Origin of the sequence: Natrinema sp. CBA1119, assembly GCF_002572525.1 — an archaeon.
Taxonomy (GTDB): Archaea; Halobacteriota; Halobacteria; order Halobacteriales; family Natrialbaceae; genus Natrinema.
Genome location: NZ_PDBS01000001.1, coordinates 903,908 through 1,125,760, shown reverse-complemented (window position 1 = coordinate 1,125,760; position 221,853 = coordinate 903,908). Strand labels below are relative to the sequence as shown.

Genomic DNA, 221,853 nt, shown 5'->3' with positions numbered 1-221,853 from the left:
CCGCTCGTTGGACGACAAGGGCGTGCTCTTCGAAGGTCCCTTAGAGCGCCAGACGGTACTCTCGATGTTAAAAGATGAGTACGGACTTGAGTTGAGCACAAAAACGCTGAAAGAACGTGTCGGGACGTTCTTCGCGACGTTGGAGGCCGCAGGGATGGGTGAGTACGTCTTCGCATCCAGGAACACCATCTGTCACTTCAAATTTGATGAAGAGTTTCGCGATCGCCTTCCGGAGACGGTTTGGACCGCAAGCGACTCCCAAGACGACTCGGAGTCTGGGTCGGAATCTATCGCCACTAGCGTAAAAGACAGACTGAACGCCAGCTACAAGGAGGACCAAGTTGACTCGGGCTCGGTCAACATTGACGATCCTACTGATGCAGGGACGACGAATGCTGGGATCCAGACCACTATCACTGGCGAGCCATTCAGCCCGGATGACGTGAAGACGGAGATCACGATCGACTCGGAGGGCGCAGTCAACTGTGTCCTCTCAATTCATGTTGACGATTCGTCCGATCCAGACCATATTGAGGAAGTACTATTGGCGATCCGGCGAGCGATGCAGGCCGACCTCTAAGACTTCGTTCGAAGTCGATGACCCACCGAGTACAGCCAAGGTCTAATGCCGGGGATTCAATGGGATAGACTGTAGATTTCTATAGGTAGCCGTCGATCGATTGCCCGTCGAACTCCCCGCCGAACAGGAGCGATCGACTGAGATTTTTGTTGGAATTGGTGCAGGTGATGTTCGAGAGGAACAAACAATCCTCACAGGCCCCGTTGTGGTCCGCTTGACAGATCGTATCGTATGTGCAGAACGCTGCCTCTTCGAGTTGATCCATCACATCCAAAAAGCGATCCTCGAACAGTGTGAAGATCGACCCAAGGCTGTAGTCCGTATCCGCACGCTTGTAGATGACTGTCGAAAGCGTCCGGGGGAGTAGATGCTCAACGAGGCTTTCCCGACCGTAGCCCGACAACGCACCTATCGCTTCGATAACGGCATGGGAGTAGGTGTGCAACAGTGAGAATACCGCCCGCGAGACTGGTTCCTCGGCCGGGTTGATCGCCCCGAATCGACCAGGATTAGTCACCTGTGTCAGATACCACTCCTTGAGATCGCTCGCCTCTGCGTCTACGTCGAAATTCGCAGTGAGCCACTCGAAGACGGCGTCGTGATCTAGCGTGAACATTACGGCTTCGGCGTCGTTAGTCCGTGCGAATATCTCGACGTCAGCCCACTTCCCGCTCCGAAAGAGGTTCAGCGCCGGTGGCGTGGCGCCGTCACTTGGGTCGTCCTCACCAAAGCCTCCACTAGGCTCGGGAGACAACCGCGTATAACCGTACGTGACAACGGTAATAGGGAAGTTCTTAATCAGGCGGACGGTACTGAGATTCCTCTGATCACGCTCGGCCAAGTATTCCTGTAACAACTTGGACTCGAGATGCGTTTCGTGTTCGCCAGCTGCGAGTTCCTCGAGCGTATACGAATAGATGTACCCCTCCTCGTCGTAGGTCTCACTCGTCATAGAGAGGTACTCAAAGAGTTCCTCGCTCACCTGAACTCGCTGTCGATCATTGAACTGCTGGCGAAGGAACTGATCTGTCTGGTTTCGATGGTCACTAATATCGATCCTGAGGCGCTCTTTGGCCAGCTCTCTGGCCTGCTCGTTAGACTCTGCTTCCCCAGACTGCAGCAAGTCTATAGCTAGATCCATCACTTTGTCTGGGTCGGGCTCGCCTAGCTGGGCTTCATCGAGGAGATAGTCACTCACAATCTGGGTCTGATACTGTCCGTTTGTGCGCAGCGTGTCCAAATCCTGGCGAACGTTTACCAACGTTTGGGTTTGGGGGTAGAACGTGGTCGAGGCCGAGTGAGGTAGGACCTTGAGATCGTTGCGATCGCAGCCCTGATTGAAGCACTTTCCACCGGTGTTGAACTCCTCGGTGTGTTTGCAGTTCTGATCCGTGCATCGCCAATAGGAATCCGTGAGCCGGACACCACTCTCTCGGAACTCCATACCGGCTCCGCAATGTTTGGGGACGTAGATATCTTGAATCTGGCCACAGGAACAGACGGCTGCGAAACGCATCTGGTCGTGGTCATGCATGGGCGTGCCACAGCGCTGGCAGTTGGGGGTCTGCCCGCCACCCGGGAATTCATTAATCTCGTTGTAGTGGAACTGGTTGGCCGTCCCGCAGTTCCCACAGGCGAAGGTTCGGGGGAAGACTTCGAAGTTCGCCGCTCCTGGCTGGACGATGGAAACCTCCGTTGGGTTAAAATCGAGTTCCTGCCAGTTGGTCCACTTGTTCGCGTGTCGCTGGATCCGGCGCAGGATATATTGATCCGGCAGATCCGGGACCACGTCGTGACCATGGCCGTCATCATCCGGGTGGAGTCGAGTAATCAGTCCACTCAGGTTCGTCTCGGAATGATTGAATGTCGCTCCCGGAAGGAAATCATAGAGGAACTTCGACTTCTTTCGTTCCATCGTCATTGTCAGTTCCCCTCCGTGAGGCCTTTGATGAAGTTCTGATTGTTGTAGTCAGGCGTGATCGTCCCCTGATCGCCGATGTCCCGAAGGTTTTGCATCGGCTCTTCGCCTGCCGGGAACTCTGGGTATTGCATACTACTGAGATTCGCCTTCCAGTAGGTCCAGACCTGGCGGACGCGGTGTTCGATCTGATCTTCGAAGTATTCGTTTGAGCTGCCATCTCGATCGAGGCCATACGCGCGCTTGACGAGTTCGATCAGGTTCGCTTCGGTGAGTTCTGGGTAGTCATCGTTTGTCATAAGATGATAGAGATGTGATGCCTTCTGGACGTTAGCCCGATCGGTCTCTCCATCAATGGTAAGCTCGTACTTGCGGAACATCGCTGGACGGTAGTACTGCAGGAAAATGCTATTGAATACTCCTAGGAAAGTCCGTTCGATGCCGAATTTGGCCCAGCGATCGATAGGGACGGGCTCGACAGTCCGATTGAGGTACTGGTGCATCTTCTCGAAGTAGCGGAACCGATGCTTGTCCCGGTTTTTGATTGGATCAAAGATGTCCAGCACAAACCCCGGCACGTCGGATTGGCGACCGACCCGGCTACTGGATTGGATGTACTGGAACGTCTGGCGCGGATACCCGAAAAAGAGCATAAGGTTAAACCGATCAACGTCGATCCCGTGGCCGATGAAGCTGGTTGAGGGGACCGTGTCAATACGATCCTTGAAGTCAATCCCTTCGGGGTTCTCCAACTGCTCGAGAAATTCGGGGTTTTCGGTGTCAGCCGTAAGTTGGCGTTCGATCAGCGGGTCCTCGTAGCCATCGCGCTTGAGCTTCGGATTCACGTACTTCGCGATGTTCTCTCGGTAGCGGTCCTTCCGCGTTTTGTTATTGAAGTAGACCAGCGATGTCTCATACAGATCTAGCAGCTCCGCTTTGCGTTGTTCGGTGAGTGATTCGATCCCGGTAGCGGCCCTGAGATCATCGACCGACATCGTTCGCATATCCCGAATAATCTGATGGATATCTGCCACCGTGTCCAGCACAGCGTAGAGATGCGACCGGTTGGAGGGCATCATCCCGATGTACTCCCGTTCGACCGTCTTGGTTAGGTGGCCGTAGAAGGTCTCCCCTTGAACGGGGCCGTCATTGGGAAACCGGACGGCATCCCGCTGGAAGAGGTTCCGGATCTGGCGCTCGTATTCCGAAATCGTCGCAGTCGAAGTCACGATCTTGGGGGTCTTCCCGTAGAGCAACTCACACAGTGAGAGGTATGTCGTTTCGTAGTGAGAGGCGAACGTCCCCAGCTCCTCGCTCAGCAAGTGTACTTCGTCGATAAGATGAAGTGTCGGGACGGGGTCATAGAACGAATTAGCCTCCTGAAGTTTGCCTGCACAGTCAAAGAGATCTTTCTCCGAACAGCTCCCCGAGTAGCCATAGCCGTGGTCCGGACAGTAGGTTGTTACGTTCCCGATCAGGTTGGTAAAGCGGGGCTGCATGCCCATGACAGATATTTTGTCGAGGGAGCCAAGCAACACCGAGGGAATGTAGCGATAGATGTCCCGATCAACCACGTATAGCGGCAGCCGGTCGAAACAGTCCGGACCGGTACAGTGATGGAACACGCTGTTTTTCTCGACGTCGTATTCCACGTCGATCGAACTCTCACAGACCGGGCACTCATCCAGTACCTTGCACTCGCGTTCGAGCTTGTCCTGGCTTTGCTGGAACGCCTGCCGGAGCGTATCGCGATCGGTCCCGATCGCGTTGGGCGTGTCTTGTCCCCCGACATAAAACCCTAGCGAGAATTCCTCACCGGCCCCGTCGAACCACTCCGGTTTCCGTCGAAGTTGCTCGGCATACAGGAGACTCTGGAGGAAACGGTCCTTCTGCTGGCGGCTCAGTAGCCGGAGTGGGAAACGGATCCAGGCGGTGACGCCCTTTTGTTTGCCACGCTGGCGGTCATAGAACAGATTGAACAGGATCAGTCCGAGGTACGCTTCGGTCTTACCTCCGCCAGTTGGGAACCACAGCACATCGGCTGCCTCGTCGTAGTCCGTCGCCGCCCACTCGTGTTCGCGACGCACGATCCCTGAGAGATTACAGACGATAAAGACCAGCTGGAACAACCGCCAGCCAGGGAAGTCATATTGGTCCGCGTTCACTTGGTTCATAGCGCGGAAAGCCGTGAGGGCCTGTTCATCTCGATGAAGGATCTCGATCCCGTGTTCGAAACGCTTGAGCTCTTGTTTGAAGTCTGCAGCGGCCTTATCAAGTTCTTGGGCTTCCTCGTCGGTGAGCTCCATCTCATCGATCAACTCGGCTCGACGTCTCGTCGCCCAGGTCTCGTGGTAGTCGGCCATACCCTCTGCGATGTCCTCTAGGGTCTGGAGCGTCGCCTCGTCAGTGAGATCAGCGAAGTCCGTATTGTAGTCGCTGTTAAACGCGAATTCGTAGACGGGCTCGCTCGGCGTCGCCGTCGTTTCGAGCCGCGTTGGTGGATCCCCCTCACTAGTTGTCGTCGAACAGTTGTGGCCCTTGGCCCACACCTGCTGATCGTATCGGTAGTCAGCGGGCACTAATTCGAAAGTATAGGGCTCGAAACGTCCTTCCACGGCGATCTTGGGGTTGAATACAAAGGGATCATCGTTCCCATCGCCTGCCGTCTCGCTGAGGGGCCGATTGACTAGCTCCAGGGTTAGTTGGCCGTCCGTCTCGGATGTCGTAAATCCCAGTCCCCACTCGTATTCGCCGAGCGGTACGGTTGATACCTGATTCTTGAGTTCCTCGAAGGCTGCTTCATCGAACTCAAGCAATTCCCGTGGGGAGCGATTCAAGCCGGCGCCCGCCACCGGATCGGCCGTCACAAGATAGGTCTTAGCGTGGGCTGCGAACGCCTCCCGTACGGCTGCTTGAAGCTCTGATTCGATGGTTGAAGCCGCTGCGGGAATGTCCGATAACTTCCCTTTGTACTCGTAGTCGACTGTAAAGCGCCGGTAAAACATCTCCTCGAAGGAGAACAACGCGTCCGTAGAGATATCATCAATGTCAACGTCATCGATCTCGATGTCCTCACGGTCTGCAACTTCCAATTTCGCCGCTTGAACGCCGTTGGTCCTAAGCGCCTCAAATTCCTCGTAGGTGGGAAAGCTCGGGTAGTACAAGTCGAAGGAGATCTTAACGGTCCCGGTTGACCCGGCGATCGGTTTGAACTCGATTCCGTGACTTACGGGCCTGGTTTTCGCCTCGAAATCCTCGTCTCTGTCTATACCGTATTCAGGAGCCAGACTAGAGAGGTAGTAGGAATCTTCGGGGCGCTCGCCGACACAGTAGGGGAGGGCACGACCAGATACACGATCTATGGTCTGGGTGAGCAGGAACTGACCGAACTGCTGTGCGTCACTCGACATTAGTTACCTCTGCAATGACTTTCTGCTTAGTAGCTGTGTCGATATTACCATCCACCGAGTTCACGCCGCTGGGGAGTGAAGCACCTGCTTGTTTGGCTTCGACCAACCGCCGAGTTTCACGGCCGATCTTCCGATGCAAGCCGCGGATCTCCTTGAGTGCATTCACGGTGGGCGTCGCTAACGATGTTTGGTCAGGCGCCAATATCTCAAGGACGTATTTGACGTCATCTGGGTTTCTAGGCCCGAGTGTTCGGCCGGACCGCCACCCCAAAATTGTCGATACATTGCCAATCGTGGATCCGTGTTCTTCCATCTCATCTATGAGTTCAATAGCGCTGTATTCTGTGTCCAGGCCGTCCTGCAGGATCGACCGCCAACGCTCGATCGTCGACTCGCTGCCGCGAACCTTATCCCGCTCGTGGGTCGATTTGATGAACAGGTCGTACACGTCGTTTTGGGCATTGTCAACGAGCAGTACTTCATCACCAGGCTCGAGCTCCGCGACGGAGATGCGAACAATATTGTCGCCAGACGTAATTGTGACGCGGCTGGATGGTGCTCGCATGATCGAGTCCCCATCCTGGAAGATGATCCGCTTTTTGGGCCCGGAGAAGTCAACATCCCCACTACGATCATCGCCGCTACTGGCGCCGCCTGCGGATTGTCTGATCTCCTTACTGAATTCCGCAGCTAGGACCTCTTCCAGCAGCTCGTCGGGGTTGTCGTAGTTGGGTGCCTCATAGGAGAATTCGCTCATGCTATCTCCCCTCACTGACTGGTTGGCGGGGGCTTCATTGTCTTCTACAGTCATTTTGTCATCGAGTCCTTGGGTGTTGGCAGGACCGGCGGCTGCTTGACTGCCCGAACTGGCATGTGACCGGTGAGCATGAGTTGACTCCGAGACAGGCTCGTTGTACTCGCGGCGGGTAACGGTGGTATCAGTCCCCTCAAGGGTTTCCTGAAGGTGAGATTCGACATAGTCGGCCCACATGTCGAATTGGACGAACTCAACAGTCCGCGAGGGTGGAAATCCGTAAACATAGCGTGCGTTCCGCATGGGCCGTGTGAACACCGTCGGGACATCCGGATCAGGTTTCAGGTCGGCAATCGGGATTAATTCGGCGTGGGTCGGCATCTGCCGGTTCTCTGCTGCCAGCGCCGCATTGATAGCATCTCGCTCGTATTCGTTGCGAACCACGAAGCGGGTCGTGACTTTTTTTGCGTCGGCCTCTGCCAGCCGATCGAATAGCGCCTCCTGAAGCGGATGCGAGCGGTTCAGGAGCTGTTGGAGGTAGCTGCCTGCCTGAGCGTAGTTGACCAGAAGATCGGCGGTCATACCCTCAAGATGATTCGTCTTTGCCCGAAGGTTCTGAATGAGATCGGCGACGGATTGGTGATGGAAGTTATCCTGAACAGCCTGTTCCCAATACTGTGGTCTGACGGGGAGTTCGGTCAAGAGGTTGAACAACCACCCAACCTCTGTTTGGAGCCCAGGCACGTTTTGCAGGTCGCGTTTCATGTTGCCAAGGTCTCGGATGACCGATTGCATCTCAGGGTGGTGAATGGCCGTGATCTGTACCGTTCGCTCGCCAGAGGTGAGAATACTCGCATACGTCGAGAGTGTGGTGGCGTGCTCACTGAGCTCGGGTCTGGCCGTCGTGAGTAGTTTGTTATCGATCGTGATCCGCTCAGTCCCTTCGAGCAGGGGATCAAATTGGGATCGCTCCTCATCGAGATAGTAGATCACTGGGACAGGAGTCTGGTCAACGTACTCCTTAAGCTCCTCCAGACGAGCGGTTGGTTGGCGCCATTCGCGCTTCCGGAGATCCACGATTAGGGCCCCGATTTCCTGAGGAACAGTGTCCAGACCGATCCCATGTTTGGCAGTATAGAGATCTGCTTCCCCATCGATTTCACTCATCGCACCGATCGACTCTCGGTCGATCAGTTTCGGCATTTCACCTACACCAGTACGACGAATATTGTCAAAATTGGTCACGTAACCTTTCGAGAGGGCCGGAAACAAACAGAGTGATTTTCCTTGGCCGATGATCCCCTTGGTGGGAAATCTAGGGTTTTGTAAGCGAATGTACCCTAGACAGATACTGAGGAGGAGTTCATCGGCCGGTAGTGGGTTCTGTATCGTAAGACTCTGATTTCGATTAAGGGCATCCAACGACGTATCCACGGCCGCAAGTTCAACGTCACCGAACGACATAAGGTCACTACCGATCGAGAATGGCTGACCGAACCATAGCGTCAACTCCGGTTTCTCTTCACATCGGACGGCTGCATCCGTAATTGAGGAGAGAGACACTAGACTAGATAAATCAATAGAGTATTATAGATGTTATTGGTATCCAATTGACACAAGGGGTGCGATCCCGAAATCGCATCATAATTTTACTACCCAATGATCCACGTTCGAACTGCTCTCGAACCCTTCGTGGAACCGTATCTTGAGACTGAGATGTCGCTCCTTGAAAATATCATAACTTCGTACGGGGTCCTGGCTACGGAGATTCAATAATCACAATAGACTTGGAACTCAACTTTTCGGTGATCGTCGATCATCTATAGGTTCCGCTTAGTTCGGACTCCGAGCGATTACAATGTTCTCATTGGACATCATCGAACCAGTCTGGCCCGCCACGTTCCGTGGGGAGTTTGCGTATGGAAGCGTCTTATATGGCAGTGAGCGAGACAGGATCATTTGGGGTTCAAAGCCAACGTTCTCCAGCAACTCCATCGTAATCTGATCTAGGGGGATCTGTACGTCTGAGACAGTACGGTTTGCCACGACGAACACGGCTGGCTGCCCGCCACGAAGCACGCGCTTGACCTGCTTGATCACGTCAAAGTAATCATTGAAAAAGGAGAGAGTGTCTCCGCTCCGTCCATTCTGGGACCGAAGTACGTCCAGGATGTCACCAAGCTTCTCAGATCGCGTTGCCAGTGATCTGAGTCTGTCACCCTGGTTGTTGCGCCCGCCTAAGCCCATCTTGTCTACTTCCTTCATCATGGCACGTGAAACTTTCATTGAAATGACGGCCGGGTCAAGGGAGTATTGACCATACGCAACGGTTGTGTCATGGTCACCATATGGCGGTGATGTGAGGACGATGTCTGCTGAGTTAGTTGGGATGTGAGTTGCCGTCCGCGAGTCCCCATGGGAGACCACTACTGGCTCTGGATTGGGGATTGCGCTAATATATCGATCCATTTGTTGGAGGTTGCTTCGAAGTTCCCGTGTAAAGATCCGAAACACGTCTGGGTCATGCTCTGTACGCGCCTCTTCGGGGATGCGATAGCGCTTGTACTCGCCTGTTCGCTGGTAGCTGACCTCGCGCGCAGTAATGGACAGGGCGATGCGGAAGAACCGGGCGATCGTCTCCCCATAGGCGGTTTCGACCGCGTCAATGCGTTGACGGAGATGACGGAGCTGGTAGAGTTGTGGTTTGGGAAACCACTCGAATCTCTCGCTTACCTCGGGGCGCAGCGCCGCCATATCGTCCCCGGCTGTGTATGACTCGTCGATCTGTTGGAAAGCCTCGGTGATGGTGTTCGAGAACTCTGGAAGCCGGCCGCGAGCAAAGACCCGCCAGGCCTCGCGATAACACTCAATATCAATTGGGGTGGTCTTTGCTCGCGTGATCATACATGCAAGCGGGTTGATGTCGCTGACCGTCGCTCGCAGATTCAAGAGTTGGGCCTCCAAGGCGGTGGTCCCGCTACCCCCGAATGGATCCCAAACGGTGTCACCTGGTTGGATATCATCCGTTCCGAGATAGTGGCCAAAGAAGAACTTCGGTATCTGTGGTGGCATCCGGGCTGGATAGTTATGCAAGCCATGCGTTAGATACGAGGTATCGCAGTTCGCGAATTCGAAGTTGATCTCCGCGAGGTTGCGATCGCCGGGATAGGTAGTAGAATAACCATCTGAATGACTTGCCATTGGGCTCTGCTTTTCACTCACTAAGCCTCCTGGTAAATTCTTTGCTATTGGATCTTCTTGTGTATCACACAGACACGCAACCAATCCCATTCCAGTCTACGGATCGGTGAACTCATCAATCTCCCCTGCGGACTGGACCAATATCGGAGCTTTTGGATACTCCTATGAGACAGCATTCGAACCAACTCACCCTCAACGCGGTCGGTCAGCAATCACACTCCTTAAATGATTATGACTGGACGTTCGCGAACGCCGATACGCAGTACCTGACCCATGGGATCCATAAATACCCCGCCCGAATGCCCCCGCAACTCCCAGCGGGATTGTTCTCTCACTTTAAGTCCACTGGTGAAGTTTCGGACGGAGACACAGTGTACGACCCGTTTTCTGGCAGCGGTACGACCGCAACCGAAGCGCGGTTGCGGGGAATCAATGCTATCGCCAATGACATCAATCCATTCGCAGTTGAACTGAGCAAGGCTAAGTCGACACCCCTCGATTTGGACAAGTTAGATGCCGCCATGGAAGCGCTCCTAGGGAATCTCCAAACTCGATTCAGAAACGTCAGAGCGGCCGTCGACCGTGGCGAAGACGTGCTTCCCCCGGAGCTTGCGGCCGAAGCCAAACAGGTCAGCACTGACTGGTTCCCCGAACCCCAGTTGACACAACTGTTCATAGTCCGTGAGAGGTTGGATTCCCTCGCCGATCAATTTTCGAGAGACATCATCCGGTTCTTGCGCATTGGCCTAGCGAAGTGTGCGCGGAAAGTGAGCTACCAACGACAGGGCGAATTCAAGCGCTACAGACTAGCGCCGGCCGACCGTACGGACCACAACCCGAATGTCTTCAATGAGATCATGACTGTGCTACGAGATAATCGACAACGGATGCGATCTTTCCTGAATGTGGCCGATCCATCGATACACACTCGGATCGAGCAGGCTGATTCACGAAACTCTCTAGAGCACCCGTCGCTAGGATTGGAGGAGAACTGTGCGGACATCATTATTACGTCTCCGCCGTACGGCGACCATCAAACAACGGTCGCCTACGGTGAATTTTCGACGAACCTCTCGACACTCGCGTTCGGTGAATCTTACGACCGCATGGTCGATGTCGACAAACGCGGTCTCGGCGGTATCAACGTCGAACGCACGCTTTCTGGTCTTCGGGCTGACTCGGAGTCGCTGCACTCTGTTATTGAGGATTTAAAGTCAGTCGAAGGTCGGTCGAAAGACGCACTTGAGTTCTTCATTGACTTCAATTCGGTCATCGAGACCATCGGGAAAATCATCAAACCAGGCCAACCGGTGGCCTGGGTTGTGGCCAACCGCCGGATGAGCGATGTTTGGATCCCGACCCACGAAATCGTCCGCGAACTATGTGAAACTGCCGGCTACACGACTCGAGCGGTGTTGCCTCGCTTGATCAAGGACAAAACCTTGCCCCACAGCAATCGTGCCGGGGACACAATGACCGAGGAGTATATCGTAGTCGCCAGCGGACCCGAGTTGTAGGAACAGGGAATCTCACTGTGTAATTCGCGCCTTGTATCGTGTACAAGCGCTTTCGCCCCCAACTCTCTACCAAAATCAGGCTGATCAACATAGGCGAAGGCGTTATGTTTGCACCCTGTATACAGCCGGCCACTGAAACAAATTTTCGAAAGAGAGTTTCATCATAGTCGATTCTCAAACTTCTGGTCCATGTATACGGTCGGAAGTTGAACCATGTTGAGTTGTCGGGTGGGATATATTTCAATTGATATCATGTGGAATGAGCGGAGAAGTAGCGAGTATGCCATCTCAACTCGCCCAGTTCACCGAACGATGTGTCGATTTCTCTCAAGATGCTGTTATTGGCGTCAGCACCGGTGGTCGAGAAGAGTGACGCGGTTAGCAGACTGGGTAACCGTCTCAATTCACTGCCTCCGAGAATACCTGAATCAGCCCTACCGCCGGTTGCACGAGATGCTCTGAATTTCGCTAAACTCGGCCTTGCGGCGGATCAGCTGCCGGATTTCACGATTGTTTGTAAGCGGAAACAGGTCTTCAAAATGCGGGTCTGGCGGGTGTTGCTGCGGCTGTCTGTCTCCCTGTACGAACTCGACGACATTCAGCCGATCGACGCAACGGGGTTCAAATGCCATCAAGCCAGCCGTCATTTTTGCCCTTCACGTCGGCTACAACTTTGATTATATCAAGACAACAGCGCTCGTCGATTGCGATACCAGCGTCATCCTCGATATTCATTTTCGATGAAACAACCGCACGACACAAGTTAGATGGCAGACACTCACGAGAAACCTGGCACGGATAACCACGATCACCGGGGACAAAAGCTACGACTTGACGCGCTCTGGCACGAACTCAGAAAAGCTGAAATCCGTCCGATAATCAAACACCATGAGTTCTATTCACTCGACAAAGCGCACAACGCTCGCCACGACGAGGGCGTCTATCACCGCTGCTCGATTGTCAAATCGACCTTTCCGCATTGAAACATGTTCGGCGAGACGTTGCGGGCCAGAACCTGATTTGGTCACTTCAGGGAGGTAGTTCTAAAGGCTGACATCAGAAACGTCGGGCAAGTATGAAATCTGATACCACAGATATCACGCAGTTAAACAAGTCCAAGAGCGCGTATCGATTACGCAGCTAGCATGATGTTGAATACAGAGAACCCCCATTATCAAATACTCGGATAACAAAGACAACCTCAACAATGACCGACAGTGATGAGGCGGCCGCTGATCAGGCGAGCAAGCCTCTACGATTTCCAGTGTCAGCTAGTCGCGAGCGTTGGGATCGAGAATATGTCCAGTACAATGCCATCCCAAGTAGTGATCGGGATGATGCCTCAAAGGCGCTTGTTGCCGCACAAGCAGAGTTAGATTACGAGTCCGTCGACGTTGCTGTCGATATCGGGTGTGGCAACGGACGAAACGCAGTTTATCTGGCAAAACAAGGAATCGACGTTATCGCTCTCGATTTCTCACCTGAGGCGGTCGCCCGAACGAAAGAACGGATTGCCCAATCGTCAGTCAGCGATTCGGTTGAAGTCCTGCTTATTGACATCACAGCAGGACTCCCGATTGCTAATGACTCTGTCGATTTAATCGTTGATTCATATTTATCCTGTCATTTCATAGAGGAAGTAGCCCTAGAGAATTACTTTATTGAGGTCCGTCGGGCCCTTGCTCCCGATGGGCAGTTCTACTGGTCCGGATTAGGCATAGGGGATGAATACTACCAGAGTATCGCTAATTCCCATCCAGCTGCGAACGTGATCGTCGATCCACTGAATTCCATTCCCAAGAAACTCTATGACGCGAGGAATCTCGATGTAGAATTACCGTTCGGGGGCGGGCCTACATTAGCGATGGAATTGATCTTCGAAGATGAAGTGGCTGGTGACTTGTACCAGCGGTCGATCGTCTCAGCAGTGTTTGACAACTAATGAGGCCAGGCACCAAAACTGGCAGTAGTGATAGCAGACAAGAGTATAAAGATCAAGTAAAGCCAGACTTGCTGGATTTCTTGTTTACACTTGCCCTGACGATTGGCATTGCTCCGGAGCTCGTTGGGGGGAGTGGATTACTTTCACACAATTGGGCACTCGGCTTTCCCAATTTGGCCTTCCTAACCCACCTAGGAACGTTCCTCCTTGGAGTAAGTACACTACTATTCAGTTGGTATGGATTCAACGCCTCAATTAGCAATAATCCCGTTTTGTATGGTTCTGTTGCAGGAATGTTTCGCTTCTTCCTCGATGCATTTCTTGTCGTGATCTATGGATTTATGTTAATTATGTATGAAGAATTAAAAATTGTGACAGCCCTGCTGGTGCTGATCTTTTTTCTATATTCTGTTTGGGATCTACTGAAACTTATGGAATATCGAAGAGAGCCCTTCGACAAAGAAGGAGACCAAAGCCAAGACGATGGTCTACTCAAGAGATTCGGGAGTTTTGGTTTGTCGATCACCTGGAAATTATTCGAACGGGGGTCACTTCTCTATCTCCTCCCATTGGTGTTTGTATCTCTCATTGAATTCTCAGGCTTTTTTGAATCCCATGGCTTATGGAAAGATGCAGCCGTTATCATCGCATTGTTCGTTATTTCGATCACATATCGAATAAATAAGGTAGAATGGACGTTCTATGGTGATGAAGAAAAGATTGCTCGAGTAAACGGGACTGATTAAGCAAACCGTCCTAAGCAAGCGAGCTAACCACGGTTCTTCCCTATCCTTGGAACAGGAGTCTCAATAGACATCTTTGAAGTGACAGGAAACAATAAACCCTCGAAAAGCGCTTGAGGCCTATGACTCAGACGTCTCGGAGAGGGACTGTATAATGTCAACCACCTGCCCCCAATCCTCAGCAGCAAAAACTCGGGGCGACTCCGTAAGTTCGTCTACTTGCGCTTCATTCCACGGCTGGACGAAGAGAATTGCGTATTTCCCAGTCTTCGCGAATTCGCATATATGACCTGGGAAGTCATCAATCAATAACGCCGCATCCGCAATCGTCTTCATCTGGCCTCTGGTGGATAGACTTTCTTCACGGCTATGGGGGATACCATTGACTTCGAGCCACTCATGGGTCATTGGAAGGTTCTCTTCCGGCCGAGCAGTCACAATGACCAATTTATGGCCTCGGTCCACTAGGGCGTTGGTCCCTTCAACAGCTCCCTCAATGGGTGCCATGGAACGAACGAACGCCGGGTCTGACTCGGCGGCTTCGATTTCTGATTTGAGGCTCGTGTCCAGCGCCGGAAGCGCCTCGTCCCAATGGGTCATAGTCGACTTCGTTCTGGTAAAACTCCCATGTTCGGTACGCAGCCGCGAAAGTACTGCTGAGACATGGTCTGCCAATACGCCATCTACGTCGACTGCAATTCGCATCTTAATCAACCATCCGTAAGTTCTTAACCTCCGCACAGCTACAGGATGTCTGGATTATCGTTATGACACAGGACATAAATCGGTTTCTGTTTAACTGATTCTTGCTAATGTGCCTCTGTACTGCAGAGGGAGTACGAATGAAAATTCAACTATATTAGATTCTTAGTAAGGAGTGTTTGAAATATCACTAAGTGAACTGGCATGTATAAAGAAATCTGTATATAGCGTGACACCCTCAACGCGTGGCCTCAGGTGACAGCAGAACACGGAATTAGGACGCAAATATCTTAATTTTATTGAATTTACTATAGTTACTGATTTGCTGAATGTATATGTCCATTTAGTAGGGACGCTTAAACATATTATCGTATGATGGTATAAACAGAGACATCTGCTTGCAGATCTCGAGTTTCTCCCTTTTTTCGAGGACACTTTGGAACGTCTGGAGAATTTGCATCGTCACGAACCGATCTGATTCGTCCGTCTCGTCCAATACGGCTTCAAAGTCCTCGGTGATGTCGTCGACTGTTCCACTCACCCCGGAGTTGGTGTAAAGGACGTGCACCGTTTCCTCGAGTTGGTAGGGTTCGACCTTTCCGTCGTCGGGGTCGATCTCGCCACGATCGAGCGTAACGTATGTGAGTGAATATTGCTCGTCGTCGGAGTGGTGGTAGTGGACGAGACCGGTCATTATACTCGGGAATGTACCGGGGGCACATATGGCTATTTCTCGAACTCTCCGTGGATTCGAATACAGCTATTTCGACCGACCGAAATACTGGTTTTTGCGATAGAACGAAGAATTCGGAACCTGGCTACCTATAGTCGGAACTGCTCCCGTCAGATCATACCATAACGTCTCTCAGGGAGTAGCTCTTGTTACCGGGATCGGTATATTCGATGAAACCGGTAGTTAAACCCGGGCCGGACAGGGAGATGTTTGTTGGCGTTATTGTAAATTCGAATATGGCTATTTCGACCGACTGAGGTACTCCTTTTAACGACAGAACGCGTACCCGAGATCCGACTCTTGCTAGTCGGGTCGCGAAGTCATGTTTCCTTTCTCAACGGCCAATCAACCTTCGAGCCGGGAGAAGGGGAATGAGATAGAAGAAGACCCGACTACTGCTAGCCGGTTATTGTCACTTGATACGCTCCAAACCGTAACTTCATGCACTCTATCGACTCAGATGCGTATTTTCGTGATAGAATAGATCTGAGTACGAGGTCGAATAAGTACTGAAGCCCAAGAAGACCATTCCAGCCCGGTATAGAGTTCAATCTGCCCTCTTGCAAACCATCCGTTGGCCAGAAAGACGAGTTGGTGAAGTTGGTGATTATAGTGATACCTACTTTTTCGTATCAAAACCGGCGAGGTAAGGGCCAGTAGCAAAATAGAGTCTTTCGGCTCGATCGATCAACCAGTCACAGTAGTTCACCCATTCATCTCTTCTATTTTCGAGATCGGCTTCCCGCCTAAGAATGAGCTTGTACGTTCCATCAGACGGTCTCCACTCTAACGTCTCCTCGAATGCTCCCTCAACTTCCTCCCGGTATTCACTGAGATACTCAAAAATAGTTTCCCTATCCCGTGTTCTTTTGGCTACGAGGTACACCATAATCTCATTGTTCCGCACAGGGAGATTGAAACTGTAGCCAACTGAATCCGTCAAATGACGTTGTGGTCTCCAGCTGTCGTTCTCAGAATCAGCTCGAGCCGTTTCACGGAGTGGGGTATTGGGTCTCTGTCTAATCGAATCGTTGAGCTCTTTCCAAAAGAGTTGGCGAGCCTCGCTCATACAGTCACTTTCTCTGGCAGATACATTGTTAAATCACTCCTACCTAGACTTACTGGATAGCATTCGACAAAACCGGTTCATCGCGCACCATTTTGACCGCGAATATTCAGTCTGAACAGTGGCCGATGTCTCCTAATGTATTCGATATTAATTGGTGTGGAAATTGACCAACTAGGCGACGCAGTCTATCGATTTTTGAGGGTCGAGTTCACCGCCCAAAAGAAGTGAGAATTTAATACGTCTGTCTGAGTCGATCTAACTGTACAAGTATGCAACACCGGGTTGCAGGAAGACAAAATCGAGACGGGTAATTCGGAGCCTGAACGGCTCTGACCAAGACCTACCCGATTGGGTCGAGAGTTTCACTATCCAGTCAGTGACTGGCGAGACTCTCCACTCTATCGATATCAGCCACACACCACGAAGATCAGAACTCAACAGAATGCAAATGAACATACCTCGCATTCAGGGACTGCAGAACCGTTCGCTGACTACACCATCCACTACGGAAGTGATCTGATGAGTAGTGCTGAAATCCGCCGCTATGCGGAATCCAATACCGAACTCCTGAGTCGGCTCCTAGCATACGGAGATTCCGAATCACGCGCATACGCACTGACGGTTCTCGCGAACAGTGGGAACGTCGAGACGATCGATCAGGTTCAGGCGGAACTTGATCGAATAAAGCGCGACCTCGAATGACGTTACTCGTCAGGCAGACTCTCGACGAACTCCTGTGCTTCTTCGTAGAGATCGGGATCACTTTCGAAGAGATCCATCAACTCCCGGTTTCGCTGGAAGTCAGTGAGGATTTCGGGGTCATCTCGAGCAAATTTCAGGACGACATCTCTGATGTCTCGTTGAGCGTCTTCGATGGAATCGATCGCATCGTACTCAAGGACCTGATTACACCAGACACAAGAACTCTCGTGACGCGGTGTCTCCTTGCTACAACGAGGACATTCGACAGGACCGATCGGCTCGGGTTCCTCTTCTTCGACTTCGAGACCGTGCAGTCGAGCATACTCGGCTTCGCTGTCGGTCCCGAAGCGGGCGACGTAGTGAGCGGTCGCATCACTTCCACGCTTTCGTCCCTGCCGGTCCTCGATGAAAGCTTGATTCATCCCCTTCCGAGCGAGATAGGTGGCATTGGACTTCCTGAAGTTGGTCGGCGTGACCGTTTTGTCGACACCGGATCGTTCGGCGGCGTCTTTGAAACAGTTCAGGAACTGACGGTAGCTGATCCCATCAGCGGTGTTCAGCTTCGACCAGAGTGGTGCTGTACTATCCTCCGGTGCTGGATGGTCACTGAGCCAGCGCTTGAGATACGGCACACTGGGTATGAGGTCGACCGAGCGCTGTCCAGTCTTCCCGTCGACCCAAATCCGAAGTCCGTGTTCGGTATCGGTTACGTCCCCGACCGAGAGATTACGAAGCTCGTCTGCTCTAGGGCCGGCGTCGAAAGCGACGGTGATGAGGGCTGCATCGCGAGAATTTCTCGTTGCATCGACCATCGGCAGGATATCGGCTTCCCATTCGAGCATGTCCGCTGGATTGGGAACGGGATCGTGACTGCTCGAGGTGCCAGACGGAATCAACTCGATACTCGACGGATAGTCGCTGCCATCGGTAACGCGTTTGCCAAAGACGCGAAGCGCCGTTCGGTAATCGTGATTCGTGTATTCGTTATTGTATTTTTGGTTGATCCAGCGGAGGATGTCTTTCGTGGCATCCTCATCTTCGAGTGCCGCGGCGAGTTCTCCGCCCTCTTCGGCCATGATGGTGCAGTGGCGGAGGAGTTTGTTGTGACGATGGTCAGAATACTTAGATTTGAGGAGGTCGAGTTCGTCGCTGAACGCGAGGAGAAGTTCCTTATCCCTCTTATCGATGTCATTAGATTCCATGATTCTGTCCTGCAAGTTCGTGATCTGCTTTCGGATGTCCGGCATGTTTTGAATGAGCTACCTTTAATAAGTGGGACATTGAACCTTTCGTATATGTCCCGGCCTAGGCTTGTTCGGCTTCACCGTTTCTGTCGTGATTCACGTCGTTGAGTGTTGCTCTCGTTTGCGGCTTCGCTGACAGGCGCTGCTATTCCCGTCTTTTTCGTCCGATCTCGAGAACACACTTCAACTACAGACGGAGGGAACCAGTTCATCGCCCGTTTCGAACTGTTACTGTCCGACGACAACTTGGCCTCGAGCCCGGCTGCAATTGCAGGCTGGTCGTTCTTCCTTGTCCCGGCGCTGCTTTGTTGTGGTGATCGTGATGCCGATCTGTACCGCCTGTAACGACCCTGTCTCGTACGATTTCGCTGCTGCACACGGTGACGGCGACACCGTCGACTGGTGTCCGCGGTGTCGGGGACGCTAGCGCTTTTCCGGAGCGGATGCAAAACGTCGTAGAAGTAGTGAGCTCTCGAGACGCCTACCGATCGGTGAGCAGGCGTCGCAGGATATCACCGTAGGCGGGACGGGTGATGAGGACCCCGATGAGCACGCCGAGGATGGTGATGATCGCGAATCCTTTGAGGTCGCCGAGGCTCAACACGGCGAGCGGCGAGAGGGCGACGACCGTCGTCGCCGCGGCGGCGCCGATGACCCAGAAGGCTTTGCGGAACCGCGACTGGAAGACCCGCTCCGAGCTGACGTCTCCCTCGTCCATCACCTCGTCGGCGATGATCACGAGGTCGTCGACCCCGGTCCCCACGACGGCGATGAACCCGGCGACGTGGGAGAGATCCAGCGGCATGCGTATCAGCGCGGCGAACCCGAGCAATATTACCACCTCCGCGACCGCCGTCACGATCATCGGAAGCGCAACCCGCGTGTCCGTGTATCGGGCGTAGACGACGCCGCTGACGGTGATCACCGAGAGGAACCCGATCAGCAGCGAGAACTCCTTGAACTGGGTGGCGTGGGCCGGCTCGATCGAGTAGACCTGATCGTTTTCGAAGTCCAGCGGGGCGCGCAGGCTGCCGGCTCGGAGGTTGACCGAGAGCGACTGGGCCTGTTGCTGGCTCGGGGCGCTCATCTGGAAGGTCGGGTTGTCCGCCCAGTCGCCGTTTCGCATCGAGGTCGCGAGACCAGGCCCTTGCCCCGTACTATCGTCGCCCATGCTGTGTGCGTCGAGTACCTCGCCGTCGACGACGGTCAACAGACAGTACTGGGGTTGGTCGTGGTCGAAGCTGACACCGTCATCGGTACTGGAGAGGCTGCACCGACCGACCCCTTCGCTGGTGAATCCGAGGTCGTTCAGTTGCTGCTGGAATTCGCCTGCAGCGCTGTCGCGGACCTGCACCGGGACCGCGTATGTGCCGCTATCCCCTCGCTGCGTTGGCGGATCGACATCGGCGATGTCGTCGCCGGTCAACACCGTCTGATTCGACTGGTTCGTCTGGTTTCCGCTATCGTCGGGATAGTAGGCGACGACCTCGACGACCCCGCGCTCGGAGAGCAACTGACGGAGTTCGTCCGCGTCCATGTTCGGGACCTCGACGACGATGTAGTGTTCGCCGCCCGGCGTCGTCTGCTCGTAGGCCGTCCCGCCGGAGAGCCCCGCCGCGTTGACCTTCGTCTGGATCGTCTGGATCATGTCGTCGCGCGTCTTCTGGGTGACCCCGTCGCGGATGTCGTCCTCCGAGGCGTCGACGTCCGCTGACTGCAAGGCCGCGGCGAACTCGGCCTCGGTCACGTTGTCGGTGAACACCTCCGCGGTGACGGTCCCGTCGTCCTGTACGTCGACGCTGGTGTCCGCCGGCTCGAGGCCGAGCTCGTCGGTCATCGTCGATTCGATCTCGTCGAGCCGTTGGCTCTCCTGTTGGTCGATTCCGTCATCGGCCATCTCGGGCGCGATGTTCTCGGCGGTCATTCCGGTGGCCGGGACCCTGATTCGGGTCCCGCCCTCGAGGCCAAGCCCGAACTCGAGGTTGGTTGGGCCGCTGTCGACGGTGCTCTCGGCGTAGCTGCTGTCGGCCACGATACCGCCGGGGATGAAGAGGGCGACGACGGCGAAGGTGACGAACAGGACGAGCAAGAGGAGCCGCCAGTTGGACTTGACGGCAGCGATCGGGTTCATGAGCGGATCCCCTCGAACTTGTACCAGCGGAGCAGACTCAGATTCAACATGTAGGTGTTCATCAGGTCGGCTGCGAGGCCGACGAAGAGGATGATACCGATCGATGCCAGGAGGCCGATACCGAAGATATACGCCGAGATGGCCATGACGAGCATCGCGGCCATCGACGTAACCGTCATCGTGACGCCGGTCCGCATCGCGCGGTGCGTGCTCTCGTAGAAGCTACCGCTCCGGCGCAGTACGTGGTTGTTCAACAGGATATCGGAGTCGACCGAGTATCCGATCAACATCAGCAAGCCGGCGACCGTCCCGAGCGAGAGTGGGATCCCGGCCAGGCGCATGAACGCCAGCGGGATTACGAGGTCGGAAAACGCCGAGATGACGACCGCGATCGACGGGACGAACGTCCGGAAGAGCAAAAAGACGATGGCGCTCATCCCGACGAACGCGATGGCGACCCCCAGCATGGCCGTCTGCTGGCTCTGCTGGCCGAAGCTTGCAGACGTCGAGGAGACCGCCTGAACGACCTCGCTATCGCCGTCCGAATTGAGCCCCTCCTCGGCCTGATCGCCCAGGGCCTGCGAGTCGGTCGAGGAGAACTGCACGATGTACTGGTTTTCGCTCCCGGTTCCGGTCACCGATTCGGGCTGTTCGTCGAACGCCGACGGAATTTCGTCGGCCGGCGTCGTCGTCTGGACGGTCAACTCCGTTCCGCCGGCGAAGTCCATCCCGAGCGGGACCGGCGTGCCGTACACGAGAAACGATCCGCTGAGGACGAGCAGTGCAACCGCGAGAACCACGAGCGGAACCGCCGCGAGCTGACGGTTGCTGTACCGGGTGTACTCTATTTCCGGTACGTCGAAATACGCCATATACCGGACCACTTGCACCCTCCCGAAGTAAGCCTTCTCAATTCCACCGGCCTCTCGCGGCCCCGAGGCGCCGACTCGAGCCCGAAACTGACGGAGCGTCGTCCGTATGAGTAAGGATTCATCTGACACAGCAGGTAGCGAGTCGATTTTCCACCAACGCCGCCGATCAGTCCGGCAGATATCGCACGCTCACCACGCCGTCGTCGGCCGAGCGACGCACTTCCACGCGGACCGCCTCGAGCCGGGCCGCGCGCGCGATCGTTTCCTCGTCCGCGAGAACGTCCTGCGCTGCGGGTTCGACTTCGCCCTCTGGCACGCAGAACACGTGAATTTCGCCCGTCCCGGCGCGTTCCTCCTGAACGAGGTCGCCGACCTCGCTGTCGGCCGCGAGCTCTCTTTCGTGTTGGGTCGGCTCGAGGTCGCTGTCGACCAGGTCGATCGAGCGTCGGTCTTCGACAGCGATCACTTCCCAGGCGACATCCAGCGGCGGCTCCGGTGCGACGGTGGCCTCGAGGACGTCGTGGACCTCGAGGCCGGGGTTCGATGCGAGGGTGTGGACCTGTGCGGTGTCGACGTCGCGGACGACCGCCGATTCGTCTTCGGCGTGCGTGACGACGAACGTGCCCGTCTTTTCGCTCATGGGCGACCGTACGCGCACCGTCGGTTTCGGGGTTTCGGCTTTCGCTCGCTGTCCGATGGAGTTCGTTGGTCGGGTACCAGCCGCTCGGTCATCGGTCGAGCGACTCCTCGGGATTGGACCGGCCGACTCCGGTGGTCACCACCGGTGGTCACCAGCACTGAGTTACGACGGTGCAGGCGGATGCTGGGCCGAGTCGATCCAGAAGTCCTCGATCGCTTGTGCGAGCGTGTCGAACTCGTCGGGCCCCTCAGGCTTCGTGAGGTACGCGTTCGCGGCCCGATCGTAACTCTTGACGATGTCCGCTTTCGTTTCCGAACTCGAGAGGACGAGGATCGGCGGCGGTGGGTAGTCCAGTTCGTTCTCGAGCGTCTCCAGGACCGTGAGCCCATCTACTCGCGGGAGGTTCAGATCGAGGAGGACGAGATCTAGGTCCGTACTCGCGGTGTCCGTCTCGCAGACGTCGAAGTACGTCGTCGCCTCCTTCCCGTCGGTGACGGTGTGGAATTCGATGTCGCTGTCGACTGTTTTGAACGCTTCTCTGGTCAGACGAACGTCGCCCGGATTGTCCTCGACGAGCAGGATATCGATCGGCTCGGTCGGCGTGTGGCTGGTCATGGTGCTCGTTCTCGACTACGAGATGCGGACGCGTAAGGCCGGTCCCTACACACGTGGTGGGTCCGCCGGGGCGGCGCGGTCGGTGAGGTCGGCGACGGCGGCGCCGCTGAACCGATCCCGGAGCGCCGCTGAACCGATCACGGAACGACTTTAGGCCCGGCGGTCGCCCCCTCGCGTATGAACGTCGACATCGGTAACGCGCTCGCGTCCGTCGCGTCGCCGGGCGTCTCGAGGGAGTCCCTCGAGCGCCTGGACGAGCAGGTGGCGGCCGCCCACGAGCGCATCGAGCGCGGAATGGCGAACGAGGAACACGGCTACGAGGCGCTGAACCTCCCCGAACGGACCGATCCGGACGAGATTCGAGCGGCGGTCGAGCCCGTCGCCGACGCCGACGCGCTGCTCACCGTCGGCATCGGCGGCAGTTCGCTGGGCGCGGCGACGATCACGAACGCGCTCGACTCGGACACCGAAACGGTCTTTCTGGATAACGTCGACCCCGAGTGGGTCTCGAGCCGCCTCGAGGGACTCCCCCTCGAGAACACCGCGATCAACGTGGTCTCGCGATCCGGGACGACGGCGGAGACGCTGGCGAACTTCCTGGTCGTCCGCGAGGCCCTCGAGTCGGCCGGCGTCGACTGGACCGAGCGGACGATCGTCACCACCGGCGAGGCCGGTCCGCTTCGCGACCTCGCGGATCGTCACGATCTGCCGTCGCTGAAGGTCCCCGATGGGGTCCCGGGTCGCTTCTCCGCGCTGTCGGCGGTCGGCATGGTCGCCGCGGCCGTCTGCGGCCACGACCTCGAGGCGCTGCTCGCGGGCGCGGCCGCCGAGCGCGAGACGCTGTCGGACTCGCTCTTCGACTGTCCGGCCTACGCCTACGGCGCGACGACCTACGCGCTGGACGGGCGCGGTGCCGGCGTGAACGCGATCATGCCCTACGCGGAGTCCCTCGAGACGTCCGCGGAGTGGTTCGCACAGCTGTGGGCCGAGAGCCTCGGGAAGGACGACCTCGGCCAGACGCCCGTGCGAGCTCTCGGGGTGACGGATCAACACTCGCAACTCCAGCTCTATCGAGCCGGCCCGCGGGACAAACTCGTCACCTTCGTCACCGCTCGAGACGGAACGGACCGGCCGATTCCCGACACTGACGTCGAGGAGCTGGCGTATCTCGGCGACGCGACGCTGGGTGAGCTGCTCGAGGCCGAATTCGAGGCCACCGAGGCCAGCCTCGCCGCCGCGGGCCGGCCGAACGTCCGCGTCGAACTCGAGCGCGTCGATGAGTACGAACTCGGTGGACTGCTCTACGGGATGGAAGCCGCCTGCGTGCTCGCGGGCGAACTCTACGGTGTGAACACGTTCGAGCAGCCGGCCGTCGAGTGGGCCAAGAAGGCGACGCGCGGGCTGCTCGGCGGCGGGGACTTCGAGGAGGCCGACGCCGTCGCGGAGAAGACGGAGCTTCGGATCGAACGGTAGTCGATCGCCGGGTCCCGTCCTCGTCGCGCCGTTGAAATTTCGCGCCGTTGAAATCCCGTTCTCGAGTGTGCTTTTCGCGTTGTTCTTTTCGCGTGTCCTTCGGCGTGAAGCGTCGCTCACTTCTCGTAGTGACTGGAACGCTGGGTTCTGATGGGTTCGGGTGAGACGAAGCGTCCTGCTATCGTGGCAACAGGGAATCGCCACGCCCTCCCCAGCCGATTCGCTCGCTCCTGCCGTCGCTCGCTCATCCCTCGCGCAATGTCGTCAGCCGCCCTCACTGTCGTTCGGCCGGTCTGCTCACGGATCGCTTCGCTCTCCGTTCACTTTCGAGGCGCTCCCTCAGGTCGCGCCTCGCCGACAGCGCGCGCCACCGCATGCCGGCTGGTCGGTCCGGAGTGACACGTCGTTCCCGATACTAACCGCAGGGGTGAGTAGACACGGTGCCGTTGGGGGTGCAACCGGAGCCCCCGTCACATCGTCCGTTTGCGGTGCGCCTATCAGCCCTCGCACGAACACCTACGTATGACCGAGACTGCACGGGCCGACGACGCCGGCCCGATCGCCTCAGACGTGATTCCCGGGATCGGGACGGCCCTCGCGGGAATCACGATGGTCGCAATGCTCGTCCCCGTCCGCCAGGGCGTCGACGACCCCGCCGTCTGGGCGGGAGTCGGGTTCGCCGTCGCAGCCGTCCTCGCGTTTCTCGTCCGTCGCCACGGCGGCCTCGAGCGAACGATTGCCGGGCCGATCGCCGCCCTCTCGAGCGTCGCGGTCGTCTTGCTCGCCGGCTACGCCCTGAACCAGGGGATTACGGCATCGACATCGCTGCCGTCGGTCTCGCTGTCGATCCCCCTCGTCTTCGTCGCCTTCGTCACTGCGGGACTGACTGCCGGCGTGGGCGTCGCGGAGTCCCTGGGCATCGGACTCGTCGGATTCAAACGCCGTGCGCAGCAGCTGGCCGTCCTCACCGGCGTCGGGTTTGCGGGTCTCTTTGCCCCCGAAGTGACGACGCCAATCCTCGCAATTCCGGTCATCCCCTTCGTCGAGTCGCTCTCGGAGACCGAACTCCTCGTGGTCAGTCAGGTCGTCGCCAATCTCGGTATGGCGCTGGGGACGGCGATCATCGTCGTGGGCTATCTCCGGCTGACCGATCGCGACCGCTCCTTCATCGATCTCCGATTGCCGACGGCGCGGGAGGTCGGCTGGACCGTCGCCGGACTGATCGTCCTCTTCGGGGCCGTCTTCGCGATCGATTTCGTCATGCGGACGGTCGGCGTCGAGGGCTCGGATCACGCGACGACACAGCAAGCACAGGAGCGTCCCGAGCTGATGCTCGTGATGATTCCGATCGCGATCTTGGTCATCGGCCCCTTCGAGGAGTTACTGTACCGGAACGTCATCCAGAAATCGCTCTACGACACGTTCTCGCGGGCCGGTTCCGTCGTCACAGCGAGCGTCATCTTCGCGGCCGTCCACGTCTCCGCGTACGCGACGGCCGGTCTCGGCGCGGTCATCGCCAGTCTCGGCACCGTTTTCGGGCTCTCGCTCGTTCTCGGGACGATCTACGAGCGAACCGAGAACCTCGTGATCCCCGCGCTGGTCCACGGGCTCTATAATGCGTTGCTGTTCGCGAACCTCTACACCCTTTACGGATAACATTCGCCCAGACCCCGTCCCGTTATGAGGGGTTCTTTCTGGCCAGTTCCGACCCGCAGATCGGGCACCGATCCTTCTCCTCGTCGAACTCGCGACCGCAGCCCTGACACTGGTAGCGCCAGTGGCGCTGCTCGTCGATCCCCTCGCGGGCGATCACTTCGACGTCGACGTTGAGTTTCTCCGCGACGTTTTGCATCGCGTAGTCGTCGGTCACGAGGACGGCGTCGAGTTCGAAACTCGCCGCGATGAGGCGAACGTCGGTGTCGGAGAGGACCTCGAGGTCGCCGGACTCTCGGGCCGCGCGTTCGACCTTTTCGGTGGTGTCGTCGTTTGGAATGTGGACGTGCATCCCGGAGCCTTCCATCGCGTCGTAGCGATAGGCGCTCTCGTCTTCGAGTTCCTCGCGGACGAGCGGGATGGTTGCAGTCTGTTCTGTCGTGTGGAAGTCGTGGATAAAAGCCGAGGAGTCGAGAACGTACATACCGTTAGCGCTGGACGACAATGTAGTCTTTGACCGCCTGAACGCGGTTGACGGGAACGAGGAAGTGGCCGGCGTCGTCGAGATCGAAATCGACGGCGCGCCGGGACAGTTCCTCGTCCGGCTCGATAACGAGATCGTTGAGTTTCCCCGATTTGAGATCCATCGTGATGTTGTAGAGCAATCCAAGCTCGGTGCCGTCGGAACCCATGACGGACTTCCCCGAGAGGTTTTCAGCGAGTATATCGCTCATGCATACCCGTACTTACTAATCGGTATTAAAAACCACGGGGTGAGCGCGGCTTGGCGTCTGACGCCGGGCAGACACGGGCCGAATGCCCGTCCGATCGAACCTCGTTCGGACACGGTTGGATCCGTTCGAACGCGCTCGAGTTCGACGCGGACGGTCGGGGCTGGACCCACCCGTCGAACCGGTCCGCAGTCGTCGGGCGGGCCGCGATTGCGGCCGTGATCACCGGAACGCCGATGACGATGGGTTTAACTGCGGCGATACGGACGATTTAGACAAGACCTTCCTCGGGTGGTTCACCATGTCGGATACGGATACACGCGACCCCACATCTCTCAGAACGCCGATCGTCGCCGTCCTCGGACACGTCGATCACGGCAAGACAAGTCTCCTCGACAAGATCCGCGGCTCCGCGGTCATCGAGGGCGAAGCAGGCGCGATCACCCAGCACATCGGCGCGACCGCCGTCCCGCTGGACATCATCTCCACGATCGCGGGCGATCTCGTCGACCCGGACGACTTCGACCTCCCCGGCCTCCTCTTCATCGACACGCCGGGTCACCACTCCTTTACCACGCTGCGCTCGCGCGGCGGCGCGCTGGCCGATATCGCAATTCTCGTCGTCGACGTCAACGACGGCTTCCAGCCCCAGACGCTCGAGGCCTTAGACATCCTCAAGCGCTCCGAAACGCCGTTTATCGTCGCGGCGAACAAGATCGACACGGTTCCCGGCTGGAACCCCAACGAGGACTCGCCGATCAACGACACCTACGAGTCCCAGTCCGAGCGCGTCCGCCAGCGCCTCGACGAGAGCCTCTACGAGATCATCGGGAATCTCTCGGACGAGGGCTTCTCCGCCGATCTCTACTGGCGGGTCCAGAACTTCCAGCGAAACGTCGGCGTCGTCCCCGTCTCGGCGATGACCGGCGAGGGCGTTCCGGACCTCCTGACCGTCATGATGGGCCTCTCCCAGCGCTACATGAAAGAGGAGATGGAGATCGACGTCGCCGGCCCCGGCGTCGGTACCGTCCTCGAGGTCAAAGAGGAGAAAGGGTTCGGGACGACGATCGACACGGTGCTGTACGACGGGACGATCCGGTCGGACGACACGATCGTCGTCGGCGGCCAGAACGAGCCGATCGTGACCGAGGTGCGCGCGCTGCTCCAGCCGCGGCCGCTCGCCGAGATCCGAACCGAGAGCCGGTTCGAGAAAGTCGACGAGGTCTCGGCAGCGTCCGGAATCAAGGTCGCCGCACCTGAACTCGCGGACGCGATGGCCGGCGCGCCGGTCCGGGTCGTCCGCGACCGCGACCTCGAGGAGGTCGTCGCTGAAGTCCAGGCCGAACTCGCGGATATCGCCGTCGACACCGCCGAAGAAGGTGTCGTCGTCAAGGCCGACACGCTCGGCAGTCTCGAGGCGATGGCCGACGCCTTAGGCGACGCGGAGGTGCCGATCGTCCGCGCGGAGGTCGGCGACGTCGCGCCGCGGGACGTCTCGGTCGCCTCGACGGCCGAAGACGGGAAACAGAAGGCCATCCTCGGGTTCAACGTCGACGTGCTCGACGACGCCGAGGACCGGGCGGAGATCGAGGACGTGACGATCTTCACCGACGAGGTCATCTATCAGCTCATCGAGGAGTACGAGGAGTACGTCGAGGGCATCGAAAAGGCCCAGCAGGACACCATTCTCGAGAACATCACGCGACCCGCTCGATTCCGGATCCTCCCGGACCACACCTTCCGCCAGAACGACCCCGCGGTCGTCGGCGTCGAGGTGAACGCCGGAACGGTCCAGAACAACGCGAACGTCGTTAAGTTCGATGGCAACGAGGCCGACCGCGTCGGTCAGGTCAAGGGGATCCAGGAGCAGGGAGAAGACGTCGACGAAGCCCGCGCGGGCAACCGCGTGTCCGTCGCCATCGACGGCCCCACCGTCGGCCGCCAGATCGAGGAGGACGACGAACTCTGGATCGAGATCCCCGAGAAACACGCGAAGATCCTCGAGCAGGAACTCGCGAGCGATATCCCCGGCGACGAACTCGAGGCGCTGAACATGTACCTCGACAAGCAGCGCAGTCGGGATCCCTTCTGGGGCAAGTAAACGTATCTTTTTCCGCCTCGGGTTCGCTCGCAGCGCTCGCTCACCACTCGGCGCAAAAATCTACGCTAAAAAGGCCGCCGTCACGGGCTTCGCCCGTTCCGGCGGGAAACCGCTCACTTCGTTCGCGGATGCTGGCAGCGGTAAGTTATCCAGTTGCCACTTACCGCTAGAACGTTGACCGCACCATTACCTACCCATCGATACAGCCGTTCACCTCCAGAGCGTCCGCGTATTCACTCCTCGGACCGCTCGAGCCGAACCCGTGCCCCGCCCTCGAGGTCCGTGAGCGGCCCCGTCTCAGTAACCCGCGCGACGACAGTCACGGGCGCGGCGGCGCGGGGCTCGCCGTCGTCGCTGGCCGGGGTCGGGCCCCAGAACAGACACAGCTTCCCGCCCGCTGGCCAGTAGGCAATCGCACCCTCAGGCACCGCTTCCCGTGCGTTTTCCGGCGGCACATCCAGTTCGAGATCGAAATAGAGTTCGTCGCCCCAGCGCGTCGCCTCGCTTGCGACGGGCAGCGCGTCCTCGAGTGCGCCCCTCGTTTCGGGTGCGTCGTCGGTCCAGACTGCCTCGAGGTCGCGGCCGTCGACGGTGACGTGTAGATCGGTCATGCTCGTGGCCACGAACGGGCGGTACTTCTCGGTGACGACCGGATTACCGTCGACTCGAGACGGGGCACTCGATCGGTGCCCCTGTAAGGATTAACACGCTCCTCGTGGTGGCCGTTTACATGCTCGTAGAGCTCCGCCAGTACAAACACGAGGAGGTCCAGTTCGACGACAACAGAACGACGGGAGAGTCCCAGACCGAAGACACGGTCAACCCGGACGCGGACGACTACTTCGGCACGGACATGGACGATCTCGACGTCGAGACGTGGGACACCGTCGAGTACGAGGACGATCCGATCCAGCGCCGTTCCGTCACGATCGACGGGGTCACCGCCGTCTCCGTCCCCGGGGATTCGACCGAGGAGGTGGAGGATCCGGGTCTCCCCGGACGGACGATTCAGCTCCGCATGAAAGGAGATCTCGAGTCACTCGAGCACGCCGAGATCGTCGAAGTACAGGACGAAAACCCGAAGTAAGCACCTCCCCGTTTTTGGACGAATGTTTTCCCATAGCGCGGAACACCGAGGGGTGCCCCCTCGACGAGGGGATGACAACCTGTGTCGGAGGCAGTGCGGTCCCGAAATCGTTTTCAAGCGGTCGCGCGCACACTCGGTATGCCGACGGAATCGGACACTCATTATGACCCCTCGCTGGGGAACAAGTTCATCTTCGTCACCGGCGGCGTCATGTCGGGGCTCGGCAAGGGGATCACGGCCGCGAGCACCGGCCGGCTCCTCAAAAACGCCGGGTTCGACGTCACCGCGGTCAAGATCGATCCGTATCTGAACGTCGACGCGGGGACGATGAACCCCTACCAGCACGGGGAGGTCTACGTCCTCGAGGATGGCGGCGAGGTCGACCTCGATCTCGGGAACTACGAACGGTTCCTCGATATCGACATGACCTCGGATCACAACATCACGACGGGCAAGACCTACCAGCACGTCATCGAGAAGGAACGCGCCGGCGACTACCTGGGAAAGACGGTCCAGATCATCCCCCACATCACCGACGACATCAAGCGGCGGATCCGCGAGGCCGCCGAAGGCACCGATGTCTGTCTCATCGAAGTCGGCGGCACCGTCGGGGACATCGAGGGCATGCCCTACCTCGAGGCGCTTCGTCAGTTCGCCCATGAGGAGCCCGAAGAGAACGTTCTCTTCACGCACGTCACGCTGGTTCCGTATTCGAAAAACGGCGAGCAGAAGACGAAGCCGACCCAGCACTCGGTCAAGGAGGTCCGTTCGATCGGCCTCCAGCCAGACGTGATCGTCGGCCGTTGCGAGGATCGCCTCGAGCCGAAGACCAAGGAGAAGATCGCGCTGTTCTGTGATATTCCAACGGACGCGGTGTTCTCCAATCCGGACGTCGAGGACGTCTATCACGTCCCGCTGATGGTCGAAGACGAGGGGCTCGACCAGTACGTCCTCGAGCACTTCGGCCTCGCCGACGAGGCGCTGCCGGAGGGCGAGCGCACCAACGCGTGGCGGGAGATCGTCACCACGGAGAAAGACGGCGAAATCGACATCGCACTGGTCGGCAAGTACGATCTCGAGGACGCCTACATGTCGATCCACGAGTCGCTGAAACACGCCGGCTTCGAGGTCGGCAGTAACGTCACGACCCACTGGGTGTCCGCCGACGAACTGAGCGAGGGCCACGACGGCCAACTCGAGGGGATGGACGGGATCATCGTCCCCGGCGGGTTCGGGATGCGCGGCTCCGAAGGCAAGATTCGGGCGGTTCAGCACGCCCGCGAGAACGGTGTCCCCTTCCTCGGTCTCTGTCTGGGCTTCCAGATGGCCGTCGTCGAGTACGCCCGGAACGTGCTCGGCCTCGAGGACGCTCACTCCGCGGAGATGGAAGAAGACACACCCCACCCGGTCATCGACATCCTTCCCGAGCAATACGAGGTGGAGGACATGGGCGGAACGATGCGGCTGGGCGAGCACACGACCGTGATCGAACCCGAAACGCTGGCCTACCAGCTCTACGGTGACACGTCCTGTTCCGAACGCCACCGACACCGCTACGAGGTCAACCCCGAGTACTTCGACCAGTTCGAGGACGAACCGCTGGTCTTCTCGGGCACTGCGGGCAACCGGATGGAAATCCTCGAACTCGAGGATCACCCGTTCTTCTTCGGGACGCAGTTCCACCCCGAGTACACGTCACGACCCGGACAGCCGAGCCCGCCGTTTTTGGGGCTGGTTGAGGCCATCCTCGAGCAGACTGACGATGGGGTCGAGGCCGAGAGCGAACCCGACGACGCGGACACCGACGCGGAAACAGAGGTAACCCACTAATGGTAGACACCGAGACGTTCGTTCCAGACGCAGTTGCAGAGATCGGCGACGAAATCGGCGACGCGAACGCCGTCATCGCCCTTTCGGGCGGCGTCGACTCGTCGGTCGCCGCCGCACTGGCCTACGAGGCCATCGGCGACCGACTCACGCCGGTCTACGTCGACACCGGCCTGATGCGGAAAGGCGAGACCGACCAGATCCGCGAGACGTTCGACTACATGGAGTCCCTGCGGATCGTCGACGCGAAAGACCGCTTCCTCGAGGCGCTCGGGGGAACCACCGATCCCGAGGAAAAGCGCGAGATCATCGGCGAGCAGTTCATCCGAGAATTCGAGCGCGAGGCCAAAGACGCGGACGCCGACTATCTCGTGCAGGGGACGATCTACCCCGATCGCATCGAGAGCGAGGGCGGGATCAAGTCCCATCACAACGTCGGCGGGCTCCCCGAGATCGTCGACTTCGAGGGCATCGTCGAACCGGTCCGCGACCTCTACAAGGACGAAGTTCGCGAGGTCGCCCGCCACCTCGGCCTCGACGAGATCGTCGCCGAGCGGATGCCGTTCCCCGGTCCCGGACTCGCCGTGCGCGTCATCGGCGAAGTCACCGAGGAGAAACTCGAGGTCGCCCGCCACTCCTGTCACGTCGTCGAGGAGGAACTCGAGGAGTACGAGCCCTGGCAAGCGCTTGCAGCCGTCATCGGCAAGGCAACGGGCGTCAAGGGAGACAACAGAGTCCACGGCTGGGTCGTCTCCGTGCGCTCGGTCGACTCTCGTGACGGGATGACCGCCCGCGCCCAGGAGATCGACTGGGAGACCCTCCAGCGCATTCAGTCCCGGATCACCGGTCAGAACGACAACGTCGCTCGCGTCGTCTACGACGTGACCCACAAGCCGCCCGCGACAATCGAGTACGAATGAGTACCACAACCACGACCGCAATCGTCGCCGGCCCCGACGACGACGGTATCGGCGACGCGCTCGAGCACGAGGGCGTCGACGTCACCCGAATCAACGGCGTGATCTCTCGTCCGCACCTCGAGGAAGCCGGCATCGTCGCGGCTGATCTGTACGTCCTGACCGACACCGAACAGGCGACGACGATCCCGATTGCCTGCGACCTGAACGACGGGCTCCGAACCGTCGTCTACGCTCGGGACTCCGTCCCCGAGTTCGTCAGGGGGCAACTCGACCTCGCGATCGACCCGCAGTTGATGGACGCGAGCATCGTCGCCGACGAACTGGTCGCCTGACGCCGGATCCGTCGACCGCGAGTCCGTTCACACATTCTGCCGATCGGTTTCGTACTGAGCTCCTGATCGACCGCCAGTCGCACCGCCGAACTGCTCACGGGCGGGCATCGACCGGGTAATCTCATCGTGAGAACTCCGCTTCGCTACAGCCGCCGTATGAACTGTCTCGAGGCGGATTTCGCCGGTATAAATTCGTATTGAATTCGGGGGAACTCGGCGTAAGATCGGTATACCATCACCGCCGTTCAAGTAGCAATCGCCAGTAGTCACGAGTGGAGGTCGACGGGCAGACCCCACCGATGGCACCCACCACCTGTACCCGCGACTTCCAGCAACCCCACCACAGCACCCTTCCCCACCACTGCCAACCGATTCTCGTTGACGCGGGCCCACCCCACCGGCTCGCGTCGCACCCTGCGATTCTGGCACTCGGGGCGCGGCGTTTTTCGCCGCGCTCCGGGGATGGACCGCTTCGCGATCGTTTTGTACCGATTGATCCCCTCTCTCGAGACCGTCGTGGTCGCCACGTTCCGCTCTCCTCGAACCGTCCGTCTGAAACCTGCATTTCAATGGTAGAATCGGTCGATGACGCGTCGGTTACGATGATTCGAGCCGCTTGAGGACCGGAATCTCCTCGAGTCGCTCGTTCGTGAGCAGGTTCCAGTCGATCCCCGCGGGTTGCTCGCTTTCGCTCTCGGGTCGCACCACCCGCTCGGGCGTGACGACGAGGTCCATCGCGACGTCGTGAGCCTCGATCGCGACGGCGTCGTCGATCACCTGCCGTTCGTGGACCGTCGTCGCCACCGGCGTCGACTCGTCGACCAGACCGAGTTCCCGGAGGACGGCGTACTCGAGGTCGCTGTAGCCCTCCCCTTTGCCGATTCGGCCACCCCCCTCGGGCTCGCGGCTATCGCCGTTGTCTCGCGGTGGTTCGGAAGCCGCTTTGCGGCTTCCGTCATCACGAGACGGCGGAGCCGTCTCGAACGACTTTGCCGCTCGACCGTCCGCGGAACTTCGTTCCGCGCTACTCGCTATTTCCGTGGATCCACGATCCACGCTCACTGCGACGCTCCCCGAGACGATCAGATCGACGCGGTCGACCGCTTCGGGGCCGACCTGCTCGCCGTGTTTCGACGAACCGGAGACGGTCGTCGCCGCGTCGTAGTCCTCGAGTTCGTCTGGATCGAGTTTCAGGAAACACCGCTCGTCCCGAAGTCGCGGCACGGCCATGTAGACCGTCTTTCCTTCGTGCAGCGCCCGCCGCCTCACGGGCAACTGCGGCGCGTCGGGATTGGCCTTGATCGTCGTCGCCCCCTTCCACTCCGGTTGCTCGGCCAGCCGGTCTGCAGCGTCGCTCGCCCCGGCGAAGTTCGGAATCCGGCCGTGGGGCGGGAACGGAAACCGGGCCTCGCCGCTCTCCTCGAGGTCGTCCCAGATTCGCTCGCGGACGGACGCCTTGTCGATGGCGTCGCTTCCTGTCCCGCCGCCATCGCGGTCGCCGGAGCCCACGTCAGGACCCCTCGTCCGTCGCTTCGTTCGGGACACTGGTATCCACCGTCTCGTCCGCGGTCTCTGATTCTTCTCCGGTGCCCGCCTCGTTCTCGGTGTCCGGATCCTCCTCGGTATCCGCCTCGCCCTCGGACTCCGGTTCCGGTTCGCGTGCGAGCTCGACGATCCCGGTCGCTTCCGGCAGGATGATCTCCGCGAGCGCGAGACGGGCCGCGTCGGGGTTGCCGGGGAGACAGAAGACCGGCGTCCCCTCGGCGATGCCGGCGAGGGTCCGCGCGGCGACGGCTTTCGTGCCGATCTGCTCGTAGGCCAACACGGTGAATAGCTCGCTGAACGTGGTCAGTTTCTTCTCGAGGAGCGGGTCGACGGCCTCGATGGTGATATCTTCCGGCTCGACGCCGGTCGCGCCGGCGGTGATGACGACTTCGACGTCGTCGCGGTCGATCAGCCGCGAGACGATCGACTGGACCCTGTCGTAGTCCGAGCCGACGTGTTCCCGGACCACGACCTCGTTGCCGTCGTCCTCGAGCGCCTCGCCGATGGCCTCACCGGCGTCGTCGGCCGCGAGGCTGCGATCCGAGGCGATCGTGACGACGCCGGTACAGAGCGTCCCGTCGCCGGGTTCGGTGGCGTCCGAGTCCGTCTCGTTCATACTGCGTCTTCGAAAGCCGGCGGGTAAAAACATCCGTCTCTGGTCATCGGTGATCGACGGAAGTCGATGTCGACGGACCGTTCGTGTAGTACGTGAAGAGGTCCGTGTCGGTCGGTTCGGCAATCGCGAGCGCCGTTCGGTCGATCCCCGATGTGGCCGCGAGTTCGTCGAGTATCCGTCCCGGAGTCTCTGCGACCGCGTCTTCGTATTGCGAGGGGACGAACCCGTGGATACTCCCGGCCACGGCGAACGGCTCGCCGTCGACGACCTCCGTGAGCGCGTTCGCGTTCGATGCTCCCGTCTCGAGGACGGGCGGCACCGACGCCAGCAGTTCCGCAGGTGTTCCAGTCGCGACGATCCGACCGTCCGCGAGGAAGGCGATTCGGTCGGCGATGTCGGCGGTCATCGGTCGGTGGCTGGCGACGACGATCGTCTTTCCCGCAGCCTGTTTCTCGCGGAACAGCTCGTGGATCGCCGGGATCGTCGCGAGATCGAGCGCCGCGGTCGGCTCGTCGAACAGGTACAGCGGGACGTCGATGCTGGCGGCGATGGCGAACTCGAGTTTCCGCACCATTCCGCCGGAGTAGTCCGCGACGGACTTGTCGAGGTCGTCGGAGAGACCGAGACGCTCGACGTGTGTGCGCCAGTCGTCCGTGAACGCCGGATGGAGCCGGCGGTAGAAGTGGATGGTTTCTCGACCGGTGAGTTTCTCGAGGGCGAGTGCGTCTTGCAGGAGAAAACTCGTCGTGTCCGCGCGAGCCGTCGCCGGCTCGCCGAAGACGTCGACGCTGCCCGCGGAGGGACGCTCGCTGCCGGCGAGACAGGAGAGCAACACCGATTTGCCGACTCCGTTCGGGCCCATCAAAACGAGGAGTTCGCCGTCCTCGACCGTGAGATCGACGTCCTCGAGGACGCCCTCCTCGCCGAAGGACTTGCGGACGCCGTCGACGGTCGCGACCGGATCGGTCACGGCCACCACCCCTGGTCGTAGAGCAGTCGATTCACGAGCATCGTTCCGGCGACGACTGCGAGGGCCGCATAGATGGCCAGTAACGCGAGGAACTCCGGCCCGGTCGGCATCGCAGGCGGTGCGATGCCGAGCCCCGTCCAGCTCTCGGCCGGGACGAGGTGAGCGATGAGCACTCGAGTCGGGAGCGTGTTCGGGAGATAGTTCAGCACCGGGCCGTCGATCACCGATTGCGCCGGAACGGCGCCGTTGAGCCCGGTCAGGGTGAACGTCGTGATGGCGACGAACGTGGTCGCCAGCGTTGCGACCTGTTTGTTCCCCGCGGCGATCACGAACGGGATGGCGACGACCATCCAGATCAGGCCGGTCAGCACGCCGGCGACCAGGACGATCGGTATTGATTCGGGACCGCGGAGACCGTAGGACGCGCCGGTGGCCAGCCCGGCGACCAGCGTCGCGGTGAACGCGCCCGCCGCGAGGACGAGCCCGGCGACCATTCGGCCGGTCAGTTCGGCCGACGGCGAGATGGGCATCGATCGATAGGCGACGTAGCGCCGGTCCTCGAGGTCGGTCGCGAGCTGGTTTCCGAAGACGAAGAGACAGACGAACATCGACCCGAGGACGCCGATTCCGATGGACGCGCTCGCATCGGCCGTGGCAGTCGTTCCGGCCCCCTGCACCGTCTGGAGCGAGTACATAATCGCGGGGAATGCGAGTACCCACAGCAGCATGATCCCGCTGTTTCGCACCTCCTGTAGATTCCGGCGAGTGAACGCGCCGGCCTGCTCGAGCCAGACGCGCCACTCTCCGCCCGACTCTCGTTCGGTCTTGGACACCGGCTCCGTTTCAGTTGCCATCGGTCTTCCGTTGTCTCGACACACCTCTGACAAATAATAGTTTATAGTACAACGTGATCGCGGCGAATACGGCATGCTGGTAGCCCAACTGTTATGGACGCCGTTTCCGTTGGTCCGCCTATATGCAGGCAGTCCAATTCGCGGACCACGGCGACAGGGGCGTCATCGAGTACGGCGAGTATCCCGATCCCGAGATCGATCGGGACGAGGTACTGGTCGACATCAAGGCGGCCGCGCTCAACCACCTGGACATCTGGACGCGACGGGGAATGCCGGGGATCGACCTCGAGATGCCACACATTCCGGGCAGCGACGGGGCCGGCGTCGTCGAGGACGTCGGCGAGGACGTAACTCGCTTCGAGGCGGGCGATCACGTCGCGCTCTCGGCCGGCGTCGGCGACCTGCGGATGGACGACCCGACGCTCGATCCGCGCTTTCACATCATCGGCGAGCACGTCACCGGCGTTCACTCCGAATACGCCGCGATTCCCGAGGATAACCTGATCCCCGTCCCCGACCACGTCGACTGGTCGGTCGCCGGCTCGAGCTCGCTGGTCTTCCAGACCGCCTGGCGGATGCTCATCGAACGCGCCGATCTCGAGGCCGGCGAGTCGGTGCTCGTGCTGGGTGCCAGCGGCGGGGTCGGCCACGCCGCGCTTCAGATCGCCGACTACGCGGGCGCGGAGGTGTACGCGACCGGTAGCACCGAAGAGAAACTCGACTACGCCCGCGAACACGGCGCGGACCACGTCTGCAACTACGAGGAGGAGGACTTCGCGGACTGGATCCTCGAGGAAACGGACCGCCGCGGCGTCGACGTCGTCGTCGAACACGTCGGCGCGCCGACGTGGCAGAACTCGCTGAAGAGCCTGACCAAGGGCGGGCGACTCGTCACCTGCGGGGGCACCGGCGGCGGCAACCCGGAGACGGACATTCCGCGTATCTTCTGGAATCAGCTGCAGATCATCGGTTCGACGATGGCCACGCCCGATCAGGTCGACGACGTGATGGAACTCGTCTGGGACGGCACGTTCGAGCCCGCCATCCGCGAGGAACTGCCGATGAGCGAGACCGCACGCGCCCACGAGATCATCGAGAACCGCGAAGGGTTCGGCAAGGTCGTCGTCCGGCCGGACAGCGAATTATAGTCGGAAGCGACTGACGCCCGACGAACCGTTCCCGTTTCCGATCGCTTCGGAGACGAGCGGCGGGGGAACCGTGAGTGCTTTCACTGCGCGCTCGAAACGAATCGATAGTGAGCTCGAGCGATGACGGCGGCTACGTCCACGATCCAGCGGCGGTCGACGCCGACGCGGACGGCGAACGGGGAGCCGACGGACCGGCCGATAGCGGGGACGATTACGAACCGGTACACCCCGCGACGGCCGACCGGGAGTTCGACTGGCGCGGCTGGACCCTCGTCGGCGTTATCGTCTTCGCGTTTCTCGCCGCTCCGACTCTGATCTACCTCGTCCCACCCGGTGCGGAGGGCTACCGGTTTGCGCTGTTGATCGTGCCCCTGGCACCCGCTATTTTGCTCGCGATTACGGCGGTCTGGGCGACGACGCGACCTTGAGAACGGCTGCCCGTGCGGGCTGTTCGACGACGAATCGCAGGACTACTGAAACGAAAACGGTCTAGACTTCGGCTTCGCAGACGACCTCGAGCCGGTCGAGAACGGTCGAGCCGTCGCTTACGTCCCGGTCGGGCGTCTCCTCGCGGTCGACGTACGTCGCCAGTTCGTCATAGAGGCGATCGGCCTGCGGGCCGGTGAGTCGTTCCGTGTCGCCGTCAGCCTCGAGCGTCTCGAGTAACTCGACGGTCCACTCGGGTGGCATCTCGTCTATCTCGAGGGCCTCGTTGAAGCGTTTCGAGAGGACGTGGTGGGCGACCCATTGCTCGTCTCGGGTGAGCGTGACTTCGTACGTCTCGGTTTCCGGTGGTGAGGAGCTCATATCGTCAGACGGGACCTGTGTTCGTGGTCCTCGATTTGGGCTACGAACAGGGATGTAATAAGCCTTGTTACCGCATGCCATAGTTGCGACGCGGCCGCGGTTTCGTTCGCTCCGTCCGAACGGTTCGTTTGGCGATCAAAAGCTACTAACAGAACCGTATCCACTCGACAGACAGGTGCAGTGGTAATGGATCTCGAGACGGTCTCCGAGCGGATCGCGACCGGTCGCATCGGACACGCGGTCTCGCGACTGGTCCCCGCAACTCCTATCTGGGAGCGAGAGTGGGACGTCTGCTGCGTGCTCGACGGCTGCCGCCTCGATCTCATGCGAGAACTGTCCGCGGCCGGCCACGACGCGCTGCCGGAGCCGGACGGGGTGGACTCGCTGTGGTCGGTCGGCTCCCAGTCCGCGGAGTGGATGGACCGGACCTTCGCGCCGCGGTACCGCGAGGAGATGGCCCGGACCGCCTACGTCACCGGCAACCCCTTTTCGTCGCAGTCCTGCGAGCACATCCTCGTGACGTCCGGCGATGTCCTGCCGCTCGAGGCCGACGATTTCGGCGTCTTTCACGAGGCCTGGCGCGACGAGTGGGTCGACGACGACATCTCGACGATCCCGCCCGCCCCCCTCACGGACGCCGCGATCGCGATCTGGCGCAACCGGGAGGCACTGGGGATCGACCGCGTGCTCGTCCACTACATGCAGCCCCACGCCCCCTTCCGGTCGGAGCCGGGGTGGTTCTTCGGCTCGGCCGACATCGAACACTGGGGGCAGTTCACCGACGGCGAGTCGTCCGCCGCGGACGACGACTTCGATCCCGACGACCTCTCGCCCGCGGAACGCGAGGCCCTCGAGGCGCTCGCCGAAGCCGAGGCCGAGAGCGACGACGAGACGGATTCGATGAACGATCCCTGGATGCGACTGCGCGACGGCGACTTTTCATTTGACGCGGTCTGGGCGGCCTACCGGGACAACCTCGAGTGGGTCCTCGACGACGTCTCTCGACTGCTCGCGAACTGCGACGGTCGGGTCGCGATGACCAGCGACCACGGGAACGGTCTCGGCGAGTTCGGCGTCTGGTCGCACCCGCCCGGGACGCCGGTCCCCGCGCTCCGACGGGTTCCCTGGGTCGTCCGCGAGGGACAGGATCGGGAGACCTGCGATCCCCCACTTCCCGCGGGAATTCGCGAGGGCGGGGCCAGCGGTGCGGAGGATGCGGACGGTGGGGATAGCGAGGAGATCGAATCGCGCCTCGAGGCGCTGGGCTACCGGTAATGGCCCCGAACACGCTCAGGGACGCGATCTACGCCGTCCGGAAGGCCCGACTGGGACTCGAGCGTCGGCGACTCGACTACGGCGCGGAGACCCGCGAGCGGGCCGACCGGCTGGCCGCGGTGCTCCCCGCCTCGGCGGCCGAACTGCGCGAGTACGAGCGCGAGTACGAGGCTCTCGAGTGGTTCCACGACAGCTACGCGGACCGCGTGGCGGAGATCCACGAGGCCGGCGTGGCCACCGACACGACCCACTGGCGCGACGGGGTGACGCTCTACGTCGTCTGTCGCGCGCTCGAGGTCGAGACCGTCGTGGAAACGGGGGTGCTGTTCGGCTCGTTCGACGCGCACATTTTGGCGGCGATGTGCGAGAACGGCGGCGGAACCCTGCACGCGGTCGACCTGCCCGGCGGGCCGCCGGGGCCGTTCGAGTACGGCCACCTGATCCCGGATCGGTGTCGCGACCGGTGGGAACTCCATCGGGGCGATGCGCGGGACGTTTTGCCCGGGCTGCTCGAGCGCGTCGGCCCCCTGGACCTGTTTCTTCATGACTCGGACCACCGGCTGCCCCATATGCGATTCGAGTACGAGGCGGCGCTGGACCACCTCGAGCCGGGCGGGGTCCTGGCGAGTCACGACGTGCGGCTCTCGAGGCTGTTCGATCGGGTTACCGAGGAAAACGGGTTGGACGCGTGCGTGGTCTGCGATACGGGGGTCGGGCGGCAATCACGATAGTGTTCGTGTCGAACGATCGCTTCCAACTCGACGAGGGAAGCGGTGATCCGATCAATAGGATCGCCTGTTTCGACTTCATGTAGGAACAACTAAGAGTTGCGAACACGGACTCGACAATCACCGTTGAGCGACCTGTACGTTTTCGTTGACGAAAGCGGTAATCACACGCGGCGAGATTGTTACGTCGTGGCTGGCTGTTGGTGTCTCTCCGAAAGCAGTGACTTGGGCCGGATACTGCGGCCGACGAAAAACCGGATTTCGGACAATGTCGTCTTCGACAGCGATGGTCCGTCACCCGGTCGGGAACTGAAGGGGGCAATGCTTGACGAATCGACGCTCAACTCTACGTTCGCGTACATGCGGAATATCTTCGATCAGGATCAAACGATCGACACGCAAGACTACCCGTGGACGGATTTTCCCGTTGCGTATACGATCTACGACTCCGATAGCGACATCGGACGAGGTCTCGCACAACAGTATTTTGGTCAGGGCCGATCGCAGACACCTGCGCAACTCATCGGACTCTCTTCGATCATCAGTCCCGTACTGCGACTCGGCGATCAGATCTCAGCTTCCATAGAACGATATCGGAGAGTACTAGACGCTGAGACGTGGGTTCGGCCACGATCTCAACTCGAGAGCATCGTTCAGTCCTTAGATTGGGTTCCCGCCGTCGACTTCACGATTAGAGACAGCGAGCAAACGCCCGGCATTCAGCTCGCAGATATCGCTGCGTACTCGCGTCGAAAGCGGCTGCAAGATGGGGATTGCCACGAAGCGATGCGATATCTACACAAGCTCCTCCTGTAGGGATGGTTCTCGAGCATTCGAGAGGAAGTTAGGGACGAACCGAAGAAACAGGCAGTGATCTATGCGTTGGGATCTTCGGCTCCTCCCTGTAAGACAATTGCTTCTATCTCTGGGAGCTAATTAAGTCTTTTGTGAAGACGGCCGTGGACGGCGTACAGCGCCGCCTGAGTGCTGAACGGTGACAGTATTCTGCCGGCGAGGCTTGGATAGTTGGGAGGTCATCATTCGGTTGCTCGAGTGCAACGCACCCAGCGGAATCCTGTTTCGAGCCCGGGTCAGCGGTTCCTGTCGCCGACTTCTCGAGCGGGCGCGCCGGAGTCAACACAGTCGCGGAGGTCACAGAGCACGGCGAGGCGTTCGGCGCGCTGGATGAGCAGCGCGTGCCCGGCACCCGTGAGCCGGTAGGCGCTCACCCGATCGTCGGGATCGTCGCGTTCGGCGAGGAGGTCGCGCCCGACGAGCGCGCGCAGGTTCGGCTCGAGCCGGGCGCGGCTGACCGTGGGATACCGGCGCTCGAGGGTCCAGGTGATCCCCGAGGGGTAACAGGGCTTGCCGTCGCGCTCGCGGCGGGCGACGGCCTCGAGACAGTCGCGCTGGAAGGCGGTGAGTTCGATCCACGCGCGTCGGCCGTCCTTCGGCGGGTAGTCAGGGGGTGATGCGTCCGCTCGAGCGGGGCTTTCAAGGCCCCGCGAATCGTGGTCGGGCATGGCTTTCTGCGAGGTACGGAAGCCACGCGGGCCGGTGGTAGGGCACCGGGTCCGCGTTTTCTCTCGAGGACCGATTCGGGTAGTTGTGGGTCCGTCTGGCCTCCGTAAGGTGCACTGATGATCCGTTCTGACTTAAAATTTGATCCTCTATAGTATCATACATTCACTGTAGCGCATCAACCTCAGTGAGAGCACCCCCAGTTATAGCGGCACATGGCGATTCGCTACTGAATGCGCCCGCTGGTATCGTGGATGACGAAATCCGATCCCGCATTGCTCGAGTTCTTCGAGGAAACGGGAATAGCGATGCCGCCAGCGGTGGTTTCGTACAACATTGACGGCGTCTCCCATCCAACAGTCAAGCGCCGTCTTCCGGTCTTGGAAGATCATGGACTTCTCCGAAAAGTCGACGATGATCGGGGCTATTACCGAATTACGGATCGAGGTCGTGCCTATCTCGAGGGGGAATTAGAGAGTGATGATCTCGAATCATCATAACGAACTCGTACTCACATCCCTCAAAGATCTATTTCTCTCATGATCTGACTGCTAGGGAAACGACATCCTCAAGCGCTGTCTGGCCAAGTATGAGTTCTCGATATCCTTCGTCAACCAGATCACGAGGATTGACTGTCGCTAGTTCTGTAATCTCTCCTGTTTGCTCAACGACATCGTGTGCGTCAAGACAGATCCGACGGTCGTCCCAGGGAACCTCGGAAAGTGATTCATCGATTTCGGAGTAATCGTTTTCACGGCTCCAAATCTCGGTTCTTGCTAGCAGCCACTGCCGGTTTTCGATGGCATTCTGTTCGATGTCACGTGCAAGCTCTCTGAGTCGCTTAATCAGTTCTTCAACCTGAATGAAATTTGGCAGCTGGTTTCGATAAAACTCGTGGAGTGACGTACTAGCGTTGTTATTTCCACTAACCATATTTTGGCGAATTTGTGAAGTATCCATGGAATCCAGTTGCCCTTCGTAATCGGAGTTCTGGAGTTGGAAAATATGATCGCGAATCGCGTCTGCAATCTCCTCAGCGAGATCAGGTTCTCTGTTCAGGTATTCATCCTCAACATGGTCGGAGATATACAACGAGAATCCGTTTTCCTCTAGATATTCTCTGCACCGGTAATGGTGTGTATCGTCCCGAAAACAGTAGCCGAGAGCGACACCTGTATCAAGAAACGAGGCATCAGTCATCGATTAGTAGGACCGAAGCCGTTCGATTTGTTCTTCAATAGTACGAGAGTATGCGCGTGAAACCCCGTCCAGTTCGGTGCTTCGAGAACGATTACCGAGTAGCTCTCGTCTCGTTTCCCGGACATTGTTTGTGAAATCCGACTTCACATCAGCTGCATCTTCCTCCCAATCAGCCAGTCGACTGTCGGAAATGTGTTGGTTGTAGTCGAATCGAAGTACAACTCTACTGAGGGCGAAAATGAAGTCGTCGAGGAATTCTGCGATTCGACTATATTGGACAGATTGATCGAGCATGAGTCGGACCGTGTCATCCCATCGGAGATAGAGCGCCTTCATTTCCTCATGACGCCCTTCATCTTCAGGGTATGCCTCCACCATTGTATCCAGTTTCTGTCGGAGGTACTCCTCGTTCGATTCCACCGTTTCCTCGGTTCCTCCTTCGGTAAAGTTCTCCAGACGTTGCTGGCTTCCGAGATCAATTGTGCTTAGTAGCCAGCGTAGTTCACTGTACTCCTGAATGAAACTGTTCTCAGCGTGTTCCTCGTACTGATGTTGCTTAATTGCCTCGACGTTCTCCCTTCCAAACTCTCGTACAGTCCACTCTACAGAGTCAGTAATCAGTTCGAGACCCTCTTTGGATACGCCAAATGCCTCTATGTCCAGTGATTTTGGGATATATTGTTGGCCATCCCAGCCCATTGCTTGTGGTGCATTATAGAACCGCCCGGAGAATTCGTGCTCATTCGTGAGTTCTCCGTACATATACCAGTAGCGGGCAAGTCCAACATCATATTCGTGTGTCTCGAGGAGGTTTCGATCGGCGACACAACAAAGTTTGAGAAACTTCGAGCGAGAAATCTGGTCGTCGCTCTGGTCTTTTAGTTCCCGGAGCAGATGCCAGCCTAAGAACTCTGGTTCACCGAACTCCGGTTCCTCCTCAGACATCGTATTCATCCAGCGCTTCGAAAGGGCTGCAGTTAATGTTTCCCCTATTATGCAGCCATCTTGAATAGGATTAATGAGGGAACAAAATTCAGCATCAGCCACTACTGACAGACATTCATTAAGATCCCCCTATCGTAGTCCTATTCCTGATTGTTCGGACAAATCAGGATACATCCGCCCAAATCAGTTCATTCGGAGACCGGATCGGTAAACAGATCCGCCGCCCCCGACACCCCCGACAACGCATCGGCTGCCAGCACCGCCGCCCCGCAGGTCCACGTCGGCCGCTCGCCCGGCCAGAACTCTTCGTCTTCGAACTGATACCCCGTCCAGAAGATTCCCTCGTCGTCGGTCCACTGAAAGAGCCACTCGAGGATCTCACGCGCGCGCTCCGTCCGCCCGACCGCGGCCAGCGAGACCACGAGTTCGCAGGACTCGGCGACCGTCACCCACGGTTCGTCGGAGACGCACCGACAGCCCAGCCCCACCTCGAGAAAGCGATCCATCCCTTCCTCGAGCCGATCCCGCGCCGAATCGCCGGTCATCACGCCACAGAGGACGGGGTAGAACCAGTCCATCGCGTAGCGGGACTTGCTCTCCCAGGTGCGGTCGAACCGGTCGGGCCGCGAGCGGATCGCCTCGCCGAGGTGGGTTCGAGCCTCGAGCCACCGGTCGCGGCGCTCCTCGTGACCGAGTTCGCCAGCGATCGCCGCGCCGCAGGCCAGGCTCTTGTAGATCGAGGCGCAGCCGGAGATCAGCGCGTCCTCGTAGACCTCGCCGTCCGCGCCGACGGTCCAGTAGACCTCGCCGGTCGGGGCCTGCCGGTCGCACGCGAACTCCAGCGCGTCTCGGACGGTCGGCCAGAGTTCCTCGAGGAACTCCCGATCCCCGGTACAGAGATAGTGGTGCCAGGCGCCGACGGCGACGTACGCGCTGCGGTGGGTCTCCTTGCGCGGCTCGTCGCCGGCGTGGGCACCGTCGTCACCCTCGTCGGGCTCGCCGTAGGTCGCCCAGAGCGCGCCGTCGTCGTGCTGGGCGTCGGCCACCCAGCGGTACGCCCGGCGAGCGGCCTCGTGGCGGCCGCCGACGGAGAGCCCCATCGCGCTCTCGACGTGATCCCAGGGGTCGGCCGGGCCGTCGGGATACCAGAGGATGAGCCCGTCCGGCCGCTGCACGCGCTCGATGTAGTCCACCGCGGGCTCGAGTCCCCAGTCGGCCAGCGACTCCCCCGACGACAGGTTGCTCACGACCGCCCCTCCAGCTCGAAGTAGTAGACGACGCTCTTGCCGAGCACGGGATCGAGCGCTTCCTCGAGCAGGCGGACCGGCCGCGGCGATTCCATGACGTCCCACTCGAGGAAGCGGTCGTAAGCCCGCAGGGGCAGCGGCGGCTCGCCCCGCTCGTCGCGCTCGCGCCAGAGACACTTGAGCCACCAGTAGGGGGCGTGCAGCGCGTGGGCGAAGTGGCCGTCGACGCGCCGGAACCCGCGGCGCTCGATGGCCGCCCGTAGCTCCTCGCGATCGAAGATGCGGACGTGCCCGCCCTCGACGTTGTGGTAGTCGTCCGAGAGGGCCCAGCAGACGCGTTCGGGACCCGCTCGAGGGACGCTCACCGCGAGCGTCCCTCCCGGCGCGCAGACCCGCCGGAGCTCGTCCACCGCCGCCTCGTAGTCGGGGATGTGCTCGAGCACTTCGGTACAGCAGACGACGTCGAACGCGCCGTCCTCGAAGGGCAGTCTGAGCGCGTCCCCCGAGAGAAAGGTGACCGGCACGTCGGATAGTTCGGCGATGTACTCCCCGTAATCGTCCCGTGCGGCCGCCAGGCTCTCCCGCTCGAGGTCGAGCCCCACGACTTCCGCGACGTTCTCGAGGGCGGCGGCGTGAACGTGTCTGCCCTCGCCGCAGCCGACGTCGAGGACGCGCATCCCCGGCGTCAACGTCATACGATCAAAATCGATCGTCTCCATCTCAGTCCCCCTGTTCGCGCGTCTCGATAGCGTTGCGGTACGTCTGTACGGTCTCCCGGGCGGCCCGATCCCAGTCGAACTCCGCGACGATTCGCTCTCGTCCCCGCTCGCCGAGCGTACGCCGGCGGTCGTCGTCCTCGAGCAGGTCGCGAACGGCCCCGGCCAGCGCCTCCGAGTCGCCCGGTTCGACGAGGACGCCGGCGTCGCCGACCACTTCGGGAAGCCCTCCGCCGGTGGTCGCGACGACCGGGACGCCACAGGCCAGCGCCTCGCCGGCCGGGAGGCCGAATCCCTCGTAGATCGAGGGGACCACGGCGACGTCGGCGCTCCCGTAGAGTTCGACCATCCGCTCGTAGCTGATCTCGCTGTGGGTTTCGATCGCGTCCGCGAGCCCCAGTTCCGAGACGAGCCGCTCGCAGTCGCCCCCCTCGTCGAACTCGCCGACGACGACGAGCTCGGCGTCGATCGTCTCGCGGACGGCCGCGAACGCCTCGAGCAAGTGCCGGGTCCCCTTCAGGGGAACGTCGGCGCTGACGGTCGTCATCACGCGCGGGCGGTCGGGCTCGGAATCGGGAGCCCGATCGACGGGTTCGAACAGCTCGGTGTCGATGCCGTTGTGGACGACGCGGATCGACTCGGGATCGGCGCCGAAGTCGGTGACGGTGCGGTGCTTGGCCGACTCGGAGACGGTCAGGACGTGTGGCAGGTCCCGGACGACATCGCGTTGCATCCGAAGGAAGCTGTACCACCGGCGGATCAACAGCCGCTCGGTCCAGTCGTCCGCCGCCTCGAGGGCGGCGTCTCGGTCGACGGTAATCGGGTGGTGGACGGTCGCCACGACGGGGTGGCCCCGCTCGCGGAGCGCGTGGAGCCCGTGACAGAGCGACTGGTTGTCGTGGACGACGTCGTATGCGGGCTGGTGTTCCTCGAAGTAATCGACGACCTGCCGGCCGAAGACGTAGGGGTCCGGAAAGCCGCCGGTGAGCGCGCTCAGCCACTCGTAGAGCGCGAGCGGATCGCGGAGGTACGACGGCTCGAACTGGCCGAGTCGGTCGAGTTCGTCGACGATGTTCTCGCCGGGCAGTTTCACCAGCCCGACGTCGTCGTCGAGGTCCGGATAGGGCTTGCCCGAGAGCACGTCGACCGAGTGACCGAGATCGGTCAGCGCTCGGCTGAGATACTTCACGTAGACTCCCTGTCCCCCGGAGTACGGGTTCGAACGGTAGCTCAACAGACAGATATCGAGTGGCTCGTCGGTCGCGGCGGTCGACTCGAGCGACGGCTCGGAGTCGGTCGTTCCCGCAGCCGTCGCCCCCCCTGCCGACGCGGACGACGTGATAACGCTCCCCCGAAGAAGCCGTCTGAACGTGCCAATGACCATCGCAGTCTATCCTGCATGTGTGGACACTCCCTCATAAACCTCCCGCTCGTGTACTGTTTCTTGACAGTGTTCAGTCCGGAGACGCGACTGCATCGAGGGCGGTCGTCGAGCGGGGACCGGTCGGCGGGAACCTCGAGCGATCGACACGCGGTCCGACCACCGACGGCGCGGAACCGCTGTGATCGGGACGGATCGATCCCCCTATCGCACGTCCCGGCGCATCGCGATCTCGAACCACGGGCAGAGTCGGAGCTGTCGGTACCACTCCGGATTCGAGTGAAGTCGCTCGTAGGGAACCCACATCAGGCCGGCGACCTCCTCCTCGTCGGGATCGAGCGTTCGATCGGTCAGCGTCACCTGCAGGACGGCACAGACCTCGTGCTCGACGCCCGCGTTCTCGAAGTAGCGCTTGTACTCGAAGCGGTCGGTCAGTCGCAGGTCGTCGTACTGGTCGGGGGAAATCCCCAGTTCCTCCTCGAGGCGCTGGCGGGTCGCTTCCTTCTGGCTCTGGCCCTCGACGGGATGGGAGGCGACGGTGCCGTCCCAGTAGGTGCCCCAGAGGCGTTTGTCCGGCGCTCGCTGGGCGAGCAAGACGTTCCCCTCCCCGTCGAAGACGAGCGAGGTGAACGCTCGGTGTCGAATCCCGTCGCCGGTGTGGGCGTCGAGTCGGTTGACTAGTTCGAGTTCGGTGTCGTCGGCGTCGACGGCGATCACGTCCTGTCCCGCGTTCTCGTGTTGCAGGTCCTCGTCCGGCGTGCTCATACCCGCACAATTACGACGGTTCGTGAAACCAGTATCGTCTCGTCTCGGCCGTTTCGAATCGATACCGTCGGTCACCGATCCGTCCTCGGTCACCGATCAGTCCCCGTCTCGAGCGGCCACAACTCCCCCTCGTCCGGATCCGGCTGATAGCCGTCCCCGACGGGAATCGTGAGCGCCTTCGGTTCGGTCCCCAGCCGCAGGCGCTCGGTCTCGAGCATCTCGCCGTCGAGACTGTACTCGACGGAGTCTCCGCGGCTCTCGATCGTCAGCGACGGCGTTCGACGGCGGACGATATGCGCGCTGTCCCGGTCGAACAACCCTTCGAGGGCCGCGCCGCCGAGCAGGTTCGTCGTCGCGGCGTCTTCGACGATCGTGACCTCGAGCAGGCCGTCCTCGACGTCGGCCTGTGCGGTCCGCGCGCCGGTGAACCGCCGACAGTTTCCGATGAGGACGAACAGCGCGTCGCCCTCCCACGCCCGCGCCGCCTCGCCGTTCGGGCCCGCGGCCGTCTCCGCTCGCAGCGGGAGCGAGTCGAACTCGCCGACCGTCTCGAGGGTGTTCTTCACGTACGCGAGCACGCCCAGCTCCGCCTTGCTCTCCGTCGTCGTCTCGCTGCTCGCCTCGGCGGTGATCCCGCCGACGCAGGAGTTGACGAAGACCCGATCGTTCGCCGTCGCGACGTCGATCGACCGCCGGCGACCGTCTTCGATCACCGTAAACGCGTGCTCGAGCCCCCGAACGCCGATGTTCGCCGCGAAGTTGTTCCCCGTCCCCGCCGGGACGACGGCGACGGTCGTCGTCTCGAGGGCGTCCGCCGCTGCCACACCGTTGACGACGGCGTTGAGCGTGCCGTCACCGCCGGCCGCGGCGACGAGGTCGGCGTCGGGCGCACCCTCTCGAGCGAACCGTTTCGCGTCGCCGGCCTCCTCGGTCTTTCGAATCTCGAACCCGTGGTCGGCCGCGAGTTCGACGACGTCGTCGACGTGATCCCCCGATCCGCTGACGGGGTTGCAGACGAGAACGCGATCGCTCGCCTCGTCGGATACCATACTGCAGTGCATGCCGGCCGCACGCAAAAGGATCTGCCCGGCGTTTGCCCCAGTATGTACTCGGTCGACCTCCACGCGCACACGCGATTCTTCCACGGGCGACGATCGCTCGGCGATCGATTCGACCCGGTCGGCGTCCGACTGCTCACCGAAGCGGCCGAACGCCGCGGACTCGACGGCGTCGCGACGACCAATCACGATTACTACACGGCGTTCGACCCCGCTCCGGACGTCGAGACGCTACCGGGGATCGAAATCACGACCGACCGCGGTCACGTCCTCGTCGTCGGTCCCGACCCGCCCGCGGCGACGAAACCCAGCGCGCTCTCTCCCGAGGAGGCGGTCGCGCTGGCCCACGATCGGGACTGCGCCGCGATCGTCGCCCACCCCTTCCGAAACAGCACGGTGCGGGAACTCGACGACGTCCCCTTCGACGCGATCGAAGTGAACGGCAAACATCCGCGTTCGCGGCCGCTCGTCGAGCAGTTGGCGGACGACCGCGACCTGCCGCTGATCGGCGGGAGCGACGCCCACTACCCCTTCGAGGTCGGTCGGGCGTACACGGTCGTCGAGGCCGATCGGCTCACGCCCGAGTCGATTGTCGACGCGATCCGTGACGGCCGCGTGAGCGCACGCGTCTCGAGGTCCGGGTTCGACCGGCTACTGCGAAAGGGGTATCGGGCGATCCACAACCGCAAACAGGTGATCGACGCGATCGAGCGGCCGACGCCGGGCGTGGGGAAACCGCCGGGCGAGGAACCGGAATCCGACTCGTAACTCGCCCGCCGCAGCGGACCGGTGACCGCACGCCGGGTCGTCGCTCCGAGTGGGACGGCGGGACATCGTCCGGACCGGTCGTCGGGCGTATTGCGTCCCGTCCTACCCGAGCTCCTCGTCCAGAATCAGTCGCGTCTTCGTGCTCACGACCTCCTCCTGATCGCGGGCCTTGGTAATGAGATCGTTGACCCCGCGCGTGTCCGCGGCGTCGACGACGAGGACGACGTCCTGCTCGCCCGAGACCATCCAGACGAAGTCGACCTCGTCCCACTCGGCCATCCGCTCGGAGACGCCCTTCGTGTCGACGTCGACCGCGACGCTGATCTCGAGCATCGCCTGGACGTTTCCGGTCCGGGTCGAGATGGTGAAGCGTTCGATGACGTCGTCGTCCATCATCCGCTCGACGCGATTGCGAACGGTCCCCTCGCTCGTCCCGACCTCGTCGGCGATCTCGGTGTACGGCGTCCGGGAGTCTCGCCGGAGAATATCGAGGATCTGTCGGTCCAGGTCGTCCATGGAGATGCGAACCTACGTGTGGCCTGCACTTACCGATTACGAAAATCGTAACTGAGCTTCGAAGACAACACTTATGATGGTCCATCCGATACGTAGATCGTAATGACGGAAGCCTACGTCGCACTGGAAGGCGGCCACGTACTCGAGGGTCGTGGTCGCGCGTCAGGAACGGCTCGCGGCGAAATCGTATTCACCACAGCGTATACAGGCTACGAGGAGAGTCTGACCGACCCCTCCTACGAGGAGCAGATCCTCACGTTTTCCTACCCGCTGATCGGCAACTACGGCGTCCGAGAGGAGCGCTTCGAGTCCGACCGCGTCCACCCGCGCGCCGCGCTCGCAAAGGAGTTCACCGAGGATGTCGTCGAGTGGCTCGAGAGCGAGGGCGTCCCAGCCGTCGACCACCTCGACACCCGAGAGGTCGTCACCGACATCCGCGACGGCGGCGCGATGAAGTGTGGCATCGCCGTCGGCGAGGACGTCACCGAGGAAGACGCCCTCGAGCAACTCGAGCAGTGCAAGGCCATGAGCGACCACACCGATATCGGCGCACAGGTCAGCGTCGACGAACCGGTCGTCCACGGGGAAGACAACGACGGCGAGACGGTCGCCCTGATCGACTGCGGCGCGAAGGGCTCGATCATCAGTTCGCTGCTCGAGCGTGACGCGACGGTCCACGTCCTTCCCTACGACGCGAGCGTTGCCGACGTCGAGGCTGTCGACCCCGATCTCCTCTTCATCTCGAACGGCCCCGGCGACCCGGTCAACTTCGGGCAGGCGATCACGCTCGTCGAGGCATTCGTCGAGGACACGCCCGTCGCCGGCATCTGTCTCGGCCAGCAGATCGTCGCCGAGGCGCTTGGCGGCTCCACCGAGAAGATGACCTTCGGCCACCGCGGCGTCAACCAGCCCGTCCTCGACCTCGAGTCCGACAAGGTCGTCATGACGACCCAGAACCACGGCTACACAGTCGCCGAACCCGGCGAGCACCTCGAGATCACGCAGATCAACGTCAACGACGACACGCCCGAGGGGATCGACGGCATCGAGTACGATGTCATCACCCGCCAGTACCACCCCGAAGCGAATCCCGGCCCCGAAGACACCCTCGACTTCTTCGACGACGTGCTCGCCATGGCTTCCGGGCGAGCGGAGACGCAAGCGGTGCCGGCCGACGACTGACTGACTGACGGCCGCTCGTTCCGTGACACTGCTTTCTACTGCCACCGACCAGCGTCGGCCGTCGACCGCGGCCGGATAGCCGTTCGCAGGACGGAGAAACTCGACGCTCGAGCGGTGACGACGCCGACGGGAAGCCCGCGGGACCGCGTGGGGGCCGGCCCCGACGACGGTGACATCAGCGTCGTACCCCGTCCTCTCAGCGTTCGCTGCTGCCCGTTACACCCTATTGACCTCCCTTGTCTCGGTCCTCACTCCTCGTCGTCGCTTCCGGTAGTGACGATGTTCGCGACCCGGTCGCGATCGAACAGTTGCTCGTCCGCCGGAATTTCCGGGTACGAGTCGCCCGATTCGTAGCCGGGCCATTCGCCGAACTCTTCGGGATAGAGCTGCTTGGCGGTCATCTCGAGCTGGAAGAGGTTCATAATGGGGCCCTGATACCGCATGCCGCTGGCGAGGACCCGATCGTTTTGTACTGCCGTCAACTCGCTGCCGGCGGAGTGCGATTCCATCTCCTCGCGGACCTCGTCGATGGCGTACGTCGGCGTGATTCCCCAGAGGTGAAGGATGACGTCCGGATCCGCGTCGAGCATCGTCTCGTAGTTGACGGTCCCCCAGTCGCCCGACCACTCCACGTCGGCGAGCGCGTCGCGAGCACCGAGCGGTCGCGTCTCTGCCTGCCAGAAGCCGGGCGTGTTGAGATTGTACGTGTAGAACACGCCGTCGCCCAGCGTCGCGCGTGCGACCGTCGGCCGCTCGCTCTCGGCCGGTAGGTTCGACTCGATCTCCGACATCGTGTCCTCGTAAACGCCCTTGAGCGCCTCGTACCGCTCCCGTTCTTGAAAGACGGCCGCGATCTTCTCGAAGAGCTCCCAGAGGGTGTAGTACTCGTAGCTGTCGTCGTAGGCCGGAGCCGGGTCGCTGTGAACGCCGCTGTGATAGCTGCCGACCCACGGGCCGATCGTGTCGGCGATCTCCTCGACGGTCGATTCGTCCCAATCGTCCTGGGTCGTCAGCACGTACGACGGATCGAGGAAGTGAACGTCGCTATCGTAGTCGTAGAGTTCCTCCTCCGTCACGCCGTCCTCGAGCGGGTTCTCCAGGCCCTCCCAGTCGAAGGAGACCCCCTCGAGTCGCTCGTAGAACTTGTTCATCGTCGATCCCGACATCTCCGGAGCGTGCAGCGAGTTCACGGCGTCACCGTGGCTGAGCGCGACCGCCATGTCGGCGTAGTGTGCGAAGGTGACCATCGCGTCCTCGGGGACGGCGTCGAACTCGATCTCGCCCATCGGTGCCATCGACACCGTGTACGAGCCGGTTCCGTCCTCCGAGTTGCCGTCCCCGCCGAGACAGCCGGCCAGCGCTGCGCTCCCGGCTGCGATCCCCCCCGCCACGAACGCTCGTCGACTTCGATCGAACTGCTGCGTCGATTCCATGTGGTTTAGGGAGACCTAACAATTGTAAAAAGCGTTCGGTTTTAGGCGGGCCAAAAAATCGCTGCTGTGACACGAAAGCGCCGCTCAAAACCGGTGTCGTGCCTCACCGGTCACGCCGCGAACGCGTATGTGACCGTCACGCTGGCGCTGACGCTGACCGGTTCCGCGTCTATCTCCGTCGGCGGTGCCCCGCCGCTGGCCGCGTCGTCCGTGGCTGCGGTTTCGCGGCGAACCGAATTCACCTGCACGTCGCCGGTCGTGACGGCCGTCGTCCCCTCGAGTTCGACGCCGCGGTTGTCGGCGACGTGCCCCGCCTCCTCGTCGGCGTTCGAAAGCGCCGCGTCGATAGCGTCCTTCCGAAGTTCGGACCGCGTCTCCTCCGTCAACGTAAAGCTCACGTGACCTACGTCGTCTGCACCGGCCTCGACCGCACCGTCGATGACCTCGCCGACGCGGTCGACCTCGGCGACGGCTACCCGGAACGAGTGTCTTCCCTCGAACCCGTCGGCGTTCCGTCCACGTGCCGGGTAGACGCGGTACTGTCCCTCTTCGACGTTCTCCTCGGGAATCTCGAGGTCGTCGAATGCTGCACGAAGCGCTTTGGCACCGCTCGAGAGCGCGTCGGTGACGGCCTCGGCGCTCTCGCCGGACGCCTCGACGCCGAGGCTGACGATCGCCCGGTCCGGCTCCGCTTCGACCTCCCCGCTGGCGCTGACCGAAATTTCGCCGTCCGCGTCGGTCGCGCTTGATTCAGATTCGGGAGCGGTATCCGAATTCGATCCGGGTTCGTCGTCCGGTTCCGTTCCGGCGTCGCCGCTACTGAGCGGGCTTCCCGCACAGCCCGCCACCGCTGTCGTCAGCCCGATACTCGAGGCCGCGAGGAACTGTCGTCGGTCCATAGGTGATCGACCGCCGCAGACGGGAATAAACCCTCCCCAAGCTCAAACGGTCCTTTGAGCCTCGAGCGTCTCCGCCGAGACCCGAAGACGTTCGGGGAAACTGGCAGTGGGGTGGCCCCGGTCGACTGAACCAATGGACGGAACCGCCGAACCCACAGCCGACATCGATGCCGTTGCGACCGTCGCCGACCTGATCGGCGAGACACCGCTGTTGCGACTGGAGAGCGTCGCCGACAACTGCGTCGGGAAGCTCGAGGCGGCCAACCCCTACTCGGTCAAGGATCGGATCGCTCGAGCGATCCTCGATGCCGCCGAGCGAGCGGGCGCGCTCGAGCCAGGCGGCACCGTCGTGGAGTCTACCAGCGGCAACACGGGGATCGGGCTGGCTGCGGTCTCTGCCGCGCGGGGGTACGACTGCGTGCTGACGATGCCGGCCTCGATGTCGACCGAGCGCCGGCAACTCTTGGGGGCACTGGGGGCCGACCTGGAACTCACGCCCGCCGAGGACGGGATGACGGGCGCCAACGAGCGCGCCGAGTCGATCGTCGCGACCCGCGAGGACGCCGTCATGGCGAGGCAGTTCGAGAACGAGGCCAACCCCACGGCCCACCGGGAGACGACGGGACCGGAGATCTGGGACGCGACCGACGGCGCGGTCGACGCGGTCGTCGCGGGCGTCGGGACCGGCGGCACAATCACCGGCGTCTCGGAGTTCCTGAAAGAAGCGCAGGGAAAACACGAGGTCACGTCGGTCGCGGTCGAACCCGCCGCGTCACCGACCCTCTCGGAATGCAGTACCGAGGGTCACGAGATCCAGGGAATCGGCCCCGGCTTCGTCCCGGATATCCTCCGGACTGACCTCATCGACGAGGTCCGCGCCGTCGAGGCGGCCGACGCAAAAGCCGCGGCCCGGAAACTGGGCCGGACGGACGGACTGCTGGTCGGTATCTCTTCGGGTGCAGCGCTCGCGGCCGCCGCTGAATACGCGAGCGACCACCCGGACGAACTGGTTGTCGTCGTGCTTCCCGACACCGGCGAACGCTACCTCTCGACCGCTCTCTACGACTCCGACACCGACGAGTACTGACTCGCGGTCGAGACGCACCATCTCCGTATCGGCCACGTCGCCGATCAACGCCAGTCGTAGACCCGGACCGCTCGGTCGTGGCGCTCGGCGATCCCGTTGGGGTTGCGCCGGCTCGAGCGATCCCCGTACCGTGCTCGAACGCCGTCCCACAGGCCGCGCGTGACGTTCGTGACGACGGCCGTGCCGTCGGATACCCATCCCGTCGGCGTCGCCTCACCCGCTGCCAGCCGACGGACGCCGGCGGCAGCCTCCCCCAGCGCGCTGCCGACGGTCCGGGCGAGGACGCTCGGTCGCAGTCCGTAGTTCTTCGCCAATCGGTAGGACAGCGACCGGTAGGTCGCTCCCCAGTCCGGATCGGCCCGGCCGCCGTCGGAACGGAGTTCCGACGCGGACCGCCCCATGTCGATCGGCTCGCCGCCGTCGGTCCCAATCTCGCGGCGGGCGGCCATGGCCGCGTCCCACGACACCTCGTACTCGAGGCCGGCCAGACGGTGTGCGCAATCGCGCTCGCTTGCTTCCTCGAGGTACTCGTCGAAGCCGTTCAGGGCCTCGAGGACGGACCGTTCGAAGGCGACGTTGCCGCCGTGAACGTGGGTCACCGTTCGACCGGCGACCTGCTGGGATGACTGCCGGTCTCCGCTCGCGGGACCGCCCGTCACGGGGCCGGTGACGACGTCCGTCGCGCCGGCCATCGCCTCGTCGATGGCCGGATACCAGCTGTGATCGATCGCGTACTCGCCGTCGAGGAAGGCGACGACCTCGCCCGTCGCGAGCTCGAGGCCGGCGTTTCGGGAGACGCTCGAGTTCCGCTCGGAGATTTCGACGAGGACGTCGATGTCGTCGCGGTCGCGGACGACGCCGGTCGTCCCGTCAGAGGATGGGCCGTTTACGACGATAACCTCCGTCGACGACGGCGTTCGCTCCGTGAGGGCGTCGAGACACGACAGCAATCGCTCCCGGTCGTTCAGCGTCGAGACGACTACCGAGAGCTCCATACCCCCCGATAGGGGCTCCTGATAGTAAATAGATGGGATTCAGTTCGCTCGGTCAGCGAACGCGTGCGTTCCAGTACGACACCGACGCGAAGTGGTCGGTGATCGGTAGTTCTCCGACGGCGTTGTCGAGCGCGCGCAGCGGCGACGCGAGGCCGTTGGGAATCGATCGGTATAGCCCGTAGGGGAGGAGGAAGTCGTCCTCGACGTCGACGAGCGTCAGATCCGTCTTCGCGAGCAGAACCGCGACCTCGCTCTTCGAGTAGAGTCGCGACCCCATCGGGAGCGCCCAGTTGTAGATGCTCCGCGACGAAAATCGGTTGAACGTGTCGAAGACGATCTGATCGCGGGAGACGCGTCGCATCTCCGCCAGGAACGCCTCCGGATCGTCCGCAAGGTGGAAAAACCGCATCGCGATGACGGTATCGAAGTGATCGTCCGGGAAGGGGAGCCGTCCCGCGTCACCCCGGAGGAACTCGAGCGTGCCCGCGATGTCCGCGTTCCGGGCCTTCCGTCGTCCCTGCTGTAACATCGCCGCCGAGATGTCCAGTCCCACCACGTCGGCTCCCTGATGGGCCAACATGACCGTAAACCGCCCGGTACCACAGGCGATCTCGAGGACCTTCTTGTCCTCGACGGGCATGATGGACTCGAGGACGGCCGCTTTCTCCCGCCGGTCAATCAGCTGACCGCCCCGGGAGAATCGCTTGTCGTCGTATTCCTCGGCGATGTCGTCGGCCTGGTACCACTCCTGTCCTTTCACACTGAGCGAATCTACTGTCGCGATGGGATAAAACGATACTGGAGTCCGTTGACGAATTGCTGTCGACATGAAACCCGCTTTTCGCCGTCCAGTGCGGTGATCGATGCCGAAAACGGGCAATCATATATCTGTGTTAATATCTCATTCATATGCCTTATACAAACTGTATTATTCGTATCCACATATAGGGAAGCTTTACCATCGACGGTTTCGCTGCAGTAGGTATGAGCACGAGTACAGCCGAGGACCGTGGCGCCGCAGCCGAGGAAACCCTGTCAGAGGACGAATACCGCGACCGACTCCGCGACCTGCCGCCGAGCGCGAAGCTCGTCGCGAAAGTGCTGGAGGCCGACTCGCCGCTTTCCCAGGGCCAACTCGCCGAGGAATCGCTGCTCCCCGACCGCACCGTTCGCTACGCGCTCAACCGACTCGAGGACGTCGGCCTCGTCGGCTCGCGGTACAGTTTCCGCGACGCGCGCAAGCAGGTGTACTTCCTCAAGAACTGACCGTCTCGCCGGCCTCGTCTCCGCTGCTCGGGAATGGGATGGGACCGACGCCGGTCGCCGTCGATACGTCTTTTTTCGCCCGGTCACACTGTTCCGACATGCACGTCACTCGGTGGTCCGTCCCGGTCGCGACGCGCGCGCCGTCCGGCGACACCAACGCGTATCTACTCGAGGCGGCAGAACCGTCGTCGGACGGCGAGCCAGGCCGCGAGCCGTCGGTCCTCGTCGACCCCGCGGCTCGAACCGACGCCCTCGATCGAGCGGTTCGCGAGCGATCCGTCGAACACCTCCTCGTCACTCACACCCATCCCGACCACGTCGGTGCCGTCGACACGTACGCGGCCGAAACCGGCGCGACGGTCTGGGCTCGATACGGCCGGCCGGACCGCTTTCGCGACGCGACGGGGATCGATCCCGACCGCACGTTCACGCCCGGGACGGCGATCCCGCTCGGCGACGATCGCGTCCGCGTCCTCGACGCGCCGGGACACGCGCCCGATCACGTCGCGCTCGAGGCCGGCCGCGGCGGGCCGATCATCTGTGGCGACTGCGCCGTCCGCGAGGGGAGCGTCGTCGTCGGCGCGCCGGAGGGCGACATGCGCGCGTACGTGACGACGCTGCGTCGCCTCTGGGCGATGGACCCGCCGATTCTCTATCCCGGTCACGGCCCCGAAATCGACGCGCCCCGGAAGACCCTCGAGCGCCTGCTCTCTCACCGGGCCGAGCGCGAGCAGCGGGTGCTCGAGGCTGTCACGTCGGGTTCCCAGTCCCTCGAGGAGATCCTCGAGTCGGCCTACGAGAAGGACCTCTCCGGCGTGCGAGACCTCGCGCGGGCGACGGTCGTCGCCCACCTCGAGAAACTCGCCGTGGAGGACAGCGTAGCGTGGGACGGCGAGCGGGCGATCGCGACCGACGCCGAGGACGACTGACTTTTCCGCGTTGACGCCCTCCGCTCAGGTGTGCAATCGCTCGAGGCCGAACTCGACGACGCCCGCCGACTCGCGGTCGACGACCTCGCGGACGCGATCGAGTCGATCGGCTTCGAGTGTACCCGCTGTGGTGCCTGCTGCAAGGCCGACGCCGAGGACGACCACACCGCGACGGTGTTTCCTGACGAAGTTCGCAATCTCGAGGAGAGCGACAGCTACGAGGGTGACTACGACTGGCGCGATATCGCCCGGCCGATGCCCTACGGTCTCTCGGAGACTGAGGACGGCGACCTCGAGGGTGAGACCTTCGAGTGGGCGCTGCAGACCGACAACTGTGGCGACTGTACGTTCTACGAAGAGGACGATTCGGGAATAGGAGCCTGCGCCGCCCACGACGACCGCCCGCTCATCTGTCAAACCTACCCGTTCAGCGTCGCGCTCGCGGGAACCAGCCAGCCGATGGGCGAGGCGGTCGACGAAGCGGGAATGGTCCGCGCCCACGAGTGCGAGGGACTCGGCCGGGACATCTCTCGAAATGACGCCGAAGACCTCGCTCGAGCGCTCAAGGAACGCGCCGTTCGGGAACTCGAAGAAGCTATCGCCGTTCGAGACAACTACGAGCCCGTCGATCGGGACCCCGGCGAGATCGTCGTCCACGACTCCGAAGGCGCGAAACGGGCGGACGGGACGCCGCTCGAGAAATAAGGCGTACGCCGGCAGTTCGGTCGATATCTACCTTTCAGAAGACGGTTCCAAACCGTTGCGACTCGAGTAACGAACCACACAGAAACGGATAGCGGAGCGAATGGCGGTAGAGTCACTGTACGGCGCGCGAAGCGCGCCGTTTCACCGAGCGCGAGCGGTGCGAGGGCTGAGCGAAGCGAAGCCCTCGGAAAAGCGAACGGGGAGGAACGACCCGTGAGCGGAGCGAGCGCTCGGCGTTTTTTGGTCCAGATTTTTGTCGGGGATTGAGGCCGGCGTCTTCGACGCCGGCCGATGTCCCCGACAAAAAAGGTGGGTCTTAGAACGTATCTTCGATGATCTCGCCGACGGCGAAGTTCGACTTGACCTCGGTGACTTCGATCTTGACGCGTTCGCCGACGTCGGCGCCGGGAACGATGATGACGTAGCCGCGTTCGACGCGGGCGATGCCGTCGCCTTGCTTGCCGATGTCTTCGATCTCGACGTAGCGCGTTTCACCGACGTCGACCGGCGGCTGCGGCTCCGACGGCGCGCTCTGGGCCGTCGCGGTCGTCGTCCCTTCGTCGGTACTCGCCTCGCCCTCCCGCGAGATGAGCGCGACGCGGTAGACCTCGCCGGGGTCGATATCGCCGGTCTCGATCTCCTGGCGCGGCACCTCAATGACGTATCGATCCTCCTCTTCCGAAACGTCCGTACTGAACAGACACAGCAGTTTTTCAGATATTTCCACAGGGAGACCCCTCTGTTTCACTTCTGATCCCCATCCATAATAGAACTACCGACACCGAGCCGTCGATTGACGGGCAAAGCGCCCGTTTCGGGACGAATTCGACTGAAGTCAAACTCAGTCCGCGCGCTCGAGCGGCCGCGTCGTCATGAACTGCGTCAGGTCGAACTCGGTCCCGAGGGCGGCGTCGGCGACGGATTCGTAGGGTCGATTGACGACGATATCGCCCGCGGTGCGGTCGCCGATACCGGGGATGGCGGCGAGTTCGTCCATCGAGGCCCCGTTGAGATCCAGCGGGTAGGGAACGCCGGTCACCGAGCGGTAGCCGTGATCGACGACCGCGACGTCGATGGTCCGCTCGAGTTCGCGCTCGCCCGGGATCCCGACCAGCAGGGGGTAGGTGCCGAGCTGGCGGCCGAAGGTCTTGCCGTCCTGGTGATACTCGAGGTGGACGTCCGGGAGGACGGTTCCCGGGGGCACGACGCGCTCCAGCATCGGGTTGTCGATCTCCTCGCGGACCCGCTTCTTGTAGCGTTTGAACAGCTGCTTGTGCTCGTTTGCGATCTCGGCGCCCGTCTCGCTCATGTCGGTGCCGTCGAAGGCCATCACCTGCCGGATGTTGATCCGCCGGAGCATGTAGCCCTCGTCGTACACCCGCTGGAGGAACGCGCGATTGCGCTCGTAGGTCTCCTCGCGCTCGCCCTTGAGGCCGTGCAGGAGGTTGATTCCTGGGAGGAGCTTGGGCAGTCGGCGCGGCGCGTCGTCGCCAAAGGTGGGCGCGGCGTCACGATCTCCCCCGGGTCGCCAGCCCGCTTCCTCGTTGACGATCCTGACCGCTTCGAAACACTCCTCGGCGGTGACGTTGAGGTTGTTCGCCTCCTGGACGACTGGGTCGGCCGACTCGAGGCCGAACGCGGCCGTGTCGCCGGGCGTGTTGTGCTCGGCGATGATCCGGATCCCCTCCCGGCTCTGTTCGGGCCACTCGACGATCGTGATCGGATTCATGTTGTCGAGGTGGAGCGTCTCGAGGTCGGGAGCGACCTCGCGGATCCCGCTGTAGAGCTGGCGCAGGGCGTCGGGATTTGGGGCTTCGCCGTCGCCGCCGTAGGCGAGGATGTCAGCCTGCCGGCCGAGCCGGAAGTGTTTCACGCCGTAATCCGAGAGCGCGTCGACCTCGCCGACGACCGACGGCGGCGACCGGAAGGACGGGTTACCGTAGAGCGGTTCCGTACAGAACGAACACCGGTAGGCACAGCCGCGGGAGGTCTCGAGTTCGCAGATGAGATGCTGGGGATGATTGGGGTGCTGTTCGACGACGAAGGCTCCCTCTTGCGCCCATCGCGATACCTCGTCGACGTCGCGCATTCGGTTGTTGAACCCCTCGAGACCGCTCTCGACGAGGTCGTAGACGGCGGCCTCGACGTCGCCTTTGGCGACGAAATCGAAGTCGAGATCCCGGCGTTCGGTCTCGGTTGCGCCGGCGTTCTCGTCGCCGACGCCGAACTTGACGGGGCCGCCCATGAGGCTCGTGCCGTCGGTCGTCCAGGCGAGCTTTCGGACTTCGTCGGGTTCGGCCGGCGTGCCGCCGACGTACTTCCCGGGGACGGTCATCCCGCCGAGGTAGAGCAGGAGATCGGCCTCGTCGACGTCGCGCCAGTAGTCGGGCTCGTCGCGGAGTCGATCGATCGTGTGGTACGTGATCTGCTCGCGCGGGACGCCCGCGTCGACGAGCGCGCCCGCCGCGTACCGGGGATACGTCGAGATGTACGGCGGCACCCCGAAGTGCGCGGGCTCGTCGACGTAGCCGTCGACGATCGTCACCGCCAGCGTCTCGGGGTCTGTCATGGCTCCCGATAGCGACTCGAGGGGTAAAACGATGACTACACGAACGCTCCGGGCCGGCGGGTGTGTGCGCCCAGCGAGCCGCCCCTTTCCGTCCCGCCCGATGCCTCGCCGCTCACGGGTCACTCCGTTCTCCCGTTCGCATCTTTCGAGGCGCTTACTCCATTCGTGCCTCGCACACCCCAGCCGCCTCATTCGCTCGCTCGGCTCACGGCCTTCGGCCGTTCGCCGTTCCGCGGTACAAAGCGCTGCGTCACGCTCGCTCACTCGCACCTCGCACGATCTCGGCTGCGCGTCGGAGGCACAGTGACATCGGCTGGAAGACGGGACGGTCACGGGTCGGCACTCGAGTGCCGCAACCCCGACGTTGATGGTCGTCGTGATGCTACTATCGCACATGCCACCCACTGAGGAGATCGTCTGTACCGCGGATGATTGCTTTCTCGACATCTTCGAGAATCACTACACCTACGACGTGCCCGACGACTTCGGCGTCTCGGAGCTCTCGTGTCCGGTCTGTGGCGGAACCGACTGCCTCGAGCGGGTGGAACTCTGAGCGGAGTGCTCCGCTCGTCAGACGTTTCTTTTGTTCCGAGCAAAAGGAATATCAACCCGGCTATCGTACCCGTTCGTACGGTCATGTCTCCCATGTACTGCACACCCTTTCTCCAGGTCCCTGCGACCGCCGCCCGCGTCCCACGCACCACCCGGGGTGACGCCCCGTGACCCTCAAAGACCTCGGAAAATCGGTCGGTAGCGCGCTGTACCGGCAGGTCGGGCGCGCAAACGGTCGCGTCCAGAACCATCGATCGCTACCCGTTGATGTCCTCGAGAACGACGCCTCCTACCGCGTCGTCTTCGATGCGCCCGGCGCCGAACCGGACGACGTGCAGGTCCGCTATCTCGAGGGAAACGTTAAGATCCGGATCGACCGGTTCCGACAGTTCCACGAGGGGTACGAGATGCGGTTTCCCGGCCGCGGAATGTCGCTGTCCGCAGACGCCGAGTTACCGACCGACGCGGTCGTCGATCCGGATGCCGGAACGGCGCGACTCTCCGAAACCGGAACGCTGAGGGTCGAAATTCCGAAGGACGCCGCGGTCAGCGACGCGTCCGAGGCCGAATCGGATACGAAAATCGACGCAACCGACGCGTCCGATTCGGAATCCGACACCGAACCGGTCGTCATCGACGACTGACTCGGGCGACTTCGGACGACTACTGTCGGTCAGTTTCGGCACATCTGCGACCCGCCATGTGGGCACGCCGGGACACAGTGACAGCGGACCGTCTCAGTTCGGGTCGAGCGCCATCCCTTCAACGACATCGAACGCCTCGTCGCCCCGGAACCGCGTCGGATCGAAGGCGTCGGTTCCGTCTCCGCCGAGTATTTCTGCCGCGAGCCGCTCTCCGATCGCCGGCGCACGCATGAAGCCGTGGCCCTGGAATCCGGTCGCGACGTACAGCCCGTCGCGGACGCGTCCGACGAGCGGATCCCGGTCGGGCGTCGCCGTACAGAGGCCGGCCCACGCTCGCTCGAGTCCGTGATCGCCGTCCGCGATGCCCGGCACGCGATGGCTGACCCGCTCGAGGAGATCGTCTGTGAACGTGGAATCGGCCTCGCGCTCGTACGCGTCGGGATCGGCCTCGCGGTCTTCGGTCCCGTCGCCCGCGAGGAGGCCGGCCGAGTGGGGTCGCAGGTAGAAGCCGCCGGTCGCGTCGTAACACATCGGTTCCGCGAGGTCGGCGGTCGCGACCAGCGCCTGCACGCGGTACGGCTTGACTGCGAGGGGGATACCCGCATCTGCGAGCAGTCCCTTGGTACGCGCGCCGGCGGCGACGAGCACCGCGTCGACCTCGTGGACCTCGCCATCGGGACGAACGACTCGCGCGGGATCGGTTCGGACGTCGACCGCCGTCTCGGTCTCGAGGGTCGCGCCGGCACCGGTGGCCGCGGCCGCGAGGCAGGCGGTGTACGCGGTTGGATCGACGTAGCCCGCCCCGCCGGCGATCCCCGCGACGTCGACGTCGTCCGTCCGAAGGGCGGGAAATCGTTCTGCCAGCGCGTCGCCGCCCATCTCGAGGGCGACGATGTCGTTGTCCTGCATCCGCCGAACCTGGTCGCGGATCGCATCGGCACGTTGACCATCGCCCTCGCGGGCGAGCCAGACGTAGGGGCACTCGACGAACGAGAACGTATCGTCGCTCGAGAACGCGCGGAACCGCTCGATCGCGTCGCCGGCGATCTCGGCGTCGAGCCCGTCCGCGAAGGCGTCGTAGCAGATTCCTGCGGCCCGACCGGTCGCTTCGCTGGCGACGCCGCCGCGATCGTAGAGCGTCACGGCCGCGCCCTCGCACGCCAGATCGTAGGCCGCGGTCGCACCGATGGCTCCCGCGCCGACGACCGCCACCTCGAGCCCCGCGCCACGGTCGGTGAGCGCGTCCGCACCGACGGCCAGCGCCGGTTCGTCGGCGTCGCTCATTGTCGATCACTCGCGAGAACTATTCGACGGAGTCGGCTCGAATCACGGCCGCCGGTGGGACTCACGTGGTCGGGATCGCCGCTCATGGCCACCACTCGTTGTGGAGGCCACTTATACTGACGGCTGTCCGTCAGTACGTCCGCCGGTGGTTGCGACGGCTGGCCCGTGATTGACACCGGAGAGGAAGGGGGTACGACGGCAGCGGAGACGGAACTCCATGGTTCAGTGCCCCGTCTCCCTGCCGTACGGTAACGTACCGGTCGATCACCGATAGAAGTGGCGCCAAACTAGTTTGGTTCGTCAGGTGACGTACAACGAACGCGCGATCACGAGAAAGCCGGCGAGGACCAGCAGGCTCTCGAGCAGGATGCCGGTCATCAACGGGACGGCGAGCAGTTCATAGAGCATGCCGGCGAGCACCAGCCCGAGGGTGACGAGTCCGAAGCCGAGCGAGAGATAGCCGAGCGCGGGTTGACGGGTCCGCCGATAGGCCTTGTAGGCGAAGAAGGTGATGACACCGCCGACGATGAGGACGAGCGTCTTGACCACCGCAAGGGCGATCGCGGTCGGCATTGCCGCGGCGGAGGACGACATGGCTGTTTGTACTCGGATATTCAAGACCTGTACCAAGAACCTTGCCGTTCCCGGAAGCCGTGGGCAATGCCAGCCACCCTCGTGATAGATCACCGGGGCTTCTCGTACTGTATTCCGGCATCGATCTCTGTCTCACTCAGACTGGCCATCCGACGTGCGGTGGCGCACGCTGTACCGCGGTTCGCAATCGGCGAACAGCGGGACAATGCCGTGCGAGGGATGAGCGAACGACCGTGGGGAGTGAGTGAATCGGCTGGGGAGGGTGTGGTGATTCCCTGTTGCCACGGTAGCAGGACGCTCTGTTACACCTATTTTCACGAGAATTCACTACTTCATTCGCGGTTGTCGGCGCTCAGAAAGTCCGATCTACTCCCAGGGAACCGACCGTTCCTGAATCTCGCCGGCCAGCGAGGTCCCCATCGCTTCCTCGACGTCGTCCGAATTCGCGAGCGCCCACATCAACTTGACTTTCGCCGTCCCCGGGAGCGTATCGCCGGCCTCGACCACGCCGGCCTCGAGCAGGTCCCGACCCGTGTCGTAGACCCGGTCGCAGACCCGCCCCTCGAGACATTGACTGGTCATGACGACCGTCGTCCCGTTTTCGATCAGTTCCTCGATGCGGGGGATCAGATCGGTGTGGACGTGGCCGAGTCCGGTCCCTTCGATGACCAGCCCTTCCGAGCCCTCGACCACGTCGAGGAACGCGGGATCCATCCCGGGCGTGAACTTGATCAGTTCGATGTCGTCCTCGAGATCGGGTTCGATCGAGAGATCGACCGCGCCGCGCTCCCGATAGTCGCGGCGGAACGAGACCGTCTCGTCCCCGCTCGCTTCGTAGTTAACCTCACCCAGCGGCTTCGCGCCGACGGTTTCGAACGCGTCCCGGCGCGAGGTGTGGTTCTTCCGCACGCGGGTGCCCCGATGGAGCGCACAGACGTCGTCAGATTCGGAGGCGTGCATACAGACCATGACCTCCGCGCAGTCGCTCTTGGCGGCCTCGACGGCCGAGACGGCGTTCATGACGTTGTCCGAGGACGGCCGGTCGGCCGAGCGCTGGGAGCCGGTGAAGACGATCGGCACCGGCGTCTCGAGCATGAACGAGAGGACCGACGCGGAGTACTGCATCGTGTCGGTGCCGTGCATGACGACGACGCCGTCGGCACCGGCCGCGATCTCCTCGTGGACCGCCTCGGCGAGGTCCCGCCAGATCGGCGGTTCCATGTTCTCCGACAGGATGTTGGCGACGACCCGCCCGCGGTAGTTCGCGCGGCCCGCGAGATCGGGAACGGCCCGCAGGACGTCTTCGGCGTCGAACTGCGCCGTCACCGCGCCCGTCCGGTAGTCGATCGTCGAGGCGATCGTCCCGCCGGTCGAGAGCAGCGAAATCGTCGGCAGGTCGTCGTCGAACTCGATCTCGGAGCCTGCTTCCTCGCCTTCGCTCTCGGTATCGTCGACCCCCGTCGAGTCCGTGCCGTCGATCTCGTAGACGTCCTCCGCGAGGACCGACACGTCGGCAGCCTCGCGATCGACGCCGACGTTGTAGCCGCCCTCGAGTTTCACCACGAGCTGCTCGTCCGTGCTCGAGGGGAGCAACACGCCTTCGTACGTGCGATCCGCGCGGTCGACGCGGACGCGGTCGCCTGGGTTCATGGGTTGGCGTTGCGCGGCGGCGGACTTGAAGGCACGCTTTCGGCGGCACGCGTCCGTCACGTTTCGACCCGAACGATCCCCGTCGAGAAACGGTGACAAACGTAACAAATAAACGCACGACCGTTCACAGACGTGATATGCAAATCGAGCCGCAAGCGTTCGATCGGGTTCTCTCGTCGATGTGTACGGAACCCCATCCTGCGGCGCGCGACGCGGCCGAGCGGTTTCTCGCGACGAACCCCGGCGATCCCGGCACCTATCCGAACGTATCGGCGCTCGAGGACGACGCTATCGCCCTCCTGAGCGAGGTCGCGGGGTTGGACGACCCCGCGGGCTACGTCACCAGCGGCGGCACGGAGGCGAACATTCAGGCGGTCCGGATCGCCCGCGAGCGGGCCGGGAGCCGCTCGCCGAACGTGGTCATGCCCGAGTCGGGTCACTTCAGTTTCCAGAAGGCCGCCGACCTGCTCGGCGTCGAACTGCGCATCGTGCCGACGGATGACCGCCATCGCGCGGATCTCGAGGCCGTCCGCGCCAGCGTTGACGACGACACGGCGCTGGTGGTCGGCGTCGCGGGGACGACCGAGTACGGCCGCGTCGACCCCATCCCGGAACTGGGCGAAATCGCGAGCTCGGTCGACGCCCTGCTCCACGTCGACGCCGCCTGGGGCGGCTTCGTCCTGCCGTTTACCGACTACGACTGGCACTTCGACCACGCCGCGGTCGACACGATGACAATCGATCCCCACAAGATGGGACAGGCCGCGGTTCCCGCGGGGGGACTGCTCGTCCGCACTCCCGACCTGCTCGACGAACTCGCCGTCGACACGCCCTACCTCGAGTCGACCTCCCAGGCGACGCTGACCGGCACCCGTTCGGGCGCGGGCGTCGCCAGCGCCGTCGCCGCGATGGAAGAGCTGTGGCCCGGCGGCTACCGCCGCCAGTACGTCCGCTCGCAGAACAACGCCGAGTGGCTCGCTGACGCCCTCGAGAAGCGGGGCTATCAGGTCGCCGATCCCACGCTCCCGCTGGTCGCGGCCGACGTGCCGCGGTCGACGTTCAACGCGCTGCGGGCCAAGGGCTGGCGGATTTCGCGGACCGCAACGGGCGAGTTGCGGGTCGTCTGCATGCCCCACGTCACCCGCGAGATGCTGGCTTCCTTTATCGGGGACTTGGACCGGCTCGAGGTTCGCGCGAGCGTTCCCGTCGTGAGCGACGATTGAATCGCCGTCCTTGCTCTTGCTGTCTCTGCTTACCGACCGTTCTCGACGGAGCGCATGAGCGCGGCGAGCGCCGTCGCTCGAACGGGCGTCACAGAATGCGTCTCGGTATCGTAGTCGACGATGTCGGCGTCGTCCAACTTCGGCAAGTGGCTGTGATGCAACGTGGCGGCGACTTCGTGCGTTCGTTCCGTCGACGCGCGGTCCGATTCCGGCCCCGTTTCGGCTGTTGCGACCACCGCGGCGAGGTCGTGTAGCGGCATCGACGACTCCCGCTCGGAGAGGATATCGACGACGTCGCGGCGGTATCGGTTGCGAAGGAGCGCGAAGAGCGTATCGATGGTCTGTTCGTCGGTCACGGGAGGATGTGTTTCGTATTCCATGGTCGTTGATGAGTGTGAGTCACAGTGCCCGTCCCTGTGAGGTGACGGGAACGGTCGCTGATCGACTGTCCCGCAGTACCCCGCGGATCCGTTTAAGTCGACCGACAGTTCGAGAGGAACACCGGCCACAGTGTTCCTCCGGGAAGAACACGCCAAAGAGACTACCCGCTGCGGACCCTACCCTCGATATGGGAGAGGCTCAGGAAGCGATAGCGGCATTGGAGGAACTCGGGTTGACCGAGTACGAAGCGCGGTGTTTCGTCGCGCTCGCACAACTCCCGCACGGGACGGCCAAGGAAATCGGTCAAGTGGCGGATATCCCGCGGTCGCGGGTGTACGAGACGATGGATCGGCTTCGGAAGAAGGGGCTGATCGAGATCCACGAGACGGAGCCGCGGATGTATCAGAGCGTGTCGACCGACACCGCGATCCAGATTCTCCGCAAGGAGTACGAATCGTACTTCGACACGGCGGAACGGACGCTCGAGCAACTGGAACCGGCGTACAAGGAAGCCCAGCAGGGGGTGTGGGCGCTCAATACCCACGAGCAAGTCACCGGGCGAATCGTCGACCTCATCACCGATGCGAGCGACGAGGTCGTGTTGCTGGTGTTGGAGGAAGACATGCTGGACGAGGCCACCGCCGACGCCTTGGTGGACGTCAGTGACGACGACATCTCCGTTCACGTCGGAACCGTCTCCGAATCGACCCGCGATCACGTCGAGGGCATGGCGATCGACGCGACAGTCTTCACCACCGACCTGATCGAGTGGTTTACCGCCATGTCCGGCTCTCCGCGCCTCAGCCGGCTTCTCCTCGTCGACCGGGGGCCAGTGCTCGTGAGCGCCCTCCACGAGGAGGAACTGCCGGGTGTACCGAACGAAACGGCGGTGTGGACCGACGGTGTCGACCACGGCTTCGCGACCTTCGCCGAGCGGGTTTTCACGTACGAATTGAAGGAGAACGTCACGGCGGAAACCGACGAAACCCACGAACCTACGTGATTTCGATCGTCTCACGTAGCCGTACTGACGATCGGACCGAACGTTCACTCGATACCTCACAGGTCGTATCTTTACGTTGATAGAACCCTAACATCCGCTGTGGAATATGAAATCGGAGAGGACGAATCCATGTGTACTGCGATCGTTCTCGCGGTGAGTTCGGCCGAGGGGTGCGATCCCTGTTCGCTGACGCCGTTGTACGAGGCGATCGACCCGGAGGCACTGACGGCGCTGTTCGATTCGCAGCCCTCCACGTCGAGCACCGATCCGATCACAGTAACGTTCACGTTCAGTGACTATCTGATCACCGTTACTAACGGAGCGTCTCTCACGCTCCGCCCGGCGAACTCTCCCACTCAGTAGCCATCTCTCGCCGTCGCCCGACGGTGGTTCCCGGTAGCGTAGTATCGCGTTCGTTTCGACGGCCGTATCACGCCCCTCGTGCCGCCGTCATCGTTTCGCGTCTATCGCTTTTCGCGGTCGTACTCGACACACCTCCACCGTTCTCGCTCGAGGCGGGGGCCGAACGGTCGCGAACGCGTGACAGCGGTCGGCGGATCGAGCGATCGAAACCGGCGGGTTTTACGCCCGGCAGCGCAACGTGACGACCATGAGCCACGACGAGTTTCCGACGGACGAACCCGCCGTCGTGACCTGCGGGTTGCCCTACGCCAACGGCGACCTGCACATCGGTCACCTTCGGGGGTACATCGGCGCGGACGCGTTCAATCGCGCGCTCGAGACGCTGGGCCAGGACTCCATCTACGTCTGCGGATCGGACATGCACGGGACGCCGGTCGCGGTCAACGCTGAACAGCAGGGCGTCGACCCAGAAGACTTCGCGCTGGAGTGGCACCGCCAGTACGAGGAGACGTTCCCGAAGTTCAACGTCGACTTCGACAACTACGGCCACACCCACGACGAGACGAACACCGAACTCACGCAGGAGATCGTCCGCACGCTGGACGACGAGGGCTACATCTACGAGAAGGAGATTCAGGTCGCCTACGACCCCGAGGCCGACCAGTACCTCCCCGACCGCTACGTCGAGGGCACCTGTCCCTACTGCGGCGCGAAAGCCCGCGGCGACGAGTGCGACGAGGGCTGTCAGCGCCACCTCGAGCCGGGCGAAGTCGAAGACCCGACGAGCACGATCACGGGCAACCCCGCAGAGTATCGCGAGCGGAGCCACAAGTTCTTCGAGGTCTCCGAGTTCACCGATTTCCTCACCGAATTTTTGGACGGGCTCGAGGGGACCTCGAACGCGCGCAACCAGCCGCGGCAGTGGATCGAAGACGGCCTCCAAGACTGGTGTATCACGCGGGACATGGATTGGGGGATCGACTATCCTGACGACGAAGCCGCCGGAGACGACGGTGACGACCTCGTCCTCTACGTTTGGGTCGACGCCCCGATCGAGTACATCTCGAGCACGAAGCAGTACTCCGAACGCGTCGGCACGGACGAGTACGACTGGGAACAGGTCTGGAAGGGAGACGGTGAGATCATGCACGTCATCGGCCGGGACATCATCCAGCACCACGCGATCTTCTGGCCGGCGATGCTCGAGGGCGCGGGCTACAACAAGCCCCGCGGGATCGCCGCGACCGGCTTCATTACGATCAACGGGAAGGGGCTCTCGACGAGCCGAAATCGAGCGATCTGGGCGAAGGAGTACCTCGAGGAGGGGTTCCATCCCGACCTGCTGCGCTACTACCTGACGACGACCGGCGGCCTCCAGCAGGACGTCGACTTCTCCTGGGACGCCTTCCAGGAGAAAGTCAACGGCGAGTTAGTGGGTACCGTCGGCAACTTCTGGTACCGCTCGCTGCTCTTTGCCTACCGCAACTACGAGGGCACGCCGGACGCCGACGTCTCCGAGGAAGTCCGCGAGCGTATCGAGGGAGCCATCGGCGACGTGCGCGAGAGCGTCAACGACTACTCCATGCGCGGGGTCGGTCAGGCCGCGACGCAACTCGCCCAGTTCGGCAACGAGTACATCCAGCGCAACGAGCCCTGGAAGCTCACCGATGAAGAGCCCGAAAAAGCTGCACAGGTCATCCGCGACTGCGTCCAGCTCGCCAAGGCCGTCGGCGTCCTCCTCGAGCCGATCACCCCCGACAAATCCCAGGACCTCTGGGCGCAGATCGGCGAGGACGGCGACGTTGCCGACGCCCACCTCGAGGACGCGCTCGAGGCCCCGCCGCGGAGCTTCGACGAACCGGGCGAACTCTTCGAGAAGATCGAGGACGACCGCGTCGCGGAACTGACCGAAAAACTCGAGGATCGCGTCGACGCGGCCACGGACGGCGACGACGAGACGGACGACGCAGCCGAAACCGAAAGCGACGACACGGCAGGGGACGAATCAGGCGGTATGACGGACACCGACGACCTCGACGACCTCGAGGCGCTGGCCGACGAGCGGATCGGCTTCGACGACTTTCAGGAGCTCGACATCCGCGTCGGTCGGATCGAAACGGCCGAGGGGATCGAGGGCGCGGACGACCTCGCGCGCCTCGAGGTCGACATCGGCTTCGAGACGCGACAGATCGTCGCGGGGATCAAGCAACTTCACGACCTCGAGGAGTTGCCGGGGACGAAGTGCGTACTACTCGCGAATATGGAAAAGGCCGAACTGTTCGGCGTCGAATCCAACGGCATGATCCTCGCGGCCGGCGAGGAGGCGGACCTGCTGACCACCCACGGCGACGCCGCGGTCGGCGAGAAGATCAAGTAACCCTCCTGAGACCAGCGGGGACGATCCGTTTTTTGAAGCCGTTGGATCTCCGTTCGTGTTTCGACCCTCGAGAGCCCCGTTTTCCTCGAGGGGCTTGCGTGTCGCTCACCGCGCGAGCCCTGTGTACAGCGTCCGGAGTGTCAATTGCGCTCAAATACTACTATAACGGATGCTATCCATTGGTACCATATGGCACAGAGTGACAGTAGCGTATGGGAGTCCGTCAGGACGAATACGCGGTCAAATTGGCTCGCACGGGTGCCGAAGACTCCCGAATCGGCGGAAGTGACGGCATTAGTAGTGATCGCGCTGTCACTTTTTTCTCTCATGGCGTTCGGGAACCTCGCCGGACTCTGGTAAGGCCCACTCGGTCGGGCACCGCCGCACTTCTCTCCTCGAACCGAAAAGCGACTGCGATTCGACGCTCCGGCGCAGAGCCCAGTACTGTCGCATTCGCTCTCGCGGTCGTCTCGAGGAGTCCGGTACTCCGAGACGGTGGTCGAGACGATTTCGAGATCGATCTCCATCGACTCGCCGGCTCGCAAATTTTACTATCTCCTCATCAAAACTCCGATATACTCGACGAACGTGGATTAAAAACCATTTCAGATAGCTATTTGTATGCCGATACGGATCGTTAACTGTGTTCCCCGATAGCACACCGAATTTCGGGAATCGACCGATCCTGCGCCAGATGGTCGCGCCGATCGGCGTCTTCGTTGCGATCGTCGCGGCGGGAATTCTTGGCTATGCGATGCTCGGGAACGTCGGTCTCGTGGAGGCAGCGTTCTGGATGATCGATCCGACGAGCATCGATCTGCACTTCGAGGCACACGCCGGTCCCGATCGATCGACGAAGGCCTACGCCGTGGTGGTGACGGTCGGACTCGTCCTCTCGGGGCTGTGGATCGGCGAGACGGTCGTCACCGAACTATTCGGGGGACGGATTTCCACGGAGGTATCACGAGCAACGATGCAACGACGAATCCGGAACAGCGACGATCACGTTATCGTCTGTGGCTACGGCATGTTCGGACGCACGGTCGCAAACCGGCTCGCCGAGGCGGGTCGAGCGGTCGTCGTCATCGAGATAGACGCGGACAACGCGGAACGCGCTCGGGAGGACGGCCACCTCCTCGTGGAGGGCGACGCCAGACGGGAACAGGTGCTGCGAACCGCCGGGGTCGATCGGGCGACGAAACTCGTCGCCGCGATCGACGACTCGAACGTCAACATCCAGATCGCGATCGTCAGCGGGACGGCCGCGTCCTCGGCCGAGGTCCTCGTCCGCGTCGGCGACGAGGTCTACGAGTCGGTCGCGCGCGAGGCCGGCGCCGACGAAGTCGTCATCCCCGAAGTGGTCAGCGGCGAGCGCGTCACCCGGCTGCTCGAGCGGCCGGCGGACTGATGCGGGCTGCTGTCCCGCTGTACCGCTGCTCTCGAGCGGCGGAACTCGGCGGCACCGTCGCCGGCGCGACGTCTCGATCAGATCTCGTCGACGACGTTCGAGAAGTCGTCGGTGTCGACGATTTCCATCGTCTTCCCCTCGAGACCGTGCCGATGGAGCGTCAGCGCCGACTTGAACGCCGCCTCGTTGTCGTCGGTCTCGAAGACGACGAGGAAATCGTATTCGCCGAGGGCGGCGTAGGAGTTGCGGAGTCGCGCACCGTGTTCCTCGAACTCCGTTCGAATTTCGCCCCAGATCGTCGCGAGTTCCTGCGCGTTCTGGACATCGCGATCGGCGAGATCGACGAGCGTGGCGTAGGTCGGCATATCGGTTCGGAGGGGCGATCCGAGGAAAACGGTTGGCGTGGCAGGCGACGGGCTCGACGGCGAGTCGCCGAGAGGGGTACTCGAACGCGAGTAAGTGACCATCTTTTAGGCGATGCTGGCAGTATCGTCCGACATGAGAAACGCGAAGATCGTCTGTACGCTGGGGCCGGCGTCGAACGATCGCGAGACGATCCGCGACCTCGCCGCGGCCGGGATGTCCGTCGCGCGGCTGAACGCGAGTCACGGCAGCCCCGAGGATCGGGCCGACCTGATCGATCGGGTCCGTGCGGTCGACGAGGAGCGAACGGAACCCGTCGCGGTCATGCTCGACACGAAGGGCCCCGAGATTCGGACCGCGCCGCTGCCCGACGGCGAGACGGTGTCCCTCGAGACCGGGGCCGAAATTCGGTTCGTCGAGGGCGAGGAGGCGACGTCGAACGTGGTCGGGCTCTCGGTGTCGATCGATGCCGTCGAGCCGGGAGACCGGATCCTGCTCGACGACGGCCTGATCGAGACGACCGTCCTCGGGCGCGAGACGCGCGGTGATCACGAGAGCGACGCCGTTCGCGCACGGGTCGACACCGGTGGCGAGTTGGGCGGCCGCAAGGGAGTCAACGTTCCCGGCGTCGAACTCGACCTCGACGTCGTCACCGAGAAAGACCGGCGGGACCTCGAACTGGCCGCCGAGAAAGGGGTCGACTTCGTCGCGGCGAGTTTCGTCCGGGACGCCGACGACGTCTACGAGGTCGGCGAGGTCCTCGAGGAAGCGGGTACAGACATTCCGATCATCGCGAAAATCGAACGCGCCGGCGCGGTCGAAAACTTAGACGAGATCATCGACGCCGCCTACGGCGTGATGGTCGCGCGCGGCGACCTCGGCGTCGAGTGTCCGATGGAGGACGTGCCGATGATCCAAAAGCGGATCATCCGCAGGTGTCGCGAGGCGGGCCGGCCGGTCATCACCGCGACGGAGATGCTCGACTCGATGGTCCACGCTCGACGGCCGACGCGCGCGGAGGCCTCGGACGTGGCCAACGCCGTCCTCGACGGCACCGACGCGGTCATGCTGTCGGCCGAGACGGCGGTCGGCGATCACCCCGTCGCCGTCGTCGACGCGATGGACAGCATCGTCCGCGAGGTCGAGGGCTCCGGCGAGTACGCGGAGTTGCTCGAGCAGCGCGTGCCCGCTTCGGGCGATGCCCGGACGGATGCGCTGGCTCGCTCCGCGCGCTTTCTGGCGCGTGATATCGGCGCTGACGCGGTTGTCGCCGCGACGGAGTCCGGCTACACCGCGCTGAAGACGGCAAAGTATCGGCCCGGCGTGCCGGTCGTGGCCTCGACGCCGAGCCAGTCGGTGCGCCGCCAGCTCGCGCTGTCGTGGGGCGTGACCCCGCTGTACGCGCACGTCTCGGATCAGGGTGCCGACGCCGTCGTCGAGAAGGCGGTCCAGGCCGCACTGGACGCCGGCGTCGCCGAGAGCGGGGACACCGTCGTCGTCCTCTGTGGCATGATGACCGATCTCGAGGGGGCGAACACGACGAACATGCTGAAGGTTCACGTCGCCGCGGACGCGCTGACGACGGGACAGGTCGTCGTCGAGGGCCGAGCGACCGGACCGCTCGTCCGCCTGTCGGACGGCGACCTCTCGGACGTGCCCGAGGGAGCGATCCTCGCCCTCCCCGCGGCGTTCGACGAGGAGTTCGCGGGCGAGACGGATCGGATCGCCGGCATCGTCAACGCCGAGCGAGGAATGACCGGCTATCCGGCGCTGGTCGCGCGCGAACTGGGGATCCCGATGATCAGCGATGCCGACATCACGGCGCTCCGAGACGGCGAGACGGTCACCGTCGACGCCGAACGCGGCGTCGTTTACGGCGGGGATATCGGTGACCGGCCCGAGCGACCCTGAACCGACTCGGTCGCGACCGACGGTCGGACCGCGGCTTTTTGACGACCGGACCAATACGGACGAGTATGAGCGACGAATCGTCACGGAGCGGCGACGAGTGGGGCGCGTCCGGCGACGACGACTGGGGTGACCCCGATCGGCTCGACCGACCGGACAACGATGACCAGACGGGCCGAGGCGACGGCGATCAGCCAACCAGAGACGACCGCGATGAGGGATGGGACCGGATCCCCATCGACCTCTCCGGCGGGAGCGACGACCGGGACACCGACGAAGCCGACGCGTTTGAGGACGACGAGTACGGGCCCGAAGCGAGTTCGACGCCGATCGAGGGCGGCGATCCGGACCTCGAGAACGCGCTGTTCGTGCTTTTGGGTGCAGTTGCGATGATGCTCGTCATCGTCCGACTCGTGCTGATTATCGTCTGAGAGTTCGGTTCCGGCGTGTCGTCGCTGGGTCGTGTGGACGCCTTTTCGGTTCTCAAATCGGCGTCACTCCCCGCCGACTCGATAAAATCACTCGTGAAATGCGGTAAACATTTAATCGGGACAAGCCCCAACCCCCGCACATGGTCGAATCTCTCGTGGGGAACATACCGCTGTTGTTGCTGGTTGCGGGACTCGTGTTGATGGTCCTCGAGGCCCTCTCGCCGGGTGCCCACCTCATCGTCATCGGAATCGCGCTGGTCGGTGCCGGACTCATCGGACTGCTCTTTCCGCCCGTGGCGAACGTGCTCGTGCTGGCGGGGCTGACGCTCGTGATCGGGCTCGCCGCGGCGTACGTCTACCGGGAGTTCGACTTCTACGGCGGAAAGGGGTCCGGTCGGACGACGGATTCGGACTCGCTTTCCGGGCGGACGGGCTACGTCACCGAGACCGTCACGACCCGTAGCGGCGAGGTCAAACTCGACGAGGGCGGGTTCGCCCCCTACTACAGCGCGCGGACGACCGACGGCACGATCGAGGAGGGCGAGGAGGTCATCGTCCTCGATCCGGGTGGCGGAAACGTGCTAACGGTCGAATCCGTCAGTGCGATCGGCGAGGACGAGATCGATCGCGCGCTCGCACAGGACGCGACGTCCGACTCCGACGATGGAGCGAGTGCCGACGAGACCGGCAGCGTCGGCGACAAACCGACCGCGGAAACTGAGGTGGACGATGTCGACGCGCCGGTGTCCGACCCCGATGCTGACGACATCGACGAGTCGGTCTCCGAAACGGAGACCGAGCGGTCGGGATAAGCAGTCGAGATAACCCATGCGATTCAGTCGCATATGTTGACGAAATAAGGGAACGCTTTTCTCCCCACCCCCGTAACTCCGGACTATGGTGGTACCATTGGTTCCAATGCAGACAGCCGGCGCTGCCCTGTTAGTCGTCGGTGCCCTCGTCCTCGTCGTCGTTATCGCCGCCTTACTCAGCGCGATCGAGATCGTCGACGCCTACGAGAAACGCGCCCTCACCGTCTTCGGCGAGTACCGCAAGCTGCTCGAGCCGGGGATCAACTTCGTCCCGCCGTTCGTCTCGAACACGTACGCGTTCGATATGCGAACCCAGACGCTGGACGTCCCCCGGCAGGAAGCGATCACACGCGACAACTCGCCCGTGACGGCCGACGCCGTCGTCTACATCAAGGTGATGGACGCCAAGAAGGCGTTCCTGCAGGTCGACGACTACAAGCGCGCCGTCTCGAATCTCGCTCAGACGACGCTCCGTGCCGTGCTGGGTGACATGGAACTCGACGACACGCTGAACAAACGCCAGGAGATCAACGCCCGCATCCGCACCGAACTCGACGAGCCCACCGACGAATGGGGGATCCGCGTCGAGTCGGTCGAGGTCCGCGAGGTCAACCCCTCGAAGGACGTCCAGCGCGCGATGGAGCAACAGACCTCCGCCGAGCGGAAACGCCGTGCGATGATCCTCGAGGCCCAAGGTGAACGCCGCAGCGCCGTCGAGAAGGCCGAAGGTGACAAACAGAGCGAGATCATCCGCGCACAGGGTGAAAAGCAGAGTCAGATCCTCGAGGCGCAAGGAGACTCGATTTCGACCGTGTTGCGCGCCCGCTCCGCGGAGTCGATGGGCGAACGCGCGATCATCGACAAGGGGATGGAGACGCTCGGCGACATCGGGCAGGGCGAGTCGACGACGTTCGTCATGCCCCAGGAACTCACCTCGCTTGTCGGCCGCTACGGCAAGCACCTCTCGGGTAGCGACGTCGAGGAGGACGGCTCGGAACTCGAGAGCCGCGAGTTCGACGACGAGACCCGCGAACTGATCGGCCTGGACGATATCGCCGAGATAATCGGCGAGATCGACCAGGAAGCGGATATGGACGTCGAAGCGATGGAACAGGAAGCCCAGGCCATCAAGGAAGGGAAGGATCCGGCGAACATCTCCGATCCCGACGAAGTCATCGAGGAGATGGATCAGGACTTCCAGAGTCAGGCCGACGGCGGCACCGAGATGCCGGCCGACGCGGAAGACGAGTCGTCGACGACCGACTGAACGGCCACGATCCGCGCGCGTCACGGTCGGTGCAGGATCGGCTCACAGTCGCCGTTCGGGTCGCTTCGCAACGCTCGTTTCGCAGTTCATGTCGCGAACCCTCGAGCGGTGCTCATACACACAACACACTCGACCCGGTCTCGAGCCGGTAACGACGGCGAATTGTCTCTCCTCTGCTTCGTCCGTCGATTCGACACACGTATTGAATCCCTAACCAGTAATACTCGGAGAACAAAGCGGAGCGAAACCTGTTTTACGGGCCGCGTCCTTGGAGACGGTAGGTAGGTATGACAGGATCCGATGGGGTCGACGACGATAAACGAGCGACCCTGCGCCGATTCGCCGCCCTCGGCGCCGCCTCTCCGCTGGTCGGACGATCGGATTCAGCGGCGGCTGATACGGGTGAAAGCGACGCGCGCGACGCGATCGCGGGCTATCTCTCCACGACGCCCGGTGCGCACTTCTCGAAGATCCGCGACGACCTGCAGCTGGGTACCGGCGAGACTCAACACCACCTGCGCCGGCTCGAGGAACTCGACGCCATCGAGCGCTATCGAGACGGCGACTACAAGCGGTTCGTCACCGCCGATCGATTCGACGAGTTCGAGAAGGGCACACTCGGCTACCTCCGACGGGAGACGCCCCGCGGGATGCTGATCGAACTCCTCCTGAACGCCGACGCCACCGCCGGCGATCTCGCCGACGCGCTCGACGTCTCGGCGCCGACGGTGAGCAAGTACGCCGGCGAACTCGAGGAGGCCGGACTCCTCTCGCGCGACGACGGCTACGCTGTCGAACGGCCGGAGACGGTGCTGGTACTCGTCGTCGGCCACGCGGACTCCTTCGGCGACCGCGCGCGCACGCTCGCTCGAGACGCGGATCAGTACCTCGAGTACCAGGGATAACGGATTTTCCGTCGGTAACGAGTAGTTACTCGCCTTCGAGCCGACTAGTCGACCAGCGACAGCAAGTCGGTCAGCGACTCGATCTCGTCGGTCGCGTTCGGCGGTCGCTCGCGCTCGCGATTGTGCGGCCGTCGGAGGAACGCGGTCTCGAGGCCGGCCGCCCGGCCGGCCGTGACGTCTTTCGGGGAGTCGCCGACGTAGCGCCCGTCCGTGACGCCGAGTCGGTCGAGCGCGTCCTCGATATAGTAGGGATCGGGCTTACGCCGCTCGTATCCCTCGAACGTCGGATCTCGCCCGCGGACGACGTCGAAGTCGAATCCGAACTGGTCGGCGACGAACTCGGCGGTTTCCTGCCGGTTGTTGGTGACGAGACCGATCGCAGTTCGCTCGCTCAGTTCGCGGATCGCGTCGATATCGTCGTAGGTGCCGCGCTCCCCCGAGCGGAGTCGATCGTGCGTGCCCCTCGAGGCGTAGGATTCTTTCAGTTCCCAGAACCGTGCCGGATCGATGTCGAGTGTCTCACAGTGCGTTCGGATCCGCTCGTGGTCGTGATCCCTGAAGTCGCGACGTTGGGCCGCCGTCGGCTCGGCACCCAGTTCGGCGAGGGCGGCGTCGGCCGCGTCTGCGTACACCTGCGGATCGGTCCCGGGGCCATCGAGGATGACCCCGTCCATGTCGAACAGGACGACCGTCATTCACCGCGGGCAGAGGCGCCGCAGGGAAAAGAGCGTTCGGCATCGCTGCCAGCCGTCGCTCGTCGTTCCAAATGATCAGTAAATTACGAGCGCACGGATCGAGCCGACGATGTGGCGTTATATGTCGACCTTCCAGGTGGTACTCGAGGAATACCCCCACTTTTCGATCTCGACATCGTAGTCGCCCTCCTGGAGTGCGGTGATGTTCGAGCCGACCTCTTTCGCCGTCATACCGAGCTCTTTGCCGATGAGGCGAGATTTGAAGTACGACTTCGTCGCCGCGTTGTTTCGGAGGTACTCCAGAATCTGCTGTTGTTTGCTCGTGAGGTCGGGGGCCATTGCAGTGCTCATACACGGCCGGAAGACAGGAACGGCCTTAGGGGGTTTGGTACGTCCGGTTAACCCGCTGCAGTCGTGCGGTTTTTCCCGGCGGTAAGCAATCAATAACCGGGTGGAAAGCTTTCGTTGGTACGGCCGGTTAATATATACTACCCCGCGACTATCGTTTGTCCGTGACGGTTTCCGGGCGACGGGATTCGGTCGAGGGGCTGAACGGAGAGCAACGAATACGATCGTGTGAGAGGGACGATCGTCAGTCGTCCGCGTCGTAATACTCCGTTACGAACGGGCCGAACGATGACGCAACCGCCTGGCCGAGCGCTCGCGTGCGGTCGGTCAGCCCCGCCGTGAGCGCGCCGGCGGCCCCGTTGGACTCGGCGACGCCCTCGGTCCCGAGCAGGTCGTCCATCACCGGACCCAGCTCCGAGCCGTCCGCGACCTGCTCGGCGACGGTATCTGGGAGACGAAATGTCGGGCCGCCGCCGCGCTCGGTTCGATCCCCGTCGGTGACGGCACCCCACATGATCAACGAGAGCCCCGGCGATCCCTCGAGCCGAGCGACGCCGCCCTCGAGGCCGACCCCGAAGTCGGCGTCGGTCGCCGCGAGCGCCCGTCGGGCGCGATTCTCGGCTCCTCTGACGGTCTCCTCGATCGATCGCGGCTGCTCGCTCACCCCGGAGTCGACGGCGACGGCGGTCACGGTCGGTTCGTATCGCTCGAGCGTTCGCTCGACGGCGGTGCTCTTGACCGGGTTCGTGCTGCCGACTGCGAGTTCCATACCGCCCGTTCGAACGGGGCGAAGTTGGAGGCTCCGCTTCGGCGTCGCGCGCCGTTTTACTGGGACGATTTCACATGATCATTCGTCGAATTATCCAGTTTGACGGGATTTCCGGCCGGGATTTCGAAACTATTAAACCTCGAGTGTCTGAACGTGGAAGGTAACGGATCCGTCCGGGCTTTTGCGATCGGTTCGGCCGGCCAGCAATCGCCATCGTATGACTAACGCACCATCGAACACGAGAGTACGACGTAGCGAACCCGAAACGAACGAACAAGAGACCGAAAGCGAGCAAGAGGATCTGGCCTGCCCCGAGTGTGCGGGCAACCTCGTCGTCGACGACGAACACGGCGAGACGGTCTGTGAGGACTGCGGACTGGTCGTCGAGGAGGACTCGGTCGACCGCGGCCCCGAGTGGCGGGCCTTCGACGCCGCCGAGAAGAACGAGAAGTCCCGCGTGGGCGCGCCCACGACGAACACGATGCACGACAAGGGGCTCTCGACGAACATCGACTGGCGAAACAAGGACGCCTACGGGAACTCGCTGGGATCCCGGCAACGGGAGAAGATGCAGCGCCTCCGCAAGTGGAACGAGCGCTTTCGCACCCGCGACTCGAAGGAGCGCAACCTGAAGCAGGCGCTGGGCGAAATCGACCGGATGGCCTCCGCGCTCGGCCTCCCGACGAACGTCCGCGAGACCGCCAGCGTCATCTACCGGCGCGCGCTCGACGAGGACCTGCTGCCGGGCCGATCGATCGAAGGCGTCTCGACGGCCTGCGTCTACGCTGCTGCCCGCCAGGCCGGCGTCCCCCGGAGCCTCGACGAGATCGCGGATGTCTCCCGCGTCGAGAAAAACGAGATCGCCCGCACCTACCGCTACGTGGTCCGCGAACTGGGCCTCGAGGTCCAACCCGCTGACCCCGAGAGCTACGTCCCCCGCTTCGCCTCGGGACTCGAGCTCTCCGACGAGGCCGAGCACCGCGCGCGCTCGCTGCTCCAGAACGCCAAGGAGAAGGGCGTCCACTCGGGCAAGTCGCCGGTCGGTCTCGCAGCCGCCGCGGTCTACGCCGCCGCGCTCCTGACCAACGAGAAGACCACCCAGGCAGCCGTGAGCGATGTCGCGGACATCTCCGAAGTGACGATTCGAAACCGGTACCACGAGCTCCTCGAGGCCGAGGAGACCATCGGAATGGCCTAACACGGGCGACGACGCGCGCCGAGTTCGCCGAAACGACACCGTTTTTGTCGTTCTCGCTCTCACTGAATAGCAATGACGCTACACTTCGATTCGTTCGTCCTCGCAGCCGCGACGGCGGATCTCGCCGACGAGCCCGCGGCACGCGAGCACGCGGACGCGATCGAATTTCGAATGGATCAGGCCGACGAGCCGCTGACCGCGCTCGAGGCGTACGAGGGCGAGTTACCGATCCTCGCGACCAACCGGGCCGACTGGGAAGGCGGGGAGGCGAGCGACGAGGGGCGACTCGAGGTGCTCGCCGAGGCGACCGCGTTCGACGCCGTCGCGGCGGTCGATATCGAACTCGAGTCGATCCTCGAGGGGGACGCCGAGGACCTGCTCGAGACGGCTCGCGATCGCGATGTCTCGATCGTCGCGTCGGCACACGATTTCGAGGGGACGCCGCCTCGCAACGAGATGGTCAAAACACTGACCGAGGCGGGAAAATATGCCGACGTGGCGAAGGTGGCTGTGACAGCGGAGTCGAAGGCGGACACGCTCGCGTTGTTGTCCGCGACTGAGCAACTGACCGCTCACGGCGACGCCGTCGCGACGATGGCGATGGGTGACGTGGGAAGTCACACGCGGGCGGTGGCTCCTGTGTATGGGTCGAAAATTGGTTACGCGCCTGTGGATCCGGAGAACGCGACTGCGCCAGGGCAATACGACCTCGAGACGCTCGCGGGACTGGTGAAACGACTCGAGTGAACTGAAAAACAATCGAAATCGGAATGTTAAGGGCAGGGGTCCCCTACCATCCCCACGTACAATGACATGGCTCCGCGCGATCCTCGCTGCCGGCCTCTCGGTGATCATGCCCGGCGCAGGCCACGTCCTCGTTCGCGATTGGCTGCGCGCCGCCGCCTTTGCCGCTCTCTTCTTTACGGCGAGCGCGCTCTTTCTCCCGATCGACCAGCTCACGGCGGCCGGGCCGATGACGAGCGTCGACCAGGCCCTCGACCAGGCGACCGTCATGGCCGAGAACACCGATCCGATGGCCCAGTTCCTCCTCTCGTTTATCGCCCTGTTCGCCGCGATCGACGCGACCTTTCGCGCGCTCGGCTACTCCTCAGCCGGGGACACCGAAGCGGACGGACTGGCCTGTCCAGAGTGCGGAAAAGAGATCGACGAGGACCTCGAGTTCTGCCACTGGTGTACCACGCGACTCGAGCCCGTCGAGCCGGAGACGAACGACGCATAACGCGGCCACCGGACGGCTCTCGCGACGTTACTTTTCGATAATACTCTCTTCGACGGCCTCGCCGAAGTGACGGGCCGTGTCCTCGGCGTATAGCAGGATCTCGTCGCCGGCCTCGAGGTCGGTCACTGCCGTTCGCCCCTCCGCGGTGGCGACCTTGATCGTCTCGGCGTTCTGGAGCAGGGTCTCGACGCGGTCGCCGCTCTCGGTCTCGAGGGCGATCCGGAACATGGGTCGCTGCTCGATCTTGGCCCGGCCGACGATGGCCTCGCGGGTGTTACCGGCGAGGTCGACGATCTGTACCTCGTCGCCGCTCTGGAGTTCGGAGAGATACTTCGTGCCGCCGTCGGGCGTGCGGACGTAGGCGTGGACCGCGCCGGCGTTGACCCGGAACGGGCGGGAGGCGACGTACGGCGATTCGGCGGTCTCTGCGTGGACGAACACCAGTCCGCGGCTCATCGAGCCCACGAGCATCCCCTCGTCGTGCTCGAGCAGGGTGCCGGTGTCGACGCATACCCGATCCGCGCTGCCGGCGCGCTCGACGGCGAGCACTTCCGCGTACTCGAGGTCGAGGCTCTCGCGTTCGGCCTCGTCGCGGATCTCGACCGTCCGCCGGATCTCGTCCGGATCGTCCGAGTCGAGCAAGACCGCGTCGGAGCCGATCTCGAGGGTTTCGAACGCCGTCTTCGCCTCCTCGGCGCTGGTCACGCCCGCCACGAGGTCGGTCTCCTCGCCGATGCGGGCGATCAGGTTTTCCAGCGGGATGATCGTCCAGTCCTCGCCGACGACGATCGTGTGATCGGCCTCCGCGGCGGCGGTTTCGGCGAAGCGCTCGTACTCTTTTCCAAGGATGCGGACGTACGCACCCCGATCGAAGTCGCCCTCGCGCCGCAACGTAGAGAGATCCGCCGAGCCGGAGAAGTCCTCGGGGAGGTCGATCGTCGCGTCGCCCTCGCCGTCCTTGCCGACGATCATCGCGTCCGCCTGCGGGGCCGACACGGCGTCGTCGCTTTCGGCGTCCGCTTCGGCATCGTCGATGTCGTCGACCAGCGTCACGTCGCCGTCGGTCCGAAACGCGGCCACGTTGATGTCGCCGAGTTCGCGAACGCGCGCCACGTCGTCTTCGTCGACCAGTACCCAGTCCGCACCCGCCTCGAGCGCTGCGGTGATCCGCGCCCGGCGGTCGTCCCAGTCGCCGACGGTGTCGTCGGCTTTTACCCAGACAGATCGCGTCATGAATCGACCCTCGAAGGGAATCGGCTTGAACGTGGCGGATCAGGCAGGGGGACGAGTCGATCGGCAGTCGTCGATGGGGGCGGCCCTACCGCATCCCCGCGTCGGCGGCCCGTCATCACAGTTACTGTGACCGAGATTGTAACGAAACTCGCGATACTTGCGATAGTAACGATAGTAGCAATACTTTCTCAGAAGTCGATAATACCCGTCCGGCCGATCGTTCAGTCATGGGTCAGCGCCACCTCGAGACGGACGCCGAACTGACGATCGACCGTGCCGCCCGTCGGCTCGAGGTGGAGTCTGCGGCCGACGTCGCTCGAGCGGTGTTCGAGCACGCGGGCCAGATGGCGACGCTCGAGTACGGCCGATCGGCGGCCGTGCTGGGTGCCGTCCGGCTCGCGTGTCGCCGCACCGGCGTCGGCGAACCCGACCGCGAGCGGGTCGCGGAGACGTTCGACGTCGATCCCGATCGAGTCGTCGCGGCCGACGAACTGCTGGCACGATACCTGTGCTCGCCCGCCGATGCCGACGAGATCCGGTCGCTGCGCCGGACGCTCGTCGTGGCGCAGGAAGTGCTGGCCGCGGTCGAGCGCGGACGCAACGCTGGCCCCGAGTTACCGGGCTCGCGCCTCGCTGACGCAGCGCCCTTCCTGCTCGCGCGCGCGAGCAGCCATCTCGATTCCCGCACCGACCGCGAGGTCCCGGGGCTCGACGCGGCCGCCCTTCGCGATCACATCGAGCGGCTCGAGGCCGACCTCGAACTCGCTCGCCTCGGTACGAGGCTCTACACCCTGGTCCACCGCGAGGACTGAGCCGTCTCCGTCTCATCACGTGCCCACCTCGCGAGCGGCACGCTCCCCGCTGACGTTCCTCCCTCCCAAGACGTTCTTTCCCCCACGTTCTTCCTCCCCGGTGGCACCTCCTATCGAGGCCCGCCGCCGTCGTCCATGAGCTTGTGATGGAACGCTCGGTAGGCGTTCTCGCCCCGCTCGGTCAGTTCGACCACGCGCCGGCGGCCGACCGGCTCGATCGTGACGTAGCCGTCCTCGGCGAGCGGCTCGAGGACGTGGGTATCCAACACTCGAAACGCGCCTTTGTCCTCGCCGGTCCGCTCGTCGGGCGAGCGGCGGTCGGCCATGAAGGCGAGCTCCCGCTCGCGGGCGTACTCGATGAGGTCTTTCTTTTTGGGCAGTGCCGTCCGATCGTCGTGGTAGCCATCCCACGCGGCCGGATCGGCGAGAAACTCCATGATCGCGACTTGGTCGCGCGTCGGTGACTCGATCGGGTAGGTCGGAATCTGCTCCATCTCATCGAGGCCGAAGGAGATGGGTTCGCGGATTCCGTCGTGTGCGTATTCCGATGGCTCGACGTAGTAGGCGTGGGCGTCGGTCGAGACGTCCATGCACGCGATCGTCGCGCCGATCGCGGGAATCGTGCCGGCCCCGGAGACGTTGACGTACACTTGATCGTCGGCGTGGATGTCGGCGATCGTCGTTACCTCGCCGAGCACCGCGTAGACGTCCGTCAGATCGCACTCCCACGTCCGGATCTCGGGGACGATCGACTCGAGTGCGGCGCGCAACTCGTCGTGATAGTCCGCGTCCGCGGTCGCGTTCCGCGTGGCGGTTCCATCATCGCCCTCGCTCGTTCGTTCAGTACCCGTTCCAGCATCGCCCGCGCCGTCGTTCTCGAGCAGGTAGACCAGATCGGCCCGCTGGTCACGGATCGGCTCGAGGATCCGATCGAACTCGTAGCCCAGCGGCACGACGTGCACTCGCTTGACAACGTCCATACACCAATCGGCGTGTCAACGAGAATAACTGCTGTGGAATCGCCGGTGGGGGCTCGAGTCGAACTCAGCCCAATCAGCCGGCGAATCTCGGCTGCCTGGTCAAACCACCAGTCGGGTGGGAATGAAAGGGGCGACGCGCTCGGCGAGCGAAGCGACGCAAGAACCGCAACCGAGCGCAGCGAGGTGAGGATCACAGCGAGCTGCAGCCGACGAGCGCGTCGGGGCTTTCGGGCTGTTCGTAGCGGTACTGATTGCACGTTTAGAACTCTCATCTAGTCGGCGAAACGTTGAGAACGCCCCCGCTCATAGAACAGAGCAGATGGCCGCCTACGACGCGATCTGTTTCGATCTCGATTCCACCCTCTGCGAGCCGACCCGAGACGCCGCGACCGTCCTCGAGTCGACGTTCGAGCGCGCCGACTGCGAGCAGTTCTGTACGCCCGCGGATCTCCGGGCCGCGGTGCCCGAACTGCCGACCGCCGAGACGGACCGGGAGTTCTACGAGCACCTCTTCACAGAAGTCGCGGGGCGCGCCGGCGTCGATTCCGGTCTCGCCCCGACCCTCGCCGCGGCACACCTCGAGGTGCAGGATCCGACCGCCGTCGAGTTCCGGCCCGGCGCGGAAGCCGCGCTCGAGCGCGCCCGCGATCTGGGGCGGGTCGGCCTCATCACGAACGGCGGGCGACCGACGCAGACGCAGAAACTCGAGGCGCTCGGCATCGCGGACGCCTTCGACGTCCGAGTGTTCACGGAGCCGAGCGCAGGCATTCTCCCGAAGCCGAACGCGGCCCCCTTCGAACGCGCGCTCGCCGAACTCGAGGTCGCGCCCGACGCGGCGATCCACGTCGGCGACTCGCTCCACGCCGATATCGCGGGTGCCAACGCGATGGGGCTCGATTCGGCCTGGCTGGATACCGGCCGCGACGACGCGCCCGGCGAGCACGTGCCGACCTACGAACTCGCGTCGCTCGAGGCGCTCGAGACGATCGTCTAGAGAAGCGCGACCGCCGCGCTATTCGTCCGGCAGGAGGTCCGTATGCACCAGCGCGCGGTACTGCGTCTCGGTGCCCTCCTCGAGTCGCTTGAGCAGCGCCGCCGCGTCCGGGAAGGTCTCGGGGAGGTCGAACGGGTCGTCGTCGTCCTCGTCGCGTTGCTTGCAGAACTTGACGAACGCCACCAGGTTCTCGTAGGCCCCCACGCGGGCGTAGACGACCCCGATATCCCGCTCGATCGTCTCGGACCAGGTCTCGATCATCGGCTCGATCGCCTCGCGGGGCCGGCTCATCTGGTCGGTCAGTTCCTCGGCGTCGATACCGCCCTCGCCGACCAGCCCGTCGAACACCGACTGCAGGTCGTCGCTCGCGTCCGCCAGCGGCGGCGCGTCCGCTTCGGCCGCGAGCAACTCGGCGAACGCCGCCACCTCCTCGCGACGGACCGCGACGGGGTAGACGAAGTCGTGCGTCTCCTTCGGGAGCGCGTAGGACTTGCCTTCGACGCCCTGCTCGCCGGGCTCTGAATTACCCAGCATCAACTCGAGTATTCCCATACCCGAAACAGGTCGTGTGAGGCGAATAAGTGTTCCGCGGTCGACCAGGTGTCCTTGTCAGAGGGTATCTCAATTTGCTTCGCCTAATCAATACCCGGGAAGCCCCTTTCATTCCCGCCCAGCTGTAGTTAGCTACGGATGCTATCGCACAATTCGAGTCCCAAATAGTTGTATCCCGTCTCACTACCAGTCGTCGCCGAGCGCCGCTTTCGCGCCGCCGTAGCCGCTCGCGGTCGTCCACGTTCGGCCGCTGGCCGCGTGTTCGACCTCGAGCGCACCGCTGCACGCTCCACACCGATACTGATCGGGCGACTTCACCGGCTTCGAGGCGCGGTGGCGCTTCGCTCGCCAGTCGCAGTCGGCCGTGAGACACCGGAGGACGTAGCGGGGCTCGGTGAACGCCTCGCAGTAGCGCGGGGCCTCGAGCGCCGCGGCTCGCTCGCGAAACCGCGAGCCGTGTCCGGACTCGCCGAATCGCTGGAACTCCCACGCGTGGACGAGTTCGTGGCGGACGATCTCGGCGAACGATGGCCACTCGTAGGCCTCGTAGGCCTTCCGAGCGAGCACGATCGTCGCCACCTCACGGTCGGCGTGCCAGCGACACGCCCCCGCCCGGCGGCGCGCTCGCGTCGACACGTCCCACTCGAGGGCCCCGAGGTCGACCGCCAGCTCGTACTCGTCGACGACCTCGCGGGCGTGAATCCGCGCACGAGCGACGATCTCGTCCGCGAGCGTGTACTCCTCGCCGTCGGTCACAGACTCGAGAAGGGAGAGCGCCACCGAAATTCTTCCGATTGGGTAAATCGCGTGTGCTGAACTGCGAGACGCTACGCGGGAAGTTATTAACACACCTCACTATTTTTGTTATGATTGGCATAGAAAACGCCGTTTAATAGCAGCCTGATTAATAAGCCGGAACCACTGTATTCGAACGACGATGAGTCACAACGAGTCGGCGCACACCCACGACTCGCACGGTGGCCACGACCACGACGACTCGCACGGCGGCCACGATCACGGCGGCCACAGCCACGGCGGGGCGTCGACGAGCAGCCGTAAGCTCGCCGCCGTCTCGCTGATCAACGTCGTCGGCTTCGTCGTCGAGCTCGCGGGCGGGCTGGCGTTCGGCTCGGTCGCGCTCATCAGCGACGCCGTCCACATGCTGTTCGACGCCCTCGCGTACGTGATGGCCTTCGCCGCCGCCCACGTCGCCGAACAGTACGGCGAGGGCGACCGCTGGTCGTACGGCCTCCACCGCCTCGAGCCGTTCGCCGCCTTCCTCAACGGACTGCTCCTCCTGCCGATGGTCGGCTTCATCCTCTGGGAGTCGTATCAGCGGTTCCTCGAGCCCGTCGCCATCGGTGCCGGCCCGACGATCGCCATCGCGATCGGCGGCCTGCTGGTCAACCTCGGCTCGGTCTACGTCCTCCACGGCGACGCGATGAGCCTCAACGAGAAAGGGGCGTTCTACCACCTGCTGGGCGACGCCGGCGGCTCGGTCGCCGTCATCGTCTCCGTCGTCGCCATCGAGGTGACCGGCATCAGCGTCATCGACCCACTCACCGCGGCGCTCATCGCCGCCGTGGTCGCCTGGTCGGCGATCACCGTACTGCGCGGCAGCGGCGAGATCTTCTTCCTCAAGACGCCCCTCGAGAGCGATGACATTCGAGCGCACCTCCGCGAGATAGAGGGGGTCGCTGGCGTCGACGACTTCCACGCCTGGCAGATCTGCAGCCAGATCACGGTCGCGACGGTCCACGTCGAGACGGACGTCGAACTGATGACGGACGCCGAGGCGGTCGTCCGCCGCGTCCACGACGAACTCGCCCGTCACGGCGTCGATCACGCCACGGTCGAGCTGTGTCCGCGCTACGCCGACCGCGACGTCCATCTCAATACGCACTGTCACTGAGCGATCTAACAGCTGCTGCGAGCGCTGTGACCGCTGAGAGTGCCCACTACAGAAAAGACGGGGGGCCGTCAGATCTAGATCTCGAGCGCCAGTCCCGCTTCGGCGAGGGCCTCGTCGGTCGAGAGATCGTCGTGGACGACGCCGGCGACGGCCCGCGCGATGGCTTCGGGGTCCTCGTGCTGGAAGATCGAGCGTCCCATCGAGACGCCGGCGCCGCCGGCGTCCATCACGCCGCGGACCATCTCGATGGTCTCGTGATCGGAGCCCTTCGAGCCGCCGGCGATGACCACCGGCAGCCGGGTCGACTCGACGACGTGCTGGAAGCTGTCGGCGTCGCCGCTGTATCCCGTTTTGACGATATCCGCACCCAGTTCTTCGGCGAGGCGGACCGCGTGGCCCAGCGCTTGGGGGTCCTCGGGATCAACGCCGGGCCCACGGGCGTAGGCCATCGCGAGCACCGGGATTCCGAACCGCTCGGCCGTCTCGGTTACCTCCGAGAGCTCGCTGAGCTGGTCGGGTTCGTGGTCCGAGCCAACGTTGATGTGGAAGGAGACGGCGTCGGCACCGACTCGGATCGCTTCCTCGACGGTTCCCGTCATGCGCTTGTCTTCCTCGTCCGGCCCGATCGTCGTCGAGCCGTTGAGGTGGACGATGTACCCTCGTCCATTCTTGTTGTCGTGGACGCGCGGTGCGATCCCCTTCTGCGTGAGGACGGCGTCCGCTCCGCCGCTGGTCACGCCGTCGATGGTCGATTCGATGTCTTTCAATCCCTGGACGGCACCCATTGTGATGCCGTGATCCATCGGGACGATCACGTACGATCCGTCTGTGCCGATTCGGTCGAGTCGTGCGTCAGTTCCGGTGGTCATTGCGGGAGTGTAGCAAGCTTGTAGTTATGGGTGTTCTGTTTCCGGTGGATCTTCCACCGCGTCTGCCGCGGCATCAGTCGCACCGCGCTGCGCACCGCGTTTGAGTTCACGGGCTTTCGCCTCGAGCGCGTCGACCGCCGCTTCGGGCGTCTCGCTCGAGGCGATTATGTCGACTAAGGCGCTGCCGACGATGACGCCGTCCGCGCCCGCCTCGATGATTTCGGCGGCGTGGTCGCCCTCGCTGACGCCGAAGCCGACGGCCTTGGGCACGTCGTACTCCGACAGCCGCGCGAGGCTGTCGTGGGTCGCACTCGAGACGTTCGCGCGCGCGCCGGTCGTCCCGAGTCGGGCCTGGACGTACGCGAAGCCCGAGACCTGTGACATGATGGTATCGAGGCGTTCGCCCTCGGTCGTCGGCGCGATGATGAAGACCAGGTCGAGTCCGTTGTCGTCGCAGGCCTCGCGGAGCGGACCGGCCTCCTCGGCGGGCAGGTCGGGAACGATGATCCCCGAGAGGCCCGCTTCGGCGGCCCGCTCCACGAAGGGTCTCACGTCGGGCTTGGCTCGCGGGCGCTGCCCGCTCGCCTCTTCCGAGGCGCGTGGCGCCTCGCTGTCCCCGTACTGGAGAATCATATTATAGTACGTCATCACCAGCAGCGGTGCCTCGGTCTCGAGGTCGTCGACCAACTCGAAGAACCCCTGTGGAGTCGTCCCGGCCTCGAGCGCGCGGTTGATCGCGGCCTGGATCGTCGGCCCTTCCGCGATCGGCTCCGAAAAGGGGAGGCCGAGTTCGATCAGGTCCGAACCGCCGCGGTCGAGGGCCTCGACGTATGCCTTGGTGTCCTCGAGCGACGGATCACCCGCCGTGATGTAGGTGATCAGCGCGGGATGGTTCTCGCGGATGGCGGCTTCGACGTCGCTGCCGTACTCGGCCGAGGTGTCAGTGTCGCTCGCGGGTCGCTTCGCTCCCCGCTCGTCGTTCCGAGGATCTCCTCCCTCCGGTTGCCGATTCTCGTCGCTCACTGGTCGAACACCTCGACGTCCGGCGCGGCCTCGAGATCGCGCTTCTCGGTCTCCTCGAGCACGGTTTCCAGATCCTTGTCGCCGCGCCCGGAGACGTTGACAACGACGAGATCGCCGAGGGTCTCGTGTTCCTCTTCCAGATACCCGAGGGCGTGACTCGACTCGAGGGCCGGAATGATCCCCTCGAGTCGCGAGAGCCGGTGAAAGCCGTTGAGTGCCTCCTCGTCGTCGACGCTCGCGGGTGTGACTCGGCCCGTCGCCACGAGATGCGAGAGTTCCGGGCCGACGCCGGCGTAGTCGAGTCCCGCGCTGACGCTGTGGGATTCCATGATCTGGCCGTCCGTACTCTGGAGGAGCTTCGTCATCGCGCCGTGGAGGACGCCGTCGGTGCCCGTCGAGAGCGTCGCGGAGTTGGGCGCGACGCCGTCGTCTTCGTCGATCTCGAGGCTCGAGCCACCGGCCTCGACGGCGTAGAGGTCGACGTGCTCTCGCGGCTCGCTTCCCTCGCCGCTCGAGTTATCCGCGGAGTGTGACTCCGCGCAATCCGGCACAAAGGCGTGGAACGTCCCCATCGTGTTCGAGCCGCCGCCGGCGCAGGCGACGACGCTGTCGGGCAGCCGTCCGGCTTTCTCCCGAATCTGTTTCCGAGCCTCGTCGCCGATCACCGACTGGAAATCCCGGACCATCTGCGGGAACGGGTGGGGGCCGACGACCGAGCCGATCACGTAGTGGGTCCGCTCGACGGTGGTCGCCCAGTCGCGCATCGTCTCGTTGATCGCCTCCTTCAGGGTCCCGCTGCCGGCCTCGACCGGGTTCACCTCGGCCCCGTTCATCCGCATCCGGTAGACGTTGGGCCGCTGGCGGTTGACGTCCGTCCGGCCCATGTAAATCTCGCAGGGCATGTCGAGGTGGGCCGCGGCCATCGCCGTCGCGGTGCCGTGCTGGCCCGCACCGGTCTCAGCGATGATCCGCTCTTTTCCCATGTACTTGGCCAGGAGGACCTGTCCGAGTGCATTGTTCAGTTTGTGCGCGCCGCCGTGGACGAGATCCTCCCGTTTGAGGTAGATCTCGCGATCGTAGCGCTCGCTCAACTGATCCGCGCGCTGGAGCGGCGTCGGCCGGCCACCGAAATCGCGCATCCGCTCGCGGAACTCGTCCATGAAGCCGTCCTCGTTCTCGAGGACGTATCGCTCGTAGGCGTCCTCGAGTTCCTGGAGGGCCGGCATCAGCGCCTCGGGGACGTACTGGCCGCCGTAGTCGCCGAACGTGCCGGTGCGTCCGGGCTCGCTCTCGCCGTCGTGTTCGCGTTCCGTGCTCATGTGTGGGTGTCTCCGTCGTGCTCGCTCATGTCTGGTCCGTCTCCGTCCTCGCGTCCGCTGACGCCGTCTCCGCTGACTCCGCCCGCGTGAGTCGTCGCGTGTTCTCCGTCACGTCGCTGTCGCCCGCGCCGTGGTCCATGATGGCGCTGCCGACCAGCAACGCGTCGGCACCCGCCTCGCGCATCCGCCGCACATCGGCCGGCGACGACACGCCGCTCTCGGCGATCAGCGTCACGTCGTCCGGCACCTCGGGCGCGACTGACTCGAAGGTTTCGAGGTCGACCTCGAGGTTCGCCAGATCACGGTTGTTGACGCCGATGATTTCGGCCCCCGCCTCGAGTGCGGTCTCGAGTTCCGCGCGGTCGTGGACCTCCACGAGGGGTTGAAACCCGCGCTCGCGGGCCGCGTCGACGAGTCCCTCGAGATCGTCCACGAATCTGACGATCAACAACAAGAGATCCGCTGCGACGACGTCCATTCCGTCCTCATCGAGGACGAAGTCCTTGCGCAAGACGGGGACGTCGACGGCCGCTCGAATGCGGGTCAGCGCTTCGGACGAGCCGCCGAAATGAGTCGGTTCCGTGAGGACGGAGATCGCCGCCGCGCCGCCCTCGACCATCGCTTCGGCCAGTTCGACGGGATCGTCGGCTCGAGTACCCTCGGCCGTCGGACTCGTCGGTTTCACCTCCGCGATCACCGGGACTCGCCCGTCCGCCGCCGCCCGCGCCAGTGCGTCGGGCAGCGAACGCGCGTCGACGGTCACGTCGTCCTCACCGCCAGCGCGCTCCCGGGCGGCCTCGAGTATCGACTGCACCGCGGGAGCGAGCTCCGTATCGGAGTTCATTATTGTACATCGACGTACTCATATGTACATAAGACTTGCGTCATCGCGATTCGTCGGACGACGAGCAACGTCAACGGGCTCGAAACCCTCTTCTACCCCTCGAGGGAGACAGTGTCCGGTGAACTGCAACGCGACAGCGCCGGAAGCGCCACGAGAAGCGAACGGTCAGAACGACGGATCACGAAACTGCCTTCACTCGGTCTACTACCGAAACCAATCGAGGATGTTCACCGCCCTGTTTTGCTACCCGCCTCGCTCGAGCGCACCGCGCTACCCGAGTTGGTAGGGTTCGTCCTCGTCCTCGTCGTCTAACTCGTCGAGCAGTAGTACCTCCTCTTCCTCGTCCTCGAGGCGATCTTGCAGGTCGTTGACGTACCCCTTGTACTCGTCGAGTTGCTCCCGGAGGTGCTCGGCCTCGAGTTCCAGTCGCTCGTGTTCGCGGATGAAGCGCTTCGGGACTTCGACGGTCGGCGGGAACGAGACGTCTTCCTCGTCGTCCGCTGGGGCGGTCCGAGCCTGTAGCTCGGTTTCGGGGACGACCTCGATCCGGCCGTCGTGCTCGACGAGCTGGTCGACGTAGTCCCGGAAGACGGCGGACAGCGAGATATCGCGCTCCTCGGCGATCGCCTGGAGCGCCTCGAACGCGTCCTCGTTGACCCGAAACGAGATGGTCTTGTTCTTGTTCCCCATGGATACCCCTAGTCGTCGTTCACGGCACTTAACCATTTGTCAGACAGGAGGTCGGTCGCGCTCGCTCGACCCGTCGGCCGACCCGGCAGGCTATTCATCTCGAGCGCGTACGAACGCCTCATGCTGTCCGACACGCCGGGACTCCACCACGTGACCGGGATCGTCGGGGACGCCCAGGCGGCGATCGACTTCTACAGCGGCGTGCTCGGCCTCCGGCTCGTCACGCAGACCGTGAACTTCGAGGACATCCTGCAACACCACCTCTACTTCGGCGACGCGAACGGGACGCCGGGAACGGTGCTGACGCACTTCCCGGATCCCTACGGCGATCCCGGTCGGCCCGGGACCCCCCAGATCGAATCGGTCTCGTTCGGGATTCCGTCCGACTCCCTCGAGTACTGGAAAACGAGACTCGAGGACTGCGACATCGCGGTGGAGGGGCCGCTCGAGCGATTCGACGAGCGGGTCCTGCGATTCGAAGACCCCTCAGGCACGCGAATCGAACTCGTGGCCGGTCCGCAGCTATCGAGCGGCGTCGAGCTCTGGACGGCGGGGCCGGTACCGATCGAGCACGCGATCCGCGGCCTCCACAGCGTCGCGACGCTGTCGGTCAACCCGTACGCGACCGCGGGTACGCTCGAGACGCTGGGGTTCGAGCACGACGCGGAAGACGGCGATCGGATTCGGTACCGCGCCTCCGGGTCGCGAGCCACCGTCGTGGACGTACTCGACCGGGACGCGCCCTTCGGCCGCGAAGGGCAGGGGACCCTCCACCACGTCGCGGTCCGCGTCGAATCCGAAGACGACCTCCACGAGTGGCGGGAGCTGTTCGACGACCGCGGCTACGATGTCTCCCGCGTCAAGGATCGCCACGTCTTCCACTCGCTGTACGTCCGCGAGCCCGGCGGCATCCTCTTCGAACTGGCGACCGAAACCGACGGCGTCGCGGCGAGCGAAGACAGCGAAGAACCGGGCGAATCGCTGTTTCTGCCCGAGTGGTTCGAGGCGGACCGCGACCTGATCGAGAGCCAACTACCGGAACTGACGGTTCCGACGGGCCGAGAACCGACGGGACGGGGCGAGAACCGATGACGAGGGCGGAGTCGGGCCGGCCGATGGACGCCGTCTCGAGACCCCACGCCGGCCAGCCACTGCTCACCGCCGGTGCGCCCGCGCTGGCCGCGAACGCGGCGCTCGTGCTCTGTCACGGTCGCGGCGCGACCGCTCAGGGCGTTGTCAACCTCACGGAACCGGTCCACCGACACGGCGTCGCAATCCTCGCACCGCAGGCCGAACGGAGCCGCTGGTATCCGCGACCGTCGACGGCCCCGCGAGCCGACAACGAACCGTGGCTCTCCTCGAGCGTCGACTGCGTGGCGGCCGCACTGAAGAGCGCGCGAGCGATCGACGTGCCGCCCGAACGGACCGTCATCGCCGGCTTCTCGCAGGGTGCCTGCGTCGCCGCGGCGTTCGTCCGCCGAAACCCGGCCCGCTACGGTGGCCTCGCCGTCCTCTCCGGATCGCTGCCCGGCACGGCCGAGGAGATCCGTTCGAGCGCTATCGACGGCTCGCTCGAGGAAACGCCGATCCTCCTCGGCTACGGCGAAGACGACCCGCACGTGGGTCCTGAGCACATCGCCGAGACGGTCCGGCTGTTCGAGCGGGCGGACGCCACGGTCGACGAGCGGTGCTATCCCGAGACGGGTCACGAAGTCACCGACGACGAGTTCGTGGCGATCGGTGCGATGCTCGAGGAAATCCTCTAGCTCACCTGGTAGCTGCTATCGGCGTAAAAACAAAGAATCGAGCTGGCCGCGCTCAGTGCTTAGACCGTCGCTTCCGGGTCGTCTGCTTCCTCTTCTTCGACGGTCTCGAGGCTCTCGAGTGCCTGGATGACGTCGTTGCGGTAGTTGACGACGGGAGAGTCGTACCGCTCGCGAGCCATCTCGGCGTATTCGTTCGTCGGTGCGGTCGAGCCGCTTTCCGGCGCTTCCTGCTCGGCTTCCCACTCTTCGAACGCCTCGATGCGATCGAGGGTGAGCTCGGCGGCTTCGACGACCCAGCGGTCGCGGGTCGCGTCGTCGACGATCGAGATGGACTCGGGCCGCAGGGAGACGTTGACGGTGCCGTCGTCGGTCTCGTAGGTGCGGGGTTTGCCGACGATGGAGACGTAGGCCGGGGGCTCCGTGTCCCGCAGGACCGAGGCGGCCTCGGGCTGGTACTGCCCGGCGTAGACGAAGAACGTCCCGGTCGGGTCGACGACCCGGCCGCGCCAGTACTCGCTTTCGTCGCCGACGTCCTCGGTCTCGGTGAGGGTGCCGACGACGAACACGCGGTTGGCGCGGTCGCCCGTCGGGAGCAGCGCGTAGTTTGGCGCGCGCTCGTCGTCGCTCTCTTTGAAGGTGTACGTCGAGTCGTTGAATTCGGAGGCGAAGACGCGGCGGGCGACTTCGCGGGTGAGTTCTGACTGGCTCATATCACATCGACCTCGCTTTGATCAGCAGTTCCTCTGCATCCACCGGCCCGTCGAGTTCCTCGACGTCGTCGGCCAGCACGTAGCGGCCGAACGTCGGCCCCTCGATGCGGTAGTAGGTACCGACGATATCATCCCTGATCTCGTCGGCGACGACGGTCGTATCGAGCGCGTCCATCGCCATGTCCTTGGCCTCCTCGAGGCTCAGCCCCGTCAGGTCCTCGGTGGCGTCCTTGTCGAAGATGACCTCGTGTGCGTCGATGCCGTCGTCGACGACGGCCTTGATGCGGAGGTCGAACTCCCCTTCGCCCTCGCCGTGTTCGTTACAGCGGCCGTTCTGGAGGACGCGCGTGCAGTCCTCCTCCGGGCAGCGCTTGATGAGGCCGCTGCCGCTTTGCATGTCGACCAGTGCGCCCTCGATCTCGCTGGTGTCGTTGCCGACCTCGAGGTCGTCGTCGAGTTCCTCGATCACCGTCGTCGAGTTGAGTTTGACCGAGTACCGGCCCTGGTACTCGTCGGTGACGACGTTGCGAAGTTCGTAGACGCCGCCCTCCTCGAGCGCTGGGAGGTCGGACTTGGCCCACTTGGTGAACTTGATCGTCCCCGTCGGGTCGCCGAGCAGGCCGACCTGCGCGACCGAGTCGCTGCGGGGATCCCAGAGTTCGATGACCTTGGCGGTCAGGTCGATCCACTCCTCGGGTTCGTCGACGTCCTCGACGTTGGCCTCCTCGCTGTCGCCGCTCGAGATATCCTCGCGCTCGAGGCCGGCCTCCTCGAGGTAGTGGTTGGTGACGCTCCGGCGCGCCTCGTCGATCGGTACTTTGTATTCGTCGACGAGCGTGGTCAGGCGCTCTTCGACGTCCTCGACGCTCACGTCGTCGAGGTGGTCCGAAAACTGCTCGTGTATGTCGTCCGCGTGTTGTCGTACGTCGCTCATTGTTTCTCGCCTCCTCTTTGGTTTCATTGGGAGGCATACGTCCGTTCGCGCCCGATAGTATTTAAAGTACCGCCACCGGAGCGGAAGTGAACGTCGGCGAAAGAAACCGCAAGCGGGCGTCGATGGAGCACCGCCGGTCTGGCGATCGGGTGTAACTCGTTTCAGTTGGTTCTATCGCCAGGGTATCATAGAACTCGTCGCACACCACTGCTCTTCGAATCGATGAATCGCTCAGTAGAGGGAAACCACGTTTCACTCCAGACTGGCCACTTGGCATGCGGTGGCGCGCGCTGTCGGCCGGCCGAACGTCGCGAGGCGCGAACACAGTGAGCGCCTCGGAAAGCGAGCGGTGACCGCAGGGAACCGTGAGCACAGTGAGGGTGGCCGATGACACTGCGCGAGGTCTTCGCGAACTTTGTGAGCGAATGGCTTGGAAGACGCAAAGCGTCTTCCAGTGGATGAGCGAACGCCGGAAGGCGTGAGCGTTAGCGCGGGACCGGAGGTCCCGCGAACGATGCGAACGGGCGCTGCGCGCCCGTGAGCAGAAATCGGCTGGGGAGGGCGTGGCGATTCCCTGTTGCCACGATAGCGGGTCTCTTCATCTCACTCAGTCACTCGCAGAACCCACTGTTCCATTCAGTTGAGTGCGTGACTGCGAACCTATCAGGTAGTGTGAGGTGCAGTTCATTATCATTCGTGACGTATAATACGTGATCAGCGCCGATGCAAGTACAAGAAACTCGAGAAATCGCGTGTCCACAGTGCGGAGAGCACAGTACCATTCCAGTCCCGGAACGGGACATGGAACTGAAAATCAGTCCGTACGTCGCCGCGTTCGGTGACCACACGGAAATCGAGTGTTCGAATGACCACACCTTCTGGGTCTACTACTGCTAATCGTACGCTTTCTTTCCCGGCCGCGCAGTTCTCTGATACACCCGCTCTCGCTACTGCTCGCCGACCGCGAGCGCGGCCTCGAGCGCGCCACTGATCGCTTCGGTACCCGCGTCGTCGACGGCGACCAGCGGCGGGCGGACCTCGTCGGCGGGGATGACGCCGCGCTCGGCCAGCGCCGTCTTCGTCGCCGGGGCGAAGCCGTGGGTCGTACACGCCTCGAACAGCGGGGAGATCGCGTCGCGCTGGAGCTCCCGACCGCGGTCGTCCTCGGCTCGCTCGAACGCTTCCCGAAGGACCGCGGGGACGACGTTCGAGAGCGCGTTGATCCCGCCGTCGGCGCCCATCCGCAGCGCGGGGACCAACAGCGCGTCGTACCCCTGGAGACACAGGAACTCGTCGGGCGTCTTCGCGAGCACGGACAGGAAGTACTCGAGGTCGCCGCTCGAGTCCTTGATTCCGATCGCTCGCTCGTGGGCCGCGACGGCGGCGACGGTCTCGGGCTCGATGCGCTGGCCCGTACACTGCGGGATATTGTACAGTAGAACGGGGAGCGACGCGTCCTCGAGGACGGCCTCGAAGAACCGCCGATTCCCGTCGGGCGCGTTCGCGGTGGTGAAATAGGGCGCGACGATGGCGGCGGCGTCGGCCCCAGCGTCGGCGGCGCGGTCGATGGCCGCGAACGTGTCGTCGACGCTCGTCGCCGCGGCGCCCGCGACGACGGGGACGTCGGCGCGCTCGACGGTCGCCTCGACGACGCGACGCTGCTCGCCGGCCGTCAAACTCGGAAATTCGCCGGTCGTCCCGCAGGGGAAGACGGCGTCGATGCCGCCCGACTGCAGGTGCTCGAGCAAACCAGTGAGGGCCGTTTCGTCGATCGATCCGTCGTCGAAGGGCGTTACCGTCGGACAGGTGATCCCCCGGAGCGCGTCGCGGACATCCATGTCCGTACTCGACGGGAGAGTCGGGCAAAGTCGTTGTCATCGATTCCGCGTCGCCGACTCCGACGGCCGCCGTCGCCGACGGGCCTATGTGCCCGCCGGTCGAACGGGTGTCCAATGGCGGATCGGCGTCGGCTCGAGCGGATCCTGCGCTCGACGCTGCAGGGCGCGGGCGAACAGTTCGAGGAGCTTCGCAGATCGACCGACGGCCAACTCGAGGAGGCCCGCGAGGCCTACGAGGTGGCGAAAAACGCCCGCGAGTTGCCGTCGGACGATGCGGGGCGGGCGAAGATCGTCTGTCGGCGCTACGCCGAACAGCGGGCGGCGAAGCTCGACGACGAGTACCGGCCGGCCTGTTACGAGGCGGGCCACCCCGACTGCGAGGGATGTGCGGAGGACGTCCGCGAAGGACGAATCGAGACCTGGTAACATGGATCGGCCAATCGTCGCCTGCGTCCTCGCCGGCGGCATCGGCAGCCGACTCTACCCCGCGAGCCGAAGCGACCGGCCGAAACAGTTCTTCGCGTTCGATGGCGAGCGCTCGCTGCTCTCGGGGACGATGGCTCGGACTGCGTTTGCCGACGAACGCTACGTCCTGACCCGCGACGCTTTTGCGGACGATATCCACGAGCACGCACCCGAAGCGGGCGTGCTGGTCGAACCCGACGGCAAGGACACCGGCCCGGCGCTGGTCTACGCCGCCTGGCGGCTCCGCGAGCGGTTCGATCGGGAGCCAGTCCTGGTCTGTCTCCCCAGTGACCACCACGTCACCGACGACGCGGCGTTTGCCACACGGCTCGAGCGCGCGGCCGAAATCGCGGCCGAAACGGACGGGCTGGTCACGCTGGGCGTCGAGCCGACGCGGCCAGCGACGGGCTACGGCTACATCGTTCCCGAACGGGGAGATTTCGGCGAGCGCGACGCGTACGCCGCAGTCGAGCGGTTCACCGAAAAGCCGGACCGAACGGGCGCAAAGGGGCTCCTCGAGTCCGGCGCGTACTGGAACGCCGGGATCTTCGCCTGGACGCCCGGTGCGTTACTGCGGGAAGCGCGCGACTCGCCGCTCGCACCGCTGGTCGACGCGCTCGAGGACGGCGAGCCGGAGCGGGGCTTCGACGCGGTCGAGTCGGTCAGCGTGGATTACGCGATCATGGAGCGCGCGACCGACGTCTTCCTGACGCCGCTGTCCGTCGAGTGGGACGACCTCGGGACGTGGGACGCGGTCGGACGAGCGCTCGAGACGGGCGCTGACGGCGACGCGAACGACGCGGCGAACGATACCGTCGCGGGAGACGTCCGCTCGATCGACGCGGCGGACAACGTCGTCGCCGCGCCCGATTCACACGTCTCACTGCTCGAGGTTGATGAGTTGATCGTCGCCGCGTTCGACGATCGGATCCTCGTCGCGCCGCGGGGAGCATCGCAGCGGGTCCGAGACGTGGTCGATCGGCTTCGGGAACGCGACGCGTTCTGAGAGGGTGTATCGTCGCCACCCGGGGCGGTTCGTAATTCTCGATTCGGTCGTGTCTCTTGGTCCTGTCTTCCGAATCATGACCGTCTCCGATACTCCCCGATGCGTAGTAAACGGAGAACCGAGCAAGAAACAGCGCGAGCCTCAGTTCGAACTTGAGGGGTCGGCCTCGGCGTCACCGTCGGGCGGCCACACCGCCCAGAGCACCAGCCCGAGGATGAGCACTGCGCTCAGCCCGAGCGACTCGAGGATGGACAGTTCGATGCCGAACCACGAGAGGGCCGTTCGGAGCTCGACGATAACTGGCACGAGGACGGCGATAACGACCAACAGCGCGCCCTTCGAGATGCGCATCTAGGGGACCACCTCCCGGATGGACTCGAGGACGAGTGCGCGACCGGTCTCGATGCCGAGCTGGAAGCCGTCGATATCGGAGCCGAACAGACCGCTCCCGTCGATGATGCTCGCCAGCGGGAGCGTGTACGCGAAGATCACGAGGACGACGGCGATCGCGGTCCAGAGCGCGAGGTTGTCGAGGATGGCCGGCGAGTCCTCGGGGCCCGAGAGCGTGCCGGCAAAGGTGTTGTCGGGGATCGCGTCGCTGGTCTCGTTGAACGAGGTCATGACCATGTTCAGGAGGAACAGGGCCAGCGACACGGTCAGTAACACCGCGCCGAGGGCGACCTGCGCGTTGATCTCGCCGACGGTGCCCACGGCGGGCTCGAACTCGAAGCCCTGGTACTGCGGTTCGGCGGTCCGGCGGGGCATTCCGAACAGCCCGGATCGGTGCATCGCGTTCGACATGAACGTCATTCCGATAAACCAGAGCAGTACCTGCCCCAGCGCGACCGAGCGGTTCCAGAGCTCCTTACCGGTCAACTGCGGAATGAACCAGTAGGCGGACGCCATGAAGGTCAACGCAACGGCGGTGCCGACGGTCAGATGGAAGTGGCCGACGACCCACCACGTGTTGTGGACGAGGTAGTTGATGTTCATCCCCGCGTTGATCATGCCGGAGAAGCCGGCCGCGGCGAACATCAGCCCAGCGAGCGCCATGCCGGTAAAGATCGGATCGCGCCAGGGCAGCGCCGTGAGCCAGCCGACGTAGCCCTCGCCGCCGCGCTGGCGCGCACCGTGTTCCATGCTGGCGACGACGGTAAAGGCGGTGAGCAGACTCGGCAGGAGGAGGAACATCGTGTTCGTCATCGCGATGAACTTGAACCCTTCAGCGATGCCCGGATCCAGGTACTGGTGGTGAATGCCCAGCGGCGTCGAGAGCAACAGGAACAGCACGAAGACGACGCGTGCGAGCGGGTCGCTGAACAGTTTGCCGCCGGAGAACTTCGGCAACATCGTGTACCACAGGATGTACGTCGGCATGAGCCAGAAGTAGACGACGGCGTGTCCGAAGTACCAGAACAGCGTTCTGGTCAACAGCGGATTGACGGAGTCGACGAGCCCCAGCGACCACGGCAGCAAGAAGACGAGTATCGACAGCGCGACGCCAAGCGTACAGATGTACCAGAACAGCGTCGTCGTCAACACCATGAACGTCGGGAGCGGGATCCGTTCGTCGGGGTTCTCGCTCCGCCAGGCCCACCACGTTCGGAACCAGTCGACCCCGGCGAGCCAAGAGCCGACGACGAACAGCACCAGCCCGATGTAAAAGAAGGGGTGTGCCTGCAGCGGCGCGTAGAACGTAAAGAGGACGTCCGCGTACAGTTCCGAGCCGAGAACCACGGGCGGTTCCTCGAGGAATCCGGCGAAGATCGTGACGCCGACCAGCACCGTTCCGACCACCATCATGGCGTACCAGCCCCACGTGAATCGAATGTCTTCGACACCGCGATCGAGGCTGGTCGTCACCGCCCAGGTAAAGACTCCTACGAGGAAGAAGATCGTGAACGAGATCGCCAGCAAGACGCCGTGGGCGGTCAGGACGGTATAGTAGTCCGGCGACTCGAGGAACCGGAAGACGTCCGTCCGGTGGAGCGCCTGCACGAGGCCGAGCGAGCCGCCGATCGCCAGCGCGATGAAGGAGCTCCAGAACGCCGCCTTGATCACGCGCGCTTCGGTCGGGAACTGGTCGACGTAGGCGTTACGCATCGCCGTCACCTCCGTCGGAACCGCCGTCACCGCCGGCGGTCGCGTCGGTGATCGAGAGCGTTCCGGTCTCCTCGTAGCCGTCGACGGTGACCGTCCAGTCGTACTCGCCTGGCTCCAGTTCGGCGGTGTCGACCGGGAACTCGACGGTCTCGCTACTGTCGCCCGAGACCGTCACATCGCGCTCGTCCGTCTGGTCGCCGATCTCGAGGGTCGCGGTCGTCTCGAGGTCGGTTTGCATCCCGTTTGACACGGTCGCGTTGATCGTTGTCTCGTTACCCGCCGCGACCTCGTCGGGGGCCTCGACGGACAGCTCGGTCAGGTCGAACTCGTCTTCGGGGACGACGTTCAGTTTCCCCTCCATCGTGTGGTGGAACTCCCCGCAGTACTCGTTACAGAGAATGCCGTACTCCCCCGGTTCGTCGAACTGGACTGTCATCTCCGAGACCTGTCCGGGGACGACCATCGTGTTGACGTTCGTCCCGACGACGGAGAAGCTGTGTGTCACGTCCAGGCTCGTGACGTAAAACGTGACCTCGCTATTGGCCGGCACTTCGATCTCGCTCGGTGAGTACGACCACGCCTGCGCGATGACGGCCACCTCGTACTCGTTGCCGCCGACGTGTTCGACGCCGGGGTCGTCGAACCGCTCGTCGTCGGCGATAGCGTCCGGACTGATGTCACCGCCCTCGTCGTTTATCATCGCGATGCCGGGGCCGATCGCGCCGTACGTGATCGTCGCGATGAAGCCGACGATCAACACCATCGACGCGACCAGCCAGACCTTCTCGTAGGTGTGAATGTTCATGCCAGCCCCACCACCGTGAGGAGCGCGCCGATCACGGTCGGGCCGTTTCCGAGAAACTCGACGAAATACATGAACAGCCACAGCAATACCAGTATCACGAAGTAGATCGCGATCAGGATCAGCGTCCCGATCGGATCATACTCGTCGTGACCGATCGTGCGAACGTGTTCGGGATCCTGTTGATGCGTTCCAGAATCCTGTTGGTGTGTTTGAGAGCTCATACGGATGAGTAGGGTAAGGGGGTGACTTACGGCCAGCCGTTATTCCCGAACCGTGAAAATAGCAGGGGGTATTAAACGTCAGTCGTTCCCAGTACCGGTATGGCCCTCGAGACAGTCACGCCCCGACTCGCGGCGACCGCGGGGCTGCTCGCGATCGTCCCGGTACTTATCTACGGTGTTACCGACTCGGGACTTGCCGGTGTCGTCAGCGCGGTTAACGTAGTTCTCATCATTGGCTCGCTGTACCTCGCGATGTCGCCGGTCGAGGGAACGCACGGCGACGGCCACGGACACGACCACGGTGGCGACGGAAACGGCACAGCCGGTTGATTCGTCCCGCCGGATGACACCCGTTGTACTCGAACCGATACCGCTCGTGACCACTCGTAACCCTCGCACGCGTATCGACACCGCTCGTGACCGATCGTGACGGCTCTGCCCGTAACCGTTCGTAACCGTTCGTGATATCATGTCAGTCGCATCGACCGCCCCCGTACTCGGCGCGCCACTCGAATACGGCCGGCTTTCGGCCGTCCCTCCGCTGATCGAAGCCACGGGAGCGGGGACCGGACTCGAGCGTGTAAACCTGCTCGTGCTCTTCGTCGTCGGACTCCTCGCGGGTGCACACTGCCTGGGAATGTGCGGGCCGCTTGTGACGACCTACGCCGACCGAATCGGTGCCGCGAGCGACAAGCGCCGCGACGATACGCTCACTGGCTACGAGGTGCGCCAGCACGCCCTGTTCAACCTCGGTCGAACGGCCAGTTACGCGGCCATCGGCGGCCTGTTCGGCCTGCTGGGCGCGGTCACGATCGCCTCGAGCGAGGCCGTCGCCGCGGTCGGCGATGGCGTCAGGGGCGCGACGGGGATCCTCGTCGGAATCGCGATCATCGCGAGCGGGCTCTACTACGTGCGCGGGCGGACTGCCGTCCCCGGCCACGACCTCCCCGTCGTCGGCGCGCTGTTCCGCCGCCTCTCGGGGCTGCTCTCGAGTCGGGTCGATCGACTCGCGACGTCGCCGGGGATCGTGGCGCTCGGCGCGGTCCACGGGCTCATGCCGTGTCCGATCATCTACCCGGCCTACCTCTACGCGTTCTCGCTCGGCTCGCCGACGCGCGGAGCACTCTCGCTGGGCGTCCTCGGACTCGGGACGATCCCTACGCTGTTCGCCTACGGCACCGTCATGACCACGATCGGCGCCGAGACGCGCGTTCGGCTCCACCGCGGCCTGGGCGCAGCGTTCATCGTTCTCGGCTACATCCCCCTCTCGCACGGGCTGATGCTGTACGGAATCCACCTCCCGCACCTGCCGCTGCCGTACACCCCACTGTTCTAACGATGGCACAGGACTCACCGCCGACCGAGCGCTCGTCCGGATCCACAACGGAGACCGACGGCTCGAGCGCGGCCGGCGAACCGAGCGCCGGTACCGACGCTGACACCGACACCTGCGACCTCTGTGACCTGCCGACTCCCGCGGAGCCGATCGTTGCCTCCGACGTGAACGGAACCTTTTGCTGTCGGGGCTGTCTCGAGGTCCACCGAACCCTCGAGCGAGCGGACGATGCACCGGACGAGTCGGCGGTGCAATCGAGGCTCGACCAGCGAGACCGGGTCGGGGACGACCGCGATCGCGACCGCAATCTCGACGACCTCGACGGCGAGGACGCCTTCCTCGCGGTCGATGGCATGCACTGCTCGACGTGCGAGGCCTTCCTCGAGACGACCGCCGAGCGCGAACCGGGTGTTCTCGGCGCGACGGCGAGCTACGCGACGGACACGATCCGGCTCGTCTACGATCCCGACCGGCTCGCAGCCGACGACCTTCCCGATCTCGTCTCCGGCTACGGCTACACCGCGGCCGATCGATCGGCCGCCGACGGTGACGCGGGAGCCGACGACGGCCTCGCCCCGCTCTTGCTGGGCGGCTTCTTCGGGATGATGGTCATGGTGTGGTACGTCCTGTTCCTCTACCCGACCTACTTCGGCCTCGAGCCGGTCGCCGACTTCGGCGGCTACGAGACCGCCTTTCTCTCGGCGAACATCTGGCTGTTCACGTCGTTCATCCTCTTCTACACCGGCTATCCGATCCTCCGGGGCGCGTTCGTCAGCCTCCGGGCGGGTCGGCCGAACATGGACCTGCTCGTGGCGACGGCCGCGCTCGGCTCGTACGGCTACAGCGCAGTCGCCGTACTGCTCGGTCACAGCCACCTCTACTTCGATGTCACCGTCGCAATCGTCCTCGTCGTCACCGCGGGCACCCACTACGAGACGTCGGTCAAGCGCCGCGCGACCGGACTGCTCGCCGAACTGACCGAGCAGCAGGTCGACGAGGCCCGCCTCGAGAGCGGCGAGACCGTCCCGCTCGAGGCCATCGAGCCCGGCGACCGGCTCCTCGTCCGACCCGGCGAGCGGGTTCCCCTCGACGGCGAGATCCGAGAGGGATCCGCCGCCGTCGACGAGTCGCTGATCACCGGCGAATCCCTGCCCGTCGGGAAGCGTGCGGGTGATTTCGTCCGCGGCGGCACCGTCGTCACCGACGCCCCGATCGTCATCGCGGTCGGCGACGAGGCCGAGAGCACTCTCGATCGGCTCGTCTCCCTGCTCTGGTCGATTCAGAGTTCGCGGCCGGGCGTCCAGCGGCTCGCTGACAAACTCGCGACCGTCTTCGTTCCGCTGGTGGTCGTCCTCGCCGTCGGGACGGCCGCCGTCTCGCTCGCGACCGGCTCGAGCGCGTCGACTGCATTGTTGCTCGGGCTGACGGTCGTGATCGTCTCCTGTCCGTGCGCGCTCGGGCTCGCGACCCCGCTGGCGATCGCCGCGGGCGTTCAGACCGCCGCCGAGCGGGGTATCGTCGTCGCCGCGGAGACGATCTTCGAGGACGCGCCAGACATCGACGTGGTCGTCCTCGACAAGACGGGAACGCTCACGACGGGGACGATGGCCGTCGAGAGCGTTCACACCGTCGACGACGGCGACGGAGGGGCTCACGCGATCGACGATGATGACGAGGGCGTTCGCGCGACCGACGGCGGCAACGGAGGTGTGAGTGACCGGAACGCCGACGAACTGCTCCGGCGCGCCGGCGCGGTCGAAGCGCTCTCCGAGCATCCGATCGCGCAAGCCGTGGCCGACGCCGCGGCCGACCGCGCGGCGAGCGACACCGTCGCGAACAGCGCCGTCGAGGAATTCGAGCACGCCGACCGCGGCGTCAGCGGCCTCGTCGACGGCGAGCGCGTCGTCGTCGGCCACCCCGACTTCCTCCGGGAGCGCGGGCTCGCGGTTCCCGACGCCCTCGAGCCGCGGATCGACGACGCTCGCGCGGCCGGTCGCGTTCCCGTCGTCGTCGGCTGGGACGATCGGGCTCGCGGGCTGATCGTCGTCGGGGACTCGCCCCGCGAGGAACTGGACGACGCGCTCGAGACGCTCGCCGACGGGCGCGAGGTCGTCGTCCTCACCGGTGACGAGGGGCCGGCGACCGAGGCCTTCCGCTCGCTCGAGGGCGTCGACGAGGTCTTCGCCGGCGTGCCGCCGGAAGCGAAGGCCGAAACGGTCGACCGGCTTCGGGCTCGAGGAACGGTCGCGATGGTCGGCGACGGGAGCAACGACGCGCCCGCGCTGGCCGCCGCAGATGTCGGGATCGCGATGGGCGGCGGGACCCGGCTCGCGACCGACGCGGCCGACGCGGTGATCGTCGGCGACGATCTCACGGCCGTCGCGGAGACGTTCGACATCGCGACGAGCACCCATCGGCGGATCCGCCAGAACCTCGGCTGGGCCTTCGCCTACAACGCGGTCGCGATCCCGCTGGCGGTCGCCGGCCTCCTGAACCCGCTGTTCGCCGCCGTCGCGATGGCCGCGAGCAGCGCGCTGGTCGTCTGTAACTCCGCGCGTTCGATGTGAGGGCCTCGGTTACTCGAGTGACGGACCGCGAGTTCGGTTTTTGGGTCGATCGACGGAGCGTTACCCATCGCTTTCGTCGACCGTCACGACCCGTTCGACTTCCCGGCGCTCGCCGTCCTCGTAGACGTAGGTCGCGTCGTCGTCCTCGTCGCGCGTCGCCCGATGGCTCCCGTCACAGAACGGAAACGAGTCCGACAGTCCACACTGACAGACCGCGATATCCCCCTTTTCGTCGTCGATATCGGACGGCTCGAGTCTGCGTGGCCCGCTCTCCTCGAGTTCGACCAGTCGTGTCATCGGGCACGTCTCGGGCCGCCGCGTTCAAAACGCTTCGCTCGAGTGGAGATCACGCTCGTCGCGGCCGGTTCTGTCGCTCACTACAGGAGTTTGCTGAGCGGGATGCTCAGTAGTGAGTTCGATGAAAGAAGTGTCCTGCTATCGTGGCACCAGGGAATCGCCACGCCCTCCCCAGCCGATTCGTTCGCTCGCTGTACTCGCTCACTCATCCCTCGCGCAGAATCGGGTCGCGGCTCACTGTCGGTTCGCCGCGACCCAGCGCGCGCCACCGCACGTAGGTTGGTCAGCCCGGAGTGAAACGTCGTTACCCTGTACTCACCGTCAGTCTTTCAGCCACTGACTTTCAGTGGCACCTCTCGTCTCCGTCACCGACGCCCTCGAGCGAAACGGCCGTCGCGTCGCCGACCAGCGCGTCCTCGATCACGGTCCGAACCTTCGCCGGATCGGCGGGGCCGCCCGCATCCGCGATAGTCCCTATCGACGCCGGCTCGAGGGGCACCCCGAGCGCGTCGTAGACCGGCTCGAGCACGCCCGCGAGTTCCTCGCGGTTCGCGACGAGGACGACGCCGGCGACGAGGGCAGCGCCCCGCCGGACGCGCTGGGCGATGCCGACGATCTTCCGCCGTCGCCGCCCGCCGGTGCTCGCGTCCACCACCGACAGCGAGTGCGTTCCGGGACAGAACGAGTCGTCGGGTTCGCCTCGAGTCGGCTCGAGGCCCAGCGTGTCGAGTGCTCGCTCGAGATCGGCCGTGGCCCGCTCGTAGCGCTCGGTCGTTCCGGCCCGGATATCCGCGATCGGTTCGGCGCGAGCGAACGCCAGCGTCGTCGTTCCGTCGTAGGCGACCGCTCTCCCCCCGACATCGCGCTCGAGCGGCGAAAACCCTCTCCCGCGTGCGGCCTCGCGGGCGTGATCGTACCTTTCGAGACAAGCGTCCCGACGACCGAAGGCGACCTGCCGGTGTGGCGTCCAGACGCGGACGGCTGGCTCGCCGCCGTCGGCGGCGATCGAGAGCAGCCGTCGACTCGCGTCTCGGTCGGCCGCGAGCGTGTCCCTCCGTCCGCGAACGACGCGCATACCGAACCGTTGAACCCGGTGAGACTAAACGCTCCCGCCGTCCAGATCACGATGAACGATGGCCGTCACGCTTCCCGAGACCGTGCTGGCGCGCTACGAGCGATTTTCGCTGTACAACTCGCCGTACCCCGCCCACGACGGGGGCTGTGCGATCGATTTGTATCCCGGGACGCTGACCGACGGTCGAACCACCGCCGCGCCGAGTCCGGTCGCCGGCACGGTCCGGGAGACGCGCACCGTCCGCGCGCCGCCGAAACCCTACGCGCCCGAGCACGATCACCTGATTCTGCTCGAGCCCGCGGATTCCAGCCCGCTGTCCGGGCTGACGGTCCGAATCCTCCACGTCGATCCCTCGGTCGAGGCGGGCGACCGGGTCGAACCGGGCGACTCGCTGGGCCGACTCGTCCGGGCCGGCTTCTTTGCGCCGTGGGTCGACAACCACCTCCACGTCGGCTTTCGCGGGCTGGATCAGAACCCCTATCGAGCGACTGGATCGCTCCCGATCGAACTCGGGGTGTCGGTCCGCCCCCTCGAGTGGGACGGCACCGGCCGAGTCGTCTCGAGCGGCGACACGTACGCGGTCCTCGACGCGCCCGCACACCCCGACCCGGGAACCGAGTTCGTCGGCGTGCGAGCCGACGGTGGCGGCGTCCTCGACGGCGGACTGCCACACTACGACGGCGGCGGACTGCTCGAGCCGACCGATTCGCCCGCGGGGAACGGAGCCGATCACGTCGTCTCGCTGAACGGCGACCGACTCGGCGTGGCCGACGGCCGCACGATCGCGTGGGACGACGTGACCGTCACCGCGAACGGCGAGGCCATCACCGGGCTGTCGCTGTTCTACGCTCGAGACGAGGACTTCGGTGCAAAGCTGATCTGTCCGGATCGCGAGTTCGAACGCGGCGAGCGGGTTCGAGTGCGCGTTCGCTCGAGCGGAGACCGGTGACGTCCCTGACTGAGTCCGTCCTCCGCCGCAGGACCGACGATGGTAGCGTCTCCCCGGCCGTCCGCTCGAGGTCGTCTCCGGTTCGCGGCCGAGTGAACGCCCGACAACGGACAGGTCTGGAAACGTAGCTGTCAAGACCGTCGCCGACAGACGGATGGCTATGACCGACGGCGCGCCGACGATGGATGCAGTCGACGAGTTCGACGACCCGGAGGCGATGCTCCAGTACTTCCTCGAGGAGAATCAGGAGTTCCTCTCGTGGCTCGGCACGACCGTCGACAACGTCGGCGAGGGGACGATGACGATGTCGATCCCCTACGACGAGAAACTGACGAACACGCGGCCGAACGCCGCGCCCGACGAGCAGGCGGATCTCCACGGCGGCGTCGCCGCCACCCTTATCGACACCGTTGGCGGCCTGTCGCTGCGAACGGCGATGGACGATCCCTTCGGGACGCGGATCGCGACGATCAACCTGAACGTCAACTACCTCCGGCCGGCGACGGGGGATCTCGTGGCGACCGCGGACGTGATCCGGGTCGGCGGCAGCGTCGGCGTCAGCGAGATCACCGTCGAGAGTACGGCACCCGACGGCGAGACGAAAGCTGTCGCGATCGGACAGGGCGCGTACCGGGTCTTCCGCGAGAACTCGACGTAGCTACTCTCCGTTTCTCGGATCGTCCCGGCGGTTCACCGTTTCGGTCTCACCTCATTCGGGTCCGTTCCCGCGGATTCGCGAGCGTCTCGACGCTCGGCCGTCAGGAGTCGGCGGTCAGTACCCGAAGGCGAGCGATGGAGAACGCGACCACGAGCGCGAACGGGCCGGCGTACAGATAGTCGCCGAGCGAGGCGAAGTACCAGAACGCGTACGCGCTGAGCCCGACGGCGACCAGATACACCGGTCGTAACCGTCGTTCGTTCATTCGAACTCCCTCTTCGTTCCGGTCTCGAGTCGCAGTTCGCTCACCGGTTCGACGGGCTGCGATCGACGCGCTCTCATACGCCCCCGTTCGATCGGCGGCGTTGAAAAGGGACGCATTGGCGGCGGGGACGGCGTGACGCGCTGCACCCCCGATCGCACGGTTCAATTGTTGCTACTGGTATCGGGGATCCCCATCCGCAGTCGAACCACGAGGTACACGGCGACGAACGCGAACACGCCGGCGAACAGCCACGACCCGTTCATGACGGCGTTCGCGAACGCGATCGCGTTGAGCGCGATCCCCGCGACGTACACCGATTTCCACCGTCGTTCGCTCATCGATCCTCACCGTCCGTCCGCGGCTCGAGGCGCGGTCGCTCCGGCGGTCTCGAGCGTCGGCGAAAGCTCGTCTCCATAGCCGAGCCTCGGGGCCGCTCGAATAAAACACTGCAGTTCGAGAGCCGCGGACTGGTCCGACTCGGAACCGGGCGATGGGAGTGTGCAGTGACTTGTAGCTGGTACTGGAGAGACTGACGACGCGCGACTCAGGCGAACTCGAGGGTCTCGCTCGGTTCGACCTCGCCGAAGAGCCACGCGGCGTGATCGAGCGCGTACTCGCGGTGGTCGTCCTCGATCGCACCGATACAGTCCTCGAGCATGATCGGCCGGAAGTCCCGCAGCCCCGCGCTGCCGCCGGTGTGGAGCACGCAGACGTTCGCGAGCGTGCCACAGATCACCAGATCGTCGATGGTGCGGGCGTTCAGCCACCCCTCGAGTTCGGTGTTGTAGAAGGCGTCGTAGGTGTGTTTCTCGACGACGTGATCCCCGTCCTCGACGGAGAGTTCGTCGACGATCTCGGCCTCCCACGATCCCTCGAGGACGTGTTCGCCCCACTGTTCGAACTCGTCGTAGTAGTGGGCGTCGTCGAACTGTTCGGGCGGGTGGACGTCGCGGGTGAAGATCACCTGCGTCCCGTTCTCGCGGGCCCGATCGACGAAATCCGCGATCGGCTCGATGACGTCCTCGCTACCCGGCGCGTACAGCGAGCCGTCGGGATGACAGAACCCGTTTTGCATGTCGACGACCACCACCGCCGTGCTGTCTGGCTCGAGGTGCATGTCTCTGCGATGGTACGAACGGGATCGTAAAAACGTTCGCGCCGAGACCTCAGCGGGGGACGCTGGGTTCGTTGTCCACCTCGTCGCCCGTCGGGGCGTCACGAGGTTCTCCCCGGAGATACCGCTCGCCTCGTCGCGTCAACTGGTATTTCCCTCGTTCGACCTTCTCGAGGAGGCCGTGCTCGTCCAGCGCGAGCAGGCGACGGTTCACTTCCTTTCGGCTGAATCCAGCGTTAAAGGCGACGACCGACGGCGTCAGGACGAGATCGGCGCTGTGGAAGACGGCGAGGATCTCGTCGTCCATCGGCGTCATCCACTCGGCGGGCCGCCGGATCCGTGACGGCTCGCTCAGCAGCGTACGCGCCCACTCCGTCCGCCGCACCTCGTTCGTCACGGGGTCGTAGAGACCGAGGATGACCAGTAGCGCGGCGGTCCCGTGGACCCAGTGGACCAGCGGCGGCGCGATCAGTTCGGCGACCGGCCCGCCGATCACGGCCAGCATCAATCCGGCGACGGTGACGAGCACGAACCGACGGTACGCCGTCACCGACGCCTCGAGCGAGTAGAAGTACAGCAACTCGCAGGTGACGACGATCCCGATCGCGAGGTTGTAGCCGACGAAGGGAGTCAGTCCGTCCACGACGACTCACCCCCCGGTCGGCTCCGGTGGAGCTGTCGATGGCGGAGTATCAGCAGTCCGAGAAAGATCGCGATACTCGTGTTCGCCGCACTCCGGAGCACGTGGAGGACCAGCGGCTCCGGCCCGGTGACGAGCAGCGTCGTGTGGTAGATCGTCAGCGCGACCATTCCGACCGTGAGGAGAGCGATGGCCGTCCCGAACGGGGAGTTCCGGAAGATGCCCCAGGACAGCAACGCGAACACTCCGGCCCCGGTCCCCGCGATGATCGCGAAGGGGACGCCGAGGAGGTGAACGACGGAGTGAGTCATGTCGCGGGCTACGGCACCGGCTGTCGTTAAACTGTGGCATGGGCTTTCATCGGTGCGACGACGCGGGCCGCGACTCCCCACGAGTTACGGACTCGAACGGCGATTTCCCCGGCGACTCGCCGGCGAACGGACCCCGTACCGTCCGGCGGTAATCGTTCATGAATCGGTCCTCACCGATCGGCCGTCCCGCGGTCCTTGCTGCGGGTACCGCGCCTCACCGTTCGGTCGGTCCGTCGTGGGGTGTGGATAACAAAGCCGATCGTCGCCGACCGACCGATCGCAATGGCACTGACCCAGATCGACCACGTCAGCGAGGACGAGGAGATGCAGGAGTGTATCGACAGCTGTTTCGAGTGCGCACAGGCCTGTGAGTGGTGTGCCGACGAGTGCGCCGGCGAGGGCGAGGAGATGGCGGAGTGTCTCCGACTCTGCCGAGACGTCGCCGATCTGACTGCCATGCACGCTCGGTTCATGGCTCGCAACTCCGGCTACAGTTCGGACATCGCCGCGATCACCGCCGACGCCTGCGAGGAGTGCGCAGACGAGTGCGAACGACACGACGCCGAGCACTGTCAGGTCTGTGCGGATGTCCTCCGGGACTGTGCGGAGACCTGCCGGAACATGGCGTCGGCCTGAGACGGACTGCTGTCAGTCAGTTCCGGAGCAACCGCGAATCGTCCTGCGGTTACTCCGGTGAATCGTTACAGCAGACCGTATGACGGCCCGAACCCCGATTCGCGACCGCGAGAGAGGACCACTCCCTCCCGACGGAACTCCCGGATCATGGACCTGACGACGAAGTGGACCGCCGCCGGCACGAGCGTCCTCGGCTGCTGGCTGCTCGCGGCACCGTTCGTCTTCGGTGCACCGGCCGCCGATCGCTGGAACGACATCATCGTCGGGACGGCGATCGTCCTCGTCGCCGGCTACAACTACACCAGAGCGGCCAGACGGCGAGCCACGAGTCAGACGGGTGCCGCGCTCGTCGCGGTCCTCGGCTGCTGGCTCGTCGTCGCGCCGTTCGTCTTCGGCCTCGAGGGGCCGGCGCTCTGGAACGACGTCGTGACGGGGACGGTTGTCGCGAGCTTCGCCGGCTATAACGCCTACGTCGCCGGCAGCGCGGCCCCCCTTCGAGCGACTGCCCAATAGGAAAGGTCGTCCGACGAGTACGGACGTGCCGTCCGCTGGCAATTCGCCATCGAACCCACATACCCATGCAGTACAAACGCCTCGAGGAGTACGGCGCGATCGGCGACGGGAACACGGTTGCCCTCGTCGGTCGCGACGGCTCGATCGACTGGTGTCCGTTCCCGCACGTCGAGTCGCCGAGCGTCTTCGCCGCCGTGCTCGACGCCGACCGCGGCGGCCACTTCGCCGTCCGACCGACCCAATCGTTCGAGTCCGTCCAGCGCTACCGCGACCGGACGAACGTCCTCGAGACGACGTTTCGGACCGCCGGCGGGAGCGCAACGGTGACGGACTTCATGCCCGTCCCGGAGGCGGTTGGATCCGATGACCGGGCGATCGGGCCCGACGACTGGCCGCCCGCGATCTACCGCAAACTCGAGTGCGAGGACGGCCCGCTCGAGGTCGAGATCGAGTTCGATCCCCGCTTTGCGTACGCACGAGACGTACCCGAGATCGAACTGACCACTGACGGCGTCGTCGCGACCGGCGATGACGAGCGAGCCGTTCTCTCGAGCGGTCTTCCCTTCGAGCCCGCGAGCGACGGCCACGGGGCGAGCGCGACGGCGACGCTCGAGGACGGCGAGACGCGCTGGCTGGTGCTGGGCTACGGCGAGGAGATCCCCCTCGAGCCGTCGCGGCACCGGGAGACGCTCGCCGAGACGGTCGATTACTGGCGGTCGTGGGTCCACGACTGTGACGAGACGGACTGTCCCGTCGGCGGTCAGTGGCACGACTTCGCGGTCCGCTCGTCGCTCGTTCTCAAACTCCTGATTCACCGAGAAACGGGCGCAGTGTGTGCGGCACCGACGACCTCGCTGCCCGAAGACGTCGGTGGCGTCCGCAACTGGGATTACCGCTTCAACTGGATCCGCGACTCGGCCTTCACCGTCCGGGTGCTGGCCGAACTGGGCCATCTCGAGGAGGCCCGGTCCTACTTCGAGCTGTGTCTCGACCACTGCAGCCGGCACGAGCCGGCGGAGATGCCGCCGGTCTACGGCCTCCACGGCGGGAGCGACCTCGAGGAGCGCGTCCTCGACCACCTCGAGGGATACCGCGGCTCCGCTCCCGTTCGCGTCGGCAACGCGGCTCGGAACCAACATCAGCTCGATATCTACGGCGAGCTGGTGCTCGCGATCTACGAGAGCGTTCGGTACGGCGAGCCGATGCGGTCCGGCGACTGGCCGGTGGTGCGCGACCTCGTCGACTACGTCTGCGAGGGCTGGGACGAGCCCGACGCCGGTATCTGGGAGATGCGGACCGACCACGAGGGATTCGTCTACTCGAAGGTCATGTGCTGGACGGCGCTCGACCGCGGCATCAGGCTTGCCGAGGCGGCCAACGGCGTCGAGGCTCCGATCGAGCGCTGGCGGGCGGCCCGAGACGATGTCCGCGAGGCGATCCTCGAGCGCGGGTTCAGCGAGGGGGCGAACAGCTTCGTGCGATCGTTCGGCGACGGCGACACGCTCGACGCGGCGAACCTGCTGATCCCGGTCGTCGGCTTCCTCCCGGCCGACGACGATCGCGTGCAGGGGACGATCGACGCGACGCTGGACCGGCTGGCGACCGACGACGGCCTCGTCCGCCGGTACGAGGGCGAGGACGGGCTCCCCGGCGAGGACAGCCCGTTCTTCGTCTGTTCGTTCTGGCTCGTCACCGCGCTCGCGCTCGCGGGGCGAACCGAGGAGGCCCGCGATCGCTTCGAGTCCGTCCTCGAGTACGCCAGTCCGCTCGGGCTATTGGCCGAGGCGGTCGATCCCGAGAGCGGCGAACAGCGGGGTAACTACCCGCAGGCGTACAGTCACATCGGCCTGCTCAACAGCGCGCTCTCGCTGGCCGATTCGACCGGCTCGAGCGACGTGGGTTCCAGCGCCGCAGCGTCGCCGGCACCCCTGGGCCGTAACGAGTCGCTCGAGGACGTCGCCTCGAGCGGCGAGATCGTCCGCGGAACGAACGAAATCGAGTGAGAGATACTGATGACAGAAGATAGCACTCACGACGCGACTGACGAACACACCGCCGTCACGACCGACGAACACACCGCCGTCACGACCGACGCTCGAGACCGACGTTCGCGGGCCGACGGCGGTGGTGGGAACGGAAACGGACACGGCGGCGGAGACGGAAACGGCGATCCCAGTGGAGACGGGGACGACGGCGACTCGATGCGGCCGGGTGACATGATGCTCAAACATCCGACGGAGGAGATCTGGCCCCAGTACGCCGTCATCTCGCTCGGGATCTGGCTCCTCGCGAGTACGCCGGCACTGGACTATGGGAGCGCGCTGATGGTCTGGAACGGCATCGTCAGCGGACTCGTCCTGATCACACTCGCGGGGATCACGATCTACCGCGAGAACGGCTACGCCAACTACGCCAACGGATTCGTGGGCCTCTGGCTGGTGTTCGCACCGATCGCGTTCTGGGCGCCGACGGCCGCCGCCTACGCCAACAACGCGCTCGTGGGGACCATGGTGATCACGTTCTCGGTACTGATCGTGATGCGCTCGGAGATGGACGGGCCGACCGTCCCGCCGGGCTGGTCGTACAACCCCTCGACGGGGGCCCAGCGCGCGCCGCTGATCGCGCTCGGGATCTTCGGCTTCTTCGCCTCGTGGTACATGGCCGCCTTCCAACTGGGCTACATCGAGAGTGTCTGGGACCCGCTGTACGATCCGGGAACCCAGGCGATACTGACGTCGCGTGTCTCGGAGGCGTTCCCCGTCTCGGACGCCGGCCTCGGCGCGGTCGCTTACTCGGTCGAGGCCCTGATGGGATTCATGGGCGACCGCCGGCGCTGGCGGACGATGCCGTGGATGGTCGCCTTCTTCGGCGTCGTCGTCATCCCGCTGGGCTTCGCGCAGGTACTGTTGGTCATCATGCAGCCGATCATGGTCGGGACGTGGTGTACGCTCTGCCTCCTCTCGGCCTTTGGCATGCTCTGGATGATCTCGCTGACCGTCGACGAGGTCGTCGCCATGGGACAGTACGTCGTCCGGCTGATGCGCCAGGGCGACAGCCTCTGGACGGCCTTCTGGATGGGCGGGACGATCTCCGAGGACGAGGAGGGCGTCGACATGACCTCGGAGCGACCGATCGGCGACTCGCCGGTTAGCGAGCCGTTCTGGGGCGTCTCGATTCCGTGGACCCTGCTGGGCGCGATGGCGCTCGGCGTCTGGCTCATGCTCTCGCCGACCGTCTTCGGGACGACGGGGCTCATGGCCGATAGCAGCCACCTGGTCGGCTCGCTGATCGTCTCCTTCACCGTGATCGCGACCGCCGAGCCCGCGCGCGCGATTCGGTTCCTGAACGTCCCGCTGGCCGCGTGGGTTGCCGTCGCCCCCTGGCTGTTCGACGGCGTCCCGACGCTCGCCGCGATCAATGCCGTCGCCGCCGCCGCACTCGTCGTGGTGCTCAGCGTCCCGCGCGGTTCGTTCGAGGACCGCTACGGCGGCTGGGAGGAGTACGCCACCCTCCAAACGTTCGATCGACTCAACCCCCTCAGTAGCTAACCATGTCCGAACCCACTGACTCCGAAGTCGTCGTCGTCACGGGCGCATCGGCCGGCGTCGGACGAGCCACCGCTCGTGCGTTCGCCGAACGCGGCGCGAAGATCGGCCTGCTCTCGAGAGGCGAGGACGGCCTCGAGGGCGCGCGCGAAGACGTCGAGGAAGCGGGCGGCGAGGCGGTCGTCGTTCCGACGGACGTCTCCGATTTCGACGCGGTCGACGCCGCGGCCGAGACCGTCGAGAACGCGTTCGGGCCGATCGATATCTGGGTGAACAATGCGATGGTGTCGGTGTTCTCGCCGGCCGCGGAGATGACCGCCGACGACTACCGGCGGGTCACCGAGGTCACGTATCTGGGTTACGTTCACGGCACACAGGTCGCGCTCGAGCGGATGCGTCCCCGCGACGAGGGGACGATCGTGCAGGTCGGCTCCGCGCTGGCGTATCGGGGCATCCCGCTGCAATCGGCTTACTGCGGTGCGAAACACGCGATCCAGGGATTCACCGAATCAGTCAGAACGGAACTCATCCACGACGACTGCGACGTCCAGCTCTCGATGGTGCAGATGCCCGCGATGAACACCCCGCAGTTCGAGTGGTCGAAGAGCCGGATGTCGAAGAACCCCCAGCCGGTGCCGCCGATCTACCAGCCCGAGGTCGCCGCTCGAGCGATCACGTGGACCGTCGACCGCGGCAAGGACGAGCTGTGGGTCGGCCGGTCGACGGTGAAGGCGATTCTGGGCAACCGCCTGATTCCGCGGCGGCTCGACAACATGCTCGCGAGCGGCGGCTACGACTCCCAGCTGACCGACGAGCCGACCGATCCCGACCGAGAGAACAACCTCCACGAGCCGCTGTCCGGGGACTTCGGGGCACACGGGCCGTTCGACGACCGGGCGCGCGATCGGAGCTACCAGCTACGGGCGTCGATGCACCGGCGAGCGCTCGCCCTGCTCGCCGCCCTCGCGGTCGCGATCGTGAGCGCGCTTCTCGGTCGGCGGGCCGCGTCGGCCGAATCCGGGTGAGCCGCTCGCACGACGCTTGGGACGTCCGCTTTCGCCGTCCGCCGCCGCTCACCGTTCGTCACCGTCCGTCAACGCTCACCGTTCGCCACCGTTCGCCGCGGTTTCCGAGCGGTACAACCGTCGTGCTTTTTGCACTGCCATTCTAACGGATAGCTACTCACTTCAGATGCAACCGACGCGCACATGCTCGTCCGTCGCTTTGCTCGCGGTCGTTCTCGCTGTGATGACGGTGGCGGGCGGGCTCGCCGGCCCGCTGGTGGCGACCAGTTCGGCTGCGGCGTCCGATAGCGCGTCCGCCGCGGCTTTGGACGGCGCAACCACCGCGGCTCCCGACGGGGCGGCCGCCGCGACGACCGATCGGCCGTCGGTCCTCGAGTCGGCCACGGCCTCGAGCGCGGTGGCCGCGACGCAGGACGCCCGTCCCGAGAACCCCTCGACCGAGGACACCGTCGGCTACGTCGAGGGCTACTGGTACGACGACGAGTTGGCCGTCGACGGCCAGTCGAACGCGGTCGTCGCCGAGGACGAACTCGATCCCGTTCTCTATCGAGCGATGGCCCGCGTCGAGACGATCCGTAACATGACGTTCGCGGACGAGGTCGCCGTCGACGTCGTCTCCCGCGAGACCTACCGGCAGACCAACGAGGAGCGCTTCGCGAACTATACCGCGGCCGAACGACTCGAGCAGAACGTCGGCTACGAGGCGCTGTTCACGGTCGATCGGGAGACGGCGGCGGCCGACGCGACCGAGACGGTGTACGGCGGTGCCGTCAAGGGCTACTACGACCCCGAAACGGACGAGATCGTCATCGTCTCCGAGAACCCCGAGACGCCCGAACTGGACGAGTTGACGCTCGGCCACGAACTCGTCCACGCGCTGCAGGACCAGCGTTTCAACCTGTCGCAGCTCCACGGCTCGACGCAGGACGCGGAATTGGCCGGCAACGGGCTGGCCGAAGGCGACGCCAGTTGGGTCGAACGCGAGTACGAGGCGCGGTGTGGCTCCGAGTGGGACTGTCTCAGCCCCAGCGGCGGGGAACAGGCCGGAACCTTCGACGTCAACTGGGGCATCTACTTCGCCGTCTATCAGCCCTACAGCGACGGCCCCGACTACGTCGACCACCTGCGCCGGCAGGGTGAAGGCTGGTCGGCGGTCAATGCGGCCTACGACGACCCGCCCGCGACGACCTCGGCCGTGATCCACCCCGGTTCCGAGCGCGAGCCGATCGACGTCTCGGTCCCCGACCGCTCGAGCGGCGGCTGGCGACAGCTCACCGTCGACGGCGAGGTGGCGAACGACACCGTCGGCGAAGCGGGCATGGTCGCGATGTTCGCCGCCGACGCGATGGACGGGAGCCAATCGTCGGTGATCAGCGCTAGCGAACTCTTCGGCAGTGAGGACGGAAGCTACAACTACGACCATTCCGCTACCGACGGCTGGGCCGGCGACGAGCTGGTCGTCTACACCAGCGACGAGATCGACAACGAGACCGACTTCGCCGCCGCGGCTGGAGAGGCCGGCTACGTCTGGCGAACGAAGTGGCAGTCGGCCGGGGACTCCGAGGAGTTCCTCGACGGCTACCGCCGGCTACTCGACAACCACGGTTCCGAGGCGGTCGACGATCGCCAGGACACCTTCGTGATCGACGACGGCGGGTACGCCGGCGCGTACTACCTCGAGCAAAACGGAACGACGGTGACGATCGTCCGCGCCCCGTCGGTCGCAGAGCTGTCGAACGTCGAGGCCGGCGCGGCACCCGAAGCTGCTCCCGACCCCATTCCCGGGTTCGGTGTGACGGCCGCAGCGGGCGCGATCGGGCTCGCACTGCTCGGATCGGCGGCCTGGTTCGCCGTCGGCCGCCGCTGACAGTGACCGGGGGACCGAACGAGCCACGTACCGTCCTCGAAACTGACCGACACCGCATTTTCGCTGCCGCCCGATCGACGGCGCTTTCACGATCTCGCCGAACAGTGATCCAATGAACCGAGGCCGACTGTTCACCGTCGTCGCACTGGTCGTGCTCTCGGGCTGTGCACTTCCCGGCTCCCCCGACGGGTTCGACGCGGACCGCGAACTCGGGCACGTCGGCGAGTACGCCCACGACGACGTCTTCGAATTCGACGCGAGCGACGGCCTCACCGAGGCGCAACTCGAGGCCGTGAAACACCGCTCGATGGCCCGGATCGAGGTCGTCCGCGGGCTGAAATACGACCGCGATGTCGACCTCGAGGTGATGAGCCGCGCCGAGTACCGCGACCGGCGATCGGACGGGACCGGAAACGCGTCGGCGTTCGCCAACGAGATCTGGCGCGGGGCGTTCGTCGTCGACGGCGAGACGGACGTCAACCGGGCGTTCGACGATCTCTACGGGGATTCCATCCAGGGTTACTACGTGAACGACCGGATCGTCATTATCACCGACGACACCGACGAGATCCGGATCGACCGGCGGATCCTGGTCCACGAGCTGACCCACGCGCTGCAAGACCAGCACTTCGGTATCGCTCGCGAGAGCGAGACGATCGACGGGATCCGCGCCGAAAACGGCCTGCTCGAGGGCGAGGCGAGCGTCGTTCCCGGTCGGTACGATCGTCGGTGCGGGGACGAGTGGCAGTGTCTGCCAGCCGTACAGCCGCCGGCGACCGGGGGTGAAACGCTCGCCGATCTCCCGTTCAACGCCGGGCTCTTCCTCTCGATCTACGTGCCGTATGCGGAGGGGCCGCCGTTTGTTACTGACCTTCACGACCGCGGCGGTTGGGACGCCGTCGACGCCGCCCACGAGGCGCCGCCCCGGAGCACCGCCCAGCTGATCCACCCGGAGCGCTATCCGGCCACCGAGCCGGTCGATGTCTCGATCCCGGACCGCTCGAGCGACGAGTGGCGGCCGATCACGGACGGTGGAGACGGCGAGGCCCGGACGGAGACGATCGGCGAGGCCACGCTGTTCGCGACGCTCTGGGCGAACGGCGTGATCGAGCGCCCGCTCACCGAAGGGGCGACCGAGCGCTCGCAGTACAACTACTCCCATTCCGCGACGGCCGGCTGGGCCGGTGATAGCATCCGCGTCTACCAGCGGACGGACGAGTCGGATCGGACCGGCCACGTCTGGCGGCTCGCCTGGGAGAGCCGCGCCGACGCGGCTGCGTTCGGCGATGCGTACCGACAGCTCCTCGCGAACCGCGGGGCCGACCGGGTCGACACTGCTGGAAACGGTGTCTACCGGATCCCCGAGGGCGAGGCCTTCGAGGGGGCGTATCGCATTTCCGTCACCGGCGAGACGGTCGAAATCGTCGGCGCGCCGACCGTCGACGACCTCGAGGCGATTCACCCCGCCGAATCTGGCTCGACCCAACGCACGTCTGGGGCCGCCCTCGAGCCCACAGCGACCCTCGAGCCAGCAGGCATCTCCGAACCGACTCCAGTCGACGCGTCGCGACGGTCCGCATCGGCGTCGCCGGACGGGCCACCGAAGACGCCGCGCGCGCCGGCAGACGGGTAGCTTTTTTGTCTCCCGCGGGAAACCGGCGATATGTCAAATCCGTTCGGAACCGTCCCCGCGGCGGCGATTCTCGAGGGGGACGCGACTGATGCGTACTTCGAGCGCACGCGGGCGACGCTCGAGCACGCGGACAAGAACCCCCGCGTCGTCGCCGAAGTCACCGCCGATCAGTTCCCAACGGGGGAATTCGACGTCTTCACCGGCGTGAAAGACGTGGCAACGCTGTTCGAGGGGCGCGGCGTCGACGTCGATGCGCTTCCCGACGGCCAGCTGTTCGACGGCGGCCCCGTCCTCCGGATCGAGGGTTCCTACCTCGAGTTCGCCGAACTCGAGACCTCGCTGCTTGGCTTTCTGTCCCAGCCCAGCGGGTTCGCGACGGCCGCCCTCGAGGCCAGACTGGCGGCTCCCGAGTCGCTCGTCCTCTCCTTCGGCGCGCGCCACGTCCATCCCTCGATCGCGACGACGGTCGAGCGAGCCGCGTTGCTCGCGGGTCTCGACGGCTTCTCCCACGTCGCGGCGGGCGAGATTCTGGGTCGAGAGGCGGGCGGGACGATGCCCCACGCGCTCATGTTCTGCTTCGGCGAGGGCAACCAGGCCGAGGCGTGGACGGCGTTCGACGAAGCCGTCGGCGAGGAGGTGCCTCGGATCGCGCTGGTCGACACCTTCTGGGACGAGAAGAGCGAGAGCCTGCTGGCAGCCGAGACGCTCGGCGACGATCTCGACGGCGTTCGCATCGATACCACGAGTTCCCGGCGCGGCGACTTCCGGCACATCATCCGCGAAGTCCGCTGGGAACTCGACGCTCGCGGTCACGAGGACGTCGACATCTTCTGTAGCGGCGGCCTCAAGCCCGAAACCATCCGCCCGCTGCGCGACATCGCCGACGGCTTCGGCGTCGGCAGCCACATCACGGGTGCCGACTCGGTCGACTTCAGTCTCGATATCGTCGAAATAGAGGGCGACCCCATCTCCAAACGCGGCAAACTCTCCGGCGTCAAGGAAGTCTACCGGACCGCCGATGGCGGCCACCACGTCGCACTGGCCGACCGCGACGGCCCCGACGAGGGCGAGGCGCTGTTCGAGCCGCTGATTCGGGACGGCGAGATCGTCCGGGAGTTCAACCTCGAGGCGGCCAGCGAGCGGTGTCTGGCCGACGCCGAGGCAGTCGGCTTCGACCGGTCGACGCCCGCAGTCGATCGGTAGCCGATCGGCCGGCCCAGAACTCGAGCACGACTTTCACAGACTATCGCTGAACGAGCGGTCTACTCGAGTGGATACTCGAGGACCCGACCAATCGCCGCGATCGGTTGCGTGAATCAGCCGTCGCGATCGGATTGATGAGCGACTGACAGCACCGCCAGCCCTGGTGACAGGGCAATCGCTCGGCGGAGAAAATAACAGAACCGAGTCGTCCGTTACAGTTCTTCGATGCTTCCGTCGGCCTTCCGCTCGCGGAAGACCTGTCCTTCGAACAGCGTGACGATGACGTCGTCGTTCTGCCACGCGCCCGGCGAGAGCTTGGCTTTTCGGCAGGTTCGATCGAGATACTCGCGGGCGCTCCACTCGTTCTCGACCGGCACCGTCGGATACATCCAGCCGCCCTCGCCGCCGCCGTCGATGGCAACGCCGTGGGTGCCGAGCTCGAGATCGGCCAGCGGGTCGTCCGTCAGCAACACGTTCCTGACGGTACAGACCGAAACCGTCAGGTTCGGGAGCTCTGAGGGGCTCACCTCCGAGCCACAGGAGTCCTCGCTGGCGGCCTCGATCGCGGCGTCCACGATGACGTGGCCGAGCTGGTCGTCCGAGTGGTAGCCACCCGCACAGCCCCGCAGGCTCCCCCGGCCGCGGGTCGACTCGAGGCGGACGAACGCACCGGTCCGCTCGTAGAAGGCCTCGCGCATGCTGCCTGGTTGTTCTCGCTGCCCGTGTCGTACGTAGGAGTCGACGGATTCACGCGCGAGTTCGACCGCGCGCGCACCGTCCTCGTAGGAAAGGTCGACGCCCTGTCCCTGGGACATACAGATGGACAAGGGGATAGTCGTCCTAAAACGCTTCCATTCGTCACGGGCCGCTTTTCGTGTCTTCAACCGGGGGACTTATTCGATCGACGCCCCAAGAAACGGTGGGAGAGAGAGCCTGGCTGCCGCGATGGTCCCGCCGGCGACGGCGCGACCACCTGGCGTGGGCCGTCCCTCCGGGACGCCCCACGCTCATAACGTGGAGCGACTCGAGTCGGTCCACGCTCACAACGTGATCCATCCCTTCGGGATGCATCACGCTCTAACGTTGCCCGTCCCCCCCGGGACGCGCAACGCTCGCGAGGAAAGTCCCCCCACCCGTTCGGGCGGGTGACCGGACGCAAGTCCGGAGCGGGAGACCGCTGGCTCTGGAACAGAAACGACACGTCTCGGCCAGACCGATGATGCGTGCGAACCCGACCGAGAGGAAGGGGAGTTGACCCGCAGAGGGAGGGCGGTTCGGAGCGCCTTTGGCGCGAGAACCGCCGAGAGGCGAGCGGCGATAGCCGCGAGCCGCGCGTGGCCGCATATCGCTCGCGGTTTGAATCCGCGGATCACGCTCGGCGTGATCGACCACCACTGCTGGCCGAGGATCGATGGAACGGCGAATCCTCACCGGTGCAAGTCCGCGCCGTGGTAGCCCGAACACCCCGCGGCCTCGCCGCGGACGGCGCGGACGCTCAGCCGAATGCCGGGCCGAACAGAAGGGGGCTTACTCCTCTCACCCAGTTTCACCCTCGAGAGAGGGTACGCCGGCTCGAGGAAGTCGGGCTCGAGTGTTCTAACGGCACGTGCGGACCCCCGTCATTCCTCACCGTCAACTACTGCGGATCGCTTCCCGAAGCGGAGGCGCGATCGGTGCGGCTTCGGCCCCGCCGGGTTCGCCGAGGGGAACTCCCTCGCTACGATATCCAGCTCCACATCGCCCGTAGCATGTATCGGGTTCGCTGTTCTCCGTCGGTTTCTGGGTCGTCACTCTCGTTCTGGACATCGGTCTCTCCGCCATCTTCGGTGTTGTCCGATCCGGCCTGCACCTCATCCGTACTGTTCGAATTCGGACCGTCGGTTTCACTGCGTTCGTCGTCTCCCGTGTCTCCCTCCGCTTCCTCGTCTCCCTCGTCGCGTTCGCCCTCGTTTGCGCGAATCGTGGTCAGCCCGCCATCGTCGATGTAGATCGTTCTACCGGCGACCGCACACCCCCCTCCCACGAACGCGCTCTCCGTTCGCGAGAAGATCCACTGCTCGCTGCCGTCGTCGAGATCGAACGCGACGAGCGAGTTTTCGTACTCACCGCCCTGTAACCCGAAGCTGACGAGGACTGCGTTGCAGGCGATCACGGGATCGCCGATACTGTGCGAGTACTTCCCCACGGACCACCGCTCGTCGCCGCTCTCGAGGTCGATTGCGACGAGTTCGTATCCCGTGACGAAGACCAGCGTCTCCCCGCGGACGGCGAGTCGGCGGATCCCGCCGCTCCATCCCTCCTCGCGCTCGCCGGTCGTCGAATCGTAGGCGACGACCTCCTCTGACTCGGTTCGAACGAATACCCGCTCGTCGGTCGCCACGAGGTCGTACAGGTAATAATAATATGTATCGAGCGTCAGCCCCTGCTCGCCCGTCAGCGGATCGAGACCGACGATCGTTCCCGCTTCGGCGAGCACGAAGACGCACTCGTCGGTGGCCGCCACTCCCCCCTCGATCGTTCGGTCGACTTCGTTCTGTTCTTCCCAGGGATCGCCGATGGTCACGGTGACCGAGTCGCAACGCCAGTCGATCTCGCCGGTCTCACAGTCGATCGCGGACAGCCCGCCGTCGGCGGAGACATAGACCCGCTCGAACGCGACCGTCGGCGGCGAGACGGCGGGTTCGTCAGCGTCGGAATCGGTGGCGGCGTCAGAGACCGAGGTTTGCCATCGAACGTCCCCGTTTGCGGCATCGAGCGCGGTGACGCCCCGCTCGCCGCTCACGAAGACGGTCCCGTACGCGACCGTCGGCGGTTCGCTGGCACCGACGTCCTCGCTTCGCCACTCGAGTGACCCGTCGGCGGCATCGAGCGCGTGCACCGCCCCCTCCACCGGGAGATAGACGATACCGTCGTCGACGACCGGCAATCCCCCGGCGTCGGCCGTCCAGTCGACCTCGAGCGCGTCGAAATCGAACCCGTCGCCGAATCCGTGGTCGGAGCCGACCGCGGCCGTGTTTCCGTATCCGCCTCGAGCGGCGGACCAGCCTGCCACAGCCTCTGGTGGTTGCGGCGGGAGCTCACCTCCCGCGTCGGTCGTCGAAGCTGCACTCCCTGACCCCGCGAGTACGCCACTGGCTGCGATAGTCGTTGCACATCCCGTCAAGAATCGTCGTCTCGTGTTTTTGTGCACACATTTCTACGGTGCGGTAGCCGTCCTATATATTTTACAATTAAACCGATTCATATGGGAAACATACTATTTCATTCCGTTTCATTTCTGCAACAGTCACCGATCGTCGCCTGAGGGCGCCAACGCGTGCACTCAAAGCGTGCCGGGACGACTTCAGAGCCCATCAGCGTTACTTGTGCGCATCCGCGTGCGGGTGGAAGGGACGGTTGTGCTCACGAAAAAGGCAGGATACCCTCGTCACCGCCGATATGTAGGTGCTCTCAGTTCGCGACCGCGGCTATAGTAACAACTGCAGCTATTTACACACTGATCGCACAGTCCGCGGTTCTCGCTCGCGGTGCTCGCTCACGGCTCGCTTCGCTCGCCGTTCGCATTCCCGCGGTTCTCGCTCACTCCGTTCGCTCCGAACCGCGCTCGCTCCGAACCGCGCTACTGTCGTGCGAGCAGGTGTGCAGTGACTTGCAGTGGCTACTATCTCTCACAGAGCTTCGGCGAGAACGTCGCCGGACCGTTCGTCGCGACGAACTGATAGCCCGAGTTCTTCGATAGCAGACGCTCGCTGTTCCGTGGCGCTACCGTGCCACGTTCCACTCGCGATTTCGTATTGGAGAGAACCGTCCTGACGGAGTCTCACGCGAACGAAGTGAGCGTGAGGCACGTCAGGACCGAACGACGAAGCGAGTGCTGAGCAACGCGAAGCACTCGTTAGGAGTGAGCGTCTTGACGGAGATTTGAACACGGGAAGACGGTCGCTCCCTTCGGTCGCGCTGCGACTTCCCTGCTCAAATCTCCGGGGAGTTTCGCCGACACCAACCGCTCGCTGCTCACGGCTTCGCCGTTCGCTTTTCGTGGCGCTAACGCGCCACGCGTCGCTCGCGGTTTGGTGTCGGCAGAAACGTCCTGACGGAGATTTGAACTCCGGTCCCTGGCTCCGCAAGCCAAGAGGATAGTCCACTACCCTACCAGGACTCATCTCTTCGTAACTGCGTGGACATTAAAGCCCTTTCGAAAGGCTCCCGTTGCCGCCCCGGACTTTCGTGGCCGTTGTGGCGTCAATTACGGCTCCTCGAGACGGTCGCCGGTCTCAAACCGTCGTCCTCTCTCGGACGTGTCAGCTGGTATCTTGCGACCCATTGAATGTTATTTTATGACTCCACATGGAAATATTTAATTGGGTGGATGTTGGCGTCGGAAGTAGAATGACAGGCGAGGACGATACTGACGAGACGGTCTCCCGCCGGTCGGTACTCGGCGGAATCGGCGGTGCCGGTGTCGCGTCGCTATCGGGGCTACCGGCGGTAACCGCACAGGATTCGACCGGTCTCGAGGATCTCGAGGCGGACCCGCACACGCGGGACACGTTCCGCGCAGTCGTCGACGCGATCGTCCCGGAAACACCGGCGCTAGCCGACGAACTCGGTCCAGAACACGAACCAGGCGGGCTGGCCGTCGACCTCGAGCGATTCCTGATCTGGAACTACAACAACGCCGATGAGATGCGAGCGGAGGGGCTCTCGTGGCAGGTCGCGCGGGCGCTCAGCATCGATCATGGCGAGGAGGATCTCAAAACGATCGTCGATGACGTTCGCAGCGACCACTCGCAGTCGACCCGTAAGCGGCTCGACCGGCTCGGGCTGACCGACGTCGACGCCGTATTCGGGGCGCTCCGACGGATCGGAATCGGCGTCGGTTACACCGGCTCCGAGACGGGGCCGGTGACGGTCGGATACGCGATCGAGACCGCGGAGACGTCCGTCGCGGACCACTCGGTGAACTATCCGTACGCACCGGTGTTCGCGGCCTGTTTCGACGGTATCGCACTCGAATTCGTCGCGCAGGACCGACACGAGGACAACGTCGGTCCCGACTCGGCGTTCACCGCGGGCGGTACGTTCTCCTGGTTGTCGCGACGGGACCGCCTCCGGTGCTTCGAGTGGCTCTCCGGGGGCGCCCCGGTTGCCGTCCGCGAGGCCGAGCTCTCGGAACTCGTCGCGGCTCCGGAGACGCTCCCGGGCGTCGTCATGACGACGCACATCCTCACGGCGCTTGGCTACTACAGCGAGTGGGCCGGCTACGGAGAGACCAAAACCGCACCGCCGTCCCAGCGCGCACTCGAGACGCCAGTCGATCAGGTACAGAGTCGACGACAGACCGGGTATCCCGGCCCGGCACCGGGGTACGCCGGCCATCGCGGCTTCGAAGTGAGCGAATTTCGGGAGAACGACTACTGAGGCGATAGAGATGATACACGATCCAGACGTCATCGTCATCGGCGCGGGCGGCGACGGACCGGCACTGGCCTGGCGGCTCGGCCAGCACGATATCGACGTTCTCGTTCTCGAGGCGGGGCCGTGGCACGGCAACGAGAATTGGCAGAACCCGCACGACGAGTCCGGCGGTACGGCGAGTTCGGACCCCGCCGATCTGAGCGGCCCGCTGATGGACGAGCAACTCGATCGACGCGAGAACGCGACGAACGACTCCAACGGCGGGAAGTTCCGGTTCGGTCCCGCGGATCGCGACCGATCGGCGTGGGACCGATCGACGGACCGGCCCATGTACATCTCCCAGCTCGCCGGCGTCGGCGGGACGACGCTGCATTACTTCGGCAACCACCCGCGGGCGTACCCCTTCGCGTTCCGAGCGCAGGACCACTGGCCGATCGACTACGAGGAACTGGTGCCCTACTACCAGGTGAACGAGGAGATCTGTGACGTCCACCCGGCGCCGACGACCGCGAAGGAGGCGGTGTTCTTCGAAGGTGCGAAGGAAGCGGGTCACGACCTCCTCGACCAGTTGAACGTCACGGAAGCGGGCTACCGACCGCAGCCAAACGCCGTCTCCCAGCCGGACGAGAGGCTCCGCGACCCCGACTACGACGGGCCGTTCACCTACCCCCACGTCGAGGGCGATACCCTTGCCGGCGACCACTATCAGGGCGCGCCCACGCCGCTCGAGGCGCCGGTCGCGGAGAAATCCCGGAAATCGAGCAACGTGAGTTTCGTTCCCCGCGCGCTCGAGACGAGCAACGTGACGATCCGACCCAACACGTTCGTTACGAACGTGCGAACGCAGTCGTTCGCGGGGAGTCTCGAAGCGATCGGCGTCGAGTACCGCGACACGTGGTCCGGCGAGACCGGCTCGATCGACGCGGACGCGGTCGTGATGGCCGCCGGCTGCATCGAGACCCCGCGGTTGTGGCTCAACTCCGGCCTGCCGGACAACGGCTGGGTCGGCGCGGGACTGACCACACACTGGTTCGACTTCGTCGTCGGTTCCTTCGACAGCGACACGCTCGAGGAACTGACCGGGCAGCGGACGATCGATCCCTACGTCGGCCACAACGCGGCCGCGCGGTACGACGAGCCGGGGGTCGGCTGCTTCGAGATGGTCGGCGGGACGCCGGGAATCGCCGCCTTCCAGAGCTACTCGTTCAGTCGGGCGGGTTACGCCTTCGACGCCGACGTCGAACCGGACGCGCCGTGGGATAGCCGCGGCCGGCTCGCCGGCGAGGAGCTCAAACGACGGATGGCCGACTACCGGCGGACGCTGGCAATCTTGATCCTCACCGACGACCTGCCGCGGCAGGAAAACGGCGTCTCGGTCGACGAGGAGACCGTCGACGAGCACGGACCGGTCGCCGACGTCTCGTGGGATCCCCATCCCGACGACTCCGCGAAGCGCGATCGGCTCGCGACGACCGCCGCGGAACTCCTGCAGGCCGCCGGCGCCGAGCACGTCCACCGCGCCGACGCGCCGCCGCTGTTGTTGCACATGCAGAGTTCGATGCGGATGGGGAAAGTCGTCGACGAGAACTGCGAGGCAGACGACGTCGATCGGCTGTTCGTCGGCGACCACAGCGCGCTCGCGAACGGCCTCGGCGGGCCGAACCCGACGAACACCGGACAGGCGCTGGCGATCCGGACGGCGGACCGGATCAACGCGCTGTACTTCTAATCGTCCGTCCCGTCTTCGAAGCATCCATCGTGCTCGTCTCGAGATCGGTCGGCTTCGGAGCGGGCTTCGGTCCCGTTGGAGAGCGGACCGCATGCGGCACGTTCGATCGCTCAGCCGGCCGCAGGTCCGCAGGTGAACTGCTGGCGTTCCGTCTACCGGCGGATTTGACCGCCAGCCGTCCTGCAATAGCTGTCGGCGATGATCGACGCCCCCAGCTCGTCGGAAATACACATTCATAACTGAGGAACAAAAATCAAATAGCAAATCACTGAATTTACCATTGTTCCGGGTGGCGGGCCCGGGACGATACTCACCATGGCACGAACACGGCGTTCCATCATCCGGACCGTATCGGCTACGACTGCGACGATAGTCGGCGCAGGCACAGCGGCCGCCGCCGACGAGGACCGCTCCAGCGACGGCGACGGGACATCGGCGGAAACCGATTCCGTCGAGTTCTCGCAGATACGCACTACCGCGTCGCAGTGCGGGAACCAGGACATCGATGAGTCCGAGGTGCGACGGCAGCGTTCGCTCGTCTCGTTTTCGGGAGCAACCAGTTCCCCGACGCCCTGTTATCGGGCGGTCCTAGAGTCGACACACGTCGAAGACGAGACACTGGTCGTTACCGTCGGCCTCGAGCCGGAGGACAGTGACGGATGTTACTTCTGTATCGGCTCCGTCGAATATAGCGGGGTGCTCGTCCTCTCGGATCCAGGCGAGATCGAGGACGTCGACGTTCGACACGCGGAACCATCGCTGTGAGGTCCCTCCGCTCGCGGTTTCTCGCGTCAAATGCGGACTTCGGGGACCCAGCGGATCGCACCGTTCGCCCCGGTTGGCGAACCGGATCCACCAATTGACTGCCACCGAGCCGTGTCCATCCTGTAGTTTAAGCCACAAGGCGCGGCCAGCATGAAGCATGTTCGAGAGCCGTCACCGACTCGAGGACCGACGTGATCGTCTCGAGGCCCGGACCGACACAGAAACGCGTCGCCGCGCTGATTCGTCGAAACGCGGTCCGACTGGCCCCGTCCTCATCGGTCGAACCTCGGGTATTCGACGCCGCCGGCCCCGCGGTCGGAGGGGACGCGAGCGCGAACCGGGACGACCAGTATCGACGAACCAGTATCGACGAATTGGCAACGTTTATGCGCGACCTACCCATGCACGAGCATAGAATGAGCGACATCGAGGGCGTATATGAGGACCTCGAGGCCGACGTTTCTCTCGAGGAGTTTCGCGAGGCCGTCGAGGCGAAAGTCGAGCAGATGGGGGGACTCGCTGACGAGGAGACGGCGGCGATGCTCATCGCTCACGAAGTCGGCGAGAGCGAGGTCGGCGGCATCGCCGATATCGAACCCGGGATGGAGGAGGCGAAGTTCGTCGCCAAGGTGCTCTCGATCGGCGAGGTGCGCACGTTCGAGCGCGACGGTGAGGACGAGGACGGGCAGGTCGTCAACGTCGAGGTGGCGGACGAGACCGGGTCCGTGCGAGCGGCGTTCTGGGACGACCACGCCCAGGCCGCCATCGAGGAACTCGAGGAGGGACAGGTCCTGCGGATCAAGGGCCGACCCAAGGAGGGCTTTTCCGGCGTCGAAATCAGCGTGGACGACGTCCAACCCGACGACGATACCGAGATCGACGTGCAGGTCTCCGATACGTACACCGTCGAGGACCTCTCGCTCGGTCTCTCGAACGTCAACCTCGTCGGCCTGCTTCTGGACACCGACAGCGTGCGGACGTTCGACCGCGACGACGGCTCGGAGGGGAAGGTCTCGAACCTCGTCCTCGGCGATTCGACCGGTCGCATCCGCGTGACCCTGTGGGACGAGCAGGCCGATCTCGCAACTGAACTCGAGGCCGGGACGACCGTCGAAGTGATCGACGGCTACGTCAAGGACCGCGACGGACAGCTAGAACTCCACGTCGGCAACCGCGGTGCCGTCGAGGAAGTCGACGAGGCGGTCGAGTACGTCCCCGAGAGCACGCCGATCGAGGATCTCGAGATCGATCAGATGGTCGACATCGCCGGCGTCGTTCGCTCGGCCGATCCCAAGCGAACGTTCGACCGCGACGACGGCTCGGAGGGACAGGTCCGGAACATCCGCGTTCAGGACGCGACCGGCGACATCCGCGTCGCGCTGTGGGGCGAGAAAGCCGACATCGACGTGGGTCCGGGCGACGAGGTCGCACTCGGCGACGTTGAGATCCAGGACGGCTGGCAGGACGATCTCGAGGCCTCCGCGGGCTGGCAGTCGACGATCACGGTCCTCGAATCCGACTCGTCCGGCACTGGCGAGTCCGGGGGCGATACGAGCGACTCGAGCGACGAGAACGCCGGCCTCTCCGCCTTCGCCGGTGACGACGGAGACGCGGACGAGAGCGACGCCGGTGTGAGCACCTCCTCGAGCGCCTCGAGTGACGCCACTGACGATAGCGCCAGTACCGACGCTGGGACCGACTCGGAGGAACCGTCCGACGGCGAGGAACGCGAGTTCACCGGCGTCGTCGTGCAGGCGGGTGACCCGATCGTGCTCGACGACGGCGAAACGACCATGAGCATCGCGACCGACGCTGACGTCGGTCTCGGCGAGGAGGTAACCGCCCGAGGAGTCGTCCGCGACGGTCGCCTCGACGCAAACGACGTGTTCTGACGCGGCGAGCAACCTCATCGGCCGCCTAGGAAAAGCGTTAAGGGAGTTAGCTTCGCCTATCATTATATGAACGTCGAACTCCCGTTCGCCCCGGTGGATACGATCATCCGGCGGAACGCAGGCAATCTTCGGGTGAGTGCTGACGCGTCGAAGCAACTCGCAACGCGGATTCAAGAACACGGGAGCGAACTCGCAATCGACGCCGCCGAGGAGGCGACGGCTGACGGCCGGAAGACGCTGATGGCCCAAGATTTCGGCGCCGAAGCGGTCGTCGACAAAGACGACCTCGAGCTTCCGGTCGCGCCGGTCGATCGCATCGCCAGGCTGGAAATCGACGATCGCTATCGCGTCTCGATGGACGCCCGCGTCGCCCTCGCCGATATCCTCGAGGACTACGCGGATAACGTCGCCCGGGCGGCCGCGACTCTCGCCCACCACGCCGACCGGCGGACGATCACCGACGACGACATCGAGACGTACTTCTCGCTGTTCGAGTGAGCCGATGCAGTTCGGCTACAGCGAGCTCTGTCTCGCACACGATCCCGGTTCGCGCCACCCGGAGTCGCCGGACCGGTTACGGGCGATCCGGGAACGGCTAAAGAAGAAACACGGCGTCACATACGTCGAGAGCGACCCGTGCGAACTCGACGCGATGGCGGCCGTCCACGACCGCGAGTACCTCGAGTCCGTTCGAGAGTTCTGTGCCGACGGCGGCGGGAGCTGGGATCCCGATACCGCCGCCGTCGAGGAAACCTGGGACGCGGCCTGCCAGAGCGCCGGCCTTGCCTGCTGGGCCGCCGAGGCGGCGCTCGAGGGCAATACAGGACGTGACACGCCCTTCTCGATTGGGCGACCGCCGGGCCACCACGCGGTCTACGACGACGCGATGGGGTTTTGCTTCGTCAATAACGCTGCCGTCGCCGCCCAGTACGCCCTCGATCACGACGCGTACGACATCGACCGGGTGGCGATCCTCGACTGGGACGTCCACCACGGCAACGGGACGCAGGACATATTCTACGACAGGGGCGACGTGTTCTTCGCTTCGATCCACGAGCAGGGGCTCTACCCCGGGACCGGCGATGTCGACGAGACCGGTGAGGGCGACGGCGACGGGACGACGATGAACGTTCCGATGCCGGCCGGTACCGACGACCGGGAGTATCTGGCCGCCGTCGACGGGCCGATCACCGCCGCATTCACCGCGTTCGATCCCGATCTCATCCTCATCAGCGCGGGTTTCGACGCCCATCGCCACGATCCCATCTCGCGGATCCGGCTCTCGACAGAGGCCTACGCGCTGATGAGCGACCGCGTTCGGTCCCTCGCCGCTGACACCGACGCCGCGCTGGCGTTCGTCCTCGAGGGCGGCTACGGACTGGACGTGCTCGCCGACAGCGTGGCACTCGTCCACGAGACCTTCGACGGTCGCGAACCGATCGAACCCGACGACGAACCCGGCGACAACGCCGAATCAGCCCTCGAGGACGTGCTCGAGGCCCACGATCTCGACGTTGACCTGAACGATATCTGACGAAATGGATCGCGGCAGCGGCGAGGCACTGCGCTCCTCATACGGTCTGCTGTAACGATGTACCGGTGCGACCGCAGACTGGATCGCGGTCGCGCGGGAAATGACTGACAGCAGTCCGTATCAGGGCCGCGGTTCGAAGTACGTTCGCAGCTCCGTGCCGAATTCGGCGAGCAACGCCGTGATCTCCGATCCGATCAGTACTTCGTACTCGTCTTCGAGTGCCGTCTCGACGTGTGCACCCAGTCCGACGTCAAAGAGGCGGTCGCTCTCGAGGAACGCGCGGGCGGTGATAAACTCCCGCTCGCGCTCGGTGACATAGCGCTCGCCCTCGATGAACGGACCGTAGGCGTCGGAGTCGTCCGCGTAGGACTCGTAGAAGCCGGCTGCGTGGTCGCGGACGTGAACCGGTGGCCCCTCGTGGCGTTCGACGGCCGGTCGCTCATCGACCGCGAGTTCGGCGAAGACGACCGCGTTTTCGTCGGCGATCGTCATCGACCGAAAGACGTCGAAGCCGCGATCGTTCAGCCCCTTCGTGATGCCCGCCAGCGACTTGCGAAGCTGCGGATAGAGCTGATCCTCGACGAGATCGGGGGCGTCGAACCGGACGGCGACAGGCGTAGTGACCCGGCGCTCGAGGTGTTCGCGCAGTTCCGACTCGGACAGCGGCTCCGGATCGTCGGGCTCGAAGTGGTCGATCCGCGGGGACGCGAGGAATTCCCGGGCGTAGTGCTGAAAGCGAGCGACGTTCTCGGCCGAGCAGACCGCGGCGACGTTGCGTTCGGGATCCGTCGGATCGATGACGATCAGCGGATCGTCGAACGGAAGGCCAGTGTCGCCGACTGCCTTCTCTCGAGACGACGAAACCGTCTCGCGCGTATGACCGTGTTCTTCTGGGTCGAGCTCGACCGGTGGCCGCCAGTCGGCCGCTGCCTCGAGCAGCGGCCGAAATCCGCCGTACTCGCAGACGAGGAGCTCCGTGAGATAGCCGCTGAACCCCCGGGTTCGGAGGTCGCTGCCGTAGACACCGATCCCCTTGAGAAACTGTTTGGTGACGCGGACAGACGCGGCGAGTTCGTCGTCCAGTCGTCGCTGGAGGTACCGAGTATGAAACGGCGTCCGATCGACCGCCGAACGGATCTCGGTCGCCGATTCGAGTCGGAAACAGGGGACGACGTCGATGTCGAACCCCTCGACCGTCCCCTTAACGTAGGGATGTTCGGCGTACTCCTCGTGACCATCGGGCAGCGTCGCGTGGCCGACCTCGAGGCCGTATTGCTCGAGCGTTTCGCGCTCGAGCTCCGATGGGAATCGGACGAAGATGTCGATGTCGCGGTCACCGCTGGTCCAGGTGTTTCTCGCGGTGGAGCCGACCTGTAAGACGTCGGCGTCGGCACACAGGTCGGTCGCCGCGGTCTCAGCCCGATTCATGAGCCGATCGGCGACCGCTCGGAGCCGCGCGCGTTCGCCGTCGTCGGGAGTGACCCGGGCTCGGATCTCGTCGACGACTCGCTCGAGATCGTGATCCGGCTCTCGATTGTCGGGTTCGTTACTGTCGTCAGCGCGATTTCCGCACTGACCGCTGGAACCGTTGTCCGCGCTGTCGGCATCCTCCTCGCTCATTGGGAACGCGTACTCGAGCGGTGCGTGAAAGAGTATCGAACCCGGAGCAGGGAAAACGAAAGCCCTATCAAATGCACCCGACTACCAGATGATGAGCCGAAGTAGCTCAGATGGTAGAGCACCTCGCTGTTACGGCGATTCAGGTCTTCCCTGTCCGCCGCAGATACGAGGTTGTCCCAGGTTCGAGTCCTGGCTTCGGCGCTTCTCGATTCGTCGCAACTGGCTGGTCTGTGCCCCACAATTGAACTGTCACCCGCGAGTTCGACCACCGGCTTTCGGGGGAGAGATTATCGTCCTTCGCCAGTGACGTAGACACATGACCAGCGACAGCGACGACCGACGGAGTACCGACCACCACGGACACGATATCATCGATCCGCTCTACGTTGGGGTCGTCACCGTCTCGAGTTCGCGCGCGGGAACGGCGGATCCCGACGATCCGGGCGGAGACACCATTCAGGACTGTTTCGAAGCCGATGGCCACGAGGTCCGAGAACGGCTCCTGGTCCGGGACGACTATTCGGCGATCCGAACCGCCGTTCGCGGCCTCGTTGCACGCCGCGACATCGACGTGGTGTGTACCACCGGCGGCACCGGTGTCACCGTCGACGACGTCTCTCCGGAGGCGACCGCATCGCTGTTCGAACGCGAGTTGCCGGGCTTTGGCGAACTGTTTCGCTCGCTCTCGTGGGACGAAGTCGGAACGCGAGCGATGGCCTCGCGCGCGACGGCGGGAATCGCCGTCGACACGCCCGTCTTCTGTCTCCCTGGGAGCCAGAGCGCCTGCGAAACCGCCTGTGAGGAGCTGATCGTCCCCGAATCGCCCCACCTCGCGGGACTGGCGACTCGGCACCGCGCGGAGACGACCGATCAGACGCTCGCGGATTACCAGGACGAGTAGGTGAGCTGCGTTTCCGGTCTCCAGACACGACTCTTGATCACGGCTTCGGTACTCGAGCGGTGGTTTCCTCCTCGAGACACGAACTGCCTGTAACTGCGGACGGTGAAACGCGACCATCCGTGGGCGTTCGTCCTGAGACGGCGAGACGACCAGTCAGATATCCAGTAACAGCCTTTATTGAGTACGAGCGCGTGCGTCGGATTGCTATGTGTCACCACTTCGAATCCGTGACCGACCTCGACGCCGAGGAGCGCGAGGACTTCCTTGAGTCACACAGCGAGACGGAACTCGAAGCCGAACTGAGTGACGACGAACTCGAGGCGCTGACTGCGTAGGCATCGTCTCGAGACGAGAGCTCGAGGCGGCGACGAATACTCGGTAATCCACTTCTTCCAACCGTGCTTTGAGACTAGCGTAGCGTATTGATCAATCGAAATTTGGGATTATAGTGCTACAAATATATTCTATTCCATAATAGGTTTTAAATTCGAAACCATATCTAAACTCAATAATGGAAGAAGCCTTTCAGGGCCTATCAGAACCGCAGAAAAAAGGCGACGCAACAGAAGGGATTATTAAGGCAGAGTTTCTTTCACGTGGAATTCCTGTTCTTGCCCCTGAGTCGGATAATTTACCGTATGACCTCGTCATTGACAGAGAGTCGGATCTACTACGTATTCAATGTAAGACGGCATCCAGTAATGACGATAGCAAAGTTCGATTTGAAACACGGAGTACGAGAGTGAAGAGGCAGGGCTACGAGAGAGCAGGATACGATGGGAAGATTGATTATTTCGCTGTTTACAATCCCGTTATTGGAGAGACCTATCTCGTACCAATCCAGGATGCTCCAAAAACAGGGATGGAGATCCGGTACCAGAAAACGAAAAACGGCCAGACAGCAAGGGTTAATTGGCATGAGGATTATCTCATAGATACGCAACTATCGGGCCCTTAGCTCAGTCTGGTTAGAGCGCTCGGCTCATAACACAATCTGACTCGTGAGATCGTGTGAGACACCGAGTGGTCGATGGTTCGAATCCGTCAGGGCCCATGGAGTGTTGCGAGCAGATGCGAGCGGCACGGAATGACTCCTGTGGATTCGAACGAGACGACGGCGAGCGAAGCGAGCCGTCGGCGTAGTTACGAATCCGTCAGGGCCCATCCGCAAAAACCCGAAGCGTGGCCGAAGCCGATTCGGTTGATAACCGGGGCCTGAACCACTCGAAGTACAACTTTTCTGTTTTCGAGTTACCCTCGTCTGAACCTGAACCGAACCAGTCACTGGTTCCGGGTCGTTGCAGTCCTGCGAAATTAGTAGCCGAAACGGGGCGGTCTGCATGACGGTCGCATCGTGGCCGTCGGTCGATAATTCGACCTGTAACCACCGCGGAGCCCACATCACCGACGACCGGTTCCGCCGCGTTTTCGGTGACGATGACGCTCGCGCCCACCGCTGTGGTGACTGTGATTCGTCCTGACGACTGAACCGCGGCTCCGCTGCTGGCGTCGATGTGTCGATCCTCGATCCGGAAACATCGCCCGGCCGGCACGGAGGTGAGGCCGATACGTAGCGGGTTCATTCCGGCGAATCGGCTGTACGATGTCGAGAGTCGGACGCCCATAGCCCATCCGGTCCACCAAGCGACTGACGCAGTCGTTCGGCGGACTCTCGAGAACCGAGAGATTCGCGCCGACGGTGGCACTCTTCGAGCGACACTGTACGGTACAGAACGGATGCTGTCAGAACGAACCGCCGACAGCGCCATACACGAAAATACCGACTACAGTTGCAATCACATCAAGCACGTAGTCTTTTGCTTCCATTCATTCATGATTCTTGGCTGACTACTAAATATCTCTGGGACAGGTACTGCTCACTACAGTCGGGCACTGATTGCGAGGACGGTGGTTCGCGATGACCCGCTTCGTCGAGTCCGACGAGTGCTTGAGTTGCGACCGGCTACGATGAGATTGAATTTCAGCCCCGGAACTCAGAGCCCATCACACTGTCGTTTTATCGGGATCGAAGGCCGTTATGCGTTTCTCGAGATTCACTTTGCCTGGGCCTTGTTTAGACGCGCGAAATACGGCGGCTCAGCGACGTAGAGTGTAGTATCGTGTTCCTAGTAGCTCACGCTAAATGTCTAACTTACTAGAGAGTGAAGCGGGAAGGCTTTGCTGTGCACACGAAGCTAGCCCGCTTCACTAGCCACGTTGTCTCGCTCGCCCAAAAAGCCGTCGTCGGAAGGCCAAAACCAGCCGTAAAACGCGGTGACGGCGGCTACGCCGACTGGGTGATCGTCTCAATTCGCGGCCTCAAAACGTATCTCGATTTGCCGTACCGGCGACTCTTGGACGTCCTGTACGAAATGCCACGGATTGCGGGAATTCTTGACCTAGAAGTAACTCAGCTGCCCGATTTTACCACCGTGTGTGCGCGAATGCAAGACCTCAAAATGCCGCTCTGGCGCGACGTTCTCCGGCTGTCGGCGGAGCTGCACGAGACCGGCGAGATCCAGGCAATCGACGCAACCGGCATGGATCGGGTCGCGGCGAGCCAGCACTACGCCAAACGGACGAATTACACGTTCAGGGCGGTGAAAACGACCGCCTTGATCGATTGCGAAACTGGTGCGATTCTAGATATACATTGCTCGATGAAACAACCGCACGATACACAGATCGCGTGGCAACTGCTCACGCGCAACCTAGACAAACTGAGTATTCTAACCGCTGACAAAGGCTACGACTGGGAGCTCCTTCGACAGAAGCTTCGGTCTGAGGGCGTCAAACCGGTGATCAAGCACCGCGAATTTGGCTGGCACGGCGTCGCAAACAATGTGTTGCTCGATGATACAACGTACCATCAACGATCAAATATCGAATCGACGTTTTTTGCGCTCCGGCGCAAATACGGCGAGATCGTTCGAGCGAGAACCTGGTTCGGCCAGTTCCGCGAACTCGTGCTCAAATGCGCCGTCAGAAACGTCGAACTAGCGCTTGACGCCGCTACCCGGTGAAATCAAGCGTCTAAACAAGGCCCTTTGCCTGTACTATCGGCAGTCACCGTGTAGCCGCTGTAGGCGAATTCGACTTTAGACGGATTCCTCTCGGGATCACTCGCTTGATAGAGTGAGTCGAGTGCGTCCGTGTTAATCGCATCGTGGATCGGTGGGTGGAGTTCTTCCGGTTCGATCCCTTCCCGCTCGGCAATTTTTTCTACAACCTTCAGACTGAGTGATTGAGTCGGTTGCACAGTCACCGATGTCAGGAACTGCCACATAAAACCGGACGTTCCTCTACTGACGTGTGTCAGACAACGGCTACTGATACGTTTTCATGACAGTCTCCGATCCGAGGGAAAGAGGCGATTAAGGCGGAGCGGAATCGCTTATTCAGACGATAGCGTCACTCGATAGTTTCGCTCGCTCGGTTCCGCAGTGATCGTCGCCACCGCGCCGCCGGAGCCGTGGAACATCGCTCGAGCGGACCATTTCATCACGTCGGATCGTGCAGCCGGAGCGCCCATGCGCTCGATAGACGACGAAACAGTACCAGCCGTCGTCCCGCCTGCGCTTTTCGTGATACTCACGGGACACCTTCCAGTTCCCGGACTGCCCGTTGGCGTGCTCGTGTCGCGTCGATCTACTCTTGACGGTCGCTCCGTTGTGACCCTCGTGTCGTGTCCGCTCGCCCACTCGAGATCGAACCTGCGTTTCCCGGCCATTCGTTTCGGTCGCTGAGGGTGGATGAACCTGATCACGCTCACTGGTCGTGACTTGGACGCCTATCGTGTCTGGTAACGAGAGGGGAACGGTGACGGCTGCGAGGAAGTCAGAACGATCATACTCTACGGGTAACTCGCGACGATCCGTGCGTTCCTCCGATTCTGTGCCGATATTGACGCTGTTCCCGCGGAACGTACGGAAGGTCCCGCCTCCGACTGTGTCCGCCAGTGCGGGCGTGAGTGATGCAACGCTCGAACCCGATCGTGTCGTCGAGATTCTCGATCACCTTCAGCGGTGTGAATACGCCTCGAGAAGACACATCACGGTACTTTGCTCTGGTATACGGTTGCGCGTGGAAAGTTTTCGACAATTCCTGCCATGGAGGCTCTCAGCAAGTCATCTGCGAGGATTTCATTGATCGGATGTAACCCTTACCGGACGCTTATCAGAGATCTATCCAACTGAGAGAAATCCCTCACACCGTTAGCCAATTGTCACGATTAGGTGGACGATACTGTCCTCTCAGTGTGTGGCATTGACTACCTTCGGACCTGTGGTTCGCAGGCCTTAAGTAGTGATCGGCGATTATGAATATATACGAAGAAGGTGGCGACGGGGCGTTTGAATACGCCGCGTCGACACGGACGATTTGGAGTCCGAAGGGGTTATGTACCCCTGACGGCTTATGAATACGTCCGAAGGAAATGAGGATCCTACCCCTGCGGTCCGCCGTACAGATGGGATCTGATGTGAGCCTTGGTAGTTCGGTGACGCCCGATCGGTCACACGATCAGTGTCATCGAACGTGGACCATTTATGTGTGAGTGTGTTTGCAACATTCACCGCCAACAGACCCTCCCAGCCAAGCTGGGAGTACATTATAGCATTCCGGTTGATCCTGCCGGAGGTCATTGCTATTGGAGTCCGATTTAGCCATGCTAGTTGCACGAGTTCAGACTCGTAGCAGATAGCTCAGTAACACGTGGCCAAACTGCCCTATAGACGGCGATAACCTCGGGAAACTGAGGCTAATAGCCGATACCGTTCACTGCCTGGAGTGGCGTGAACGCGAAACGTTCAGGCGCTATAGGATGTGGCTGCGGCCGATTAGGTAGACGGTGGGGTAACGGCCCACCGTGCCTATAATCGGTACGGGTTGTGAGAGCAAGAGCCCGGAGACGGTATCTGAGACAAGATACCGGGCCCTACGGGGCGCAGCAGGCGCGAAACCTTTACACTGCACGCGAGTGCGATAAGGGGACTCCGAGTGCGAGGGCATATAGTCCTCGCTTTTTTCGACCGTAAGGTGGTCGAGGAATAAGTGCTGGGCAAGACCGGTGCCAGCCGCCGCGGTAATACCGGCAGCACGAGTGATGACCGCTATTATTGGGCCTAAAGCGTCCGTAGCTGGCCAGGCAAGTCTATCGGGAAATCTGCGCGCTTAACGCGCAGGCGTCCGGTGGAAACTGCGTGGCTTGGGACCGGAAGACCAGAGGGGTACGTCCGGGGTAGGAGTGAAATCCCGTAATCCTGGACGGACCACCGGTGGCGAAAGCGCCTCTGGAAGACGGATCCGACGGTGAGGGACGAAAGCTCGGGTCACGAACCGGATTAGATACCCGGGTAGTCCGAGCTGTAAACGATGTCTGCTAGGTGTGGCACAGGCTACGAGCCTGTGCTGTGCCGTAGGGAAGCCGAGAAGCAGACCGCCTGGGAAGTACGTCCGCAAGGATGAAACTTAAAGGAATTGGCGGGGGAGCACTACAACCGGAGGAGCCTGCGGTTTAATTGGACTCAACGCCGGACATCTCACCAGCATCGACAATGTGCAGTGAAGGTCAGATTGATGATCTTACTGGAGCCATTGAGAGGAGGTGCATGGCCGCCGTCAGCTCGTACCGTGAGGCGTCCTGTTAAGTCAGGCAACGAGCGAGACCCACACTCTTAATTGCCAGCAACACCCTTGTGGTGGTTGGGTACATTAGGAGGACTGCCAGTGCCAAACTGGAGGAAGGAATGGGCAACGGTAGGTCAGTATGCCCCGAATGTGCTGGGCGACACGCGGGCTACAATGGCCAAGACAGTGGGATGCAACCCCGAAAGGGGGCGCTAATCTCCGAAACTTGGTCGTAGTTCGGATTGAGGGCTGAAACTCGCCCTCATGAAGCTGGATTCGGTAGTAATCGCGCTTCAGAAGAGCGCGGTGAATACGTCCCTGCTCCTTGCACACACCGCCCGTCAAAGCACCCGAGTGGGGTCCGGATGAGGCCCTGATTCCAGGGTCGAATCTGGGCTCCGCAAGGGGGCTTAAGTCGTAACAAGGTAGCCGTAGGGGAATCTGCGGCTGGATCACCTCCACAGACCGGGATCAGGCCGTCGTGCCTGACCCACCTTAGCGGATTACGAATTGCGGTTCCACGTTCGATCGACCACCGTTTGGCCGATCGGGCACCTTAGAACTACCAAGGTTCACACCAACTCCCGTGCCCGTCTCGTTATTGAGACGGGCGTGGGCCCATAGCTCAGTGGTAGAGTGCCTCCTTTGCAAGGAGGATGCCCAGGGTTCGAATCCCTGTGGGTCCATGTCTCGTACTGATCATCGAATCGTGCCCCTTAAGTGGGAGACGGCGCGATGATTGAGTACGACAGAACCGATGCACCACCCCGTGTAAACGCGGGTGGGAAGGGTTAATGCATGCCGCGTCTACGGCGTGCAGATGAGACCGTGTGTACGTGTAGTCCAGGCGTCCACTGGACCCGTTCCCGGGTCACTCTTGAATTACAACTGCAGGTTGCAATTCAGATCCGATGAACGTGGCTACTGTGCCAGCTGGTGGATCGCTCGGCTTGAGAGCTGAAGAAGGACGTGCCAAGCTGCGATAAGCCTGAGGGAGCCGCACGGAGGCTAAGAACTCAGGATCTCCGAATGGGAATCCCCACCGCAATTGCTTCGCGCAATGGGGAACGTCGAGAATTGAAACATCTTAGTATCGACAGGAAAAGAAAGCAAACGCGATGTCGTTAGTAATGGCGAATAAACGCGACAGAGTCCAAACCGAAGCCCTTACGGGCAATGTGGTGTTCGGACTGACGATCACTTCCCGACACTCGACGCGAAGTCTCTTGGAACAGAGCACGAGACAGGGTGACAGTCCCGTACCGTCGACGAGTAAGGAACGAGTCAGCTCCAGAGTATCGGGGGTTGGATATCCCTCGTGAATATCGCGGGCATCGACCGCGAAGACTAAACACTCCTCAAGACCGATAGCGAACAAGTAGTGTGAACGAACGCTGAAAAGCACCCCACGAAGGGAGGTGCAATAGGGCGTGAAATCAGTTGGCGATAGAGCGACGGGGCTTACAAGGTCCGCTGTTCAATGAATCAGGTGCGAACCTGTAGTAAGCGACAGGGGAAGCCGAAGTTCCGTCGTACGTTTTGAAAAACGAACCAGAGAGTGTGCCTGTTTGACGAGTCTAACTCGATTATCGAGGAAGGCGTAGGGAAACCGATATGACCGCAGTGCTTTGCACCAGGGTCACCGTGTTCAAGCGCGGGGAGTCAAACGGGCACGACCCGAAACCGGACGATCTAGGCGTGAGCAAGATGAAGCGTGCCGAAAGGCACGTGGAAGTCTGTTAGAGTTGGTGTCCTACAATACCCTCTCGTGACTTACGTCTAGGGGTGAAAGGCCCATCGAGTCCGGAAACAGCTGGTTCCAACCGAAACATGTCGAAGCATGACCTCTGCCGAGGTAGTTTGTGGGGTAGAGCGACGGATTGGGGGATCGCACTCCGAGAGGAGTGCGCCCCCCTGTCCAACTCCGAACCTACAAACGCCGTTTGACGCAGGGAGTCCGGTGCACGGGGTAAGCCTGTGTACCGTGAGGGAGACAACCCAGAGCTGGGTTAAGGTCCCCAAGTGTAGACTAAGTGCGATCGAAGGTGGTCTCAAGCCCTAGACAGCCGGGAGGTGAGCTTAGAAGCAGCTACCCTCTAAGAAAAGCGTAATAGCTTACCGGCCGAGGTTTGAGGCGCCCAAAATGATCGGGGCTCAAGTCTACCACCGAGACCTAGCAGTGCGGTTCATACCGCAATCTTGTAGGTTGGCGTTCTGTTCGGGTGGAAGCACGGTCGAGAGATCGTGTGGACCGTTCAGTAACGAAAATTCTGGTCATAGTAGCAGCGTTAGTCGGGTTAGACCCCTGACGACCGAACGAGTAAGGGTTCCTCAGCAATGCTGATCAGCTGAGGGTTAGCCGGTCCTAAGTCAATCCGTAAGTCGAAATTGACAAAAGGGAAATAGGTTAATATTCCTATGCCAGTGTGCACTCAAAGCCAACGCTTTGGGGCCGCCTCTGCTGGGCTTTCGCCCAGTCTAACTATCGAAATCCGTGGAAACCGTAATGGTACGAAGCGGACGAATGGTAGGATAGCGTAAGAGAGGCCAACCTAGAGCCCGTGAAAAGGCGAGCACACTGTCCGTACCGAGATCCGACACAGGTACTCATGGCGGCGAAAGCCAAGGTCTGTCGGGAGCAACCGACGTTAGGGAATTCGGCAAGTTAGTCCCGTACGTTCGCAATAAGGGATGCCTGCCTCGCGAAGAGGCAGGTCGCAGTGACTCGGGCGCTCCGACTGTCTAGTAACAACATAGGTGACCGCAAATCCGCAAGGACTCGTACGGTCACTGAATCCTGCCCAGTGCAGGTATCTGAACACCCCGTACAAGGGGACGAAGGACCTGTTAACGGCGGGGGTAACTATGACCCTCTTAAGGTAGCGTAGTACCTTGCCGCTTTAGTAGCGGCTTGCATGAATGGATCAACGAGAGCGCCACTGTCCCAACGTTGGGCCCGGTGAACTGTACGTTCCAGTGCGGAGTCTGGAGACCCCCAAGGGGAAGCGAAGACCCTATAGAGCTTTACTGCAGGCTGTCACTGAGACGTGGTCGCCATTGTGCAGCATAGGTAGGAGGCATTACACAGGTAGCCGCGCTAGCGGCCCACCGAGCCAGCATTGAAATACTACCCGATGGTGACTGCGACTCTCACTCCTGGCGGAGGACACTGGTAGCCGGGCAGTTTGACTGGGGCGGTACGCGCCTGAAAAGATATCGGGCGCGCCCCAAGATTTCCTCACTCGGGTCGGAGACCCGAGGAAGAGCGCAAGAGCAAACGGAAGTCTGACAGTGTCGAACACAACGATCGACGCTGACGCGAAAGCGTGGTCTAGCGAACCAATTAGGCTGCTTGATGCGGCCAATTGCTGACAGAAAAGCTACCTTAGGGATAACAGAGTCGTCACCCGCAAGAGCACATATCGACCGGGTGGCTTGCTACCTCGATGTCGGTTCCCTCCATCCTGCCCGTGCAGAAGCGGGCAAGGGTGAGGTTGTTCGCCTATTAAAGGAGGTCGTGAGCTGGGTTTAGACCGTCGTGAGACAGGTCGGCTGCTATCTATTGGGGGTGTTACGGTATCTGACGGGAACGTTCGTATAGTACGAGAGGAACTACGAATGGGTGCCACTCGTGTACCAGCTGTCCGAAAGGGCACGTGCTGGGCAGCGACGCACCACGGGGTAAGAGCTGAACGCATCTAAGCTCGAAACCCACCTGGAAAAGAGATACCACTGAGGCCACTCGTAGAAGACGAGATCGATAGACTCGGGGTGTACGCACCAAGGCAACGAGGTGTTGAGCCCGCGAGCACTAACTGGCCAAGCCACACATTCATACATTACATCGCATTGGATCCGTGACGCGAGAACGGGTCCGGACGTAAACTGGACTACACATACACACGGTTTGAGACACACCACCGATATTGGCATGACAGCGGTTCGATTCCGTTGGTCGGCGTTAGGGCGGCCACAGCGGCGAGGTACCTCCCGTACCCATCCCGAACACGGAAGATAAGCTCGCCAGCGTTCCGGGGAGTACTGGAGTGCGCGAGCCTCTGGGAAATCCGTTTCGCCGCCTCCACTCATATTCGACCAATACGGTCGAGCGACCGATCGTGGTCTGACGGCGGTTCGATTCCGTCGATCGGCATTACAGCGGCCACAGTGGCGAGGTACCTCCCGTACCCATCCCGAACACGGAAGATAAGCTCGCCTACGTTTCGGTGAGTACTGGAGTGCGCGAGCCTCTGGGAGATCCGATTCGCCGCTCCTATTCATACTAACACCCACACAGCAACTGCTGTGTGGGTTTTTTGCTGTATTTAAAACGATGACGCCGTCACTCGCTATTCGAAATCTGTAAAATGAAAAATAGCCGCAGCAGTGGTCGCTTAGACCAGCTGGATGACGTTCCCGTTCGAGGTCACGTGAAGATCGCGTCCGAGCTTGTATCCGTGATTGGAGGCAAGGTCGACGTATCCCGAGAAGCCGCTCATGTTCTGGTGGGCCGGGATGACGTGCTCTGGCTGCAGCGCATCGAGCATCTCGTAGTGACCCTCCTGACAGAGGTGGCCCGAGACGTGGACCTCGTCGTAGATACGTGCACCCTGCATGCGGAGCAGCTTTTCGGCCTGGTAGCGCTGACCCTCGTTTGTCGGTTCCGGAATCACGCGGGCGGAGAAGACGACTTTGTCACCGTCCTCCAGTTCGTACGGCGTTTCGCCGCGGCCCATTCGCGTGAGCGTCGCTCGAGGCTCGCCTTGATGGCCGGTGACGACGGGCAGGAAGTTCTCCTTGCCTTCGTTCATGATGCGTTCGAACGTCTGCTCGATGGACTGGCGGTAGCCGACCATCTCGACGTCGGAGGGGAAGTCGATCCCGACCTGTTTCGCGGTCCCGGAGTAGGTCTCCATCGAGCGGCCGAGGAGGATCGGTGTGCGATCGATATCGCGAGCGAATTCGATGAGGGATTTCACGCGGGCGATGTGGCTCGAGAAGGTGGTGGCGACGATGCCGCCGTCGTAGTCCTCCATGCTGTAGAGGACGTCCCGGAGGTGTTCGCGCGCGACGTTCTCGGAGGGGGTCCGCCCCTTTTTGTTCGCGTTGGTACAGTCTTCGATGTAGGCAAGGACGCCTTCGCCTTCGCGACCGATCTCACGAAAGCGCTCCATATCGATCGGGTCGCCGATGACGGGCGTGTGGTCCATCCGTTTGTCGAGCCCGTAGACGACTGCGCCTTCGGGCGTGTGGAGGACGGGGTTGATCGCCTGAACGATCGAGTGCGTGACGTTGACGAACTCGAGTTCGACTGCTCCGGAGTCGCCGATTGACATCGTTTCGCCGGCGTCCATTTTGACGAGTTCGTTGTCGGTGTTGAACTTCCCTTCCTCCTCGAGTTCGCCTTTGACGAGCTCGAGCGTGAACGGCGTCGCGACGATGGGTGCGTCGTACCGGTGTGCGAGCTTGCTGATCGCACCGATGTGGTCGAGGTGGCCGTGGGTGGGGACGATCGCTTTGACGTCTCCCTCGAGGTCGCTCATGACCCGGTCGTCCGGGATGGCTCCCATATCGATCAGGTCGAGGCTGTGCATTCCTTCGGTTCGGATGTTGTCGTGAATGAGAACCTTCGACAGGTTCAGTCCCATGTCGAAGATCACGATGTCGTCACCGGCGCGGACCGCCGTCATCTGTCGTCCGACTTCTTCGTAACCGCCAATTGTCGCAATTTCAATTTCCATTGTTGTAGGGCCGATCATAGCAGTCCCGTGGTCAGTCGTGCAGCCGGAATGGCTGCTGGGAGCGGCGTCCTGCGACGTGAGCCGGCTTCGATAGCGTCCGCGGCGGCTCGAATCGAAGGCTCAGTCCCGACCGTGCCAGGGACAGCGCCTATTTCGGTTAGTGAATTAACGACTCTCCCGACGTAAGTAGTTCTGGGTTTTGAGGTCGAAGCGAAGCAATTTGGTGGGCTTGAGGGACTATCTCGAATCGCATACAGTTCGCGTCCGTCGACCGATGAAGCTCCGTCTCTTCGAGGAGTATTGTCGGTACTGTCCGTATCGGGGACTCGTTCGTTATTCGTAGCTATCGATGAAGCCGAGGCGGGAATCGGGTATGGAACGTGGAGCGTCCCACGCGATGCGCGTTACGATCACTGTGGTTGCCGGGCCCAGAACGGTCGATCGAGTTGAGTTATGACGAGCGATTGGGGCTCGTGATTGCAACTCAAGGGGATTCGGTTCGCGGTTATTGAGGGAGCAAACGGTCGGCTGTAACTGGTTTCGGAGCAACCCATGCCGTATCGAGAGTGCTTCGGAACGGACTTGCAGCCGGTCGTATCAGCCCCGCTCTGTCAGTAGTGGTGGAACGAAGGGCGGAGGCAGCTGCTGGAACGAAAATCGCGGGTGATCTCACTATCGAGTGGCGAAACGAGACCGATTCTGCCGACAGGTGTCCGCTGGTGACGGTGTACAAGCGGGTTCTGCCGTCAGTGTGGTTACACCGAATCGGTTTGCGAGTGTGGGAAAGCACCTGCTATCCGCCGATGTCGGCCTGTCCCGTCGGTACGTGTCGCTCAGCGATCGGAGTGGAGAGTGCAGGACTGGTGGGTGTCGGACTAGTCGTCGATATACTGTTGTTCCCACTCCCGGCGCTGCTCGATCGTCTGTCGGCCGCGATCACTGATCTCGTAGTAGTTAGTTCGTCGATCGAGCTCTCCCTTCTCGACGAGGTCTTTATTGACCAGTGTATCGAGATTCGGATACAATCGGCCGTGATTGATCTCGCTATTGTAGTATGTCTCGACTTCGCTTTTCACGTCCTGACCGGAGGGCTGATCGGCCCCTGCGATCACGTACAGAAGGTCTCGTTGAAACCCTGTCAGATCGTCCATTTTGTACTCGAGTGAACGAACGGGTACCCGGCTATTTGTTATCGATTTCGTATCAACCGTTCCGCATACGTTCACCGAAGCTAACTAAGTCAATCAGACTAATATCTCGCGTTTCGTTTCGTAAGAACATGCTAAATCCGGTTACGAAGCCGTACAGACAGGCCGTCTCGAGACTTGTTACGGATTTCGTGAAAGTTACGCAAAACGAAACAGACCGCTAACGGTCGCTCGACCGAAATACTATTCATCGGGTTAACTGATTATCGCTGTTCGACACTGTCAGTATAGATGACTCGATCGGCTAATAGCGATGGCACGAAGCCGTCGCTAGCTATCGTGTTGTGTGCTAAAGAATGATAATCGAATGTGAAACCCGTTACCGAACGTAAAAAGCCGTTTTACAGGCGGGTGACGTTGGTGGCGCGGGGGCCCTTGGGGGCCTGTTCGATATCGAATTCGATGTCTGTACCTTCTTCGAGGTCCGGACCGCCAACGTCTTCCATGTGGAAGAAAACGTCATCGTCTGCGTCGTCCGTCTCAATGAAACCGTAGCCGCCTGTGTCGTTGAAGAAATCAACGTTTCCTTTCGCCATTGCAATTCAATCGAGGCCCGGGATACGTATAACAGTTGTGTTACGGATCGCCTGTCGAAACAAAAAGAATTTCGCCGTGGACTCGACGGTCATCGCACTATGGCAGTGAAAACAGCGAAGTCGGTTTTTCTAGATCTCCGAGGTATTGACGCCGGTGATAGCGGACCGTTGACCCCCCCACGAGACGGAAAACGGGTCGGCTCGAGAGAGGGGTGGACAGTTCTTCTCGGTGGTAAGCGGACGAGAGGACACCTATTTCGCCATTCATGCCCGAATTCGACCGACCGTCCGTCCAGAACCGGCCGCGCTCGACGGGCGGCTGTGACCGTCTTGAGGACGAGTCTGGGGGACGATTCCGGGACCCGCTCACGGTCGACGACCACCTGGTGAGAATATCTCCTGCGGACCGTGGTCACCCTCGAGGTGTACTGGAATAGTATCGTTTAGGTGGTTCCGATGGGTATGCCGCGGCATGAACCGGACAGAGCCCCGTGGAGCGCCGACGATCGCGCAGGTCGCGCTGATCGGTCTCTTCGTGACCGCACTCGTTACCGCGCAGTTGACTGCGTCGAAGGTACTCGCGTTCGAACTCCCGGTGGCGCTCCCGGTGACGGGGACACAGCTCGCGTTGCCCGGGGCGGCCCTCGCGTACGCGCTGACGTTCCTCGCGAGCGACTGTTACACCGAACTGTACGGCCGACGCGCGGCCCAGATCGTCGTCAACGTGGGCTTCGTTCTGAACTTCGTCGTCCTCGCGCTCGTCTGGTCGACGATCGCCGCGCCGGCCGCCCCCTCGAGCGTCGATCCAGCTGCGTTCGAAACGGCGCTCGGCGCGTCGACGAACGTGGTCATCGGGAGTCTGTTGGCCTACCTCGTCAGCCAGAACTGGGACGTGATCGTGTTTCACCGGATTCGAGACTACACCGGCTCGGAGAAGCTCTGGCTCCGCAACATCGCGTCGACGGCGAGCAGCCAAGCGATCGATACCGTCATCTTCGTCTTGATCGCGTTCGCCGTCGCACCTTCTGTTCTCGGCGTCGGTGCCGTTCTCCCGACTGATGTTATCCTCTCGTTGATGGTCGGCCAGTACCTGTTGAAACTCGCAATCGCCCTCCTCGATACGCCGGTCGTCTACGCCATCGTCTCGCTCGTGCGCTCACGCGAGGGACTCACCGCCGAGGAGACCCACGCCGCCTGAGTTCGTCTCGTCAGGAAATCATTTCCAGGGAACCACGAACCGTCCTTCGGTTGCTCGGAGAAATCGGTACAACAGACCGCATCAGTGGCTACTATAGGATCTCGCTCGAGAGGAACGTCCATGGACGAACGCGTACGCGAACACGCCGAGGTGCTGGTCGACTGGAGCGCTCGCGTCGAAGCGGGCGACGATGTCGTTCTGTCGGTGGGGCCGGACGCACACGAGCTGGCGGTCGCCGTCGCCGAGAAACTCGGCGAGCGGGGCGCGAACCTGCTCGCGACCTACGGCTCGGGTGAAGTCACGCGGGCCTATCTCCGGGCTCACGACGGCGATTTCGACGCGAATCCGGCTCACGAACTCGCGCTGGTCGAGAACGCCGATGTCTATCTCTCGCTCGGCGGCGGGCGGAACACGAGCGTGACGGCTGACGTTACCGGCGACCGGCGGCGAGCGTACAGCGAGGCCAGAAGCGAGATCCGCGAGACTCGACTGGGAACCCGCTGGGTTTCGACGGTCCATCCGACGCGCTCGCTCGCACAGCAGGCCAACATGGCCTACGAGGAGTACCAGGAGTTCGCGTACGACGCGATCCTCCGGGACTGGGAGTCACTGGCCGAGGAGATGTCCCAGTTGAAAGCGTTGCTCGACGAGGGGAGCGAGGTCCGACTCGTCTCGAGGGGGACCGACCTGACGATGCGGATCGAGGGCCGGACGGCAGTCAACAGCGCCGCGTCGGTCGCCTACGACTCGCACAACCTGCCTAGCGGCGAAGTCTTCACTGCGCCCTATGCGACCGATGGTGAGGTGACCTTCGACGTCCCGATGACGATACGGGGGGAATCCGTCCGGGACGTCCGCCTCGAGTTCGCCGAGGGTGAGGTCGTCGATTACGACGCCGAGCAGGGCGGGGACGTGATCGGCGAGATCATCGAGACGGACGACGGAGCCCGCCGGCTGGGCGAACTCGGAATCGGGATGAATCGGGGTATCGACCGCTACACGGACAACATCCTCTTCGACGAGAAGATGGGTGACACCGTCCATCTGGCGCTCGGCCGGGCCTACGACGCCTGTCTCCCCGACGGCGAGTCCGGAAACGACTCGGCAGTCCACGTCGATCTGATCACGGACGTCAGCGAGGACTCCCGCCTCGAGGTCGACGGTGACGTAATTCAACGAAACGGGACGTTCACGTTCGAGGATAGCGAGGGCTGAGTTCTCAAGACGCTCAGTTTGGAGCGGCGAGCGCTGTGGGTCGTCGAGACGGACTTGAACCGTCCGCGGTGTTTTTGCTGGCGTGCACGGGGTAGCTCGGGGACGGATTCGTGTTCATCTCTCCCCTCGAGCGACGGTACGGACGTCTTACGGATCGGTGGCCGCTCTCTATACCATGGGAAGCCATCGCATACTAATATGTATGTTCGGCCTCACCTCGAGTACCGCCGGACCGGTGGCGGCTAGTAACCGGTTAGGGCGTCGACACGCCCTGGATTTCGCCCAATCAACGGTTGTCTGTCCCGCCCTGCCGGAGGCGGTAGTGTGCTGTCGGTACCCCGGCGACGCGGCGTCCCCGCTCCCGGTGTGACCCGGTCGCCGTTGCCGGCAGGATATCCGGCGGTCACCGTTTCCGTCACGTTCTCGAGTCTCGAGCCCCAAGGACGGCTATGCGCGATCGGCTTCGGGCGGGCGTCGCCATCTTCAACAGTGGCCACTATCACGCCGCCCACGACGCCTGGGAGGACCGCTGGCTCGAACTCGAGGCCGGCAGCGACGACGAGCGCCTGCTTCACGGGCTCATTCAGTACAGCGGCGCGGTCTATCACGCGCGCGAGCGCAACTGGGAGGGGGCCGTCGGGCTCGCAGAGAGTGCTGGCGAGTACCTCGCGGGGCTGCCCGCCGACTACCGCGACCTCCGCCTCGAGCCGATTCGAGCGGATCTGGCTCGCCTCGCGGCCGACCCCGAAATCATCGAGCGGCGGGCGCCGGGACGGATCGAACACGAGGGCGACAGTCCCGGGCTGGCGGCTCTCGGCTTCGAACCGACGGCGATCGCGGCGGTCGTCCTCGCCGAGGAGTTCGGATACGACGAGGAGCCGGTCGGACGGGCTCGAGCGTACGCGCGGCGGGATCTCGAGGCGGGTGATGACGGCAGCGTCTTCATCACGCTACTGTTCGATTTCGTCCGCGAGGACGAGAATCGCGGGATCATCTCCCAGCGGCTCACGGATCACGTCGGCAGACGGCGGGCTCGCGAGGAGGATGTTAACGGGCTGTTCTGATCGGTTATCGGTGCTCGAGAATCATTGGTACTCGAGACTGGTCGTGGGGCTCGAAAACGGTTGTTAGGTCAGTCGCGGAGCGGTCGAGGAGTGACGAAGAGTCGCGTGTTTTCCTCACACTGCCAACAGGGAATCGCCACGCCCTCCCCAACCGATTGCGGTCCTCGCTCCCGCTGGTCGCTGCGGTCCTCATCCCTCGCACGGTGTTCGTGTCGCGGTTCGCCGTTGGCTTTACCGCGACCCGGCGCGCGCCACAGCATGTGGACGGCAAATCCTCGCCAATAGCCGCCGTCGTTCAGTGTCGACGGGAGCTTCAAGTCCGGGCCGGTCCAACGCGAGGGTATGGAAATCGGTACCGTGCTCCCGCAACTCGAGATCGGCCACGACCCGCGGACGCTCGCCGACTACGCACGGCGGGTCGAGGAGTCGGGGTACGAACACGTTCTGGCGTACGATCACGTCCTCGGCGTCGATCCCGACCGCGAGGGGTGGGATGGTCCCTACGACTACGAGAGTACGTTCCACGAGCCGCTGACCACGTACTCCTATCTGGCGGGCCAGACCGACGAACTGGCCTTTATGACCGGAATTCTCGTCTTGCCCCAGCGCCAGACCGCCCTCGTCGCGAAGCAGGCTGCCCAACTGGATCGCTTCACCGACGGGCGGTTTCGCATGGGGGTCGGCGTCGGCTGGAACGAACCCGAGTACGTCGCGCTGGGGGAGGACTTCTCGCGGCGGGGGCAGCGAATCGAGGAGCAAGTCGAGGTGCTCCGCCGGCTCTGGACCGACGAACTCGTCGAGTTCGAGGGCGAGTTTCACGAGATTCCGGACGTCGGCATCCGACCGCGTCCGGTCCAGCAGCCGATTCCGCTCTGGATGGGCGGCATGGCCGATCCGGTCAAGCGCCGCGTCGCTCGGATCGCGGATGGCTGGTTACCCCAGTTCCAGCCGGGCGACGAGGCCGAAGCCCACCTCGCGGACCTCTACGAGTACGCCGAGGCGGCGGGCCGCGACCCCGACGATATCGGCCTCGGCGGCCGGATGTACGCCGTCCCCGGCGAGGAAGACGAGTGGGTCGAGCGCGCGCAGGCTTGGCACGATCTCGGCGCCGACCACCTCTCGATCACGACGATGTACCAGGGGCTCGAGGGCGAGGAGCACGCGACCCACCTCGAGCGGGTCGCCGAAGTGCTGAACGGCGTCGATCTGTTGTAACGGGCGCTTCGCGAGCGGCTCGTTCGACTATTCGTGACCCGCCACCGGCAGCGGCTCGTAGGGTTCCTCGAGGGACTCGATTTCCGACTCGGAGAGATCGATCTCGAGGGCCTCAACGGCGTCCTCCAAGTGTTCGACGCTGGTCGTCCCGACGATGGGGGCGTCGACCCAGTCCTTGTGGAGCAGCCACGCGAGCGAGATCTGGGCCATCGAGACGCCCTTCTCGTCGGCGAGTTCCTGAATTCGCTCGTTGATCTCCTCGCCGCCGCCCTGAAGGTAGGACATCTGCTCGAGGTACTTGTCGGTCTGACCGCGGGTCGTCGAATCGATCTCCTCGTGGGGGCGGGTCGCGACGCCACGGGCCAGCGGCGACCACGGAATGACGCCGATGTCCTCGTTCTCACAGAGCGGCAGCATCTCGCGTTCCTCCTCGCGGTAGAGCACGTTGTAGTGGTTCTGCATCGTGGCGAAGCGCTCGAGGCCCAGCGCGTCGCTCGCGTGGAGGGCGTCGGCGAACTGGTGGGCCCACATCGAGGAGGTGCCGATGTAGCGCACCTTCCCGCGCCGAACCGCGTCGTCGAGCGCGCGGAGGGTCTCCTCGACCGGCGTGTCGTAGTCCCACCGGTGGGTCTGGTAGAGGTCGATCGTGTCCATCCCCAGGCGGTCGAGACTCGCCTCGAGTTCCTGTTCGATCGCTTTGCGGGAGAGGCCGCTCGCGTTCGGATTGTCCGGATCCATCTCGCCGAAGACTTTCGTCGCGACCACCTGCGAATCGCGGTCGTACCCCTCGAGCGCGTCGCCCAGAATTTCCTCGGACTCGCCCGTCGAGTAGACGTTCGCGGTATCGAAGAAGTTGATCCCCAGATCGATCGCGCGCTCGATGAGTTCTGTGCTCTCCTCGGGCTCGAGCATCCACTCCCGATCCGTCCCGAAACTCATACAGCCCAGACAGATGCGGCTGACCGTCATTCCAGTGTTTCCGAGCGTGGTGTACTCCATGCCGTCAGTACCCACGCCGAGCGTCAAAAGCTCGCGGCTCGTCCGAGTCGGTTGCCGGCTCTGGACGTGCGGTCGCAGCGACGTCGGGCGAACGGCCTCAGCGCGCGATCAGGCGTCGGGTTCGACGACCCGCTCTTCGCCGTCGTAGTACGCGGAGTTGTCTCGCGGCTCGTAGCCGAGGGCCTCGCGAGCGCGCTCGAGCGAGTAGTACTTCCGATCGTTGTCGGAGATGCCGTAGACGATCTCGTACTCGTAGTCGGCGCGGATGCAGCGGTCGAACAGGTGTGCACAGTCGCGGTAGGAGAGCCACATCGCCTGTCCGCGCTCGTAGTCGATCGGCGGGTGGCCCTCGGTGAGGTTGCCGATACGGACGCAGACGACCGAGAGGTCGTATTCGTCGTGGTAGTATCTCCCCAAGGTCTCGCCGGCGGCCTTCGAGACGCCATAGAGGTTGCTCGGTCGGGGGAGTTCGGTGCCGTCGAGGAGGTAGTCGTCGTGCTCGCGGTACAGATCGGGCGTGCGCTCGTCGGTCTCGTAGTTGCCGACAGCGTGGTTCGACGAGGCGAAGACGACCTGCTCGACGCCGGCGTCGATGGCGGCCTCGAAAATCGTCTGCGTGCCGTCGATGTTGTTGGTCAGGACGCTGTCCCACGGCGCTTCGGGGCGCGGATCGCCCGCGAGATGAACCACGACATCGATTCCGTCCATCGCCTCGCGGACGGCGTCCTCGTCGGTGATATCCGCGACGACGAACTCGCCCGGCTGGTCGTCCGTCGGGGGATCGCGATCCAGTAACCGCCACTCGTGGTCGTCCGCGAGGCCGCCGAGGATGGCGTCTCCGACTCGCCCCGCAGCCCCGGTGAGCAGGACTGACTGTGCCATTCGTTCGGTGTGAGGGACAGCGTCGATAAGTACCATGCGGTTCCGCGGCAGTTCGGGCGGGAGTGTCACGCGACCCAGTGCAGTACCTGAGACCGACCCTTTCGTTCCTGACCGACGATCCACATGCTGTGGCGCGCGCTGGGTCGCGGTGAGCGAAGCGAGATCGAACGCAGTGAGATCTCGAAATGCGAACGGGGAGCGAATGCGAGGTCCGAGCACAGCGAGGATCTCGAGAAGCGAACGGCGAACGACGTGAGCCGTGAGCAGCGACCCGTGAGCCCGGCGAACCGCGACACGAACACCGTGCGAGGGATGAGCGAACGCTAGTGAGCGAATCGGTTGGGGAGGGCGTGGCGATTCCGTGTCGCCACGATAGCAGGACATGTTTCGTTCCGTTATCCAACGTTCTACAGCCAGTCGATAGAACGACTCTCCCTGCGACGTTCCAGTACATCGCAATCCCCTTGCCGACCGCACGTGAGCACTGGTACATGCCGACAGACACGTCACCCACGGACGCCGAGGCCGCCTGCTTCGAGGCCGGCATCAAGTTCGGCTCGCTCTACCACCAGTTCGCCGGCACGCCCGTCTCGCCGGCCAGCGCCGCGAGCCTCGAGACGGCGATCGAAGACTCGATCGAGAACCAGCCCCACTGCACCGACGTCGCCGTCGACATCTTGACCGACGAACTCGAGGCCGAACTCGCCGACTCGAGCGCCGACTACACCGAACTGACGGGCCGATTCCTCGCGGTCGAAATCGTCGTCGACTACGAGGGCTGCGAGGTCGTCACGCGCATGGAGATGGAAGACGGCTATCCGCTGATGCGACTCGAGTCCGTTCGCGACTAGGGGCCTGATATTTCGATTTCTCGAGATATGACGGAGCAGTGGGTTCTGATGGGAGTACGATGAACAAAGTGTCCTGCTATCGTGGCAACACGGAATCGCCACGCCCTCCCCAACCGATTCGCTCGGTCATTCTTCCCTCGCTCATCCCTCGCACGGCTTCAGGCCGCGACTCACACGGCTCACGGTTCCCTGCGGTCACCGTTCGCTTTCCGAGGCGCTCACTTCGTTCACGCCTCGCCTTCGTTCGCCGCGGCCCAGCGCGCGCCACCGCACGCCGGTTGGCTGGTCTGGAGTGAGACATACACCTACCAAATTGACATTTCCACCCCGATCGAAGTTCGATGACGTTCCTTTCGAAATCTCGCCGCCGTTCGACGGATATCGATGCGCTCCCGACCGATTTCACTTTCACTTTCGGGCTATCTTTTAACCCCGGTGGTCGCAAAGACGATGACATGAGCCAAGCCACGCTCGGCGACGACGAGGAACTGTTCGGGGAAGCGGCCAACGAGATGCGCGAGGATGTCGAAGCATCGCTCGAAGAGGCCTGGGCGGCGCTGCCCGCCGCCGACGACATCTGGGAGACAGATGCCGACAACGTGCTGGGCGTCCTCAACGGCCTCAATTCGGCGCTCGACGCCGGCGACGCCGAGGACAGCCTCCGCGATGCGAAGAAGTGGTTCACGATGGGCCAGCGCGCCGACGCGTTCGACGACGCGGACGACCTCGAGGAAGAGATCGAAGCCCTCGAGGAGGCCATCACGGACATTTCCGAGGCCGGCGAACAGGTCGGCGAACTCACGTCGACGATTCCGGCACTGCGCGGGACGCTGCAGGACGCCGGTCCCGCGGACGTCGACGATGAATCGGAGGCCGCGGACGAGGACGAAAACGAAGACGAAGAGTAATCGATCCACCACCGATCGAACTGTCTGAATCCCTATCGTCGCTCGGGCCGCGAAACGTCACGCTCGTCGACCGCCTCGAGCAGCCGAGCCAGCGCGTCGGCAGCTAACTCGAGCAGTGCTTCGCCTCGCTGGGCGTCGCCTTCGTCCGGATCGCCGACGACTCCGTTTTCCGTAAACTCCGCCGCGTCGTAGGCCAGGTTGACGTCACTCGTCCAGTCGCCCCAGCCGTCGGCCGCGCCGGCCCGGGCCTCGTCGATCCGCTCCTCTCGAATGCGGTCCGGCTCGAGGTGTCGCAGGAGTCCCGTCTCGAGGGGGCCGCCGTGGCCCATGTCGGCGGTGTGTTCGCCGACGCCCTCGAACCAGGTGAAGGGAACGACGTAGGCGTCGCCGTCGCGGGTGAGTCGGCCGCCGACCTCCCGGAGGGCGTCGACGTTCCCGCCGTGGCCGTTGACAATGACGATGCGATCGAAGCCGTGACGGGCCAGACTTTCGACGGCCTCGCCGACGTAGTTCCGGAACGTGTCTTCGGAGACCCACATCGTCCCGGGGAACTGGCGGTGCTCCTCGGCGATCCCGACCGGAATCGCTGGCGCGCGGACGACATCCTGGTCGACCCGCTCGAGCCCGGCGTCGGCAACCGCCTCGGCGGTCATCACGTCCGTCCCGAGGGGGGCGTGGGGGCCGTGTTGTTCCGTGCTGCCGACGGGGACGACCGCGAGGTCCGTCTCGAGATCGCGGACATCCGTCCACGTCGCGGTAGAGAGGTCCATGGAAAGGAACTCCGACTGCGTGGCCATGAAACTCCCGGTGATGAACCTCTCGTAGTTGTCGTGCGCTTGGTGGCTGCAGTGGATCCGGTTCCGGTGGACCGACAGCGGCGGATGCTCCGCCCTGCCCGCCTTGCCTGTCCCACCCGTGGCGCACGCAGGGCAAATCCGTTTCTGCGCCGTGACTAAGTGCCGACTATGCCCGAAGACAGCCGCGAACTCGGCGTCGAGCTCGGTGACCTCCAGAACGAACTCGAGAACCAGGAGTACCCGATCGGTCACGACGAACTCCTCGAGGAACACGGCGACGAGACCGTCGAGATGAGCGGGAACACGACGACGCTCGAGGAACTCATCGGGCCGCTGAACGAGGACGAGTACAGGGATTACGGTGAGGTCGAACAGGCGATCATGAACATGGTCAGCGACGAGGCGATCGGTCGGAAGAATTACAGCGACCGGACGCCGCCCGCGATGGGCGAGGACAGGCAGGACGAGGGGGGACCGGATCAAGAGGGACAGGAAGGACAGGAGTCGTTCTGATCGGCGTCGTTGGCCAGGCTGAACCGCAGTCTGAGATACCGACCTGCTTACAGCAGTCCGAGCAGAAACGAGCCGATACCGACGAGTACGGCGGCACTTATTGCACTCCCGTAGGAGGCGTTGTGGGTCTTCGAAATGCCGTGTGCGAGGATGTAGACACTCCAACCGATCACGACCAGATAGATGAGAACTTCTACTTGTCCGGACCCCCATTGCATTGCCTCGAGTTGGGCCTCGAGCTGCTCCGGATCTGTCGCGGTGATCGTTCTGGATTCGACTTTCGACCGAAATTGAAATACCCGGAACGGAATAGCGAGGAGGTTCGGCGCGTACGCCCAGCCGGCGACGGCGAGGGCGTCGGCGAACGTCCCCGTGTTCGACGCCTTCCCGCCCAGAAAATGCATAATCGCAGCGACGACGAACCAGCCGATGACGAGACCGACCACCAGTCCAGGGATCGCGAGGAAGAGCACTCCCCACCGAGTTCCCTTCGAAACGCCCGTTATCTGGTCGAACAGCAACTGGACCATCACGACCGTCATCACGACGCTCGCAACGACGAACAGTGTGAACACGGCGAGGCTAGGCAGACGTACATCTTCGCGATCCGAGAAATAGTCCCCCGGTTTCAGGAGCGGCGTGCGTGGACTCATGCCGCATATTTCAAATCGATATAAAATAACTTTTATCCTATATGGGCCCTGTACAGGGCCGTGTGCGAACAGCGCAACTCGACAGTCGCGTCGCCAGATCCGCGACGCTCGCGTTCAATCGTCCGTTTGCTCTACTTCCGTCCGCGCCTGCCGGCGCTGGGCACGCTCGATGAACTCCTCGGGTAGTTCGTCGATTTCGCCAGCCTGAACGCCCCAGAGGTGCGAGTAGAGTCCGCCGTTCGCGAGCAGTTCGTCGTGTGTCCCCCGCTCGACGATCTCGCCGCCCTCGAGGACGAGGATCTGATCGGCATCCTTGATCGTCGAGAGGCGGTGGGCGATGGCGAAGGTGGTCCGATCCGCCGCGAGTTCGTCGATCGAGCGCTGGATGAGCATCTCCGTCTCGGTGTCGACATCGCTGGTCGCCTCGTCCAGCACGAGGATGTCGGGATCTTTGAGGATCGCGCGGGCGATCGAGAGCCGCTGGCGCTGGCCGCCGGAGAGTTTGACTCCGCGCTCGCCGACCTCGGTGTCGTACCCCTCGGGCAGATTTTCGATGAACTCGTGGGCCTCGGCCATCTCCGCGGCTTCGATCACCTCCTCGCGGGACGCGTCGAACGTGCCGTACGTGATGTTCTCCTCGACGCTGCCGTAGAAGAGGAAGGTGTCCTGACTGACGTATCCCAGCGACTCGCGGAGGCTGCGGAGCGTGACGTCTTCGACGTTCTGTCCGTCGATACGGATCGCTCCCTCGTCGACGTCGTACATCCGCAAGAGGAGTTTGAGCACCGTCGATTTGCCGGCTCCCGTGGGACCGACCAGCGCGAGCGTCTCGCCGCCCTCGACGGTGAAGTCGATATTCTCGAGGATCGTCTCCGCGTCTCCCGAGTCCGGGTGCTCTTCAGTCGCCTCGCCCATGGTCCGTTCCGCCTCGCGATTGCCGTAGCTAAACGAGACGTCGTCGTACTCGACGCGGCCCTCGGTCACCTCGAGGTCGGGCGCGTTCGGTTCCTCGCCGACCCGGTTCGGTTCGTCCATCAGCCCGAAGATGCGCTCGCTCGAGGCGCGAGCGCGCTGGTACATGTTGATGATCTGCCCGAACTGCGCCATCGGCCAGATGAAGCGCTGGGTGTAGAGGATGAAGACGACGAACATCCCGGTACTGAGTTCGCCCGAGAACGGTCCGGGCGGGCCCGAGATGACCCAGAGACCGCCAACGAGGAAGGTAATAACGAAGCCGATTCCCGCGAGCACGCGCAGACCGGGGAAGAACTTGATCCGGGTCCGAATCGCTCCCCAGTTGGCGTCGAAGTAGTCTCGAGAGACGTCTTCGACCCGCTCGGATTCGTACTCTTCGGTCGTACTGGACTTGATGACCTGAATGCCCCCGAGGTTGTTCTCGAGTCGGGAGTTGACCTTGCCGACGGTCGAGCGGACCTCGGCGTACTTGGGCTGGATCGTCTGGATGAACAGATAGGTGAAGAGGGCGATCAGCGGCACTGGGAGGAGCGCGATCAGGGCCAGTTGCCTGTTGATCGCGAACAGCAGGCCCCCGATGCCGAGCACCATCACGAGTAGCCGAAAGAGGGAGTTCATCCCGTCGTTCAGGAATTTCTCGAGGCGATTGACGTCGTTCGAGAGGATTGACATCATCTCGCCGGTCTGCTTGTCGGCAAAAAAGCCCATGTCCAGGCGTTGCATCTCGTCGTAGGTGTCGGTCCGGATATCGTGCTGGACGTTCTGGGCGAAGGTGTTGAATCCCCAGTTTCGGGTCCAGTGGAACACGGCCGAACAGAGGAAGGCACCCGCGATGATCCCGATCGTCAGCCAGAACTGCGCCAGCCGTCCGTCGGGGACGTAGGGTGCCACGATCCAACCGCCGACCGGGAACGCCTCTGCGTACGGAATCTCCCGGCGGATTACGGCGTCGATCGCGACCCCTAGCATGAGCGCCGGGAGCAGGTCCAGGATCCGAGCGAAGAAGCTCGCGATAACGCCGATGACGGCGGCGCCCGTGTAGTTCGACCCGTATTCGAGGAACAGCCGCTTCATCGGATTCTCGATCTCCGCCCGCTGTTCCTCGAAGGGATCGTCATCGTCCCAGTCGGCGTTACTCATTCACCGGGGCTCGGGGGCCGCCGGCAATAAGAATTACCGACGAGCAGAAATACGGTGGGCGTCGACCGCTGTCGGCATGGTCGGCTCGCGATCGACAGTCGCGGCGACGCGCTCGAGTGAACCGGATCCGGCACTGGTAATGGTCGTCTGGTTCGACTCGAGGTCGATTTCGACTTCATCGCCGACTTCGATACCCGTCTCGTTCGCGTAGCCGCGGGGCACCTCGAGGACCCACTTTCCGCGCCCGGAGTACTCCAGATCGTTGCCGTCCTCGTCGGGTCCGGGCGCGCGAGCGTGGTGAATCGTCGTAATCTCGCGATCGGCGTTGATGAAGATGATGTCGATGTCGAAGTCCATCTCACGCATCACGTAGGTCAGCTCTTGCTCCTGATTATGGATGAACAACATTCCGTTACCCGGCTCGAGGGACTCGTGATCGCTCAATCCGGTGTAGCGTTCGTTTGAATCGTCTGCGACTTCAACATCAACGACGGCCTTGGGCTCGCGATCAGCGTCGCCATCGCTGTCATTCGTCGATCCATCGCTCCCGTTCGTCTCTTCACCGTCGGCGGCAGTTCCGTTACCCGATTCGGGATCCGCGTCAGCGCTCGGGTCGTCGTCGGATCCGTCGTCGAGGATCCGAACCTCGCCCTCGTCGGGGCCCCAGGGGACGGAGACGAGGCCAGCTTGTACGAGGACGATACCAGCAGCTGCGACGACGGCGAGGACGAGAAGACCTTTCCATACGCGCTCGAGAGTCATGTATGATATCCGCAACGCGAGAGAGTAAAGGTTATTCGGACGGGGCGACTCGTCCCGGATACGGGCTCGTAGTCTAGCTGGTTATGACGCGGCCTTTACAAGGCCGAGATCGGTGGTTCGAACCCGCCCGAGCCCATTTCTGGAACGACAGTGAGTTACAGAAATGTATACGAGGGCGGTTCGAACCCTGCAAGTCGCAGCGCGAACGAAGTGAGCGACCGTCTTGCTTTGGTTCGAACCCGCCCGAGCCCACTACTTCTGGTGCTCGCAGTTTGTTCGCAGCAGGTGTATGGTGCTCGAGTCGCCGATTCTCTCGCGAACAACTGGTGAGTGGCGGACCTCGTTTCGGATAGCGACTCGAGCCCTGAGAACCAGACCGAGCACCGGCAGAGACGAACAGAAAAGCGGTGAGCGATCCTGGGTCTCCGAACACAAACGAAAAGCCTCAAGCCGGTCGACAGAACGACGGATCGAACGGCACGACACGCGCCGTGATCGTTACTGTTTGAGGCGGGCGACGTTCTCCCGGATCTGTCCGAGCAGGCCGTCGCCCGACTCGGTCTGAAGCGCGGCGTGGAGCGTCGAGTTCTCCGGTTCGTCCTTGACGACGATCCGGAGGTAGGGCTCGAGTTGATCGAAGTTGTCCGCGAGGACGACAGTGTGGTTGTCCTCGTCGTGATCGACGACGCCCGCATCGTCGAGTTTCGGGACGTGGCACTGGACCGACGAGACGTAGACGCTCTTGTACTCGTTTTTCGCGACCTCGTCCGGCGGGACGTCGTGTTCCCACCCCGCCACCGTCTCGGCCAGCGTCGAGAGTTCGATCGGATCTTCTCGACCCCGTAGTGCGTACAGCAGGTATCGCCGCCGACGGTTTGCCAGCAGCTCGAGGATGGTGTCCGCGGAGAGCTCCCGTTCCGCTTGGCTCGAGGTAAGGGCTTCCATAACAAGATATTACCCACCGATGGGCAAAAGGGTGTCTTGAATATCCGATATTCCAACAGACGGCGGGTAATCACGCATAGATGTGCCCGTATTGTCTCCGTTACTCGTTTTTCGGTGACTTACTCGAGTCGCCGGACCACGCTGCCGTCTCCTGTAAGCGAGGCGGAACGCCGATCCCGATTCGAAATCCTTTTTTATACCTTGACCGGAGAGTGAGGTAGGCCGCCTTAGCTCAGACTGGGAGAGCACTCGACTGAAGATCGAGCTGTCCCCGGTTCAAATCCGGGAGGCGGCATTTCTGCTGCGAGCAACTCCGCGAGCAGCAGCAATCTATCCGAACGGATTTGAACTAGACGGAGGTTCTGCGCGAAGCGCAGGTTCTCCGGCGTAGTTCACAATCCGGGAGGCGGCATCCCGATTCTATCCGATTTCCGTTCGAGTGCTATTCGCACTCGACTGAAGATCGAGCTGTCCCCGTTCCCGCGAGCGTAGCGAGCGGGAAGTCGAAAGACGAGCGGAGCGAGTCTTTCGGAAGTTCACAATCCGGGAGGCGGCATTTCTGCTGCGAGCAACTCCGCGAGCAGCAGCAATCTATCCGAGCAGATTGTGAACCCTACCAGTCCCGCACAGCGAAGTCGATCAGAAGACGCTTGGCGTCTTCCGTGACTGAGCGGATCTCCGATTCGCGAGGTCCGCGAAACCGAAGGTTTCGCTTGATGACGAGAGAGCGTACCTCTCTCGATCCACGAGCGCGTCTGGTTTCGGTTCAAATTCGGGAGGTGGCATGATACTCTCTGTGCAAGTGCCTTCGAGCAACTGCTCGCTTCTCCGCAATTTTAGACCTGTCTATCACCGAGATAACAGGCTACAGTATCGACTCGGCGTCGATCGGGAAGGGACCGACGAAGCGCGAAAATAGTAAAAACAAGATTAGTAAAATTGCGATTTAGATAATCGGAAGCATTATCGCCGTCGGAGCGGAACAGGGGGTATGACCCCTCCGCGTTTCGTCGACCGCGTCGACGAACTCGATCTGCTAAAATCGCGGTTCGAGAACGATACCGCAGAACTGGTTGTGATCTACGGGCGTCGACGACTCGGCAAGAGTGCGCTCGTCCGTGAAGCGATCCGCGGCCGCCAGGATGCTGTCTACTGGCAGGCAGCGGAAGAGACGTCTGACGTACAACTTGCGAATTTCGTCGACACTGCCAGCGAGACGTTTCCGATCTTGGACGACATACAGCGTGACTGGGAAGCCTTACTTCGGGCACTGGGTCGAGAGGAAGCGGTGGTCGTCCTCGACGAGTTCCCCTATCTCGCCGAGTCGGACGACGCGCTTCCCTCGAAGATCCAGCGCGTTTGGGATATGCACCTCGAAGAGACGAGTATGACGCTGGTGCTGGTCGGCTCGTCGATCAGTATCATGGAAGACAAAGTCCTCAGCGGCGGTAGTCCGCTGTACGGCCGCCGGACCGCGACGATCGACCTCCCACCGCTCGACTTGATGGATGCCCAGCAGTTCTATCCCGACGACGATCCAGATACGGTCATTCAGGCCTGGGGTATCTTCGGGGGAACACCGTACTATCTCCAGGCACTTACTCCGTCTCGTTCGCTCGCCGAAAACATCCAGTCGCACGTTCTCTCGGAACACGGCGTCCTCCACAACGAACCCGAGTTCCTGTTGCGAACGGAGTTCGGGATTCGTGAACCGCAGACGTACTACACGATCCTCCGGGCGATTGCGACCGGCAAGCGTGCAGCAAACGAGATCGCTGACTTCGCCGGCACTGACTCAAACGCGCTTGGTTCGTATCTCTCGAAGCTCCGACGGCTCCGACTCGTTGAACGCGACATTCCAGTGACCGCGGACCCGAACGCGACCCGAAAGAGTCGCTACCGGCTGAAAGAGCCCCTGTTCCGGTTCTGGTTCCGCTACGTCTACGGCCAGCAAGGAAAACTCGCCCAGCTCGGTGAGGACGCCTACGAGCAGTTGATCGAGCCGACTATTACGGACTACATGGGGGCGATGTTCGAGCAGGTCTGCCAGAACGCACTTCCATCCCTGATTCCCAACACGTATCAGGGGATCGGCTATTGGTGGCACCAGCAGCACGAACTCGATGTCGTCGGGCTTGCAAGTGACGGAACGCTCGTGGCGGGTGAGTGCAAGTACACCAGCAGAGAGATGACCGAGGGGGATCTGGCTGACCTCGAACGGACTGCGTCACGGGTTCGGTGGACACCCCCCAACGGAACCGACCGCGAGGAGCACTACTGTTGTTTCTGTCGCTCCGGCTTTTCCGACGATTTGCAGCAGACGGCTGCGAACCGTGACGACGTTTCACTCTTCACGCCCTGCGACATCGTGCCGAGTGCAGACGCCGAGTGAGGTGGATCGTTCCGTTAGATCGGACGACAAACGGGTTCAGGAACGCACAGAGCGTGGTCCAACTGCCGGGAGGTGGTCTCCCGATTCTATCCGATTTCCATTCGAGTAGCTTTCGCACTCGACTGAAACCGAGCTGTCCCCGTTCCCGCGAGCGTCGCGAGTCTTTCCGAACGTTAACTTCGGGAGACGATATACCGTTTCTGTGAGTTCGATTCATCTGTTCGTCAGGCCGGACGTGATAGAAAACGCGCGGATATTGGGGTGCGACGTGAAATCGCTACATAGAACTGTTCGAGCTCAGATCAGGGCTACACTCGACAGCGAACGGATTCGAATCGGACGAGGCGAGCAGCGAGGACCCCTCATCTCTCGAGCAGCGTGACCCACCGAGAGCAGCGAGTATCCACGCCGTGCGGTGCAGCGTCGCGGTTTCTGCAACTGGTATATCACATAGTTTATCAGAACGGATTGCGTGGCGCTACGCATGAAAGCAGGTGTGCTCGGCGTCGTCGACGGCACGTTCTCGGTCGTCGACTCGTTCACGGAGACGGTCACCGAGGACGAGCACGAACTCGAGCGGTGTCTCACGATCGACCGCGTGTTCTCGCTTCCCTCGGGGGAGATGGCCTTCGAGGGACGGGCGGCCGCCGACGCGGTCGCGAACGAAACCGCGACGACGATCGAAAACGGCGAGATCCACGTCGACGAGCGAGAGCGGACCGTCACGCGGTTCGCCGAGTTCGTCGGCATCCCGGGCGAATTCGTCGTCGTCGACAGCGGCGACGGGGCCTTCGCGTTCGATTTCATCGGGAGGGAGACGAACTCGAGCATCGAGCGGGCGACGGTCGATCTCGACGCGTTCGTCGCGGCCCGCGAGGGAGCGACGCCGTGGAAAGCCGGGTTCTACGGGCCCGACGAAACCGACGTCAACGGGGTCTTTCACGGCGCGGACCTTCGCGACGAGATGGGCGACGTGCTCGAGACGTCGTCTCTCAACCAGATCGGGATCTCTTATGACCACGACGGGAACGACGTGAAGATGACGGCCACCCGAAGCGGCTACGTGGAACTCTATCGGCCGTCTGCGTTCGACTCGGCGGAGTTTCTCGAGTATATTCGCGACGAAATACTCCCGTCCCTCGAGTGAGTGGTCGCGATCGCTTTCGGAGTAGAGTGAGAAGGGGCGTCTCCGAACCGCACCACAATGACCGGAAGAACGGACGCCGGATCGCGAGAGATTCGCGTCGTCGGTTAGCCGAGACACTGCGAACGTGGCTCGAGTTTTGAGACGGTCGATTCCGCTGACGATCACGTTGAACAGTGATCCGAACACCGAATGGGGCGTAACCGGCATTCCGTTCGGGGAAGCCCACTTCTCAAGAGGGCGGAGACTGTCAGTACGGCCGTGAGCAGTAACTCGATCACAAACGAGAGCGACACGTTCGAGATCGGCGATTCGACGGTTCACCGGCTGGGTTTCGGTGCGATGCGCCTCACCGGCGAGAACATCATCGGCGCGCCCGAGGACGAGGAGACCGCACGCGAGGTCGTCGAACGCGCCGTCGACTGCGGCGTCGACCTCATCGACACGGCCGACTCCTACGGCCCCGCCGCGAGCGAGCGACTCATCGGCGAGGCGATCGGCGACCCCGACGACGTACTGGTCGCGACCAAGGCCGGCCTGCTGCGCAACCGCGAGGGCGACTGGATCGCACACGGCGATCCGGACTACATCCGCAATCAGGTCCTGACCTCGCTCGATCGGCTCCAGACGGACACCATCGATCTCTTCCAGTTCCACCGACCCGACGACGACACGCCCTACGAGGACTCCGTCGCGACCTTCGCGGAACTCAAAGACGAGGGACTCGTCGACTCGGTCGGCGTCAGCAACGTCTCCGCCGAACTCCTCGATCAGGCCCGCGAACAGGTCGAAATCGAGACCGTCCAGAACCGGTACAACCTGAACGACCGCGGGAGTCGGGAGGTCCTCGAGATCTGTGACGACGAGGGCATCGGCTTCATCCCGTGGGCCCCGATCAACGGCGACGATCTGGACGAACACGGTGACCTCCTCGACGAAATCGCCGAGGCACACGACGCGACGCGACGACAAGTCGGACTGGCGTGGCTGCTCGAGCGCTCGGACGTGATGCTCCCCATCCCGGGCACCTCGGATCCGGATCACCTCGAGTCGAACGTTGCCGCGTCTCACCTTTCACTCAGCGACGACGAGGTACAGCGGTTGACCGAAGCGGCCGACTGATACGGTCTGCTGTAACGATTTACCGGTGCGACCGCAGGCCGTATCGCGGTCGCACCGGAACTGACTGACAGCAGTCCGTATGAGTGCCCACACCCGTTTTTCGACTGGAACCGGATCGAACGGACTGGAGTGAAAGCGGCTCGAGCTGACTCGGACCGGGCAGTATCCCTCCAGTTGACACGGGCCGGCTACGATCCATCGAGTCGGCCCGCGATCCGCTGGGAGAGGTCGGTGAAGGAGAACGAGCCATGGATAGCGGCGACGGCGGCTCCGACGGCGTCGTAGACGAGATCGACGATCGATCGGTCGTCCGCTCAGATGTCCTCGAGGGCGTCGTCGGAGTACGTCGCCGAGGCGGAGACGAAGCCGCCGTCGACGTCGACGGAAACGTCGGATCCCAGACTGCCGAGAACCGACTCGAGTTCGTCGCGTTTTGCATCGTCGATGTCGTCGAAATCGAACCCCATGTCGGCCGTGCTTTCCGAGTCGGAGATCGTGAGCGAGCCGACGACGCCGTTTGCATCCTCGAGTTCCTCGAATTGGGTATCCTGTTCCGAGCCCTCCGACGACTGCTCGTTCTCGATGTCGAACCCGTCCGGGCTGTAGCCGCCGAACACGACGTGTCCGTTACCGCCGGTCGTCAGCAGTCGCTCGAACGTCTCGAATTCGTCGACAGCGCGGGTTCCGTCGCCCTGTTTCGTCTCGATGACTCGCTCGACGTCCGCTTTACTCTCACCCTGGATGATCGCGTTGCCGGAGACCCCAAGCACCGTCTCCTGCTGTCCGTCTCCCGCGGGCTCGTAAAGGGTGTAGCCGCTTACTTCGCTCGTCTGTTCGAACTGGACTTCCGCCCCGTAGTCGCTTTCGGTGGCGGCCGTCACCGTGCTGTCGATTTCGTCGGTGACCACGTCGCCGGTCATGACGATCGTCTCGTTCGTGATGAGAAGGTCGTCGATCGAGGTGTCGAATTCGTCCTCGTTCGTCTGTTCCTCATCGAAGGTGATGAGGTTGCTCAGCCGCGTCCCCGCCAGGCCAAATCCGGCCGTGAACATGGCGACAAACATCCCGCTAAGCGGGACTCCGATCATCGGGTCTTCGATATCCTCGAGGTTCCCCGAGTCGTCGCTCGAATCGTCCTCTTCGCTGTCGAGGTCGTTGAGCGCCATCATATCGACGTAGCTGACGGCAACCTCGCCGTCGACGGTCGCCACCCACTCGGCATATGCCGGCGTGCCAGCCGTGTTTTCGCCGTTCCCGTTACCGTTCCCCGAATCGCCACCGAGACAGCCGGCCGCGGTCGCGGCCAGCGTCGCGCCACTCAGTTGCAATACCCGTCGCCGTTGAATTCGTTGAGACATGTATGCTCACGCAGGAAGTCACTCGATATGAAAGGTAGGGATATGATATTTGCTCTGAGGAATCAGTATTGTTGTCGTGACACCGTCGCTCTTTCTTCACGGTTCAGTCCCGCGATTCTCGGTATTGTTCGCCGGAGCAGCGACGTGACTCCGAGCCATCGTCTCGCCACCGATACTAATCACGGTGAGTCACCGGCTCGACGTATTCTCGACCAAAGACTGATACGTCAGTATAGTTACGTAGATGTATGGTTGCGTGTGATAATATCGAGCATGGACGGGCCCGTGTCAACGGCGTCAAACTGCATTACGTGACCGCCGGCGAGGGTCCGCCGCTGGTACTGCTCCACGGGTGGCCACAGACGTGGTACGAGTGGCGAGACGTGATTCCGGACCTGGCAGACGAGTACACTGTCATCGCACCGGACCTCCGCGGACTGGGCGACTCCGAGACGCCCGTCTCAGGCTACGACAAAGACACCGTCGCGACCGACGTTCGCGAACTGGTCCACGAGCTCGGGTTCGGCGACGACCCGATCGCGCTTGTCGGTCACGACTGGGGAATGCCGACGGCCTACGCCTACGCCGCCCAGTATCGCGACGAAATCCGCGCGCTCTGTGTCCTCGAGGCCGGCCTGCCGGGAATCAATGAGGACGAGAAACGCCACCTCTGGCACACCCGCTTTCACGGCGTTCGAGACCTGCCCGAGCGGCTGGTCGCCGGCCGGGAGCGACTGTATCTCGACTGGTTCTACAAGGAAGGGGCGTACGATCCGTCGGCAATCGACGACGAGGCCCGCGACGAGTACGTCCGCTGTTACTCGCAGGCCGGCGGCCTGCGGGGCGGGTTCGAGTACTATCGCGGCTACGAGACTGACGCCGAACACAACCGTACCCACGCCGAGGACCCGCTCGAGGTGCCGGTCCTCGCGCTCGGCGGTGCGGCCTCGTTTCGGGACCTTCCGATCCGGGACATGGAGGCCGTCGCGACCGACGTCGAGGGCGAGGTCGTCGACCGGGCCGGTCACTGGATTCCCGAGGAACGGCCGGCGTACTTCGTCGATCGGCTGACGGCGTTTCTCGACGACGCCGCGTGACCGATTCTCGAGCCGGTGGCGACCTCGCGTTCAGTACTGTTCTTTGACCCTGTCGATCTGGCAGTCGATGCAGAGATCGTCGGCGAAACAGGCGATGTTGTCGTGGGGGCAATCGTACTCCTCGATGTCGACGGAGAGACGGCGTTTCGCGCGCTCCCACTCGGTCTCCCAGTCGTCGATCGCCATCTCAGCGGAGGTGAAGACGACATCGCCGTCCCGGTCGACGATCTTCGCGACCGTGACCGAGCGGTGATTGGCCTTGACGACGTCGATTGCCGCCTGGTACGACACACAGCGGATCTCCTCCCGTCCCGACTGGTCGTCCAGCAGGTGGACGGCGATGGAGCCGTCGTACTCCTCCGTTGGCTCCAGTCCGTGGCTCATGTGGTTCACTGTCGGAGTCGTCCAACAAAAAGTCCCGCTTCGGGACCGGGGCCGGCTTCTTCTGGGCGGCGCGTTGCCGGGGGTGATCGAACTGCGGCCGGTCACGATGCGACCGCAGGCGGTCTGGGTTCGATTTGCTGTCGACTGCCGCGGCTCACGAGTTTGTTCACCAGAGCAGCGAGACTGCTCCGAGCCATCGCTCACTCCGTTCGCGATGACGCCACAGAAGGTCCGGGTGCGAGAATCGAACCCGCGTCTCAGCCTCCACAAGGCTGAAGGATAACCACTACCCCAACCCGGACACGCTTGCATCTCAACCTACAGCCGGTTGGACTAAAATACGTTACGACTCTGCGATGGAGTGTGGAACTCCATACCGTGCGATTTCGTCCGGCGTGAGTGGTCCCTGATAGCTCGTAACACTCGAGTCGGTTCGCGACCGAGACGTTTTTCGACCCGCATCTCCAAGAACGGTCAACGCGTGGCCATCACCGACAAGATCTACGTCAAGAACCACCGCCAGCTCAGCTCCCAGCTCGAGACGAACATCCCCAAAGGAGCGTTCAAGGGGACGACGCTCGACATGCTCTTTCAGGGCGAGGGCCTCGAGAAACTCGACGACGCGACCCGCGATCGCGTCCTCGATTTCACGCAGGACTTCCTCGATTGTGGCTGTGACAACAACCCTTACTGTGGCTGTCCCGAGCGGAAGTTCCTCCAGTACCTCCTCGAGTTGCGCGCTCAGGGGCTGGGACCGGACGCGATCGTCGACGTGATGACCGACGACTATATGGTTTATGCCTACTCCGGCGACGTGCTCTCGTTTCTCGACAACGCCGTCCGGACCCTCGAGGCCGCCGAGGGACTCGCCCGCGTCGACGGCGCGGACGAGGCCCACGACGAGATCCGACGGGCGAAGCGGGATCTCGCGAGATAATCGCTGTCCTCAGGCTTCCTCCCAGGGTTTCGTCTCGACGTCGACGAACTCGAACATGTCGGAGAACTCGTCGGGGAACTGCTCCTCGACGTGGGCCAGTTCGCCGCCGGGAACCCGCTCGCTCAGCAGTTCGACGACCGCTTTGATCCGGTAGACCGCCTCGGCCCGATCGACGGTCGACGGCCGCCCGTAGGACGCGTCGAGAGCCAGATCGTCGTAGTTCAGCCGCTCGAGCACCCGGTCGACGAACTCGTCGTAATCGTATCCCTGTCCGTGATCGGCGGCCAGGAGGTGTCGATCGATCTCCATCGGTAGCGGACTTGCGATATCCGTCGCGCCGCCCTCGTCGACGCGCTCGCCGAGCGTCTCGAGGACTGCACGGACGGTTCGGACGGCTTCGGCCTGCCGACCGGCTTCGATCCTGTGCTGTACCTCCCCGACGAAATCGGTATAGCTCGTACTCATTGTAGTTGCCCCGTCTGCTCGAGGCTGTGGACTGTTCGAAGCAAAAGCGCTAGCCGCGGATTCGCAAGCGTCGGCCGCGGTTCGGGCACACGGCGTCGGTCGTGCGGGAGAGGAGACTACCAGCGATGATCCCGCTGCGTACCGGACCCTACCGAGCAACGGACTACGGCCGCTCGGGTGCGAGCGCGTCGATCGTCGTTTCGGCCATCTCGTTCGAGGCCGGTGCGGGAACGACGACCATCGGATGGTCGATTCCCGTCTCAGCGACGAGCGTCCGGAGTTGGTCGCGCGCCTCGTCGGGCGTCCCGGCAACCCCGAGATCGGCGATCATCTCGTCCGTCACCGCGTTCGCGGCGGCCCGTTTGTCGCCGCCGCGCCAGGCGTCGGCGATTCGGTCTGCCTCCTCGGAGAATTTCGTCGCGACCGCCCGGCGGTAGCCCTCGCCGCTCCCGACGTAGTAGGCGATGTGTCGGCTGAGGGTGTCCCGAGCCTCGCTCGGATCGTCGCTGGCCGCCGACGGGACGTACGGCGCGATCGTGATTTCGTCGGGCTCGCGGTCGCGTTCCCGGGCGGCGTCCGCGACCTCCTCGAAGGCCTCGTCGAGCCGCGAAAAGGGGATGTTATGCGGGATCCAGCCGTCGGCGAGCCGGCCGACGACGCGGCGATTCGCCGAACCGAGGCCGGCGTGATAGATCGGCACCGACGCCTCGATCGACGGGAAATCCGCCGCCTCGAGCAGTTCCCCCTCGTAGTCGACTGGCTCGCCGGTCCCCGCGGTAAACTCGCGGATCAGTTCGATCGTCTCGTGGGCGCGCCGGACCGGTCGATCGAACGCCGTTCCGTGGAGGCCCTCGATCGCCGTGGCCGTGCTCGTCCCGAGGCCGAGCGTGAAGCGGCCGTCCGAGGCCTCCTCGAGCGAGGCCGCGGTCATCGCGAGGACGGCGGGCGATCGGGAGTAGACGTTCAAGATCGCGGTGCCAATCCGAATCTCGTCGGTGCGACAGGCCATCTCGGTCGCCTGCACGACGCCGCTGTCCCCCCAGAGTTCGCCGACCCAGACGGCGTCGTAGCCGCTGTTCTCGGCACGAACGGCGACGTCAGCGAGGTCGTCGTCGCCGAATGCCGTTACCATGAGTCCAACGTTCATGCCTGTCCGATGAACTCCCAGCAGCAAAAATCGATTCCCCATCGCGATACGGGACCGGTCGAAATTCGAGGAGAGGAAGTGAATCGAACGGGACGGACGCCGAAACTGCAATCGAGCGCAAGGTTGACCTGTCCGGCCGGTGATCGATTCCTATGATCGATCGGGAAGGGCGTGTCGTCTTCGGCTCACTCCTGGTGTTCGTCGTCGCCGTTGCGGGCTCGATCGTTGTGGAGCAACAGACCGGCGTCGCGCTCCGCGATCGACCGCTGTTCGCATTCCTGGTGTTTGCCGGCATCGGCGTCGCGCTCCCACAACTGTATCTCGCGGTCACGGAAACCGGCCCCCGTTCGCGGAGCAGACTTCGCTTCGCCGCCGTCGCGACGGCCGTGTTCGCGGTCGCGTTCGCCGACGACGCGTCGGGGGCGCGCTATCTGTTGATCGCATCGATCGGCACCGGGTCGATCCTCGCGGTGCTCTGTCACGAGGCCCTCGAGGGGTATCGCGCCGTCAGCGACGAGGTCACGTTCGATCTGCGCGATCGGTGAGCCGCGACCGCGGGAATCAGCAACTGTTAGGGCGTCCGACCGTCTCGACCCACCCATGACCGATCCCGAGGACCTCGCCGAGCGAGTGCGCGACGGCGACCTTCGCATTCACGAACTCGAGGACCACGCTGACTACGACACCGCGGCTCACGCGCGCCGATTGCTCATCGAACGCGAGACGGGAACCGAACTCGAGGCGATCGGGAATTACGCGTTCCCCGCCGAGCAGGCGGACCCAAACATCGAGAACATGATCGGCGCGGCGCAGGTGCCGATGGGCGTCGTGGGTCCCGTCGTCGTCAACGGTGAGGAAACCTCACCGAGCTCGCAGAACTCGGGGAGTTCTGCGAACGACGGCGGCGCGGCCGACGGCGAACACTACCTGCCGCTCGCGACGACCGAGGGCGCGCTGCTGGCGTCGGTCAACCGCGGGCTGGGCGTGATCCGCTCCGCCGGCGGGGCCGACGCGCGCGTCACGAAAAACGGCATGACTCGAGCGCCGGTCTTTCGCGTGACCGGCGTCGCCGAGGCCGCCGAGACCGTCGAGTGGGTTGAGGCCAATTTCGAGGTGCTCCGGGAGGCTGCCGAGTCCACGACGAGCCACGGTGAACTGCTCGACATCGAGCCCTACGTCGTCGGCGACTCGGTCTTCCTGCGCTTTGCCTACGACACCAAGGACGCGATGGGAATGAACATGGCCACGATCGCCACCGGCGAGGCCTGCGAAGTCGTCGAGAGCGAGACGCCCGCCTCGCTCGTCGCGCTCTCGGGAAACCTCTGCTCGGACAAGAAACCCGCCGCCATCAACGCCGTCGAAGGCCGGGGCCGCTCCGTGACCGCCGATGTCGTCGTTCCCGGCGAAATCGTCGAGGAGCGGCTCCACACGACCGCGGACGCCATCGTCGAGGCAAACACCCGCAAGAACCTGATCGGCAGCGCCAAAGCGGGCAGCCTGGGGTTCAACGCCCACGCCGCCAACGTGGTCGGCGCGGCCTTCCTCGCGACCGGCCAGGACGAGGCCCAGGTCGTCGAAGCCGCGAACACGATCACCACGATGGACGCCCGCGAGCGCGAGGATGGCACCACGGATCTCTACGCCAGCGTCTCGCTGGCCTCCCTCGAGGTCGGGACCGTCGGTGGGGGAACGAAACTACCCACCCAGGCCGAAGCGCTCGACATCCTCGGCCTCCGGGGTGGCGGCGATCCGGCGGGGTCGAACGCCGACGCGCTCGCCGAGATCATCGCCGCCGCCGCGCTCGCCGGCGAACTCTCACTGCTGGCGGCGCTCGCCTCGCGGCACCTCGCGAGCGCGCACGAGGACCTGGGTCGATAGCGCTCGAGAGAGATGGATCAACGGAGCGCTCGAGCGGGGACGGGTCAACGAGAGCGCTCGAGCCAATACGGAGTCGGCCGGGGCTCGAGTACTGAAGTCACTCATTCGCCGTCGACTATACCGAATCCTGCGTCGCACCCGTCTCGGTGTCGCCCTCGTCCGGACCGTCTCGAAACGTCCTGATCGCGATGTAGCACCCGGATAGACCGAGTAACACCAGTCCAAGGACGATCTGTATCCCCGTCGTCCCGAGCAGAACGAGCAGCCAGCCGACGGCGGCACCCCCGTGCCCGAGGGTGAGATCGTATCGTCCGACGCTCGCGTGGGCGACGGCGAGAACGGCGAACGTCGCCGCGAAGACCCACGTCGTCGCAACCGTTGCGTCGACCCCGACGATCGTTTCGTTGACGACCGTACCGTAGACGAATAGCCCGATCGCAGTCAGGAGTCCTGTCCCGATGATGCGCCCCTGGAGACCGGTCGTCGCTGCCATACCGACTTGCGTCGCCGGACGGGGAAAGCCGTGGCGGTACGGTTGCGGCGTGTACGACGGGCAAACGGCCGCTGAGTGTCTACAGTAGGCGATACTGACCGCGGCTCTCGCTGACGATTCCGCGTCTCGCGAGTTTCTCGAGCGCCTCTCGAACGTACTCGGCCGAAACGCCGCGCTCACCCGCGTACGCGATGATCTCGGCCTCGGTCGGCCGGTCGAGCTCCTCGAGCGCCCCCTTGACGATCTCCTGCTTGCTGCCGCTGCGGGTGGACCCGCGCGGATCGCGGTCGCCGGCCGCCTCGACTTCCGCCACATCCAGTCCTGATCCCTCGAGGTACTCCTCGTCGTCGACGACGCCGTCCGCCACGTCGTCCTCGAGGTCGGCGAAGGAGTCGAGTTTCGCGAAGGCCTCGCCCTCCCCCTGCCGGTTCGCGAGCATCGAGGCCCGGACGTCGCGGGCGTGGGCGGCGTCGTCGGTCTCGACGAACTTCTTGCGCTTTTCGTAGCCCTTCCGCGAGCCACAGCGGGGACACTGGGTCGTGTCGGAGCGCCCCTCGATAATCCAGAGGTTCGAACACTCGCTACAGCCGACGACGGCGTACATGTCCGGCAGTGGGCCGCCCCGGCAGTTCAACCTTCGGCAACCGGAGCGGAAGTGAACGAACGACCCACCGGCGGAACTATTAGGCGGTTCGTCCCCTCTCGTGGCGTATGGAACGCGTTTCCCTGACCGACCTCGAGCCGTCGGAAGCCGCCGACGGGGTCCACCTGACGCTGATGGCGGGTACGGAATCGATGAACGTCCAGCACTTCGAGATCGAGCCCGGTGCGGTGGTCGAGGAGCACAGCCACCCCCACGAGCAGACCGGCTTTCTGTACGAGGGTGAGTTGACCTTCGTCGTTGCTGGTGAGGAGATCGTCTGCGGCCCCGGTGACTCCTACGCGATTCCGGGCGAGCAACCCCACGCGGCCGAGAACCGCGGCAACGAGACGGTCCGCGGCGTCGACATCTTCAGCCCGCCGCGGGAGAACCCGAACTGGCAGACGGAGTAATCTCACGGGGGAGAGAGTGAGAGAATTTGGCCACAACCATCGGAGAATACCACGGAGTTATGTAGTCCAGTTCGCAAGTGAGCCCGATGACAACCGAGCAGCACTCGAGCGGACTGGATCGAAGGAGGGCGTTTCTCGATCGACTGGGGCCGACGTGGCTTGCCGGCGCGATCGCGGCGGGACCGGCGACGATGGCCAGTCTGCTCGTTGCGGGTGCGAGCTTCGGGTACGCGCTGCTATGGGTCGTCGTTCTATCGGCCGTTTTGGGTACCGTCGGTCAGTACCTCGCGATGCGGCTGGGGTTGCTCACCGAAGCGGGGATCGTGGAAGTCGTCGAGCGCCACCTCGGCTCGTCGTGGGCCTGGGTGCTCGTGGTCGATGTCGTGCTAGCCGCGGGGCTCGCCCAGCTCGTCATCATGAAGACGCTGGCGGGCGTGAGCGCGACGATCGCCGACAGCGCGGGAGTCGGTACCGCCGCGCTGACCGATCCGCGATTCTGGGGCGTGCTCTGGGCGGTAATCCTCGCACTGGGGCTCGCGGGCGGTGGTTATCGGCTCGCGGAGGTCGGAGCCAAGCTCCTCGTCTCGATCGTCGTCGTCGCGTTCGTCGCGAGCGCGTTCGTTGTCCCGATCGATCCGGTCGCGGCAGCGAACGGCCTGAAACCCGCGATTCCGGCCGGCATCGACGGGGCGATCGTCGCCGCGGGGATCCTCGGCGGCGCGGTCCACATCACGCTGCTGACGATGCAGAGCTACACGATGCGCGCCCGCGGCTGGACCGCCCGCGACGCTGACATCGCGACGTTCGACGTCGTCAGTTCGATGCTCGTCGCCTTCGGGATCTTCAGCCTCGGCGTCTTTCTCGTCGCGGCGAGCGTCCTCCCCTCGGCCGGCGTCGATCCGGCGACGATCGATGGGGTGGGAGCCGCCCAGACGCTCGGTCCGATCGCCGGCGAGTACGCCACGTGGCTGTTCCTCGCCGGCCTCCTCGGTGCGGCGGTCTCGACCCTCGGCGGCAACACGATCGTCCCGCCGTACCTCCTTGCCGACAAACTCGGCTGGGAGCAGTCCGTCACTGACGGCCGATACCGGGCCGCCATCGTCGCCGTCGCGCTCGCTTCGGCCGTCGGCGCGTTCCTCGAGGGAGCGTTCTTCCAGTTGCTCGTCCTCACGCTGGCGTTCGGACTCGTCGGCACGCCCTTCGCCATCGCGGTGATCCTCTACTTGCTGAACGATCCCGCGGTCGTCCCCGAAACGAACTCGCTGCCGGCGAACCTCGGCGGCCTCGCGCTGTTCGTCGTCGCAGTCGTCCTCGCCGGCGAGTTCGTCCTCGCGGAACTCGAGACGGTCACCGAACCGGCGTCGGCGTTCGTCGTCGCGTTCGCCGCGGCGATGGTGCTGGTACTCGTCGGACTGGTCGGGAGATTCGTCCGAGATCGGACCGATAGGAATTGAAACGGGAACGGTCGACCGGCGAAACCGATAGACGCGAGCCGTTACAGCAAGAGGGCAGAAACTAGAGCGAAGAAGACGAGCAGTCCGCTGCCGGTAACGGCGAGCGCGATTGCAAGCGGGAAGAGGAGACGACCCGCTTTCTGTACCATCGGTACCGTCGACGCGACCGCGTTCAGGGGGCGATGAATGACCTGTTCCATAGCACCGATGGCCACACGCTGGCCCTTGAATGTCAGTCAGACGCTCGAAAGACACCGATTTCGACGGTGATCAGTTCAGTCGACCACGGATGGCAGTCACGCGCTATACTCCTCGAGCGTATCCCACTCCCGTCGCATCAGTTCGCGGACGCCGTGATCGAGAATTCCTTCGCCGAGCGAGGTCGCCCGGTAGTATGAATAGAGCCCGTCGCTGTCGGGCTCCTTGCGTTTTCTATTCTCCACGAGACCGACGTCGACGAGTTCGTCGAGATGGTAGTGAAGCACGTTCGACTCGACCTCGAGGCGATCGCGTAACTCGCTGGCGCTCTGGGAGCCGACCTCGACGAGCGCGTTCAGGACGCGAAACCGCGTCTCGTTGCCGATCGAACGCTGCATGGCGAGGTACTCCTCGAGCGAGAGAATACTCCGCTCGGGTAGCAACTCGTCCCCGCGTTGTCGTGTCTCACGCTCGGATTCGGCCATATCGGATACTCGATTCCGCAGTTGTATAAGCGTTCCTTGAGTCAGCGAATGCTGAAAATATCTACATTTATATACTCGCCGCGAGCATGAGAGGTATGCGCGACCGCATCGTCGACGAGTTGGGAGAACTCCCTCGCTCCCGATTCCTGGTGTATCTGATGGGGCCGTACGAGGCGTTCGATGTCGAACGAGCACTCGCGGACGCTGCCCCCGAATCGGTCCCCGAGTCGATGGATTTCGGGACGCTCGTCGGGTCAGATCGCGACCTCGAGCGTGACGAGGCTGCGCTGGATCTGCTGTTGGACGTCCGCGATCGGCTCCGGACGACCGCCGGCGTCAACGCCTTTCTCGCGATCGACGTCGATATCCCGCTCTCGGAGTTGGACGCCGCCTCCCAGAGTATCGCGTTCGCTCGAGCGAGCAACGCCGTGGTCTACGTCGTCCCCGCCGTCGGCGACAACCTCGGCGTCGGTATCGAAGTAGGGTCGGTGCTCGAGGCGCTGTTCGACGAGGAAACGGCGGCCCACCGCCCCGAACGAGTCGTATTCGCCCACGAGTCTGGCGTCCGAAGCGCGATGATCGCCGCGGTCCGCGATCGCTGGGATGCGCGGATCTACTCGTACGACGACCGCGAAGAGCTGTGTCGGCAACTCCGACTGTTCGTTCGCGATCTCGTCCGCAAGGAGCGGACCGGCGAACTGTCCCGACTCGAGTGACGTTCTCGAGAGTGCCGTTTCTGACGTATTCGACGGCCGATCACACTAGCGACTTTCGCATCTCGACGTGGGGGATTCCGGCTTCCTCGAACTCGTCCCCGCGTCGTTCGTAGCCCAGGTTGCGATAGAAGTCGGCGGCTCGCGTCTGCGAGTGGAGTTTCAGTACCGTGAAGCCGAGCGCGTCGGCCCGCTGCTCGAGGACCTGCATCAGCGCACGGCCGACGCCTTCCTCCCGTCGCGACTCGAGGACGGCGACGCGTTCGACCTTGCCGATGTCCGCCTCGTACTCGCGCAGTCGCGCCGCACCGATCGGTTCGTCGCCGTCGTAGGCGACGACGTGAGTGGCCGTCTCGTCGTGCTCGTCGTACTCCAGTTCTTCATCGACGCCCTGTTCCGCGACGAACACCTCGCGACGGACCGCGAAGGCGTCCTCGCGCTCGTGATCGGTATCGACGACGCGCACGTCGAGATCCTCCATGAGGCGGGCGTAGCCGCTCCGACAGTGAAACTATTACGCTCCGTCGAGCCGGATCCGTTCCCGGTCGGATTCTTCGCCGGGGCCGTCGACATCGCTAAGCGCCACGCGACGAACTGGCCAGTGCGTTCTCAGTCCCCGATCGCGCCGACGGAGCCCACTTGCGGACGGCTGTTGCCGTTTCACCTCTCCGGGGATGGCGCTCGCGCTCTCGAGCGATCAGCCGGTGATTGCCCGACTCAGCCGAAAAACATCCCTCCCGTTCTGCCGGGTCTCGTGTCGTCGTCGCTGCCGTCCGATTGGTCCTTGTCGACCGCCCGTTCGCTCGCCTCGAGGGAATCCGCGAGTTCGTCCGCGTAGATGGCGACGACTGTCCGGATTTCGTCGTCCTGAATCGCAAACGCTCGGACGATATAGTCGGGAACGTTCTCCGATTGGTCGAGCGTTTCGGCGTAACTGGCGATCTCTCGCAGTTCCTGGATCGAGTGGTCGGCAAACCGTTCGACGATGAAGTCCGGAACCGTGTCGTGGGGGGATGGTGATGGTGGCATGCACACCTGATTGAACCCAATATAGAAAAGATTCGCTGATTATTTATTCCATTAGACTTTTATATAAATGTCAATATACGGGTAAAAACGCAAGTTATTCCGCGTCGGTCCCTCGAAGCGGGATTGCGTACCATTCTCATTCGAGATGCGCGGAAACCGCGACGGTTGTGGACTCCGAATCGACCGTCCATCCGTCGTCGGCCGGCGGATACTCTCACGTGAATAAAACAGTGCTGGCCATATCTGCGACCGGAGAACCGCGAGAGTGCGAGAACTGCGCTCCAAAGTGTTCGTGAGAGCGCCAGAACCTGTGGGTTCTGTGCGCCCGGAAAACCGCTCTACGAGAGCTGCTCGATGGTGTCGACGATCTCGTCGGTGTACTCGCTGGTGGCGAGTTTCTCGGCGTCCTCGAGCTGGCGCTCGAGGTCGTAGGTGACCTTGCCCGAGGAGATGGTCTCCTCGACGGCGTCGCGGATCAGGTCCGAAGCGTCGTCCCAACCGAGGTAGTCGAACATGAGACGGCCGGAGAGAATCATCGCGGTCGGGTTTGCCATGTCCTGGCCGGCGCGCTTGGGCGCGGAGCCGTGGACCGGTTCCGCGAGCATGCGACCCGTGCCGAAGTTACCGCCGGGTGCGATACCGAGACCGCCGATCTGGGCGCCGGCGGAGTCGGAGAGGTAGTCGCCGTTGAGGTTGGGCATCGCGAGGATGTCGAACTCGTCGGTGCGCAGCTGCATCCACTGGAGCATCGCGTCGGCGAGGCGCTCCTCGACCATGACGGCGTCCTCGGGGATGTCGACCTCGTCCTGAGTCTCCCACAGGGAATCGGGCGCAGCGAAGACCTCCTCGTCGGGGTACTCCTCGTCGGCGACCTCCATCCCCCAGTCACCGAACTGCCCCTCGGTGAACTTCATGATGTTGCCCTTGTGGACGAGCGTGACCTTGTCGCGGTCGTTCTCGATGGCGTAGTCGATGGCCTCGCGGACGAGGCGTTTGCTCCCCTTCTCGGAGATCGGCTTCAGACCGAGGCCGATGTCTCCCTCGTGCATGATGCCGTCGAAGTCCATCTCGTCTTCGACGAAGTCGCGGACCTTTTCGGACTCGTCGGTGCCGGCCTTCCACTCGATGCCGGCGTAGACGTCCTCGGTGTTCTCCCGGAAGGTGACCATGTCCATCTTCTCGGGCGCCTTCATCGGTGACGGGACGCCGTCGAGGTAGTAAGTCGGGCGGACGTTCGCGTAGAGGTCGAGCGTCTGTCGAAGGGCGACGTTCAGCGAGCGGAAACCGGCGCCGACGGGAGTCGTCAGCGGGCCTTTGATCGCGACGCGGTGTTCCCTGATCGCCTCGACGGTTTCGTCGGGGAGGTTCTCGTCGTACTTCTCCCGGGCGGACTCGCCGGCGTAGACGCGCATCCAGCTGATCTCGCGACCGGTCGCCTCCGCGGCGGCTTCAAGGACCTTCTGTGCGGCGGGCCCGACGTCTTTCCCGATGCCGTCGCCGTGGATAATCGGGATAATCGGATTGTCGGGCACCTCGATTTCGTCCTCGGTACCCTCCTTCAGCGTAATCTGCTCCCCCTCGTCGGGGACCTCGATCTTGTCGTAGCTCATTTCGTCTACACGGTTCTCCGACGGGGGTAAAAGGTCTACCATTTCCATCGCGGGCCGGCAAAAATTGAACGATGCCCGTTCGTCTTCCCACCCCGATACTGGTAACAGAGCGGCGGGAAACGGCTACAGCTGTTAAAATTCGCTGTCGCGTACTATCCAAAAACAATCAAATGAAGGGGACGTTCGGCGTAAAACCAACACTTTCCAGTGCGTGCGTCCGTCGTGGGACGGTCCTCGGAAACTGCCTGTGATTGCCGCCGCGAGACCGGTGGATCCACCCGCCAGGGAACTCGTTCGTGCCGTCGATCCCACGGCGGCGATCACGGGTTCCGAGCCGGTCGCGGCGTGCCAGTGACGACCCGCTCGGTTCGTGGCGTCTCTCACGCCAGATAGACTCGAGACCCGCGCGGGCATAATCCGTGGCGACCGTTTCACGGTCCCCACTGGCGATACGCGTGATTTCTTCCGCAAACGGTTGAGACAGGGAGACGTTCGCCCACAGTCCGAGTCCGGCCGATGCAGCTCGCGCCGTATTTCGACGATCGTCGTGAGGTGGATTTATTATTGACGTACTCGTGGGTCGACGTATGCTCCGACCGCCACAGTACGCTGCGCGCCGGTGTCCAAGCTGTACCGCGACACTGTCGAACGTCCAGGGCGTCGTCACCTGTTCCGATTGCCAGTGGGTCGATATCGACCGCGGGCACCACCGCTTCCGCGAGCGGACGAGTCAGTGAACGCCGTCGGGCGACGGAGAGACGGAACCTCTTTTTGTCGACCGGTACAACCCCGGTGCATGGCCGAATCCGAGGTGGACCTCGAGTCCGAGCAGTACGAGAAACATCGCGAAGCTGGCGAGATACTCGCACAGGTGCGCGAGGAGGCTGCCGACCGCGTCGAGGTCGGCGCGAGCCACCTCGCGGTCGCCGAGTGGGCCGAAGATCGAATTCGTGAACTCGGCGGGAAACCCGCGTTCCCCGTCAACATCTCCGTCGACGAGGAGGCGGCCCACGCGACGCCGTCGATCGGCGACGAGACGACCTTCGGCGAGGAGATGATCAACCTCGATATCGGCGTTCATATCGACGGCTGGTTGGCCGACACCGCGATCACCGTCGACCTCTCGGGCAACCCCGAACTGGCCGAGGCCTCCGAGCAGGCCCTCGAGGCCGCCCTCGACATCGTCGAGCCCGGCGTCGATACCGGCGAGATCGGGGCGGAGATCGAAAACGTGATCGACGGCTACGGCTACAACCCCGTCGTCAACCTGACCGGTCACGGACTCGGCCACTGGGAACAACACACCAGCCCGAACATTCCGAACCGCGCCGTCTCGCAGGGAACGACGCTCGAGGTCGGCGATGTCGTCGCGATCGAGCCGTTCGCGACCGACGGCGGCGGCAAGGTCAGCGAAGGCGGAAGCGAGGAAATCTTCTCGCTCGAGCGCGAGGGGACCGTCCGAAACCGGCAGGCGCGCGATGCGCTCGAACAGATTACGGAGGAGTTCCGAACGCTGCCGTTCGCGACGCGGTGGCTCGAGACGGATCGCGCGGAGATGGCGCTGCGCCGACTCAAACGCAACGACATCGTCCACGGCTATCCCGTTCTCAAGGAAGACGACGGGTACCTCGTCAGCCAGAAGGAGCACACGATCATCGTCACCGAAGACGGCTGCGAAGTCACGACGGCAGAGTAATTCCGCTTTACCACGGCATCGGAAATTCAGATCGGTAATCTGGAAACCGACCGAAAACGCCGCGTCGGATGAATAGAGAACGCAGGAGACCGGGTAACGAGATCGGATCGTCTGCTCGAGATACGACGGGTGTCGTCGGTGACAGTACGCCGTCTCAGGCGTTGTTCATCCGTTGACTCGAGCGATTCCCGCACCGCTGGCATTCGCGGACGCGGTAGGGTTCGCGGGAGAACTGGGCGTTCTCTTTCTTGAGGCTCTCGGTCCTGATTTGGACGGACACTTCGTGGAGGGTTTCTAGCTCACAGGCGTCGCAGTGCTCGGTCATCCCGTTGAAGGAGTCGTTAGTCGTTGCCATTATCAGATTACTTGTCGTAGCCCCGTCTTAAACCCATCCTTCATTTTGAAGTCTGAGTCGTAAAAATCGCAAGACGGGATTAACCTCTTGGAATGAACGACTCAGACGTCCCGATATCGTTTAGAATCGTTTCTCACCTGGTTATAGCGGTATTATGCCCTATTGTAATATACAGCAACGGGGGTCTCTCCCGATGCGATCGACGCGAGAGCGCGGACTGAAACGCTTTAGGCGCGCCTCGAGTGGCATCGAATATGGAACAGGTGTTCGCACCGTGGCGGATCGAGTGGATCAGACGCGAAGACAAAAACCCCGATATCGAGGACTGCGTGTTCTGTGAACTGCCCGAGTGGGAATCCGATCGGGAGAACCTGCTCGTCGCGCGAAGCGAGCACGCGTTCGTCATGCTGAACAACTATCCGTACAATCCGGGACACCTGATGGTCATCCCACACGTCCACACCGGCGACTACACCGCTCTCGACGACGATGTCCTGCTCGATCACGCTCGCCTGAAACAGCGAACGTTCGACGCACTCGAGGCCGCACTCGAGCCGGACGGGTTCAACGCCGGCTTGAACCTCGGCGACGGAGCTGGCGGCTCGATCGACGACCACCTGCACACCCACGTCGTTCCGCGGTGGCAGGGCGACACCAACTTCATGCCGGTCCTGAGCGATACCACGGTGATCGTCGAAGCGCTCGAGGCTACCTACGAGCACGTCCACGACGCGTTCGCCGCCCAGGACGGGGCGACCGTTGCCGGCGAGGACAGCGCCGTCGTCTTCGAGTAGTCGTTGTCGCCGTTAGTACCGTCGCGTCGCCCGATCCCGGCCGCCGGTGCGACCGCCGTCCCAATCCTTGTGCGAGTTCCCATCGAACGCCGGACGCGTGTCCGAAGGACGGAGCGGGCTTGGACTCGGAACCGACTGACAGGAGTCCGTCTCAGGCGTGAGTCGTCTCGAGGTAGTCGAGAATCCGCTCCGATTCGGCCATCGTCACGCCATACTCCTCGTCGACGACGACGGGGACCTGGCGCTGGCCCGAGATGCGCTTGACCTCATCGCGCTTCGAGTGCAGTCCCTCGACCCAGACGCTGTCGTAGTCGATCTCGAGTTCCTCGAGGCGGTCGGCGACCAGTTCGCAGTACGGGCAGCCTTCCAACTGGTAGAGCGTGAGCATGGGTACCAATTGTACGCGATCACTGATAAGGGTACGCCGAACAGCGGTGACTCTCCCCCGCTCGGGTCGTTCTCGGAGCGGAGTTTTTTCTCCCCACGCGAGAGTACTCGGGTATGCCACCGACCGAGGGCGAGACCGTTCCGGACTTCGAGGCGCTTCTCTGCGACGGCGAAACGTTCCGCTCGACGACGCTTGCCGACGCGCTCGGCGATCGTGGCGGCGTCTTGGTCTCGACCGGCTTCGCGTTCAGCGCCATCGCACAGAACTGGTGGAAACAGTTCGTTCGCGCCGGCTGGGGCGAATTCGACGACGTGTCGGTCCTCGGCGTGAGCCGCGACGGCCCCTACGCCCAAAACGAGTTTCTCCGCTGGCTGGACGAGCCGGACTTTCGCTTTTTCGCCGACGTAAACGGTGAAATCGGCGACTCGCTCGATTTGCTCGCCGACCGCGATCACATGGCGAACGTCTCGACCCCGTGGCGCTCTGCGTTCGTCCTCGATCCGGAGCGCGAGGTACAGTACGCCTTTGTTGCGGACGACTGGATCTCGCCGCTCCCCCGCGAAGAGATCGAGACCGCGGTCACGAACCTCTGAGTGTCCGACTGCCACACATCGCAGCGGTCAGGGCTCACAGTAGAGGGTCTTCCCGTGTTGGGCGCACTCGATCCGCAGCGGATCGTCGTACGTTACCGACACGTGGTCGATCGCCTGGACGTAATGGGCGGGTAGCCCGCCCTTCGATCGCTCGTTGAGCTGCCGGATCAGCCCCGCCTTGTGGAGGTTTTCGACCTTCCGGTAGGCCGTCGATTGGGGGAGTTCGAGCGCGTCGGCGATCTCGGACACCGTCGTCGGCTCCTCGACGGCCAGGTACACCGCTCGAGCGTCATCTTCGGAGAGTAACTCGATGATCCGGGTCGGATTACATCCGAGTTCTCCGTCCCGTTCGGCGCGCGGACACAGCGTTGGCTCCTCGACTGTGTTGCTCATACCCCACAATTCAACCCGAACGGGAGTAGAGTCGCCGTTGATTCCCGAAAACTGGTTTCAGCCGTGCGTTTGAAGATACTCGAGAGCGAGTCGAACCCGCCCGGCCGGAAGCGGACGGTCCGACGCCTAGATCGGCGTCCCAAAGGCGTACATCGTCTCGTGTGCCGTTACCTCGAGGTCGACGAAATCGCCGGGTTCGAGCCCGTAGTCGCTCGCGTGCTGCACGATGAGCTGCCGGTAGGCCGAGTCGCGACACTTCACGGAGTCGGCGGTGCCCTGCTCGACGACGAGAACGTCTTCGCGCGTCTCGCCGACCATGTCGGCGTAGGCATCGGCGACGATGTCGCGCTTGACCGCACTCATCTCCTTCGAGCGCTCCTTCTTGAGCGTCCCGCCGAGTCCCTTCAGCTCGGCGGCGTCGGTTCCCGGCCGCTTCGAGAAGCGGGTGACGTTGATCTTCTCCGGTCGCGTCTCACGCAGGAGGGCCATCGACTGCGCGTGGTCGTGGTCGGTCTCGGTCGGGAAGCCGACGATGAAGTCCGTCGACAGCGTCCAGTAGTCGAGGGTTTCGTCGAAAGTCTCGACGACCTCCAGATACTCTTCGACCTGATGCTGGCGTCGCATGTCTCCCAGCACGTCGTCGCTCCCGGACTGAACGGGCGCGTGGAGGAAATCGTACAGCTCCTCGTTCGCGGCGAAGACGTCGGCCAACTCCTTGCGGATGCCATGAACGCCCTTCGGATTGGCCATCCCCACGCGGACGCGGAAGTCGCCCTCGATCTCGCAGATCTTCTCGAGCAGCCGGTGGAGCTTTCGCTCGCCCTCGTCCCAGCCGTAGACGCCGGTGTCCTGGCCCGTAATTCTGATCTCCTTTGCGCCGGCGTGGATCAGCGCGCGGGCTTTCTCGACGTTTTCCTCGACCGAGGGGGAGTCGATCTTGCCCGTCGCCTGCTTCGTGATGCAGTACGAGCAGTCGGACATGCACCCGCGCGCGATGGGGAGGATACCGACGACGCCGTCGAGGATGGGTTCCGCATCGGGGGTTGTCGTCGGACACTCGCCGTTGGTGACGGCTTCGGGTACCTCGTCCCAGTGGAGGACTTGGCCGTCGACGCCGGCCTGTGCGAACTCTTCGCCCTGTGCGAGGGCCATACAGCCCGTGATGAAGAGGTCGGCCGTCTCGTCGGCCAGTTCTTCGGCCCGCCGGAGCATATTGCGCTCGGTCTTTTCGACGACGGTGCAGGTGTTGAGGATGGCGACATCGGCTTCGCCCGGACCGTCGACCTGGTAATGGCCTGCGTCGCGGAGCCGTCGCTCGATCTCGCGACTCTCCCCGCGGTTTGACGTACACCCGTACGTTTCGATGTGATACCGGGCCATTCGTCTCGTCACACCGTCGGGTGCGGGACGCCAAAAGCCCGACGGATCCCGGCCGCTCGCAGCGACGGCGAACCGGCGTCACTCGTCGGGCGCTCGAGAACTGGTCCCGTTCGTCGGGCCGCTTCGATAGACCGCGTAGAGGACCAGCACGGCTATCAGGAAATCGAAGCCGTGTTCGACGAGGTGGTGGACCGTCATGGGGACGAGTCCGAGGACGGTTCCCAGTCCGGTCACCGACCGAACGACCAGCACGCCGAGCACGACGGTGATCAGGGAGTATCGGGTCGTCCGGCGCCGAGAATAGGCGACGAGTCCGACGACGAACAGCGCCGTCGTACCGATCACCGCGAGGACGATGACGGCGACCAGGACGGGCGCGAGCTGTGGATCGAGCCACTCGTCGGCGAACGACATTGCGAGCACCATGCGGTCGATACCCGTACTCGGGCGGACACCCACCTATTCGCTTCGGTACCTCCCGATCCAGTAGCCGCTACTCGCTCGAGCCGTCGGACCCGTTCTCGACCCTCGCCGGACCCGTTCTCGACTACCGTTGCACTCTCGAGGCCGCGGGCGATCAGTTCTCGCGGAGTGGGAACGCGCGAGACTTATTATATAGCCCGTCGCGCTAGGCGACGACACGACCCGCCAGAAGGGGAGTCACAGCCACAGATGACAGAGACACGGCAGGAGATTCACGCCCACGTCCGCGCCAACGCCGGCGTTCACTTCAACGAACTCGTCAGGGAGTTGGCGTTCGCGCCGGGGCAGGTCCAGTACCACGTCCGTCGACTGCTCGAGGACGACCGACTCGTTCGCGAGGAGTGGTACGGCCGGACGCACTACTACCCGCCGACGTACGACGCGTGGGAGCGGACCGCGCTGGCGCTGTTCCGCCGCGAAACCGCCCGCGAGATCATCATCCACCTGATCGAACGCGAACCCGCCGCGCCTACCGACGTCGCCGATGCACTCGGCGTCGCCCGCAGCACGCTCGAGTACCATCTCGACCGGCTGGTCGAGCACGAAATCGTCGACAAGCGATATGACGAGCGAAATCGCGTCGTCCTCACGCTCGCAGATCCCGACGCGACCGGCCGGCTGTTGACGACGGTGACGCCGACAGTACCGGACCGACTCGTCGATCGCTTCACGCGGCTCGTCGACGAGTTACTCGCGGGAATCGACGAGACGCAGTAGCCGCCGTTCCGTCCGTCACTGCAGTTGGATGCCGTTTCAACGGTTGTGAGCTGTCGTTTCGACAGTCACTGCATTCCGTGGGCGCCCTCGAGTGAGTTGTAGTGGTCCCTCATCACGTCCAGTGTCGCCATCAGCGCGCCGAGGACGACGGGACCGTAGAACAGGCCCATGATGCCGAAGGCGTAGACGCCACCGAGGACGCCGAGGATGATGACGGCGGGATTGAGATCGGCGTAGCGGTCGACGAGGAGCGGACGGAGGTAGTCGTCTGAGAGGCCGACGACGACCGTGCTGTAGGCGAAAAGCGCCACGGCGAGCAACGGCTCGCCCGTCAGGAAGAGGAAGAGCACGGCCGGCCCCCACACCAGGAACGACCCGACCAGCGGGATCAACGAGAGGATGATCATGACGACCGTCCAGAACACGGCGTTTGGCACGCCGGTCGCGAACAGCCCCAGCCCGGCGATGGACCCCTGAATGATCGCGATCAGGACGTGGCCCGCGAGGACGGCCCACATCACCGCGTCCAGCTCCCGGTAGAAGTCGTCTTGGGCCTCGTCCGGGAGCGGCGTCAACTCTCGGATCCAGGCGAGTAGGTTGCCCCCGTCCTTGAGCAGGTAGTAAAGCAGGAAAATCGCGAGTCCGAGCCCGACGAGGGTGTGCGTCAGCGCACTGAACCACGCGGTCGACTGCTCGAGGGCCATCCCGCCGATTCCCTGCGCGGAGTCGGCCAGCGTGGACGTGATATCGACGCTCACACCCGTTTGCTCCTCGATGAGTCGCTCGAGTTCGGCCGTCTGGAACGAGTCGGCGTCGGTGGCTTCGATGAGCCGCCGGGCGTCGCTGGCGACGACCACGACGATGATGACGAGCGGGACGATGACGACTGCGACCGCCAGCAGGACGAGCGCGAAGGCGGCGACCGGCGGCGAGACCCGCCGCTCGAGGTGTCCCTGAACCGGATAGAGGATGTAGGCGACGAGAATGGCCCCGAGGATGTACTGGAGGAACGGGAGCGCGAGCAACAGCGAGAGGTACGCGAAGAGCCCGACGATGACCAGGAGAAATCCCTTGCTGAGATTCACGGTCATTATTTCGGCCGTTATCGAAATAAAACCACGGCTTGAACGTGTCTTCAGTCAGGACTGTCGCATAGAGCCGTCACACGGCTTCAAGGGCCTGGTTGGTGAACCCCCGCACGAATGCCGACTCAGCTCGATCCCCTCTCGCTCTCGGCCGATCTCCTCTATGCGGTCAAAACGGAGGGCGACGCCGATCCGTTTCGGGAGCGCCTCGCGACACTCGAGCGGTCACAACTGGACCGAGCGCTGTCCAATCGTGAGGGCAAACTGGCCTTCTGGCTCAACTGTTACAACGCGTACGCCCAACTCCTGCTGGAGGAAGAGGCGGACGACGACCTGTTCGAGGGCGGGCTGCTCGATCAGTGGAAGTTCTTCGCGCGCGATCAGGTCCCCGTCAGCGGGGTCTGGCTGAGTCTCAACGACATCGAACACGGGCTGCTCCGGAGTTCGAAGCTGCCGTGGGGCCTCGGCTACGTCCCGCGGCCGTTTCCCACGGCATTCGAGCGCCAGTTCCGCCTTGCGGAGTGCGATCCGCGGATCCACTTCGCGCTGAGCCACGGCGACGATCACTGTCCCCCGATCGCAATCTACTCGCCACGAGACGTCGACGAGGAACTCGATATCGCCATCGAGTGGTTCCTCGAGGAGAACGTCACCTACGATTCCGAGGGCGGTACTGCGACGGTCCCGCGGCTCTTCCGGCGGTATCGCGGTGATTTCGGGGGCACGAGCGGTATCGTCTCGTTCCTCCGAGAATACAACGCCGTCCCGCCCGATGCGACCCCGTCGCTCGAGTACGAGCGCATCGACTGGTCGGCGGACCTCGACGTCGACATGGACGGCGATAGCGACGATATCCAGCGGTAGTCGCGCGTCTCAAACGGACTGCTGTCAGTCAGTTCCGGCGCAACCGCGAAGCGAACCGTCCTGCGATTGCTCCGGCAACTCGGTCCAACGGACCGTCTCAGTCGCGGCGCTGGATCGTGGCGGACGGAGCGCTGCGCATGACGCTTCGGGCCGCCCGTTCGGCGTTGGACCGGGAGGAGTAGCCTTCGCCGCTATCGGCGACGATGTTGCCGTTCCAGTGGACGAGCCGCCAGCGCCACTGGCCCGCCCTGTCCTCGTAGACCTCGAAGCGGCTGGTCCGCTCGGAACCGCCCGTCTGCTCGTCGTCCCTCGTCCCCTCGTCATCTCCCGCTTCCTCGGTCGGTACGTCCGTCTCTGCCGTCACGTCCGCCTCCGCCGTCGCCGTTGTTCCCTCGGCATCGCCATCTGCCGACCCGGCCCCGCCCCGGGCGGCGACTCCCTCGAGGGGCATCACCGCCGTCCCCGGATCGGCGTCCGCAGCCGCCGATCGATCGCGATCCGCGGCGGTATCGCGGGCGTCGCGGTCGGTAATCCGAAGGCTCGAGTCGTCGGGGTCGTCCCACTCGATCTCGAGTTCCAGTTCGGCGACCGGCGGCTCCACGTTGGACTCGCGTTCGGTCTCGAACGCGGCAACGACGCGCTGTGGAACCGCGATATCGACGCTCCGCTCGTCGCCGTCCAGCCGGAGCGATCGCCCCGACTCGAAGGCGGTCGCGAACTCGCGGAAGACGGCGGCGAGGTCCGCGCGGTCGTACGCCCGCTCGAGTTCGAATGTCGCTGCCTCGCCCGTTTCCGATTCGTCCGGTCGGTCCGCGTCGTCCGGTTCGTCGGCCATACCGATGTTACGAGGGCCTGCGAGTTAGTGTTTCGCGCTACCACCGCATCGAGCCGGCCGCCGGTCGCGTCTCCCGTCGGAGCGCTTTTGTCACCGCGCTGTCTTCGCTCGCCCGTGACTGCACGCGACTGGCACGCCGACCGGGATGCCGTGTTCGAGCGCGACGCGTACACGTGTCGCCACTGCGACGCGGTCGGCGGCGACGACGAATCGACGACGCTCCGGCCTTACCCCATCGGCGACGTGCCGCTCGAGGGCGAGGTCCACGAGAGCGCGCTCGTTACCGTCTGTGAGGACTGCTTCGGGACGCTCGAGTCCGCCCCCTCGACGGACGGCGTCGAGAGCGCCGAACTGTTCGAACTCGTCCGTGAGACAACCGGCCTCCAGGGCGCGACCATCTCGGACGTCGCCGCCTTCGCGTCGCTGGCGACGTCGCTACCCGCGACCCTCGAGTCCGCGCTGGATGAGGAGACCGACACCGGCATCGACGACGCCGTCTCGGAGTACTGCCGCACGCGACGCGACGTGCTGCTCGCGCTCGCGATCGTCGATGCCCGCCTCGATCGCCTCGCCGCCCTCGAACCGACCGTCGGCCCCGAGGTTCGGTCATCCCTCGAGGCCTTCGCCGAGACGGCGAGGGACCTGCAGTCGAAGCTCCGCGAGGTCGTCGCACTGGGGGAGACGGTCGCGGCGGGCCTCGAGCGGTGTCAGGGCTGTTTCGACGGGGTTCGAGCGGATGGGGTTCGAGCGAGCGCGGACGTGACGTGTGCGACCTGCGGACTCACCGTCCGCGAGACGGACGACTGGCGGGACGAGGACGGGACGCTCGCGTTCGACCGGCTCTTCGCCACGATCAACGAGACGCTGCAGGGGGCATCCGAGACGACCGAGACGCTCACCGATCGGACGATGGCACTCGCGGAGCAACTCACTGCGCAGTAAGGCTGGAGAGGGAGCGGAACTCAAAGGTTCGTCGCGGCCTCGAGCGCGATATCGATCGCGCGCCCGACGTTGTTCTTGGCCTTGTCCGGCAGTTCGTCGTCCTCGGTGTCGGTTCCTTTCTGCGTGCCCTCGACGAGGTTCCCGTCGACGGTACAGATCGCACCGGCGGCGAGTCCCTTGCGGCGGGCCAGCGAGAAGACGGCAGCGGCTTCCATCTCGACGGAGAGCAGGCCGGCGGCCTCCCAGTCGTCGACGGCGTCGTCGGTCTCGGCGTAGTAGGCGTCGTCGGAGGCGATGGGACCGACGTGGACGTCTTCGTCATTTGCTTCAGCCGAGTTGACCAGCGCCGAGAGCGCGTCGTAGTCTGGCACTGCGGGGTACTCGACGGCCTCGTAGCGCTTGCTCGTCCCCTCGTTTTTCGCCGCGCCGGTCGCGACGATCATGTCGCCGATCTCGATCCCCGACTGGAGCGCGCCGGTCGTCCCGACGCGGATGAACGTCTCGACGCCGACGTTCGCCAGCTCTTCGATGGCGATCGCGGCGGAGGGACAGCCGATCCCCGTCGAGCAGATCGTGAGCTCGCGCCCCCCGTAGGTGGCGTTGACGACCTTGTACTCGCGGTTCTGGGCGATCGTCTCCGACTCGTCGCAGTGGTCGGCGATGCGATCGACCCGCCCGGGATCGCCCGGGATAAGTGCGATGTCCGTCAGGTCTCCCTCGTCGACCAGCAAGTGTGGCTGCGTCGTCATACCGTCGGATACCGGCGGCGGTGAGAAAAAAGGTTCGAGGAAGGGCCGAGGAGCGGTCGACTCGTCACGGCGATCCTCGACGCCACCCAGTTTCCCCGCGTCCGTCCGCCAGCTCTCGATCGCTCGTCGCTCAGTCGGCCGGGCGAACGTCGACGCGCTCGGGCCTGACAGTGACCACCGCGTCGTCGATCTCGAACTCGACGGTTCCCCTCGCACGCGCGCCACCGCGGTTCGTCTCGGCGAAGAGACTGTCCAGTGCGTCCGGATCGATATAGTCGTACAGCTGCGTACTGGTCGCGGTGACGTCGTCACCGTAATACTGGGCCAGTGCTGTCGCAGCGGCAATACTCGGCGATTCGTTGGCGTCTCGCTCGTACTGGATGCGCCGGTCGAGGCTGCATCCGTTAGACTCGTTAACCCTTCCTTCCGTCATGTCTCTCAGTCACGGTATCGTGACTGTCTACTCGAGGAGGCAACGTCTCCGCCCATATAACTACCGTCAGACAACACCCGGTGAGAACCCATCGACTACAGTGATTTTCGGCGATCGGGCTGACGGGCGGAGAACGGGTTCAGGAGTGTCGCGCCAGAACGTCTTCGACCGCCTCGGCCGTCGGCGCGCTCCGCGCACCGTCGCGACTCGCGGTCAGCGCCCCGCAGGCGTTCCCGTACGCGAGCGCGCGGTCAATGTCAACACCCTCGAGCCACGTTGCGAGAAACCCCGCGGCGAAGGCGTCGCCGGAACCGGCGGTGTCGACGGGGTCGACGTCGAACCCGGGGTGAACGACGGAACCGCTCGGCGTGTACGCTTCCGCCCCGTCGGCCCCGCAGGTGACGACGACGATTCGACCGTCGCCGGCGACGTCTACCGAATCGGTCTCGAGCAGCGCTGTGGCCTCCCGATCGGTCACGAAGACGACGTCGGCCAGCGCCAGGGCCTCGCCGTACTCCCGGTCGGCGAGTCGGCGGCCGGGATCGAAACTGACCGAACTGCCGGCCTCGCTGGCGATCCGAGCGATCGCGGCGGCGGTGTCGGGCCGTTGTCCCGTGAGGTGGACGTGTTCGGCCGCCCGAATTCGATCCGGCTCGAGATCGTCCGGTGTGACCGCTTCGTTGACGCCGTCGTTGCCGAGGATCGCGACCTCGCCCGCATCGTCGACGAGGAGATACTTGACGGCCGTTTCGGCCCCCTCGACCACCCGGACGCCCGCGAGCGAGATGCCCGCGGCCTCGAGTTCGCGGCGGGCGAGCAGGCCGTTGTCGTCGTCGCCGACGCTCCCGATCAACCCGGTGTCGACGTCGAGTCCTGTGAGCGCGGCGGCGACGTTGGCGGCGCTGCCGCCGCCGGACTGGCGTTGCGAGCGGATCGAGGCCTCGCCGTCGGGTTGGGGAAGCCTGTCGACGCGAAGGGTCACGTCCCAGTTGACGTGGCCGGCCGTGAGCACCGGTATCGGATCCATTCGATGGAGCGAGAAGACGGTGTCCGCCGGCAAAAACCTAGGTGAGCGCGGCGGCGGGGTGCACCGCCGCGAACTATCGATCTGAGGAGTCGATGATCAGCTCCTCGAGCGATCAGGAGACCATGAACAGCAGCGTGTTGTGGGTCGCCGGGCCGAGCCCGACTGCGGCGACCAGCGCGAGCAGTGTGCGGGCCTGTCGCGGTGCCTCCTCGACGTACTCCCGGAACAACCCGAGGATGACCATCGCGAGCGAGACTTTCACGAGGACGAACAGCCAGCCTGAACCGATGTACTCGGCAGTCGGTAGCGCCTCCCCGGCCTCGAGGAGCACCAGCGAGAGCGGTACGCTCTCGGCAGCCCCGAGGACGTCGTAGCCGATCGCGGTCGTGACGCCGTCGAGCGTGTGTCCGAAGACGACGAGCGCGCCCGTCGTGCTCGTGGTCGTCGCGACGTCGGTAAACCAGAGGCTCAGCGCGATCCAGGCGATGGCGGTGACGATACCGGCGACGACGACGGCGATGACGGGCCAGAACGGTTCGAAGACCCCCGCCTCGATGCTCCGAAGGACCGCGAACATCGCGAAGACGGTGAAAAACGCTGTTCCGGCGATCCCGACAAACCGCGAGATCGTCGGCTGGAGACCGCCGACGTGGAGAAAGATCGCGATGATCCAGACGATCCCCGCGATGATCGCCGTTACCGCGTAGACTATCGGGGCGCTGAACAGGGACTCGATACTCGCCGGGAACGCGTTGATCTGGAACGCGTTTATCTTGTAGAGGACGTGTAGACTCGCGCCGAACATCATCCACGGCGCGAACGCCAGAACCGTCCGATCGGTCACCGGCGGCTCGAGCGCCCACAACAGCGCGAGGACACTACCGAGGAAAACGATGACCGGGACCAGGAGGTACCACGGCGGGACGACGAACCCCTCGGGTAATACCATAGTGGGCATAGCTCACACCAGTGACTAACACTTTCCGATTGTCGAATAGTAGTGACGGAGATATACTGTGGCTTTCGCACGATCATGAACGGCCATCACCGCCGGTAATTTGGCTGATAGCACGGGTTTGGCGCGTCGCCGAACGCGGTATACGATCTGTTGTCCCTGTCTCCCGGCACGTTCGAATGTGAGTCGTGGGTTCACCGGAACTGACTGACAGGTGTCCCTCTCAGGCGTCCCACGGGTCGTCGGTCGGTTCGCCGAACAGTTCCCGCATGAGCGTCACGATGCTCTCCGGCGGGAACTGGCCGCGTTCGGTGACGATAGCGTCGACGTACCGCGGTGGTGTGACGTCGAACGCGGGGTTCTCGACGGTCAGCCCGGCCTCGTCGCTCGCGTCCGTGCCGGTGATCGCCGCCCGTTCCTCGTCCGACAGGACCTCCGTTTCGTCTCGCATTTCGATCTCGACGGTGTGACCCGTCATCGTGTCCGGATGGAGCTTGATCGTCTGGGCCGCGACCACCACCGGCACGCCCCGATCGCGGGCGTTGACCGCCAGGCCGCTCGTTCCGATCTTGTTGATCACGCTGCCGTCCGCCGCGATGCTGTCGGCCCCGACGAGCACGTGATCCGCCCGATCGAGGTACCGGCGAGCCGCGTTGTCCGCGATCAGCGTCACCGGCACGCCCCACTCGCGCAGCTGTCGCGCGGTGATGTGGCCCTGTTTTCTCGGTCGCGTTTCCTTGACGATCGCCTCGAGCTCCGTCCCGTCCTCGAGCGCGGCCTCGAGACACGAGAGGGCGTCCGTCGAGTGGCAGTGGGTCATGACGACGTCGCCGTCACGCAGCCGGTTCGCACCGATCTCACCGAGTCGATCCTGTGCCTGCGCGAGGTCGCGCTGGAAGGCCTCGGCGCAGGTAATCGTCGATTCTCGGAGGTCGGCGACGGTGTCGCCGTCCATTCCCCGAAGCACGTACCGGAGGGCGTTCGGGAGGCTGACCGCCGTCGGCCGCGTCTCGTAGAGCGTCCGCGCGGCGGTCCGGAGCTGTCTCCGGAATTCCGCAGGGTTCTCGGCCCCGGAGCGTTCGGCCTGCGTCGCCAGCGCCGCGGCGGCCGCGTCGGCGATGGTCGCCGCGCCGCGGATCTCCATCGCGGCGATGTCGTCGGCGGTGGATTCGACGGCCGGAGCGGTGACGGGGTCTGTGTCGGCCATGCGAGTCAGTTGCATGTGGCAGCTGAAAAGGATACTGTCGGCCGCGGGACAGTGAGGCGATGCTCCGGACGGCGGTCGACCGCGTAACCGGACGCCTTTTTGTCGGTCCGACGAGTCGACCCACCTATGGATCGCAGCGAGCTCGCCCCCCTGATCGACCACACCGTCCTCGGTCCCGAGACGACGCCCGCCGATGTTCGAGCCGTCCTTGACGACGCTCAGGAGCACGGCATGAACGCCTGTATCCCGCCCTACGGGGTCGAGTTGGCCGCCGAGTACGCGCCGAACGTCACCCTCGCGACGGTGGTCGGCTTCCCGCACGGCCAACAAGCGCCCGACGTGAAACGACGCGAGGGCGTGACGGCTTGGAAGGACGGCGCCGACGAACTCGACGTCGTCATCAACGTCGGTCGCCTGCTGGCCGGCGACGACGAGGCCGTCGAGGCCGAACTCGCGGAACTGGTCGCCGCCGTGCCGATCCCGGTCAAGGTGATCATCGAGACCGCGCTCCTCTCCGACGCGGAGAAACGCCGGGCCTGCGAGGCCGCTCGAGCGGCCGACGCGGCGATGGTGAAAACCTCAACCGGCTTCGCGAGCGTTGCGTCGGAGAAGCAACGTGCGAACGGCGAAGCCGTGAGCGCCGGTGCCACGATTCCCGACGTCGAACTCATGAGCGAGTGTCTCCCCGTCAAGGCCAGCGGCGGCGTCGGCAGCTACGAGGATGCGCTGGCGATGCTCGAGGCCGGTGCCGAACGCATCGGGGCCTCGAGCGGGGTCGAGATCCTCGAGGGCGCGCCGGAGTAGTCGGGACCGAGGGGGGCGAAAACGTCGTATATTACCGCTACGCTCAGAGTATACCAAACGCTTTTCCCCCCTTGTTGCATATATGCAATTGAGCGTCGAGATGCGGCGTGATGAGCCTGTTCGACCATACCCGGAAGGGCGTGGGGACGGGAACCGCATCTTCTATCTAATCCAACCTCATAGAATCCTCTCAAGCTCTGCTTGGAGGTTTTCAAAGTTGTTGTTAGCTGCAATCTTTATGATTGGTGTGATAGAGTCTGTTGCCGGAGCCCCAGCTCCTCGGCGGGCCATTCCTCCATGGAACCAGCATTGGGCGCGTTGTTTTGGTGTCTCACCCCGCAGTTCCGTTAGTTCCAGAGTTCGATACTCACCAGCAGATTGTTTCATCGACGAGAATGCGGCCCCCACCTATCTTCTGTATGCTCTGCATACGGTGTCTGTAAAAATGGGTTGGTATAATCGTATGAACCAGTCTCGACTCTATATGATAGGTAGAACGCAACTAAATCTGCTAGCAGGCATTGAGGGTAGTAATGTTCAGACTGGAGACAATATGTTACTGATGGAATAGCATCTCGCAGACCAGATAGAGCATGAACGACCGGATTCGCTTTTTGACTACCGCCGTCAATAATAACCATATTATCCTCGTATGGCTCAAGAATAGTATCAAGTAATAATGCAGAGTGTACAGACTCTATCTCATGTGCAGACTCATTCCCGTGGCTGAGATGCTGGTAGCCAACAATGTATCCACGAGTTGCACTAATTACATCTCTGAAAAAATCCTCATTTCCGTCGATCCCGATATCTCGTGCCTTCCGATTGAACAGACGAAAATCAGACACCTGATTTTGACGTGCGGACTCACAAACTATTTCAAGCATCTTAATCTCGGTTAGTCGATCTGGCATCTCAACTGCAACAGTAACGGTAGTATCTCCTCTATTACTAGAATCAATTGCAATCGAAGAACTAAAATCAGAACCAGCGACTTGAAACTTCTTCACACATATTATGTCTATTTATACTACGTACAAAAGAGTTTCAATATTACTAGTCAGTATCTACCGTATACAGATGTAAGAATTTATACTTCTATAACTCCCGAGCGAAGCCGAACAGTTTTGGTCGATCCGCGAGCAACGGATTCCTATGCTCGAGGGGGTGCGAGCGCGACTGCACGCGCTCGCGAGTCGACTGCGACGGCTGGAGCGACGCGAACTCGATTCCTTCGTCCGGTGGCTCGAGCACACCGGGAACCTCCTCCATCTCTCGGTCCTGGTGTTCGTCCCGCTGTTGATCGCGGCGGTGACGTGGCTGACAAACATGACGGCGGAGATCTCGTTCCTGCTGTTTCCGCCGCTGGCGTCGGGCACGTACACGCTCTTCGCCGATCCGGAGGGGAAGTACGCCACGCCGTGGAAGTTCGTCGGTGGCATGACCGTCGGCGCGCTCTGTGGCTGGCTCGCGCTCGAACTCACGGCCGCGGCCGGACTGACCGGCGGCGGTGTCAGCGCGGTCGGGGCCGCCCTCGCTATCTTCTTTACCGGGCTCTGTACGTGGGGGCTTGACCTCGAGGAACCGACGGCGTTTTCGACCGCCTTGCTCGTGCTCGTGACCGGAAATGCGCAGTTCGCCTACGTGTTGGGCATCGTCGTCACGAGCTCGTTCGTCGCGAGCGCGTTCGTCCTCTGGCGGAGTCACTTCTACGAGCAGCGCGCGCAGTACCTCTACGGGACGACTGGCGGCGACGATCACGTCCTCGTTCCGATGGCTGACGGCGGCGAGACGGTCGCCCGCTTCGCCGCGTCGATCGCCGGCGCACACGACGCCGGGAAGGTGGTCCTCTTCGACGTGGTCGACGAGGACGACGCCGAGCAGCACGACGATCCCGCCGGTACCGAGGCCGCCGCGGACGACGGGAGCGAGGAACTGGCCCCGGCCGAACGCGCGGCCAGCGACGCCGGGCAGCGCCTCGAGTCGTTCGCGGACGAACTCGCGGACGCGTACGACGTCCCCTGCGAGGTCGTCGTCGCGGCCGGCGGCGGGCAGTCCGCCGGGCTTACCCTGCAGACCGCCCGCCAGCAGAATTGCGATCTCATCGTCGCACCGTACGCCGAACGCGAGAGTGGGGGCCTCTCATCGTTTCTCACGGGCCTGTTCGACAGCGAGATCGACGTGATCGCGTTCCGCTCGAACGGGAGCCCGCGACGGCGGTGGGAGACCAGTTTGGTCGCGGTCCGCGGTGCCGGTGACACCGCTCGAGCGATGCTGGACTTCGCGATCCGGGTGACCGGGTCCGGCCGACCGATCAGCGTCTGCACCTGTATCGACCGCGAGTCGCGCCGCCGCGCGGCCGAGGGGACGCTCGCGGACCTCGTCGACGCGTTCTCGGGCCGCTTCGAGACCCACGTCGCCAACGCGTCGGTCGAGTCCTACCTGTCTCGGGTCGCGCCCCGGTACGACGTCTGTTTCGTCGGCTCGAGTACCGACCGGTCGGCCGCCTCGCGGTTCGTCTCGCCGCCGACGTTTCGGAAGCTCAGTGATCTCGAGGCGGACGTGGCGATCGTCCACCGCGGACGCCACCGCTAGCGGACGTTTGCGTCTGTGATACCGTCTTCTGCTGGAACTGCGTGCATTTTGATGGGATTGGGTGAGACGAAGCGTCCTGCTATCGTGGCAACAGGGAAGCGCCACGCCCTCCCCAGCCGATTCGATCGCGCCTGACGGCGCTCACTCATCCCTCACACGGCTTCAGACCGCGGCTCACAATCTGTTCGCCGCGGCCCAGCGCGCGCCACCGCACGTCGGTTGATTAGTTCGGAGTGATACGTCTCTTCGACGTGCTGAACGTGTTCTACGCGATTGGATCAAAACGAATCCGTTTGTTTACTCTGCAAGGATTTCACTCCCGCTCGAGGATCCGATCGATCAACCCGCTCTCGTCGCTTCCCAGCGCCGATCGAACGAGCAGGTGGCCGCCGAGTTGCGAGGGACTGATCACCGCGTCCGCGCCGGCGCGCTCGAGTTTCTTGACGTTCTCGCGGTCGGTCGCGGCGGCGACGATGCGGGTGTTCGGGGCGAGTTCGCGGGCGGTGAGGACGGTCAGCGCGTCCTCGGCGTCGTGGTTCGTGGCGACGAGGATCGCGGCTGCGCGGTCGATCTTCGCACGCTGGAGCGGTTCCTCGTCGCTGGGGTCGCCGTTGACCACCGGAATGTCTCGGTCAGTGAGCGGCGTCGCGACCTCCCGGTCGCTGGTGACGACGACGAACTCCCGGCCGCTGTCCGCGAGTTCGTCGACGATCGGTTCCGTCAGTTCGCCGTAGCCGAGCACGAGGATGTGCTCGTCGAGCAGTTGGAGCTGTGATTCGGTCATTTTTCCGAGTGTCTTGGTGATGCGATCCTGGATGACGGGACCGACGAGCGCCCCGATGGCGATACCGAAGCTGGCGACTCCCAGGAGGAGCACCGACATGGTAAACAGCATCGCCTCGGTCGAGCCCTGGTTCGGCGTTACGTCTCCGTACCCGACCGTACTCGAGGTGATCAGCGTGAAGTAGAAGGCGTCGACGATGCTGTTGATGCCGTCGAACTCCTCCCGGAGCGCGTAGCCGCCGATGGTGCCGTACAGCTGGACGCCGACGAGCGATGCGCCGGCCGCGATCTGCGTCGTCGACAGGGCGAGCGGTTTGTCGAACCGCTTGCGGGTCACCAGCAGAATCGGCATCGAAACGATCGAGAGGACGACCAGCGGGAACGAGTACGGACTCGACTGGAGCAACCCCTGGGCGGCGGTCAGCGGGAGTAGTAACAGCGACGCCCACCAGCCGGTTCGGAGACCACGTCGGAGCGCGAGCGCGCTCCCGACCATCATGAACCCCGTGAGCGCGCCGGTGAACGCGGCGGCGCTCTGGACCGCGACGGGAACGTACTCCTCGAGCGGGCCGCCCACGGCGTTGGTCCCGATGTTGAAGACTGCGGTTGCGACCGAGAGCAGCGCGACGAGCAGGACGAGCACGATGGCTGCGCGCGTCGTGAAGACTCGCCGCCAGTTGTGCGGGAGCCACGCTCGAGGCGACCGGTCGTCGACCATACACACCGGTCGGCGGTGGTGTTAGTTAAACGTCCCCGTCTCGCTTCCGGCCAGGGGGCCGTGTACCGAACCCGAAACGGATACGGATGCGCCTGTCGGTGCAAATTTAACGATCCCGTCCCACTCCCCCACAATGCAATCGATTCCGGGCAATCTGCTGGTCGAAGTGCTGCTCGGCCTCTATCTCGGTCTCCTGACCGGTATCGTCCCCGCGTTCGTCGCCGGCTCGCTCGGCTTTCTCGTGCGTTATTTCACCGGTGTGACCCTGCCCGGGTTCGGTGTCGTCGTCCTCGCGCTCTCGATCGCCAGCGTGCAGGGCGGTCTGCTGGGACTCGTCGAACCGACCATCGCCCAGTCACCGCGGCTGCTGATAGCCGTGCTGGTCGTCCTCATGCTCGCGCTCTACGCGCACAACCAGGGCGATAAACTCGGCGCGGAGCTCCCGCGCCGGCTCTCCTTTACCCGCCTCCGGCAGCGGACGCTCTCCGCCGACGTCGTCGAACTCGTCGGCTCGGTCGGCCAGGTGACGGTCCGCCCCACCGGCGAGATCCACGACATGGAAGGCTACCCGCCGCTGTCGCCGTCCCTCCGAGAGGCCCTCAAAGCCGGCTCGTGGCGGCTCCCGGCCGATCTCCCCCTCTCGGAGCTCGAGGCCCGGATCGAGGAACGGCTGCGAACGGACCACGACCTCGCGGACGTCGACGTCGCCATGGACGAACGGGGCCGGGCGACGATCGTCGCGGCACCGCCGTCCGGAAGCCTCTCGCGACGGGTGCCGGCAGGCCAACGCGCCGTCTCGATCGCGACGCTCGTCCCGACGGGGATCGCTCGAGGCGACGAGGTGACCGTTCGCGCCGGCGAGCGCTCGATCACCGGCACGGTACTGAGCGCTCGGTCCGAGATCGACGATGAACGCGCCGCGGACGCCGCGCTCGATACCTCCGTCGACGAGGTGGCGACCGACGGCGGGGAGGACGCCGAGTCCGCGATAGCCGATCCGAAACCGAACGCGGCGACCGCCGGCGGCCCGGGACGGGTGACCATCGCCGTCGCTCGACGGGACGTGAAACCGATCCTCGAGATCGAGTCGCCGCGACTCGTCGTGCGGTCGCGGGGAACGAGCCGCGAGTTCGAGGCGCTCGCGCTGGTCAAACGCGAGGGGTACGCCATCCGACGGTTCACCGTCGGCGCGACTGGTTCCGACGACGAAGCGACCGATTTCGACGCGACCCCGTCGACGGCGGACGTGACGATTCTGGCGGTGCGACGACAGGGCAGCGAGACCGGCGGTCGTCGCCACGGCTGGGTGTTCGGTCCCGGCATCGAACGGCGACTCGAGACCGGCGACGAGGCGTTCGTCGCGGGACCGGACGACGCGACCGAGGCGTTCGTGGAGGCGATCGCTCGATGATCCGGCGTCTCGTCGCCCCGTCCGAGCGTCCTCCCCCGATCGAGCGTCGTCCCCCGACCGACGGCGACGGCCGCGACGGCGGTGACCGGTCGTGATAGATCTCGTCGTCGCCCAGCTGGTCCCCACCGAGACGCTCGTGGAAGCGCTCGTTCGAATCCTCGGCTTCGCCCTGCTCTCGGCCGGAGCGGGAGCCGGCGTGGCGTTCACCTACCGCTGGTACAGTGCCGACGAGATTCCCGAGGGCGTCGCGGTCCTCGTCGGCGTCGCGCTCGTCGCGATCTGGCTGAACACCCAGACCGCGCTCTCTCAGGCGATCATCGGTAACACGGGCCTGCTCGAGCCCGGAACCGCGATCTACACCGTCGCCGCGTTCGTCGCCAGCGCGATCGCCGCCGACGCCGGGCGACGGCTGGGCGACTACCTCGCGCGGGACGTGTTCATGGTCGCCACCCCGCGGACGATCACGGAGGTCACGCAGCTCGTCCGGTCGGCCGGTCGCGTCGTCACGGTCGAACTGCCCGAGGAGATCGGCGATATCGATGGCTACGACCCCGTCGACGACTCGGTGAAAGCGGAGGTGGCGGGCCAGACGTTCCTCTTTCCCCGACGGCTGACCGTCGAGGAACGGCGCGAGCGGCTGATCGCCCGCCTCGAGCACGACTTCGGGATCGGCCACGTCGACGTCGACCTCGAGCCCGACGGGTCAGTCGGCTACCTCGCCATCGGAAGTCGGCCGGCGGGGATCGGCCCGACGCTCGCGCCGGGGACCGTCGCCGTCGCGTTCGCGGGCGATCCCGCTGCCGACGCCAGTCCGGGCGATGCGGTCCGGATCTGGGCCCGCGACGAGGAGAGCACCACCGCGCGGCGCGTCGCCGGCGGGGAACTCCGAGCGACCGCCGCCGACGTCGTGACCGTCGCCCTCGACGCCGAGGACGCGCGAGACCTCGAGCCCGATCGTGAGTACCGGCTCGCGACGCTGCCGGGCAGTCCCGACGCCGAACGGGACCTCGTCTCCCTGCTCCGGGCGGCCGACGAGACGGTGACGACGGTCGCCGTCGAATCGGACGACCCGCTCGCCGGCCTGCCGGTCGACGCGCTGCCGGTGCTCGTGGTGGCCCTCGAGCGCGAGAGCGAGGATGGCGACGAGCACCTGCCACTGCCAGCGGGCGACGTTCGACTCGCGGTCGGCGATATCGCCTACGTGCTCGGCCGTCCGGACGCGCTGCGGCGAGTCACCGACCGAACGCTGGCCGAAACGCGAGACGGGGATGACGCGCCCGACCTCGGTGCGGATTCCGATACCAGTGGCGAGTCGGACGGCCATCGCGAACCGGAACCGCTACGGGATCGGGAACAGCCACAGGAGCGGTAGCTACTTGCCGACGGCACCGATAGCGCCAGGTATGCCTACCGAGTGGAAACTGTTCGCCGACCTCGCCGAACGGGCCGGTTCCAAACACGTGACCGTCGACGCCGACGCCGGCAACACCGTCGGGGACGCACTCGAGGAACTCCTCGCGGACGCCCCCGAACTCGAGGGCCGCGTGCTCGAGGACGGCGAGCTCCGATCGCAGATCAACGTGCTTCGCAACGGGACGAACGTGCTGGTCGAAGAGGAGGGGATGGAGACGGTCCTCGAAGCGGGCGACGAACTGGCGCTGTTCCCGCCGGTCAGCGGCGGGTAGGTCGCTGGCGACGCCACAGCGGCGGCTACTACGGCAACCGCGCCGCTCAGTCGGTCGTCAGGTCGATCCCCAACACGAAGTCCGGTTCCTCGGAGATATCGACCCCCGTCGCGGCGGCGTCCGTGACGAACCGGGCGGTTTCGGGGACGAGAACGCGCGTCTCGTCGGCACCGCAGTCGGCGGCGTCGCAGGCAATCGCGGCGAACAGCGATCGCGCGGCATCGACGTCCTCCCACGCGCCGAGGCCGTATTCGGCCCACGTCTCGGTGGCGGAGTCTGCATCGCTCGAGTCGGCCGAGTCGTCGCTCTCGACCTCGCGATCGTACGTTCGCGATCGGTAGGCCGCTCCCGCGAGTCCGTCCTCGCCCTCGACCGCAAAAACGGCGGTCTCGTCGGCGAGTTGTACAAAATCGTTGCGAGCGAGTTCTCGAACGGCCCACGACTCCTCGGGTGCGAGCCCCAGTCCATCCAGCTGTTCGCGCGCGTCGCTGTGGGTCCAGTAGCGCCAGGCCGCCGTCGGATCCCGCGAGACGCGACACGGTCCCTCGGCGGTCGGATCGGGCTCCGGATGGGCGAAGCGGAACTCCGTGATCGGCTCGTAGCCGCCGGCCCGCGCAGCGCCGAGCGAGACCGCGTTCCACGAGAAGATCATGACTCGGCCGACGGTCGCGCCCCGCTCGCGGGCCCACTCGAAGGTCGCCTCGTTCAGCCGCTGGCTCACGCCCCGCCGGCGATGGTCGGCCGCGACGCGCATCCCCTGAAACCAGGCCTCGTCGGGCGAGAGCATAACGGCCTGGACGATCCCCGCGGCCTCGCCGTCGATTTCCGCGAGGAGAGTCTTCCTGTCGGTCTCGTCGTCGTCCTCGAGCCAATCGTGGTAGATCCGCGGGATGTAGTCGCCGCCGCGTTCGGGCCAGATGTCGCTCGTGAAGTCGGCGACGGCCTCGTAATCGTCGTGGGTCGCGCGGCGGATCTCGACGAACGGATCGGCGTCTGAGTCGGGTGGCATCGTCGGTCGAACAGTCGCACCTCACGTTGTGGTGTCGGAAAGAACTTCGCAGCGTGAGCGCTGGCGCGCGCTGGAACACGGCGAGTCACTCGGGATCCGACGCTGCCGCTCCGAACGAGACCCGTCGCGGGGAAAAGCGGAGCAGTGGAGCCGAACCGTTAGAACACCATGCGCTCGACGAGTCGACGAACCGGGCCGGACTTGCCTCGCTTCGATTTTACCTGAACCGCCGTGCAGTCGACGCTGTCGATGATTCTGTCGGCCGGCCGGCCGAACAGGGACCCACGTATCCGTCCGCCGTCCGTCCCGATGACGAGGATGTCGCCCGCGTTCGTCACCGAAACGAAATCCCGTTCGGGGTCGTCGGTCTCGACGATCGAACGATTCACGGGAACCGAACACAGCGACTCGAGTTCCGCGAGGTACTCGTCTATCGTCTCGCGTTGCGTTTCGGTCGCCGCGTCATCGAGCGGGTACAGCAAGGTGATACTCCCCCCGGCCTCGGTCGCCAGCGCGTTCGCGACAGTGATCTTCTGCGGATCGAAGGGGCCGCGGTCGGTGACGACCGTGACGGAGTCGATTCGGTCCAGGTCGCGGTCCTCGACGAGCAAGACGTCACACGGTGCCTTGTGGGTGATCCACTCGACGGTCGTCCCGAATATCGGCGCGTACAGCGGATCGTCGCTTCGCTCGAGCAGGAGGAAGTCCGCGTCCTCGTGGGCGGCGAAGTTAGCGATCGCCCGCTTCGTGTCGTGGCTGACGATCTCGCCGTAGGTGACCGGCACGTCGAACGCCTCGGTCAGTGGCTCCGTCCGCTCCTCGAACTCGACGTCCGCCGGTGACTGCGTTTCCGACGCCTGCTGGAGCGGCACCTGATCGGCCACCTCGTCGAACTGAACGACGGTGACGCTGCCGTCGTTCTCGCGGGCGACATCGGCGGCGATTCGAACCAACGTTCGCTCACGTTGCTCGCTCGTCTTCTCGGTGATCGCGACGAGTACCTCGTAGCCGTCGGCCGTCTCGACGGTCGCTTTCGTCTGTTCGACGGCCTTGCGACCGACGCTCCGCCTGACGACGTCCGTGGCAGCGCCCTCGCGCTGGACGCGGCCGCGCGCGTAGTAGAGATACCACAGCACCGACGCCGCCGTGATGATGACGGCACCGACGAGCGGGATCGTTCCCATATACCCGATGAGCGCGAATCCGCCAGCGATCCCGACGAGCTGGGTCCACGGATAGAGCGGCGACTCGAAGCTCGGATCGTACTGCCCGACGTCCCCCTCGCGAAAGGCGATGACCGCGCCGTTGACCAGTGCGAAGACGATGATCTGGAACGCGCTCGCCAGTTTCGCGATCTGGAGGATCGGGACGAACGCGATGAGTACCAACATGACGGCACCGGTGAGCGTGATCGCCTGCACGGGCGTTCCCCACTTGTCGTGGATCTCCGTCAGGGACGGCGGCGCGAGTTGGTCTCGAGCCATCGCAAAGGGATATCGGGACGACGACAGGATCCCGGCGTTGGCCGTGCTGATCAGCGCGAGGACGGCCGCGATAATGATGGCGATCACGCCCAGCCGGCCGAGCGTCGCCTCGGCCGCGTGAATCATCGGCACCGCGGAGTCACTCAACAGATCGGGCGGCGTCACGCCGACCATCACGACGACGATGAGGACGTAGAGGAGCGTCGTGAAACAGAGCGATCCGAGGATCCCGAGCGGGATGTTCCGATCCGGGTTCTCCACCTCTTCGGCCACGCTCGCGATCTTGGTCACGCCGGCGTACGAGACGAACACGAGGCCGGTCGCGGCGAGGAGACCGCCGGATCCCTCGTCGAAGAACCCGTCGTAGTAGGTGCTGTCCGTCGACGGGAGTCCGCCGACGACGAACCACACCATCGCCGCGAGCATCACCGCGACGATGGCGACCTGCAGGCGTCCGGTCTGTTTCGCGCCGACGAGATTGACGAGTACGAGCACGACCGCCAGCGCGAGCGCGACCGGCTTCACCGGCAGGTCGAACAGATACAGTACGTACGGGACGCCACCGACCAGCGCCAGCGCGCCCTTGAACGACAGCGAAAACCAGGTGCCGACGCCGGCGATCGTTCCGAGTAGCGGTCCCATGCCGCGCTCGATGTAGATGTACGTGCCACCGGCCTCCGGCATCGCCGTCGCCATTTCGGCCTTGCTCAGGGCGGCCGGTAAGACGAGTACGCCCGCGAGTAAGTAGGCCAGAATAACCGCCGGGCCCGCCGTCTTCAGGGCGAGGCCGGGAAGGATGAAGATTCCACTGCCGACCATCGCGCCGATACTGATCGCGACGACCGCAAATAAGCCGAGGTCTCGTTCGAGTTCTTTTGGCATTGGGTAGGAAGTTCGTCAGTCGTTCGGCGACCGCGTCGGTACGGGGCTCGAGGCCCGTGTGCTGCCGACCAACAGGAGATGGGGGGATGGGGGTGTGCTCTGACGCATATTTGGTTCTGTATCGGTGTGTGACCTCCGGATCCGCATAAAAGCGCCGATAAATTCGGGATTCGACAATCAGTGCCACGTTGTGTTGCGGACTCGTCCGGAGAGAGGGTGTACGAGTGAGCAAGAGAGTGGAAGGGCAGGACGACGCGAACCCGTTGCTCGTCGTCTGGACGACCGCGCGCAAACTGACGCCTGACAAGCGGGACCGCTACGACAACTCATCCACGTCGAACCCGTGGAATGCGCGCTCGTACTCGTTCCGAATGAGGTCCTCGTCGACGACCTCGAGGCCGAGTTCGTCGAGGTCTCGGCCGATCCGACTGAGGTCGTCGCTGTCCGATCCGATCGCTTCGACGTGGACGTTCTCGGTACCGGTCATAACCTCCCTGACGGCGACGACGCCGGGCACTTCCAGGGCCTTCTGCGCGAGTGCCTCTCGGTCGGGGATCGGCGCCGTACAGACGATGAGCGTCTGCAGCTGATAGCTGGCCGCCTCGTAGTTCACCTCCGGTCGGTAGCCGGTGAGGATGCCACTCTCCTCGAGGTTCCGTATCCGGTTGCGGACCGTGCTGGCCGAGACGCCCGCTTTGTCCGCGATCTCGCTCGCCGACGTCTTGCGTGCGTCCTCCTGCAGACAGTAGATGATGGTCCTGTCGAGATCGTCGAGTGGCTCCTCGCTCATACCCACGAGTAATCGCGCGGTTAAAAGTAATTTTTCCTGCGAATTCGTCGGTTCGTCCTCGCAGCGGGAGATCGCGTGAGGTAACGTTTTTCCCCTCGCGCTCGTCGGACTCGAGTATGACGAACCGACCGCGACCGGAGGGAGACGGATGACGGCGGACGACTCGGAACCACCGACCCGTTCGACGGCCACCGACCGATCGAATTCGGACGATCCCCTGTGGGAGGACCTGCTCGAGGACGCGCGAGCCATCGCCGAGGAGTACCGGGAGGACGGCTGGGACGCCGTCGTCCTCGAGCCGATCGGGACGTCGCCGGTCGAGGAGAGCGAGCGAACCGGGCTCGACGTCGCCGTTACCGCCGAGGAGTACGAACTCATCGCGGAACTCATCGAGAACAGGGACGTCACGATTTCCGCGGCCGACGTCTACTACCGACCGCTGGCGGCGGAAAGCGACCGGCGAGTCGCACTCGTCGTCGAGCGCGACGAGGAGAGCGAGACGGCCGTCTTCGTCCCCCTCTCCTACGACATCGAAGACTGCAGATCGGTCTTCGAGACGGCGCTCGTCGAGGAGCAGTTACTGATTCACGTGACGGCGGACCCCGAGGTCGGGTGGGTGAGTTTCTCCCACGACGATCCGTCCCTGTTCCTCGAGCAGGCGGACGTTCGGCAGTGGAGCGCGGAGTGATCAGCGGCGAGAGCTAGCCCCCCGTTCGGAACGACAGGTCCAGCGACGACGCCGAGTGGGTGAGCGATCCCATCGAGATCACGTCGGCGCCTGTCGCGGCGTAATCGGGCACGTCCGCGAGGGTGATCCCGCCGCTGGCCTCGGCGAGCACGCCCTCGTGGTCGGCGAGCGTCTCGACGGCCGCCCGCGTCTCCGCCGGCGTCATATTGTCGAGCAGGACGATGTCCGCGCCCGCGTCGGCCGCGCGCGGCGCGTCGTCGACGGTCTCGACCTCGACGTCGATCTTCGTCGCGAACGAGGTCCGTGCCTGAAAGTGCGCCACCGCCTCCTCGAGCCCCATTTCAGCGACGTGGTTGTCCTTGACCATCACCATGTGGGAGAGGTCGAGGCGGTGGGTGTCGCCGCCGCCCGCGACGACGGCGCGTTTCTCGAGGCCGCGCAGGCCGGGCGTCGTCTTGCGGGTCGCGGCGATCGTTGCGTCCGCGGATTCGGTCCGAGCGCGCTCGACCGCCTCGCGCGTCAGCGTCGCGATCCCCGACGCGTGCCCCGCGAGGTTGACCGCGACCCGCTCGCCGCGGAGCACCGCCCGTGTCGGCCCCTCGACCCGGAGCAGTTCGTCGCCCGGGTCGACGCCGCTCCCATCCTCGAGGCGCTCGGTCACTGTCACGTTCAGGTAGTCGAAGACGGCCGCTGCGGCCTCGATCCCGGCAACGATACCGGATTCCTTCGCGACGAGTTTGCCGGTCGTCTCGCCGGGCACCTGATTCGTCACGTCGTGGTGGCCGACGTCCTCGCGCAGCCAGCGTTCGATTTGTGCGTCGGTGATCATGAGTATCTCAGTCGTCCGCCGGCGGTTCGGCTGTTGACTCGTCGGGGTCGGTCGCGACGTAGTGACAGCCCACTGATTCCGTGTTCTCGCCGGCCGCACGGGCGATCAACAGCGCGGTGACGCTGGCGTTGCGAAGCTCGTAGAGGTCCCGCGCCGTTCGGGTCCGAATGTAGGCGTCGACCTCTCCTTTGAGCCGCCGGAGGACGGCGCTCGCGCGGGCGATCTCCTCGGGATTGCGCTCGAGGCCAAGATACTCGTCCATCGTCTGCGTAAGCCGCGTGAACTTCTCGGCAGCGAAGCGCTCGGGGAGGTCGGGATCCCGGTTCCGGAGTTCGGGCGCTTCGACCGGCTCCGGATCGAATCCGGTCGCGTCTTCGCCGGCCCGCAGGCCCCAGACCAGCCCCTCGAGCAGGCTGGTACTCGCCAGCCGGTTCGCGCCGTGGACGCCGGTGCGAGCGCACTCGCCGACGGCGTAGAGCCGATCGAGCGAGGTTCGGCCCTCCTTGTCGACATCGACGCCGCCACACAGGAAGTGTTCGCACGGAGCGACGGGAATTTTCTCGCCCTCGATGCCGCGGTCGCGACACTTTGCAGCGATACCGGGGTAGTCGACTTCGAACTCGAGCGGTCCGACGTCGAGGACGACCTCGCCCGTCTCCGCGCGTTCGGTCTCGACGGCGCGAGCGACGACGTCCCGCGGCGCGAGGTCGCCCTGCGGGTGGTACTCGTCCATGAACCGTTCGCCGTCGCCGTTTCGCAACACCGCGCCCTCGCCCCGCAGCGCTTCCGAAAGGAGGAAGGGGTCCTCACCGGCGTAGGCGGTCGGATGGAACTGCACGTACTCCATGTCCTCGACGTCAGCGCCGGCGAGCGCGGCCATCGCGATGCCGTCGCCGGTCGCGTCGGCGGGGTTGGTCGATCGGCCGTAGAGCGCGCCAATTCCGCCGGTCGCGAGAATCGTCGCACCGGCGTAGATCGGCTTCCCGCTCGACCGCTCGTCGCTCACCACGCCGTGGACGCGTCCCTCGGCGGTGATCAACTCGAGCGCGGCGGTGTCCTGGCGCACCTCGATTCGCTCGTGGTCGTCGAGATGGTTCAGGAACGGCCGCAGGATGTGCGTCCCCGTCGCGGCGTCGACGTGGAGGATGCGATAGTCGGAGTGGGCGGCCTCGCGCGTGTAGTCGAACGACCCGTCGTCACTCTCGTCGAACCCCACCTCGAGGGTGTCGACGAGCACGTCCTCGACGGCGTCGTCGGCGGTTTCGACGAGCGCGTCGACGGCGTCGGGATCGGCGGTGCCGTCGCTGGCGTCGACGATGTCCCGCTTGAGGCTCTGGGGATCTCCTCGAGTCGTCGAGATCCCGCCCTGTGCCCAGTCGGTGCTGGCGTCGTCGGGTTTCGTCGCTTTCGTCAGGAGGAGGACGTCAGCGCCCTCGCGTGCGGCCGCGAGTGCGGCCGAACAACCAGCGATGCCGCTGCCGACGACGAGTACGTCCGCGGTCTCGCCGTCAGTTGTCGTCTCCGTTCCGGTGTTCGTCTCGGTCATGATCAGATCTCGAGCATGCGATCGAGCGCGACGCCCGCGAGTTCCTTCTCCTCGGGCGCGACCTCGATCACGTTGTGTTCGCGACCCTCGACGAGTTCCTCGAGCACCCACGCGAGGTAGTTGGGGTCGATCTGGCGCATGGCGTTGCAGTCCATGCAGGCGTCGCCACAGAGCGGGAGGACGTTCACCTCGGGGTGCCAGCGCTGGAGGTGATTCGTGAGGTGGATCTCGGTGCCGATCGCCCACGTGTCGCCGGGGTCGGCGTTCGCGACGGTCTCGCAGATCGTCGCCGTCGAGCCGGCCACGTCCGCGGCTTCGACGACCTCGCGGCGACACTCGGGGTGGACGATGACCTTCGCGCCGGGATTTTCCTCGCGGACCTGTTCGATGTGGTCCTCGCGGAACCGTTCGTGGACCTGGCAGTAGCCGTCCCAGAGGACGATGTCGCTCTCGGCGACCTCCTCGGCGTCTTTCCCCTCGGGGTCCCAGGGGTCCCACTCGGCGATTTCGTCTTCCATGCCGAGCCGGTGGGCGGTGTTCTCCCCGAGGTGCTTGTCGGGCAGGAAGAGGACCTTGTCTCCCCGCTCGAAGGCGTACTCGAACGCCTCGTGCGCGTTCGAGGAGGTACAGACGAGTCCGCCCTGACTCGCACAGAACGCCTTCAGATCCGCGTAGGAGTTCATGTAGGTGATCGGGATGATGTTCGCGTCGGGCGCGGCGGCCGTGATCTCGGCCCACGCGCTGTCGACCTGCAGGGCCTCGGCCATCCCCGCCATCGGACACGACGCCTCCATGCTCGGAAGGATCACCGACTGGTCGTCGTCCGTGATGATGTCCGCACTCTCGGCCATGAACGTCACGCCGCCGAAGATCACGTACTCGGCGTCAGCGTTCGCCGCCTCCTTCGAGAGCTGGTAGGAGTCCCCGATGAAGTCCGCGTGCTCGACGATCTCGCGTCGCTGGTAGTTGTGCCCCAGGATCACCACGTCGTCGCCGAGTTCTTCGAGCGCCGCCTCGATGCGGTCCGTTCGTTCCGACTCCTCGAGATCCCGGTACTGGGATGGCAACTGCTCGAGGTTGTCGTATTTGAACAGACTCAGGTCGGTCTCCAGCTCCGCCGTTTCCATTTTAGTCATCTTCCGTCACCTGTGAGTGATTACAACTCAGTGGGTGCTATTGAATAACTTTTTCCTTCGATACAACCTACTGACGGAATACCACCGATGGGTACGACGATAGAAATCCACTAGTCGGTTGTTCGTCGCCATTGACCGATCGGGAGCGGTGACTGTCGGCAGTTCGGTCACTGAGGTCCTTTTCGGCGGCGCGCGTACGTCATGTATGGCACTCGAGGACGCGTTCGCGAACTTCACGCAACGGGACTGGGAATGCGAATCAACGGCGGGAACGGTTCGCCTCGCCGTCATCGGGATCGGCGGCTTCGCACGACAGCGGGCGCTTCCGGGGATCGCCGACAGCAATCGCTGCGAAACGACGGTGCTGGTCGCGAAGCCGCCCGAACGCGTGACCGACATCGCCGAGACGTACGGCGTCGACCACCTCGTCGACTACGATGACTTTCTCGCGGGCGAGTGCGTCGACGCCTACGACGCGATCTACGTCGCAGCACCGAACAACGTCCACGGAGAGTATGCAACTACAGCCGCTGAGTTCGGAAAACACGTCCTCTGTGAGAAACCCCTCGAGATCACCGTCGACCGCGCCCAAGCGGTCGTCGACGCCTGCAACGACGCCGGCGTCACGCTGATGACGGCCTACCGACTCCAGACCGAGCCGACCGTTCGTCGCACCCGGGAACTCGTCCGCGAAGGCATCATCGGCGACGTCGTGCAGGTTCACGGCGGCTTCTCGCATCCGCTGTTGGCCACCGTGGACCCCGATACGTGGCGGCTCGATCCCGAGGTCGCCGGCGGCGGCGCGCTGGTCGACCTCGGGATCTACTCGCTCAATACGATCCGATTCATCCTCGAATCCGAACTCACCAGCGTCTACGCAACGACCCGCTCGGAGGGCGGCCCGTTCGCCGACGTCGACGAACACGTCGCGTTCCAGCTCGAGTACGAATCCGGTGCGACGGCCTCGTGTACGGCGAGTTTCGATGCTCACGCCCGGAGCGCCCTCGAACTGGTCGGCACCGGGGGGATGATCGACATCGAGTCGCCGTTCGGCGGCCGCGTCCTCCAGGAGATGGTCATCGAGAGCGGCGACATTCGCATGGAGTACACCGGCCCATCGGTCGACGAGGTCCGCGAGGAGTTCGACTACTTCGGCTACTGCGTGCTGACCGGCACTGATCCCGAACCCGACGGCGAAGACGGACTTGCCGATCTTCGCGCCATCGAGGCCGCCTACGAGTCCGCCGAGACGGGCCGTCGAGTGAGCCTTGCGTGAGCGACCCCGTCGGCCGCTGGTCGAGACGGTTCCGATACCGGCCGCGGCCGAAACGCGAGGACCGGCGGCTATTCATGTCCGGATCGCTTACCGGCGGGTATGGAGGACGTTACGGACGCTGGAATCTACGCGCGGGAATCGCCGTACCTCGATCGGTACGTCCAGATTGGTGCCGCCAGCGGACGAGTCCTGAGCGTCTCGTTCCCGGAGATTCCCGACGACGGTGCCGAGGACGACCACGCCGTTCTCGATCGGATCTTCGAGTACCTCGACGGCCTCGAGCCGATCACCTTCGACGACGTGCAGGTCGCAATGACCATGCCGACCGACCAGCGAGCGGTCCTCGAGGGGGTTCAGGAGATTCCCTACGGCGATCAGGTCACCGTCGAGACGCTTGCGCGGATGACGTCGGGCCTCGATCACGAGAACGACGACGACATCATCCTCGTCCGAACTGCCCTCGACGAGAACCCCGCCCCGCTTCTCATTCCGGATCATCGCGTGCGCGACGGCCCCAGCGCCGCCCCGCCGGACATCGAACAGAAGCTTCGGTCGCTCGAGGGGCTGTAAACGGCCGACATTGCAGGGTCGTCGACGATATCGACAAGGACGCGAGACGCAACTGCGGCGTTCGAACGCGACCTCGAGTGAATCTGATCGTCGGCAGTTCGGCCGTCCCGATCTGTTGACGATGTCTGTTTATCGAACGGGTTGTTTGACGAGAAGACGCATAATGAAGCGCTCTGCTATCGTGGCAACAGTGAATCGCCACGTCCTCCCCAACCGATTTCTACTCACGGCGGCGGAGCCGCCGTTCGTATGGTTCGCGGAACCGGAGGTTCCGCGCTAACACTCACGCCTTCGGCGTTCGCTCATCCCTCGCACGAGTTTAGCCCGCGGTTCGTCGGCGACTCACCGCGGCCAGGCGCGCGCCACGGCACGTCGGTTGATCGGTCCGGAGCGAGACGTAGATCGGCGACACTGTGCAGAAGTATCCCTGTGCGCTCTGAACGAACCCTCAAGAAATCGTTTGTCGAACGAAACCGGACGAATCGGGCCCGTTAGAACTCCGACCGATCGACTTTCTCGGGCGCTTCGAACGCCGTCGCCAACTCGAGCAACTGCACCAGAATCCGTCCCGTCGCACCCCAGACGGTGTAGCCGTTCACGCGGAAGTAGTGAATCACGATCTCGCCGTAGTAGGGGTGGCTCCGGCGCTCGTACTCGTAGTTGTCCGGATCGAGCAGCCCCGAGAGGGGGAGGACGACGATTTCGGCGACCTCACTCTCCTCGCGAACGTACTCCCGATCGGGCACGTGCGCGACGAAGGGCGTCACGGCGTACTCGGTGACCGTCCGGATGTCATCGAGTTGGCCCACGACTTCGGCTTCGCTGCGCTCGAGGCCGATCTCCTCGTTGGCCTCTCTGAGCGCCGTCTCGAGAATCGTCTCGTCGATCGACTCGGCCCCGCCGCCGGGAAAACTCATCTGTCCGGGGTGTTCGCCGAGGTGGTCGGCCCGGCGGGTGAAGAGCAGGTGGTCCTCGCCGTCGCGGTCGACGATCGGCGCGAGGACGGCCGCGTCGTACTCCTGATCGGTGATCTCGGTGGGCTCGTACGCCGCGATCGGATCGAGGGTCAGTCTCGTCGTCATTCCTCGAGGGTGTCCTCCAGTCGCGTCCGTTCGTCCGCGAGATCGACGGGGGCCCACGCCTCGATGTCGTAGCTGACGTCGAGCAGGGTTCGGAGTCGCGCTGCGTCCCCCTTGGTGACGGCCTCGTCGGCGGCCGCGACGAAGCGCTCCCGGGCCGCCTCGCCCAGCGGCTCGCGAGCGGGCCGACGCCGCTCGACGTCGAGAATGTGTGGGAGGTCTTCCGCGTGCTCCGGCACCGTCGGAAACGCCGTCGGACCGGGAACCAATAGCGCTTCGTCGTCCGCGGTCGTCGACGTCTCGTCCCGACCGGCGAGATCGTACCGAACGAGCGCGAACGACTCGAGCGCCTCGTCGATCGCCGTCTCGAGGGCCCCGTCGTCGACGGCCTGCCCGTCGGCGCGGTAGGCCGCTTCGGCGAGCGCCCGCTCCAGCTCCTCGCGGGTCAGCCCGCCAAAGAGATCGACCACGCCGGCCAGTTCGTCGGCGGTCGCATCCATACGCGATCCAACGGCCGGTGAGTGGATTAGTCTTGCGAGCGCGAGCCGATGCGCCGGTCCCGCCACGGCCGGGCCGCCGCGAGCACGTCGGACGGCGCGAACGGGGCCTCGGTCCACCGCGGCAGGCGCGCGTCCGATCCCGGCGGTGCGATCGATCCAGCGTAGCGCGCCAGCTGGTCCCGTTCGTCCGCGGGATCGTACTCGAGGCCGTTGAACGCCGCGTCGGCGCGATAGCCCTCGATCAGCTCGCCGCCGACGGCGCGATACCGCTCCGGCAGCGTCTCGTAGTCTGGGTCAACCCCGTGTTCCTCGAGCACGCGCAAGAGCGCGGCGGCGACCTCGCGGCTCATTCGCTCGAGACCGGCGTCGCCGGCGACCGCGCGGTGGTCGTGCTCGTGGCGGCCGAGGTCGACCTGGGCGGTCCCGCCGAAGCCGGCGATCTCGTAGGCGTCGCCGAGCGTGCCGACCTCGAGGCCCCACGCGCGCGGTGGGCGGAGCCGTCGGGCGAGCTCGTCGGTCGCGGCGAACTCGCCGGCCAGCGCGTACCGGAACGCGCCGAGATAGTCGACGATCGGCGCGTCGTGGGTGTCCGCGAGCGTTCGAACGAGCGGCTCGTAAAACAGGCGGAAGAGCCGACCGTAGAGCCGGTTGCGTTCGACGCGAGCGTAGTACCCCTTCGAAAACTCATAGTCCATCGTCAGCGGCGCGAGCAGCCGGTGGACGTGCTCGGCCTCGTAACTTCGAGCGTCGGCGTCGTGGACGACGACGGAGTCGCCTTCATCGGCGGCGGGTCCGAGCGCGAGCCAGACGTCACGGCCCTTTCCGAAGTCGCCCGCCAGTCCCGCCTCGGCGAGCAGCGCATCGACGCCGGGCGCGTTACACCAGAGGACGCGCGTCGGCAGCGCGAAGGAACCGAGCCACTCGCGGAACGTCCCGATCTCGTCGTCGTCGGCGCGGACGGGAACGAAGACCGCCGCTGGCGCCGGCTCGAGGCGCTCGAGTTCGCCGAGGACGCGTTCGGCGGCGGGGCTCTCGTACTCGCGGACGGTCATCGGGACGACGATGGCCGTCTCGCCGACCGCGGCGGCGGCGTCGCGGGCGAGGGCATCGCTCATCCCGTCGCCCTCGCCGAACTCGTGGAGCGTCGCGATCCGCTCCTGGACGTACTCCATCGGTGAGTTGTTCGAGCGAGCCGGTAAAACGGCCACGACTCCGGCCAGATATACTGTCGACTGTCAGCAGGCGTGTCAGCCCGATGAGTATACGAAGAGGCACCGCCGAATCGGTACCCGGGAGCGATCATGGGAGAGACGCGATTACGGACGGGGGCGAGAGCGGTCTCGAGGGCGGCCGAAACGCTCTCGCTGACGGCCGTCTGCCTCGGGAACGAGGGCCGACTCGGGGTCCGAAAGAGCACCGGTCTTTTTCTTCCCCTCCTGCTTACAGTCCGACTATGAAATCAGTCCGGAAGGCTCTCCGCGAAGACGAACTCGAGAAGGACACCTACGATCGGCTCGTCTGCGCCGAGTGCGAGAAGCCGCTGAAGACCGAAAACGACCCGGACGAGATCAAGACGGTTCGGATCTGCCCTGACTGCGAGGCGGAGTGGAAGGAGATTCGATAGGGACCGGCAGCCGACCCGTCCGCTCGGATCGCGGCGCTCCACCCCAGCGAGTGGCCACCGACGGTTGCAGTGGCATCGTCGACTCGAGACCAGTTTGAGGGCGGTCGACCGACCGGCCGGTCGACACGCCAGGCGTACCGACGTGCCGGCCGGAGCGATGTGCTGGCCGTACCGATGTGCTGGCCGTACCGATGTGCCGGCCGTACCGATGTGCCGGCCGTATCGTTTTGCCCCCGAGCGACACAGTCTCGACCGTGAGCTACGACGAGCTTCGTGATCGGCTCGACCCCCTCGAAACCGGCGACACCTGCCGCATCGTCGCGCTCCCCGACGGTAGCGTCGACCGCTGGTATGCAATCGCAGGGGCGCGCGTCGATCGCCTCGAGGAGATCGACGCGTTTACCGACCAGCTCGCCGCGGGCACTCGCTCGTTCGCGCTCGAGCCGATCGACGTCCGGCCCGGCGGGCAGGCGGTCAACGCGGCGACGCAGGTCCACGCGCTCGGCGAGCGGGCGACACTCGTCGGTCACCTCGACGACCCGGTATGCTCCGATTTCCCCTTCGAAACGCATTCGATGGGGACGCCGGCCACGGTTCGCGTGGTCGACGTCGGCCCCGACGAAATCCAGTTTTCGGAGCCGGGTCCGACCGAGGACTGGGGACTCGAGGATCTCCTCGCGGTCATCGACTGGGAGCGAATCGTCGGCGCGGACGCGCTCTGTTGCACGAACTGGATCTCCGTGCGGGGACTGACATCGGTCTTCGATCGGCTGGCGACGGCCTCCCATGATACGCGGCTCCCGATTGTGGTCGACCCCGGTCCGATCGACACCGTCGATCCGTCGGCGCTCGATAGGCTGTTCGACGCCCTCTCGCGAGCTGACTCGGCCGCCGCGTCACTCGAGGTAGTTCTGAGCGTTAACCCGACGGAACTCGCGGCCGCCGTGAGGACCGCCGACGCGTCGGCTCGCACTCGCGGCGCTGACGTGACGAGCGACGCGCGGATCCGAAGTCGGACCGCGGCGCTGCGCTCGGCGATCGACATCACCGCGGTCGTCTCTCATGGGTCGGACGCGGCCGTCGGGACGACACGCGACGATGCTGCCGCCGTCGAGATGGTCGACCTCGGCGACCCGCGGCGAACGACCGGCGCTGGCGACCGGTTTTCGGCCGGCCTGGCCTGCGCACTGGCCCGCGAGTGGCCCCTCGAGACGGCCTTGGCACTGGGAAACGCGTGTGCGGCACACTTCGTCGCGACCGGTGAGACCGCCGATCCGGGAGCGCTGCGGTCGGTGTGCGAACGCGCCGACTAACGCTATCGCTCGCCCGACATCGCGGAAAAGAGCCGTTCCT

At 63.6% G+C, this 221,853-nt stretch carries 220 protein-coding genes, 7 tRNA genes, 4 rRNA genes, 1 other RNA gene and 3 pseudogenes (2 of these 235 only partly in view); 117 read left to right on the top strand and 118 right to left on the bottom strand.

What is annotated here, in order from left to right:
* A protein-coding gene (locus CP556_RS05550; protein WP_176548133.1) for an AAA-associated domain-containing protein crosses the window boundary here: on the top strand, nucleotides 1-580 show its 3' portion. Its footprint begins 260 nt before the window's first position; 580 of the gene's 840 nt are visible here — the last part of the coding sequence; its start codon lies beyond the left edge, outside the window; its stop codon occupies nucleotides 578-580.
* Between the two features lie 79 nt (nucleotides 581-659).
* Here CP556_RS05550 and CP556_RS05545 read toward each other — a convergent pair whose 3' ends face one another.
* From CP556_RS05545 to CP556_RS05530, 4 genes are all read right to left on the bottom strand, one after another.
* Nucleotides 660-2,501 (bottom strand): hypothetical protein, encoded by a 1,842-nt coding sequence (locus tag CP556_RS05545; protein WP_098724709.1) that lies wholly within the window; start codon nucleotides 2,499-2,501, stop codon nucleotides 660-662.
* Between the two features lie 2 nt (nucleotides 2,502-2,503).
* Entirely contained in the window at nucleotides 2,504-5,908 is a 3,405-nt protein-coding gene (locus CP556_RS05540) for a DEAD/DEAH box helicase family protein (RefSeq protein WP_098724708.1), read from the bottom strand.
* Nucleotides 5,898-8,225 carry a DrmE family protein gene (locus tag CP556_RS05535; RefSeq protein ID WP_141551634.1) on the bottom strand — a complete coding sequence of 776 codons (2,328 nt, stop codon included), beginning with the start codon at nucleotides 8,223-8,225 and terminating at the stop codon, nucleotides 5,898-5,900. The genes CP556_RS05540 and CP556_RS05535 overlap by 11 nt, the downstream gene beginning before the upstream one ends.
* A 270-nt stretch (nucleotides 8,226-8,495) precedes the next feature.
* On the bottom strand, nucleotides 8,496-9,884 hold the full coding sequence (locus CP556_RS05530) for a DNA methyltransferase (protein WP_176548132.1): 1,389 nt from the start codon (nucleotides 9,882-9,884) through the stop codon (nucleotides 8,496-8,498).
* 143 nt (nucleotides 9,885-10,027) lie between these two features.
* On the opposite strand from CP556_RS05530, the gene CP556_RS05525 reads away from it, so the two are divergent.
* The 4 genes and pseudogenes from CP556_RS05525 to CP556_RS05510 all read left to right on the top strand — a co-directional run bounded on the left by CP556_RS05525 (nucleotide 10,028) and on the right by CP556_RS05510 (nucleotide 14,068).
* Nucleotides 10,028-11,380: a DNA methyltransferase gene (locus tag CP556_RS05525; RefSeq protein ID WP_098724705.1), complete on the top strand. Its 1,353-nt coding sequence runs from the start codon at nucleotides 10,028-10,030 to the stop codon at nucleotides 11,378-11,380.
* 280 nt (nucleotides 11,381-11,660) lie between these two features.
* Nucleotides 11,661-12,396: pseudogene (locus CP556_RS05520) on the top strand (IS5 family transposase); the annotation flags it as partial.
* A gap of 191 nt (nucleotides 12,397-12,587) precedes the next feature.
* Complete coding sequence (locus tag CP556_RS05515) at nucleotides 12,588-13,322, top strand: SAM-dependent methyltransferase (RefSeq protein ID WP_098724704.1); 735 nt, start codon at nucleotides 12,588-12,590, stop codon at nucleotides 13,320-13,322.
* Nucleotides 13,322-14,068: a hypothetical protein gene (locus tag CP556_RS05510; RefSeq protein WP_098724703.1), complete on the top strand. Its 747-nt coding sequence runs from the start codon at nucleotides 13,322-13,324 to the stop codon at nucleotides 14,066-14,068. Before CP556_RS05515 ends, CP556_RS05510 begins: the two co-directional genes overlap by 1 nt.
* 117 nt (nucleotides 14,069-14,185) lie before the next feature.
* On the opposite strand, the gene CP556_RS05505 is transcribed toward CP556_RS05510, so the two are convergent.
* The 3 genes from CP556_RS05505 to CP556_RS05495 all read right to left on the bottom strand — a co-directional run bounded on the left by CP556_RS05505 (nucleotide 14,186) and on the right by CP556_RS05495 (nucleotide 16,569).
* The gene (locus CP556_RS05505) at nucleotides 14,186-14,770 is read right to left on the bottom strand and encodes a 5' nucleotidase, NT5C type (protein WP_141551633.1); all 585 of its coding nucleotides are present in this window, start codon (nucleotides 14,768-14,770) and stop codon (nucleotides 14,186-14,188) included.
* Nucleotides 14,771-15,110: 340 nt separating this feature from the next.
* Entirely contained in the window at nucleotides 15,111-15,461 is a 351-nt protein-coding gene (locus CP556_RS05500) for a DUF8172 family protein (protein ID WP_255291408.1), read from the bottom strand.
* A 658-nt stretch (nucleotides 15,462-16,119) separates the two neighbouring features.
* Complete coding sequence (locus CP556_RS05495) at nucleotides 16,120-16,569, bottom strand: DUF4268 domain-containing protein (protein WP_098724701.1); 450 nt, start codon at nucleotides 16,567-16,569, stop codon at nucleotides 16,120-16,122.
* A gap of 519 nt (nucleotides 16,570-17,088) precedes the next feature.
* On the opposite strand from CP556_RS05495, the gene CP556_RS05490 reads away from it, so the two are divergent.
* A complete protein-coding gene (locus tag CP556_RS05490) occupies nucleotides 17,089-17,271 on the top strand; it encodes a hypothetical protein (protein ID WP_098724700.1) in 183 nt (60 codons plus the stop codon).
* A 2-nt stretch (nucleotides 17,272-17,273) separates the two neighbouring features.
* On the opposite strand, the gene CP556_RS05485 is transcribed toward CP556_RS05490, so the two are convergent.
* The 5 genes from CP556_RS05485 to CP556_RS05465 form a co-directional block, all read right to left on the bottom strand.
* Nucleotides 17,274-18,473, bottom strand: coding sequence for a tyrosine-type recombinase/integrase (locus CP556_RS05485; protein ID WP_255291407.1), 1,200 nt, complete (start codon nucleotides 18,471-18,473; stop codon nucleotides 17,274-17,276).
* Between the two features lie 523 nt (nucleotides 18,474-18,996).
* A complete protein-coding gene (locus tag CP556_RS05480; RefSeq protein ID WP_098724698.1) occupies nucleotides 18,997-20,646 on the bottom strand; it encodes a preprotein translocase subunit SecD in 1,650 nt (549 codons plus the stop codon).
* On the bottom strand, nucleotides 20,643-21,518 hold the full coding sequence (secF, locus tag CP556_RS05475) for a protein translocase subunit SecF (protein ID WP_098724697.1): 876 nt from the start codon (nucleotides 21,516-21,518) through the stop codon (nucleotides 20,643-20,645). The genes CP556_RS05480 and secF overlap by 4 nt, the downstream gene beginning before the upstream one ends.
* Before the next feature lie 166 nt (nucleotides 21,519-21,684).
* Nucleotides 21,685-22,158 carry a DUF5812 family protein gene (locus tag CP556_RS05470; RefSeq protein WP_098724696.1) on the bottom strand — a complete coding sequence of 158 codons (474 nt, stop codon included), beginning with the start codon at nucleotides 22,156-22,158 and terminating at the stop codon, nucleotides 21,685-21,687.
* 162 nt (nucleotides 22,159-22,320) lie between these two features.
* A complete protein-coding gene (locus CP556_RS05465; protein ID WP_176548131.1) occupies nucleotides 22,321-22,773 on the bottom strand; it encodes a response regulator in 453 nt (150 codons plus the stop codon).
* A gap of 177 nt (nucleotides 22,774-22,950) precedes the next feature.
* Here CP556_RS05465 and CP556_RS05460 point away from each other — a divergent pair, with 177 nt between their 5' ends.
* Both CP556_RS05460 and CP556_RS05455 read left to right on the top strand, forming a co-directional pair.
* Nucleotides 22,951-24,246, top strand: coding sequence for a hypothetical protein (locus CP556_RS05460; protein WP_098724695.1), 1,296 nt, complete (start codon nucleotides 22,951-22,953; stop codon nucleotides 24,244-24,246).
* Between the two features lie 522 nt (nucleotides 24,247-24,768).
* Nucleotides 24,769-25,902, top strand: a complete 1,134-nt coding sequence (locus tag CP556_RS05455; protein WP_098724694.1) for a CPBP family intramembrane glutamic endopeptidase — start codon at nucleotides 24,769-24,771, stop codon at nucleotides 25,900-25,902.
* Between the two features lie 22 nt (nucleotides 25,903-25,924).
* Here CP556_RS05455 and CP556_RS05450 read toward each other — a convergent pair whose 3' ends face one another.
* Nucleotides 25,925-26,383: an NOB1 family endonuclease gene (locus CP556_RS05450; protein ID WP_098724693.1), complete on the bottom strand. Its 459-nt coding sequence runs from the start codon at nucleotides 26,381-26,383 to the stop codon at nucleotides 25,925-25,927.
* A 4-nt stretch (nucleotides 26,384-26,387) separates the two neighbouring features.
* Nucleotides 26,388-26,633: a PRC-barrel domain-containing protein gene (locus CP556_RS05445; protein WP_098724692.1), complete on the bottom strand. Its 246-nt coding sequence runs from the start codon at nucleotides 26,631-26,633 to the stop codon at nucleotides 26,388-26,390.
* A 298-nt stretch (nucleotides 26,634-26,931) separates the two neighbouring features.
* On the opposite strand from CP556_RS05445, the gene infB reads away from it, so the two are divergent.
* On the top strand, nucleotides 26,932-28,731 hold the full coding sequence (gene infB / locus CP556_RS05435; RefSeq protein ID WP_098724690.1) for a translation initiation factor IF-2: 1,800 nt from the start codon (nucleotides 26,932-26,934) through the stop codon (nucleotides 28,729-28,731).
* A 233-nt stretch (nucleotides 28,732-28,964) separates the two neighbouring features.
* Here the strand turns inward: infB and CP556_RS05430 are convergent, their stop codons facing one another.
* Nucleotides 28,965-29,342: a cyclophilin-like family protein gene (locus CP556_RS05430; protein WP_098724689.1), complete on the bottom strand. Its 378-nt coding sequence runs from the start codon at nucleotides 29,340-29,342 to the stop codon at nucleotides 28,965-28,967.
* Between the two features lie 119 nt (nucleotides 29,343-29,461).
* Here CP556_RS05430 and CP556_RS05425 point away from each other — a divergent pair, with 119 nt between their 5' ends.
* From CP556_RS05425 to CP556_RS05410, 4 genes are all read left to right on the top strand, one after another.
* Entirely contained in the window at nucleotides 29,462-29,818 is a 357-nt protein-coding gene (locus tag CP556_RS05425) for a hypothetical protein (RefSeq protein WP_098727295.1), read from the top strand.
* Between the two features lie 138 nt (nucleotides 29,819-29,956).
* On the top strand, nucleotides 29,957-31,648 hold the full coding sequence (pyrG, locus tag CP556_RS05420) for a glutamine hydrolyzing CTP synthase (protein WP_098724688.1): 1,692 nt from the start codon (nucleotides 29,957-29,959) through the stop codon (nucleotides 31,646-31,648).
* Nucleotides 31,648-32,565, top strand: a complete 918-nt coding sequence (guaA, locus tag CP556_RS05415) for a glutamine-hydrolyzing GMP synthase (RefSeq protein WP_098724687.1) — start codon at nucleotides 31,648-31,650, stop codon at nucleotides 32,563-32,565. The genes pyrG and guaA overlap by 1 nt, the downstream gene beginning before the upstream one ends.
* Nucleotides 32,562-32,897 (top strand): DUF7126 family protein, encoded by a 336-nt coding sequence (locus tag CP556_RS05410; protein ID WP_098724686.1) that lies wholly within the window; start codon nucleotides 32,562-32,564, stop codon nucleotides 32,895-32,897. The genes guaA and CP556_RS05410 overlap by 4 nt, the downstream gene beginning before the upstream one ends.
* 597 nt (nucleotides 32,898-33,494) lie before the next feature.
* On the opposite strand, the gene CP556_RS26575 is transcribed toward CP556_RS05410, so the two are convergent.
* The 4 genes from CP556_RS26575 to CP556_RS05385 are packed head-to-tail and all read right to left on the bottom strand — an operon-like array spanning nucleotide 33,495 to nucleotide 36,882.
* Nucleotides 33,495-34,406, bottom strand: a complete 912-nt coding sequence (locus CP556_RS26575; RefSeq protein WP_343124885.1) for a 5-formyltetrahydrofolate cyclo-ligase — start codon at nucleotides 34,404-34,406, stop codon at nucleotides 33,495-33,497.
* Nucleotide 34,407: 1 nt separating this feature from the next.
* Complete coding sequence (locus CP556_RS05395) at nucleotides 34,408-35,058, bottom strand: MogA/MoaB family molybdenum cofactor biosynthesis protein (protein WP_098724685.1); 651 nt, start codon at nucleotides 35,056-35,058, stop codon at nucleotides 34,408-34,410.
* 43 nt (nucleotides 35,059-35,101) lie between these two features.
* Complete coding sequence (locus tag CP556_RS05390; protein WP_343124867.1) at nucleotides 35,102-36,028, bottom strand: ABC transporter ATP-binding protein; 927 nt, start codon at nucleotides 36,026-36,028, stop codon at nucleotides 35,102-35,104.
* The gene (locus tag CP556_RS05385; protein WP_255291406.1) at nucleotides 36,025-36,882 is read right to left on the bottom strand and encodes an ABC transporter permease; all 858 of its coding nucleotides are present in this window, start codon (nucleotides 36,880-36,882) and stop codon (nucleotides 36,025-36,027) included. The genes CP556_RS05390 and CP556_RS05385 overlap by 4 nt, the downstream gene beginning before the upstream one ends.
* A gap of 122 nt (nucleotides 36,883-37,004) precedes the next feature.
* Here CP556_RS05385 and CP556_RS05380 point away from each other — a divergent pair, with 122 nt between their 5' ends.
* Nucleotides 37,005-38,030 (top strand): zinc-binding dehydrogenase, encoded by a 1,026-nt coding sequence (locus CP556_RS05380; protein WP_098724683.1) that lies wholly within the window; start codon nucleotides 37,005-37,007, stop codon nucleotides 38,028-38,030.
* 107 nt (nucleotides 38,031-38,137) lie between these two features.
* Nucleotides 38,138-38,458, top strand: a complete 321-nt coding sequence (locus tag CP556_RS05375; RefSeq protein WP_098724682.1) for a DUF7977 family protein — start codon at nucleotides 38,138-38,140, stop codon at nucleotides 38,456-38,458.
* Nucleotides 38,459-38,519: 61 nt separating this feature from the next.
* Here the strand turns inward: CP556_RS05375 and CP556_RS05370 are convergent, their stop codons facing one another.
* Entirely contained in the window at nucleotides 38,520-38,837 is a 318-nt protein-coding gene (locus CP556_RS05370) for a DUF7853 family protein (protein ID WP_098724681.1), read from the bottom strand.
* A 186-nt stretch (nucleotides 38,838-39,023) separates the two neighbouring features.
* On the opposite strand from CP556_RS05370, the gene CP556_RS05365 reads away from it, so the two are divergent.
* The 3 genes from CP556_RS05365 to CP556_RS27220 all read left to right on the top strand — a co-directional run bounded on the left by CP556_RS05365 (nucleotide 39,024) and on the right by CP556_RS27220 (nucleotide 41,656).
* Nucleotides 39,024-40,112 (top strand): alkaline phosphatase family protein, encoded by a 1,089-nt coding sequence (locus CP556_RS05365; RefSeq protein WP_098724680.1) that lies wholly within the window; start codon nucleotides 39,024-39,026, stop codon nucleotides 40,110-40,112.
* Entirely contained in the window at nucleotides 40,112-40,843 is a 732-nt protein-coding gene (locus CP556_RS05360) for a class I SAM-dependent methyltransferase (RefSeq protein WP_098724679.1), read from the top strand. The genes CP556_RS05365 and CP556_RS05360 overlap by 1 nt, the downstream gene beginning before the upstream one ends.
* Before the next feature lie 96 nt (nucleotides 40,844-40,939).
* The gene (locus CP556_RS27220) at nucleotides 40,940-41,656 is read left to right on the top strand and encodes a DUF3800 domain-containing protein (protein ID WP_394340727.1); all 717 of its coding nucleotides are present in this window, start codon (nucleotides 40,940-40,942) and stop codon (nucleotides 41,654-41,656) included.
* Nucleotides 41,657-41,931: 275 nt separating this feature from the next.
* Here the strand turns inward: CP556_RS27220 and CP556_RS05350 are convergent, their stop codons facing one another.
* Nucleotides 41,932-42,363: a PadR family transcriptional regulator gene (locus CP556_RS05350; RefSeq protein ID WP_098724677.1), complete on the bottom strand. Its 432-nt coding sequence runs from the start codon at nucleotides 42,361-42,363 to the stop codon at nucleotides 41,932-41,934.
* A 306-nt stretch (nucleotides 42,364-42,669) separates the two neighbouring features.
* Between CP556_RS05350 and CP556_RS26570 the strand changes: the two genes are divergently transcribed.
* Nucleotides 42,670-42,861 carry a helix-turn-helix domain-containing protein gene (locus CP556_RS26570; RefSeq protein WP_255291513.1) on the top strand — a complete coding sequence of 64 codons (192 nt, stop codon included), beginning with the start codon at nucleotides 42,670-42,672 and terminating at the stop codon, nucleotides 42,859-42,861.
* A 37-nt stretch (nucleotides 42,862-42,898) separates the two neighbouring features.
* On the opposite strand, the gene CP556_RS05340 is transcribed toward CP556_RS26570, so the two are convergent.
* From CP556_RS05340 to CP556_RS05310, 7 genes are all read right to left on the bottom strand, one after another.
* The gene (locus CP556_RS05340; protein WP_098724675.1) at nucleotides 42,899-43,561 is read right to left on the bottom strand and encodes a hypothetical protein; all 663 of its coding nucleotides are present in this window, start codon (nucleotides 43,559-43,561) and stop codon (nucleotides 42,899-42,901) included.
* A gap of 3 nt (nucleotides 43,562-43,564) precedes the next feature.
* Nucleotides 43,565-44,506: a hypothetical protein gene (locus CP556_RS05335; protein WP_141551632.1), complete on the bottom strand. Its 942-nt coding sequence runs from the start codon at nucleotides 44,504-44,506 to the stop codon at nucleotides 43,565-43,567.
* Between the two features lie 188 nt (nucleotides 44,507-44,694).
* Nucleotides 44,695-45,753, bottom strand: a complete 1,059-nt coding sequence (locus CP556_RS05330; RefSeq protein WP_098724673.1) for a glucosidase family protein — start codon at nucleotides 45,751-45,753, stop codon at nucleotides 44,695-44,697.
* Nucleotides 45,750-46,472, bottom strand: a complete 723-nt coding sequence (locus CP556_RS05325) for a class I SAM-dependent methyltransferase (protein ID WP_098724672.1) — start codon at nucleotides 46,470-46,472, stop codon at nucleotides 45,750-45,752. Before CP556_RS05325 ends, CP556_RS05330 begins: the two co-directional genes overlap by 4 nt.
* Before the next feature lies 1 nt (nucleotide 46,473).
* Nucleotides 46,474-47,853, bottom strand: a complete 1,380-nt coding sequence (locus CP556_RS05320) for a glycosyltransferase family 4 protein (protein WP_176548129.1) — start codon at nucleotides 47,851-47,853, stop codon at nucleotides 46,474-46,476.
* 201 nt (nucleotides 47,854-48,054) lie between these two features.
* Nucleotides 48,055-48,615, bottom strand: coding sequence for an NUDIX hydrolase (locus CP556_RS05315; RefSeq protein ID WP_098727292.1), 561 nt, complete (start codon nucleotides 48,613-48,615; stop codon nucleotides 48,055-48,057).
* A gap of 89 nt (nucleotides 48,616-48,704) precedes the next feature.
* Nucleotides 48,705-49,664 (bottom strand): diacylglycerol/lipid kinase family protein, encoded by a 960-nt coding sequence (locus tag CP556_RS05310; RefSeq protein ID WP_098724671.1) that lies wholly within the window; start codon nucleotides 49,662-49,664, stop codon nucleotides 48,705-48,707.
* A 54-nt stretch (nucleotides 49,665-49,718) separates the two neighbouring features.
* Between CP556_RS05310 and CP556_RS05305 the strand changes: the two genes are divergently transcribed.
* A complete protein-coding gene (locus CP556_RS05305) occupies nucleotides 49,719-50,441 on the top strand; it encodes a PHP domain-containing protein (protein WP_098724670.1) in 723 nt (240 codons plus the stop codon).
* Between the two features lie 102 nt (nucleotides 50,442-50,543).
* On the opposite strand, the gene CP556_RS05300 is transcribed toward CP556_RS05305, so the two are convergent.
* Nucleotides 50,544-50,957: an Lrp/AsnC family transcriptional regulator gene (locus tag CP556_RS05300; protein ID WP_006430489.1), complete on the bottom strand. Its 414-nt coding sequence runs from the start codon at nucleotides 50,955-50,957 to the stop codon at nucleotides 50,544-50,546.
* 102 nt (nucleotides 50,958-51,059) lie between these two features.
* Between CP556_RS05300 and carA the strand changes: the two genes are divergently transcribed.
* Entirely contained in the window at nucleotides 51,060-52,139 is a 1,080-nt protein-coding gene (gene carA, locus CP556_RS05295; RefSeq protein ID WP_098724669.1) for a glutamine-hydrolyzing carbamoyl-phosphate synthase small subunit, read from the top strand.
* Between the two features lie 248 nt (nucleotides 52,140-52,387).
* On the opposite strand, the gene CP556_RS05290 is transcribed toward carA, so the two are convergent.
* Complete coding sequence (locus CP556_RS05290) at nucleotides 52,388-53,572, bottom strand: ABC transporter substrate-binding protein (protein WP_098724668.1); 1,185 nt, start codon at nucleotides 53,570-53,572, stop codon at nucleotides 52,388-52,390.
* A gap of 110 nt (nucleotides 53,573-53,682) precedes the next feature.
* On the bottom strand, nucleotides 53,683-54,471 hold the full coding sequence (locus CP556_RS05285) for an SIMPL domain-containing protein (RefSeq protein ID WP_098724667.1): 789 nt from the start codon (nucleotides 54,469-54,471) through the stop codon (nucleotides 53,683-53,685).
* Nucleotides 54,472-54,604: 133 nt separating this feature from the next.
* Between CP556_RS05285 and cysK the strand changes: the two genes are divergently transcribed.
* Nucleotides 54,605-55,558 (top strand): cysteine synthase A, encoded by a 954-nt coding sequence (gene cysK, locus CP556_RS05280; RefSeq protein ID WP_098724666.1) that lies wholly within the window; start codon nucleotides 54,605-54,607, stop codon nucleotides 55,556-55,558.
* A 44-nt stretch (nucleotides 55,559-55,602) separates the two neighbouring features.
* On the opposite strand, the gene CP556_RS05275 is transcribed toward cysK, so the two are convergent.
* Together CP556_RS05275 and CP556_RS05270 are read right to left on the bottom strand one after the other, a co-directional pair.
* A complete protein-coding gene (locus CP556_RS05275) occupies nucleotides 55,603-56,553 on the bottom strand; it encodes a glycosyltransferase family 2 protein (protein ID WP_098724665.1) in 951 nt (316 codons plus the stop codon).
* Nucleotides 56,554-56,605: 52 nt separating this feature from the next.
* On the bottom strand, nucleotides 56,606-57,313 hold the full coding sequence (locus CP556_RS05270; protein WP_098724664.1) for a class I SAM-dependent methyltransferase: 708 nt from the start codon (nucleotides 57,311-57,313) through the stop codon (nucleotides 56,606-56,608).
* A 224-nt stretch (nucleotides 57,314-57,537) separates the two neighbouring features.
* Here CP556_RS05270 and CP556_RS05265 point away from each other — a divergent pair, with 224 nt between their 5' ends.
* The 3 genes from CP556_RS05265 to CP556_RS05255 all read left to right on the top strand — a co-directional run bounded on the left by CP556_RS05265 (nucleotide 57,538) and on the right by CP556_RS05255 (nucleotide 59,453).
* A complete protein-coding gene (locus CP556_RS05265; RefSeq protein ID WP_098724663.1) occupies nucleotides 57,538-57,819 on the top strand; it encodes a MarR family transcriptional regulator in 282 nt (93 codons plus the stop codon).
* A gap of 98 nt (nucleotides 57,820-57,917) precedes the next feature.
* On the top strand, nucleotides 57,918-58,748 hold the full coding sequence (locus CP556_RS05260; protein WP_098724662.1) for an MBL fold metallo-hydrolase: 831 nt from the start codon (nucleotides 57,918-57,920) through the stop codon (nucleotides 58,746-58,748).
* Nucleotides 58,749-58,778: 30 nt separating this feature from the next.
* Nucleotides 58,779-59,453, top strand: coding sequence for a YkgJ family cysteine cluster protein (locus tag CP556_RS05255; RefSeq protein WP_098724661.1), 675 nt, complete (start codon nucleotides 58,779-58,781; stop codon nucleotides 59,451-59,453).
* A 316-nt stretch (nucleotides 59,454-59,769) separates the two neighbouring features.
* Here the strand turns inward: CP556_RS05255 and CP556_RS05250 are convergent, their stop codons facing one another.
* On the bottom strand, nucleotides 59,770-60,180 hold the full coding sequence (locus tag CP556_RS05250) for a TRAM domain-containing protein (protein ID WP_098724660.1): 411 nt from the start codon (nucleotides 60,178-60,180) through the stop codon (nucleotides 59,770-59,772).
* A 114-nt stretch (nucleotides 60,181-60,294) separates the two neighbouring features.
* Entirely contained in the window at nucleotides 60,295-62,022 is a 1,728-nt protein-coding gene (locus tag CP556_RS05245) for a radical SAM protein (protein WP_098724659.1), read from the bottom strand.
* Between the two features lie 394 nt (nucleotides 62,023-62,416).
* On the opposite strand from CP556_RS05245, the gene CP556_RS25830 reads away from it, so the two are divergent.
* Entirely contained in the window at nucleotides 62,417-62,575 is a 159-nt protein-coding gene (locus tag CP556_RS25830; protein WP_176548128.1) for a DUF7559 family protein, read from the top strand.
* A gap of 166 nt (nucleotides 62,576-62,741) precedes the next feature.
* Complete coding sequence (locus tag CP556_RS05235; RefSeq protein WP_098724657.1) at nucleotides 62,742-63,218, top strand: Hsp20/alpha crystallin family protein; 477 nt, start codon at nucleotides 62,742-62,744, stop codon at nucleotides 63,216-63,218.
* A gap of 93 nt (nucleotides 63,219-63,311) precedes the next feature.
* Here the strand turns inward: CP556_RS05235 and CP556_RS05230 are convergent, their stop codons facing one another.
* The 3 genes from CP556_RS05230 to gatD all read right to left on the bottom strand — a co-directional run bounded on the left by CP556_RS05230 (nucleotide 63,312) and on the right by gatD (nucleotide 66,746).
* Nucleotides 63,312-64,502, bottom strand: a complete 1,191-nt coding sequence (locus CP556_RS05230) for an NAD(P)/FAD-dependent oxidoreductase (RefSeq protein WP_098724656.1) — start codon at nucleotides 64,500-64,502, stop codon at nucleotides 63,312-63,314.
* A gap of 300 nt (nucleotides 64,503-64,802) precedes the next feature.
* Nucleotides 64,803-65,096: a DUF7521 family protein gene (locus CP556_RS05225; RefSeq protein ID WP_098724655.1), complete on the bottom strand. Its 294-nt coding sequence runs from the start codon at nucleotides 65,094-65,096 to the stop codon at nucleotides 64,803-64,805.
* Nucleotides 65,097-65,462: 366 nt separating this feature from the next.
* On the bottom strand, nucleotides 65,463-66,746 hold the full coding sequence (gene gatD, locus CP556_RS05220; protein ID WP_098724654.1) for a Glu-tRNA(Gln) amidotransferase subunit GatD: 1,284 nt from the start codon (nucleotides 66,744-66,746) through the stop codon (nucleotides 65,463-65,465).
* 92 nt (nucleotides 66,747-66,838) lie between these two features.
* Here gatD and mfnA point away from each other — a divergent pair, with 92 nt between their 5' ends.
* On the top strand, nucleotides 66,839-67,969 hold the full coding sequence (gene mfnA / locus CP556_RS05215) for a tyrosine decarboxylase MfnA (RefSeq protein ID WP_098724653.1): 1,131 nt from the start codon (nucleotides 66,839-66,841) through the stop codon (nucleotides 67,967-67,969).
* A 29-nt stretch (nucleotides 67,970-67,998) separates the two neighbouring features.
* On the opposite strand, the gene CP556_RS05210 is transcribed toward mfnA, so the two are convergent.
* The gene (locus CP556_RS05210) at nucleotides 67,999-68,325 is read right to left on the bottom strand and encodes a DUF7344 domain-containing protein (protein ID WP_141551631.1); all 327 of its coding nucleotides are present in this window, start codon (nucleotides 68,323-68,325) and stop codon (nucleotides 67,999-68,001) included.
* A gap of 212 nt (nucleotides 68,326-68,537) precedes the next feature.
* On the opposite strand from CP556_RS05210, the gene CP556_RS05205 reads away from it, so the two are divergent.
* The 4 genes from CP556_RS05205 to CP556_RS05190 all read left to right on the top strand — a co-directional run bounded on the left by CP556_RS05205 (nucleotide 68,538) and on the right by CP556_RS05190 (nucleotide 73,501).
* On the top strand, nucleotides 68,538-69,353 hold the full coding sequence (locus CP556_RS05205) for a TrmB family transcriptional regulator (protein ID WP_176548127.1): 816 nt from the start codon (nucleotides 68,538-68,540) through the stop codon (nucleotides 69,351-69,353).
* 129 nt (nucleotides 69,354-69,482) lie between these two features.
* Nucleotides 69,483-69,716, top strand: a complete 234-nt coding sequence (locus tag CP556_RS05200; protein ID WP_218011953.1) for a HalOD1 output domain-containing protein — start codon at nucleotides 69,483-69,485, stop codon at nucleotides 69,714-69,716.
* 247 nt (nucleotides 69,717-69,963) lie between these two features.
* Nucleotides 69,964-72,093: a methionine--tRNA ligase gene (metG, locus tag CP556_RS05195; protein WP_098727291.1), complete on the top strand. Its 2,130-nt coding sequence runs from the start codon at nucleotides 69,964-69,966 to the stop codon at nucleotides 72,091-72,093.
* Nucleotides 72,094-72,787: 694 nt separating this feature from the next.
* Nucleotides 72,788-73,501: a potassium channel family protein gene (locus CP556_RS05190; RefSeq protein WP_098724649.1), complete on the top strand. Its 714-nt coding sequence runs from the start codon at nucleotides 72,788-72,790 to the stop codon at nucleotides 73,499-73,501.
* Nucleotides 73,502-73,578: 77 nt separating this feature from the next.
* On the opposite strand, the gene CP556_RS05185 is transcribed toward CP556_RS05190, so the two are convergent.
* Nucleotides 73,579-73,866 carry a GYD domain-containing protein gene (locus tag CP556_RS05185; protein ID WP_098724648.1) on the bottom strand — a complete coding sequence of 96 codons (288 nt, stop codon included), beginning with the start codon at nucleotides 73,864-73,866 and terminating at the stop codon, nucleotides 73,579-73,581.
* A 133-nt stretch (nucleotides 73,867-73,999) separates the two neighbouring features.
* On the opposite strand from CP556_RS05185, the gene pyk reads away from it, so the two are divergent.
* The 5 genes from pyk to CP556_RS05160 all read left to right on the top strand — a co-directional run bounded on the left by pyk (nucleotide 74,000) and on the right by CP556_RS05160 (nucleotide 79,187).
* A complete protein-coding gene (gene pyk / locus CP556_RS05180) occupies nucleotides 74,000-75,775 on the top strand; it encodes a pyruvate kinase (protein ID WP_098724647.1) in 1,776 nt (591 codons plus the stop codon).
* Nucleotides 75,776-75,840: 65 nt separating this feature from the next.
* Entirely contained in the window at nucleotides 75,841-76,203 is a 363-nt protein-coding gene (locus CP556_RS05175) for a DUF7312 domain-containing protein (RefSeq protein WP_098724646.1), read from the top strand.
* A 140-nt stretch (nucleotides 76,204-76,343) separates the two neighbouring features.
* The gene (locus tag CP556_RS05170; RefSeq protein ID WP_098724645.1) at nucleotides 76,344-77,015 is read left to right on the top strand and encodes an NfeD family protein; all 672 of its coding nucleotides are present in this window, start codon (nucleotides 76,344-76,346) and stop codon (nucleotides 77,013-77,015) included.
* A gap of 85 nt (nucleotides 77,016-77,100) precedes the next feature.
* Entirely contained in the window at nucleotides 77,101-78,282 is a 1,182-nt protein-coding gene (locus CP556_RS05165; RefSeq protein WP_098724644.1) for an SPFH domain-containing protein, read from the top strand.
* Nucleotides 78,283-78,569: 287 nt separating this feature from the next.
* On the top strand, nucleotides 78,570-79,187 hold the full coding sequence (locus tag CP556_RS05160; protein ID WP_098724643.1) for a winged helix-turn-helix transcriptional regulator: 618 nt from the start codon (nucleotides 78,570-78,572) through the stop codon (nucleotides 79,185-79,187).
* A 44-nt stretch (nucleotides 79,188-79,231) separates the two neighbouring features.
* Here CP556_RS05160 and CP556_RS05155 read toward each other — a convergent pair whose 3' ends face one another.
* The 3 genes from CP556_RS05155 to yjjX all read right to left on the bottom strand — a co-directional run bounded on the left by CP556_RS05155 (nucleotide 79,232) and on the right by yjjX (nucleotide 80,999).
* Nucleotides 79,232-79,882: an HAD family hydrolase gene (locus tag CP556_RS05155; protein WP_098724642.1), complete on the bottom strand. Its 651-nt coding sequence runs from the start codon at nucleotides 79,880-79,882 to the stop codon at nucleotides 79,232-79,234.
* Nucleotides 79,883-79,999: 117 nt separating this feature from the next.
* Entirely contained in the window at nucleotides 80,000-80,221 is a 222-nt protein-coding gene (locus tag CP556_RS05150) for a DUF7123 family protein (RefSeq protein WP_098724641.1), read from the bottom strand.
* A 253-nt stretch (nucleotides 80,222-80,474) separates the two neighbouring features.
* A complete protein-coding gene (gene yjjX, locus CP556_RS05145; protein ID WP_098724640.1) occupies nucleotides 80,475-80,999 on the bottom strand; it encodes an inosine/xanthosine triphosphatase in 525 nt (174 codons plus the stop codon).
* 217 nt (nucleotides 81,000-81,216) lie between these two features.
* Between yjjX and CP556_RS05140 the strand changes: the two genes are divergently transcribed.
* The 3 genes from CP556_RS05140 to CP556_RS05130 all read left to right on the top strand — a co-directional run bounded on the left by CP556_RS05140 (nucleotide 81,217) and on the right by CP556_RS05130 (nucleotide 83,437).
* Nucleotides 81,217-82,197 carry a transcription initiation factor IIB gene (locus CP556_RS05140; RefSeq protein WP_097380621.1) on the top strand — a complete coding sequence of 327 codons (981 nt, stop codon included), beginning with the start codon at nucleotides 81,217-81,219 and terminating at the stop codon, nucleotides 82,195-82,197.
* 72 nt (nucleotides 82,198-82,269) lie between these two features.
* Entirely contained in the window at nucleotides 82,270-82,944 is a 675-nt protein-coding gene (locus tag CP556_RS05135; protein WP_098724639.1) for a type I 3-dehydroquinate dehydratase, read from the top strand.
* Between the two features lie 61 nt (nucleotides 82,945-83,005).
* Entirely contained in the window at nucleotides 83,006-83,437 is a 432-nt protein-coding gene (locus CP556_RS05130; protein WP_098724638.1) for a zinc ribbon domain-containing protein, read from the top strand.
* 27 nt (nucleotides 83,438-83,464) lie between these two features.
* On the opposite strand, the gene CP556_RS05125 is transcribed toward CP556_RS05130, so the two are convergent.
* A complete protein-coding gene (locus CP556_RS05125) occupies nucleotides 83,465-84,670 on the bottom strand; it encodes a 3-dehydroquinate synthase II (protein WP_098724637.1) in 1,206 nt (401 codons plus the stop codon).
* Nucleotides 84,671-84,897: 227 nt separating this feature from the next.
* On the opposite strand from CP556_RS05125, the gene CP556_RS05120 reads away from it, so the two are divergent.
* Nucleotides 84,898-85,482, top strand: coding sequence for a hypothetical protein (locus CP556_RS05120; protein WP_098724636.1), 585 nt, complete (start codon nucleotides 84,898-84,900; stop codon nucleotides 85,480-85,482).
* 110 nt (nucleotides 85,483-85,592) lie between these two features.
* Here CP556_RS05120 and CP556_RS05115 read toward each other — a convergent pair whose 3' ends face one another.
* Nucleotides 85,593-86,462, bottom strand: coding sequence for an HFX_2341 family transcriptional regulator domain-containing protein (locus CP556_RS05115; RefSeq protein ID WP_098724635.1), 870 nt, complete (start codon nucleotides 86,460-86,462; stop codon nucleotides 85,593-85,595).
* 319 nt (nucleotides 86,463-86,781) lie between these two features.
* Between CP556_RS05115 and CP556_RS05110 the strand changes: the two genes are divergently transcribed.
* Entirely contained in the window at nucleotides 86,782-87,456 is a 675-nt protein-coding gene (locus tag CP556_RS05110; protein ID WP_098724634.1) for an HAD family hydrolase, read from the top strand.
* An 18-nt stretch (nucleotides 87,457-87,474) separates the two neighbouring features.
* On the opposite strand, the gene CP556_RS05105 is transcribed toward CP556_RS05110, so the two are convergent.
* Nucleotides 87,475-88,008: a hypothetical protein gene (locus tag CP556_RS05105; protein WP_098724633.1), complete on the bottom strand. Its 534-nt coding sequence runs from the start codon at nucleotides 88,006-88,008 to the stop codon at nucleotides 87,475-87,477.
* A gap of 183 nt (nucleotides 88,009-88,191) precedes the next feature.
* Nucleotides 88,192-88,764, bottom strand: coding sequence for a SprT family zinc-dependent metalloprotease (locus CP556_RS05100; protein ID WP_098727290.1), 573 nt, complete (start codon nucleotides 88,762-88,764; stop codon nucleotides 88,192-88,194).
* A gap of 181 nt (nucleotides 88,765-88,945) precedes the next feature.
* On the opposite strand from CP556_RS05100, the gene CP556_RS05095 reads away from it, so the two are divergent.
* Entirely contained in the window at nucleotides 88,946-89,920 is a 975-nt protein-coding gene (locus CP556_RS05095) for a cation diffusion facilitator family transporter (RefSeq protein ID WP_098724632.1), read from the top strand.
* A gap of 74 nt (nucleotides 89,921-89,994) precedes the next feature.
* Here the strand turns inward: CP556_RS05095 and CP556_RS05090 are convergent, their stop codons facing one another.
* From CP556_RS05090 to CP556_RS05070, 5 genes are all read right to left on the bottom strand, one after another.
* Nucleotides 89,995-90,789 carry a 2-amino-3,7-dideoxy-D-threo-hept-6-ulosonate synthase gene (locus CP556_RS05090; protein WP_098724631.1) on the bottom strand — a complete coding sequence of 265 codons (795 nt, stop codon included), beginning with the start codon at nucleotides 90,787-90,789 and terminating at the stop codon, nucleotides 89,995-89,997.
* A 24-nt stretch (nucleotides 90,790-90,813) separates the two neighbouring features.
* A complete protein-coding gene (gene trpA, locus CP556_RS05085; RefSeq protein ID WP_098724630.1) occupies nucleotides 90,814-91,812 on the bottom strand; it encodes a tryptophan synthase subunit alpha in 999 nt (332 codons plus the stop codon).
* Nucleotides 91,809-93,131 (bottom strand): tryptophan synthase subunit beta, encoded by a 1,323-nt coding sequence (gene trpB / locus CP556_RS05080; RefSeq protein ID WP_098724629.1) that lies wholly within the window; start codon nucleotides 93,129-93,131, stop codon nucleotides 91,809-91,811. The genes trpA and trpB overlap by 4 nt, the downstream gene beginning before the upstream one ends.
* A 25-nt stretch (nucleotides 93,132-93,156) precedes the next feature.
* On the bottom strand, nucleotides 93,157-93,975 hold the full coding sequence (trpC, locus tag CP556_RS05075) for an indole-3-glycerol phosphate synthase (RefSeq protein WP_098724628.1): 819 nt from the start codon (nucleotides 93,973-93,975) through the stop codon (nucleotides 93,157-93,159).
* A gap of 270 nt (nucleotides 93,976-94,245) precedes the next feature.
* A complete protein-coding gene (locus CP556_RS05070) occupies nucleotides 94,246-94,665 on the bottom strand; it encodes a DUF8146 domain-containing protein (protein ID WP_098724627.1) in 420 nt (139 codons plus the stop codon).
* Between the two features lie 120 nt (nucleotides 94,666-94,785).
* On the opposite strand from CP556_RS05070, the gene CP556_RS05065 reads away from it, so the two are divergent.
* Nucleotides 94,786-95,757, top strand: a complete 972-nt coding sequence (locus CP556_RS05065; RefSeq protein WP_098724626.1) for a VOC family protein — start codon at nucleotides 94,786-94,788, stop codon at nucleotides 95,755-95,757.
* A complete protein-coding gene (locus CP556_RS05060; protein WP_098724625.1) occupies nucleotides 95,754-96,431 on the top strand; it encodes an alpha/beta hydrolase in 678 nt (225 codons plus the stop codon). Before CP556_RS05065 ends, CP556_RS05060 begins: the two co-directional genes overlap by 4 nt.
* Nucleotides 96,432-96,490: 59 nt before the next feature.
* On the opposite strand, the gene CP556_RS05055 is transcribed toward CP556_RS05060, so the two are convergent.
* Both CP556_RS05055 and CP556_RS05050 read right to left on the bottom strand, forming a co-directional pair.
* On the bottom strand, nucleotides 96,491-97,141 hold the full coding sequence (locus tag CP556_RS05055) for an RPA family protein (protein WP_098724624.1): 651 nt from the start codon (nucleotides 97,139-97,141) through the stop codon (nucleotides 96,491-96,493).
* Between the two features lies 1 nt (nucleotide 97,142).
* On the bottom strand, nucleotides 97,143-98,075 hold the full coding sequence (locus CP556_RS05050) for a replication factor A (protein ID WP_098724623.1): 933 nt from the start codon (nucleotides 98,073-98,075) through the stop codon (nucleotides 97,143-97,145).
* 723 nt (nucleotides 98,076-98,798) lie between these two features.
* Between CP556_RS05050 and CP556_RS25825 the strand changes: the two genes are divergently transcribed.
* On the top strand, nucleotides 98,799-98,972 hold the full coding sequence (locus CP556_RS25825; protein ID WP_176548126.1) for a hypothetical protein: 174 nt from the start codon (nucleotides 98,799-98,801) through the stop codon (nucleotides 98,970-98,972).
* A 50-nt stretch (nucleotides 98,973-99,022) separates the two neighbouring features.
* On the opposite strand, the gene CP556_RS05045 is transcribed toward CP556_RS25825, so the two are convergent.
* A complete protein-coding gene (locus CP556_RS05045) occupies nucleotides 99,023-99,913 on the bottom strand; it encodes a dihydrodipicolinate synthase family protein (RefSeq protein WP_098724622.1) in 891 nt (296 codons plus the stop codon).
* A gap of 114 nt (nucleotides 99,914-100,027) precedes the next feature.
* On the opposite strand from CP556_RS05045, the gene CP556_RS05040 reads away from it, so the two are divergent.
* Nucleotides 100,028-100,339 carry a DUF7091 family protein gene (locus CP556_RS05040; RefSeq protein WP_098724621.1) on the top strand — a complete coding sequence of 104 codons (312 nt, stop codon included), beginning with the start codon at nucleotides 100,028-100,030 and terminating at the stop codon, nucleotides 100,337-100,339.
* 1 nt (nucleotide 100,340) lies between these two features.
* Nucleotides 100,341-101,384, top strand: a complete 1,044-nt coding sequence (locus CP556_RS05035; RefSeq protein WP_098724620.1) for a mannose-1-phosphate guanylyltransferase — start codon at nucleotides 100,341-100,343, stop codon at nucleotides 101,382-101,384.
* Nucleotides 101,385-101,525: 141 nt separating this feature from the next.
* Here CP556_RS05035 and CP556_RS05030 read toward each other — a convergent pair whose 3' ends face one another.
* Genes CP556_RS05030 through CP556_RS05015 form a run of 4 tightly spaced genes read right to left on the bottom strand, consistent with a single transcriptional unit; the run spans nucleotide 101,526 to nucleotide 104,513 of the window.
* Nucleotides 101,526-101,735, bottom strand: a complete 210-nt coding sequence (locus CP556_RS05030) for a CbaC protein (RefSeq protein WP_098724619.1) — start codon at nucleotides 101,733-101,735, stop codon at nucleotides 101,526-101,528.
* Nucleotides 101,736-103,487, bottom strand: coding sequence for a b(o/a)3-type cytochrome-c oxidase subunit 1 (locus CP556_RS05025; RefSeq protein WP_098727289.1), 1,752 nt, complete (start codon nucleotides 103,485-103,487; stop codon nucleotides 101,736-101,738).
* Nucleotides 103,480-104,292: a cytochrome c oxidase subunit II gene (locus tag CP556_RS05020; RefSeq protein ID WP_098724618.1), complete on the bottom strand. Its 813-nt coding sequence runs from the start codon at nucleotides 104,290-104,292 to the stop codon at nucleotides 103,480-103,482. The genes CP556_RS05025 and CP556_RS05020 overlap by 8 nt, the downstream gene beginning before the upstream one ends.
* Entirely contained in the window at nucleotides 104,289-104,513 is a 225-nt protein-coding gene (locus CP556_RS05015) for a hypothetical protein (protein ID WP_098724617.1), read from the bottom strand. Before CP556_RS05015 ends, CP556_RS05020 begins: the two co-directional genes overlap by 4 nt.
* Nucleotides 104,514-104,612: 99 nt before the next feature.
* Here CP556_RS05015 and CP556_RS05010 point away from each other — a divergent pair, with 99 nt between their 5' ends.
* The 3 genes from CP556_RS05010 to CP556_RS05000 all read left to right on the top strand — a co-directional run bounded on the left by CP556_RS05010 (nucleotide 104,613) and on the right by CP556_RS05000 (nucleotide 108,416).
* Entirely contained in the window at nucleotides 104,613-104,843 is a 231-nt protein-coding gene (locus tag CP556_RS05010) for a DUF8131 family protein (RefSeq protein WP_098724616.1), read from the top strand.
* A 139-nt stretch (nucleotides 104,844-104,982) separates the two neighbouring features.
* On the top strand, nucleotides 104,983-105,849 hold the full coding sequence (locus CP556_RS05005) for a sulfite exporter TauE/SafE family protein (RefSeq protein ID WP_098724615.1): 867 nt from the start codon (nucleotides 104,983-104,985) through the stop codon (nucleotides 105,847-105,849).
* Nucleotides 105,850-105,851: 2 nt separating this feature from the next.
* Nucleotides 105,852-108,416 (top strand): heavy metal translocating P-type ATPase, encoded by a 2,565-nt coding sequence (locus CP556_RS05000; protein ID WP_098724614.1) that lies wholly within the window; start codon nucleotides 105,852-105,854, stop codon nucleotides 108,414-108,416.
* A gap of 60 nt (nucleotides 108,417-108,476) precedes the next feature.
* Here CP556_RS05000 and CP556_RS04995 read toward each other — a convergent pair whose 3' ends face one another.
* Nucleotides 108,477-108,713 carry a CDGSH iron-sulfur domain-containing protein gene (locus CP556_RS04995; protein ID WP_098724613.1) on the bottom strand — a complete coding sequence of 79 codons (237 nt, stop codon included), beginning with the start codon at nucleotides 108,711-108,713 and terminating at the stop codon, nucleotides 108,477-108,479.
* A 343-nt stretch (nucleotides 108,714-109,056) separates the two neighbouring features.
* Nucleotides 109,057-109,788, bottom strand: coding sequence for a lipoyl protein ligase domain-containing protein (locus CP556_RS04990; RefSeq protein WP_098724612.1), 732 nt, complete (start codon nucleotides 109,786-109,788; stop codon nucleotides 109,057-109,059).
* A gap of 58 nt (nucleotides 109,789-109,846) precedes the next feature.
* Here CP556_RS04990 and CP556_RS04985 point away from each other — a divergent pair, with 58 nt between their 5' ends.
* The gene (locus tag CP556_RS04985; protein ID WP_098724611.1) at nucleotides 109,847-110,737 is read left to right on the top strand and encodes a DUF8155 domain-containing protein; all 891 of its coding nucleotides are present in this window, start codon (nucleotides 109,847-109,849) and stop codon (nucleotides 110,735-110,737) included.
* 160 nt (nucleotides 110,738-110,897) lie between these two features.
* A complete protein-coding gene (locus CP556_RS04980) occupies nucleotides 110,898-111,395 on the top strand; it encodes a PaaI family thioesterase (RefSeq protein ID WP_098724610.1) in 498 nt (165 codons plus the stop codon).
* Nucleotides 111,396-111,495: 100 nt separating this feature from the next.
* Here the strand turns inward: CP556_RS04980 and CP556_RS25820 are convergent, their stop codons facing one another.
* The 5 genes from CP556_RS25820 to CP556_RS04960 all read right to left on the bottom strand — a co-directional run bounded on the left by CP556_RS25820 (nucleotide 111,496) and on the right by CP556_RS04960 (nucleotide 113,725).
* A complete protein-coding gene (locus CP556_RS25820) occupies nucleotides 111,496-111,660 on the bottom strand; it encodes a hypothetical protein (RefSeq protein WP_176548125.1) in 165 nt (54 codons plus the stop codon).
* 161 nt (nucleotides 111,661-111,821) lie between these two features.
* Nucleotides 111,822-111,998: a hypothetical protein gene (locus CP556_RS25815; RefSeq protein ID WP_176548124.1), complete on the bottom strand. Its 177-nt coding sequence runs from the start codon at nucleotides 111,996-111,998 to the stop codon at nucleotides 111,822-111,824.
* A 206-nt stretch (nucleotides 111,999-112,204) separates the two neighbouring features.
* A complete protein-coding gene (locus CP556_RS04970; RefSeq protein ID WP_098724608.1) occupies nucleotides 112,205-112,777 on the bottom strand; it encodes a cysteine hydrolase family protein in 573 nt (190 codons plus the stop codon).
* Between the two features lie 49 nt (nucleotides 112,778-112,826).
* Nucleotides 112,827-113,417, bottom strand: a complete 591-nt coding sequence (locus tag CP556_RS04965) for a hypothetical protein (RefSeq protein WP_098724607.1) — start codon at nucleotides 113,415-113,417, stop codon at nucleotides 112,827-112,829.
* A complete protein-coding gene (locus tag CP556_RS04960; protein ID WP_098724606.1) occupies nucleotides 113,405-113,725 on the bottom strand; it encodes a hypothetical protein in 321 nt (106 codons plus the stop codon). Before CP556_RS04960 ends, CP556_RS04965 begins: the two co-directional genes overlap by 13 nt.
* Nucleotides 113,726-114,007: 282 nt before the next feature.
* Between CP556_RS04960 and CP556_RS04955 the strand changes: the two genes are divergently transcribed.
* The 8 genes from CP556_RS04955 (at nucleotide 114,008) to CP556_RS04920 (ending at nucleotide 124,147) form a co-directional block, all read left to right on the top strand.
* Nucleotides 114,008-114,361, top strand: a complete 354-nt coding sequence (locus CP556_RS04955; RefSeq protein ID WP_098724605.1) for a four-helix bundle copper-binding protein — start codon at nucleotides 114,008-114,010, stop codon at nucleotides 114,359-114,361.
* Between the two features lie 147 nt (nucleotides 114,362-114,508).
* Complete coding sequence (locus CP556_RS04950; protein ID WP_098724604.1) at nucleotides 114,509-114,874, top strand: SPW repeat domain-containing protein; 366 nt, start codon at nucleotides 114,509-114,511, stop codon at nucleotides 114,872-114,874.
* A 65-nt stretch (nucleotides 114,875-114,939) separates the two neighbouring features.
* Nucleotides 114,940-116,877, top strand: coding sequence for a glycoside hydrolase family 15 protein (locus CP556_RS04945; protein ID WP_098724603.1), 1,938 nt, complete (start codon nucleotides 114,940-114,942; stop codon nucleotides 116,875-116,877).
* Nucleotides 116,878-116,886: 9 nt separating this feature from the next.
* Nucleotides 116,887-118,422 carry a vitamin K epoxide reductase family protein gene (locus tag CP556_RS04940; RefSeq protein ID WP_098724602.1) on the top strand — a complete coding sequence of 512 codons (1,536 nt, stop codon included), beginning with the start codon at nucleotides 116,887-116,889 and terminating at the stop codon, nucleotides 118,420-118,422.
* A gap of 2 nt (nucleotides 118,423-118,424) precedes the next feature.
* Entirely contained in the window at nucleotides 118,425-119,444 is a 1,020-nt protein-coding gene (locus CP556_RS04935) for an SDR family oxidoreductase (protein ID WP_098724601.1), read from the top strand.
* A 166-nt stretch (nucleotides 119,445-119,610) separates the two neighbouring features.
* Nucleotides 119,611-121,311 carry an Hvo_1808 family surface protein gene (locus CP556_RS04930; protein WP_098724600.1) on the top strand — a complete coding sequence of 567 codons (1,701 nt, stop codon included), beginning with the start codon at nucleotides 119,611-119,613 and terminating at the stop codon, nucleotides 121,309-121,311.
* Between the two features lie 112 nt (nucleotides 121,312-121,423).
* A complete protein-coding gene (locus CP556_RS04925) occupies nucleotides 121,424-122,944 on the top strand; it encodes an Hvo_1808 family surface protein (protein WP_098724599.1) in 1,521 nt (506 codons plus the stop codon).
* Between the two features lie 30 nt (nucleotides 122,945-122,974).
* The gene (locus tag CP556_RS04920; protein ID WP_098724598.1) at nucleotides 122,975-124,147 is read left to right on the top strand and encodes a nicotinate phosphoribosyltransferase; all 1,173 of its coding nucleotides are present in this window, start codon (nucleotides 122,975-122,977) and stop codon (nucleotides 124,145-124,147) included.
* 212 nt (nucleotides 124,148-124,359) lie between these two features.
* On the opposite strand, the gene CP556_RS04915 is transcribed toward CP556_RS04920, so the two are convergent.
* On the bottom strand, nucleotides 124,360-124,962 hold the full coding sequence (locus CP556_RS04915; protein WP_098724597.1) for a TIGR00296 family protein: 603 nt from the start codon (nucleotides 124,960-124,962) through the stop codon (nucleotides 124,360-124,362).
* Between the two features lie 283 nt (nucleotides 124,963-125,245).
* Here CP556_RS04915 and rnpB point away from each other — a divergent pair.
* An RNA gene (gene rnpB, locus CP556_RS04910) (RNase P RNA component) lies at nucleotides 125,246-125,689 on the top strand.
* Nucleotides 125,690-125,864: 175 nt separating this feature from the next.
* On the opposite strand, the gene CP556_RS04905 is transcribed toward rnpB, so the two are convergent.
* Together CP556_RS04905 and CP556_RS04900 are read right to left on the bottom strand one after the other, a co-directional pair.
* A complete protein-coding gene (locus CP556_RS04905) occupies nucleotides 125,865-127,199 on the bottom strand; it encodes a PQQ-like beta-propeller repeat protein (RefSeq protein WP_176548123.1) in 1,335 nt (444 codons plus the stop codon).
* Between the two features lie 1,034 nt (nucleotides 127,200-128,233).
* Nucleotides 128,234-128,306: transfer RNA gene (locus CP556_RS04900), tRNA-Arg, on the bottom strand.
* Nucleotides 128,307-128,536: 230 nt separating this feature from the next.
* Between CP556_RS04900 and CP556_RS04895 the strand changes: the two genes are divergently transcribed.
* The 6 genes from CP556_RS04895 (at nucleotide 128,537) to CP556_RS04870 (ending at nucleotide 135,485) form a co-directional block, all read left to right on the top strand.
* Nucleotides 128,537-129,568 carry a hypothetical protein gene (locus CP556_RS04895; protein ID WP_098724595.1) on the top strand — a complete coding sequence of 344 codons (1,032 nt, stop codon included), beginning with the start codon at nucleotides 128,537-128,539 and terminating at the stop codon, nucleotides 129,566-129,568.
* Between the two features lie 10 nt (nucleotides 129,569-129,578).
* A complete protein-coding gene (locus CP556_RS04890; protein WP_218011952.1) occupies nucleotides 129,579-131,294 on the top strand; it encodes a GMC family oxidoreductase N-terminal domain-containing protein in 1,716 nt (571 codons plus the stop codon).
* Between the two features lie 315 nt (nucleotides 131,295-131,609).
* Entirely contained in the window at nucleotides 131,610-132,059 is a 450-nt protein-coding gene (locus CP556_RS04885) for a hypothetical protein (protein WP_098724594.1), read from the top strand.
* Between the two features lie 416 nt (nucleotides 132,060-132,475).
* Nucleotides 132,476-133,951 carry a single-stranded DNA binding protein gene (locus CP556_RS04880; protein WP_098727287.1) on the top strand — a complete coding sequence of 492 codons (1,476 nt, stop codon included), beginning with the start codon at nucleotides 132,476-132,478 and terminating at the stop codon, nucleotides 133,949-133,951.
* Between the two features lie 66 nt (nucleotides 133,952-134,017).
* Complete coding sequence (locus CP556_RS04875; RefSeq protein WP_098724593.1) at nucleotides 134,018-134,449, top strand: histone; 432 nt, start codon at nucleotides 134,018-134,020, stop codon at nucleotides 134,447-134,449.
* A 4-nt stretch (nucleotides 134,450-134,453) separates the two neighbouring features.
* Nucleotides 134,454-135,485 carry a histone deacetylase family protein gene (locus CP556_RS04870; protein WP_098724592.1) on the top strand — a complete coding sequence of 344 codons (1,032 nt, stop codon included), beginning with the start codon at nucleotides 134,454-134,456 and terminating at the stop codon, nucleotides 135,483-135,485.
* Nucleotides 135,486-135,605: 120 nt separating this feature from the next.
* Here the strand turns inward: CP556_RS04870 and cca are convergent, their stop codons facing one another.
* Nucleotides 135,606-137,105 (bottom strand): CCA tRNA nucleotidyltransferase, encoded by a 1,500-nt coding sequence (gene cca, locus CP556_RS04865; protein ID WP_098724591.1) that lies wholly within the window; start codon nucleotides 137,103-137,105, stop codon nucleotides 135,606-135,608.
* Nucleotides 137,106-137,200: 95 nt separating this feature from the next.
* Here cca and CP556_RS04860 point away from each other — a divergent pair.
* The 7 genes and pseudogenes from CP556_RS04860 to CP556_RS04830 all read left to right on the top strand — a co-directional run bounded on the left by CP556_RS04860 (nucleotide 137,201) and on the right by CP556_RS04830 (nucleotide 141,029).
* Nucleotides 137,201-137,306 (top strand) — tRNA-Asn (locus tag CP556_RS04860).
* Nucleotides 137,307-137,421: 115 nt separating this feature from the next.
* Nucleotides 137,422-138,006 carry a MogA/MoaB family molybdenum cofactor biosynthesis protein gene (locus tag CP556_RS04855; RefSeq protein ID WP_098724590.1) on the top strand — a complete coding sequence of 195 codons (585 nt, stop codon included), beginning with the start codon at nucleotides 137,422-137,424 and terminating at the stop codon, nucleotides 138,004-138,006.
* Nucleotides 138,007-138,212: 206 nt separating this feature from the next.
* Nucleotides 138,213-138,341 carry a hypothetical protein gene (locus tag CP556_RS26565; RefSeq protein WP_255291405.1) on the top strand — a complete coding sequence of 43 codons (129 nt, stop codon included), beginning with the start codon at nucleotides 138,213-138,215 and terminating at the stop codon, nucleotides 138,339-138,341.
* 176 nt (nucleotides 138,342-138,517) lie between these two features.
* Entirely contained in the window at nucleotides 138,518-138,964 is a 447-nt protein-coding gene (locus CP556_RS04850; protein ID WP_098724589.1) for a group I intron-associated PD-(D/E)XK endonuclease, read from the top strand.
* A tRNA-Ile gene (locus tag CP556_RS04845) sits at nucleotides 138,955-139,060 on the top strand. The genes CP556_RS04850 and CP556_RS04845 overlap by 10 nt, the downstream gene beginning before the upstream one ends.
* A 286-nt stretch (nucleotides 139,061-139,346) precedes the next feature.
* Nucleotides 139,347-139,580: pseudogene (locus CP556_RS26560) on the top strand (DUF7563 family protein).
* A 588-nt stretch (nucleotides 139,581-140,168) separates the two neighbouring features.
* A complete protein-coding gene (locus tag CP556_RS04830) occupies nucleotides 140,169-141,029 on the top strand; it encodes an IS5 family transposase (protein WP_098724588.1) in 861 nt (286 codons plus the stop codon).
* Nucleotides 141,030-141,031: 2 nt separating this feature from the next.
* Here the strand turns inward: CP556_RS04830 and CP556_RS04825 are convergent, their stop codons facing one another.
* Nucleotides 141,032-141,292 carry a HalOD1 output domain-containing protein gene (locus CP556_RS04825; RefSeq protein ID WP_098724587.1) on the bottom strand — a complete coding sequence of 87 codons (261 nt, stop codon included), beginning with the start codon at nucleotides 141,290-141,292 and terminating at the stop codon, nucleotides 141,032-141,034.
* A 112-nt stretch (nucleotides 141,293-141,404) separates the two neighbouring features.
* Nucleotides 141,405-141,736: pseudogene (locus CP556_RS26555) on the bottom strand (PD-(D/E)XK family putative nuclease).
* 886 nt (nucleotides 141,737-142,622) lie between these two features.
* On the opposite strand from CP556_RS26555, the gene CP556_RS04810 reads away from it, so the two are divergent.
* The 5 genes from CP556_RS04810 (at nucleotide 142,623) to rrf (CP556_RS04790) (ending at nucleotide 147,910) form a co-directional block, all read left to right on the top strand.
* A 16S ribosomal RNA gene (locus CP556_RS04810) occupies nucleotides 142,623-144,095 on the top strand.
* A 153-nt stretch (nucleotides 144,096-144,248) separates the two neighbouring features.
* Nucleotides 144,249-144,320 (top strand) — tRNA-Ala (locus CP556_RS04805).
* A 226-nt stretch (nucleotides 144,321-144,546) separates the two neighbouring features.
* A 23S ribosomal RNA gene (locus tag CP556_RS04800) occupies nucleotides 144,547-147,467 on the top strand.
* A gap of 129 nt (nucleotides 147,468-147,596) precedes the next feature.
* Nucleotides 147,597-147,718, top strand: a 5S ribosomal RNA gene (gene rrf / locus CP556_RS04795).
* A 70-nt stretch (nucleotides 147,719-147,788) separates the two neighbouring features.
* Nucleotides 147,789-147,910, top strand: a 5S ribosomal RNA gene (rrf, locus tag CP556_RS04790).
* Together the 16S, 23S and 5S rRNA genes with 1 tRNA gene alongside form the textbook arrangement of a ribosomal RNA operon.
* 118 nt (nucleotides 147,911-148,028) lie before the next feature.
* Here rrf (CP556_RS04790) and CP556_RS04785 read toward each other — a convergent pair.
* The 3 genes from CP556_RS04785 to CP556_RS04775 all read right to left on the bottom strand — a co-directional run bounded on the left by CP556_RS04785 (nucleotide 148,029) and on the right by CP556_RS04775 (nucleotide 151,119).
* On the bottom strand, nucleotides 148,029-149,375 hold the full coding sequence (locus CP556_RS04785) for a ribonuclease J (protein ID WP_098724586.1): 1,347 nt from the start codon (nucleotides 149,373-149,375) through the stop codon (nucleotides 148,029-148,031).
* A gap of 875 nt (nucleotides 149,376-150,250) precedes the next feature.
* Nucleotides 150,251-150,526, bottom strand: a complete 276-nt coding sequence (locus CP556_RS04780) for a helix-turn-helix transcriptional regulator (protein ID WP_098724585.1) — start codon at nucleotides 150,524-150,526, stop codon at nucleotides 150,251-150,253.
* A 398-nt stretch (nucleotides 150,527-150,924) separates the two neighbouring features.
* Nucleotides 150,925-151,119 (bottom strand): cold-shock protein, encoded by a 195-nt coding sequence (locus CP556_RS04775; RefSeq protein ID WP_006187181.1) that lies wholly within the window; start codon nucleotides 151,117-151,119, stop codon nucleotides 150,925-150,927.
* A 472-nt stretch (nucleotides 151,120-151,591) separates the two neighbouring features.
* On the opposite strand from CP556_RS04775, the gene CP556_RS04770 reads away from it, so the two are divergent.
* The 4 genes from CP556_RS04770 to CP556_RS04755 all read left to right on the top strand — a co-directional run bounded on the left by CP556_RS04770 (nucleotide 151,592) and on the right by CP556_RS04755 (nucleotide 155,811).
* Nucleotides 151,592-152,317, top strand: coding sequence for a queuosine precursor transporter (locus CP556_RS04770; RefSeq protein WP_098724584.1), 726 nt, complete (start codon nucleotides 151,592-151,594; stop codon nucleotides 152,315-152,317).
* A 120-nt stretch (nucleotides 152,318-152,437) separates the two neighbouring features.
* Nucleotides 152,438-153,532, top strand: coding sequence for an aminopeptidase (locus CP556_RS04765; RefSeq protein WP_098724583.1), 1,095 nt, complete (start codon nucleotides 152,438-152,440; stop codon nucleotides 153,530-153,532).
* Nucleotides 153,533-153,981: 449 nt separating this feature from the next.
* Entirely contained in the window at nucleotides 153,982-154,596 is a 615-nt protein-coding gene (locus CP556_RS04760) for a DUF309 domain-containing protein (RefSeq protein ID WP_098724582.1), read from the top strand.
* Between the two features lie 342 nt (nucleotides 154,597-154,938).
* Nucleotides 154,939-155,811 (top strand): LLM class F420-dependent oxidoreductase, encoded by an 873-nt coding sequence (locus CP556_RS04755; RefSeq protein WP_098724581.1) that lies wholly within the window; start codon nucleotides 154,939-154,941, stop codon nucleotides 155,809-155,811.
* Between the two features lie 27 nt (nucleotides 155,812-155,838).
* On the opposite strand, the gene CP556_RS04750 is transcribed toward CP556_RS04755, so the two are convergent.
* Entirely contained in the window at nucleotides 155,839-156,810 is a 972-nt protein-coding gene (locus CP556_RS04750) for an aldo/keto reductase (protein WP_098724580.1), read from the bottom strand.
* Nucleotides 156,811-156,918: 108 nt separating this feature from the next.
* Nucleotides 156,919-157,692, bottom strand: coding sequence for an NAD-dependent glucose-6-phosphate dehydrogenase Azf (azf, locus tag CP556_RS04745; protein ID WP_098724579.1), 774 nt, complete (start codon nucleotides 157,690-157,692; stop codon nucleotides 156,919-156,921).
* 123 nt (nucleotides 157,693-157,815) lie between these two features.
* Between azf and CP556_RS04740 the strand changes: the two genes are divergently transcribed.
* The 3 genes from CP556_RS04740 to CP556_RS04730 all read left to right on the top strand — a co-directional run bounded on the left by CP556_RS04740 (nucleotide 157,816) and on the right by CP556_RS04730 (nucleotide 159,451).
* Entirely contained in the window at nucleotides 157,816-158,019 is a 204-nt protein-coding gene (locus tag CP556_RS04740) for a hypothetical protein (protein ID WP_098724578.1), read from the top strand.
* Between the two features lie 164 nt (nucleotides 158,020-158,183).
* On the top strand, nucleotides 158,184-158,543 hold the full coding sequence (locus CP556_RS04735; protein ID WP_098724577.1) for a dihydroneopterin aldolase family protein: 360 nt from the start codon (nucleotides 158,184-158,186) through the stop codon (nucleotides 158,541-158,543).
* A 455-nt stretch (nucleotides 158,544-158,998) separates the two neighbouring features.
* Nucleotides 158,999-159,451 carry a DUF5790 family protein gene (locus CP556_RS04730; protein WP_098724576.1) on the top strand — a complete coding sequence of 151 codons (453 nt, stop codon included), beginning with the start codon at nucleotides 158,999-159,001 and terminating at the stop codon, nucleotides 159,449-159,451.
* A 32-nt stretch (nucleotides 159,452-159,483) separates the two neighbouring features.
* Here the strand turns inward: CP556_RS04730 and CP556_RS04725 are convergent, their stop codons facing one another.
* Complete coding sequence (locus tag CP556_RS04725) at nucleotides 159,484-160,221, bottom strand: creatininase family protein (RefSeq protein ID WP_098727286.1); 738 nt, start codon at nucleotides 160,219-160,221, stop codon at nucleotides 159,484-159,486.
* Between the two features lie 195 nt (nucleotides 160,222-160,416).
* Here CP556_RS04725 and CP556_RS04720 point away from each other — a divergent pair, with 195 nt between their 5' ends.
* A complete protein-coding gene (locus CP556_RS04720) occupies nucleotides 160,417-160,761 on the top strand; it encodes a DUF5789 family protein (protein WP_098724575.1) in 345 nt (114 codons plus the stop codon).
* A 47-nt stretch (nucleotides 160,762-160,808) separates the two neighbouring features.
* Here the strand turns inward: CP556_RS04720 and CP556_RS04715 are convergent, their stop codons facing one another.
* From CP556_RS04715 to CP556_RS04705, 3 genes are all read right to left on the bottom strand, one after another.
* The gene (locus tag CP556_RS04715; protein ID WP_098724574.1) at nucleotides 160,809-161,414 is read right to left on the bottom strand and encodes a Yip1 family protein; all 606 of its coding nucleotides are present in this window, start codon (nucleotides 161,412-161,414) and stop codon (nucleotides 160,809-160,811) included.
* A gap of 114 nt (nucleotides 161,415-161,528) precedes the next feature.
* Entirely contained in the window at nucleotides 161,529-163,529 is a 2,001-nt protein-coding gene (locus CP556_RS04710) for an ABC transporter ATP-binding protein (protein WP_098724573.1), read from the bottom strand.
* A gap of 33 nt (nucleotides 163,530-163,562) precedes the next feature.
* The gene (locus CP556_RS04705; protein ID WP_098724572.1) at nucleotides 163,563-164,291 is read right to left on the bottom strand and encodes a DUF192 domain-containing protein; all 729 of its coding nucleotides are present in this window, start codon (nucleotides 164,289-164,291) and stop codon (nucleotides 163,563-163,565) included.
* 62 nt (nucleotides 164,292-164,353) lie between these two features.
* Here CP556_RS04705 and CP556_RS04700 point away from each other — a divergent pair.
* Nucleotides 164,354-164,427, top strand: a tRNA-Val gene (locus CP556_RS04700).
* A 362-nt stretch (nucleotides 164,428-164,789) separates the two neighbouring features.
* Here the strand turns inward: CP556_RS04700 and CP556_RS04695 are convergent.
* The gene (locus CP556_RS04695) at nucleotides 164,790-165,236 is read right to left on the bottom strand and encodes a DUF7344 domain-containing protein (protein ID WP_098724571.1); all 447 of its coding nucleotides are present in this window, start codon (nucleotides 165,234-165,236) and stop codon (nucleotides 164,790-164,792) included.
* A 221-nt stretch (nucleotides 165,237-165,457) separates the two neighbouring features.
* Between CP556_RS04695 and CP556_RS04690 the strand changes: the two genes are divergently transcribed.
* From CP556_RS04690 to CP556_RS04675, 4 genes are all read left to right on the top strand, one after another.
* Nucleotides 165,458-165,531, top strand: a tRNA-Phe gene (locus CP556_RS04690).
* Nucleotides 165,532-166,227: 696 nt separating this feature from the next.
* Nucleotides 166,228-167,628 (top strand): ATP-binding protein, encoded by a 1,401-nt coding sequence (locus CP556_RS04685; RefSeq protein ID WP_098724570.1) that lies wholly within the window; start codon nucleotides 166,228-166,230, stop codon nucleotides 167,626-167,628.
* A 484-nt stretch (nucleotides 167,629-168,112) separates the two neighbouring features.
* A complete protein-coding gene (locus CP556_RS04680) occupies nucleotides 168,113-168,775 on the top strand; it encodes a hypothetical protein (protein WP_098724569.1) in 663 nt (220 codons plus the stop codon).
* 258 nt (nucleotides 168,776-169,033) lie between these two features.
* On the top strand, nucleotides 169,034-169,894 hold the full coding sequence (locus CP556_RS04675) for an aldo/keto reductase (RefSeq protein WP_098724568.1): 861 nt from the start codon (nucleotides 169,034-169,036) through the stop codon (nucleotides 169,892-169,894).
* A 314-nt stretch (nucleotides 169,895-170,208) separates the two neighbouring features.
* Here CP556_RS04675 and CP556_RS04670 read toward each other — a convergent pair whose 3' ends face one another.
* Entirely contained in the window at nucleotides 170,209-171,252 is a 1,044-nt protein-coding gene (locus tag CP556_RS04670; RefSeq protein ID WP_141551630.1) for a hypothetical protein, read from the bottom strand.
* Between the two features lie 248 nt (nucleotides 171,253-171,500).
* Between CP556_RS04670 and CP556_RS04665 the strand changes: the two genes are divergently transcribed.
* Nucleotides 171,501-172,349, top strand: coding sequence for an alpha/beta fold hydrolase (locus CP556_RS04665; protein ID WP_098724566.1), 849 nt, complete (start codon nucleotides 171,501-171,503; stop codon nucleotides 172,347-172,349).
* Between the two features lie 30 nt (nucleotides 172,350-172,379).
* On the opposite strand, the gene CP556_RS04660 is transcribed toward CP556_RS04665, so the two are convergent.
* Together CP556_RS04660 and CP556_RS04655 are read right to left on the bottom strand one after the other, a co-directional pair.
* A complete protein-coding gene (locus CP556_RS04660; protein WP_098724565.1) occupies nucleotides 172,380-172,733 on the bottom strand; it encodes a hypothetical protein in 354 nt (117 codons plus the stop codon).
* A gap of 229 nt (nucleotides 172,734-172,962) precedes the next feature.
* Nucleotides 172,963-173,034: transfer RNA gene (locus CP556_RS04655), tRNA-His, on the bottom strand.
* 180 nt (nucleotides 173,035-173,214) lie between these two features.
* Here CP556_RS04655 and CP556_RS04650 point away from each other — a divergent pair.
* Nucleotides 173,215-173,670, top strand: a complete 456-nt coding sequence (locus CP556_RS04650; protein ID WP_098724564.1) for a DUF5814 domain-containing protein — start codon at nucleotides 173,215-173,217, stop codon at nucleotides 173,668-173,670.
* Between the two features lie 9 nt (nucleotides 173,671-173,679).
* Here the strand turns inward: CP556_RS04650 and CP556_RS04645 are convergent, their stop codons facing one another.
* Complete coding sequence (locus tag CP556_RS04645) at nucleotides 173,680-174,135, bottom strand: DUF2267 domain-containing protein (protein WP_098724563.1); 456 nt, start codon at nucleotides 174,133-174,135, stop codon at nucleotides 173,680-173,682.
* Between the two features lie 163 nt (nucleotides 174,136-174,298).
* Nucleotides 174,299-175,282, bottom strand: a complete 984-nt coding sequence (locus CP556_RS04640) for an LLM class flavin-dependent oxidoreductase (protein ID WP_098724562.1) — start codon at nucleotides 175,280-175,282, stop codon at nucleotides 174,299-174,301.
* A gap of 152 nt (nucleotides 175,283-175,434) precedes the next feature.
* Between CP556_RS04640 and CP556_RS04635 the strand changes: the two genes are divergently transcribed.
* Nucleotides 175,435-175,827 (top strand): hypothetical protein, encoded by a 393-nt coding sequence (locus CP556_RS04635; protein ID WP_098724561.1) that lies wholly within the window; start codon nucleotides 175,435-175,437, stop codon nucleotides 175,825-175,827.
* 55 nt (nucleotides 175,828-175,882) lie between these two features.
* Nucleotides 175,883-177,160, top strand: coding sequence for a hydroxymethylglutaryl-CoA reductase (NADPH) (gene hmgA / locus CP556_RS04630; protein WP_098724560.1), 1,278 nt, complete (start codon nucleotides 175,883-175,885; stop codon nucleotides 177,158-177,160).
* Nucleotides 177,161-177,275: 115 nt separating this feature from the next.
* On the opposite strand, the gene CP556_RS04625 is transcribed toward hmgA, so the two are convergent.
* Both CP556_RS04625 and CP556_RS04620 read right to left on the bottom strand, forming a co-directional pair.
* Nucleotides 177,276-177,653, bottom strand: coding sequence for a hypothetical protein (locus CP556_RS04625; protein ID WP_098724559.1), 378 nt, complete (start codon nucleotides 177,651-177,653; stop codon nucleotides 177,276-177,278).
* 79 nt (nucleotides 177,654-177,732) lie between these two features.
* Nucleotides 177,733-178,257, bottom strand: coding sequence for a DUF5817 domain-containing protein (locus CP556_RS04620; RefSeq protein ID WP_098724558.1), 525 nt, complete (start codon nucleotides 178,255-178,257; stop codon nucleotides 177,733-177,735).
* Between the two features lie 107 nt (nucleotides 178,258-178,364).
* Here CP556_RS04620 and CP556_RS04615 point away from each other — a divergent pair, with 107 nt between their 5' ends.
* Together CP556_RS04615 and CP556_RS04610 are read left to right on the top strand one after the other, a co-directional pair.
* Nucleotides 178,365-178,706, top strand: coding sequence for a cupin domain-containing protein (locus CP556_RS04615; protein ID WP_098724557.1), 342 nt, complete (start codon nucleotides 178,365-178,367; stop codon nucleotides 178,704-178,706).
* Between the two features lie 86 nt (nucleotides 178,707-178,792).
* Nucleotides 178,793-180,160, top strand: a complete 1,368-nt coding sequence (locus CP556_RS04610) for an NRAMP family divalent metal transporter (protein ID WP_098727285.1) — start codon at nucleotides 178,793-178,795, stop codon at nucleotides 180,158-180,160.
* Between the two features lie 41 nt (nucleotides 180,161-180,201).
* Here CP556_RS04610 and CP556_RS25810 read toward each other — a convergent pair whose 3' ends face one another.
* Together CP556_RS25810 and CP556_RS04605 are read right to left on the bottom strand one after the other, a co-directional pair.
* Nucleotides 180,202-180,360 carry a hypothetical protein gene (locus tag CP556_RS25810; RefSeq protein ID WP_176548122.1) on the bottom strand — a complete coding sequence of 53 codons (159 nt, stop codon included), beginning with the start codon at nucleotides 180,358-180,360 and terminating at the stop codon, nucleotides 180,202-180,204.
* Between the two features lie 96 nt (nucleotides 180,361-180,456).
* Nucleotides 180,457-180,843 (bottom strand): winged helix-turn-helix domain-containing protein, encoded by a 387-nt coding sequence (locus CP556_RS04605; protein ID WP_098724556.1) that lies wholly within the window; start codon nucleotides 180,841-180,843, stop codon nucleotides 180,457-180,459.
* Nucleotides 180,844-180,938: 95 nt separating this feature from the next.
* On the opposite strand from CP556_RS04605, the gene CP556_RS04600 reads away from it, so the two are divergent.
* Entirely contained in the window at nucleotides 180,939-181,559 is a 621-nt protein-coding gene (locus CP556_RS04600) for a DUF7509 family protein (protein WP_098724555.1), read from the top strand.
* A 40-nt stretch (nucleotides 181,560-181,599) separates the two neighbouring features.
* On the opposite strand, the gene CP556_RS04595 is transcribed toward CP556_RS04600, so the two are convergent.
* The 3 genes from CP556_RS04595 to icd all read right to left on the bottom strand — a co-directional run bounded on the left by CP556_RS04595 (nucleotide 181,600) and on the right by icd (nucleotide 184,195).
* Nucleotides 181,600-182,037, bottom strand: coding sequence for a GNAT family N-acetyltransferase (locus CP556_RS04595; protein ID WP_098724554.1), 438 nt, complete (start codon nucleotides 182,035-182,037; stop codon nucleotides 181,600-181,602).
* Nucleotides 182,038-182,273: 236 nt separating this feature from the next.
* Entirely contained in the window at nucleotides 182,274-182,585 is a 312-nt protein-coding gene (locus tag CP556_RS04590; RefSeq protein WP_098724553.1) for a hypothetical protein, read from the bottom strand.
* A gap of 338 nt (nucleotides 182,586-182,923) precedes the next feature.
* Nucleotides 182,924-184,195 carry an isocitrate dehydrogenase (NADP(+)) gene (gene icd / locus CP556_RS04585; protein WP_098724552.1) on the bottom strand — a complete coding sequence of 424 codons (1,272 nt, stop codon included), beginning with the start codon at nucleotides 184,193-184,195 and terminating at the stop codon, nucleotides 182,924-182,926.
* 587 nt (nucleotides 184,196-184,782) lie between these two features.
* On the opposite strand from icd, the gene CP556_RS25805 reads away from it, so the two are divergent.
* Both CP556_RS25805 and map read left to right on the top strand, forming a co-directional pair.
* Nucleotides 184,783-184,932: a hypothetical protein gene (locus tag CP556_RS25805; protein WP_176548121.1), complete on the top strand. Its 150-nt coding sequence runs from the start codon at nucleotides 184,783-184,785 to the stop codon at nucleotides 184,930-184,932.
* Nucleotides 184,933-184,991: 59 nt separating this feature from the next.
* Nucleotides 184,992-185,891, top strand: a complete 900-nt coding sequence (gene map, locus CP556_RS04580; protein WP_098724551.1) for a type II methionyl aminopeptidase — start codon at nucleotides 184,992-184,994, stop codon at nucleotides 185,889-185,891.
* Nucleotides 185,892-186,045: 154 nt separating this feature from the next.
* Here the strand turns inward: map and CP556_RS04575 are convergent, their stop codons facing one another.
* Nucleotides 186,046-186,246 (bottom strand): DUF7835 family putative zinc beta-ribbon protein, encoded by a 201-nt coding sequence (locus tag CP556_RS04575; protein ID WP_098724550.1) that lies wholly within the window; start codon nucleotides 186,244-186,246, stop codon nucleotides 186,046-186,048.
* A gap of 254 nt (nucleotides 186,247-186,500) precedes the next feature.
* Here CP556_RS04575 and CP556_RS04570 point away from each other — a divergent pair, with 254 nt between their 5' ends.
* Nucleotides 186,501-187,040, top strand: a complete 540-nt coding sequence (locus tag CP556_RS04570) for an HIT family protein (RefSeq protein ID WP_098724549.1) — start codon at nucleotides 186,501-186,503, stop codon at nucleotides 187,038-187,040.
* A 151-nt stretch (nucleotides 187,041-187,191) separates the two neighbouring features.
* Here the strand turns inward: CP556_RS04570 and CP556_RS04565 are convergent, their stop codons facing one another.
* Entirely contained in the window at nucleotides 187,192-187,428 is a 237-nt protein-coding gene (locus tag CP556_RS04565; RefSeq protein WP_098724548.1) for a glutathione S-transferase N-terminal domain-containing protein, read from the bottom strand.
* A 113-nt stretch (nucleotides 187,429-187,541) separates the two neighbouring features.
* On the opposite strand from CP556_RS04565, the gene CP556_RS04560 reads away from it, so the two are divergent.
* Entirely contained in the window at nucleotides 187,542-188,021 is a 480-nt protein-coding gene (locus CP556_RS04560; RefSeq protein WP_098724547.1) for a redoxin domain-containing protein, read from the top strand.
* Nucleotides 188,022-188,048: 27 nt separating this feature from the next.
* Here the strand turns inward: CP556_RS04560 and CP556_RS04555 are convergent, their stop codons facing one another.
* The 3 genes from CP556_RS04555 to CP556_RS04545 all read right to left on the bottom strand — a co-directional run bounded on the left by CP556_RS04555 (nucleotide 188,049) and on the right by CP556_RS04545 (nucleotide 190,220).
* Nucleotides 188,049-188,414, bottom strand: coding sequence for a winged helix-turn-helix domain-containing protein (locus tag CP556_RS04555; protein ID WP_098724546.1), 366 nt, complete (start codon nucleotides 188,412-188,414; stop codon nucleotides 188,049-188,051).
* 126 nt (nucleotides 188,415-188,540) lie between these two features.
* Complete coding sequence (locus tag CP556_RS04550; RefSeq protein WP_098724545.1) at nucleotides 188,541-189,794, bottom strand: tRNA (N(6)-L-threonylcarbamoyladenosine(37)-C(2))-methylthiotransferase; 1,254 nt, start codon at nucleotides 189,792-189,794, stop codon at nucleotides 188,541-188,543.
* Between the two features lie 78 nt (nucleotides 189,795-189,872).
* Nucleotides 189,873-190,220, bottom strand: coding sequence for a DUF7471 family protein (locus CP556_RS04545; RefSeq protein WP_176548254.1), 348 nt, complete (start codon nucleotides 190,218-190,220; stop codon nucleotides 189,873-189,875).
* A 246-nt stretch (nucleotides 190,221-190,466) separates the two neighbouring features.
* On the opposite strand from CP556_RS04545, the gene CP556_RS04540 reads away from it, so the two are divergent.
* Complete coding sequence (locus tag CP556_RS04540) at nucleotides 190,467-190,994, top strand: winged helix-turn-helix transcriptional regulator (RefSeq protein WP_098724544.1); 528 nt, start codon at nucleotides 190,467-190,469, stop codon at nucleotides 190,992-190,994.
* A gap of 65 nt (nucleotides 190,995-191,059) precedes the next feature.
* Here the strand turns inward: CP556_RS04540 and CP556_RS04535 are convergent, their stop codons facing one another.
* On the bottom strand, nucleotides 191,060-192,085 hold the full coding sequence (locus CP556_RS04535) for an AI-2E family transporter (RefSeq protein ID WP_098724543.1): 1,026 nt from the start codon (nucleotides 192,083-192,085) through the stop codon (nucleotides 191,060-191,062).
* 111 nt (nucleotides 192,086-192,196) lie between these two features.
* Here CP556_RS04535 and CP556_RS04530 point away from each other — a divergent pair, with 111 nt between their 5' ends.
* Nucleotides 192,197-192,943 carry a DUF547 domain-containing protein gene (locus CP556_RS04530; RefSeq protein WP_098724542.1) on the top strand — a complete coding sequence of 249 codons (747 nt, stop codon included), beginning with the start codon at nucleotides 192,197-192,199 and terminating at the stop codon, nucleotides 192,941-192,943.
* A gap of 97 nt (nucleotides 192,944-193,040) precedes the next feature.
* Here CP556_RS04530 and CP556_RS04525 read toward each other — a convergent pair whose 3' ends face one another.
* Nucleotides 193,041-193,778, bottom strand: coding sequence for an amphi-Trp domain-containing protein (locus CP556_RS04525; protein WP_098724541.1), 738 nt, complete (start codon nucleotides 193,776-193,778; stop codon nucleotides 193,041-193,043).
* A gap of 114 nt (nucleotides 193,779-193,892) precedes the next feature.
* Here CP556_RS04525 and CP556_RS04520 point away from each other — a divergent pair, with 114 nt between their 5' ends.
* Nucleotides 193,893-194,720 carry an HNH endonuclease gene (locus CP556_RS04520; RefSeq protein ID WP_098724540.1) on the top strand — a complete coding sequence of 276 codons (828 nt, stop codon included), beginning with the start codon at nucleotides 193,893-193,895 and terminating at the stop codon, nucleotides 194,718-194,720.
* A gap of 20 nt (nucleotides 194,721-194,740) precedes the next feature.
* Here CP556_RS04520 and CP556_RS04515 read toward each other — a convergent pair whose 3' ends face one another.
* The 5 genes from CP556_RS04515 to CP556_RS04495 form a co-directional block, all read right to left on the bottom strand.
* On the bottom strand, nucleotides 194,741-195,469 hold the full coding sequence (locus CP556_RS04515; protein ID WP_098724539.1) for a guanosine phosphorylase: 729 nt from the start codon (nucleotides 195,467-195,469) through the stop codon (nucleotides 194,741-194,743).
* A 130-nt stretch (nucleotides 195,470-195,599) separates the two neighbouring features.
* Nucleotides 195,600-195,902, bottom strand: coding sequence for a HalOD1 output domain-containing protein (locus CP556_RS04510; RefSeq protein WP_098724538.1), 303 nt, complete (start codon nucleotides 195,900-195,902; stop codon nucleotides 195,600-195,602).
* A gap of 139 nt (nucleotides 195,903-196,041) precedes the next feature.
* Nucleotides 196,042-196,929 (bottom strand): ATP-dependent ribose-1-phosphate kinase, encoded by an 888-nt coding sequence (locus CP556_RS04505; protein ID WP_098724537.1) that lies wholly within the window; start codon nucleotides 196,927-196,929, stop codon nucleotides 196,042-196,044.
* 112 nt (nucleotides 196,930-197,041) lie between these two features.
* Nucleotides 197,042-197,878, bottom strand: a complete 837-nt coding sequence (locus tag CP556_RS04500) for a DUF63 family protein (protein WP_098724536.1) — start codon at nucleotides 197,876-197,878, stop codon at nucleotides 197,042-197,044.
* Between the two features lie 229 nt (nucleotides 197,879-198,107).
* Nucleotides 198,108-199,091 carry a ribose 1,5-bisphosphate isomerase gene (locus CP556_RS04495; protein ID WP_098727283.1) on the bottom strand — a complete coding sequence of 328 codons (984 nt, stop codon included), beginning with the start codon at nucleotides 199,089-199,091 and terminating at the stop codon, nucleotides 198,108-198,110.
* 126 nt (nucleotides 199,092-199,217) lie between these two features.
* On the opposite strand from CP556_RS04495, the gene deoC reads away from it, so the two are divergent.
* On the top strand, nucleotides 199,218-199,895 hold the full coding sequence (deoC, locus tag CP556_RS04490) for a deoxyribose-phosphate aldolase (RefSeq protein ID WP_098724535.1): 678 nt from the start codon (nucleotides 199,218-199,220) through the stop codon (nucleotides 199,893-199,895).
* 383 nt (nucleotides 199,896-200,278) lie between these two features.
* Here the strand turns inward: deoC and CP556_RS25190 are convergent, their stop codons facing one another.
* Nucleotides 200,279-200,905 carry a hypothetical protein gene (locus tag CP556_RS25190; RefSeq protein ID WP_141551629.1) on the bottom strand — a complete coding sequence of 209 codons (627 nt, stop codon included), beginning with the start codon at nucleotides 200,903-200,905 and terminating at the stop codon, nucleotides 200,279-200,281.
* Between the two features lie 145 nt (nucleotides 200,906-201,050).
* On the opposite strand from CP556_RS25190, the gene CP556_RS04485 reads away from it, so the two are divergent.
* A complete protein-coding gene (locus tag CP556_RS04485; protein WP_098724534.1) occupies nucleotides 201,051-202,490 on the top strand; it encodes an HPP family protein in 1,440 nt (479 codons plus the stop codon).
* Nucleotides 202,491-202,803: 313 nt separating this feature from the next.
* Here the strand turns inward: CP556_RS04485 and CP556_RS04480 are convergent, their stop codons facing one another.
* Nucleotides 202,804-203,991: an NAD-binding protein gene (locus CP556_RS04480; protein ID WP_098724533.1), complete on the bottom strand. Its 1,188-nt coding sequence runs from the start codon at nucleotides 203,989-203,991 to the stop codon at nucleotides 202,804-202,806.
* Between the two features lie 133 nt (nucleotides 203,992-204,124).
* On the opposite strand from CP556_RS04480, the gene CP556_RS04475 reads away from it, so the two are divergent.
* The 3 genes from CP556_RS04475 to CP556_RS04465 all read left to right on the top strand — a co-directional run bounded on the left by CP556_RS04475 (nucleotide 204,125) and on the right by CP556_RS04465 (nucleotide 207,087).
* Complete coding sequence (locus CP556_RS04475) at nucleotides 204,125-205,402, top strand: DUF8167 domain-containing protein (RefSeq protein WP_098724532.1); 1,278 nt, start codon at nucleotides 204,125-204,127, stop codon at nucleotides 205,400-205,402.
* A gap of 91 nt (nucleotides 205,403-205,493) precedes the next feature.
* Nucleotides 205,494-206,774, top strand: a complete 1,281-nt coding sequence (locus CP556_RS04470) for a TrkA C-terminal domain-containing protein (protein ID WP_176548120.1) — start codon at nucleotides 205,494-205,496, stop codon at nucleotides 206,772-206,774.
* A 31-nt stretch (nucleotides 206,775-206,805) separates the two neighbouring features.
* Nucleotides 206,806-207,087 carry a ubiquitin-like small modifier protein 1 gene (locus CP556_RS04465; protein ID WP_098724531.1) on the top strand — a complete coding sequence of 94 codons (282 nt, stop codon included), beginning with the start codon at nucleotides 206,806-206,808 and terminating at the stop codon, nucleotides 207,085-207,087.
* A 46-nt stretch (nucleotides 207,088-207,133) separates the two neighbouring features.
* On the opposite strand, the gene CP556_RS04460 is transcribed toward CP556_RS04465, so the two are convergent.
* From CP556_RS04460 to CP556_RS04450, 3 genes are all read right to left on the bottom strand, one after another.
* The gene (locus CP556_RS04460; protein WP_098724530.1) at nucleotides 207,134-208,096 is read right to left on the bottom strand and encodes a GNAT family N-acetyltransferase; all 963 of its coding nucleotides are present in this window, start codon (nucleotides 208,094-208,096) and stop codon (nucleotides 207,134-207,136) included.
* Between the two features lie 158 nt (nucleotides 208,097-208,254).
* Entirely contained in the window at nucleotides 208,255-210,462 is a 2,208-nt protein-coding gene (locus CP556_RS04455) for an amino acid permease (RefSeq protein ID WP_098724529.1), read from the bottom strand.
* 316 nt (nucleotides 210,463-210,778) lie between these two features.
* Nucleotides 210,779-211,252 carry an Lrp/AsnC family transcriptional regulator gene (locus tag CP556_RS04450; RefSeq protein WP_098727281.1) on the bottom strand — a complete coding sequence of 158 codons (474 nt, stop codon included), beginning with the start codon at nucleotides 211,250-211,252 and terminating at the stop codon, nucleotides 210,779-210,781.
* Between the two features lie 148 nt (nucleotides 211,253-211,400).
* Between CP556_RS04450 and CP556_RS04445 the strand changes: the two genes are divergently transcribed.
* Nucleotides 211,401-211,940 (top strand): DUF7529 family protein, encoded by a 540-nt coding sequence (locus CP556_RS04445; RefSeq protein WP_098724528.1) that lies wholly within the window; start codon nucleotides 211,401-211,403, stop codon nucleotides 211,938-211,940.
* 13 nt (nucleotides 211,941-211,953) lie between these two features.
* Here the strand turns inward: CP556_RS04445 and nadC are convergent, their stop codons facing one another.
* From nadC to nadA, 3 genes are read right to left on the bottom strand one after another with little or no spacing between them, the layout of a single operon-like run.
* Nucleotides 211,954-212,769, bottom strand: a complete 816-nt coding sequence (nadC, locus tag CP556_RS04440; RefSeq protein WP_098724527.1) for a carboxylating nicotinate-nucleotide diphosphorylase — start codon at nucleotides 212,767-212,769, stop codon at nucleotides 211,954-211,956.
* A gap of 7 nt (nucleotides 212,770-212,776) precedes the next feature.
* Nucleotides 212,777-214,315: an L-aspartate oxidase gene (locus tag CP556_RS04435; RefSeq protein WP_098724526.1), complete on the bottom strand. Its 1,539-nt coding sequence runs from the start codon at nucleotides 214,313-214,315 to the stop codon at nucleotides 212,777-212,779.
* A gap of 2 nt (nucleotides 214,316-214,317) precedes the next feature.
* Nucleotides 214,318-215,451, bottom strand: a complete 1,134-nt coding sequence (gene nadA, locus CP556_RS04430) for a quinolinate synthase NadA (RefSeq protein ID WP_098724525.1) — start codon at nucleotides 215,449-215,451, stop codon at nucleotides 214,318-214,320.
* Nucleotides 215,452-215,656: 205 nt separating this feature from the next.
* On the opposite strand from nadA, the gene gfo6 reads away from it, so the two are divergent.
* Together gfo6 and CP556_RS04420 are read left to right on the top strand one after the other, a co-directional pair.
* Nucleotides 215,657-216,727 carry a D-xylose 1-dehydrogenase Gfo6 gene (gfo6, locus tag CP556_RS04425; protein WP_098724524.1) on the top strand — a complete coding sequence of 357 codons (1,071 nt, stop codon included), beginning with the start codon at nucleotides 215,657-215,659 and terminating at the stop codon, nucleotides 216,725-216,727.
* Nucleotides 216,728-216,826: 99 nt separating this feature from the next.
* Nucleotides 216,827-217,297 (top strand): MGMT family protein, encoded by a 471-nt coding sequence (locus CP556_RS04420; protein ID WP_098724523.1) that lies wholly within the window; start codon nucleotides 216,827-216,829, stop codon nucleotides 217,295-217,297.
* A gap of 491 nt (nucleotides 217,298-217,788) precedes the next feature.
* Here CP556_RS04420 and CP556_RS04415 read toward each other — a convergent pair whose 3' ends face one another.
* The 3 genes from CP556_RS04415 to CP556_RS04405 are packed head-to-tail and all read right to left on the bottom strand — an operon-like array spanning nucleotide 217,789 to nucleotide 220,048.
* A complete protein-coding gene (locus tag CP556_RS04415; protein ID WP_098724522.1) occupies nucleotides 217,789-218,379 on the bottom strand; it encodes an NUDIX hydrolase in 591 nt (196 codons plus the stop codon).
* A complete protein-coding gene (locus CP556_RS04410; protein WP_098724521.1) occupies nucleotides 218,376-218,876 on the bottom strand; it encodes a DUF7109 family protein in 501 nt (166 codons plus the stop codon). Before CP556_RS04410 ends, CP556_RS04415 begins: the two co-directional genes overlap by 4 nt.
* Nucleotides 218,877-218,902: 26 nt before the next feature.
* Nucleotides 218,903-220,048: a glycosyltransferase family protein gene (locus CP556_RS04405; protein WP_098724520.1), complete on the bottom strand. Its 1,146-nt coding sequence runs from the start codon at nucleotides 220,046-220,048 to the stop codon at nucleotides 218,903-218,905.
* A gap of 281 nt (nucleotides 220,049-220,329) precedes the next feature.
* Between CP556_RS04405 and CP556_RS25800 the strand changes: the two genes are divergently transcribed.
* Together CP556_RS25800 and CP556_RS04400 are read left to right on the top strand one after the other, a co-directional pair.
* Nucleotides 220,330-220,500, top strand: a complete 171-nt coding sequence (locus CP556_RS25800) for an HVO_0758 family zinc finger protein (protein WP_176548119.1) — start codon at nucleotides 220,330-220,332, stop codon at nucleotides 220,498-220,500.
* Nucleotides 220,501-220,754: 254 nt separating this feature from the next.
* The gene (locus CP556_RS04400) at nucleotides 220,755-221,813 is read left to right on the top strand and encodes a carbohydrate kinase family protein (protein ID WP_255291403.1); all 1,059 of its coding nucleotides are present in this window, start codon (nucleotides 220,755-220,757) and stop codon (nucleotides 221,811-221,813) included.
* Between the two features lie 2 nt (nucleotides 221,814-221,815).
* Here the strand turns inward: CP556_RS04400 and CP556_RS04395 are convergent, their stop codons facing one another.
* Nucleotides 221,816-221,853, bottom strand: the 3' end of a protein-coding gene (locus CP556_RS04395; protein WP_098724518.1) for a DHH family phosphoesterase. 1,153 nt of this gene lie beyond the right edge of the window; 38 of the gene's 1,191 nt are visible here — the last part of the coding sequence; its start codon lies off the right edge, out of view; its stop codon occupies nucleotides 221,816-221,818.

What these genes read in the sequence shown, in the direction of transcription:
- CP556_RS05545 (WP_098724709.1), bottom strand. Translation starts at nt 2,501, where the DNA reads ATGACGATGGAACGAAAGAAGTCGAAGTTCCTCTATGATTTCCTTCCG.
- CP556_RS05540 (WP_098724708.1), bottom strand. Translation starts at nt 5,908, where the DNA reads ATGTCGAGTGACGCACAGCAGTTCGGTCAGTTCCTGCTCACCCAGACC.
- CP556_RS05525 (WP_098724705.1), top strand. Translation starts at nt 10,028, where the DNA reads ATGAGACAGCATTCGAACCAACTCACCCTCAACGCGGTCGGTCAGCAA.
- CP556_RS05515 (WP_098724704.1), top strand. Translation starts at nt 12,588, where the DNA reads ATGACCGACAGTGATGAGGCGGCCGCTGATCAGGCGAGCAAGCCTCTA.
- CP556_RS05510 (WP_098724703.1), top strand. Translation starts at nt 13,322, where the DNA reads ATGAGGCCAGGCACCAAAACTGGCAGTAGTGATAGCAGACAAGAGTAT.
- CP556_RS05505 (WP_141551633.1), bottom strand. Translation starts at nt 14,770, where the DNA reads ATGCGAATTGCAGTCGACGTAGATGGCGTATTGGCAGACCATGTCTCA.
- CP556_RS05500 (WP_255291408.1), bottom strand. Translation starts at nt 15,461, where the DNA reads ATGACCGGTCTCGTCCACTACCACCACTCCGACGACGAGCAATATTCA.
- CP556_RS05495 (WP_098724701.1), bottom strand. Translation starts at nt 16,569, where the DNA reads ATGAGCGAGGCTCGCCAACTCTTTTGGAAAGAGCTCAACGATTCGATT.
- CP556_RS05490 (WP_098724700.1), top strand. Translation starts at nt 17,089, where the DNA reads ATGAGTAGTGCTGAAATCCGCCGCTATGCGGAATCCAATACCGAACTC.
- CP556_RS05485 (WP_255291407.1), bottom strand. Translation starts at nt 18,473, where the DNA reads ATGGAATCTAATGACATCGATAAGAGGGATAAGGAACTTCTCCTCGCG.
- CP556_RS05480 (WP_098724698.1), bottom strand. Translation starts at nt 20,646, where the DNA reads ATGAACCCGATCGCTGCCGTCAAGTCCAACTGGCGGCTCCTCTTGCTC.
- secF (WP_098724697.1), bottom strand. Translation starts at nt 21,518, where the DNA reads ATGGCGTATTTCGACGTACCGGAAATAGAGTACACCCGGTACAGCAAC.
- CP556_RS05470 (WP_098724696.1), bottom strand. Translation starts at nt 22,158, where the DNA reads ATGAGCGAAAAGACGGGCACGTTCGTCGTCACGCACGCCGAAGACGAA.
- CP556_RS05465 (WP_176548131.1), bottom strand. Translation starts at nt 22,773, where the DNA reads ATGACCAGCCACACGCCGACCGAGCCGATCGATATCCTGCTCGTCGAG.
- CP556_RS05460 (WP_098724695.1), top strand. Translation starts at nt 22,951, where the DNA reads ATGAACGTCGACATCGGTAACGCGCTCGCGTCCGTCGCGTCGCCGGGC.
- CP556_RS05455 (WP_098724694.1), top strand. Translation starts at nt 24,769, where the DNA reads ATGACCGAGACTGCACGGGCCGACGACGCCGGCCCGATCGCCTCAGAC.
- CP556_RS05450 (WP_098724693.1), bottom strand. Translation starts at nt 26,383, where the DNA reads ATGTACGTTCTCGACTCCTCGGCTTTTATCCACGACTTCCACACGACA.
- CP556_RS05445 (WP_098724692.1), bottom strand. Translation starts at nt 26,633, where the DNA reads ATGAGCGATATACTCGCTGAAAACCTCTCGGGGAAGTCCGTCATGGGT.
- infB (WP_098724690.1), top strand. Translation starts at nt 26,932, where the DNA reads ATGTCGGATACGGATACACGCGACCCCACATCTCTCAGAACGCCGATC.
- CP556_RS05430 (WP_098724689.1), bottom strand. Translation starts at nt 29,342, where the DNA reads ATGACCGATCTACACGTCACCGTCGACGGCCGCGACCTCGAGGCAGTC.
- CP556_RS05425 (WP_098727295.1), top strand. Translation starts at nt 29,462, where the DNA reads ATGCTCGTAGAGCTCCGCCAGTACAAACACGAGGAGGTCCAGTTCGAC.
- pyrG (WP_098724688.1), top strand. Translation starts at nt 29,957, where the DNA reads ATGCCGACGGAATCGGACACTCATTATGACCCCTCGCTGGGGAACAAG.
- guaA (WP_098724687.1), top strand. Translation starts at nt 31,648, where the DNA reads ATGGTAGACACCGAGACGTTCGTTCCAGACGCAGTTGCAGAGATCGGC.
- CP556_RS05410 (WP_098724686.1), top strand. Translation starts at nt 32,562, where the DNA reads ATGAGTACCACAACCACGACCGCAATCGTCGCCGGCCCCGACGACGAC.
- CP556_RS05395 (WP_098724685.1), bottom strand. Translation starts at nt 35,058, where the DNA reads ATGAACGAGACGGACTCGGACGCCACCGAACCCGGCGACGGGACGCTC.
- CP556_RS05385 (WP_255291406.1), bottom strand. Translation starts at nt 36,882, where the DNA reads ATGGCAACTGAAACGGAGCCGGTGTCCAAGACCGAACGAGAGTCGGGC.
- CP556_RS05380 (WP_098724683.1), top strand. Translation starts at nt 37,005, where the DNA reads ATGCAGGCAGTCCAATTCGCGGACCACGGCGACAGGGGCGTCATCGAG.
- CP556_RS05370 (WP_098724681.1), bottom strand. Translation starts at nt 38,837, where the DNA reads ATGAGCTCCTCACCACCGGAAACCGAGACGTACGAAGTCACGCTCACC.
- CP556_RS05365 (WP_098724680.1), top strand. Translation starts at nt 39,024, where the DNA reads ATGGATCTCGAGACGGTCTCCGAGCGGATCGCGACCGGTCGCATCGGA.
- CP556_RS05360 (WP_098724679.1), top strand. Translation starts at nt 40,112, where the DNA reads ATGGCCCCGAACACGCTCAGGGACGCGATCTACGCCGTCCGGAAGGCC.
- CP556_RS05350 (WP_098724677.1), bottom strand. Translation starts at nt 42,363, where the DNA reads ATGCCCGACCACGATTCGCGGGGCCTTGAAAGCCCCGCTCGAGCGGAC.
- CP556_RS26570 (WP_255291513.1), top strand. Translation starts at nt 42,670, where the DNA reads ATGCCGCCAGCGGTGGTTTCGTACAACATTGACGGCGTCTCCCATCCA.
- CP556_RS05340 (WP_098724675.1), bottom strand. Translation starts at nt 43,561, where the DNA reads ATGACTGATGCCTCGTTTCTTGATACAGGTGTCGCTCTCGGCTACTGT.
- CP556_RS05335 (WP_141551632.1), bottom strand. Translation starts at nt 44,506, where the DNA reads ATGTCTGAGGAGGAACCGGAGTTCGGTGAACCAGAGTTCTTAGGCTGG.
- CP556_RS05325 (WP_098724672.1), bottom strand. Translation starts at nt 46,472, where the DNA reads ATGGAGACGATCGATTTTGATCGTATGACGTTGACGCCGGGGATGCGC.
- CP556_RS05320 (WP_176548129.1), bottom strand. Translation starts at nt 47,853, where the DNA reads ATGGTCATTGGCACGTTCAGACGGCTTCTTCGGGGGAGCGTTATCACG.
- CP556_RS05315 (WP_098727292.1), bottom strand. Translation starts at nt 48,615, where the DNA reads ATGAGCACGCCGGACGAGGACCTGCAACACGAGAACGCGGGACAGGAC.
- CP556_RS05310 (WP_098724671.1), bottom strand. Translation starts at nt 49,664, where the DNA reads ATGGTATCCGACGAGGCGAGCGATCGCGTTCTCGTCTGCAACCCCGTC.
- CP556_RS05305 (WP_098724670.1), top strand. Translation starts at nt 49,719, where the DNA reads ATGTACTCGGTCGACCTCCACGCGCACACGCGATTCTTCCACGGGCGA.
- CP556_RS05300 (WP_006430489.1), bottom strand. Translation starts at nt 50,957, where the DNA reads ATGGACGACCTGGACCGACAGATCCTCGATATTCTCCGGCGAGACTCC.
- carA (WP_098724669.1), top strand. Translation starts at nt 51,060, where the DNA reads ATGACGGAAGCCTACGTCGCACTGGAAGGCGGCCACGTACTCGAGGGT.
- CP556_RS05290 (WP_098724668.1), bottom strand. Translation starts at nt 53,572, where the DNA reads ATGGAATCGACGCAGCAGTTCGATCGAAGTCGACGAGCGTTCGTGGCG.
- CP556_RS05285 (WP_098724667.1), bottom strand. Translation starts at nt 54,471, where the DNA reads ATGGACCGACGACAGTTCCTCGCGGCCTCGAGTATCGGGCTGACGACA.
- cysK (WP_098724666.1), top strand. Translation starts at nt 54,605, where the DNA reads ATGGACGGAACCGCCGAACCCACAGCCGACATCGATGCCGTTGCGACC.
- CP556_RS05275 (WP_098724665.1), bottom strand. Translation starts at nt 56,553, where the DNA reads ATGGAGCTCTCGGTAGTCGTCTCGACGCTGAACGACCGGGAGCGATTG.
- CP556_RS05265 (WP_098724663.1), top strand. Translation starts at nt 57,538, where the DNA reads ATGAGCACGAGTACAGCCGAGGACCGTGGCGCCGCAGCCGAGGAAACC.
- CP556_RS05260 (WP_098724662.1), top strand. Translation starts at nt 57,918, where the DNA reads ATGCACGTCACTCGGTGGTCCGTCCCGGTCGCGACGCGCGCGCCGTCC.
- CP556_RS05245 (WP_098724659.1), bottom strand. Translation starts at nt 62,022, where the DNA reads ATGACAGACCCCGAGACGCTGGCGGTGACGATCGTCGACGGCTACGTC.
- CP556_RS25830 (WP_176548128.1), top strand. Translation starts at nt 62,417, where the DNA reads ATGCCACCCACTGAGGAGATCGTCTGTACCGCGGATGATTGCTTTCTC.
- CP556_RS05230 (WP_098724656.1), bottom strand. Translation starts at nt 64,502, where the DNA reads ATGAGCGACGCCGACGAACCGGCGCTGGCCGTCGGTGCGGACGCGCTC.
- CP556_RS05225 (WP_098724655.1), bottom strand. Translation starts at nt 65,096, where the DNA reads ATGTCGTCCTCCGCCGCGGCAATGCCGACCGCGATCGCCCTTGCGGTG.
- gatD (WP_098724654.1), bottom strand. Translation starts at nt 66,746, where the DNA reads ATGAACCCAGGCGACCGCGTCCGCGTCGACCGCGCGGATCGCACGTAC.
- CP556_RS05205 (WP_176548127.1), top strand. Translation starts at nt 68,538, where the DNA reads ATGGGAGAGGCTCAGGAAGCGATAGCGGCATTGGAGGAACTCGGGTTG.
- CP556_RS05200 (WP_218011953.1), top strand. Translation starts at nt 69,483, where the DNA reads ATGTGTACTGCGATCGTTCTCGCGGTGAGTTCGGCCGAGGGGTGCGAT.
- metG (WP_098727291.1), top strand. Translation starts at nt 69,964, where the DNA reads ATGAGCCACGACGAGTTTCCGACGGACGAACCCGCCGTCGTGACCTGC.
- CP556_RS05190 (WP_098724649.1), top strand. Translation starts at nt 72,788, where the DNA reads ATGGTCGCGCCGATCGGCGTCTTCGTTGCGATCGTCGCGGCGGGAATT.
- CP556_RS05185 (WP_098724648.1), bottom strand. Translation starts at nt 73,866, where the DNA reads ATGCCGACCTACGCCACGCTCGTCGATCTCGCCGATCGCGATGTCCAG.
- pyk (WP_098724647.1), top strand. Translation starts at nt 74,000, where the DNA reads ATGAGAAACGCGAAGATCGTCTGTACGCTGGGGCCGGCGTCGAACGAT.
- CP556_RS05175 (WP_098724646.1), top strand. Translation starts at nt 75,841, where the DNA reads ATGAGCGACGAATCGTCACGGAGCGGCGACGAGTGGGGCGCGTCCGGC.
- CP556_RS05170 (WP_098724645.1), top strand. Translation starts at nt 76,344, where the DNA reads ATGGTCGAATCTCTCGTGGGGAACATACCGCTGTTGTTGCTGGTTGCG.
- CP556_RS05165 (WP_098724644.1), top strand. Translation starts at nt 77,101, where the DNA reads ATGGTGGTACCATTGGTTCCAATGCAGACAGCCGGCGCTGCCCTGTTA.
- CP556_RS05160 (WP_098724643.1), top strand. Translation starts at nt 78,570, where the DNA reads ATGACAGGATCCGATGGGGTCGACGACGATAAACGAGCGACCCTGCGC.
- CP556_RS05155 (WP_098724642.1), bottom strand. Translation starts at nt 79,882, where the DNA reads ATGACGGTCGTCCTGTTCGACATGGACGGGGTCATCCTCGATGGCCCC.
- CP556_RS05150 (WP_098724641.1), bottom strand. Translation starts at nt 80,221, where the DNA reads ATGGCCCCCGACCTCACGAGCAAACAACAGCAGATTCTGGAGTACCTC.
- yjjX (WP_098724640.1), bottom strand. Translation starts at nt 80,999, where the DNA reads ATGGAACTCGCAGTCGGCAGCACGAACCCGGTCAAGAGCACCGCCGTC.
- CP556_RS05140 (WP_097380621.1), top strand. Translation starts at nt 81,217, where the DNA reads ATGACTAACGCACCATCGAACACGAGAGTACGACGTAGCGAACCCGAA.
- CP556_RS05135 (WP_098724639.1), top strand. Translation starts at nt 82,270, where the DNA reads ATGACGCTACACTTCGATTCGTTCGTCCTCGCAGCCGCGACGGCGGAT.
- CP556_RS05130 (WP_098724638.1), top strand. Translation starts at nt 83,006, where the DNA reads ATGACATGGCTCCGCGCGATCCTCGCTGCCGGCCTCTCGGTGATCATG.
- CP556_RS05125 (WP_098724637.1), bottom strand. Translation starts at nt 84,670, where the DNA reads ATGACGCGATCTGTCTGGGTAAAAGCCGACGACACCGTCGGCGACTGG.
- CP556_RS05120 (WP_098724636.1), top strand. Translation starts at nt 84,898, where the DNA reads ATGGGTCAGCGCCACCTCGAGACGGACGCCGAACTGACGATCGACCGT.
- CP556_RS05115 (WP_098724635.1), bottom strand. Translation starts at nt 86,462, where the DNA reads ATGGACGTTGTCAAGCGAGTGCACGTCGTGCCGCTGGGCTACGAGTTC.
- CP556_RS05110 (WP_098724634.1), top strand. Translation starts at nt 86,782, where the DNA reads ATGGCCGCCTACGACGCGATCTGTTTCGATCTCGATTCCACCCTCTGC.
- CP556_RS05105 (WP_098724633.1), bottom strand. Translation starts at nt 88,008, where the DNA reads ATGGGAATACTCGAGTTGATGCTGGGTAATTCAGAGCCCGGCGAGCAG.
- CP556_RS05095 (WP_098724632.1), top strand. Translation starts at nt 88,946, where the DNA reads ATGAGTCACAACGAGTCGGCGCACACCCACGACTCGCACGGTGGCCAC.
- CP556_RS05090 (WP_098724631.1), bottom strand. Translation starts at nt 90,789, where the DNA reads ATGACCACCGGAACTGACGCACGACTCGACCGAATCGGCACAGACGGA.
- trpB (WP_098724629.1), bottom strand. Translation starts at nt 93,131, where the DNA reads ATGAGCACGGAACGCGAACACGACGGCGAGAGCGAGCCCGGACGCACC.
- trpC (WP_098724628.1), bottom strand. Translation starts at nt 93,975, where the DNA reads ATGAACTCCGATACGGAGCTCGCTCCCGCGGTGCAGTCGATACTCGAG.
- CP556_RS05070 (WP_098724627.1), bottom strand. Translation starts at nt 94,665, where the DNA reads ATGGGGAACAAGAACAAGACCATCTCGTTTCGGGTCAACGAGGACGCG.
- CP556_RS05065 (WP_098724626.1), top strand. Translation starts at nt 94,786, where the DNA reads ATGCTGTCCGACACGCCGGGACTCCACCACGTGACCGGGATCGTCGGG.
- CP556_RS05060 (WP_098724625.1), top strand. Translation starts at nt 95,754, where the DNA reads ATGACGAGGGCGGAGTCGGGCCGGCCGATGGACGCCGTCTCGAGACCC.
- CP556_RS05055 (WP_098724624.1), bottom strand. Translation starts at nt 97,141, where the DNA reads ATGAGCCAGTCAGAACTCACCCGCGAAGTCGCCCGCCGCGTCTTCGCC.
- CP556_RS05050 (WP_098724623.1), bottom strand. Translation starts at nt 98,075, where the DNA reads ATGAGCGACGTACGACAACACGCGGACGACATACACGAGCAGTTTTCG.
- CP556_RS25825 (WP_176548126.1), top strand. Translation starts at nt 98,799, where the DNA reads ATGCAAGTACAAGAAACTCGAGAAATCGCGTGTCCACAGTGCGGAGAG.
- CP556_RS05045 (WP_098724622.1), bottom strand. Translation starts at nt 99,913, where the DNA reads ATGGATGTCCGCGACGCGCTCCGGGGGATCACCTGTCCGACGGTAACG.
- CP556_RS05040 (WP_098724621.1), top strand. Translation starts at nt 100,028, where the DNA reads ATGGCGGATCGGCGTCGGCTCGAGCGGATCCTGCGCTCGACGCTGCAG.
- CP556_RS05035 (WP_098724620.1), top strand. Translation starts at nt 100,341, where the DNA reads ATGGATCGGCCAATCGTCGCCTGCGTCCTCGCCGGCGGCATCGGCAGC.
- CP556_RS05030 (WP_098724619.1), bottom strand. Translation starts at nt 101,735, where the DNA reads ATGCGCATCTCGAAGGGCGCGCTGTTGGTCGTTATCGCCGTCCTCGTG.
- CP556_RS05025 (WP_098727289.1), bottom strand. Translation starts at nt 103,487, where the DNA reads ATGCGTAACGCCTACGTCGACCAGTTCCCGACCGAAGCGCGCGTGATC.
- CP556_RS05020 (WP_098724618.1), bottom strand. Translation starts at nt 104,292, where the DNA reads ATGAACATTCACACCTACGAGAAGGTCTGGCTGGTCGCGTCGATGGTG.
- CP556_RS05015 (WP_098724617.1), bottom strand. Translation starts at nt 104,513, where the DNA reads ATGAGCTCTCAAACACACCAACAGGATTCTGGAACGCATCAACAGGAT.
- CP556_RS05010 (WP_098724616.1), top strand. Translation starts at nt 104,613, where the DNA reads ATGGCCCTCGAGACAGTCACGCCCCGACTCGCGGCGACCGCGGGGCTG.
- CP556_RS05005 (WP_098724615.1), top strand. Translation starts at nt 104,983, where the DNA reads ATGTCAGTCGCATCGACCGCCCCCGTACTCGGCGCGCCACTCGAATAC.
- CP556_RS05000 (WP_098724614.1), top strand. Translation starts at nt 105,852, where the DNA reads ATGGCACAGGACTCACCGCCGACCGAGCGCTCGTCCGGATCCACAACG.
- CP556_RS04995 (WP_098724613.1), bottom strand. Translation starts at nt 108,713, where the DNA reads ATGACACGACTGGTCGAACTCGAGGAGAGCGGGCCACGCAGACTCGAG.
- CP556_RS04990 (WP_098724612.1), bottom strand. Translation starts at nt 109,788, where the DNA reads ATGCGCGTCGTTCGCGGACGGAGGGACACGCTCGCGGCCGACCGAGAC.
- CP556_RS04985 (WP_098724611.1), top strand. Translation starts at nt 109,847, where the DNA reads ATGGCCGTCACGCTTCCCGAGACCGTGCTGGCGCGCTACGAGCGATTT.
- CP556_RS04980 (WP_098724610.1), top strand. Translation starts at nt 110,898, where the DNA reads ATGACCGACGGCGCGCCGACGATGGATGCAGTCGACGAGTTCGACGAC.
- CP556_RS25820 (WP_176548125.1), bottom strand. Translation starts at nt 111,660, where the DNA reads ATGAACGAACGACGGTTACGACCGGTGTATCTGGTCGCCGTCGGGCTC.
- CP556_RS25815 (WP_176548124.1), bottom strand. Translation starts at nt 111,998, where the DNA reads ATGAGCGAACGACGGTGGAAATCGGTGTACGTCGCGGGGATCGCGCTC.
- CP556_RS04970 (WP_098724608.1), bottom strand. Translation starts at nt 112,777, where the DNA reads ATGCACCTCGAGCCAGACAGCACGGCGGTGGTGGTCGTCGACATGCAA.
- CP556_RS04960 (WP_098724606.1), bottom strand. Translation starts at nt 113,725, where the DNA reads ATGACTCACTCCGTCGTTCACCTCCTCGGCGTCCCCTTCGCGATCATC.
- CP556_RS04955 (WP_098724605.1), top strand. Translation starts at nt 114,008, where the DNA reads ATGGCACTGACCCAGATCGACCACGTCAGCGAGGACGAGGAGATGCAG.
- CP556_RS04950 (WP_098724604.1), top strand. Translation starts at nt 114,509, where the DNA reads ATGGACCTGACGACGAAGTGGACCGCCGCCGGCACGAGCGTCCTCGGC.
- CP556_RS04945 (WP_098724603.1), top strand. Translation starts at nt 114,940, where the DNA reads ATGCAGTACAAACGCCTCGAGGAGTACGGCGCGATCGGCGACGGGAAC.
- CP556_RS04940 (WP_098724602.1), top strand. Translation starts at nt 116,887, where the DNA reads ATGACAGAAGATAGCACTCACGACGCGACTGACGAACACACCGCCGTC.
- CP556_RS04935 (WP_098724601.1), top strand. Translation starts at nt 118,425, where the DNA reads ATGTCCGAACCCACTGACTCCGAAGTCGTCGTCGTCACGGGCGCATCG.
- CP556_RS04930 (WP_098724600.1), top strand. Translation starts at nt 119,611, where the DNA reads ATGCAACCGACGCGCACATGCTCGTCCGTCGCTTTGCTCGCGGTCGTT.
- CP556_RS04925 (WP_098724599.1), top strand. Translation starts at nt 121,424, where the DNA reads ATGAACCGAGGCCGACTGTTCACCGTCGTCGCACTGGTCGTGCTCTCG.
- CP556_RS04920 (WP_098724598.1), top strand. Translation starts at nt 122,975, where the DNA reads ATGTCAAATCCGTTCGGAACCGTCCCCGCGGCGGCGATTCTCGAGGGG.
- CP556_RS04915 (WP_098724597.1), bottom strand. Translation starts at nt 124,962, where the DNA reads ATGTCCCAGGGACAGGGCGTCGACCTTTCCTACGAGGACGGTGCGCGC.
- CP556_RS04895 (WP_098724595.1), top strand. Translation starts at nt 128,537, where the DNA reads ATGACAGGCGAGGACGATACTGACGAGACGGTCTCCCGCCGGTCGGTA.
- CP556_RS04890 (WP_218011952.1), top strand. Translation starts at nt 129,579, where the DNA reads ATGATACACGATCCAGACGTCATCGTCATCGGCGCGGGCGGCGACGGA.
- CP556_RS04885 (WP_098724594.1), top strand. Translation starts at nt 131,610, where the DNA reads ATGGCACGAACACGGCGTTCCATCATCCGGACCGTATCGGCTACGACT.
- CP556_RS04880 (WP_098727287.1), top strand. Translation starts at nt 132,476, where the DNA reads ATGAGCGACATCGAGGGCGTATATGAGGACCTCGAGGCCGACGTTTCT.
- CP556_RS04875 (WP_098724593.1), top strand. Translation starts at nt 134,018, where the DNA reads ATGAACGTCGAACTCCCGTTCGCCCCGGTGGATACGATCATCCGGCGG.
- CP556_RS04870 (WP_098724592.1), top strand. Translation starts at nt 134,454, where the DNA reads ATGCAGTTCGGCTACAGCGAGCTCTGTCTCGCACACGATCCCGGTTCG.
- cca (WP_098724591.1), bottom strand. Translation starts at nt 137,105, where the DNA reads ATGAGCGAGGAGGATGCCGACAGCGCGGACAACGGTTCCAGCGGTCAG.
- CP556_RS04855 (WP_098724590.1), top strand. Translation starts at nt 137,422, where the DNA reads ATGACCAGCGACAGCGACGACCGACGGAGTACCGACCACCACGGACAC.
- CP556_RS26565 (WP_255291405.1), top strand. Translation starts at nt 138,213, where the DNA reads ATGTGTCACCACTTCGAATCCGTGACCGACCTCGACGCCGAGGAGCGC.
- CP556_RS04850 (WP_098724589.1), top strand. Translation starts at nt 138,518, where the DNA reads ATGGAAGAAGCCTTTCAGGGCCTATCAGAACCGCAGAAAAAAGGCGAC.
- CP556_RS04825 (WP_098724587.1), bottom strand. Translation starts at nt 141,292, where the DNA reads ATGTGGCAGTTCCTGACATCGGTGACTGTGCAACCGACTCAATCACTC.
- CP556_RS04785 (WP_098724586.1), bottom strand. Translation starts at nt 149,375, where the DNA reads ATGGAAATTGAAATTGCGACAATTGGCGGTTACGAAGAAGTCGGACGA.
- CP556_RS04780 (WP_098724585.1), bottom strand. Translation starts at nt 150,526, where the DNA reads ATGGACGATCTGACAGGGTTTCAACGAGACCTTCTGTACGTGATCGCA.
- CP556_RS04775 (WP_006187181.1), bottom strand. Translation starts at nt 151,119, where the DNA reads ATGGCGAAAGGAAACGTTGATTTCTTCAACGACACAGGCGGCTACGGT.
- CP556_RS04770 (WP_098724584.1), top strand. Translation starts at nt 151,592, where the DNA reads ATGAACCGGACAGAGCCCCGTGGAGCGCCGACGATCGCGCAGGTCGCG.
- CP556_RS04765 (WP_098724583.1), top strand. Translation starts at nt 152,438, where the DNA reads ATGGACGAACGCGTACGCGAACACGCCGAGGTGCTGGTCGACTGGAGC.
- CP556_RS04760 (WP_098724582.1), top strand. Translation starts at nt 153,982, where the DNA reads ATGCGCGATCGGCTTCGGGCGGGCGTCGCCATCTTCAACAGTGGCCAC.
- CP556_RS04755 (WP_098724581.1), top strand. Translation starts at nt 154,939, where the DNA reads ATGGAAATCGGTACCGTGCTCCCGCAACTCGAGATCGGCCACGACCCG.
- CP556_RS04750 (WP_098724580.1), bottom strand. Translation starts at nt 156,810, where the DNA reads ATGGAGTACACCACGCTCGGAAACACTGGAATGACGGTCAGCCGCATC.
- azf (WP_098724579.1), bottom strand. Translation starts at nt 157,692, where the DNA reads ATGGCACAGTCAGTCCTGCTCACCGGGGCTGCGGGGCGAGTCGGAGAC.
- CP556_RS04740 (WP_098724578.1), top strand. Translation starts at nt 157,816, where the DNA reads ATGCTGTGGCGCGCGCTGGGTCGCGGTGAGCGAAGCGAGATCGAACGC.
- CP556_RS04735 (WP_098724577.1), top strand. Translation starts at nt 158,184, where the DNA reads ATGCCGACAGACACGTCACCCACGGACGCCGAGGCCGCCTGCTTCGAG.
- CP556_RS04730 (WP_098724576.1), top strand. Translation starts at nt 158,999, where the DNA reads ATGAGCCAAGCCACGCTCGGCGACGACGAGGAACTGTTCGGGGAAGCG.
- CP556_RS04725 (WP_098727286.1), bottom strand. Translation starts at nt 160,221, where the DNA reads ATGGACCTCTCTACCGCGACGTGGACGGATGTCCGCGATCTCGAGACG.
- CP556_RS04720 (WP_098724575.1), top strand. Translation starts at nt 160,417, where the DNA reads ATGCCCGAAGACAGCCGCGAACTCGGCGTCGAGCTCGGTGACCTCCAG.
- CP556_RS04715 (WP_098724574.1), bottom strand. Translation starts at nt 161,414, where the DNA reads ATGAGTCCACGCACGCCGCTCCTGAAACCGGGGGACTATTTCTCGGAT.
- CP556_RS04710 (WP_098724573.1), bottom strand. Translation starts at nt 163,529, where the DNA reads ATGAGTAACGCCGACTGGGACGATGACGATCCCTTCGAGGAACAGCGG.
- CP556_RS04705 (WP_098724572.1), bottom strand. Translation starts at nt 164,291, where the DNA reads ATGACTCTCGAGCGCGTATGGAAAGGTCTTCTCGTCCTCGCCGTCGTC.
- CP556_RS04695 (WP_098724571.1), bottom strand. Translation starts at nt 165,236, where the DNA reads ATGGAAGCCCTTACCTCGAGCCAAGCGGAACGGGAGCTCTCCGCGGAC.
- CP556_RS04685 (WP_098724570.1), top strand. Translation starts at nt 166,228, where the DNA reads ATGACCCCTCCGCGTTTCGTCGACCGCGTCGACGAACTCGATCTGCTA.
- CP556_RS04680 (WP_098724569.1), top strand. Translation starts at nt 168,113, where the DNA reads ATGAAAGCAGGTGTGCTCGGCGTCGTCGACGGCACGTTCTCGGTCGTC.
- CP556_RS04670 (WP_141551630.1), bottom strand. Translation starts at nt 171,252, where the DNA reads ATGTCTCAACGAATTCAACGGCGACGGGTATTGCAACTGAGTGGCGCG.
- CP556_RS04665 (WP_098724566.1), top strand. Translation starts at nt 171,501, where the DNA reads ATGGTTGCGTGTGATAATATCGAGCATGGACGGGCCCGTGTCAACGGC.
- CP556_RS04660 (WP_098724565.1), bottom strand. Translation starts at nt 172,733, where the DNA reads ATGAGCCACGGACTGGAGCCAACGGAGGAGTACGACGGCTCCATCGCC.
- CP556_RS04645 (WP_098724563.1), bottom strand. Translation starts at nt 174,135, where the DNA reads ATGAGTACGAGCTATACCGATTTCGTCGGGGAGGTACAGCACAGGATC.
- CP556_RS04640 (WP_098724562.1), bottom strand. Translation starts at nt 175,282, where the DNA reads ATGAACGTTGGACTCATGGTAACGGCATTCGGCGACGACGACCTCGCT.
- CP556_RS04635 (WP_098724561.1), top strand. Translation starts at nt 175,435, where the DNA reads ATGATCGATCGGGAAGGGCGTGTCGTCTTCGGCTCACTCCTGGTGTTC.
- hmgA (WP_098724560.1), top strand. Translation starts at nt 175,883, where the DNA reads ATGACCGATCCCGAGGACCTCGCCGAGCGAGTGCGCGACGGCGACCTT.
- CP556_RS04625 (WP_098724559.1), bottom strand. Translation starts at nt 177,653, where the DNA reads ATGGCAGCGACGACCGGTCTCCAGGGGCGCATCATCGGGACAGGACTC.
- CP556_RS04620 (WP_098724558.1), bottom strand. Translation starts at nt 178,257, where the DNA reads ATGTACGCCGTCGTCGGCTGTAGCGAGTGTTCGAACCTCTGGATTATC.
- CP556_RS04615 (WP_098724557.1), top strand. Translation starts at nt 178,365, where the DNA reads ATGGAACGCGTTTCCCTGACCGACCTCGAGCCGTCGGAAGCCGCCGAC.
- CP556_RS04610 (WP_098727285.1), top strand. Translation starts at nt 178,793, where the DNA reads ATGACAACCGAGCAGCACTCGAGCGGACTGGATCGAAGGAGGGCGTTT.
- CP556_RS25810 (WP_176548122.1), bottom strand. Translation starts at nt 180,360, where the DNA reads ATGGAACAGGTCATTCATCGCCCCCTGAACGCGGTCGCGTCGACGGTA.
- CP556_RS04605 (WP_098724556.1), bottom strand. Translation starts at nt 180,843, where the DNA reads ATGGCCGAATCCGAGCGTGAGACACGACAACGCGGGGACGAGTTGCTA.
- CP556_RS04600 (WP_098724555.1), top strand. Translation starts at nt 180,939, where the DNA reads ATGCGCGACCGCATCGTCGACGAGTTGGGAGAACTCCCTCGCTCCCGA.
- CP556_RS04595 (WP_098724554.1), bottom strand. Translation starts at nt 182,037, where the DNA reads ATGGAGGATCTCGACGTGCGCGTCGTCGATACCGATCACGAGCGCGAG.
- CP556_RS04590 (WP_098724553.1), bottom strand. Translation starts at nt 182,585, where the DNA reads ATGCCACCATCACCATCCCCCCACGACACGGTTCCGGACTTCATCGTC.
- icd (WP_098724552.1), bottom strand. Translation starts at nt 184,195, where the DNA reads ATGAGCTACGACAAGATCGAGGTCCCCGACGAGGGGGAGCAGATTACG.
- CP556_RS25805 (WP_176548121.1), top strand. Translation starts at nt 184,783, where the DNA reads ATGCTCCGACCGCCACAGTACGCTGCGCGCCGGTGTCCAAGCTGTACC.
- map (WP_098724551.1), top strand. Translation starts at nt 184,992, where the DNA reads ATGGCCGAATCCGAGGTGGACCTCGAGTCCGAGCAGTACGAGAAACAT.
- CP556_RS04575 (WP_098724550.1), bottom strand. Translation starts at nt 186,246, where the DNA reads ATGGCAACGACTAACGACTCCTTCAACGGGATGACCGAGCACTGCGAC.
- CP556_RS04570 (WP_098724549.1), top strand. Translation starts at nt 186,501, where the DNA reads ATGGAACAGGTGTTCGCACCGTGGCGGATCGAGTGGATCAGACGCGAA.
- CP556_RS04565 (WP_098724548.1), bottom strand. Translation starts at nt 187,428, where the DNA reads ATGCTCACGCTCTACCAGTTGGAAGGCTGCCCGTACTGCGAACTGGTC.
- CP556_RS04560 (WP_098724547.1), top strand. Translation starts at nt 187,542, where the DNA reads ATGCCACCGACCGAGGGCGAGACCGTTCCGGACTTCGAGGCGCTTCTC.
- CP556_RS04555 (WP_098724546.1), bottom strand. Translation starts at nt 188,414, where the DNA reads ATGAGCAACACAGTCGAGGAGCCAACGCTGTGTCCGCGCGCCGAACGG.
- CP556_RS04550 (WP_098724545.1), bottom strand. Translation starts at nt 189,794, where the DNA reads ATGGCCCGGTATCACATCGAAACGTACGGGTGTACGTCAAACCGCGGG.
- CP556_RS04545 (WP_176548254.1), bottom strand. Translation starts at nt 190,220, where the DNA reads ATGGTGCTCGCAATGTCGTTCGCCGACGAGTGGCTCGATCCACAGCTC.
- CP556_RS04540 (WP_098724544.1), top strand. Translation starts at nt 190,467, where the DNA reads ATGACAGAGACACGGCAGGAGATTCACGCCCACGTCCGCGCCAACGCC.
- CP556_RS04535 (WP_098724543.1), bottom strand. Translation starts at nt 192,085, where the DNA reads ATGACCGTGAATCTCAGCAAGGGATTTCTCCTGGTCATCGTCGGGCTC.
- CP556_RS04530 (WP_098724542.1), top strand. Translation starts at nt 192,197, where the DNA reads ATGCCGACTCAGCTCGATCCCCTCTCGCTCTCGGCCGATCTCCTCTAT.
- CP556_RS04525 (WP_098724541.1), bottom strand. Translation starts at nt 193,778, where the DNA reads ATGGCCGACGAACCGGACGACGCGGACCGACCGGACGAATCGGAAACG.
- CP556_RS04515 (WP_098724539.1), bottom strand. Translation starts at nt 195,469, where the DNA reads ATGACGACGCAGCCACACTTGCTGGTCGACGAGGGAGACCTGACGGAC.
- CP556_RS04510 (WP_098724538.1), bottom strand. Translation starts at nt 195,902, where the DNA reads ATGACGGAAGGAAGGGTTAACGAGTCTAACGGATGCAGCCTCGACCGG.
- CP556_RS04505 (WP_098724537.1), bottom strand. Translation starts at nt 196,929, where the DNA reads ATGGATCCGATACCGGTGCTCACGGCCGGCCACGTCAACTGGGACGTG.
- CP556_RS04500 (WP_098724536.1), bottom strand. Translation starts at nt 197,878, where the DNA reads ATGGTATTACCCGAGGGGTTCGTCGTCCCGCCGTGGTACCTCCTGGTC.
- CP556_RS04495 (WP_098727283.1), bottom strand. Translation starts at nt 199,091, where the DNA reads ATGGCCGACACAGACCCCGTCACCGCTCCGGCCGTCGAATCCACCGCC.
- deoC (WP_098724535.1), top strand. Translation starts at nt 199,218, where the DNA reads ATGGATCGCAGCGAGCTCGCCCCCCTGATCGACCACACCGTCCTCGGT.
- CP556_RS04485 (WP_098724534.1), top strand. Translation starts at nt 201,051, where the DNA reads ATGCTCGAGGGGGTGCGAGCGCGACTGCACGCGCTCGCGAGTCGACTG.
- CP556_RS04480 (WP_098724533.1), bottom strand. Translation starts at nt 203,991, where the DNA reads ATGGTCGACGACCGGTCGCCTCGAGCGTGGCTCCCGCACAACTGGCGG.
- CP556_RS04475 (WP_098724532.1), top strand. Translation starts at nt 204,125, where the DNA reads ATGCAATCGATTCCGGGCAATCTGCTGGTCGAAGTGCTGCTCGGCCTC.
- CP556_RS04465 (WP_098724531.1), top strand. Translation starts at nt 206,806, where the DNA reads ATGCCTACCGAGTGGAAACTGTTCGCCGACCTCGCCGAACGGGCCGGT.
- CP556_RS04460 (WP_098724530.1), bottom strand. Translation starts at nt 208,096, where the DNA reads ATGCCACCCGACTCAGACGCCGATCCGTTCGTCGAGATCCGCCGCGCG.
- CP556_RS04455 (WP_098724529.1), bottom strand. Translation starts at nt 210,462, where the DNA reads ATGCCAAAAGAACTCGAACGAGACCTCGGCTTATTTGCGGTCGTCGCG.
- CP556_RS04450 (WP_098727281.1), bottom strand. Translation starts at nt 211,252, where the DNA reads ATGAGCGAGGAGCCACTCGACGATCTCGACAGGACCATCATCTACTGT.
- CP556_RS04445 (WP_098724528.1), top strand. Translation starts at nt 211,401, where the DNA reads ATGACGGCGGACGACTCGGAACCACCGACCCGTTCGACGGCCACCGAC.
- nadC (WP_098724527.1), bottom strand. Translation starts at nt 212,769, where the DNA reads ATGATCACCGACGCACAAATCGAACGCTGGCTGCGCGAGGACGTCGGC.
- CP556_RS04435 (WP_098724526.1), bottom strand. Translation starts at nt 214,315, where the DNA reads ATGACCGAGACGAACACCGGAACGGAGACGACAACTGACGGCGAGACC.
- nadA (WP_098724525.1), bottom strand. Translation starts at nt 215,451, where the DNA reads ATGACTAAAATGGAAACGGCGGAGCTGGAGACCGACCTGAGTCTGTTC.
- gfo6 (WP_098724524.1), top strand. Translation starts at nt 215,657, where the DNA reads ATGGCACTCGAGGACGCGTTCGCGAACTTCACGCAACGGGACTGGGAA.
- CP556_RS04420 (WP_098724523.1), top strand. Translation starts at nt 216,827, where the DNA reads ATGGAGGACGTTACGGACGCTGGAATCTACGCGCGGGAATCGCCGTAC.
- CP556_RS04415 (WP_098724522.1), bottom strand. Translation starts at nt 218,379, where the DNA reads ATGACGACGAGACTGACCCTCGATCCGATCGCGGCGTACGAGCCCACC.
- CP556_RS04410 (WP_098724521.1), bottom strand. Translation starts at nt 218,876, where the DNA reads ATGGATGCGACCGCCGACGAACTGGCCGGCGTGGTCGATCTCTTTGGC.
- CP556_RS04405 (WP_098724520.1), bottom strand. Translation starts at nt 220,048, where the DNA reads ATGGAGTACGTCCAGGAGCGGATCGCGACGCTCCACGAGTTCGGCGAG.
- CP556_RS25800 (WP_176548119.1), top strand. Translation starts at nt 220,330, where the DNA reads ATGAAATCAGTCCGGAAGGCTCTCCGCGAAGACGAACTCGAGAAGGAC.